This is a genomic window from Duganella flavida (assembly GCF_009857445.1).
Taxonomy (GTDB): Bacteria; Pseudomonadota; Gammaproteobacteria; order Burkholderiales; family Burkholderiaceae_D; genus Rugamonas; species Rugamonas flavida.
The window spans coordinates 1-226,019 of the sequence record NZ_WWCN01000012.1; the positions used below are offsets into that span (position 1 = coordinate 1).

Consider the following 226,019-nt stretch of genomic DNA (forward strand, 5'->3'; position numbering starts at 1 on the left):
GCTGGCTGGCGGCGCCGCGCGTGCGGCTGGTGACGCGCTTTCCACTGGGCCTGTTCCGCGCTTGGAGTTACTGGCGGCCGGACGCGCGGGTGCTGGTGTATCCGGCGCCCGAGCTGCCGGCGCCGCCGCTGCCGTCCAGCGGCGCGGCCAGCGAGGATGGGCATGGCACGGTGGGCCTGGATAATTTTGCCGGCATCCGCAGCTATCAGCCCGGCGATCCGCTCAAGCATCTGGCGTGGCGGCAGATTGCGCGCCATGATCCGGCACTGGGCGGGCAGCTGGTCAGCAAGCATTTCGAGGGCGGCGCGGTGGCCGAGCTGTGTCTGGATTTTGCCGCGCTGCCGCTGGCGATGGACCTGGAACGCAAGCTGGCGCGCATGGCCAGCTGGGTGCTGCAGGCGGAGCAACGCGCCCTGCCCTACCGCTTCCGCCTGGCCCAGCACGACCTCGGCCCCGCCCTTGGCGACGCCCACCGCGCCGCCTGCCTGCGCGCGCTGGCCTTGTTCGGCAAGGAGGGACGATGAAGCGCTTCGCGCTGCGGCTCACGCGCGACAAGGCGGATACGCTGCTGTTGCTGGTCGCCGCGCTGATGGTGCTGGCGCCGCACGCGGCCCACTTGCCGCTGTGGATCAGCGCCCTCACCGGCGTTACCCTGCTGTGGCGCGCGGCGCTGACGTGGCTGGGCAAACGCCTGCCGCCGGTGTGGCTGCTGGTGCCGATCGCACTGGCGGCCATGGCCAGCGTCTACCTCACTTACCGCACCTTGCTGGGCCGCGACGCCGGCGTCGCCATGCTGGTGCTGCTGCTGGCCTTCAAGCTGCTGGAGATACACGCCAAACGCGACCTGTTCGTGCTGGTCTTCCTCAGTTTTTTCGTACTGCTGACCAGCTTCCTGTATTCGCAGACCATACCCAGCGCGCTGTGGGTGGCGCTCACGCTGGTGGTGCTGCTGACGGCCCAGCAATCGTTCCAGTACACCGGTGCGGTGCCGCCGCTGCGCCGGCGCCTGCGCAGCGCGGCCATGCTATGCCTGCTGGCGGCGCCGCTGGCGGCGCTGCTGTTCATCGGCTTCCCACGCATCCAGGGCCCGCTATGGGGCTTGCCCGGCGATGCGCTAGGCGGCAAGACCGGCTTGAGCGACAGCATGGCGCCCGGCACCCTGTCCTCGCTGGCGCAGTCCGACGAGCCGGCCTTCCGCGTGCGCTTCTTCGGCGCTGTGCCGGCCCAGCAGCAGCTGTATTGGCGCAGCATCGTGCTGGGCGACTACGACGGCCGCACCTGGACCCGGGTGCCACGCAAACGCGGCCTGCAGCGGCTGGAGATCGCCATCCAGGCGCGCGGCCAGCCGCTGCGCTATGAAACCACGCTGGAAGCCAGCAACACGCGCTGGCTGGCGCTGCTGGAGCTGGCCGCGCCCGGCGTGCAGCTGCCCGGCCAGCGCCTGCGCGACACCGACGAGATGGAGTGGCACACGGTCGATCCGGTGACGCAGCGCCTGCGCTTCCACGCCAGCGCCTATCTGGATTTTGCGCTGCAGGCCGGCGAGCAGCCGCAGCACATGGCGCGCTGGCTGGAGCTGCCGGCCGGCGTCAATCCGCGCACGCTGGCGCTGGCGCAGCAGCTGCGCGCGGCCCAGCCCAACGCCGGCGCCCAGCAGCTCAGCAACGCGGTGCTGGCGCGCTTCCGCACCCAAGGCTATAGCTACACGCTGGAACCGCCGCTGCTGGGGCGCGACGCGGTGGACGATTTCCTGTTCGGCAGCAAGGCTGGTTTTTGCGAGCACTACGCCGGCGCCTATGTGGTGCTAATGCGCGCCATGGGCGTGGCAGCGCGGGTGGTGACCGGCTACCAGGGCGGTGAGCTGAATCCGGTCGACGGCTACCTGACGGTGCGCCAGTCGGACGCCCACGCCTGGGCCGAGATCTGGACCCCGCAAGCGGGCTGGCAGCGGGTCGACCCGACCGCCGCCGTGGCGCCCGAGCGGGTGCAGCGCAACCTGGCGCGCGCCCTGCCGCCCCCGTCCGGTTTCGGGCTGGCGCCGCTGCTGGAATTGCAAAACGATCCCGGCTCGTGGCTGGCGCAGCTCCGATACAACTACGCAGCGTTGAATAATTCTTGGAATCAATGGGTACTGGATTACAATCCAGATAAGCAGCGAAGTTTCCTCGAAGAACTAGGCGCCACTTTCGGCAATGCGCGCAGTGCGCTGGCGGCGCTGCTGGTGGCCGCGCTGGTGGCGCTGTGGCGCTGGCGGCAGCAGCAGCGACCGACCGATGCGCTGGACGGCTTGTATGCGGCGTTTTGCCGGCAGCAGGCGCGCCGTGGCGTCGCCCGCTTGCCAGCCGAGGGACCGCACAGCTACGCGGCGCGCTTGCGGGCAGCGCCCGGCAGTGCGGCACAGCACGCTGCGAGGGACCAGTTTTTGCACCTGTACGGTGGCCTGAAGTATGGCGCCGGCGGGACCGAATCACGCTCGGCGTCGCTGGCGACGCTGAAAAATTTGCTACCTTTATGCCGATGAAAACCCTGATTACCGCCCTGCTGTTGAGCGCCGCCGTTGCCGGCCAGGCCGCTGCTGCCGTCGATCCGTATGGCTACACCCTGCCGCCTAGCATGCAGAAAAAGAAAAAGCCGGCGGCCGCCAAGAAAAAGGCCGCACCGGCCGTCGACTATGTCGGCGAGTACGTCAACTTCGGCGACTGGAAAGAGGTGCGCGCCTTCCTCGACGACCTCGCCACGCGCGATGGTTTCGACCGCGCCGAACTGAATGCCCTGATGACCCAGGTGCGCTATGTTGACGCTGCCGTGCAGCTGGTGAAACCGGCGCCGCCGGGCAAGCCGAAAAACTGGCAAGCCTACAGCAAGCTGATGATCGACCCGGTGCGCATCGACGCCGGCGTCAAGTTCTGGAACGAGAACAGCGAGGCGCTCAACCGCGCTGAATCGCTGTACGGTATTCCGGCCGAAATCCTGGTCGGGATCATCGGCGTGGAAACCGTGTACGGCCGCAACACCGGCCGCTTCCGCGTGCTCGATGCGCTGACCACGCTGGCGTTTTCGTATCCAGAAGCGCCGCAGCGGCGCGAGCGCATGGAATTCTTCCGCGGCGAACTGGAAGCGACCTTGCTGTTCGCGCGCCAGACCGGCATCGATCCGCTGTCGCTGAAAGGCTCGTTTGCCGGCGCCATCGGCATGCCGCAATTCATGCCCAGCAGCGTGATGAAGTACGCGGTCGATTTCGACGGCAGCGGCAAGATCGATTTGCTGGCCTCCAGCAGCGATGCGATTGGCAGCGTGGCCGCCTTCCTGGCTGGCCACGGCTGGCAGCGCGAACAGGCCGGGCCACTGGTGTATGCGGCCAGCGTCTCGCCCAACCGCGCTTGGGAAGCCATGACCAACCAGGGCCTGGTGGCCAAGTACCGCGCACCGGAGCTGGGCGCGGCGGGCGTGACCACGGCCACGCCGGCGCCGGATCAGCTGTATGGTCTGGTGGATTTGCAGAATGGCGCCGAGCCCACCGAGTATTGGCTGGCCAACGCCAATTTCTTTGCCATCACACAGTACAACCGCAGTTATTTCTACGCCATGTCGGTGGTGGAGCTGGGCCAGGCGGTGAAAACGGCGCGCGGCGGTGCGCCGGCGGCGGGCTTGCCTTCAGGAATGTAAGCAAGCGTAAAAAACTTTGTCCCGTGGGCTTGCTCACGGTATTGTTTAGTTGACACTTGGAAATTATTTATGCATGCTGCGGAGAAGGCAGTCAAAAGTGGGCAGCTTTGCAACGGAATTGTTATAGAATTAACTTTAACCGTTAATTAAAAGTGCGCACCGGCAGCATATCATACGAGACGGTGTATAATTCTCACACAATGTTGCAGTCGGACAACAATACCCTGCGGGAAGTGTGTTTTTTTTATTGCTGCTGAGTATTAGATTGCAGACTGTTGTACAATTGTGTATATATTATGAAACTTGTTATCCTGGAACCCGTGTCCGTGTATGAGTACTCCTGGTAAGGATGGACATAGACGCAGCAAAGCCCCGAGTGTTGTACTTTGCAGGACAACTTTACTGAAGGAAAAGACGACATGACAAACCAAGTCGGCATAGACATGAACAACGATGCGGATGGCGATGATCTGCTGCAATACAATCCCAACCGCCTGCTCGATACCCTGATCGAGAACCTGCGTCTGAAAAACGATGCAGCGCTGTCGCGCGCACTGGAAGTAGCACCGCCTGTGATCAGCAAAATCCGTCACCACCGCCTGCCAGTCGGCGCTTCGCTGCTGATCCGCATGCACGAAGTATCGGACCTGAGCATCCGCGACCTGCGTTATTTGATGGGCGATCGCCGCAACAAGTTCCGCATCAGCGACAAGCAATTCAAGCCTAAAGAAGGCGAAACTCCAGGCGGCAGCAACAACGGCTAATCCAGCCCGCGTTAGCAGTACCTGATCAGAGTGCCCTCCTCCCTTATCAAGCAAGGGACGAGGGCATTTTGTTTTTAGGCCGCGCCGTTAAGCTGGAAACACGCCGGTGGACAGATAGCGATCGCCACGGTCGCAGACGATGAACACAATGGTGGCGTTTTCCACGGTGTTGGAAATGCGCAGCGCGATTTCGCAGGCGCCGGCGGCGGAGATGCCGCAGAAGATGCCTTCCTCAGCCGCCATGCGGCGCGCCATGCGCTCCGCCGCCGCTTGCGACACGGCTTCCACGCGGTCGACGCGCGAACGGTCGTAAATCTTCGGCAGATACGCTTCCGGCCATTTGCGGATGCCGGGAATCGACGAGCCCTCTTCCGGCTCGGCGCCGATGATCTGGACTTCCGGATTCTGCTCCTTCAGGTAACGCGAGGTACCCATGATGGTGCCGGTAGTGCCCATGGCGCTGACGAAGTGGGTCACGCGGCCGTCGGTGTCGCGCCAGATTTCCGGGCCGGTGCTTTCATAGTGGGCGCGGGCGTTGTCCTGGTTGCCAAACTGGTCGAGGATGATGCCCTTGCCGTCCTTTTGCAGCTGCTCGGCCATGTCGCGCGCGTATTCCATGCCGCCGGTTTTCGGCGTCAGCATGATTTGCGCGCCGTAGGCGGCCATGCTCTGGCGGCGCTCGACGCTGAGGTTTTCCGGCATCAGTAACAGCATCTTGTAACCGCGGATGGCAGCAGCCATCGCCAGTGCGATGCCGGTGTTGCCGCTGGTGGCCTCGATCAGCGTATCGCCCGGCTTGATGTCGCCGCGCTCCTCGGCCCGTTTCAGCATCGACATGGCGGCACGGTCCTTGACCGAGCCGGCCGGATTGTTGCCTTCCAGCTTGCCGAGGATGATGTTGTTGCGGGCCGCCGCTTCGGCGCCGGGCAGGCGCGCCAGCTGCACCAGCGGCGTATTGCCGATCGTATCTTGCAAAGTCTTGTAAGCCATCGTCTTGTTGTTTGAGTTCGCCAAAACAAGCATTTTAGCCGAGTTGCCAGAAAGCGTACGGCTCCCACTTAAGACTTTGGACTGGGACGGCCGCTTGCGCTAGACTGGCAACACTTGTGCAACCATCTTCATATGCGGAATTCTCATGGCCACCACTCCCTCCGACTTGCTGCCCGAACTAACCCCGGACGATCCGTCGCCGTCGCTGGCCCACAACCTGGAACAGCGCAAGCACCAGATGTTCCCCGTGCTGAGCGCGGCCGACATCCGCCATATGCACCGTTTCGGCCATGTGATGTGCTTCAAGCATGGCGAAATGATTTTCGAGGCCGGCAAGACCAGCTTCGGCCTGATGCTGGTGCTGCAAGGCGGAATCGAGGTGAATCGCTATGATGGCCTCGGCAACACCTCGTACGTGACCACCCACCAGCCCGGCCAGTTCAGCGGCGAAGTGGCACAGCTGTCGGGCCGGCCGTCGCTGGGCAATGGCCACGCGGTGGGCGAGGTGGAAGTACTGGTGGTGCCGTCGGACTCCTTGCGCGCCTTGCTGGTGGCACATGCGGATCTGGGCGAGCGCATCGTGCGCGCGCTGATCCTGCGCCGTGTCGGCCTGATCGAGCAGGCTTCCGGCGGACCGGTGATTGTCGGGCCGCGCGGGCATGGCCGCATCCACACGCTGCAGACTTTTTTGGCGGCCAATGGCCATCCGCACATCGTGCTCGATCCCGAACATGATCGCCAGGCGGCCGATTTGATGGCGCATTACCAGCCGCGCGCGGAAGAACTGCCGCTGGTGGTGTGTCCGGATGGCGTGGTCAAGAAAAACCCGAGCGTGGTCGATATCGGCCGCTGCCTCGGCATGCTGCCGGAACTCGATACCGACAAGGTGTGGGATGTGATCGTGGTCGGCGCCGGACCGGCCGGGCTGGCCACGGCAGTGTATGCGGCCTCGGAAGGCCTGTCGGTGCTGGCGCTGGAGACGCGCGCTTACGGCGGCCAGGCTGGCGCCAGTGCGCGCATTGAAAACTATCTCGGCTTCCCGACCGGCGTCTCCGGTCGCGCGCTGGCAGGCCGCGCCTACGTGCAGGCGCAGAAGTTTGGCGTTGAGGTCGCGATTCCCGCGCCGGCCGGACGGCTGGTGTGCGACACCTATCCGCTGCAAGTGGAAATGTGCGGCAGCCTGCAACGCTTGAAGGCAAAGACCGTGGTGCTGTCGTGCGGCGCGCGTTATCGCCGGCCGTCGCTGGCGAATCTCAAGCAGTTCGAGGGCAAAGGTGTTTACTACTGGGCTTCGCCGGTCGAGGCCAAGCTATGCAAGACGGAAGAGATTGTGCTGGTCGGCGGCGGCAACTCGGCCGGGCAAGCGGCGGTGTTCTTGTCGGCCTATGCGTCCAAGGTGCATATGCTGATCCGCAAGGAGAGCTTGTCGTCCACCATGTCGAGCTATTTGATCGAACGGATTCAGGCCACGCCGAATATCGCGCTGCACACCTGCACCGAAATCATCGCGCTGGAAGGCGATGAGGATGGCCTCAAACAAGTCCGCATCCGCAACGCCAAGACCGAAGAAGAATGCGATTACGACGTCTGCCGCGTGTTCCTGTTCATCGGCGCCGATCCGAACACCGGCTGGCTCAGTGACTGCGGCGTCGACGTCGATCCGCATGGCTTCATCCGCACCGGCTTTGACGTGACCAAGTCGCAGTGCAAAGCCAACTTCGCCAACGGCGTCTACCCGAAAGACCTGCCCTCGCGCGCCGCCTTGGAAACCAGCGTGCCGGGCGTATTTGCCATCGGTGACGTCCGCGCCACCTCCACCAAGCGCGTCGCCGCCGCCGTGGGCGAAGGCGCCGCCGTGGTCTCGCAAATCCACCAATTCCTCGCTAACCTGCCGCTCGAAAAATTGCGGAGCTGAGCGCATCGAGGCGATGAGGACGCGTCGCCAGCAATTGGCCAAAGAAGGCCAGCGTCGGCGCAGACGACAGGAACACCAGTTGTTCCTTGTCGGGCTGCGCATACCAATCGGTGCTGTTCAGCCATGTGCATAGTGCCTCATCCAGCCTGAACTCACGCGCCTGCTCTACGCCTTGGAAAGACTTCATCAGGTCTACATCAGCTGGATTGCGTAAGGCGGCAAGTGCAATCAGGCATACACGCGTGCGCTGCGCGTTAGGCACTCCTCGCTGAAGTAATTTTTGATAGTGAATCGCCCTCCATGTCCAGCAACATCCTAAGCGCAACGGCTCGAATTGCGCCAAAATGTAATCTGCTGCAGAAAGGTAAAAACTGTCTTGCAATTCTGGCGCCAGGCTGGCACACAGTTCCAGCGCGAATCAGCGTTAGCTCAAACTTTTCCAACCATCCGGCATAATCGGCCCGGCCGGCGCTATGCCAGCGCAAGATCATTGGCATCGCAGCTAACAGCTGCGATGCGGGTAGAAAAGGTAATAGCGTCATCAAGGCCGTCCGCGCAGCGCGCTGCACTTGGGGCACCCAGTCATTCAAGCGCTCTACCACGACCGGCAACAACTCTGGCAGCGCCAACTCTACGATACGCTTAAGCACCACTTCACGCATATAGCATGTTGGATGCGCAGCATGCTGCAGTAAAAATTCGGCAGACTCCGTAGTACTGATTTTTTTAAACAGCTCCGCATAGTAATGATTGATCGGCGCAGACGCAGAAGGAGTCACAAGCAAAGGCGCAGCTACGGGCGCAGGCGCTGGCGGTGTCTTCCTGAGGACATAGGGCGGTGAGGTGTCTGCCAAATCCTTAGCGGGAGGTTTTCTCTTTTGCCTTTCTCTTTTTGTCTCTTTCTCTCTCTTTTGAACTCTTCGCTCTCGCTCCTGTCCAAGAGACAGAAAGAGATAAAAAGAGAACGAAAGAGAAAGGGGAAAAAAAATGTGTCCCGCTAAGGAAGAGAAAACTAGCACGCCGCCTATACTCCCGGCAATCGTTTATAACGAGCTGCGCAGCTATTTGCGCGAGAGCGGCAGCACGCTGTCGCGAGCGAAGCGCTGATTAAGGCCGTCCAACTCTGGAGCACCGCCTGCCCAAATACCGCCGCGCGTGGGACTTGCTGGAGGACGTCGATTAAGCTGCTTTGATGCGGCGCAGTTGGGCGGCCTGGTAGGCGGCGAAGGCGTTGTCGAACAGGGTGCGGATTAAGGGATCGTCGACGATATCGGCGTCCGCTGGCGCGCCGTTGATGCGCATGTACATGGAGGTGAGCGATTCGCCTAGCGCCAGTCCTGCGTACAGTTTGGCGATTGGGATTTCGGTATGCCATGTTGGCACTTCTTCGTCGACGGCCAAGGCGATGCTGTCGCCGTGGATGCGGTAGCGGTAGTGCTGCGCGCTGCCTTCGTGGTCGTAGACGGAAAGCCGCCACACGCATGGCGTGGCGAAGTAGCTGTCTTCAGGAAGCTCCATTTCTTCGTAGCGCTCTAACAGCCCGCTATTGCAGAACGCCTGTACCTGCGCGGTTTGCTCAAAGGTCAACGCGGTGAAATGGCGTGCGATGTCGGCAGTTGGTGGCGGCACGGTGTCGGGATCATATTCGTAGTCGACATCTTGCTCGCCTACTGGCAGCACCCACGGCAGCGGTGCGGCGGGCGTGAGCGCATCGGCGGTCAGTTCGACGGCGACTGAAGGATTGAGGCGAACCACCTGCGCAGCCGGCAGCCACTCGCCCACCGCTTGCGCGAACTGGCGATAGGTGATCGGGAACATCGCGTGGTTGTACCACGACCAGGGCTCCTGTCGGAACTGGCAGGAACTCGGTACGACGTAGCGCGGCGCCAGTGCCTGCAGCTGCTCTGGCCATTCCTCTGGCAGTTCGACTGGGCCGCGCTCTGCGCGTGAAGGCGCAATCACGTCCACTTCGCGCATGGTCTGGAATGGCCACAGCACCATATCCCACGGTGCGTAGGGTTTGAGCTGCTCCAGCGTCTCCGGATCCATCCACGAATCGACCACGTTGAGCACATTCAGGCCTTCGGCGCGAATCTGGAACATCGAGTCCACATCCGCCTCCAGCGCGCGGCGCGGGATTACTTCAAAAGCGCCCACCAGTACCGGCAGGTCCAGCGCCAGCGGCCGCACGTCGACGAAGCCCAGTTCACGTATCATCGCGAACAATTCATCGAACAGGCAGTAGAGGTAGACCGGCGTGGCGCGGTCCAGCAGATCCAGGCTCTCCAGCGAGCAGTGATCGTCATGGAAGTGCGAGATGAACACCGCATCCGGCCGCAGCGCCCTCACCTGCGCGAGGTCGAAGCGCACGTCCGGATACGCGTGGCAGTTGCGGCTGAACGGGTTCTCGAACACAGGGTCGAACACGATCTGCGTGCCGCCGCTTTCGAACACGTAGCCGGCGTGGAGGATGCGGGAAATCTTCATCAGCGCAGCGGCGTTGGATAGCTGGCCGGGCTGACGTTGCCGTCAACATCAATCGCCTGCACGCCGAAGTACACATTATCCTTCGACTGCGGCATGGTGAACTCAGTCACCTTGCCGACGAATTTGGAGCCCTGCCAGTCAGCCGCCGTGGTATCACGCCAGACGATGCGATAGCCCGCCAGATCAGGCTCGCTATTGGCCTGCCAAACCAGCTCGGTATCATTCTGCAGTTTGGCGGTACGCACCTGCACCTTTTGCGGCGCAGCCGGTGCCAGGGCCAGCGACGATAAGGCCGCCGCATTCACGCGCGCGACCTGGGCGATGTAGTTGTAGTCGTTGTACTGCGGCAGATCGCCTATCAGCACGCCGTTTTCGGTACGGATATTCTGGTGCTGGTGATTGAAATCCTCGGCCGGCTCGGTGAAGCGCAAGGCCGCATAGCCGCGCTCCAGGAACGGCATGTGATCGCCGCCACGCAAGTAGCGGTCGCGCCGCTGGATTACGTTGACTTTAAACTTCGGCACATAGCGCTCGCCCGCTTCCTTCACCGCACGCGCCAGTTGGCGCGACAGCGAATCGTTCTCGCCGCCGGTCTGGATCAGCGTGCGCACCGCATCGCTGTTTTCCTTCTGCACCGGCAGGCCTTCTGCGAACAGGCGTACTTGCGTATCGTCCTGCTTGCCGTGTTCATCGCGCGAGCTGCCGATGATATCGTTGGTGAACATGCCGGCGATATTCAAATTCTTTTGCTTGGCCTGTTCCGCCCAATGCGCCGCGCCCAGCAAGCCCTGTTCCTCCGCCGCCACCGTCATGAACACCAGCGTGGCGTCGAATTTGTACTTGGCCATCACGCAGGCCATCTCCATCACGGCCGCAGTGCCGGAAGCGTCGTCGTTGGCGCCGGGCGCGTCGCCGCTGGCGTCCATTATGTCGGTGTTGCGCGAATCATAGTGGCCGCTGACCACGTACATGCGCTCCGCTGACGCAGGCTGCGCGCCCGGCAAAGTCGCCACCACGTTCACGATTTCAGTCGGACGGCTGATGCGCGCGGAGACCGGCGCGATATGGCTGTCAAACTCCACCTGCAACGGCGTGCCGGCGCCGCAGCGCTCCAGCTCCGCCTTGATCCAGCGCCGGGCGGCGCCGATGCCCTCAGTGTCGGACACGGTGTCCGACATGGTGTGGCGCGTGCGGAAGCCCACCAGCTTGCGAATAGTCGCTTCAATACGTGCAGGGGAAATCTGTTTGACGATCTGGTCGATCTGCGCCTGATGACGTTTGGTATCAGGTTCGGCGGCCATGGCCGGCGCTGCGATCAGCAGGGCCAGCGCAATGGGCATTAACTGTGGTTTGAACTGCATGCAGCGCTCTCCGTGGTGGGAGCCCGCAGCAGGGCGCTGCGGGCCGTTGGAAAGCCACTATCTTACTTGCTGGACTTGGCCGGTGCACCATCTTTCGATTTGCCGTTCACTTGCAGGCCGGCCTCGGACAGCTTGATGGCGTTTTTAGGACCGATACCCTTGACGCGCTGCTCGAGATCCGGCCAGTCCTTGAAATCGCCCTTCTTGCGTTCTTCGAGGATGGCCTTGGACTTGGCTGGCCCCAGGCCACGGATGCCGTCCAGCGCAGCCGCATCGGCCTTGTTGACATCCACCTGCGCCCAAGCCGCCGCCATCGACGCCAGCATAGCCAGCAACAGCAATAGTTTCTTGATCATCGTAGTCTCCATTAAAGTGAAAAGGAGCGAAAATCGCCCCTAGGATCACCTTAACGGAGCGCGGCAACCGCGCAGTTGAGCCAGATCAAGCGCCGAACAATTCCTCGCGCGTGACGGTGGCCGTACCCAGTTTGCCGACCACGATGCCGCCAGCGCGGTTGGCGGTTTCCACCGCTTCCTGCCAGCCGGCGCCGGTGCCCAGCATGCAGGCCATGGTGGCGATCACGGTATCGCCCGCGCCGGAAACGTCAAACACCTCGCGCGCCTGCGCCGGCGTGTGGTACTGGGCGCCGTCAGTGTACAGCGTCATGCCCTCTTCCGAGCGGGTGAGCAACAGCGCATCGAGCTTGAGTTCCACGCGCAGGGCTTGCGCCTTGGCGGTCAGCTGCTCTTCGCTGTTCCACGATCCGACGATGCGCTTGAATTCCGACTTGTTCGGCGTCAGCACCGTGGCGCCCGCGTAGCGCGAGAAGTCGTCGCCCTTCGGATCGACCATCACCACCTTGCCGGCCGCACGCGCGGCGGCGATCATGTCGGCCACCGCCACCAGGCTGCCCTTGGCGTAATCCGACAGCACGATCACATCGTAATCGGCCAGCAGCGCCTTGAACTGTTCCAGCTTGTCGCGCAAGACCGTGTCGGTCGGCGCTTCCTCAAAGTCAATGCGCACCATCTGCTGCTGGCGCCCGATCACACGCAGCTTGATGATGGTGGAAATCGCTTCGTCGCGTTTCAGGTAGCTGCGGATGCCGCCACCGGCCAGCAGCGAGGCCACTTCATCGCCCGCCTCGTCGTTGCCGACGATGCCCAGCAAGCCAGCCTGCGCGCCCAGCGCCGCCGCGTTGCGCGAGACGTTGGCGGCGCCGCCGAGGCGCGCCTCGCGCTTCTCGATGCGCACCACCGGCACCGGCGCTTCCGGCGAGATGCGGCTGACCTCACCGAACCAGTAACGGTCCAGCATCACGTCGCCCGCCACCAGGATGCGTACTTTATCCAGATTCGTCGTCACGGTGCGGCCTCGTTAAGTGCGGGTCAAAATCGAACGGCCGATGCCGTGGTATTCAAACGCCGCTTCCGCCATCACTGCCGGCTCGAACAGGTTACGGCCGTCGAAGATCACGGCCTGCTTCAAAGCCGCCTTGATCTGGTCGAAGTCCGGGCTGCGGAAGGCCTTCCATTCGGTGACGATGACCAGCGCCTCGGCATCGGTCAGCGCATCTTTCGGGCTGGCGGCAAAGCGCACGCGCGCCAGTTCGGACGGCGTCAGGTCAAGCGCCAGCACACGCTTGGCTTCCGCCATCGCCACCGGATCGTACACCGCCACCGTGGCGCCGGCGTCCAGCAGCTGGCGCAGCAGCACGCGCGACGGCGCTTCGCGCATATCGTCGGTATTCGGCTTGAAAGCCAGGCCCCACACCGCAAAGTGCTTGCCGCTCAAGTCCGCGCCAAAACGCTGGACGACCTTCTGGCCCAGCACCAGCTTCTGCTTGTCATTAACCGCTTCCACCGCGCGCAGGATCAGCAGGTCTTGCGAGTACTGGCGCGCGGTGCGCTCCAGCGCCTGCACGTCTTTCGGGAAGCACGAACCGCCGTAGCCGGCGCCAGCGTACAGGAAGCTATGGCCGATGCGCGGATCGGAGCCGATGCCGTGGCGAACCGCCTCGATATCGGCGCCCACCTGGTCGGCCAGGTTGGCCATCTCGTTCATGAACGAGATGCGGGTCGCCAGCATGGCGTTGGCCGCGTACTTGGTGAACTCCGCCGAGCGCACGTCCATCCAGAAAGTGCGCTCGTGATTGCGGTTGAACGGCGCGTAGAGCTTCTTCATCTTGGCGGCCGCTTTTTCGCCTTCAGCCGAATTGTCATGGCCGATGACGATGCGGTCCGGGCGCATGAAGTCTTCCACCGCCGCGCCCTCTTTCAGGAACTCCGGATTCGACACCACCGAGAAGCTGGCTGCAGGATCGCCTGCGCGCGCCGCCAGCTCTTCACGCAGGGCCGCGCTGACGCGGTCCGCCGTGCCCACCGGCACCGTCGATTTGTCGACGATGACCTTGAAGCCGGTCATGTGCTTGCCGATGTTGCGGGCCGCAGCCAGCACATACTGCAAGTCGGCCGAGCCATCTTCATCGGGCGGCGTGCCGACCGCGATGAACTGCACTTCGCCGTGCGCCACCGAGGCCGCAACGTCGGTCGAGAACTGGATACGGCCGGCGGCGCGGTTGCGCGCCACCACTTCTTCCAGGCCCGGTTCGTGGATCGGGATGCCGCCGTTATTCAGCAGGTCGATCTTTTTCTGGTCGACGTCGAGGCAGAACACGTCGTTGCCCAGCTCCGCCAGGCAAGCGCCCGTAACCAGACCTACATAGCCAGTACCGATGATGGTGATTTTCATGATGGTGCTCTTTTCAATTCATTACGTTTAATTCTTCGGTGCGGCGCGGCGGGTAAGTCTCCCACTTGCTGCAGCCCGGGCATTGCCAGTAGAACTGGCGCGCCTTGAAGCCGCAGTGGCTGCACTGGTAGCGTGCCAGCTTTTGCGTGTAGCTGTGCACCAGGTTCTTCACCATCGACAGCTCCGGCATCACCGCCGCCGGCGCGTCCATCAGGCGTGCTTCCAAAAATTTGTCCAGTCCCAGCAAGGTCGGCGTGCGGCGCAGCTGTTCGCCGACCAATTGCTTGGCCGCTTCCACGCCATCCAGCTCCAGTACCGCCTTGTACACCACTTCCACCAGATCGATGGAAGATGCTTGCTCAAGATAGGATTTCAAGAGGTTGACGCCTTCTTGCGGCCGGCCCACCTTGCGGTAGCCGTCCATCAAACGCGGCGCCACCAGCGCCACGTGCGGCACGCTGATTTGTTCGACGCGGCGCCAGGTCAGCAGCGCGCCTTCAAGGTCGCCCTGCGCCAGCTGGGCGTCGCCGGTCAGCAAGGTAGCGCGCACATTGACACGGTCCGCTTGCAGCGATTTATCCAGCAGCGCCAAGGCTTGTTCCGGATGCAGGTGCACCAGCGCGTCCTGCGCCAGCTCGCAGTAGAACTGGGCGATTTCCTTCTGGCGCGAACCGGCGCCTGCTTCTTGCAGGCCGATCGCCGCCTCAATCGCGCGCGGCCACTCCTTCTCGCGCTGGAAAATCTCCAGCAGCGCGCGGCGCGCCTGCGCCGCGTAAGTGCCGTTGAGCAGCGAGTTAAAGGTCTCTTCGGCGCGGTCCAGCAGGCCGGCCTTCAGGTAGTCCATGCCCAGCTCATACTGCGCGTGCTCCTTCTGCTCCTGCGGCAGGTCGGGCCGCGCCAGCAGGTTCTGGTGCACGCGAATGGCGCGTTCGGTCTCGCCGCGGCGGCGGAACAGGTTACCGAGCGCGAAGTGCATCTCAGCCGATTCCGGATCGAGGCGGACGATTTCGATAAATGCGTCGACCGCCTTGTCCGGCTGGTCGTTAAGCAAGAAGTTCAGGCCCTTGTAATAGCCACGCGGCAGGGTGCGCGATTCCGACAGCAGCTGGCGGATATCGACCCGCGCCGCGACCCATCCCAGGCCAAAGAAGACCGGGATGCCCAGTAACCACCAGAGTTCAAATTCCATGCTAATTCTGTGTCATTGTTATTGTTAATTATTGTGTCGGCACGCTGTCCGGCTGCGGCGGTTGATTCGCCTGCAGGGCCGACGCTTGCAGCGTGTGGACGGCGGCCTTGTGCTTGTTAGCTTCGCGGCGGTGGCGGAATACCGTCGGCGTCAGCGCCAGCACGCCGAGTACGGCGCCGGCCACAAAAAAGCCCAGCAGCATCAGCACCAGCGGGCCACGCAGCTCGTAGTGCAGGAACAGTTGCAGATCGACTTCCTGCGAGTTCTTCAGCGCGAAGCCGAAAAACAAGACGAAGATGATGAAGCCTATGAGGGTGGAGATGAATTTCATCAGCCAAAGTCCTGTGGAGTAGTTCCGAGAGCGCCAGTATCGCACCTCGGGCAACAAAAAAAAAGCGGCATCCCGAAGGACGCCGCTTTTGTAACTATGGAATGCTTCAGTCCTCGATGATCGGTTGCCCGACCATCGCGTCAACCCGCTCGCGCAATTGCTTGCCTGGCTTGAAGTGCGGCACCCGTTTTTCCGGCACCATCACCTTGTCGCCCGACTTCGGGTTGCGCCCGATGCGTGGTGGCCGGCTGTTGAGGGCAAAGCTGCCAAAACCGCGGATCTCGATGCGCTGACCCGTCGACAAAGCGTTGGTCATCGCATCCAGGATGGTTTTGACGGCATATTCCGCATCTTTGGCCACCAGCTGAGAGTAACGCTCAGCCAGACGGTTAATCAGTTCGGACTTAGTCATCGACTAGTTCTTAGTTCTTGTTGTCCAGCTTAGCTTTCAGCAGTGCGCCCAGGCTGGTGGTGCCCGAAGCAGCGTTGCTGTCCGAAGCGATGTTTTTCATCGCTTCAGCGGTGTCAGCCGAATCTTTCGCTTTGATCGACAGCTGGATCGAACGTGCTTTACGGTCGATGTTGATCACCAGCGCTTCGACGGCATCGCCGACTTTCAGGTGGGTGCCAGCATCTTCCACGCGGTCACGCGAGATTTCCGAAGCGCGCAGGTAGCCTTCAACTTCTTCCGACAGTTGGATCACGGCGCCTTTAGGCTCTACCGATTTCACGGTACCGTTCACCAGCGAACCTTTGTCGTTCATGGCGGCGAAGTTGTTGAATGGATCACCTTCCAGTTGCTTAACGCCCAGGGAAACGCGCTCACGCTCAACGTCGATCGCCAGCACCACGGCTTCCAGTTCGTCACCTTTTTTGAACTTGCGTACGGCTTCTTCGCCGGACTCGGTCCACGACAGGTCGGACAGGTGTACCAGGCCGTCGATGTTGCCAGCCAGGCCGATGAACACGCCGAAGTCGGTGATCGATTTGATCGCGCCGCGGACTTTGTCACCCTTCTTGTGGGTGACGCCGAAGTCGTCCCATGGGTTAGCTTTGCACTGTTTCATGCCCAGCGAAATACGACGACGCTCTTCGTCGATTTCCAGAACCATCACTTCTACTTCGTCGCCCAGTTGGACAACTTTGTTAGGAGCGACGTTTTTGTTGGTCCAGTCCATTTCGGAAACGTGTACCAGACCTTCGATACCTTGTTCCACTTCAACGAACGCACCGTAGTCGGTCAGGTTGGTGACTTTACCGAACAGGCGGGTGCTCTGTGGGTAGCGACGCGACAGACCGGTCCATGGGTCATCGCCCAGTTGCTTCACGCCCAGCGAAACACGGTTCTTCTCTTGATCGTACTTCAGGACTTTTGCGGTGATTTCTTGACCAACGGTCAGTACTTCCGATGGGTGACGCACACGACGCCATGCCAGATCGGTGATGTGCAGCAGGCCGTCGATGCCGCCCAGATCCACGAACGCGCCGTAGTCGGTGATGTTTTTCACAACGCCGGTCACGACCGTGCCTTCTTTCAGCGTTTCCATCAGTTTCTGACGCTCTTCGCCCATCGAAGCTTCGATGACAGCGCGGCGGGACAGAACGACGTTGTTACGCTTGCGGTCCAGTTTGATAACTTTGAATTCGAGGGTTTTGCCTTCGAATGGGGTGGTGTCTTTCACCGGACGGGTGTCAACCAGCGAACCCGGCAGGAAGGCGCGGATGCCGTTGGTCAGAACGGTCAGGCCGCCTTTGACTTTGCCATTGACGGTACCGACGACGATCTCGCCCGATTCCATAGCTTTTTCCAGTGCCAGCCACGACGCCAGACGCTTGGCTTTGTCGCGCGACAGGATGGTATCGCCGAAACCATTTTCCAGCGATTCGATGGCCACGGAAACGAAGTCACCTACTTTGACTTCCAGTTCGCCTTGGTCATTCTTGAATTCTTCAACAGGGATGAATGCTTCCGATTTCAGGCCGGCGTTGACGATCACGAAGTTGTGATCCAGACGAACGACTTCAGCCGAGATCACTTCGCCCGAACGCATGTCTTGACGCGACAGGGATTCTTCGAAGAGGGCTGCAAAACTTTCCATATTAGACATTGTATTTCCAGGTTACCAGTAAGGCCCGCGGACTGCGGCTTCAACTGGGTTAGGTTAATAAAGAGGCTACTTTACTACCGAGGCGTACCATGCCAGCACCTGATCGACCGCTTGATCAGCAGTCATTTCAGAGGTATCGAGCACCAGTGCACCTTCTGCTGGGGCCAGCGGCGCGATGGCCCGGTTTGTATCCCGGTCGTCCCGCGCCTGCAAATCCACCAGTAGGTCTTGCATATTAGCAGAAAATCCCTTGTCGATCAATTGCTTATAGCGGCGCCCGGCACGGGCCGCTACGGAGGCCGTCAAAAACACCTTGAGCGGGGCGTGCGGGAAGATCACCGAGCCCATGTCGCGGCCGTCCGCCACCAGGCCGGGCGCCTTGCGGAAACCCAGTTGCAGCCCCACCAGCGCGTGGCGCACGGCCGGGAACGTGGCGATCTTGGAGGCGGTGTTACCCACCTCCTCGGCGCGGATCGCGTCAGTGACGTTTTCATGCGACAGGATGATATCGCCGCCCTGGAAACTGCAATGCAGGTGCTCGGCCAGCTTGGCCAGCGCGTGTTCGTCGGTGAGATCGGTGTCGCGGCGCAGCGCCGACAGCGCGGTCAAGCGATACAGGGCGCCCGAGTCCAGGTAATGGAAGCCGAGCTTATCGGCAACGCGATGTGCGACCGTGCCCTTGCCGGATGCGGTAGGGCCGTCGATGGTGATGACTGGAATCTGGGAAGTTGGCATATCAGTTATTTTGCGATTTCTGCAAACGCTTTAAAGTATTCAGGGAAAGTCTTGTTGACGCATTTCGGATCGTTGATGCGCACCGTGGCGCCCTTGCGCGCCGCGCCATCCAGCGAAGTCAGCGAGAAGCACATGGCCATGCGGTGATCGTCGTAAGTATCGATGGTAGCAGGCGTCAGCGCGGCCGGCGGCGTGACCTTGATGTAGTCCGGGCCCTCTTCCACGATGGCGCCAACCTTGCGCAGTTCGGTCGCCATGGCGGCGATGCGGTCGGTTTCCTTGACGCGCCAGCTGGCGATATTGCGCAGCGTCGACGGGCCGTCGGCGTACAGTGCGGCGATGGCGATGGTCATGGCCGCATCCGGGATGTGGTTGAAGTCGGCATCGATGGCTTTCAGCACGCCGCTGCTGCGCGCTTCGATCCAGTTGTCGCCCATGGTGATCTGCGCGCCCATCTGCTCCAGTGCGGCGGCAAAGCGCACGTCTCCCTGGATGCTGTCCTTGCCCACACCCTCCACGCGCACCGGACCGCCAGCAATCGCGCCAGCCGCCAGGAAGTAGGACGCCGACGACGCGTCGCCCTCAACGTGAATCGTGCCCGGCGACTGGTAGATCTGGCCCGGCTGGATGGTGAACGACTCCCAGCCGGTCTGTTCAACCTTGACGCCAAAGCGGCGGATCAGGTTCAGCGTGATTTCGATATACGGCTTGGAAATCAGTTCGCCAATCACGTCGATGGTGATCGCATGGTCTTGGGCCATCAGCGGCGCCACCATCAGCAGCGCCGTCAGGAACTGGCTCGACACATCGCCGCGCACCGACAGGCGCTCGGTGGTGATCTTGCCTTGCTTGATGTGCAGCGGCGGGAAGCCCGGATTACCGGTGTATTCAACATTGGTGCCGGCGGCGTTGAGCGCGTCGACCAGATCGCCGATCGGGCGCTCGTGCATGCGCGGCACGCCGTGCAGCGTGTAGTCGCCGCCGATCACCGCCAGCGCTGCGGTCAGTGGACGGATTGCGGTGCCGGCGTTGCCCATGAAGAGATCCGCCGATTTATCCGGCAGCACGCCAGCCACGCCGGTGACGTGGTGGATGGTGCCGGTAGCGGTTTTCTCTTCGGTCCATTGCACGCCGAGGGCGCGCAGCGCGGCCAGCATCACGGCGGTGTCGTCGGAGGCCAGCAGGTCAACGATGGCAACCTGCCCTTGCGACAGCGCGGACAGCAGCAGGATGCGGTTGGAGATCGATTTGGAGCCCGGCAGGCGCACAGCGCCTTGCACGTGAGGGACCGTTTGCAGGTCGATGAATTCATGAGTCATATTAGTCAGCCTTATCTTGCGATGGTGGCGCTTCGGCCGTCTCGATCGCGGTTATCCATTGGTGGCGGGCGTGTTGGGCGTTGCTGTAGACGCGTTCCAACCCTGCGCCGTCGCCGGCGGCCAGTTGGGCGCGCAGCGCGGCCAGTTGCGCCATGTAGGCATCCAGTTCGGTCAGCAGGGCCGATTGGTTGGCCAGGCTGATATCGCGCCACATTTCCGGCGACGAGCCGGCGATGCGGGTGAAATCGCGGAAGCCGCTGGCGGCGTACTGGAACAGCAAGTCGGCATGCGGTTTCTTCGCGACGTCGTCTACCAGCGCGTAGGCCAGCAGGTGCGGCAGGTGGCTGACAGCGGCGAACACTTTGTCGTGTTCTTCCGGCGACAGGCGGTGGATGATGGCGTGGCAGGCGCGCCATACCAGGGCCACGCGCTCGACGTCTTCGGCGGTGTTTTCCGGCAGCGCAGTGATCACCACCTTCTTGCCGACATACAGATCGTCGATGGCCGCATCCGGGCCGTTGGTTTCGCGGCCGGCGATAGGATGGCCCGGCACGAACTGCGCCACCTTGTCGCCTAGCGCGCGGCGTGCTGCGGCCACCACGTCGGACTTGGTGCTGCCCGCATCGGTGACGACAGTGCCGGCTTGCAGATGCGGCGCAATCGCCACCAGAATCGCCTCGGTCTGCGCGACCGGCGCGGCCAGCAGCACCAGGTCCGCGCCGTGCAGCGCATCAGCCAACGACGCCGGCTCGCTCGCCACGGCTATCGCGTCAACGATGCCCAGCTCCAGCGCGCGCGCCATCGATGCAGCCGAACGACCGACGCCGACGATGGTCCGCACCGCGCCGGCTTTCTTCAGCGCGCGCGCGAAGGAGCCGCCGATCAGGCCAACGCCAAAAATAACGACTTTGTTCAGCATTACTCCGCCAATGCTTTCGCCAGCGCCGCGATGAAGACTGCATTCTCCTGCGGCAGGCCGATGGAAATGCGCAGCCACTCCGGCAAGCCGTAATTGCCGACCGGGCGCACAATCACGCCTTGCTTCAGCAAGGACAGATTCACACGCGCACCAGCGCCAGCGTCGCTGCCGACCTTCACCAGCACGAAGTTACCGTACGACGGCACATACTCAAGGCCCATCTGCTCGAAGGCCTCAACGAACTGCTGGTAGCCAGCCGCGTTATTGGCTGCGCTCTGCTTCAGGAATTCCTTGTCGTTCAGCGCCGCGATGGCCGCCGCCTGCGCCAGCGAATTCACATTGAACGGCTGGCGAATACGGTTCATCAGATCCGTCAACGCCGGCTGCGCAATCGCGAAGCCTACGCGCAAACCTGCCAGGCCATACGCCTTCGAGAAGGTACGCGAGACCAACAGGTTAGGATATTTCTTCACCCACGCTGCCGACTCAAACTGATTTTCTTCGGACAGGAATTCGTTGTACGCCTCATCCAACACCACCACCACGTGCGCCGGCACCTTGGCTACAAACGCCTCAATCTCCGCCGCCGGAATGAAGGTGCCAGTCGGGTTATTCGGATTGGCGATGAACACCAGGCGCGTATCTTCACGAATCGCCGCCAGCATGGCCGGCAGGTCATGGCCATGCGCCTTGGCTGGCACCACGATGTGCTGCGCGCCCACGCCCTGCGTCGCCAGCGCATACACCGCGAACGAATACTGCGCATACACGATTGATTGGCCGCGCTCCACAAACGCATGCGCGGCGATTTCCAGGATATCGTTGGAGCCGTTGCCCAGCGTGATCCAGTCCGCCGGCACGTCATAGCGCTTGGCCAGCGCGCCCTTCAAATCAAAGCCGTTGGCGTCCGGATAGCGCCCCAACTCCGCCACCGCAGCGGCCATCGCCTGCTGCGCCGATGCCGGCACGCCGAACGGATTCTCGTTCGACGCCAGCTTCACAATGGTCGCCTCATCAAGGCCGAATTCACGCGCGACTTCCGAAATCGGTTTGCCGGCCTGGTATGGTGCGATGGCGCGGACGTATTCCGGGCCGTAGTTCTTGCTGCTCATGTTCTCTCTCTTCGAAATCAGGTCAGGCTGACAGGGTAGGAACCCAGCACCTTGAAGAATGCGGCGTTGCCTTGCAGCTCATCGAGCGCCTTGGCGACAGCGGGATCCTGCACATGGCCTTCGACGTCGACGTAGAAGTAGTACTCCCACGTGCCGGTGCGCGCCGGGCGCGATTCGAAGCGCGTCATCGATACGCCATGCTGCGCCAGCGATCCAAGCAGGCGATAAATCGAACCGGCCTTGTGCGGCGCCGCCAGTGCCAGCGAGGTACGGTCCTCGCCCGACGGGCCAGCGTGCAGCGAGCCAATCACCGCAAAGCGCGTGCGGTTCGACGGGTCGTCCTGAATATTGGCCTTCACGGTCCCGAGGCTGTAACGCACGCCTGCGCGCTCGCCAGCGATGGCCGCCAGCGAGTGATCGTCACGCGCCATGCGCGCTGCTTCCGCATTCGACGATACCGCGCGGCGTTCGAGGTCCGGATAGTTATTATTCAACCAGATCTGGCACTGCGCCAGCGCCTGCGCATGCGCGCAAATCGCCGTGACGCCTTCCATATTGCCGGTGCCGGTCAGCAGGCTGTGACGCACCGCGATCGACACTTCACCGCTGATGGTCAGCGGCGTATGCAGCAGCAGGTCCAGCGTGCGGCCGATGGCGCCTTCGGTCGAATTTTCAACCGGCACCACGCCGAATTCCGCCGTCCCTGCTTCGGTAGCGCGGAACACTTCATCAATCGACGAGCAAGGCAGCACATCCACCGCCGTGCCGAATTGCTGGTACACGGCTTGTTCGCTATAGGTGCCGGCAGGGCCAAGGAAGGCCACGGTCACGCGCTTCTCCAGCGAGCGGCAAGCGGACATGATTTCGCGCCAGATAGTTTGCAGCTCGCTGTTGCCCATCGGGCCAGGATTGCGCTCCGCCACGCCGCGCAGCACTTGCGCCTCACGTTCAGGGCGGAACACCGGCGCACCGGTTTCGGCTTTTACATGGCCTACTTCCTGCGCCACTTTGGCGCGCTGGTTCAGCAGGTCCAGAATCTGCGCGTCGATCGAGTCGATCTGTTCGCGCAATGGTTTGAGTTTATCGTTCATGGTTATCGGCCAGCGAATTCGTTCAAGTAGTCTACGAGCGCTTGCACGCCCTCGATAGGCATCGCGTTATAGATCGATGCGCGCATACCGCCGACGGACTTGTGGCCCTTCAGTTGCAGCAGGCCGCGCGCTTTGGCGCCGGCCAGGAATGCTTCGTTCTTGCTTTCGTCCTTCAGGTAGAAGGGCACGTTCATGCGCGAGCGGTTAGCCGGCGCAACACGGTTCTGGTAAAAATCATCGGCGTCGAGCGCCGCGTACAGCAGTTCCGCCTTGGACTTGGCGCGCTGCTCCATCTCGGCCACGCCGCCCTGCTGCTTCAGCCACTGGAACACCAGGCCGGCAATGTAGATGCCGTAGGTAGGCGGCGTGTTGTACATCGATTCGTTATCGGCCACCAGCTTGAAGTCGAACGCCGATGGGCAGACCGGCAGCGCCTTGCCCAGCAAGTCGTCGCGAATAATCACGATGGTGACGCCGGCCGGGCCGATGTTCTTCTGCGCGCCGGCAAAGATCACGCCGTACTTGGCGACGTCGATCACGCGCGACAAAATGTGCGAGGACATATCGGCCACCAGCACGCGATCGGCAAAGCGCGCATCGCTGAAATCCGGCTGGTACTCAACGCCGTCGATGGTCTCGTTGGTGCACATGTGCAGGTAAGCCGCGCCGGCCGCTGGCGTCAGCTGCCATTCGGCTTGCGGCGGCACCGCCGTGGTATTCGACGCGGCGGTATTCACCTTGGCGTATTTGCCGGCTTCCTTGATGGACTTGGCCGACCACGAACCGGTGTGAATGAAATCGATGGTTGCGCCTTCAGGCTTGTGGCCCAGCAGGTTCAACGGAATCAGGGCGTTCTGCGACAGACCGCCGCCCTGCATGAACAAAATCTTGTAATTGTCCGGCACTGCCAGCAGCTCGCGCAGATCGCGCTCGGCCGCCTTGTAAATCGACATAAACTCCGGTCCGCGGTGGCTCATCTCCATCACCGACATACCGCTGCCATGCCAGTCCAGCATTTCAGCAGCAGCTTGCGCCAGCACTTCCTTCGGCAGTACCGCAGGGCCGGCGGAGAAGTTAAAGATTTGAGTCATTGCGTTCCTTGTGATGATATTAGGGTTTGGGCTGGTTATTCAGGGCCGCGCTAATGCGGCGAGCCATGATCTGCTGCCCCATGCGCATGCTCTCGCCCATCAGCTTCGGCATGGCAGCCAGCATGCGTTCGCCCAGCGGCGTGCGGTAGAACGCGGAGATCTGATGCAGCTCATCGACGGTAAAGGTGTTGGCCCAGACCGGGATGGTTTCGGCGATGATGTCGTCGACCAGCGTCGGATCGTTCAGGGTAGCCTGGATACGCTCGACCCGGGCCGGCAGTTCCGCTTCCATCTTGATGATAGCGGCCTGCTTATCCTGGTCGCTCATGCGCGGATCGTTCTTGATCACCGTCTCGGCCGAATTATGGATCGCCGTCGCCATCCCCTGCGACATCTGCTGCAGCGCATTGGTCATGGTGGCGCGGTACTTCATGGAGTCGAACATCTCCTTGGCCGCCGCGATCGCGGCCGGATCGGGTGCTGGCCCTTGGGCCGGAGCCTCGGCAAACGCCGGCGTGGCGCTAGCCAGCACCAGAGAGGCCACTACTGAAGCGAGAATTTTTTTCATGCCAGTGTCCTATAAATAAAAACGGGGCCAGTCTGCGCCGCATTACGCGACAGACATGGCCCCGCTGGTCCGGGCTTGCGCCCGGCTTGCTCAACCTTACTCGGCTGCTGCGTCGTCCGGCTTGGAATCCGGGCCCGGTTCCAGCTCGACTTCATCGATATCGGTTTCCACCACGCGCTGCAGGCCAGACAGCTTGGTGCCGTCCTCCACGGCGATCAGGGTCACGCCCTGGGTCGCGCGGCCCATCTCGCGGATTTCTGATACGCGGGTGCGTATCAGCACGCCGCCGGTGGTGATCAGCATGATCTCGTCGGTCGAATCCACCAGCGTTGCCGCCACCACGCGGCCATTGCGTTCCGAAGTCTGGATCGCAATCATGCCCTTGGTGCCACGGCCGTGACGGGTGTACTCGGTGATCGGAGTACGCTTGCCGAAACCATTCTCGGTGGCGGTCAGCACCGACTGCTGCTCGTTCTCTGCCACCAGCAGCGCGATCACGCGCTGGCCTTCGTCGAGGTTCATGCCGCGCACCCCGCGGGCGTTACGGCCCATCGGACGCACGTCGTTCTCGTCGAAGCGCACGGCTTTGCCGGCGTCGGAGAACAGCATCACATCGTGTTCGCCATCGGTCAGCGCAGCGCCGATCAGGAAGTCGCCTTCGTCCAGGTCGACCGCGATGATGCCGGCCTTGCGTGGATTGCTGAAGTCTTTCAGCGGCGTTTTCTTCACGGTGCCCAGGCTGGTGGACATGAAGACGTAGTGGTCTTCAGGGAAGGTGCGGTTCTCGCCCGACAGCGGCAGGATCACCGTGATCTTCTCGTTGTCCGCCAACGGGAACATGTTGACGATAGGCTTGCCGCGCGAGTTACGCGAGCCTTGCGGTACTTCCCATACCTTCAGCCAGTACATGCGGCCACGGTCGGAGAAGCACAGGATGTAATCGTGCGTATTGGCGATGAACAGCTGGTCGATCCAATCTTCTTCCTTGGTCGCCATCGCTTGCTTGCCACGGCCGCCGCGTTTCTGCGCGCGATATTCGCTGATCGGCTGCGCCTTCATGTAACCGGTGTGCGACAAGGTCACCACCATGTCTTGCGGCGTGATCAGGTCTTCGGTATTCAGGTCGCTGGCGTTGTGCTCGATGTTGGAACGGCGTGGATCCTTGGTTGGATCGCCGAACTCGCCCACCATCGAGGTCATTTCGTCGGTGATGATGGTGGTCACGCGGGCCGGCTTGGACAGGATGTCCAGCAGGTCGGCGATTTCGGCCATCACGTCCTTGTACTCGTTGACGATCTTGTCCTGTTCCAAGCCGGTCAGGCGTTGCAGGCGCATCTGCAGAATCTCTTGCGCCTGGTCGTCGGACAGCTTGTACATGCCATCTTGCTGCATGCCGTAGTGTTTCGGCAGGTGTTCCGGACGGAAGGCGTCGATGCCGCCAGCCGTCGGGCCTTCGCCGGTACGGGCCAGCATCTCGCGCACCAGCGAGGAATCCCACGAACGGTCCATCAGGGCGCTCTTTGCCAGCGGTGGCGTTGGCGCGGCCTTGATGATGGCGATGAAGTCGTCGATGTTGGCCAGAGCCACCGCCAGGCCTTCCAGCACGTGGCCGCGTTCGCGCGCCTTGCGCAGTTCGAACACGGTACGGCGCGTTACCACTTCGCGGCGGTGCGACAGGAAGCACGACAGCATTTCCTTCAGGTTCAGCAGCTTAGGCTGGCCGTCGACCAGCGCCACCATATTCATGCCGAAGGTGTCTTGCAACTGGGTCTGCTTGTACAGATTGTTCAGCACCACTTCTGGTACTTCGCCGCGTTTCAGCTCGATCACCACGCGCATGCCCGATTTGTCGGACTCGTCGCGGATGTCGGAAATGCCTTCCAGCTTCTTGTCGCGCACGTTTTCAGCGATGCGCTCCAGCAGCGATTTCTTGTTGACCTGGTAAGGCAGCTCGTCCACGATGATGGCGGTGCGGCCGCCGTCCTTGCCGTACTCTTCGTAGTGGGTCTTGGCGCGCATGACCACGCGGCCACGGCCGGTGCGGTAGCCATCGCGCACGCCCGAGACGCCGTAGATGGTGCCGCCGGTCGGGAAGTCTGGCGCCGGGATCAGTTCGATCAGTTCATCGATCGTGCATTCCGGGTTGTTCAGCACGTGCAGCGCGCCGGCAATCACTTCATGCAGATTGTGCGGCGGAATGTTAGTGGCCATACCCACCGCGATACCGGACGAACCGTTGATCAGCAGGTTGGGAATGCGGGTCGGCAGGACGGTTGGTTCTTTTTCCTTGCCGTCGTAGTTGGGCTGGAAGTCGACCGTGTCCTTGTCGATGTCGGCCAGCAGTTCGCTGGAAATCTTGTCGAGGCGGCACTCTGTGTAACGCATTGCTGCAGCGCCGTCGCCGTCGACCGAGCCGAAGTTACCCTGGCCGTCGACCAGCATGTAGCGCAGCGAGAAGTCCTGCGCCATCCGCACCAGCGTGTCGTAAATCGAGGCGTCGCCGTGCGGGTGGTACTTACCCATGGTCTCACCCACCACACGGGCGCATTTGACGTAAGGACGGTTCCACACGTTGTTCATTTCGTGCATCGAGTACAGGACGCGGCGGTGTACAGGCTTCAGGCCGTCACGCACATCCGGCAAGGCGCGGCCGACGATCACGCTCATGGCGTAATCGAGGTAGCTCTTGCGCATCTCTTCTTCGAGGGAAATCGGGATTGTTTCTTTTGCGAATTGATCCATTGGCCGGTCGTTTTACTGTGGTTTGTTGAGCCTCTCCCAAGAGACAGGCAAGCGTACGATTTTAGCATGGGCGCACGGCAACTAGCGGAAAACCGCAGTAGCCCAGCATCCATGCGGTGTCGCGTGCGTGTAGCGCTAGTAACAACTTGTAATATTCATGACACATTACTCAATTATTATCGACAATCACGTTGCAACAAAACAACATTTTGGTTGAACGCGAAAAGCCGCCATGTTGAAGCGATTTAAACGACTTTCATCGCTTGTGGCAAAATGGACGAGAAGTCAATTGCTTGAATCACAAGCGGAAAACGAGGCTGACGCCCCTGCGTGGTAGAATTCGCCCCACGCAAAGAACTCGCCGCGCAGTTTTCTGCAGATAGACATCACCCCGAAAGGAAGAAAAATATGAAAAAACTGATTTCGATGCTGGCCATCTCGGCTGCATTTGCCGGCTCCGCCATTGCGCAGACCGCACCAACCGCGCCACCGTACGCTCCAGTCACCCAGGACATCAAAGCTGCCACCCCGAAAAGCGCCTACGTGCAAGATGCACGCGGCGTGATCGCGCGCGATCCGTTCGGCCTGTGCTGGCGCACCGGCTACTGGACCCCGGCTGACGCCGTGCCAGGTTGCGATCTTCCGATCTGCGTTGAGCCAGAGAAGCTGGAAAACGGCAAGTGCGTAGCACCGCCGCCACCACCAGCCGCGCCTGCTCCAGCACCGGCTCCAGCACCAAAACCAGCCCCAGTGCCAGTACCAGTGCCAACCGCACAAAAAGTGAGCTTCGCCGCTGACGCCTTCTTTGACTTCGACAAGTCGGTCCTGAAACCAGAAGGCAAAGCCAAGCTGGACGATCTGACCTCGAAACTGGGTTCGATCAACCTGGAAGTCATCATCGCCGTTGGCCATACTGACTCGGTGGGCTCGGATGAGTACAACCAGAAGCTGTCGGTACGCCGCGCTGAAGCCGTCAAAGCCTACATCATCTCGAAAGGCGTAGAAGCCAATCGCGTGTACACCGAAGGCAAAGGCGAGAAGCAACCTGTAGCGGATAACAAAACCGCCGAAGGCCGCGCTAAAAACCGCCGTGTAGAAATCGAAGTGGTCGGCACCAGCAAATAATTGCTAGCGTTCCACTGAGGAAGGCCTCCGTCAGCCTGAGCGCGCTCAAGATCGCGCTCAGTGCAGACGGGGGCTTTTTTATTTAAAGACTTGTTTGAGCGACTGCGCCGTCACCGACGCATCGGTCCAGGCCTCCACTTGTACCACGCTGGCCTTGGCCAGCTTTTTTCGCATAGCTTGCGACAGCGGCCCAAACCGCTGCACCAGAACCCGCTCCAGCACCGCCGCACCTCCTTCCGCGCGCCCCTGTTCCAGTCCTTGTTCCAGTCCTTGTTCTAGTCCTTGTTCTATTCCTTGTTCCAGCCCCTGCTTCAGGCCTTGCTTCAGACCTTGCTTGATACCTTTCTTGATGTAGTCATCAACGATGAGTTGTTCCAATGGGTTAAGCAATCTCATTTCGTGCTCCTTTTCCAAGCGAAGGGCGGTCCGCCAGAAACGCCGCTCAAGCGGCTCAGGCAAGCTCATCATCCAGTTGACCGCATTGAATAACACGATTATGCGCCTCGGCTTCCAGTTATGCTGAAACAGGAGCCGTGTCAGGTGCAGCTTGGCCGCATAGCGTTTGTCCGGGTCATGATGAGTCTGCTGCGTAAGGTAGTGAGCCAGCGATAGCCAGGCAATCGGATCGTGCGAGGCCTCCAGCGCAGCGATATCGGCGGCATAATCGAGCAGCTTGGCGGTAGTAAAAGCGAATGTCCTGCCTTCCATGCGCTGGCGGAAGCTGCGCGGCCGCCAGTTGGGATCCGCATCGGCCAACAAGACCAAACTGATAACTGGCAGGCCGAACGCCTTGCCAATCCGGTAGTTATAGTCATGTACACGCCGCGCCAGTGCAGCATCGTACTGCGCCTGGATTTCGATATGAACCAGCACCTTCCGCTGGCGGCCGACGCGCAAACAAACCTCCACCACCAGGTCAGCCACCATGACATCCGGCGCGGCGCCGAACCCAGCCAACTCCTTGTCGCGGAAGCGCGGCCGTTGCCGCCAGTCGATGCGGGCGCTGAAGTCCGGAAAGTAGAAATCCATAAAGGGATGGACAGCATGCGTCACCGCTGCTTTCCAGGGCAAGTCGTAACAGGCTGGTGGGACGGGATTCGACATGCACCCAGTCTGCCGTCGCCTCACGGCCGGCCCTATGACAAAATGCAAAGCGGGTTAAAATAGCGCATTCACTTTTGCATAAGAAAACATGAACGCTGATCCATTAGAACTGCAAAAATTCGCCGAACTCGCGCACCGCTGGTGGGACCCGACCTCTGAGTTCCGTCCGCTGCACGAGATTAACCCGCTGCGCCTGGAGTGGATCAACGCGCGCGCGCCGCTGGCCGGCAAGAATGTGATCGACATCGGCTGCGGCGGCGGCATCCTGTCGGAATCGATGGCGCGCAAGGGCGCCACCGTCACCGGCATCGACCTCGGCGAAAAAGCCCTGAAAGTGGCTGACTTGCACTCGCTGGAATCGGGCGTGCAAGTGCGCTACAAGCTGATCGCCGCCGAAGAGATGGCCGCGCAGGAAGCCGGCCAATACGACGTCGTCACCTGCATGGAAATGCTGGAGCACGTGCCAGACCCGGGCGCCATCGTGCGCGCCTGCGCCGCGCTGGTGAAGCCGGGCGGCCACGTGTTCTTCTCGACCCTGAACCGCAATCCGAAAGCTTACCTGTTTGCCGTGATCGGCGCCGAGTACATCCTGCGCATGCTACCAAAAGGCACGCACGACTACGAGAAATTCATCACCCCATCCGAGCTGTCGCAGTTCATCCGCAGCGCCGGGCTGGAAGTGCAAGGCTTCAAGGGCATGGGCTACAACCCGCTGACCAAGATTTACTCGCTCAACGACGACACCAGCGTCAACTACCTGGTGGCAGCGCGCCGTCCACTGGAAGTCTGAACATGAGCACGCCGAACGCCCCGCGCGCCATCCTGTTCGACCTCGACGGCACCCTGGCCGACACCGCGCCCGACCTGGCCGCCGCCGTCAACCTGCTGCGCACCGTACGCGGGCTGGAACCGACCGCCTACGACATCCTGCGCCCGACCGCCTCGGCCGGCGCGCGCGGCATGATTGGCGCCTCCTTCGGCCTGGCGCCGGAGGACGACGGCTACGCCGAACTGCGCGACGGCTTCTTCAGCAACTACGAAGCGGCGATGGCTGTGCACAGCGGCCTGTTCGACGGCATCACCACGCTGCTGGACGGCATCACGGCGGCCGGCCCGCAATGGGGCATCGTCACCAACAAGCCGAAGCGCTTCACCGATCCGCTGCTGCCGCAGATCGGCCTGGCCCACGCCGCCTGCGCCATCTCCGGCGACACCACGCCACACGCCAAGCCCCACCCGGCGCCGCTGTTGGAAGCGGCGCGCCGCCTCCAGCTGGCGCCGCAAGACTGCTGGTACGTGGGCGATGACGTGCGCGACATTCAGGCCGGCCGTGCCGCCGGCATGCTGACCATCGCCTGCGGCTGGGGCTATTGCGGCCCCGTCGAGCCGCAACATTGGCAGGCCGACTATGTGTTCCAGCAACCGGCCGAGCTGCTTGCCCTGCTGCAACAGGCCCACGCCACTGATTCCGTTGTATAGACGAATCACTGCATCGCTTTTTAGTTGCCGCGTGGAAAAAATGGGTATAGGCTCGCAGCCATACTCATCCACTCAGGCGCAACATGACTACCTTGCAGCCGGCTGCCCAAACCCCGCAGCCAAACGCCGATTCCCTCCTTTCGCTGCCGCAGCGCACCGCTGCGCCGCAGAGCTGGATGGTGCGCGTTAGCGACGCCAAGTACTACTGGTACGACCTGGCCGCCGGCATTGCCGACAAGCCCGACATCCGCGACCCGATCGGCCGCTACATGCGCCGCATGCAGTTCGAGCTGGACGCCACCGCTGAGCAGCGCCACCTGTTCTTTGCCGTCACCCGCCCGCGCGTGCGCTTCGACGTGGCCGGCATGGTGCAGTGGGGCTTCTTCTCGCTCAAGCTGACCCTGCCGCTGCTGCTGGGTGTGGAACAGGCCAAGGACCACATCACGGTCGAACTCAAGGTACCGTTCGCGGCCACCATGAAAAAGCCCAGCGTGACCCTGACCGAGCATTTCATCAGCCTCAACTGGGGCGGCCTGGTGGAAGTATTTTCCGTGCACGACCTGCTGCAAACTTACGCCCACACCCTCAAGCTGCCCAGCAAGGTGGCCTACGTCGGCCAGACCCGCGATCCGGACGGCCGGCTCGGCAAAGGCCGCCTGCCGGCCATGCACAAGGTGCGCGCCCAGTTCGGCGACGACTACGACACCTTGCTGCTGGTACTGGGCACTACGGTGGAAGTCAGCTGCGCCGAAGGCGACCCGGCCGATCACGAGCTCAACGCCCACCCGCAGGCGGCCGACGCCCTGCACGCCGAGCGCAGCGACATGATCGAAGCGGCGCTGATCCGCTACTTCGAAGGCAGCAATCCGCGTCTGCACGGCACCGAGGAACGCCAGCAGCGCAGCGAGCGCGTGGTCGCAGTGCAGGCGGCCAACCACCTGGTGCAATACACCATCGACCTTGAGTTACCCGAGATCGGCTACTACAACCACCTGTGTTCGGAATTCGTCAGCTCGGCGCGCCGCCATTTGCTCAGCTGTTTCATCGCCGATGGCCAGGCACAAGTTGCGCCCATGCCACTCCCCGCAGCCGCCAAGGGTAACAAGGCCTGAGTAGTGTTACATTGAGATGCTTTATTGCTTTCGGGGCAGGTTTCCACATGGAAATATCGCGCCGCAGGCACTATAATCCACCTCACTATGACACTTGGACCTGGAGCACGCACGATGAGCAATGACGACGACGATTATCCCGATCCGTCGCCGGAAGAGCTGGGCATAGGTGCGCTGTTCGACGAAGCGCCCGAGCCGTTCCACGACCTGATTGCGCCGCCGCCCGACGCCATGGAAGAGTTGCTGCCGCTGATGCCGCAGCGCAGTGCCGCGCCGCAGACCTGGGTGGTCACCGTGGCCGATGCCAAATTCCACTGGTACGACCTGATCGCCGGTTTCCCGGAAGTGCCGGACATCCGCGACCCGGTCGGCCGCCACCTGCGCCGCATGCAGTTCGACCTTGAGGCAACCTGCGAAAAGCGCCTGATCTACTTTGCCGTCAACCGCCCGCGCGTGCGTTTTGACACGTCGCGCAGCACCAGCTGGGGCTTCTTCTCGCTGAAGCTGACGGTGCCGCTGCTGGTGGGGCCGGAAGAGAAAAAAGATACGCTCACCATCGAGCTGACGGTGCCGTTTGCGGCCACGCTGAAAAAGCCGTCGGTGGTGCTGACCGACCGCTTCCTCACTCTCAACTGGGGCGGCCTGGTCGAGGCGCTGTCGATTCACGACGTGCTGCAGCAGTATGAGAACGACCTCGAATACAAGACCGAGGTGCAATACGTCGGCCAGACCAAGGACCCGCTGGGCCGCCTGGCGCGCGCGCGCCTGACGCCGGTACAGCGCGTGCACCAGAAGTTCAGCGAAGACAACGACATGCTGCTGCTGATCCAGCGCTTCAATGTCGAGGTGATGTCGGACGACGGCGACCCGGCCGAGCTGGAAGTTAATCAGAATCCAGTGGCGGCCGACATGCTGCTGAAGGACCGCATCGATGTCATCGAGTGCGCCCTGATCCGCTACTTCGAAGGCCCGGAAATGCACGGCCGCAGCGACAAGGAAGCCGAGGTGCGCAAGCAGCGCCTGCGCGAGGTGCAGGCGTCCAATAACCTGGACAGCTTCCGCATCGACCTGCGGCTGGAAGACGCCGGCAAGTACCACGACCTGGCCTCGCGCCACGCCAGCCTGTCGCGCAACCACATCATCGACTGCACGCTGTCGGACGGCAACGTCTTCGTCACCCGCGTGCCGGACAAACCGGCCAAGCCCGGCAAGTCTTAAACTGCCGCCAGCGCCTGTTCGAGGTCGGCCAGCAAATCGTCGCTGTGCTCGATGCCGATCGACAGCCGCACCGTATCCACCGTCACCCCCGCCTTGGCCAGTTCTTCCTCGTTAAGCTGGCGGTGGGTGGTCGACGCCGGATGGCAGGCCAGCGACTTGGCGTCGCCGATATTCACCAGCCGCGTGAACAGCTTAAGCGCATCCTGGAAGCGCGCGCCGCCCTCTACCCCGCCCTCTACGCCAAAGGTCAGCACACCGGACGGTCGGCCGCCGAGATATTTGCGCGCCAGCGCGTAGTCGCGATGGTCTTCCAGCCCGGCGTAATTGACCCACTTGACCTTGGCGTGGCGCTTCAGGAAATGCGCCACTTTGCTGGTGTTTTCGACGATGCGTTCCAGCCGCAGCGCCAGCGTCTCGATCCCCTGCAAAATCAGGAAGGCGTTGAACGGCGACAGCGCCGCACCGGTATTCCGCAATGGCACCACGCGTGCACGGCCGATGTAGGCAGCCGGGCCCAGTGCGTCGGTGTAGACCACGCCGTGGTAGGACACGTCCGGCTCGTTGAGGCGCTTGAAACGCTCCTTGTGCTGCGCCCACGGGAACTTGCCGGAATCAACAATCGCGCCGCCGATCGAAGTGCCGTGGCCGCCCAGGTATTTGGTCAGCGAGTGCACCACAATGTCGGCGCCGTGCTCGATCGGGCGCAGCAGGTAAGGCGTGGCCACGGTGTTGTCGACGATCAGCGGCACGCCGTGCGCGTGGGCGACGGCAGCGATCGCTGCGATGTCGGTGATGTTGCCGAGCGGGTTGCCGATCGATTCAATGAACACGGCCTTGGTGCGCTCGTCGATCAGCTTGGCAAACGACGCGGGATCGCGCGCATCGGCAAAGCGGGTAGTGATGCCGAACTGCGGCAGCGTGTGGGCGAACAAGTTGTAGGTGCCGCCGTACAGCGTAGCGGCGGAAACAATGTTGTCGCCGGCTTCGGCGATGGTCTGGATGGCGTAGGTAATGGCCGCCTGCCCCGACGCCAGCGCCAGCGCGCCAATGCCGCCCTCCAGCGCCGCCACCCGTTCTTCCAGCACATTCTGGGTCGGGTTCATGATGCGGGTGTAGATATTCCCCTGCACTTTCAGGTCAAACAGGTCGGCGCCGTGCTGGGTGTCGTCGAAGGCGTAGGCCACGGTCTGGTAAATCGGCACCGCCACGGCGCGCGTGGTCGGGTCCGGGCTGTAGCCGCCGTGGACGGCGATGGTTTCCAGTTTCATGCTGTCTCCTTGTTGGTTGGTGCAGCCAACGGTAGCGGGAATCGGCGCGCATGGCCACGAATGATTCCAAAAAAGCAAATGCGCAATCTGGATAAGCTATGCTGTCACAAACCGCGCGGCTGGCGCGTCTTGGATGGATGATGAGCGACACCTCCACTTTTACCGCGCTGCGAGCGCGCCTGTTTTCGATTGCCTACCGCATGCTGGGCACCCGCGCCGATGCCGAGGACGTGGTGCAGGACGCCTGGCTGCGCTGGCAAGCCAGCGACCGCGACGCTGTGCAATCGGCCGAGGCCTGGCTGGTGACCATCACCACCCGCCTGGCTATCGACCGCCTGCGCACCCGCGCCAGCGAACGCGAGGCCTACGTCGGCTGGTGGCTGCCCGAGCCCATCGTCGAGCTGGACGAGCACACGCCGGAAAGCCACGCCGAGCTGGCTAGTGAAGTATCGATGGCCTTGCTGTGGGTGCTGGAGCGGCTGTCGCCGGAAGAGCGCGCGGCCTTTTTGATGCGGCAAGTGTTCGAGCACGATTACGCCGACATCGCCGCCATCCTCGGCAAGAGCGAGGCGGCCTGCCGGCAAATGGTGCATCGGGCGCAGGAGCGGGTGCAGCAGGACAAGCCGCGCTTCAACGTGCCGCAGGCGCAGCATCACGCGCTGCTCGGACGCTTCATCGCGGCGGCGCAAGTGGGCGACCGCAGCGCCATGAAAAGCATGCTGGCCGACGAGGTGCAACTGGTGGCCGACGGCGGCGGCAAGGTCAACTCCTACCTGCACATCTTGCACGGTGCCGGACGCGTGGCCGGCTCGTTCTGGTCGCTAGAGCACCAGTATCCGCAGCAAGTGGTGTACCGGCAGGCGCGCGTCAACGGCGGGCCGGGTCTGGTGCGCTATGTCGATGGCAAGCTGGAGTCGGCGCAGGCGTTTGTGATCGAGGGCGAGCGCATCGTCGCCGTGTTCATCGTGCGCAATCCGGACAAGCTGGTGGGCGTGCCGCAAACTATTTTCTAAAAGCGGTCACAAGCGGTGCGGATGGTCCGTCTTACAGGGTATGGAGGGCGCAATGGTGTGGCCTCCGCTTTCTCTGAGAGGCATCATCATGACCCAAGCTCGCATCCCCTTCTTCCAACTTGCGCCGGCCAACCTGCAGGCCATGATCGCGCTGTCCGGCTCCGTCAAAAAAAGCTCGCTCGGTTCGCGGCTGGTGGAGCTGATCAACTTGCGCGTCTCGCAAATTAATGGCTGCGGCGTGTGCGTCGATATGCACTGGCGCGACCTGATCAAGCAAGGCGCCGAACCGCGCCACCTGAACGCGCTGGCCGGCTGGCGCGAAGCGCCGTTCTTCAGCGCACTGGAACGCGCCGCGCTGAACTGGGCCGAAGCCGTCAACGCCCTGCCCCAGCGCCAGCCGAGCGACGACGATTTCGGGCAACTGACAGAACACTTCACCGACAATGAAATCGCCGAGCTGAGCTACGCCATTGCCGTCATCCGTGCCTGGAACGTGATCAACGCCAGCCTGCACAACCAGATTCCGGAAGTTCCGGCGCCGGGCTTCTAATCAAGGGCTGCAAACAACTCGGCGGCCCAGTCGATGAACACGCGCAGGCGGTTGCTGACGTAGCGGTTGGAGGGGAAGACGACGTAGAACGGATACGGTTCCGGCTGCCATTTGTCGAAGATGGGCACCAGCGCGCCACTAGTCAGGTGCGGTGCAGCGGCGTATTTGAAGGTCTGTATCACGCCCAGCCCGGCCAGGCCCGCGGCGACGTGGGCGGTGCTCTCATTCACGCCGACCGCGCGCGTGCCGTGGATTTCCAGTTTCTCGCGGCCCTTGGCGAAATTCAGCGGCAGGCTGCGGCCGGTGCGGGTCGATAAATAATGCGCGATGACGTGGCCTTCTTCCAGTTCTGACGGATGCTTGGGCATACCGTACTCGCGCAGGTAGGCCGGCGTGGCGCAGGTCACCCACGAAGCGCGGCCGATCTGGCGGCCGACCAGCGACAGGTCGGTCAAGGCGCCACCACGGATCACACAATCGATGTTATCGCCGATCAGGTTAACGTGCTTGTCGGAGACGCCCAGGTCGACCCGAATGTCCGGGTAGCGCGCCAGGAAGCCCGGCAAAGCTGGCAGCAGCACCATGCTGGCGGTCGAGCTGCCAGTGTCGATGCGCAGGTGGCCGCGCGGGCGCGACTGGGCGGTGCTGAAGCTGGCGTCCACATCGTCCAGCTCCTTCAGCAGGCGCTGGGTCTTCTCGTAATACTGCGCGCCCTCCGGCGTGACCGACACGCGCCGCGTGGTGCGCAACAACAGCTTCACGCGCAGGTGCGCTTCCAGTTGCTGGATCGCCTTGGTCAGGCTGGCATTGGGCATGCCCAGCGTGTCAGCCGCTTTGGTGAAGCTGCCCGCCTCCACTACGCGGGCAAAGGCGCGGATCGCCTGCAATTGGTCCATGTGGCCCCTCACTATTCACATATGGGAATAATCCATTTCGTTACAGCTACTTTATTCAATAGTTCGCCGAGCGTAAAGTGGATTCCGTCGTCAACCATATTCCACTAGGAGCCATATCATGAACAATGCACACAAACTCGCAGGCAAAGTAGCACTGGTTACCGGCGGCACCACCGGCATCGGCCTCGCTTCGGCGCAGGATTTCGCAGCACAGGGTGCGCTGGTGTACATCACCGGCCGCCGCCAGGCTGAACTGGACGCAGCGGTGGAGACCATCCGCGCCACCGGCGCCACCGTCTACGGCATCCAGGGCGACATCGCCAATCTGGATGACCTAGACCGTATCTACGCTGAAATCAAAGCACGCTCGGGCCATCTGGACGTACTGTTCGCCAACGCCGGCGGCGGCGACATGATGCCACTGGAAGCAGTGACCGAAGAACACTTCGACCGCATCTTCAACAGCAATGTGAAAGGCACGCTGTTCACCGTGCAGAAAGCGCTGCGCCTGCTGAAAGACGGCAGCTCGGTGATCCTGACCGCCTCCACCACCTCGGTGCAGGGCACGGAAAACTTCAGCGTCTACAGCGCCAGCAAGGCGGCCGTGCGCAACTTCGCGCGCAGCTGGCTGCTGGACCTGAAACCGCGCAACATCCGCGTCAACGCCATCAGCCCGGGCCCGGTGCATACCCCTGGCCTGGCCGGGCTGGTGCCGGAAGAACACCAGAGCGGCCTGCTGGGCCACTTGGCCTCGCTGGTGCCGATCGGCCGCCTCGGCCAGCCATCCGAAGTGGCCAAGGCCGTGACCTTCCTGGCTTCCGATGACAGCACCTTCATCAACGGCATCGAACTGTTTGTGGATGGCGGCATCGCCCAGATCTGAGGCAAACAAAAAGGCCGGACCTCAATGAGGCCCGGCCTTTTCGAATCCGCCCTACCAGGAGCGAAATTACGCTTTACGGCGACGCGCTGCGAAGCCCACCAGGCCCAGGCCTGCCAGCAGCATGGCGTAAGTTTCTGGTTCCGGCACGGCGCCGGTGACGCTGACAAGGTCAACCATGCCGTCGGTGCTGTCGGTGTTCACGCTGGTGTCGCGGAACAACAGCTTGGTACTGCTGCTGTTGGCCACGAAGGTGAACGAATATGGCGACACCAGAGATGCCTGGTTGTGGTTGCCGTAGGCGCTGACGTCCAGCGAACCCAGTACCGCCAGGCCGCTCGAGGCTTCAACCGTCATGGTCTGCAACGCGCTGCCGGAGATGGCGCCGTAAGAGAAATTCACGGTGTAGGTATTGCCGGCAACGGTCGCCAGGTCCTGGAAGATGGTGCCGCCGGCCATTTGGCCCCAGCCGAAGAAGGCCGCTGCCACGCCGTTGGCTGCAGGATAGCCACTGCCGTCGATGCCGCAGCAATTGATGTACGCCGAGACTGGCGCGAAACCTGCGGTCTGGGTCGAGCCCCAACCAGCACCGCCGTCTTCGAAGCTGCCGTTGGTCACCAGTTCAGCGGCGCTGGCGCCTGCTGCTGCAAAAAAGGCCAGCAAGCTGGCGGCAATAATTTTTTTCATGGTGAGCCCTCGGTTTGATGTACATAGAAACAACAGTGATTGCTATTTTACATCAAAATTCGGCGCGTGGGCACGATATTCTGCGAGTGCTAGCGGTGGGCGTAGACAAAAGCGTGCAGGCGGACATCGGCGATGTCTTCGCTGGCGAATAACAGGCTGAAGGCGTCGCTGGGGCCGTCGCGCCGGCCGGTGATGCAGCAGCCGTCCTTGACCACGAGCGCAGTCAGGATCCGGCCATCGCGCAGCTCCACATCGACCACAAGGTCATCGACGCTGAGTTCCGCGCCCAGCTTGGCGGTCAGGTAGCGTGGTATCAAAATGCCCAGCATGATGGGACCTCGTTACAGCTTGCAGGCCCATAGTATCTCACAAACCGCCTCAAAATTGAGCAGATAAAACAAAGGCCCCGATGCTTGCGCGGCGGGGCCTTTGTGGTCATGCATCCGGATGGTGGAGCTGGCGTCAATCGAATCGCTGGACCGCTGCAGAGGGGAAAATTGACATTTCTACTCGCCCTTTTCCAGAATAGCGTTCCAGTTCCGCCCCAGTTACATTTTGATATGCAAAATGGGAGCTGCGGGCATACAAAGTGACGAAAAAATAGCCGAGAAAGAGCGGGCGGGATATGTGAAGTTAGCTAACCTAGCGGTTTGCTAACTTCACTTCCCTTATTCGCGCCTGCGGTGCTCAACGGGAACCTGCCCTGCGGTGCCTTTGCTGCGTCCGCAGCGGTAACCAGACTCATTGCACTATTTGGCGGCATAGATTACGTGCTCACTCAAAACCCAGTAAAAAAGTGAGAATCAACGCATTTTCCCTGTTGCCATACTGGTATGCTTTACGGCAGTTTTTTCTTTGCCTGAGACGCCTCTTAGCCAGAAATGGATGACATCGCACTGAAAGACAGGATGAAAATGAGGCTTAAGAATTTTATCGCCGGCGGCATTGGAAGCGGCTTTGGGACCATCATTTGGAAATGCTACAACAGGAGTTGGTCGGAGGTGGATTGGTTCAAGGTCGGCTTCATCACCCTATTCACGATTTTAGTAGCCGCTCTTTTTTCTATTTCGCAAACAAACCAAAAGCAGGATGAGTGACGCTAACGGTTAAAAGCGGCCGGAGTGGACAGGCCTCAAAAGCAGACATTGACATACGGAGCACCTTAGTTGAAAAACCATATTACGTTGCGGGATGTTCTGATTGCCACTTTCGTTTCGATTGTGCTCACCAATCCAGTTCGTGCTGAATATGTCGAGCCCAACATCAAACATGCGCCATATGGCGAGGTCAAGGTCGTCGTGCCAATTACTAGCGACGATCCGGCAGTTTGGTTATTCCGACTGCGCAACGTTGGCAACGGGATAACGGTCACTGGTGGATTGGGTGGCGGCATGCAGGTGAAAATTGTGATGTACGGTGCTGGCATCAAATTGCTATCGCAACCGATCGATCCCAAGATCAAGGAAGCCATAGACGCCGCACGTGCCGCAGGTGCGCAATTTAACGTTTGCAACGTCACACTCAAGGGCATGAAATTGGACTGGCATGCACTCTACGGACTTAAAGAAGAGGATATTGTTCCTTCCGGATTTGCCGAGGTTGGCTGGCTTGCCAGTCATGGTTGGGCTGTTGATCCCGCAAATTAAGTTATTCCTAGGGATTAGGGCGGGTCGCGGCAAGGAGAGGACTATTTAGAAAAGCAGTCGATCACTGCCACTGATATGGACAGATTCAACATGAAATTGAAGTTATTCATCCTTGGCGCTCTTGTGCTCTGCACATCGATTGCCGCCAATGCCGCCAACAGCGATGATGTCAGCATCAGCGCTGTCGCCAATAGATTTGTGGACGCGTTACAGCATCAACGTTATCGGGATGCAGCCGCCATGTTTGTACCGCGAGGAAGGGAAGATATCACTACCACCGAGCACGCGCTTCAACGAATCGACGATGGTGTTGGTAGTTTCTCAACGCTACATCTTGTCGCGGCGCTACCTGATGGTAGAAGCGTGAAGCTGGAAGTTGCTGCATATCAAAATGCACCATTGGATGCTCAGAAGTTTGTTCAGCTTAGATATGTTTCCACGGCTAGCGATGGACAACAGGTTTTTTACGAGTTGAACCTTACCGCTGACGGTATGCCACCACAGATTTTATCGTTCGGGCTACACCTCCCCACAGCCGATACGCAATCTTCCAAACGCGCGAATCAGCTCGTCAACACCATTAAACATTGAAGCTTACTTAAAGACGGCAGCAAGCGGCCAATATTGGACCTTGAATCTCTGACCTCTGCAGAATGTTTGTTCATACGTAGTCGGCCGCCAATGAGGATATCGTTAGCCTTCCGCAAGGCTAACGAACCAATATGTGAAAGTTAAAATGACAAAAAATTAGTTTAAGTCGGCAACTTCTCACATGTGTATTGTTCTGTGCACTCGCCGTCGCAATCACACTCATCTTTAACCGCCGGCCATACATTTCTACGATTCTCGCCGCCCCTCACTCTTCCTCCAATTCATTGTCGGGCTTGCAATGGGAGCATTGTACTGGGCGGCATCCGCCAAAGGGTTCAAATACATGGCCAAACATCAAGCAACACAGAGCACCGTCGAGAGGTACGCGCGTTTAAACCTTCGCGGCTGGAAATCGCCCCAAAACCGGTAGAGATCGTCCAAGCATCGGGACTCCATTGGGTGGCAGGTAGTCTTTTCCTATCTGTAATTCTCTTGAAACTTATCCAAGTTACAATGCTGGCTAGTAGATACATTACGTTACACTCTGTTACGTGATCTCTATTCCCTCTATGTTTTTGATTATTTCCATGAAGAATATAAATGTTGCCATGGGACGCCCAGGCGCTTTTAGTGCGGTACATAGGTCTACTCAAGAGCTCGCGCTCAGTATGCGCAGCTGCGCACGTAGGGCAATGTGGGGAGTCGCTGGCATCCAGGGTTATCGCAAGCAGGTGGCGACGTTCGAACGCTTCGGTTTGGAAGATATTCAACGCTGGCAGCAGAGTGAACTGACACAGTTGACCAGACAAGCGCTGGCCTATGTGCCGTTCTATCGTCAGCGTCGCCATCTCTTGCAAAATGTCGAGTCCGCTAACCTCGAGACTTGGCCCATTTTGCAAAAAGCTGATGTAATTAGCGGTGGCAAAGATTTTTACTCTGAAAATGTTTTTCTGCGTAGTTTCACGGCAACCAGTGGTAGCACAGGATCCCCGATGACTATCATCCGCACGCCGAGATCGACCGCGTACGAGCGCGCGTTGATCGAGCGTCAGTTACGTTGGGCAGGATGGTCTCGCGGGGACCGGCGTGTATGGTTGCGTGGCGACGATATCATACCGCTGCAGCACTGGACGGGGCCATTTTGGCGTCATAATGTTGCAGAGCAGATGCTGGTATGTTCCTCTTTTCACCTCCGGGACGACACGATCGAGCATTATTTACGAGCGATTACCGAATTCGATCCTGTGATTATTCAGGCCTATCCTTCTTCGATAGCTTGTGTGGCGCGCTGGCTGCTTGCGAACGGCAAACGCTATCTTGGCCGCAAGCTGCGCGGCATTGTGACATCCTCCGAAACATTGTCCGACGGCGTTCGACGGGACATTGTTGCTGCGTTTGGCGTGGCCGTGTTTGACTGGTACGGCCAAGCGGAGCGCGTGAGCTCGATCGGCACCTGCTCGGAAGGCACTTATCACGTCATGGAAGACAGTGGTTTCGTCGAATTTTCCCCACAGAATAACGGTACGGCAATGGTTATTAGTACAGGCTTTGGCAATGCGGCCATGCCCTTGATCCGCTATTACACTGGAGACGCTGTTGTACCGAAAGCACCGGGGTTCCGTTGTGGATGTGGCTCGCAGTTCCGCGCTTTAGAGAAAATTGTGGGACGCGAAACCGATAAGATAGTCACGTCGGACGGTAGAGAGCATGTCATGCTTGACTTCATCTTCGACTATCTTTCAGGACTGAAAGAAGGGCAAATCGTACAGCAGGGACTTGATGATATTTGCATTAATGTGGTCTTGCATCCGGGCTATACGCTTGACGACGTTGAGCCCGCCGTGACGCGGGCGCGCCAGCGCTTCGGTGCCCATGTGACAGTCCAACTGCGTCTTCTTGATTACATTCCACGTACATCGGCCGGAAAGTTCCGTCTAATCGTCGATCAGCGTAAGCCCAACACAGCATCTCTAGAGGCGATCGAATAGCAGGCAGAAGAGCGGCACTCTTGGATGCTCCCATAGTTCCGATTTGCACGCGCAAAAAGAAAAAGCCCCTGAAATGAACTGACCCCAGTTCGTATTTGGATGGCGGCGGACGTTCGTGCCATGCTGGACGGGCTCTCATAGTAAAAAACCCGCTCGGAGGCGGGTTTTTTGTACTACTGAGCTTGCTTAAAACGTATAAGTGGTGGAGCCGGCGTCAATCGAATCGCTGGATCGCTTCATAGGGAAAATTGACAATTCCAAGCGCCCTTTTCTAGAAGTTACCCCAAAAGTGACCCCACTTATCGACGGGTCAGAAATAGACCACCGCGCGAAAGCTCTGCTCGTCCTGGAATCACTAAACACCAGCGGCAAGCGCAGCAAGCGAACCGACAAGGCACGAACTATCGACTTCTGACTGTAGCTGCCAAAATAAGTAGCAGGACGATGCGCTTGAAAATGTACTTAGTGCCACGTCAGTTGAGCAAGAAGAGCGAAAAATCTCATTAAGTGGCGCAAAAATAACATTCTAGTTCCGTCCCAGTTACATTTTGATATACAAAATGGCATCTGCGGGCGTACAAGGTGACGCAAAAATAGCCGAGAAAGAGCGGGCAGGATATGTGAAGTTAGCTAACCTTGCGGTTTGCTAACTTCACTTCCCGTATTCGCGCCTGCGGTGCTCAACGGGAACCTGCCCTGCGGGGCCTTTGCTGCGTCCGCAGCGGTAACTAGACTCATTGAACTACTTGGGGCAATAGATGGCGTACTCACTCAAAACCCAGTAAAAAAAGTGAGAATCCACGCATTTTTCCTGTTGGCAAACTGGTATGCTTTACGGCAGTTTTTGCCTTGCCTGAGACGCCTCTTGGCCAGAAATGGATGACATCGCACTGAAAGACAGGATGAAAATGCGGCTTAAAAATTTTATCGCCGGCGGCGTTGGCAGCGGCTTTGGGACCATCATTTGGGAATGCTACAACAAGAGTTGGGCGGAAGTGGATTGGCTCAAGGTCAGCTTCATCACTCTGTTCACGATTTTAATAGCCGCTCTTTTTTCTATTTCGCCAACAAACCAAAAGCAAGATGAGTGATGCTAATGGCCAGAATAGGACATTGAACGAAACAACGTTCATCAAGATGACGATGCGAAAGCTTCCAGCTGAATCAGAACGGCAAGATCGACCTCGCGCGCCTGCCTGCGCCGGCCGATGAAGGGAAGGCGCGGTTGGAGGCGGTGCACGCGCCCCATGAAATGCTGTCCACGAGTTCTGGTGCAAGCTGGTGGTGACGATGGCATCAGGCAACGCACCAACTTTTTCGACGTGGGCGGCGATTCGCTGGCACTGATGGCGGTCAAGCACGAGCTGGATTTGCAGTACGGCCACAATATCGACCTCGTCACGATCTATGGCAGTCCCACCATCGCAAGCCTGGCCGAACTGATCGCCGAAGTCGAACCGATGGTCCCATCGGGCATGCTGCGGCCACGCCGGAATCTGAACAGCGCGCGCCGTCAACGTCTGGCCCAGTCAAAAACCACTACAACCTTCTCACAGTGCAAGGAAAATCTATGATGATGTCTGTACGCGCGCTCAACCTGATCACTTTCGGCTTGCTGGCCCTGGCGGCCCCGCTGCCCCATGCCGCCTCGCTAACCAGTCCGGTCAAGGTCACCGGTGGCGCCATCGTCGGCATCCAGTCCGACACCCACAGGACCTATTTGGGTATCCCGTTCGCCGCGCCGCCGGTCGGCGATTTGCGCTGGCGAGCGCCGCAACCCGTGCTGCCTTGGACGGGCGTGAAGTCGACCACCAGCTTCTCTCCGGCATGCGCCCAGACCGCCGACTGGATCCCGAATCCGAAAAGCGAGGATTGCCTGTACCTGAACCTCTGGACACCTGAAAAAGCGCACAAGCTGCCCGTCATCGTGTGGATTCATGGCGGCGGCATGTATGGTGGCACCGCCGCCGTCCCCGTCCAAGACGGCGCCAATCTTGCCAAGCGCGGCGCGGTGGTCGTCACGCTCAATTATCGTCTCGGCATTTTCGGCTTCTTCGCGCACCCTGAACTGAGCGCCGAATCGCCCTCGCACACCTCCGGCAATCAGGGCATCCTGGACCAGGTCGCGGCATTGCGCTGGGTAAAAGACAACATCGCGGCCTTCGGCGGCGACCCTGAGCGTGTCACGATCATGGGCAATTCATCGGGCGGCGAATCGGTCGGGTTGCTGGTCGCCTCACCACTGGCCAAAGGCCTGTTCCAGCGTGCCGTGGCCGAAAGCGGCAACGACGCCATGCCGATCCGGCCTGACGACAGTCACCGCTTCAACCAGAAATCCGAGGCCGAAGCGAAAGGCCTCGCGCTCGCCAAGTCCGTCGGCGCAGAACATCTGGCCGATCTGCGAAAGCTGAGTGTGAAGGACATGCAGAAGCCGGCGTGGCTGCCGCGCACCTTTGTGGACGGCTACCTGCTGCACGCCGATCTGACCACCATTTACCGCAACCACCATCAGAACGATGTGCCGCTGCTGGTGGGCTGGACTGCCGAAGAAGGAAAGGACCTTGCAGGAGAAATCCTTGGCACCCAAGAAATCAACGCCACCAAACACCGTGAACTGGTGGCCACGCTGCTGGGTCACGCGCCGTCCGAGCGTATGCTGGCGAGCTACCCGGGCGGCAGCGACGCGCAAGCTGTCGCGTCCATTCACCAACTAACCAACGACTGGTGGGGCTGGCGCATGGAGTACTGGGCTGCACTGCAGGCGAAATACGGCCATGCCAAACCGTATGTCTACTACTTCGCCCACCGCCCGGCCACGCCACCGACGCCATGCGACTGGGGCTGCGGCGCTGGTCATGGCGTGGAGATTCAATACCTGTTCGACAACCTGGACACCGACGGACGCGCGTGGACGCCTGCAGACCGGCAGTTAGCCTCACGTCTGGCCGACACCGTAATCCAGTTTGCCAGCACCGGCGCTCCGACCGGAAAAGGCCTGCCGGCATGGCCCGTGTTCAACGGCACGCCAGCGACCGCGCTGCGCATCGGTAGCGAGGCGGAACTGAAGGAGCATCCGCTGCCCGATTTCACCCTGTTTCCACAGGTCTCGGATTAGGCATCGCCCCACCACAGTCCCCCGTAATTCAAACAATTGGAGAATCAGCAATGACGTCTTTTCATGCGATCGGCGTAATCGCGTTTTGCTTGACGGCCCTCGCGACCCGTGGCGGGCACGCCACCGACCTACCCAGCCCCTCGTAAAAGTGACCGGTGGTGCTATCGCCAGAGTGCGCGCCGACGGCCTGAAAACCTATCTGGGCAAACCGTTTGCGGCGCCACCGGTTTCGATTACTCAGCATATCTGTTGCCACCACTATCCAAGAATGACTTCGATGCATTCTATGATGAGTGACTGCTCAGATCAGGACGTGAAACAACTATGGACGAATATGGGCAACTCATTTTTCTTCAAGGGCGTGCGAGCTCGTGGAATAAGATGGCAAATCGGTTCGGGCTCTGTGAAACACGTTCGTACTGGCGGTAGGCACATTGCGTTACTATGCCGCTGACGGACAGGCGGCCCGACGTAAGGCACCGAGAAGTCATTAAAACATAAGGTGAAAGTTGAGCACGAAACTGTTTGCAACTATTTCGGTTGTCGTCGATCTGGATGATCCGGCAGAGCAATTTTTAGCTCAGAGATTTATGATTGAAGCGCTCGGAAGAGTTACGCAGCAATTACCTGAGATTGCCAGATCCGCTGCGGCAATAGCAAATCGATTCATCACTGGCGTGGCAGGTGCTGAGGAAGTTATTGGCGAGCGTGTACACCTTTGGCAAGCCATTGAAGGGCGGGATCAGTCCAGCGAGCCAGAGGTTTTGAAAATCAGAACGGCCATATGCGTCCTACACCCAATGGATATGGGAGCTACTGCTGACACACTGGAGCTTTTTTTCGCATTTTGGCAGCGCGGAGGCTTGGGATTGCCCGAACTGGAAGCAGCCGTTAAAAACAAGTTCGGCATCTGACGGCCATTAGCGGTCTTCGCGACATTGGACAGCACATTATTAACCTAAGAAATAAAAGTATGAAGATGGTAGCGAAATTAGTGCTGGTCGTGGCTGCAGCGACCGGTAGCGCACAGGCGCACGACGTCCCTGTGAACTGCGAAGATTGCGCAGATTGGAACAAGCCGATCAAACCGTTCAATGTGTACGGAAACACTTGGTACGTTGGCGTCGATGGGCTGTCATCCGTTTTGCTAACCGGACCCAAGGGCCACATTCTTCTTGATGGGGGGCTACCGCAATCGGCGCCACTAATAGAGGCGAACATCAAGGCGCTGGGCTTTCGGATGAAGGACGTGAAACTCATCGTTAACTCGCACGCCCATTGGGATCACGCAGGAGGGATCGCGGCGCTGCAGCGTGCCAGCGGCGCAGTCGTGGCCGCTAGCCGCTCGGGTGCGCTGGCTCTGCAGAGCGGCACCAACGGCCTGGACGATCCACAGTATCAGGCCGATCCGGTGGTGCATGTCGCCAAGGTGGCGAAGGTTAAAGTGGTTCGCGACGGAGAAATTCTAAAGGTCGGCCCAATTAGCGTGACCGCTCACATGACGCCGGGCCATACGCCGGGTAGCACAACCTGGATCTGGGCTTCGTGTGAAGGTCAGCGATGCCTCGATGTAGTGTTTGCCGATAGTCTCAATTCTTACGCAAGCGGCGATTTTAAGTTCACCGGTAATGGCAATACGCCAGATATCTCAGCCTCATTCGCGGCAAGCATCGCCAAGGTCGCGGAGCTAAAGTGCGACATCATTATTCCAGTACACCCGGGCTTTACTGATGTGATTGAAAAGGCGGCAGCTCGCACGCCGGACAGCAATCCGCTCATCGACTCCAATGGATGTCGTGCGTATGCTGCGGAAGCCAGCGAACGCCTGACCAAACGCCTTGTGCAGGAACGCGGCGGGTAGAATTGGCCAGGATAGACACGTTTTCGTGAGTTCGACAAGGAAACTTTTTATAGCATTGCTAAATGCCAATTCAAACTTCCTGCCGATACAATCGAGCCTCGGTGGATGCAGATGACTTACGTATGGTCGCTCCAGTAAGCTATGCGTCCTTTCGGCCAATAACGGACCCACACTCGGGGAGTGATATCTGAATGAAGTTAGAAACCGTCTCGAACATTGAGATTGCACCTGACGATTCGTTGTTGGTGGTCGGATTAGAAGGCGGCGGCAGTCCCTCCTATCAGTACGTTTATCGTGCTGCGGCCGGAGTTTATTGGGACAATATCGCTGGTGCTTTCAAGCTTGGTATGAAGAACGATAAACGCTTTGCCCATTGGTTTGCTCACCTCAGCGAAGTGCTGGAGGACGAAATGAATGTTCAGTTGCACGTTGGGGGGCAGACGGCATGGACCAATGTTCCCAATGACGTCCGAAGTGAAATAGAGTTATCCAACGACAGGCTGTAAGCGGCCAAGAGCCGACAGTGGAAACAGTTAGTGAAAAGCTAGGACGAGCTAATGATATTTAGTGCAGCCAAGAAGATTGCCGAATGTTGGATTTCTGTCGCAACCGATGGGCAAGCAGTATTGGACAGAGAAAAAGTGGTTGCTCTGCCGTATGGGTGGGTATTCTTCTACAACGCACCGGAGTTTATTGCGGACCGTACCAAGATTGAATTTTCTTTGCTCGGTAATGTACCAATACTCATTGAACGAGTGAATGGGGAGTTACGCGTGCTGGGACCTCGACACGAAGAGCGCCTTCGAGAACTCGAACTGGAGCTACCGGAAGCACGCCTACGTATGATGCCGGAGCTTCCCAGTTGGTAAGCCTGAGCGGCTGTCTAATTTCGGCCAGTACCGGCCAGTGGAATTTTGAATCGATAGCACCGCTTTAGGAAGGCTTTTGAATGGCATTCATCCTTCGCACAGCTGCTGCGGGATTGATAGGAGCTGTATCCTACCTCTTTGTGCGCTCAGCATTACACCCTCACGGCTGGGGGCTGCAAAGCTCACTATCCGATTCCGAAAACTATCTGGCTATTGGAATTGCTGTGATTGTTTTCGGATTTGTTCTATGGCGGCTCTGCAAACAAACCTGGGGCAAAGAGCAAATGGAGCAGCTTTGGGATATCGACGACTAGAGTTGGCGCTTTCGGCCAAGACCAGCGCCGACACGGAGAGTCATGCATTCGTGACATCCAGCGACAATTGCCACGTCGCAATTTCGTTATACTGCGCCGAGCATGAGCTCAAAGCGGCACCTCGCGCATTCAGAGGTATTTAAACAAAGGCTTTCGCACTATGCGTTTACTGCTTGCTCTCGTCCTTCCCTGGCTCAGTTTCTTCACTATCGGCCGTCCGTTTGCCGGCATCGTCTGCTTGCTGCTTCAGCTAACTGTCATCGGTTGGATTCCCGCAGCCATATGGGCAGTTTACTCCCTGTCGCAGTTCAAAACCGACCAAAAAATCGAACGTGCGCTTCAACAGCGGCGCTAAGCCCAGGTCATAAGGCCAATATGAACTCTAAAGAGGATGGCTCCTACTTCCCCTTTAGGTCTGCTTCGGCCTCGCAGCGACAAACCGTGAACCCTGCTTCGGCAGCGTCCGGCCAATAGCAGACTAGGAAAGCATGGAACAGTTTGAAACAGTTGAAATGGCGAGCGGAGGGTTGGCTTTAGTGCTTGAGCCACACGCTGCCTGGGAGGAATTTCCAATTCTTTCAAAGATGTGGATATCGAGATTGGATGCTCACCCGACAACTAAGCCGGTCATGACGTGTGATGAATGCTTGGTTGACGTCGAAGTCAACGGGGGGGCGGTTTTGGATTACATATGACGATTTTCAATGCAGCATCCAACTGGAGCCCAAGAACCCGAAGGACAACCACATTGTCATTAGACTTCGCGAGGAATTTCACGCAGCTCGTTAGCTGTGCGCAATCGGCCAGTAGCCGCCGGTCAGACGAGTGTAAAAAATGAGTTTTTTGTTGAAAACTTTGAATCCAATGAAGTCTTTGCGATTCTGGTCACTAATGCTAGAGACGTATATTCGGCAATTGACAGCCTGCGCTTCCGCCCGTACGACTCCTTAAAGAACTTGGTGATTTTGTAGTATAAGGAGCAAATGAAAGCACTGGCCCTTACCGCAATTAAGTTCTATCAACGGAACATTTCGCCACATAAAGGCTTTTGCTGCGCTTACGCCGCTTACACGAGCGACGCTAGCTGTTCGGAGCTCGGCTATCGCGCAATCCGGCGCTTTGGGGTTTGGGATGGACTTTTCGTTCTGGACCGTCGGCTTGCGCGATGCGGAATGGCGAATCGAATTGCAAAGGGTTCGCGGTCGATGGGGATGCGGATGCAACGGCAATCTGGCTATATCGACTGTGGTGGTTGCGATACCGGTGGTTGCCATGCCTCTGGTTGCGATACTCCACTCGGCGGTTCCAATTGGTCGTGCCACGAATTCTTGAAAATCCTGGACGGCTGCTCCGGATGCAGCTGCGATTGGCCTGCTCGCGGCGGCGCGGCCTCTAGCTATCGCGAGGGTACTCCAGACAACGAGGAAGCCGTCAGGCGGCGTAGCCGACTCCTGCGCGAGGCGAATACCCCCACCGATCCGCCGGCGTCGTAGTTAATTACCGTTAGAAAATGTCCCGACGGCGCGGCGCTGGCCTGGCGTGGAAATTGGTGAGTTTTGCAGATGAGCAAGCTGTTATCCTAACCGGCCTGTGGCGTGTTCGGCCAAAAGCTGTCCTTCAAGAAAGATATGAGCACACTTACTTCAACCGGATGGATTCTCCTAGCGCTCGCTGTGGTGACGCTTGCCCTAGACGCAATCGCCGTGCGAAAGGTATTGGCCTCGCCATTTTACGAGCCCACGCAACGGTGGGCACAAGCAGCTCTTATCTTGCTTGTGCCAATATTCGGTGCTTACCTAACCTGGTACTTAGCACGTGAGCACGTCCCACTCTTCCAATCGCCGCCAGTTGACCACGTTAAGGATATTGATCCTACCTGCGGCGATATTGATTATCATGGATGAAATTACCGAGACGGCATACGGCCAAAAGCTGCCATCCGAAATCTGATCAGGTAAATTGACCCAATGAGTTTGGAAGAACATCAGTTCCGCAGAGAGATTTCCCCTGCCACACGAGACGAACTTGAACAGCTGATTTCCGACGGCTACTGGATTCACAAGGAGTGGAGTAACGGCATCGAGCTAAGAAAAGGTAAGAAATTTCGGAGCTGGGTCCTGTTCTTGCAGGTGTTTTGTCCAGTATTGTTATTTCCAGGGTTCATGCGCAGTGTTGTCGATAACCTTTGCGGCTATCGATACCGTCTGATAGTGACTATCGATGTCGGTGAACCGAAAATTATAATGGTCTGACACCGGCCAGTTCCGAACCGTCAGCAATCTATGCAATAAATCTTAAAGACATAAACCTGAATGCAGCTCTCTGATGCGATTTTCCTAACTAGGCAAATGCCTGAAGGTGCGGTTGTCTGCGCACGCGCCCCGTTCGTCCGAGAGAGCGAAGCGATCATCACAACGCTCACACCAGCCTATGGAATTCCTGATGAGGCGAAATTACAAGGTTTTACATACTTTCTCGAGGCTTCTGGAATAGACGAATTGCTGGAAATGATTTCTCGAAAACAAGCATCCCAGGAGACCAAAGTAGAGTTTGTGTGCCACTATGCGAGCCATGATGCTTATCCATCCTGGTTTTACGAATTGGCAGACTTTTAACGGCCAAATGCGGACGCTTTGAAAATATGGCTTACTCTGGAAAAATTGTTTTGTTTTCGAAATCCGGATATCGTTCCGAGCAGGACGATGGGTTTCTACGCGAATTGCTTCAGGACCGTATTGAGCTCTTTTGTGTACTCGGCCAAGACGCCGATAAATGGGAGGATGCTCTGGACTGGATTTGCGTTGGCACGGATGGGAGTGGACAGCATCTCATCATCACTACCTGCCATCGGAACGAATCGCTAGAAGAGGTGGTCGCGTTCGCGCAAATGTTTGAAACCGGCCACGAGCATACGGTTCAAGTTGTCGAGCGATAATGCTGCAACCGGCCAAGAACAGACATTGATAGGAAATGCGCTCCACATGCAAACTTTGAATGGATGGGTAGCGAACTGCATAGCAGGCGGAGCCGTATTGGGCGGACTCCCGCTGTTAGCAGCGCTAGTTTCATTTATGCAATTGATGGAGGCACGGAATGCCGGACATCCTTATAGTGGAGATGCGATCGGTTTAGCGATAATGTCGATCGTAGCTTTCGGAATTGCTGTGGTTAGTCTTCTAATTGGAACTGCGTATTTTTCATATAAGCGCACGCGGCATCAGCAAAATCCTAAACGTTGGCACATGATGGCATTGATCTGGGTTACGGTTGAGGTTGTAGGTTCTTTTTTATACTTCGTTTTTTTCTGAATCCGATCGTTATCGGCCAGGAGCTGCCATTTGTCGAAAATGCCATCTTTTTTGTCTTGTTCAACGTAAAAAATTGTTATGAAAATCTGCGCCACGAACAAATCGGCTTCATTGACCGGACTTTATGTGGGCCTACTTGGGCTGATAGTCGGTCCGGGCGTGGATACTGGAGGTTCTTTGTGGCTCGTGGTTGCCGCGATTGCATTCGCCATGCCTGCTTATTTTTTCGTTTTCGGCGTCCGTCGTGTTGATATGGTGGGGCTATGGATGCTTGAACCTGCGCTTCTTAAACGCCTTGCTCTATGCGGCGGCGCCGTGGTACCTGTCTGTACACTCGCGCAAATTGGCTTTATTGTTTGGCAAGGCCGTTTGCCCTAGCAAACTGGTTACTGGTATGCACATCCACAACACTTACGTTTTCGGTGCAGTTATCGTAAGTACGGACGGCCAAGTTCGGCCGGAAACTGCCGCTCGGACAGAAATAGAGGATTCTATGTTTCGCTTCGCTGCCTTCGACTCAAAACCTGTCGTTCAGGGAGCGATTAAAGGCACTTGTTATGCTGCAGTTGGTTTGCTAGGCTGTGGTTTAATTTCACTAATGTTAATTCTATTCGATATCCTCATCGGCGTACCGGCTGGAGGAGGTGGACTTGCTCTAATGATCCCTTTCGGCATCGGTCCAATAGTATTGCTAGCTGGAGCACCTTGGAGTTTTATTGCGATGAAGATGCATAGCCCATTGTTTATCCTTACAGTGATCGTGGGAGGTGCTCTACTAAACGGAGCATTTATAGGCGCGATGTGGAGAATATGCAAAAGCCTACTTCGAGGCAAATAGATCTTGGCGGCAACCGGCAATAACAGACACAAAAATTTTTAAGAAATCATATGGTAGATATGCAAGAAAATTCACTTGAGGTGGCTCTCCGTTTGGCAGCAGATACTCCTAGTCATCGGCCAGTTTTATAGTATTTTGCTCGAATCATCAGTTTACATCCTCAGCCCACAGGATGAATTTTCTAATGGAGTACAAAAGCTGGAGGCTGGCGAAAAAATATCGATTCAAAATTGGGTGAATAGTGATGATTCCCCTTTCATTCCTTTTTTCACTTCGCTGAATACTTTGCAAAAAGCTATAGAAACAGAGAGCTCCTTTATGGAGCTGCCGGCAAGGGCTTTGTTTGAAATGACCAAGGGAGCGTCGTTCTTTTTAAATCCAAAATCGCCTTATGGAAAGGAATTCTTTCCGAATGAAATTGAGGCGTTACTTTCCAATGGCGTCAATCGCCTGCCAGAGAAGCGAATAACGACTGAAGAGACAAAGGTTCTACTTGGGCAACCAGAAAAATATCCCTCTCAGATGACGGACTCTTTGGCTGCGTTGTTTTCCAAACGAAGCAACGTAAAGGCTGCCTATTTGGCACTAATGCATAATCCTTCGCAAGACGAAAAGCCGCACCTTTTAATTGGTATCGAAGCCGAGCAAAATATTGAGAAAATTATTCGAGAGGCTGGTGTGGTTGCTGGAGATACCGCACCCGGCGGAGAGCCAGTTGATCTCGTTCGTATCGAACGCCATGACCAAGGACTGAGTCAATATTTTATTCAACAGGTAAAACCGTTCTACAAACGGAATTGGAGCGGAGCGGTTAAATCTGCGTTTGGGTTGGATCGAATATGAAAGCATTTGCCGACCGGCAGCAATGGGGCGGGAACAGCGGTCGCCAAATTTTAAACTCATCGTAGCAAACATTATTCTCCCAACTGATCGTTTTTTAGCTGATCGAGATAATCTGACCATTTTTGCATCATTTTTTTACGTTCTGGTAAGTGTGCGGTACGGTTATATGCTCTGCCGTTAGGATCCCTGACCGCGTGCGCCAGTTGGTGTTCGATCAGGTCTGGCCGGACGCCAAGGACTTCATCCAAGATCGTGCGGGCCATAGCACGGAAACCATGCCCGCTCATCTCCTCTTTTTGAATACCCATGCGGCGCATTGCGGCCAAAATCGCGTTATCGCTCATCGGACGGTCACTGCTTCGAGCGCTGGGAAAAACGTACAGCCCATCGCCCGTCAATGATTCGACTTCTCGCAGGATGGCGAGCGCCTGCACCGACAACGGAACAATGTGTTCAGTATCTGTCTTTGAAACATGAAACCGCCACTCTGCTCCAGTCAGGTCAAAGTCGCACCATCTGGCGGTACGTAGTTCGCCCGGCCGCACAAAAACCATGGGGGCTAACTTTAACGCGCATGAGACCACCAACGAACCTTCATAGCCATCCAAAGTGCGCAGCAATCCGGCTACTCTGGCAGGTTCAGTCAGCGCTGAGAAATGCGTCCCGCGCACCGGCGGCAAAGCCCCCCTCAAATCTCCCGTAGGATCGCGATAGGCGCGTCCAGTGGCCACGGCATAGCGGAACACCTGTCCGCAGTTGCCGACCGCTCTATGGGCCGTTTCAAGCGCTCCACGCTGCTCTATTCGCCGGGCGATGGATAGCACCTCTGGAGCGGTGACGTCGGCTATCGGAAGCTCGCCAATCCACGGAAACACGTCCCGCTCCAGCCGACGCAGAATTCGGTCACTATGGTGGTCTGCCCAGATGGGCGCATACTTCGCATGCCATTCCCTTGCAACAAACTCGAAACTACCCGCAGCCTCTGCTTGCCTGGCAGTTTTTTGTGCTTTCCTATGCAGACCCGGATCAATGCCATACGCTAGCATCCGTCGCGCCTCGTCACGCCTCTCTCTGGCGTCTTTCAGTCCGATATCAGCGTAGACGCCGAGAGAAAGCAATTTTTCCTTGTCAGCAAACCGATACTTGAAGCGCCACCATTTGCCACCGTTCGGCGTGACGATGAGAAAAAGCCCACGCTCGTCGTACAGCTTGTACGGCCTGTCCGCCGCCTTGGCATTCTTGATTTTTACGTCGGTGAGTGGCATGGGGTACCTCCATTGACGCATTGGAGTTACCCATCCCATCGAAAGTTCCAGCGCAGACTTGATGCACCTCACATTGACTGAGTGCCCTCGAAAGTGCGGGATGTGAGGACACTGCGGGGGCAGCGGCGGCAATTGGGGTAACGACTTGCCGCTTGCAGCAACTACCCTTTGAAGTTACCCCACTTCGTAGTTGGATGGCGGCGGACGTTCATGCACCATGCTGGACGGGCTCTCATAGTAAAAAACCCGCTCGGAGGCGGGTTTTTTGTACTACTGAGCTTGCTTAAAACGTATAAGTGGTGGAGCCGGCGGGAATCGAACCCGCGTCCGCAAGCACTCTACAGACAGTTCTACATACTTAGCACTATCATTTAATTTAACCGGCACGGCACGGATGTGCACGTTACGTACCAGCGATTCACCTTAGATTTAGCGCTGCTTCAAGTGACCCGTCACAGCGCGATTCCCTGTAAATGACTCCATGACTTTTAAAGGTCCGCCCCAGGGAAGAAGCGTTTAGGAGCTAACAGCCCTTAGGCTGCCAGTGCGTACGAGTTATCGTTTGCAGTTATTGATTTCTGGGTGTATTTACGAGGTAACCAGGCCTCGGTATGCCCTGCTCTGCTTTGCAACCCACGTCGAAACCAGGTCGGCCCCACAGACTTACTATTTTACCGTAGTTTGCAATTACCCGCCATCCACGTCAAATGCCCGTAACAATCGGCCGTTATGATGGCAGCAGTTCTCACATGGAACGACTAATTAGCCCCTACGGGCGGCTACTACCGGCGCCGGCGGTCGGGAAATATACCGGCACCAATTCCTTACCAGTGGCCTGTTTTGACAAGCAAGCTGGCCATCCCCAGCAACGTGGCAGCGATCAGGCTCACCAGCCAGCGGAACTGCACGTCACTGCGGTCTGCACTCCGCCTGCTTTCGGCAAACAACGCATCAAAGCGCCCAGTAGTCTCCCGCGCCAGCGCTTCGATACGTGCCGTGGTTTCCCTGCGCAACTCGTCAATTTGGGCTTCAACCAGCCGCGTGTTTTCAATCGCCTCCTTGTGCGAGTCGGCGATGCGGGCGTTGCCTTCGTCGAATCGGGCGCCCATGTCCTGCCTGAGCAGGTCGATTGCAGTATCCATCTCCTCATCCTCCGCAGCACGATTGCCATTGTCAAGCTGAGCCAATGCGTTCATGGTCGCTTCCTCGGTCATACCGACGAGCTTAGGACGGGAATTTTGGCCGATTCTGATCTGAGGCAAAGGTGTGCTGTTGTTGCGCCGCAGCACACGATCGTAGTTTTGTGAACGTGATACCAACACTGCATTAAAATGGCAGTGTTATCCCTCCAGCGCCCGACACCGCCATGCCCGATGCCGCCGTCCTAGCTGTCCCCGGCCCGAAGAAACGCGGGCGTCCCCAGAAAGGGGAAGGCGGCGGCTTGCGCGCCGAACTGATCGAGAAGTCCGCCCTGTTGTTCCGCACCAAGGGCTATGACAACACCACCGTGCGCGATATCGCCGCCGCCGCCGGGATCCAGGCCGGCAGTTGGTTCTACCATTTCAAGACCAAGCAGGACATCCTGGCCGCCATCATGGAGCAAGGCTTGCAGCGCGCGCTGGCCGAGATCGAGGCCATCGCCGTGCAGCCGCTGGCGCCCAGCGCCCGGCTGCACCGGCTGGTCGAGACCCACCTGCACACCCTGCTCGCGCCCGACCACCATTTCATTGCCGTGCTGCTGTATGAATGGCGCTCGCTGGACCAGGCCTCGCGCACGCGCCTGGTGGCGCTCAAGGACCGCTACGAGGCGGTCTGGGACGAGGCTATCGCCGCACTGCACCATTCCGGCGCCTGGGGCCTGCCCTCGGAATTCGACCGCCTGCTGGTGTTCGGCGCGCTCAACTGGACGGTGCAGTGGTACAAGCCGGGCAGCGGCGCCGATGTGCCGGAGCTGGCGCAACAGGCCATGCGTTTCATCCTGCGCACGGTGCCGCCAGTTGAGGCACAATAGAGCATTCGCGCTATTGTCCCAACCAGCCAGGAATTGCCATGATTTACGAAGTCGCCGAGTTGTACATCAAGCCCACCGAGCATGACGCCTTCCAGGCCGCCGTCGCCCAGGCCGTACCGATTTTCAAGGCTGCCGCCGGCTGCCTGTCGATGCGCCTTGACCGCGATATCGAAGTGCCGGACACTTACCATCTGGTGATCGGCTGGCAGACGCTGGAACATCACACGGTCGATTTTCGCGGCAGTGCCGGCTTCCAGGACTGGCGCGGGCTAGTCGGCAGCCACTTCGCGCAGCCGCCCAAGGTAGAGCATTTCACAACCGTGGTGGCCGGCTTCTAAGCCCCCATCGCGCACCATGTGTCTCAGCAGGAGGCCATCATGACCCGCACCATCCATCGCAATTTCGAGCAGCTGACCGACGCCGAGAGCGCCCGCAGCGCCTTGCTGTCCAGCGGTTTTCCGCAGTCCAGCGTCAAGCTGACCAAGCACACCACGCTGCCGCCCAGCGTGGCCACCAGCACGGTCGGCAATTTGCTCGACTCGCTCACGCCGGGCGGACCGGCGGCTGCGGCGGCCGCGCGCCAACGCAGCGGCGCCATGCTGACCGTGGATATCTACGATGACGACGACCGCGACAAGGCCGATACCATCATGGGTGGCTACGGCGCACGCGAAGCCTGAAATACTTAAGCTAGCGCCGCCGCGCCCTTGCCGGCCGCACAATCTGTGCCGTTGCTGAACTGGCGTACCATCCAGGCGCCGGCGTCGGCCACGGCCAGTGGCCGCGCATAGAAATAGCCCTGCAAGGCGTGACAGCCAGCGTCACGCGCGGCATTCGCTTGCTCCAGCGTTTCAATGCCCTCGGCCACCACCTGCAAGTCCAGCGCTGACGCCAGCCGGCAGATTGCCGTCACGACTGCCACCGCATCCGGCGCCGGCAGCGGCGAGATCAGGCCGCGGTCGATTTTCAAAGTGCTCAGCGGCAACTCGCGCAGCATGCTGAGCGAGGAGAAGCCGGTGCCGAAATCATCCATCGCCACTTCAATGCCAAGGTTGCGCAGTTGCTGCAGCTGGGTCTGGGTGTCGGCAAGGTTTTCCACCGCCGCGCTTTCGGTGATTTCCAGCGTCAGGCATTGCGGCGGAATGCCGGTCTCACGCAGCACCCGCTCCACCAACTGCGGGAAGCCCTGGTTCAGCAACTGCATCGGCGAGACATTGACCGCCACCGGCACGCACGCACCCAGTTCCAGCCGCCACGCGGCGATCTGGCGACAGGCGCGCTCCAGCAGCATGGCGCCCAGTTCCGAGATCAAACCAGTGCGCTCGGCAATCACGATGAAGTCCACCGGGCTGACCAGCCCGACGCCGGGCCGCTGCCAGCGCGCCAGCGCCTCCAGTCCCAGCAAACGGCCGCTGGCGGCGTCGATCTTGGGCTGGTAGTCGAGATACAGCTCGTGGTTACGGATGCCCTTGCGCAGCGCCTGTTCGTTTTCCAGCGCGCTGCTGGACATTTGCTCAAAGTGCCGCTCGGCCAGCGCCAGCGACGTACCGGGGATGCGCTTGGCCTGGTACATGGCGGCGTTGGCCGCGCGCAGCAGCGCTTCGGCGTTGCCGGCGTGTTCGGGGAACAGCGCCATGCCCATCGAGGCGTCGATCACGTAATCGCCGCCGGCCAGCTTGATCGGCCGCGCGCACGCCGCCTGCAAGCGCGCCGCGATGTCGCGCGCCATCTCGCCAGCGCCATCCGGATCGACGATGGCAAATTCATCGCCGCCCAGCCGCATCAGCTCAGCACGCGTGCCCAGCACCTGGTGCAACTGGGCAGCGAAAGCTTTCAGCACCTGGTCGCCGGCCACGTGACCTTGGCTTTGGTTGAACAATTTGAAGCGGTCGATATTCAGCACCACCAGCGTGCAGTGCAGCGAGCCGTCGGCGCGGAAACAGTGTTCTTTCAGGCGCTGCAGCAGCACGGTGCGGTTCGGCAGGCCGGTCAGCTTGTCGTGCGTGGCCTGGTACAGCAGCTCGCGCGCGGCGGCGTTGCGCTCAGTGTCGTCGGTGATCAGGATTTGCGTGGCCGGCTGGCCGTCCCACTCCACCCGCCACGCTTCGAAGCGCAGCTCCAGTTCGCGGCCACCAGCCACCGCCCGCCGCCCTTCCCAGTTGGCGAGGTCGCTGTCGCCGCGCTGCAGCTGGCTGTGATAACGCTGCAGCAGCTCATCGCTGAAGGCTTCCGCCGGCAAGTCAGCAAACTGCACGTAGTTGCCAAGGCCGAGCGGCATGCCGTAGATCTGCCGCACTGCCGGATTCGCGTACAGGATGCGCGCGCCGTCGGTCACCACCACGCCCTGCACCGAGTGCTCGGTCAGCAGCTGGAAGCGCGAGGCCAGCTTGCCCGCTTCGCGCAGCGCGCCATCCAGCGCCGACAGCACGAACACCACGCCTATCATGGCGCGCAACACGGTGGCGATGATGATGTTGGGCGCCAGGCCCTGCTCGCCGTAGGCTACCACCAGCAGCTGGTTCAGGCCGAGCGCCATCAGCAGCGGACCGGCCAGCCGCACGGCGGCGCCGGTGCGCCACAGCCAGTGCGTGGCCAGCGTGCCGACCGTCACCAGTACACTCATATTGAACAGCGACCAGTACAGCAGCTTGCCGTGGTCGGGCGGCAGCAGCAAGGCCGCCAGCGCCAGCGCGATCACCAAAGCGACGGCGCCGCGCGGCAGGCTGCGGCCCGACAGCTGCATGGCGCCGGAAGCGAGAAACAGCAGGTTGGGAATCGCGCCCACCACCACCACCGGCAAGCCCAACGACTGCCACGGCGCCGGCGCTTCGGTGTACAGCAGGTAGCCCAGCGGCAGCAGCGCAGCAAACAGGGTCGAGCAGCCCATGTCGCGCGCGAAGGTTTGGGCGCGGTGGCGCTGCCACACCAGCAGCAGCATCACGCCGACCACCACATACACGCCGCCGTTCAGCAGGAACAGCGCCTTCATGCGGCCGCTGGATGATTGAACACCTGGCGCAGATAGGCCAGGAAAGTCTCGTCCTTGCACACGGTCTTGCCCGGCGCATCGGACAGCTTGGCCACCGACTGGCCGTTGCAGCACACCAGCTTCATCACGATGTTGAGCGGCGCCAGCCCGACGTCGTTGGTCAGGTGGGTGCCGATACCGAAACCGGTCATGATGCGGTCGTTGAAATGGCGGTATAGCGCGATGGCGCTATCGAGATTCAGGCCGTCCGAGAACACCAGCCGCTTGGTCTTGGGATCGATGCGCAGCGCGGCGTAGTGCGCGAGGGCTTTTTCGCCCCACACCACCGGATCGCCGGAGTCATGGCGCAGGCCGTCGAACAGCTTGGCGAAATACAGATCGAAGTCGTCGAGGAAGGCGTCCATACCCACCACGTCAGTCAGGGCCACGCCGAGGTCACCGCGATATTCCTGCACCCACGCTTCCAGCGAGGCTTTCTGGAAATCGCGCAAGCGCACGCCGAAAGCCTGGAACGATTGCATATACTCATGTGCCATGGTGCCGATCGGGATCAGGCCGAACTGCATGGCTTGGTAGACATTGGAGGTGCCCTTGAAATACTCGGGCACTTCGCGCGCCAGGCGCTGCACCACTTCATCGTGCCAAGCGGCCGAGTAGCGGCGGCGCGTGCCGAAGTCGGATAGCTCGAACGGAAAACGGCGCGGTGCTTCGGCACTGAAGGCTTTCAGTGCGGCGATCTTGGCGCTGAGGCGCGCGCGGCCTTCGGTCAGCGCAGCCTCGGCATCGAAGCGGCGGAAATACAACTCGTTGACGATGTACAGCACATAGATTTCAAAACCCATCACGTGCACTTGCGGGCCGGCGGCGCGGATGGTCAGCGTGTCGCCGTCGGTAGCGACGTCGATGAATTTGCGCTGGAAGCGGAACACCGTGAGGAAGTCGACGAAGTCGCTCTTCATGTAGCGCAGCGAGCGCAGATAACTGAGTTCGTCGTCGCGGAAGCTCATCGAACACAGGTGGTCCAGTTCGCGTTCCACTTCTTCACGCAGGTCGGCCAGCGGAAACTGCGGCGTATTGCGGCACACGAATTCGTACTCGGTATGCGAGTTCGGATGGCCATGCAGCAGCGCCTGCCACATGGTGAATTTGTACAGGTCCGTCTCCAGCAGGCTACGGACGATGGGCTGCTTCATGCGCTCTCCGCAGCGTTGTCCAGCAACTCCGGCAGCACTTGTTCGCTACTGCGCAACTGCACGCCGCGCGCCTGCATGGCGCTCAGGAAGGCTTGGTACTGCGCATCAAAACCGGTGACCGGGCTGATGCAGTCGGTCAGCAGCACCAGCTTGCGCAACGCGTCGGCGCCGTATTCCTGTTCGAAGTAATCGGCGATGTGTTCGACCGTGGCCTTCACACAATGGCTGCCGGCCTCGCCGGCCACGTAGATGCGGTCGGCCTCGGCCAAGGTGCGCACGAATTTGGTGTTGAACTGGGTGTCGGGATCGTCGGCGTACGGCACTTCGGCCTGCACTGCCGAGTAGTGCTCGGTCCACGGATTGGAACCCTTGGCCAGCTTGGCGACGATGCCCAGCGAAGCTTCTTCCCAATGGCCGTAAGCGGCGTGTACATCGGCGTGGACGTTGTTGCCCCAGCTGCCGATTTCGCAGTGCACCGGCCATACCATCAGCTTGTAGCGGCCGGCCGCTTCCAGCTGGTCGAGATAGTTCAGCGCCAGCGGCAAGGCGGCGGGATGGCGCGGCGTGTACTTCTGCGCGCGGACCTCGGCGGCAGTGATTTCAGTGAACGGATTGACTGGCGCGCCATCGGCGGCGATCCAGAAGATGGGGTGGGCAATGTCGAAACGGTGATGCGAATCGAGCGTGACGCTCATGGCGCTGAGGCCGGCGCGGCCGCGATTGATCAGGGCCGCCAGGCGCTGCATGTCCTGATGTGCGCCCGGTACTGGCAAGGCCGGCGCAAGTGGCTGGCGGGTGACCGGGTCAAGCGGGCGGTAATTCTCTGGCAGGTCGCAAAAATCGTTCTGCGGGTCTATCATCAAGAGATGCAGATTCCGTTTCATGGAGGCTCCATTGCTGTAAGCCTCCATGATACCGCAGAGCGTCATTCCCGCGAATGCGGGAATCCATGCTAAGTACGCATTCTATGGACTCCCGCCTACGCGGGAGCGACGTCAGGCAGCAAGCGCTTCGATCTGGGCACGGCCCTTGGCGATGGCTTCTGCTACAGCGGCTTCACCCATGGCTACGCCTTCAGCGACCACGAAGGTAACGTCGGTCAGGCCGAGGAAGCCCAGCACCGAACGCAGGTAGGTGGTGGTGTGGTCGTAAGCAGCTGCTGGGCCGCTGCTGTAGGCGCCACCAGTAGCAACGAACACGATCACTTTTTTGCCGTGTACCAGGCCTTCAGGGCCGTTGGCGCCGTATTTGAAGGTGCGGCCAGCGCGGGCTACGTGGTCGATCCAGGCTTTCAGGCCGGAAGTCACGCCGAAGTTGTACATTGGTGCGCCGATCACGATGGTGTCAGCAGCCAGCAGTTCGTCCACCAGGGTGTCCGAGGTTTTGATGGTGAAGGCTTGCTCGGCGTTGCGCTGCTCGGCCGGGGTGAAGTAAGCGCCCAGCATTTGTTCGGTCAGATGCGGTACCGGGCTGGTGGCCAGGTCGCGGGTGACCACGGTGGTCGACGCGTCAGCTGCTTTCAGCTTGGCGATGAATTCGCTGCCCAGTTGGCGGGTCAGGGAGCCGGTGCTGCGCACGCTGCTGTCGATGTGGAGTACGTTTGCCATGATGCTTGGTCCTTTCGGTGAGGGAATGGAATCATCATAAAACGTTTATAATATCGATGAAATACTGTAAATTTAAATCCTACTTATCGATAAAATCGATCATGAGAGATCCCGGCCTCCCCTCCCTCGACCAGTTGCGCGTGTTTATTGCCGTCATAGACCACGGCGGTTTCGCCCATGCCGCGCGCGCCCTGCACCGTACCCAGTCGGTGATCAGCTACACCATCGCCAACCTGGAAGAACAGCTCAATGTCGAGCTGCTCGACCGCAGCAAGCGCAAACCCACCCTGACCGAGGCCGGCAAGGCGTTGCTGGCCGACGCCCGCGCCGTCTCGCTCAAGGTAGACGGCATGCGCGCCCGCGCCAAGGCGCTGTCGGCCGGGCTGGAAGCCGAGGTGTCGCTGGTGGTCGATGTGATGTATTCGACCTGCAAGCTGGTGCGCATACTGCACGCCTTCCAAAAGGAATTCCCGACCGTCTCCATGCGCCTGCGCACCGAGGCGCTGGGTGCGGTGACCCAGTTGGTGGCCGACGGCACTTGCCGCATCGGCATCAGCGGCTGGATGCCGGGCACGCCGGACGTGATCGAGCGCCAGGCGTGCGGCTTCGTGACCATGGTGCCGGTGGTGGCACCCGGCCATGCGCTGGCGCAGATCGAGGGCATCGTACCGACCGCCGTGCTGCGCGAACACACCCAGCTGGTGCTGACCGACCGCAGCACGCTGACGCAGGGACAGGATTTCGGCGTGCTGGCCCTGCGTGACTGGCGCTTGGGCGACCTCAGCTCCAAGCACGCGCTGCTACGCAACGGCATCGGCTGGGGCAATATGCCGCAGGAGTTTGTGCAGTGGGATCTGGATGCGGGCCGGCTGGTGCAGTTGCAAATCGCCGAGGGCAGCGCCTTCAGCTTCCCGCTGTACGTGATACGGCGCGGCGACGAAGAGCCAGGGCCGGCCACGCGCTGGCTGATGCAGCAATTCCTCGACGCCGGTCAGCAGGCCAATGCCAGCGGCACAGAAGGTGCGGACGGCGAGCACTGCCAGCCGCCGCACGGCTACCCGGCGCTGCAAGAACATCCGCCCAGCGCACGCCGCCCGAAACCGCCACAGCCTGACGCACCGGCCGGCGTGGCTGTGGCCGCGCCGATTTCGCTACGCCCGACTTAAGTTCCGGCGCGCGGGTTGAACGCCATCTCGCGCGCCATGGTCTGGTACAGCTCGCGATTGCGCTCGCTGTTTGCCGGCGGCAGCACCACTTCCAGCAGCAGGTATAAATCGCCCGCCTCCTTGCCAGGAATGCCGCGCCCGCGCAGGCGCAGCTTGCGCCCACTCTGCGAACCTTGCGGCACCGTCACATGCACCTTACCTGATGGCGTAGTCACCTCGATCTCGCCGCCCAGCGCCAGCTCCCACGGCGTCACCGGCACCGTCTGGTAGACGTCGCGGCCTTCGAGCCGGTAGCGCGACTGCAGGTTGAACTGGATTTCCAGATACAAATCGCCCGGCCCGCCAGCGCCCGGCTGCCCCTGCCCCGCCAAGCGCAGCTGCTGGCCCGCCGTCACGCCGGCCGGGATGCTGACGCTGAGATTGCGCTCGCGCGTGACGATGCGGTCTTGCGCATCGCGCTCGGCCAGCATCACACTGACGGTGCGGGTGGCGCCATGGTAGGCGTCGGCCACGTCGATGACGATGCTAGCGTGGCTATGCTCGCCACGGCGCGGAGGTTGCGGGCGACGACGGCTGGTGCCACCAAGATTGGCAAACAAGTCGGCAAAGAAATCGCTGCCCGCTGCATCGCCGCCGCGAAAACCGCCGGCGCCACCGCCAAAGCCATGCCCCCAGTCCGGCGGCGGACGGAATTGCTGGCCGGCCCGGTACTGATGGCCGCGCCCCAGCTCGTCGTAGGCTGCGCGCTTCTCGGCGTCGCCCAGCACGCTGTAGGCTTCGTTGATCTCCTGGGTCTTTTGCTGCGCGTCGGCCTCCTTGCTGAGGTCCGGATGGTATTTGCGCACCAGCTTGCGGTACGCCTTCTTGATGTCCTCGTCGCTGGCCGTCTTGGCCACGCCGAGCGTCTGGTAGTAATCCTTGTATTCCACGCTGGCACACTCCTTACTTGGCTTTTTTCGGCTCCACTTCGCGTACCGATGAAATCATATTATCAAAGCCTTTCAGTTGCACGTACTCGCCCTCCTTGAGCAGCATGCACTTGCCCTTGTAGTGCTTTTCCGCGCACACTTCCCAGCTACCCTTGTGCACCACCACGCTGGAGGTCTTGTCGTTGAAGCCTTGCAGGTCGAGGTCGGGCGCCGCTTCATGCAGGGTGATGGCCGGGCCGCCCAGATGCTCGCGCGTGTACAGCGTGATGTCGCCAGCCAACGCAGTGGCGCAAGCGGTGCTGAGCGCAGCGGCGGCGAGAATTTTGTGCATGGCGCATCTCCGAAAGGCTGAGCCAGCATCATAACGCGCAAAACTGTTGGCAACGCAGTAAAATTGTACGTTTATGTAACGCTCGCCCTTCACATGCCGCATACTTTTACCCTGCCGAACGTCCGGCGCGAAATCGCTTCCCTGTGGCAGCTGGCCTGGCCGGTGCTGATCGGCCAGTTGGCCAATGTCGGCATGGCCGTGGCCGACGTTGCCATGACCGGCCACAGCAGCGCCGACGAACTGGCGGCAGTGGCGCTGGGCGCCTCGGTGTGGGGCATCATCCTGGTGACAGTGACCGGCATCATGATGGCGGTGAACAGCATCGTCGCCCACGATGTCGGCGCCGGCGCGCTGGACAAGGTGCCGCACACGGTGCGCCAGGCTTTGTGGGCCAGCGTCGGCGTGGGCGTGGCGGCGGCGGTGCTGGCCAATTTGGCGACGCTGGTGTTCGACTACCTGCACCTGACGCCGCACGTGCAGGCACAAGCCTCGCTGTTCGTCCACATCATCAGCATCGGCCTGCTGCCGCTGGCTGCCTACCGCGCCCTGTACGGCTACAGCGCCAGCATCAACCAGACCAAACCGGTGATGGTGATCGCCCTGCTGGGACTGCTGTTCAATGTGATCGTCAACTGGCTGCTGATCTTCGGCCACTTCGGTTTGCCCAAGCTGGGCGGCGTCGGCTGCGCGGTCGCCACCGGCTTGTGCATGTGGCTGATGCTGGGCGCGATGCTGCTGTGGATCCGTTACGCGCCAGCCTACCGCGCCACCTATCCATTCACGCATTGGGAGTGGCCGCACTGGCCGGAAATCCGCACCACCCTGCGCCTCGGCCTGCCAATCGGCGTCACCTATTTTGCCGAAGTCAGCGCGTTTGGCGCGGTCAGCCTGCTGGTGGCACGCTACGGTGTGGTGGAAGTGTCGGCGCACCAGATTGCGCTCAACTTCAGTTCATTGACTTTCATGGTGCCGCTGAGCTTTGGCATTGCCCTGATCACCCGCGTCGGCCAGGCCATGGGCGAAGGCGATGCGGTGCGCGCGCGCTTTGTGTCGTGGGTCGGCGTCGGCATGTCGCTGGCGTTTGGCGCGCTATCGGCGCTGCTGATGGTGCTGCTGCGGCACCAGATTGCTGCCGCCTACACCTCGGACATCGCAGTGCAAACGCTGTGCGCCTACCTGCTGCTGTTTGCCGCCCTGTTCCAATTATTCGATGCGACGCAGGTCGCAGCATCGAGTGCCATCCGCGGCTACAAGGTAACGCGCGCGCCGATGCAGATCCAGCTGCTGGCCTTCTGGGGCTTCGCGCTGCCACTGGGCTGCTGGCTGGGACTGGGCCACGACATGGCGGCGGCCGGTTTCTGGATCGGCCTCACCATCGGCCTGACCGTGGCGGCGGTGCTGCTCAGCTGGGCGTTGCAGCGGCTGGCGCAGCAGCGCGTGGCCGAAGGAAAAACGGTTTTGGGACGCTGATTCCCAATCTTGTCGTCTCGCCACAGGCGATGCGCTCTGGTATCGTCTCGGCTTCTGCCAATAAGAGACCACTATGCGCTTCATACTTTGCTTCCTCGCCCTGCTGGCCGGCGTGCCCGCCTCCGCCGAACAATTGACGCTCGACCGCATCCACAGCGATCCATCGCTGAGCGGTCCCGGCATGCGCAGCGTGAAAGTGTCGCCCGACGGCGCCCGCGTCACCTTCCTGCGCGGCCGCGACGACAACCAGTTCCAGCTCGACCTGTGGGAATACAACCTCAAGGACAAGAGCCAGCACCGCCTGGTCGATTCCCAGCACCTGGTACCGGAAGAAAAACTGTCTGACGCGGAAAAAGCCCGCCGCGAACGCGAACGCACTGCCAGCCTCAAAGGCATCCTTAGCTACAGCTGGTCGCCGGACGGCAAGCGCCTGCTGGTGCCGATCGCCGGCAACCTGTATTTGATCGACGTGGCCAAGCCGGATGCGGCGCGCATGGTCGCTTCGGGCAATGTCACCGATCCGCAGATTTCGCCGCAAGGCCGCTATCTGTCCTTCGTGCGCGACCAGAACCTGTACGTCATCGACCTCAACACCGGCAAGGAAAAGCAGCTGACCACGGACGGCAAAGGCGCCATCCACAACGGCGAGCCTGAGTTCATCGCGCAGGAAGAAATGGGCCAGACCACCGGCTACTACTGGGCGCCGGACGATAGCGCCATCGCCTTCAAGCGTTTCGACGAATCGCCAGTGCCGATCGCGCGCCGCTTTGAAATCTATGCCGACCGCACCGATGTGATCGAACAGCGCTACCCTGCTGCCGGCGATCCGAACGTGCTGATCGAACTGAAGATCGTTTCGCCGGAAAGCGGCGCAATCCGCGACGTTGACCTTGGCGCCAACAAAGACATCTACCTGGTGCGCGCCGACTGGAGCGCCAGCAGCAAAGCGCTGCTGTTCCAGCGCCAGAGCCGCGATCAGAAGACGCTGGAACTGGTGTCGGTCGATGCCGCCACGCTGGCGCAAAAAGTGCTGGTCACTGAAACCTCGAAGACCTGGGTCAGCACCTCGCGCGACCTGCGCTTCCTGGCCAATAACAAGGGCTTCATCTGGTCGTCCGAGCGCAGCGGCCGCAACCACCTGTACCTGTACGACATGAACGGCAAGCTGTTGCACCCAATCTCGCAAGGCGAATGGGGCGTGGAGCAGCTGCTGGCAGTGGATGAAAAAACCGGCCGCGTGTTCATCGATTCCAACCGCGATGCGGTCATCGACAACCAGACCTACGCGCTCAAGATCGATGGCAGCAGCGCCGACAAGCCAGTGCGCCTGACGCAAGGCGATGGCTGGCACAACGCCGCCTTCGCGCGCAGCGGCGACGTATTTGTCGACACCTTCTCGAATCCGGACACGCCACCGCAAGTGAGCATCCGCCGCGCCGACGGCGCCATGATCGAATGGCTGGACCACAACCAACTGAACGCCAGCCACCCATACGGCAAGTATCTCAACGCCCACCTGAAAACCGAGTACGGCACGCTGAAAGCCAAAGATGGCCAGACTCTGTACTACTCGATGATCAAACCGGCCAACTTCAACCCGGCCAAGAAATATCCGGTGTTCCTGTTCACCTACGGCGGTCCGCACTCGCAGCACGTGCAGCGCAAGTGGGGCTACTTCTTTGACCAGTACATGGCGCAGCAAGGCTTCATCGTCTGGCGTCTGGATAACCGTGGTTCGGGCCGCCGCGAGCGCGCCTTCACCGATGCCAACTACCACCAGCTGGGCCGCGTGGAAGTGGAAGACCAGCTGACCGGCGTTGAGTGGCTGGGCCAGCAAAGCTACGTGGACGCCAAGCGCGTCGGCGTGTTCGGCTGGAGCTATGGCGGCTTCATGACCTTGCGCCTGCTGGCGGAAGCGTCGGACAAGATCGCGATGGGCGTGTCGGTGGCGCCAGTGACTGACTGGTCGCTGTACGACACCCACTACACCGAGCAGTTCATGGGCACGCCAAAAGAGAACGCGGCTGGCTATGAATATAGCGGCGTGTACTCGCATCTGGATGGTTTGAAATCGCCACTGCTGCTGGTGCATGGCATGGCGGATGACAACGTACTGTTCACCAATACCACGCGCATGATCGATGCGCTGGTGAAGCGTAACGTGCAGTTTGAGCTGATGACCTACCCGGGCGGCAAACATGGCCTGTCGGGCCGTCCATCACAGCGTCACGTATATGGCAAGATTGAGGCCTTCTTCAAGAAGAACTTGAAGCCTGAGTAAAACGAAAAAGCCGCTGGTAACAGCGGCTTTTTTTTGAGGCGATGGCAAGATTAGTTGCGATTGCCTTTGGCAATATCCTTGACAGCTTCTTTAGCGTCGCCAAAGCCCTTCTGCAGTTTGCCTTCAGCCTGTTTGTTCAGGCCTTTGGCTTGCTGCTCCGAGCTGCCTACCAGCTTGCCAGCTTCTTCCTGGATTTTGCCGCCAACTTCTTTGACTTTACCTTTGACTTGATCCTTGTTCATGATGATCTCCAAGTTGAGTAAGGAAGCCCAACTATAGTCCGTTCATGCCTGAGCTTCTGTGCGCTCGCGTACGCAGCGCCAAACACTGGCCAGCCAAGGCTGCTGGTCACGCGGCAAACCGGCCGGCCGATAATAGTGGTGGACGGCGACAAAACCCGCAGCTACCAAGTAGCGCTCCCACGTTTCATAATCGTAGTAGCTGCCGTAGCGCGGGCCGTTCCAGCCCTCGCGGTTATCGCCGCGCGGGTTGGAGCTGAACAGCACACCGCCGGTCTTCAACGCAGCGTGCAAGTCGCTTAGCACTTGCGGCAGCGCGGCGCTCGGCACGTGGAATAGCGAAGCGTTGGCATAGACGCCATCAAAATATTCAGCCGGCAAATCGAGCTCGACGAAATCCTGCTGCCACACCTCGCAGCCGCTGTAGGCGCGCGCCATCTCGACAAACTTCGCCGAACCATCGATGCCGATGGCTGCATGCCCCATCATCTTGAAAGCCTTCAAATCCCGCCCCGGCCCGCAGCCCAGGTCCAACAAGCGATGCGGCGCCGGCAACGTGATCGCCTCCAGCAAAGCCGCAATATTCTGGCTCACATCATGATCGATGGTGCCGGCAAAAAACTGCTCGGCATTGCGTTCATAGTGCTGCAGCGTGCGCTGCGTAATTTCGTCTATCTGTTTATCGTCCATACCGCTAGTGTACCGCGACACAGAAAAGCGACGAATCGCGAGTAAAACTCTTCTGTCATTCGAGGAATCGCTATATAGTTAGCCTATAGCAACGCGCTAATCACCAAGGAGATAAATATGAAACTTGATGCCCTGTTCCAGAATCCAACTGCGTTGCCCACCGCGCCCAAGGTCGTGGAAGAGCTGATCAGCAGTTTCGACAAGGCCAGCGTCTCGACCGAAGAGATCGCAAAAAAATTGTCGACGGATCCGGTGCTGAGCGCCAAGCTGCTGCGACTGGCCAACTCGGCCTACTACCATGTCTCGCGCAGCATTGGCACCGTCGAAGACGCCGTGCTGATGCTCGGCTTTGTCACCGTGCGTACGCTGGTGATCAGCTCCGGCCTGGTCAGCGGTTTCAAGACCGTGCCCGGCCTCGACCTCAAGCAATTCTGGCGCTACAGCCTGCACACTGCGGTGGCAGCCAAGTGGATCGCCAAGAAGACCAAGGAAAACACCGACCTCGCCTTCACCATCGGCATGATGCACGCCATCGGCCAGCTGGTGATCCATTCGGCCGCGCCGGAACAGGCGATGGCGCTGGATAAAGTGGCTGGTCCGCTGGATCCGCGCCGCCTCGACTCCGAGCAAGCGTCGCTGGGCTACACTTTTGCCGACGTCGGCGCCGAACTGGCCAAGCGCTGGAAATTCCCGCCTGCCTTCTCGGAAACCATTTCGGCCTTCCCGGAACCACACCACAACGGTGAGCTAAACCGCCTGGCCGCCGTGGTCGCACTGGCCGCATGGCGCGCGCGGGTGGCGTCGGCTGAGCTGAGCGACGAGGAAATCGCCGCCTGCTATCCGGTCGATCTGGCCGAAGAACTGGGCCTGGAAGACAACGCCCTGATCGACGACATGCCGCCACCGGACGAGTTGAGCGCTGGCCTGGAAGAGCTGGTGAAGTAAAAAATTAATTTTTAATCATCGAATCCGCCTGTTTTTACCGCAGGCGGATTTTTTTTCGATTTTTTTTCAAAAAACCCTAAAGTTTCCATTTCAGGCGACGTTAATCAGGAGGTGCGGTAATCCGCTTAACTTAGCCAGGTGGAAATATGACCTCTTCCGAAGTCCTCTCGATGTACGAAAACATTGCCGGTTTGACCAATCAAATGGCGACTGCTGCACGCATGGGAGATTTGGACGGTCTGGGCAAGCTGGAAAGCCAGTGCGCCGACGAAGCGCGCGCCGTGAGCACCGGCGTACCCGCCTTGGCCGGCGCACAACGCCTGCGCAAGATCGACCTGCTGAAACAAATCCTGGCCAACGACCGCGAAATCCGCGATGCGACTGATCCGTGGATGAACAACATCCCAGGCATGTCCCGCCAATAATCGGTTCAAGCCTCAAAAAAAAGCGCCTCACTGAGGCGCTTTTTTTATCACTGCTTACTGTTCCAGAGCCAAGCGCAACGACAAGGCGATGCCCTGCGCCGCTTGATTAATCTCTTCCAGCGACGGGAAGCTCGGGGCGATGCGGATGTGACGGTCTTTCGGATCCACGCCGTACGGGAAGGCCGCACCAGCCGGCGTCAGGGTAATGCCCGCCTCTTTTGCCAGCGCCACGGTGCGCTTGGCCGCGCCGTCCGGGGTGATCAGGTCGATGAAGTAGCCGCCATCCGGATGGGTCCACGACACGCCAGGCACATCACCCAGATGCGCCTGGAACTGCGCCAGCACCGCATCGAACTTCGGCTTCAGCAGCTGGCGATGGCGTTCCATCAGCGCTTCCACGGTCGGCAGGTCTTTCAGGAAGTTCACGTGACGCAGCTGATTGATCTTGTCCGGGCCGATGCTGCGCAGGCCGGCGTACTTGGTCCACCACGCGATATTGGCCGGCGACGCCGCCAATGCCGCCACGCCCGAACCAGCCCAGCTCACCTTCGACGACGATGCAAACACAATCGCGCGGTCCGGATTGCCGGCCTTGGCGCAGGCTTCCAGAATGCTGGCCACGGCCAGCTTCTGCTCGCCCAGATGGTGGAAGCGGTAAGCGTCATCCCACATCAGGCGGAAGTCCGGCGCTGCCGTTTTCATGGCGGCCAAACGCTGCACCACCGAATCCGAATAGACCACGCCGCCCGGATTGCTGTACTTCGGCACGATCCACATGCCCTTGATGCTGGCGTCTTCTGCCACCAGTTTTTCCACCAGGTCCATATCCGGACCGTCGGCGTTCATCGGGATGTTGATCATCTTGATGCCGCGCGCTTCGCAGATGGCGAAGTGGCGGTCATAGCCCGGCACTGGGCACAGGAAAGTCACCGGATTTTGCACCCACGGCGCGTGGCCAGGCACGCCATTCAGCAGGCTGTAGACGATCACATCGTGCATCAGCGACAGGCTGGAGCTGCTGTCCACCACCACTTGCGCGGCCGGCACATCCAACAACTGACCAAACAGCGCGCGCACTTCCGGCAGGCCGATGGTGCCGCCGTAATTGCGGGCATCGGTACCGTCGGCAGCGATGTAGCTTGGCAGCGCTGCGGTGAGCGCATTGGACAAGTCCAACTGCTCCGGCGCCGGTTTGCCGCGCGACATATCGAGTTTGAGGCCGAGTTGTTTGAAGGCTTGGTATTGGTCAGCTACGCTCATGGGACTCTTTCAATTGTGGGGAAAATACTATACCCCAGAATACCCAGGCGGATTCAGAGCTTAGCGTTATATGCTTATGCGTTCAGTGACTCAGGCGACCGATTCCGGCGTGCTTTCGGCGGCTGGGGCTGGCTCTTCAGGCTTTTTCTTGCGGAAGCCCTGCCAGATTTTCAGCGGACCGGAGCCAGCGCTGCGTTTGCGCCAGAAGACGAAACCGCCGCCCAACAGCGCCAGCAAACCGACGCCGCCAGCGATCAGCGGAATGGTGCTGGACGACTGTTCGGCAGGTTTTTCCTTTTCCTTCTTGTACTTCAGCTTGGGCAACACGCGCACCTGCTTGGTCGGCACCGACGCCGCAGCGCTAGCGGATGCCTCGCCCGAGGCCGATGCAGATGCCGCCGCCGCAGAAGCTGATGCCTCCGCCGACGCTCCTGCAGCCGCTTTGGCAGCATGCGCCTCCGTCTCGCCCTGCGCCGACATGCTGGCCGAGGCCAGCGACGCCCCATCCTTGCCGCCATGCTCGTCTTTGGCGCCATGTCCATCTTTGCCGCCCGCCGCCGCGCTGGCCGAACTGCCGGTCGCCGTCGCGCTACTTTTCACTGCCGCCTTCGCAGCATCAGCCTGAGTCGCCGCACTGGCCGTAGCGCTCGCCGCCTGGGCACCGCCCTTGGCCGCTTGAGCAGCCTGCGCCGCCGGAGCAGCCGCACTGGCCACTGGCACGCCATTCTTGCCAGCCGGCCCAGCCGGAGCGGCCGTACCGCCAGCACTGGCGGCACTGGCCGCCGGTACGCCTGGCTTGCCCGGCTGCGTTGCCTGTGCCGCTGCGGCCGGCGCCGCGCCGCCGAGCGCGCCTTGCAGCGCCTTCAGCTTCCCCTCCAGCTCAGTCAACTTGCTGGACATCTCGGTATTGCGCGCATCCAGCGCCACGCATTCCTTGGCGCTCATGCCGGTCGGCGCGCAGGAAGCGGGCGCTGGCCGCTTCACGCCCCTGGGCAGCGGTAGCGGCGCCAGCGGCAGCAAGGCTTGCGCCACACTTACCGGCACCTCCGCCGATTCATCCTTGTCAGACGGTTTAAGCGGCTTGCCATCAGCCGCCACCCACACGCCCGCGATGCGGCGCGCCTGCCCTGTCGCTGCGGCCTTCACCTCACCCGGCTTGCCCGTCTCCGCCTCGTGCACCGACGGCAGCGGCGCCGGTTTGGCGCGCTCGGGCATTGGTGCTGGCGCTGGCGCTGGGGCCACAGCAACTGCCGGCTTGGCAGCGTCAGCTGCAGCCGCCCGGGCTGCGCGCACCTGCGCCGTGATCTGCTCGGCCTGCGCCGGCGTCATCGCGCTAGCCGGCGGCATCGGCGGCGTCACCGCTGCCACCACCACCGGCGCAGGAGGCGGCGGCGGATTCGGATCACGCTGCAGCCATACCGTGGCCAGCCGCACATCCTGCTTGCCCGGCACACCCAGCTCAATATACACATGCAGATAATCGGCCTCCACTGCGCGCGTGGTGGTCACATGCAGCACCGATTTCTGCCCGCGCCTTTCCACCGCCATGCGCACCGTAGAGAGCGCCGGATTCATGTTCACATTGGCGCCGCGATACACATCGGCCGCTGCCAGCCGCGCCTGCAAGCCTGCCACTTCCTCCGGCGTCAGCGCCACCAGCTCGATATCGACCGCCAGCGGCTGGCCGATATACGAGCGCGGCGCAATATCGCCCAGCTCGGCCGCCTGCGCGGCGCCAGCCAGGCCGAGGGCCAGAATCGAAGTGGTTAAAAGCTTGTGCTGCATCATTGTATCGATCGCGGTGAGGCGAGAATTTCTAAAGTGTAACAGCTATAACGGCTGATTTTCCCGGTTTTGTAGCCCCCGGTTAATTTTTCCAAACTGCGCTACACTCAAACCACCTCCCCTCCCAAGGATCGCCTATGAACACCCGTAGCGAACGCGACAGTTTTGGCCCGATCGACGTCCCCGAGGCCCAGCTGTGGGGCGCGCAAACCCAGCGCTCCCTTGAACACTTCCGCATCTCCACTGAAAAAATGCCGACCGAGCTGGTCCACGCACTGGCCAGCGTCAAGCGCGCCGCCGCCCGCGTCAACCTCGACCTCGGTCTGCTGGACGGTCCGAAAGCCATCGCCATCACCCAGGCCGCCGACGAAGTGCTGTCCAACCAGCACCCGGGCGAGTTCCCGCTGGCCGTGTGGCAGACCGGCTCTGGCACCCAGTCCAATATGAACATGAACGAAGTGCTGGCTAACCGCGGCTCCGAGCTGATGGGCGGCGTGCGCGGCGAACGCCGCATGCTGCACCCGAACGATGACGTCAACAAAGGCCAGTCGTCCAACGACATCTTCCCTACTGCCATCCACGTGGCTGCGGCGCAGGCGCTGGCCCACAACGTGCTGCCGGCACTGGCCCAGCTGCGCGCCAGCCTGCACCGCAAGGCCGAAGCGTTTGCCGACATCGTTAAAATCGGCCGCACCCACCTGCAAGACGCCACGCCGCTGACCTTGGGCCAGGAATTCTCCGGCTACGTCGCCCACCTCGACTTTGCCGAACACGCCATCAAGGCTGCCTTGCCTGGCGTGCTACAGCTGGCGGCTGGCGGCACCGCCGTCGGCACCGGCCTCAACGCGCATCCCGAGTACGCCACCCGCATCGCCGCCGAGCTGGGCCACACGCTACACCTGCCGTTCCAGAGCGCCGACAACAAATTCGCCGCACTGGCCGGCCACGACGCCCTGCTGTCCGCCCACGGCGCGCTGAAAACGCTGGCCGCCGCGCTGATGAAAATCGCCAACGATGTGCGCTGGATGGCGTCCGGCCCGCGCTCCGGCCTCGGCGAAATCACCATTCCCGAGAACGAACCAGGCAGCTCCATCATGCCGGGCAAGGTCAATCCCACCCAGTGCGAGGCGCTGACCATGCTGGCGTGCCAGGTGTTTGGCAACGACGTCGCCATCACCATGGGCGGGGCGTCGGGCAACTTCGAGCTCAACGTCTACAAGCCGCTGATCGCCCACAACTTCCTGCAAAGCGCGCGCCTGCTGGCGGACGGCATGCGCAGCTTCGAGGAACACTGCGTACACGGCATCGAGCCGAACCGCGAACGGATTGCGGAATTGATGGAGCGCTCGCTGATGCTGGTCACCGCGCTGGCGCCGCACATCGGCTACGACAAGGCGGCGTCAATTGCCAAGAAAGCCCAGCACGAAGGCACGACCTTGCAAGAGGCCGCGCTAGCGTTAGGCTATGTGACGGCCGAGCAGTTCACGCAGTGGATCGTGCCACTGGAGATGACCAAGCCGGGCGCAAAAGGTTAAAACCCGTAAGAGTAGCGCACCCCAGTCAGCCAGTCCGGTTTGGCGGTGGCATCATGGCCGGGATTGACGCGCCACATCACGGCACCAGTCACCCGGCCACTCTTGCCATCACGCCCAAGCATGCGGCTGTAGCCGAATTCGAGGTCGCGCTCGGTAGCAGTCGGCCGCAGGTTGAGGGTGGGCGCACCCAGCGCTGCAACACCGGGATCGACCGACTGCGGCAGCGCGCCGCTGTACTCCAGCGAACCGGAACGCACCTTGGCCGGGATCGACAAGGTAAAGGTCAGGCGGTCATTCGCGGTGAAGATTTGCCGCTTCACATAGCCCACGCTATAAGCCACGGTACGCACCGACGACACTTGCGCCAGCAGGCTGTCCGGGCTGCCAATACCGTCGGTCTTGCCGTAGGAGGCCATCGCCATCAGCGAACTGGTCGGCGTGAGCGCGTAGCCTAGCGATAGCGAGGTGAAGGCGGTCGTCGGGCGCGCGTTCAGCATCATCGACAGGCTGTGCTGCTGGCCCGGCGCGCCGCCCGCCTCGCGCAAAATGCCGATGGTCAGGATACTGGTGCCACGCCCCATTTTCTTTTCGAATTCCGCGCTGCTGAGGAAGCGTTTGCTGTGTTCATTGAGCAGCGGGCCGAGCGGGTCGATCAGGGACAGGTGGTCCGGCAGCGTGCCGAAGCGCAAGCGTGGCGAGCCGGCCCAGGCGGCATAGCGCTGGGCACCGTCGTTTTGCAGCGTGTCGGCCAGCGCCGCCTGCCGATCGGCGCTCTCAAACAGCAAGGCCGCGTTGGCGCGCTTTTCGAAAAATGATGGAGTTTGCGTGAGCGCAAACGGATCGGATGCGACAGCGTCTGCGCCAAGCAGGCCCAGTGTCGCCAATGCCATAAGAAGCTTGTTCATCATGCAACTCGCTACAGTCGTTGCCCCTGCCTAAATATACAGCAGTTAATTCAGCATATGCCTTTCTTTTCCGCGTAGCAAATTAAATTCCCCGGCAGTGATGCGGTACACTGCGCGCCTGTCGGAATGCCGCTACACTAGCCAAAGGCTAGCGCGGCAGCCGATTTCACATCATGGCAACAGAGGATAAAATGCAGAAAGTAAGTTTTGAATTGAATGGCGAATTTGTTGAGTTGAATCAACTACTCAAACTGGTGGGCCTGTGCGACAGCGGCGGCGCCGGCAAGCAAATCGTCGCCAGCGGCGATGTCAAAGTCGACGGCAAAAAAGAGTTGCGTAAGACCGCCAAAATCCGCGCCGGCCAGCAAGTGAGCGTGGGTGATGTGCGGATCAGCGTGGTTGCGGTGTAATTGTACTTGCATTAGGGAAATTACGTCCTAAGCTGCAAGCAAGGGTCTGGCCTTGAGCGGGCGCAAAGTGGCGCACGCCGGCATGGCTATAGTGGCGTAGTTTGCCGCCGGCTTTATCAACCAGTTTTGACAGGGGGACGTCATGGACGGTCCTGCACCAAGCAGTCCCACCCAGGAACGATTGCTGGACGATTTGCGCCAGGTGATTGAGAACGCGGAAGAGCTGCTCAAGAATACGGACCAGTATCATGGCGCCTTGTACCAGGCCGCCCGCAACAAGCTGGCCGAAGCGCTGGCCACCGCCACCGAGGAACTGGCACGCTTTGAAGATGTGCAGATCGACCGCATGATCGAGCTGACCGACCTCGCCAGCCGCCTGCACCGCGACCTGACCGGCGAAGCCCGGCTGCTACGCGCGTTCCGGCGCGAGTCCTGATGCCACAATCACCGCGTGCGCCAGCCAGTGTTGCAGGCTGGCGGCGACGTCGAAATTGTCGTTCTGTTCAAATGCCGCATCGAGCGCGGCGCCGAAATCCCCTCCTCCTGCCAGCACGCCCAGCGCGGCGTGCCCGGCTGCGTCCAGCGGCTGCACGGTCGCGCGCCATTTGGGCCGCAGCACCATGGCGCGGCAAGGCTCGGTCATGTCCGTTGGGAAGCTGACGCCACTGCCGGGCTGGTGGGCCAGCCACAACGGCACCACCGCCCAATCCGATGCAACTAGCTGCAGCGCCGGATGCAGGCGGAAGCGCGTAGCTTCGATTTGTTCGGGTGCGATGGCGGCCAACTGCTGGGCGCTCATGCCTTCGGCCGATGGTGCGTAGTGGGCACGGTGCAGCAGCCATTCCAATGCTGCCATGTCGGGCAGGTAGGGCAGCTCGGCCACGTGCGGGAAGTCGCGCAGGAAGGTGCTGAAGTGGGCGCCGAAGTGATTCAGGTCAGCGTTGCCGGACGGGTGGGCGCGGCCGTAGGCGCGCGCGAGGCCGCCGAAGAATTCTTCACCCACCAGCGCCAGCACGACTGGGTAGGCTGCGGCCAGGGTCTTGGTCCAGGTGGTGGTCAGGTTGCCGCGATACAGAGCATAGCGGTGTTCCGCGTGGCCGTGCCCGTCGGAACACAAGGCCACCGCCTGCGGCGCCAGCTGCGCATCGAATAGCGCGCCGGCAAACAACTGCTGATGGTCGGCCAGCGCCAGCGACGACGACATGCTTGCGCCCTCGCTCGCAGGCACCTGCACCACTTCCGCGTCACGCGCAGCGGCGAGCCGCAGCGGCGCAGCGCGGGCGTGCAGTACGGCGGCTTTGTCGGCCTCGGCCAGCAGCACTTCCAGCGGCGGAATAGCGGTATCCCACTCAATCAGCGTCGGCAGCGCGCCGAAGCGGGCTAGCGCTGCCTCGTACAAGCGCCACACCGGTTCCGCCACGTTGGCGCCATGATGGTCGATTACCACCTCCGGCGTTACCAGATGCCCGCCCAGATGCAGCTCGCCCACGGTGCCGGGCGCAATCGCGGCAATGGCCGCCAGCGCATCCTCGCCGTGGTTGCATTGGTTGACGTAGAGGTTATTGATGTCCAGCAGCAGCCCGCAGCCGGTACGCAGCGCCAGCGCCGCCAGGAATTCCGCCTCGCTCATGGCGTCCGCATGGAAGCGTACATAACTGGAGACATTCTCCAGCAATAGCTGCCGCCCGAGCGCATCCTGCACCCGGCTCACGCGCTCACTGAGCAGGTCGAGCGCCGCGCGGTCTAGCGTCAGCGGCAATAAATCATTGAGCTGCCGGTCCGCCACCGCGCCCCAGCACAAATGCTCGGACACCAGCACTGGCTCAACCGAGCGCACCAGCGCACGCACGCGCTGCAAGTGTTCTGCGGAAAAGCCACGCGCCGAGCCCAGCCCGAGCCCAACGCCATGCAGGCTCACCGGATAATCGCGCCGCAATTGCTGCAGCACGTGCCAGTCCCAACCGGACTGGTCGAGATAATTCTCGCTATGCACTTCCAGCCACGCGGCGCGCTGCCGCCCGGCCAGGAACTGCTGGTAGTGCGGAGCCCGCAACCCTACGCCGACACCAAGCGTCATCTGCCCTGCTCCGCCTGCAGCGACTTACTTGGCCTGCTTGGCTGACTTGGCCGGCGGCGTGGTCTTGCCGCCGGTTTTCTCGCAAGTGCCCTTGGCAACAAACTTCCACTCATCCGGTTCGTTGTCCGCCTTGGCCTGGCCGGCGCAGGAGTGAGCAGCGGTGCCGCAATCGTTCTGGCCAGCCTTGGCCACGCCGTAGCATTTTTCTTGGTCGTCGGCAGCGGCGGCGGTGCCGGCTTGGGTGGCGCACACGGCGGCCAGGGCGGCCGCGATCAGGGCGTGACGTTTATTCATGAAGGTCTCCAGTGGAAAAAATGAAAGCACCCGCAGCGTACCAGCAATATCGCCGATACGCACCTGTCTGATCGAGGGAAATAAGTGTGCGCGAAAGCGCCGCGCACCGGATGGTGCGCAGGGAAAGTCGCGGCGCCTAGCGTGGGCCGCGCGAGACCGCTCAGGCAGTCGTGTTGATGTTGTTGCCGAGGTGGGACGGCAAATTCGGCACCGGCGGAATCGCCTCAATCAAGGCAGATGCGCTGGAAGCCTGGATATCCTGAGCTTTTTTCAGTACGGCAATACCGACGGCTTGCTTGGTGCCGGTGTCGGCAATCGTCGTCGCGGTCTGAGCAATTCCGGTAACGTCCATGGGGACCTCCATTGATGGCTATCACCTTATTTACGGACGTTATGGAAGTAACTTTAGGCGTTCGATGAATTTTTTTTCAGGTGCGTTAATAACCAGGCCAGTACTTGCTGTGGCTGGTTCAGGTCCAGCCAGGCCAGGCTGTCGCGGACACCGTCCGGACGCGCGTGGTCGGCCGCCACCGCCACCACATGTTCATCGTCCGGATACAGCGGCGCGCGGCCGCACGCCACCCGGAATACTTCCAGTTTGTCGATCGGATAGGATTTGAAGCCTTCAAGCAAGGTCAGGTCCGCAGGCGACATGCGCGCCAGTTGCTCATCCAAGGTCGGCTCGGGCGCACCGCGCAATTCGTGGATGATGGCATAGCGGAACGGCGAGCCCACCATCACCTCGGCCGCGCCGGCCGCACGCAGGCGGGCACTGTCTTTCTGCGGCGGTTCAAATTGCAGGTCGTGGTGGCTGTGCTTGATGACATTGACCTTCAGGCCCTGCGCCGCCAGCTGCGCCAGCAGGAATTCCAGCAGCGTGGTCTTGCCACTGCCCGAGGTTCCGACTACACCGAGGATTTGTTGCATTGCCTGCCCTTCTACGCCATCTGTCGATGCCCGACATTATACGCAGCAACGCAAGCGCCGGTTTATTGCTCCGGCTTGATGACAACGCTGCGGCCATGGCCGGCAGCGGACAGCAGGATCAGGCCGAGGCTGATCAACAGCAGGGTCAGGCCACTCGGCTCGGCGGCTTGCAGCATATCGGCAGCGTGGCTGCGCGGCATGTAGGCGATCGCGCCGATCAGGAATGGCAGAAACTTCAAATGTTTCATGATATTTCCATTGCAGAGTCACAATGATAGAAAAATACCATGTTTTCATGACAGGCGAATTACAGTTCAGTATGGAACGCGGTAACGATAGCCCTTGAAATTGAAAACCGCCTCTTTCGGCTGCAATTTTTCCAGCAGCAGACCGGGCGCAACTTCCTCGCCCTCGTGGCGCAAGATTTTGTCGACCAGCAACAACCGGTCAGCAGCGTTTTTCGAATAGATGTAGCCGCCCACCGTGACGGGCGGGATCGCGCGCTGGATAGGCTCCGGCAAGTCGCGCAGGTTGACCACAGGCTCTTCCGGCGCGACGGCTGGCTTGGCAGGCGTCGCGGCTACCGCCGGCTGCGGCGCGGGCGCGGAAGCGCGTGCCATGTTGGCAACCGATGGCGGCAGGTCAGCGACTGGAGCTGGCAGCGGCGCAGGGGCGGCGGCAGCGGCCACCGGCACTGGAGCAGCGGCAGGCGTGACAGCGACTGGCGCAGACAAGGTCGCCGGCACAGACACCGGCGCCGAAGGCGATTCCGGCGAACGCATGACCAGCACCAGCAGCACGCCGATCGCGGCCGCCATCGCCACCACGGACAGCATCAGCGGTTTGCTGAAGCGCACCGTCGCCGAGGCCGGGCCGTTGCCCTGCAAAGTCGGCGCGTGGATGGTGGGCGAGTTGCCAAGCTGGCGTTCCGCCTGCGCCTTCTTCAGCGCTTCCAAAATATAAGACATAGCTGTTACCGAGGTGGAGATCGCCCTATCTTAACGCATGCACAGTGCTTGACAAAGCCGCGGCACGCGCCAATACTATACCAAATGGTTAAGTATAACGACACCCAACTCGATCTCGTGTTTGCCGCGCTGTCCGACACCACCCGCCGCCGCGTGCTGGCGCAGCTGGATCAGGGCGCGTGCAGCGTGACCGAACTGGCGCAGGCGCACGCCATGTCGCTGCCCGGCTTCATGAAGCATCTCGCGGTACTGGAGGCGGCCGGCCTGATCGCGCGCTCCAAGGAAGGCCGGGTGGTGCGCTGCGCATTGGAGGCGGCGCCCATGCAGGAGGCCGCGCAATGGATCACTCACTACGAGCGTTTCTGGAACGGCCAGCTGGACGCGCTGGGACGCTTTCTGTATCACCAGGAGGAAATCGCATGCAAGCCAACGAAGTCCGCATCATCCGACATTACCCCACCAGCGCCGAACGCGTCTGGGCCGCGTGGACCGAGCCGCAGGCGCTGAGCCGCTGGTTTGGCGTCGATGCCCAAGCCGAATTGGACGTGCGTCCTGGCGGGCGTTTCCGCATCCGCTTCCATTCGCCCGACGGCAACGCCAATGAAGTGGGCGGCGAATACCAGGAAGTCACGCCGCCCAGCAAGCTGGTGTTCAGCTGGGCTTTTCACACCACGCCGGAGCGCATCTCGCGCATCAGCATCACCTTGCAGCCGGTGGCCGGCGGCACCGAGCTGACCTTTGTGCACGATCACTTCTTCGACCAGCAAGCGCGCGACAACCACGAACGCGGCTGGATGCTGTTCTTCACCAAACTAGACCAACTACTACAGGAGACTTGAGATGAAATACACGGGAAGCTGCCATTGCGGCCAGATCAAATTTGAAGCGGAAGGCGAGATCGGCAACGCCCTCGCCTGCAACTGCTCAATATGCCAGCGCAAGGGATCGCTGCTGTGGTTTGTGCCGCGCGCCAACCTGCGCCTGCTGACGCCGGAGGCCAACCTCAGCACCTACCTGTTTAACAAGCACGTGATCAAGCACCACTTCTGCGCCAAGTGCGGCATTCATCCTTATGGCGAAGGTGTAGCGCCGAATGGTGATGCGGTGGCGGCCGTCAATCTGCGCTGCATTGAGGACATCGACCTCAATGCGATTCCGGTGCACCACTACGACGGCCGCGCGATCTGATCAGCGCAAACGCGGTTCCTGCACGCCGCCCAGCTGGTACAGGCGGATGAAGGTTTTCGGGCCGGCCACGCCGTCGGCCTTGAGATCTTGTGCGGTCTGGAACTCGGTCAGGCGCTGGCGCAGCGCGCCTTCCAGTGGCTGGTTTTCCTGCGGCTTTTTCAGGTCGTAGATTTGCGACAGGCGCTTGGCCAGCCAATCCACGTCGGGACCACGATCGCCGCTGCGCACTTCGTCGCGCCACGCACGCGGGGCGCGCCAGTAGGTGATGTATTCGCCGTCGTAGCGAGCGGACAAGGCGTCTACACTGAGGGTCTGCGGTTTGCCGCCCGCCGCCACAATGGTGGCGGCGCTGGCGTCGAGTGCGGTCAGCAGCACGTAATTGGGTGCGGCGGGATCGTCGTGCAGCTTGAGCATGGCGGGACGGTCGAGCAGGCGCAAATCATCGATGCTGCCCTTGGCGGACAAGCAGCGCAGATTGGCGCGCGCCGCCGTCGGGCATGGATCGCCATCAACCAGCGTCAAGCCCCACAGGCCGGCCAGCTGGCGCAAGGCCGCAGCGCTATCGTGACCTGGAGCGGCTGCGGGCGCCGCGACCACCGCCACGGGAGCGACAGCCACAGGAGCAACAGCCACCGCCGGACGCGCGGCCAGATCGCGCGCCACCGACGCCATCGCTACACCATGGCGCACGCCCGGCATCAGCTGCCAAGCCAGCGCGCTGATCGCCACGCCGCCCAGCAGGCCAGCAACCAGCAACGGCCAGCGCGACGCTACGCCGCCGCGCGCGTCCGGCCCGGCTGCAGGCGCTGCATCCTGCCCGGCAAACACCTCGCTGGCAGCGCGTTTCAAAATCGTCCGCGACACCTGCGGCTGGTTCTCCACGTACGCGCCCAGCAGCGCCCGGTCGCACAGCAGGTTGATCCGGCGCGGCACGCCCTTGGTCAGCTTGTGCACCAAGCCCATCAGCTTGCGCGGGAACGGCGCAATCGCCGTCGCACCGGCCACGGCCAGACGATGTTCAATATACGTCCCGGTCTCCGCTTCCGACAGCGAACCGAGGTGATAGCGCGCAATCACCCGCTGCGCCAACTGCTCTAGCTCCGGCCGCGCCAGCATGCCGCGCAGCTCCGGCTGGCCGATCAAAATAATCTGCAGCAGCTTGCGCTCGCTGGTCTCCAGGTTAGTCAGCAAGCGCAGCTGCTCCAGCACCTCGGCCGACAAGTTCTGCGCCTCATCGATGATCAGCACATTGTTACGCGCCTGCGCGTGGCTGGCCAGCAGGTAGGCGTTGATCGCATCCACATAGCCCTTCACACTGACCGCCCCCACAGCCTGCGGCGCCAGCACGATTCCGAACTCATCGCAAATCGACAGCAGCAACTCCTCCACCGACAGCTTGGGGTTAAAGATGTAGCCGAGCTTGCAGTTCTCTGGAATCTGCTCCATGAAGCAGCGGCACACCGTGGTCTTGCCCGCGCCGATCTCGCCGGTCAGCAGCACAAAGCCGCCGCCGGAACCTATCCCGTACAGCAGGTGCGCCAGCGCCTCGCGATGGCGTTCGCTCATGAACAAGTAGCGCGGATCAGGCGCAATGGAAAACGGCGATTGCTTGAGGTTGAAAAAATGCGTGTACATGAAAGCCCAGTGAATGCGCGGTCGCCTATTTTAGCCGTTGTCGGACGGCAGGCGGCTGCACCGGCGGCAAGGGCTGGTACTTGGCGCAATAAATCTTGGACTTGGTATCGAAATACACAATGCGGCTGGCCGGTTTGGCCTCGCGCACCGGATAGGCCGAGGTGTCGATCACGGTGTAGTGCGTGCCCACCTGCTGGATGATGGCCTTCTCCAGATTCTCCGGCGTCGCCTCCGCCACCGCACCAACAAACACATAGGTGCTGGTATCATCGCTGACCATTACCTCGGAAATCGTGGTGCCCCACAGCGAGGCGCCGTCGGTCTTAAACCAGAACGCGCCGCCCTCGTGCTTGTAGGCCGCACCAAAATACTTGAGCAGATAGTTATAGTAGTAATTGTTATCGGTATGGTCGCGGCACAGCAGGCCGTTGCCGATGATGGTGCCAAAGGTGGTCGGCACCGATTGCGCGGACGCCATGCCGCCTGCCAGCGCCAGCAAGGCGCCAATCGCCGGGACGCGCGCTCGCATTACGTTTTAGATAACCACGCACGGTTGGCGCTGATGCGCGCCTTGGCCGTCGGCGGCAGGGCTTCGTAGCACCCTGGATACTGTTTCAAGGCATGCTCCCGGATTTCCTTCTGCAAGCCGTTAATCAAGAAAACATACAGCACACCACCGTCGCTGGTACTTTTGGTTCCCATATATTTGATCATGTGCTCTCCTTTCCAGCTTCGTCCATTATAAACAGTAACGGCTGCGCACACGGGAAGTTGAATGCGGTTCAGCCTCGTTTTTTTGCAGTTGATCCCACACTTCTGCACATCCGTCCCATGGCGCGCGACGGCGGCGCGCTTTTATCATATCGTCCAGTCCTCGCCACTTCCCATACCGAGACCAACATGAAGCAGACGATCAAACACGCCGCGCTGGCTACCACCCTGCTACTGGCTGTCACTGCGGCCCATGCCGCCGACAACAAGCAGGACGATAGCTACGGCAGCGAAACGCGCACCGTGGCGCCATTCACCAACCTCAACATCATCGGCCCGTTCCAGGTCATCGTGACCGCGCAGGCCGGCAACGCCATCGAACTGTCCGGCCCGCGCCGCCAGCTTACCGACATTGAAACCACGGTCGAAGGCGACACCCTGACGGTGCGCCAGCCGCGCAAGCAAAAAGGCTGGATCTTCAACTTCGGCTGGGGCAAGAACAGCAAGCCGCTGACCGTACGCATCAACGCCGCCAACCTGAAAAGCCTGCGCAACGCCGGCAGCGGCGACGTCGACCTGCAGCAATTCCAGGGCAAGCAGCTGACCCTGGTGTCGGACGGCCCGGGCGACATCCGCGCCAGCGGCAAGGTGGGCGACCTCAGCGTCACCTCCAACGGCAGCGGCGACCTCGACCTGCAAGCCCTGTCGTCCACCAACCTCAACCTGCAGATGAGCGGCCCCGGCGACGTCAATGCCAGCGGCGTCACGCAAGACCTCAACCTGGTGGTCAGCGGCTCAGGCGACCTGAACGTGGGCGACATCCACGCCAACCGCGTCAACGCCGCCCTGCACGGCCCCGGCTCGGTGGAACTGCGCGGCACCGCCAAGGAAATCCGCGCCGAAGTGCACGGCTCGGGCGACCTCGAAGCCTGCACCCTGAGCGCCGACGCCGCCAGCGCCACGCTGCACGGCCCGGGCGAAGCCTGCATCGCCGGCCACATCAAGAAACTCGACGCTGAAGTGCACGGCTCGGGCGACCTCACCGTGCGCGGCCTCGAAGCGCAAAGCGTGCGTGCCCGCCTGAGCGGACCGGGTAACATGATCCTGTCCGGCACCACCGCCGTACTGAGCGCGCAGGTCAGCGGTTCCGGCGACCTCGACGCACGCCAGCTGTGCACGCGCCAGACCGACGTCACGGTGCACGGCCCCGGCAATGCAGTGGTGGCAATGGCCGACAAAGCCGACGCCACCCGGACCCATCTGGTCACCTATCATCGTTGAAAGTGGCATGCAAATGCCACATTCAACAGCCTTCCCAAAAAATCAATTTTAACGATTAAAAACAGTCACTTACAAAACGATTCCAAGGAGACAACGCCAGTCCACTTCATTATTTTTTAATACCAGTTAAATACCTGTTGACAAGCTGGTTTGCCAACCCTATAGTGCCCTTCATCGCGGGCATCCCGGCACTAGCTTTCTCAGGTAAACATGATCGAATTTTTCATCGGCGTTGACGGCGGCGGCAGTGGCACCCGGGTGCGCCTGGCGCGCGCCGACGGCACGGAAATCGCCGAGGGCGCCAGCGGTCCTTCGGGGCTGATGCACGGCATCGACAAGGCCTGGGCCGCAGTCGACAGCGCGGCCGCCGTGGCCTTCCGCAATGCCGGCCTCGACTTCCCCAACCAAGACAAAATCGCCATTGGCCTCGGCCTGGCTGGCGTGCACAACCGCCAGTGGGCGGCCGAGTTCGTTACCGCCAATCCCGGCTACGCGCAAGTGGCGCTGGAAAGCGACGGTCACACCACCGTGCTGGGCGCGCACCGCGGCCAGCCGGGCGCCATTATTGCGCTGGGCACCGGCAGCGTCGGCGAAATCAAATTGCCAGATGGCCGCCACGTCGAAGTAGGCGGCTGGGGCTTCCCGGCCGGCGATGAAGCCAGCGGCGCGTGGATGGGCCTGCACGCCATCAACCACGTGCAGCAAGTGCTGGACGGCCGCATGCCTGCCAACGCCTTCGCCACCGACGTCGCCCATGCCTGCGGCGGCACCCGTAATGACATCCAGAACTGGCTGGCGCAAGCCACGCAAACCAACTACGCGCAACTGGCGCGCATCGTCCTGCAGCACGGCGAGAGCGACGACACCGCGCGCGGCATCCTGCTGGAAGCGGGCCGCCAGGTACAACTGATGGCCAACGCGCTGGATGCCGGCGGCACGCTGCCGATCGCCCTGTGCGGCGGCTTGGCTGCGCCGCTGCGCCCTTACCTGCCGGTCTCCATGTTGAAGCGCATCGTCAATCCGCATGGCGATTCGGCGGCCGGTGCGCTGCGCCTGATCCAATCCCGTTTCAAGGAGTGAGACCGTGCTAGCCCAGTTGAGCGACTTCACGCCTGACCCTGATAGCGATACCCCGCTGTACATGCAGCTGGCGAACAAGCTGTCGGATGGTATCGCCGGCGGCGACTGGCGCGCCAACGAGGCTTTGCCGTCCGAGCGCGTGCTGTCGGATATGCTCAACATCTCACGCGTCACCGCGCGCAAAGCCATCGACATGCTGTGCGAGCGCGGCATGCTGACCCGCAAGCGCGGCTCCGGCACTTACATCACGCCGAAGCTGGAGCAGCCCTTATCGCGCCTGACCAGCTTTTCCGAAGAACTGCGTGAGCGCGGCTTCACGGCGGGTTCGCGCTGGCTGCAGCGCGACATCGGCATCGCCTCGCCGGTAGAGCTGCTGTCGCTGGGCCTCTCGCCGAACATGCCGGTAGCGCGCCTGAAGCGCTTGCGCACCGCCGACGATGTGGTGATGGCGATTGAAACCACCACCATCCCGGCACAGTACATGCCGAATCCGCACAGCGTCAACGATTCGCTGTACGGCTATTTAGAAGCCAATGGCACCATCCCGATGCGCGCGCTGCAGCATATCCGCGCCGTCAACGCCAGCGAAGAACAAGCGCGTTTGGCCAACATTCCTGCGGGTGCCGCGATGCTGCATATCACCCGCGTCAGTTATCTCGACAACGGCGCTGCGGTGGAACTCACCCACTCGTACTGCCGGAGCGATTATTATGAATTCGTAGCGGAGTCGCGCAGATGAGCGATGCAATCAAAGGCAATATCCTGACACCGGCGGGCTGGATCCACGGTGAACTCACGTTTGACGAACGCATTGCGGCCATCATTGGCAGCAGCGTCGATCCCGCGCTCAACGAAGAAGTCTATATCCTGCCTGGCTTTATTGACCTGCACGTGCACGGCGGCGGCGGCAAGGACGTGATGGAAGGCGGCGACGCCGTCCACACCATCGCAGCGATACACGCAAAACATGGCACCACCAGCATGCTGGCGACCACCATGACCGCACCGCCGGAAGATATCGACCTCGCACTGCGCGGCATCGGCAAGGCCGCCACTGCGCGCGGCAAAGGCGAAGCACGTGTATTGGGCGCGCACTTGGAAGGCCCGTACATCAACTCCGGCAAGCTGGGAGCGCAGCCGCCTTATGCGCGCTCCGCCACACTGGCCGACGTCGAAAAACTGGAAGAACTGGCGCCGCTGCGGGTGATCACCGTGGCGCCGGAAATCGACGGCCACCAGGCGCTGGTGAAAGAACTGTCGGACGCCGGCATGCGCGTGCAAGTCGGCCATACGCTGGGCACTTACGAAGACGGCCTGGCCGCGCTGGAACAAGGCGCGCGCAGCTTCACTCACCTGTTCAACGCCATGCCTGGCCTGCATCACCGCGAACCTGGTATGGTCGGCGCGGCGCTGGCGCACGCCACCTACGCCGAACTGATACCCGACCTGCTGCACGTGCACCCGGGTGCGATCCGCACCGCGCTGCGCTGCATCCCAAATTTGTACTGCGTTACCGATTCAACTTCCGCCACCGGCATGCCGGACGGCGAGTATATGCTGGGCCGCCATAAAGTCATGAAATGTATGGGCGGCGTGCGGCTGCCTGATGGCACGCTGGCCGGCAGTACCCTCACTATGGACCAGGCATTGCGTAACCTGGTCGGACTCGGCCTCGATCTGGCGGATGCCTCGGCACGGGTCTCAACGTATGCGGCCGATTATCTCGGCCTGCAAGAGCGGGGCCGTTTGGCTCCCGGCGCGTTTGCCGACTTCGTAGTGCTCGACCGTGACCTGAAACTCAAAGCCGTCTATATCGAAGGAGAATTGTTGTGACCTCAATGATGTTGAAAGAAGCCCTGTCCGCAGCTGATTGCGTCGCCCAGCAACTGGCCGCCGACGGCGACCGTTACGCGGAACTGGGCCGCAAATTGAGGAGCACTTCCTTCTCGACCGCCCTGACCATCGCGCGCGGCAGCTCGGACCACGCCTGCGCCTACGTGGCTTACCTGATCATGGCCCGTTTGGGTCGCGTGGTGGCGTCGCTGCCGATGTCGCTGGTGACGCTGAACAAATCGCCGTTGATCACGCGTGACACGCTGGCCATCTCGATCTCGCAATCGGGCCAGAGCCCGGACGTGGTGGAGCCGATCCGCTACTTCCGCGATGGCGGTGCTACTACCATCGCGCTGGTGAACGATATCGATTCACCGCTGGCGCACGCCGCCGAATTCGCGATGCCGCTGCGCGCTGGTAAAGAGCAAAGCGTGGCGGCAACCAAGAGCTTCATCACCAGCCTGGTGGCCGGTGCGCGTTTGGTGGCCGCATGGCAGAATGATCCTGAGCTGCTGGCCGGCCTGGAAGCACTGCCGGAATCGCTGCGCGCTGCAAGCACCGAAGACTGGTCGAAGGCTGTAGAAGTGCTGACGCCTGCACGTAACATCATGGTGGTTGGCCGCGGCATCAGCTTCCCGGTGGCGTTGGAAGCGTCGCTGAAGTTTAAAGAAACCTCGGCGCTGCAAGCGGAAGCATTCAGCGGCGCCGAAATCAAGCACGGTCCAATGGCGCTGATTGAAGAAGGCTACCCGCTGGTGATTTTCGCCACCCGTGGCGCAACGCAGGCAAGCCTGCTGCAATTGGCTTCTGAGATGCGTGGCCGTGGAGCGCACGTTTTGCTGGCGGCTCCTGCCGATATCGCAGAACGCGACCTGACCTTGCCGGTAGCAGCAACGCCGGATCTGGATCCGATTGTGGCGATTCAGGCGTTCTACAAAATGGCGGCGGAACTGTCGGCCGCGCGTGGCATGGACCCAGACCAGCCGCGCCACCTGAGCAAAGTCACCAAGACTAACTAAAGCATGTTTGCTCGCCCGTCATTCCCGCGCATGCGGGAATCCATACTGAAGCGGCTCGCCCGCTCAGCATGGGTCCCCGCCTTCGCGGGGACGACGGTACTGCTTCTGGCGGCGAATTCCTTCGCCGCCGACAAGATCGAGTTCTGGACCTTCAGCATGAAGCCCAAGTTCACACCCTACTTTGAAACGCTGGTCCGGAACTACGAGGCGGCCAATCCCGGCGTGAAGGTCGAATGGGTGGACTTCCCATGGGATATCATCCAGACCAAACTGGTGACGCGCATCGTCGCCGGCACGCCGCCGGCGCTGGTCAACCTCAACGTGCCATGGGCCGACGAATTCGCCCGCGACGGCCTGCTCGCCCCTGTCGACAAGCTGCTGGCCGATGCCCGCCCACGCTACCTCGCCAGCACGTTGGAAGACCTCACCTTCAACGGCAAGACCTACGGCTTCCCGATGTACAGCAACGTCGCCGTCATCGCCTACAACACACAGATTTTCCAAGCCGCCGCCATCCCGCACGCGCCGCGCAACCTCGATGAACAACTGGCCTTCGCGCGCCAGATCGCCGCACGCACCGGCAAGGCGGGCCTGTGCCCTGCGCTGTCCAAGATCGATGGCCTGATGATGCAGCAAGGCCTGCCCGTGATCGAAAACGGCAAAGCCGTCTTCAACTCGCCCGGCCACGTGGCCTTGATCCGCAAGCTGGCCGAAACCTACAAGGCCGGCGGCCTGCTGAAAGACGCGCTGTTCGCCGAAGATAATTTCCCCGCCGCGATCGACGCCTACAAAGGCGGCCGCCTCGGGATGCTGCTCGCACCACCAACTGCGGTGAAGCGCATCGAGAGCGACGCCAAAGACATCTACGCCATCACCGACGTCGCCCCCGCACCGCTCGGCCCGACCGGCATTGCCGATGGTGGCTGGCTGATTCATTTCGGCGTGCCGAAAAATGTGGACGCCAAGCTGCTGCCAGCCGTCGGCAAATTTGCGCGCTACCTGACCAACGACGCCAACCAGCTGGCCTTCGCCAAGCAGGCCAGCGTTTATCCGGCGATGGCGCAGGCGGCCAACGATCCGTTCTTCACCACCGTGCCGCCGGGAGCCGGCGCGGCGGAAAAAGCCGTCGCTGCAGGCGCGGTGTCAATGCCACACTCGCACACCTTGTACGTAGCCGGCATCACCGACTACGACGAATTGCGCCGCTACCTCGTGAAAGCCGTTGAAGCCGGCGTCACCGGCAAGCAGGATATCCAGCAAGCACTCGACCAGGCAGTCGCGATCTGGAACAAAAAACTCGCCGCGCAGCGGAGCCATTGATGCGCGACACCCCAACCACCGTCGTTCCCGCGCAGGCGGGAACCCATGCTGAGTCGACTCGCTGGCGTTCTATGGGTTCCCGCCTGCGCGGGAACGACGGGGTGGCGTGGCTGTTTTTAGCGCCCGCGCTCGCGCTGCTGGCGGTGTTCTCGTTCTGGCCTGTGGCCTTTGGCTCGCTGCTGGCCTTCACCGACTACAGCCTGATACGCGAAACCCACTGGGTAGGCCTCGATAACTTCCGCTACATCTTCGACAACGAGATGTTCGTCACCGGCCTGAAAAACTCGCTGCTGTTTTTGCTGATGGTGCCCTTCGTGCAAATCGGCGCCTTGAGCCTCGCCGTTTTGGTCAACAACAAACTGCCCGGCATCCGCTACTTCCGCGCTGCCTTCTATGTGCCGGTAGTAACCACCGTGTCGGTGGTCGGCATCATGTGGGGCTTCATGTTCCACGAACAGGGCACGCTGAACTACGTGCTGCAAACGCTACAACTGGTGAACGCGCCGGTGGGCTGGCTGTCCAACGACACCATCGCCCTGTTTGCGATCATGTTCGTCACGCTGTGGCGCGGCCTTGGCTGGTACATGGTGATGTACCTCGCCGCACTGCAAGCCGTTCCCGCCGACATGCAGGAAGCCGCCATCCTCGATGGCGCCAACCGCTGGCAGCGATTCTGGAAAATCACCGTGCCGATGCTGCGCCCGACCATCATGGTCTGCTCCATCCTGTCCGTGCTGGCCGCGCTGAAAGCGTATCAGGAGGTCGACGTCCTCACCCAAGGCGGCCCAATGAACTCCACCTTCACCGGCCTGTATTACGCCTACGACCAAGGCCTCAAACATCTGAAGCTGCCGCGCGCACTGGCCGCCAGCTTCGTCGTCTCCATCTTCTGCGTTGGCATTGCCTTACTGTGCCTACGCTGGATCAAGCCTAAACACCGATGAAGACGATCACCCACTACCTGCTGCTGTGCGCCATCGCCGTGGTGTGCGTGTTCCCATTCTGGTGGACGCTGGTGACCGCACTCTCCACCGAAGGCAACATCTTCGCCTACCCGCCAACCTTCTGGCCACAAGCGCCGTCGCTGGCCAACTTCGCCGAAGTATTCAACACGCTGCCGATGTGGGCCTTCTTCCGCAACTCGGTCTTCATCGCCGCCTGCACCGTGTTCTGGAAACTGCTGCTGTGCTCCGCCGCCGCGTATCCACTAGCGCGCATGCAGTTCAAAGGCCGCAAACTGGTCTTCGGTTTGATCCTCGCCACGCTGGTGCTGCCGTCGGAAGTCAACTTCCTGGTCAACTTCATCACCGTGACGAAACTGAGCCTGGTCGACACCTACACCGGCGTGATCCTGCCCAACGTGGTCAACGCCGTCGCCATCCTGCTGCTGAAACAAGCCTTCGAAGAAGTGCCGCAAGACCTGATCGACGCCGCCCGCGTGGACGGTGCATCCGAGTGGACTATCTTCAGCAAAATCATGCTGCCGCTGATCGCCCCGTGGCTCGCCACGGTGGGTATCCTGACGGCGGTAGAAGCATGGAACGAATACATCTGGCCATCCATCGTGATGAGCAAACCGGACGAATTCCCGCTGTCGGTGGGCGTGCTGTATTTGCGCGGCACCTTCGGCAGCAGCACACGCGTGATCGCCGCCGGGACCGTGCTAACCATCCTGCCTACGCTGGCAGCCTTCTTATTTACTCAACGATTCTTCATGCGTGGCATGGACGGAGCAGTGAAATGACAACTCAAAACGAATTAAGCGAATTTAATCGACGAACCGCCGGCCAACTGATTATGATCCGCTTCCCCGGCACCGTGCTGGATGCGGCTACTGCCGATTTCCTGAAAGAGAACGGCATCCGCGCCGTCTGCCTGTTCCGTGGGAACATGACCGACTCCGAACAGCTGGCCAAGCTGACCGCCGACCTGCGCGCCGCCATGGGTCCTGAATCGCTGATTGCCATCGACCAGGAAGGCGGCGCCGTGGTGCGCTCGACCTGGGTGCCTGCACCACCAGCCGCCATGGGCCTGGGTGCAGCCGACGACACCGACCTCGCCTACCGCACCGGCGCCGCCGTGGCGCGCGCAGTGAAAGCGCTGGGCTTCAACTGGAACTTCGCGCCTGTGCTGGACCTGAACAACAACCCGCACAATCCAGTGATCGCGGAACGCTCCTTCGGCGCAGAGCCAAAGCGCGCCGCCGAACTGGCGATGTCGTGGATGGCCGGCAGCCATGCGGAAGGCGTGGCTTGCTGCGTCAAGCATTTCCCCGGCCACGGCGACACCAACGTCGATTCGCACCGCGACCTGCCGACCGTGAACAAACCTGTCGAAGAACTGAACCGCCTGGAACTGGCGCCATTTCGCATCGCCTCCGGCGCAGCACCGGCCATGATGACCGCGCACATCGTCTACCCGACGCTAGATCCTGAAAATCCAGCCACCATGTCGCGCCGCATCCTCAACGACCTGCTGCGCGAAGAGTGGGAATACAAAGGCATCATCATCACCGACGGCATGGACATGCACGCCATCGCTGGCCGCTATGGCGTCGGCAACGCCGCCGTGCGCGCGCTGACCGCCGGCGCCGACATGGTGATGGCGCTGGGCACCACCGAAACGCAGAACGAAACGTTGGACGCCATCGCCGCCGCCATCGCCTCGGGCGAACTGTCGCAAGCGCAGATCGACAGCCGCCTCGCGCGCCTGTCGTCGCTGGCCAAAGCCTACCCATGCAAACCGCGTTCGTACAAGGAAGACGCAGCCGACCGCGAAATCATGGCCGAGGGCTGGCGCCGCAGCCTGACCGCACTCGGTGAACTGCAACGCCCGGCCGCTGGCGCCAAAGTGCGCCTGATCGCGCGCGCAGATGTGGTGAGCGACGGCGTGTCCGAAGCTGGCGTCCCTGCCGGCGTGGTAGCCGACACCTTGCGCAAACTGTACGACGTGGAGCTGGTCACCTTCGCTGACGCCGACACCTTCGACTGGAGCGCGCTGCCGCAAGATGGCCGCTTCACCATGCTGGCCTCCACCTCGCGCCTGCGCTACAGTGAGCATGCCCGCAACACCTGGCGTCCGGACCTGCACCTGGCGCTGTGGAATCCATATCAGGCGCTGGACATCAACGCGCCAGCCCTGATGACCTACGGCTTCGCCCAGCCAGCACTGGGCGCCATCACCGCATGGCTGTCGGGTGAACTGCAAGCCACCGGCAACGCACCGGTACCTGGATTCCAAAAATAAAACAACACCGTCGTTCCCGCGCAAGCGGGAACCTATACTCAGCATGGATTCCCGCTTACGCGGGAATGACGAGCTGGTGGAGATAACACCGCATGGACAACAATCAAATCCGCAATCCGAAGCTCTGGGTGCCGACCTTGTACCTCGCACAAGGCCTGCCCTTCTTCGCCGTCGCCATCGTCGCCAACCAAATGTTGAAGAGCATGGGTGTGCCCAACGATGAGCTGAATCACTGGACCGCCTTGATCGGTTTTGCGTGGGTGTTCAAACCTTTGTGGAGTCCCTTCCTGGAACTGGCGCCAAGCAAAAAACTGGTGGTGACCTTCTTCCAGGTGTTCGGTGGCTTGTGTCTCGGCGGCGTGGCGCTGGCGCTGCAAGCGCCGTTCTGGTTTGCCGCCAGCATGGCGATGCTCGCGCTGGTCGGCATCTCCGCCGCCACCCACGACATTGCGTGCGACGGCTTGTACATCACCAGCCTCGATGAAAAAGGCCAGGCGCAATACGCCGGCTGGACCGGCACATTCTTTAACGCCGCTAAATTCTTCACCACCGGCGCGCTGCTGCTGTTGGCCGGCCACTTCGAGAAGACGCTGGGCGTGGTGCCGGCATGGACCATTTGCTTCTGCATTCTCGGTGCGATGATGATCGTGCTTGGTCTGTACAACGGCTGGGCGCTGCCATTGGCGAAGAATGAAGTCAGCGCCGATACCAACGCCGCCGCCATCGCCCGCACTCTGCGTGAAGTGATCGTGGAGTTCTTCAAGAAGCCGGGCATCTGGGTGTCCATCGTCTTCATCATTCTGTTCCGCGCTGGCGAAGCGCAAGTGCAGTCGATTGGCCCTCTGTTCCTGCGCGAAGCGCGTAACCTCGGCGGCCTTGGCCTGTCCACTGCGGAAGTGGGCGCGGTGTACGGCACCGTCGGCACCGTGGCCTTTTTGATTGGCTCCATCGCCGGCGGCTACTTTACTTCCTGGCTAAGCCTCAAGCGCGCCATTCTGTGGCTGATCCTCGCGGTCAATCTGCCGAACCTTGCGTTCTACCTGCTGTCCTACTTCCAGCCGACCGATCTGACCATCATCGGCGCTGCGCTCAGTGCGGAGATGTTCGGCTACGGTTTCGGCTTCGTCGGTTTGATCTTGTACATGATGCAGGTAGTCGCTCCGGGAAAATACCAAACCGCGCACTACGCCTTCGCTACCGGCATCATGCAACTGGGCTTCGTGCTGTTTAAATTATTCAGCGGCGATATTCAGATCGCATTGGGCTACCAGCACTTCTTCATCTGGGTGATGCTGTCCGCGATTCCGGTGGCCGTGCTGTCGCAGTTGATTCCGATGACCGCGCGTCCGCAGCCTAAGGAAGAAGCACAGCCAGCACCGCTGGAACAGGTGGTGTAAGCGCATGGCCAGCGTCAGTCTCCGTAACATCGTCAAGCATTACGACAAAACGCCCGTCATCCACGGCATCGACCTTGATATTGCCGATGGCGAATTCATGGTCTTTGTCGGCCCATCGGGCTGCGGCAAGTCCACCCTGCTGCGCATGATCGCGGGACTGGAGTCCATCAGTGACGGCGCGTTGCACATCGGCGGCATGCTGGCCAACGATATCGCACCGGCGCAGCGCAAGCTGGCGATGGTGTTCCAGTCCTACGCGCTGTACCCGCATATGACGGTGTACGAGAACATGGCGTTCGCGCTCAAACTGGCTGGCCACAAACCGGCCGAGGTGCAAGCCGCCGTTGAACGCGCGGCCGACATCCTGCAAATCGCCCCGCTGCTCAAGCGCAAACCGAAAGAGCTGTCCGGCGGCCAGCGCCAGCGCGTGGCGATCGGCCGCGCCATTGTGCGCAAGCCGGAGGTATTCCTGTTCGACGAGCCGCTGTCCAACCTCGACGCCAGCCTGCGCGTGCAGATGCGGGTAGAGCTCAGCCGCCTGCACAAAGAACTGAATACCACCATGATCTACGTGACCCACGATCAGGTCGAAGCGATGACGCTGGGCCAGCGCATCGTGGTGTTCAACGGCGGCCGCATCGAGCAAGTAGGCACGCCGCATCAACTGTACAACGCACCGGCCAACCTGTTCGTGGCCGGCTTCCTCGGCACGCCGAAGATGAATTTCATTCCCGGCGAAGTGGTTGCCGTGGACGGCGGCCGCGTGTCGGTGCGCCTGCCCGGCGGCGCCATCGTGCATGCCGGCAGCGTCGCCGGTGCGTCGTTCGGCACACAACCGGGCGACCAAGTCACGCTTGGGGTGCGCGCCGAGCACTTATCTATCGCTGCGCCGCAGCATGAAGACAATGTCATCCAAGTGGAGGTCGGCCACGTTGAGTACCTGGGCGACCAGTCCATCGTCTACACCACGCTGGACGGCCTGCCCGGTATGATCGCGGTGAAGCACAACGCCGAAGCGGCGGCGCTGCACGCCGGCAGTCCGGTGCAGGTCTACCTGCCGCCGTCGCGCTGCCTGCTGTTTGGGGCCGATGGCCGTGCACTGCAACACGCCTGAATTCGGAGTTCGAAGCGGTTTTATGTAACAATACGCGGGTTTACATCCCCCAGTTTGATTTAAAGGATAACCATGTCTCATATTCGTCTTGCTCGTATCAGCCTGCTGTTGGCCGCCATTGGCCTGAACGCCGCGCCAGCCATCCTGGGCATGGCCCCGGTTCAAGCCGCAGAAGAAAAAAAGCCTGAAGCACCGAAAGACGCTGTCCGTCCAGAGATCTACAAATTGATCGATCCAGCGCAGACCAAGCCGCTGCTGGATGCAAAGAACTACACCGAATTCCAGAGCCGCATCGACCAGGCTGCGGCCATGCCTAACCTCACCCCATACGAAACCTTCGTGCTGAACCAGCTGCGCGTGCAACTGGGTCAAGCCTCGGGCAACCAGCAGATGGCAGTTGACGGTTTGATCGCGATGGTCGAATCGGGCCGTGTACCGCAAGATAGTAAACTGCGCTTCATCGACGCTATCGGCAGCATCTACTACAGCAGCCTGAAAGACTTCGACAAGGCCATCAAATGGTTCGAGCGTTACGGCGAAGAGTCGGGCGACAAGAACAAGCAGCGCCAGTTCATCGTGCGCGCTTACTTCCTGAAAAACGACTTCGCCACCGCAAAGACCGAAGCGCTGAAAGACATCGCCGCCGCCAAGGCCGCGAATGTCGCGCCGCCGAAGGATGAACTGAACCTGCTGGGCAACGTCGGCATCAAGACCAAGGACACCGAACTGTATCTGCAAGCCGTGGAAGAGCTGACCCGCTACTACCCGACCGAAGATTACTGGAACGACCTGCTGAACCGCACCCGCGGCAAGAAGACCTACAACAACCGTCTGGACCTGGACCTGGTGCGCCTGAAAGCCGTCACCGTGCCGTCGAAGATGGAACCTGAAGACTACGCAGAACAGGCCGAACTGGCCGTGCTGGGCGGCTTCTTCACCGAAGCGAAAATCGCGATGGACAAGGGCTACCCGAACGGCATCCCGGCCGGCAAGGATAAAGTCGCACTGCAAAAAATCCGCGACAGCGCCAACAAAGGCGCAGCTGACGATGCGAAAAACATCGACAGCGGCATCCCTGCTGCACAGAAGTCGAAAGACGGTGTTGGCCTGGTCAACCTGGGCTTCAACTACGTGACCCTGGGCCAGTTCGACAAAGGCGTTGACCTGATGAAGCAAGGTATCGCCAAAGGCGTGGCCAAAAATCCTGACGACGCCAAGCTGCGCCTGGGCTACGCCCTGGCATTGGCCGGCAAGAAGGATGAAGCGGTTGAAGCGCTGAAGCCTCTGGCAACCGGCACCGACCCACGCGCCGACCTGGCTCGCTACTGGATCATGTACGTGACCGGCCCGAAAACTGCGGCGCCTGAAGCCAAGTAACTTGAAAAAGCCAGCTTTCGAGCTGGCTTTTTTTTACTTCATCGAGTTCCAAAGAGTGCGCAACATCTGGTGTTCGCTGTCGTCCGCACTCAGCTCCCAGAACATCGCACCGCGCAGGCCTTGCTGCTTGATGTAGCCGGCTTTCTCCTGCAGCGACTCGGGATCTTCATACGTAATCCACACCTGCCCTGCCGCGTCGTATAGGTACGGCACTTTGGCAGCGACATTGCGGAAACGCTTGCCCGGCTTCGCCAATACCATGCCGTAGCCGTATGAATTGCCGCCGTTGATGCCATCAGTGACGCCGCCCGCGCAAGGCTGGTACTGGCCATCGCCATCCGGCCCCGCCGCGCAGCCTTTCCAGCCGTAGCCATAGAACGGTACGCCCAGCACCAGCTTATCCGCCGTCACGCCAGCGCTCAAATATCGCTGCACTGAACCCGATGCGTAGAAGCCGTTGGCCATCACTGGATCTTTGGGATCGGCGTACAGCGCCGCGTGGTGGCCAGTGCTTTTCTCCCACGGCATGTGGTAGTCGTAGGCCATGATGTTGATCCAGTCCAGGCTACGCGACAGCTCCTTCACCCACGCACCGTCGCCGACGTAGTTGCCATTGGCGCCCGCCGCAATCGTGATGGTGTAATGCTTACCATCCTGCTGGCCCGCTGTATCGAAGGCCGCGCGCAGTTCGCGCGCCCACGTGATGAAGTTCTGCCGGTCCTCGGGACGCGCACACACTTCGCCCGCCACGCAAGGCACGCCCGCTTCACCGGGATATTCCCAATCGAGGTCCACCCCATCCAGCCCGTACTGGCGCATCGCCTTCAGCGTCGAAGCGATGAAGTTGGCGCGCGCCGGCGCCGATGCGGCGACGTTGGAGAAACGATTCGACCAATCCCACCCACCAACCGAGATCACCACTTTGAATTGCGGATGCTGTTTTTTCAAGGCCACCAGAGCGCGCAGGTTGGCGCTGTCCTCCGCTTCGTTACGCCATGCCAGCGCGCCGTTGAGCGGCTCCTGGCAGGCCACCACATAATTCACCGACGGTTCGGGATTGCCATGCTTGCCGTCCCAGCACAGGTCGACGAAGGCATACAGCGCCATCGTCAAACGGCTGGCATCGACCGCCGACACAGGGAAGGCTTCATGCTTCCAGCCAGGGTAATAGCCCACCACTTCAGACGCCAGCGCCGGCGTAAAAGCCAGCGCAGCCACCAAGGGAATTAATTTAGCTCGCATTCAGTTCTGCCACAAAGTCATACATATCGCCACGGAAGTAGGAGCGGCAGAATTCCACCGCGCGTCCGTCGCGCAAAAAGCCCAGCCGCTCCACCGCCAGCCCCGCATCGCCCTCTTTCGCTTGCAGCAGCATGGCCTGCTCCGCGTTCAGCAGCAGTGCCGACAAGCGCTGCAAGGCGCGCACCGGACGGTTGCCGGATTTTTCCAGCGCGTCGTACATGGAGATGTCCACCGCATCCAGCGACGGCAGGCAGGAAGCGACGATGGTCGCGTATTCCAGACACATGGGTACATCATCGGCATAGCGCATGCGGTTGAAGCGGTACACCTTGGAGCCGGGACTAAGCCGCAAGCGCATCGCTTCATCCGGCGTCACCGTCCCTTCCGAACGTTTCAGCCACACGCTGCGCGGCGTACGCCCGCGTGCACGCATATCTTCCGAAAAGGACGTCAGCTTGGAGAAGTTCTTTTCGATGCGGGTGTTGATGAAGTTGCCCGAGCCCGGGCGGCGTATCAGCACGCCCTCGCTCACCAGACCGTCGATCGCCTTGCGCACCGTGATGCGCGAGATTTCCAGGTCGGCGGCCAGCTGCCGTTCAGCCGGCAAGGCGTCTTCCGGCTTGAGTAACTGGAGCTCGATTGCAGAGCGCAAGGCACGCTGCAAGCGCTGGTACAAAGGCAGGTTACTGGTCTCATTGAGGTGCTGCCGGATGTGTACCAGTGGTGTCGTTTGATCGCTTTTCATAACGATGGTGACGTCCTCTCCGTAATTGTCCGACGATAATACCAAAAAAAGACCACAGCAAATCCAGCTGCGCTGCAACACTTCTTAAAAAAACCGATCAAATCGCATATCGCCTTTAGGTAAAGGCTTTATACGTGTTGCATACGCGCACACCCGCTTTCCATACCACCATCTATCCGGTCTTATGTGATTGCCTAAAAGATACTTTGTAGGCTGCATACAACATAACAAAAAAGAATTTTAAAGTGGTAGTGATCTGGTATTGAAACGCGAGTATATTGGCGTTGGATTGGTTTTGAACGTGATCTAAAAGAAGCACATCAACAATCAGGGGGCTCGGCGGAGCCTTCTTCAACGGGAGGGAACAATGCATCACAATTCGAATAACAGCAAACTGTCCAAGCTGACGCCTATCGCTACTGCGGTCGGCCTGATGATTATGGGCGCCGCAATGTCGGCACAGGCACAGGAAAAAACCGACGCACCACAAGAAGTGGTCGTGACCGGTATCCGCGCCTCGCTGCAGCAATCCTTGAACCAGAAGCGCAACTCCGACACGCTGGTGGAAGTCATCACCGCAGAAGACGTCGGCAAGATGCCAGACAAAAACGTGGCTGACTCGCTGCAACGCCTGCCAGGCGTGAGCGTGGCAGCAGCCGGCGGCGGCGAAGGCTCGTTCGGCGAGAACGACCGCGTGGCACTGCGCGGCACCCCGTTCGGCCTGACCCTGACCACCCTGAACGGCCACTCGGTATCGAGCGGCGACTGGTTCGCTGACAACATCGTCGGCGGTGGCCGCAGCGTCAGCTTCTCGCTGTTCCCATCGGAACTGATCGGCCGCGTGACCGTGCACAAAGGTTCGCAAGCCAGCCTGCTGGAAGGCGGCGCTGAAGGCGTCGTCGATATCGAAACCCGCAAGCCGCTGGACTTCAAGAAAACCCTCAACGCGCAAATCAGCGTTGGCGGCGTCAACTCGTCCAACTCCGGCAAGACCGACCCGCAAATCAACGGCCTGATCGCCTGGAAGAATGACCAGGGCACCCTGGGCGTGCTGGTACAAGGCTTCCACGAAAAACGTACCCTGAGCCGCGTCGGCCAGGAAAACCAGATCTGGTACGACCACGTTGATCCAGGCAGCCCGATCGACCAGGCTATCCCTGGCGCCGGCACTGCCATCAAAACCACGCCAGCAGCGGGCGCCATCGCCAACTTCCTGGGCGGCACCGCATGGTTCGAACAGAAGCGCACCCGTAACGGCGGCCTGGTTGACGTACAGATCAAGCCAAGCAGCGACCTGATGATCGACCTGACGGCCTTCCATTCGCACTTGGACGCACCGAACATCAACCACAACTTCATGCAGTCGCTGGGTCGTTTCCTGGCGCCGTCGTGGGCCACCACCAACTTCCCAACCGGCGCTGTCACTGGCACCCTGAGCAACGGCGTGATCACCCAGCTGAACGCTACCGTGCCAGCCAATTGCGCACCATGCGCCACCATGTCGAGCGCTGTGCAGGAAGAGTTCAGCCGTCCTGTGGCGGAATCGCAGTCGCAGTTCTTTGACGTCGATGCCAAATGGCGCGTCAACGACCAGCTGACCCTGAAAGGTCGCCTGGGCACCACCAAAGGTATCGGCAACACCGTCAGCGGCGCGCTGGGCGTCTGGATGCCATACACCGGCGGCAGCTACAGCATCAGCGGCGCAGGTTCGCCAGTGATCTACACCACCCCGGGCGCAGACAAGTTCTCGATCGGCGGCATGCAAGCCACGCCGTACACCTACGGCTCGCACGTGACCGCGAACGACAAGGAAACCTACGGTGAGTTGAACGGTACCCTGCGCGCTGACTGGGGTGCAGTCAGCACCGTGCAGTTCGGCGGCCGCGTGGCGGAGCACAAACGTGACCTGACCTCGATCGGTATCAACGCCCTGCCTGGCCTGGATTCGGTGGCCAACCTGCCGATGTCCGGCCTGACCTCGTTCCCGAGCGACTTCAACGACCTGGGCGCCAAAGGCGCCGGCTACTGGACCTTCTCGCAAGACGCGGTCAACGGCTGGCTGTCGAAATACGGCAGCTACTCGGGCGACCTGAAACAAAGCGAATTCACCATCAAGGAACCGACCCAGTCGGCCTTCGTGATGGCTAACTTCGCTGCTGAGAGCCTGTCCGGTAACTTCGGCCTGCGCGTCGTCCACACCACGGAAGAAGTGAACCGCTTCGAAATCGGCCCATCGGGCGGCTTCGAACCGAAGCGCTACTCCAACAGCTATATGGACTTCCTGCCAAGCGCCAACTTCCGCCTGGACGTCACCAAGGACCTGGTAGCCCGCTTCGGCACCAGCCGCACCATGGCGCGTCCTGAACTGGGCATGATGGCTGGCGTCGACCTGCGCGACGTACAGGGCACCGGTAACGTCGGTAACCCGAACCTGCGTCCGATCCGCGCCAACAACTACGACATGGGCGTGGAGTGGTACTTCGCACCGAAGTCGATGATCTCGGCGGATGCCTTCTACTCGGCACTGGACGGCTACGTCACCTACGGCTCCGGCACGGCGACCTTCTACAACCAGCTGCAAAAGCAGAACACCGTGTACCAGGTGTCGACCCCGGTCAACACCACGGCGGAAGTCAAAGGTCTGGAGCTGTCGTACGTGCAGGACATCGGCCGCGGCTTTGGTGTGAACGCCAACTACACCTACACGCTGGGTAAAGAAACCGGCCACGCACCTGGCTCGCCATGCGGCGCCCTGACCTTCCAGGACTGCACCCTGATCGGTACCTCGAAGAACGCCTACAACCTCGGCGCCTTCTACGAGCAGGACAAGTTCAGCGCCCGCGTGACCTACAGCTGGCGTTCGGGCTTCCTGAACGGCACCAGCCGTAACAGCGCCGCCTTCCAGGCGCCAATCGGCACCCTGTCGGCATCGCTGGCTTACCAGATCAGCGATATCTACAGCTTCACGCTGGATGGCAAAGACCTCAACAACCCGCTGGTGCGTTCGGTGATCCACACGCCAGGCGCGATGGACCTGCCAGGCTCGCTGTATAAGAACGGTCGCCAGGTGTACTTCACCTTGCACGCCAAGTTCTAAAACGTAGTCCGGACGGGGCCTTCGGGCTCCGTCTTTTTTTGTCGCAGCTTATTCTCATTACACCATCATGAACGTGACCTCGCCTCCCAAGAAAATCATCATCGTCGGCGGTGGCAGCGCCGGCTGGATGACGGCCCTGATGTATGGCGACGCCCTGATTAAAACCGGCGTCGAGATCACGGTACTGGAATCGCCCAGCGTGGGCGTGATCGGCGTCGGCGAAGGCTCGACGCCGGCGCTCAAGCGCTACTTCGACAGCCTCGGCATCGCCGAAGCGGAGTGGATGCCCGAATGTCATGCCACCTACAAGAGCGGTATCACGTTTGATGGCTGGTCCACCAAACCCGGATACGAAAGCTACTTCCACCAGTTCGCCACCATGGTCGATAACCTGACCCTGCCGAACTTCATGGAAAGCGTCCATTCACGCCAGCGCGGCGCTGCGATCGACGCCCGTCCCAACCGCTACTTCCTGTCGTCGCGTTTGAGCGACGATTGCCTGGCGCCGATCGGCGCCGAGAACTTCCCCTTCTTCACCACCTACGGCTACCACTTCGACGCCACCTTGCTGGGGCAGTTCCTGCACAAGCGCGCAGCCGCGCTGGGCGTGCAACACAAGGTCTGCCACGTGACGCATGCGGTGATGAACGAACGCGGCGACATCGCCGCCGTCGCCACGCAGGAAGGCGAACAGCTGGCAGCCGACTTTTTCATCGACTGTTCCGGCTTCTCCGCCCTGCTGATCGGTAAAACGCTGGAGACGCCGTTTGTCAGCTACGCGGATAATCTGTTCAACGACTCGGCGATTGCCATGCCGAGCGAGATCGGCGACAAGATCCCGACCCAAACCGTATCAACCGCCATGCAGCATGGCTGGGCGTGGAAGATCCCGCTCACCAACCGTTTCGGCAACGGCTATGTGTACAGCTCTTCCTTCGTCTCCGCCGATCAGGCCGAGCACGAACTGCGCGCCAAACTCGGTCTGCTGGAGTCGGACACACAAGCGCGCCACCTGAAAATGAAACTGGGCCGCGTGACCAAGCACTGGAACCGCAACGTACTGGCGGTCGGCCTGTCGCAAGGCTTCCTCGAACCGCTGGAGGCGACCGCGCTGTACCTGACGCAAATGACCGCTGCGATCTTCCTGCTATTCCTGGAAAAAGGCGATTTGAGCGAGAAGGCGCAAGACCTGTACAACCAGGAGATTCACGATTACTTCGACGGTCACCGCGACTACATCGTGGCCCACTACAAGACCAACAGCCGCACCGACACGCCGTACTGGCGCGCCAATGCGGAGAATCTGAGCGGCGTATCAGACTCGCTCAAGCACATCTTCCAGACCTGGATCGAAGGCAAGGATTTGGTAGCGGAGGTGCGGCGCCAGAACATCGAGCGCTTCTACCCGATCGGCTCCTGGTATGCGCTGCTGGCCGGCATGGGCACCTTCCCTGCTATTGAAGGCGGCGTCGCGGGCGACACGCTGGCGCCGCTGGACGACTTCATGCGCCGCTGCGCCCTCAACTTCCGCGACCATCGCACCGTGCTGGATGAAATGGCCAAGATGCGTAACACGTAAGCTCTTCATTGTGTAGTCTGTGCCCGCCACGGCTTTCCCCGGCCCTGGCGGGCTTTTTTTTCCGGCAGAATACACACGCGGGAGTGTTTTCCGAGGCCCGCTCGGGTTCGACGGACGTTTCTGCAGCAATCGTCAGTGCAGTCGAGCTCTGGCTAACAGATAAGAAACAGTTCCCGAAGACAGCCGATCCGAACGGCCTCCATGGCTATCAATGGAAATGTCTCTTTCTGCCCGAAGGCACCGTGCTACGCTCATGGAGTTACGGTGAGCACAATTATGCGCGCGTAGAGGGCGACCACATCATCCACAAAGGACGGGAAGTCAGCGAGCGCAGGCCCAAATGCATCCCCCATCCACACGGCTCAATGCCACCTCGCCTGAGACAGCGGCAGTGGAGGTTAGCGCGGCACGCCCCACCTCACTCCCCTCCGCAAGTGGCGCATCCGTCTTGAAGACGTCGCTTTCAATTAACAGAATTAAACGGCTACCTGTTTTCGCGGGTAAGAGAGCCGATTATTTCCGCAACTAGAACCGAACAAACTAAACACGCACCGAAATTAAGCAGTTGATTGCTAGCGGCACGGCGTGGCGCTACATTCAACGGCATGAGATATCTCCCCCTACTTCTGGCTCTTGCCCTGCCGCTGGCCAACGCTGCGCCGCGTGATGTGAAAACACAGGCGGTCTACGATTACCTGCTTGGCGTGTGGGGCAAGTCCACCATCGCTGGGCAGTCCGACCTGACGTGGCGCGATGCGACTGATATGGCAGAACGTGTGCATGCCGATATCGGCAAATATCCCGCGCTGATGGGCTACGATTTTATGAACTATGTCGACGCCACCGAAGGCGATGGCAAACACCAGACCGAGGAAGCCATCGCGTGGAACGCCAAGGGCGGCCTGGTCTCCTTCCACTGGCACTGGCGCATCGCCAACGGCAAGTTCTACACCAAAGAGACGCCCTACCGCCTGCCGGTCAGCGACTACCGGCAGATCGACGCCGACATCGACCGCATCGCGCTGGAGCTCAAGCGCCTGCAAGCGGCCAAGGTGCCGGTGCTATGGCGTCCGCTGCATGAAGCATCGGGCGGCTGGTTCTGGTGGGGTACCTCGCGCGAAGGCTATATCGCGCTGTGGCGGCATCTGTACGACCGCCTGGTGAACACGCACGGCCTGCACAACTTGATCTGGGTATGGAATGGACAAGACCCGGCATGGTATCCGGGCGACGACGTAGTGGACATCACCGGCTACGACATCTACGACAATACCTTCGCCGAAGCGTGGCGCAAGGCGCAGCAGCACAACAAGCCAATCGCGCTGACCGAGACCGGCCACATTCCCGATATGCAGGACGGCCAGCGCTGGCTATGGTTCATGGTGTGGAACGACGCGGCAGGCGAAGCCGGCGTCACCAGCCCGAATAATTTTTGGACCGGTGAACACCACAACACCAACGCCCACAAGCGCAAAATCTACGGCGATCCAAACGTCATCACGCTGGATCGCCTGCCGAAGTTTTAAGGCTTCTTGGCTTCCGCAGCTGCGGCCTTGGCTTCGTCGCCAGCGACAACCACCGACAACTTGGCTGGATCAATGTGCTTGCGGAAGGCCGCATTCACTTGCGCCAGCGTGGCGGCTTTCAGCTTGGCTTCGTACGCTTTGCTCCAGGCGTAGGTACGGCCCATGAACAGATTATGGTTCCAGCCCGACGCCACCACGCTGTCCTTGGCGCGGTTCTGCAAGCGCTGTTGCAGCAGGCCCGATTTGGCGCCGTCCAATTCCGCTTGCGTGAAGCCGTCTTTCAGCGCGCGCTCCAGCTCTTCGCGGATCGCGGCTTCCAGTTTTTTCAGGTTTTGCGGTGCGGCGATAGCGCCCATGCCGAAGTTACCAGCGCGGTCTTCATCACCGGCGTAGACGCCACTACCACCACCGTAAGACAAGCCATCCTTCTGGCGGATGCGGTCCATCATGCGCGATTTCAGCGCGCCGCCGCCGAAGATGTAGTTGGCCAGTTCCAGCGGCGCGTAATCGGCGTCGTCGGTATTCAGGTCGAGCGACATGCGCGCGTTGTAGGAACCGTTTTCCTTGTCCGGCGCATTCAGCGACGCGTGCAACGGCGCCTTATCCACGTTGGTGTTCAGGATGTGCGCATACGATGCCTTGCTGCTCCAGCCAGTGAAACTTTCATCGATGGTTTTGCTGATCGCTGCCTTGTCAAAGTCACCGACGATGGACAGCTGGCCGTGATCCGCACCGTAGAAGTTGCGGTGGAAGGCCACCACGTCTTCCAGCTTCAGCGCCTTGATGGCTTCCAGACGCTCAGCCACGGTCAGCGCGTTGCGCACATCGCCTTTTGGATAGTGGTTGAAGTGCTGCTCGATGGCTTCATTGGCCAGCACCTGCGGTTCGCTGCGCGAGTATTCCAGGCCAACGATCCACTGCTGGCGCAGTTGTTCAAACTCCGCCTGCGGGAAGCTGGCCTCCTTCAGCACGTGCGCCACCAGGCGCAGCGCCGCGTCGAGGTTAGGCCCCGTGGTTTCGAAGTGGTACGGCGAGCCGGTGATCTTCAGCTTGGAGAAGGCGTCAGCCAATTGCTCGCGCGTGTACTTGCTGGTGCCGCGCATAAGCATCTCGTTGGCGATGGCCGATGCCACAGCGGTATTGGCGAGGTTCTTCTCGTCGCCCCAGTGCAGGCTCAAACTCACCGCCACAGTTTCGCCGCGATTTTTCTTCGGCAGCAGCGCTACTTTCAGGCCGCCGATGGTTTTGATTTCCGTGCGGGCGTTGATGTTGTCCTGGCTCGGATCAAACACTTCCGAGGTCAGCACGCTGTCCTTGCCCTTGAAGTCCTTCAGCACTTCGGCCACGGTCGGCGCAGCGGGAATATCGACGCGCTGCGGATTGTCTTCCGGGATGAACTCCCCCACCACGCGGTTGTCGCGCTTCAGGTAGCGCCCTGCTGCCTCGGCCACTTGCTGCGAGGTGATCTCCGGCAGTTTGTCGCGGCCAAGGAACAGCAGACGCCAGTCACCCAGCGACACTTCTTCCGACAAGGTCACACCCACACGCTGCGGATCGTTGAGCGACTTCTCGATGTAGTTGGCGAAGTTGCGGCGGGTGCGCTCCATCTCTTCGTCGGTCGGCGGCGTTTTGGCGAAGCTCTCCACTGCCTCGGTCAGCGCCTGGCGCACCGGCTCCAGCGGTTCGCCCGATTTGACCACCGCGCCTATGATTTGCAGGCCCGGTGCATAACCGGTCATGCCGAAGCTGAACACCTGCGCGGCTTTGCCGCTCTCCACCAGCTGCTTGTGCAAACGGCCGGTCGGCTCGTCACCAAGGATTTGCGACATGAAGCTGATCGCATCGCTGTCAGCCTGCAGCGAGCTTGGAATCTTGTAGCCCAGCGCGACGATCTGCACATCGCCCTTGCGGCGCACGGTGAAGCTGCGCTCACCATCCTGCGTCGGCTCGACGGTCCAGAAAGGCGGCAGCACGCGCTTCGGTTTCGGGATCTTGCCGAACGAACCGCTGATCCACGCCAGCGTTTGCGCCGGATCGAATTTACCGGCCACCAGCAGCACCGCGTTGTCCGGCTGGTAGTAGGTTTTGTAGAAGGCTTGCAGGTTCTCGATCTTGACGTTCTCGATGTCGCTGCGGTTGCCGATGGTGGAGCGGCCGTAGGCATGTGCATCGTAGGCAATGCTCTGCATGCGCTTCAGCAGCACGCCGAATGGGTTGTTCTCGCCCGATTCGTACTCATTGCGGACCACCGTCATTTCCGAGTCCAGGTCCTTGCGCGCGACGAAGGAGTTGACCATGCGGTCGGCTTCCATATCGAGCGCCCATTTCAGGTTGCCCGGGCTGGCCTGGAATACTTCGTAGTAGTTGGTGCGGTCGTTGGCGGTGGTGCCGTTGAACTCCATGCCGCGTTCGGAGAACTCCTTCGGAATGGCTTTATTTTTCGGCGAGCCTTTGAACATCATATGTTCCAGCAAGTGCGCCATGCCGGTTTCACCGTAGTTCTCGTGGCGCGAGCCAACCAGGTAGGTGACGTTGACGGTGACGGTAGGCTTGGAGGCGTCCGGGAACAGCAGCACTTTCAGGCCGTTCGGCAACCGGTACTCGGTGATGCCTTCGACCGATGGCCCCTTGACCACGCCGGCCGGTAGCGCAGGCGCAGCTGGAGCAGCGGCCCAGGCAGATCCGGTAGCAACGAAGGACATTCCGCACAGCAGAAGGCTGGCGATGGCGGCGTGTTTCAGGCGGCTGTTGTTCATATTTTCTCGCGAAAAAAGATGGAACACGCAGCATACGCCCACCGCGAGGCGGTGAACAGATACTTAACAGATAATTAAGTGAGAATTAATTCTTTTCGGGAACCAGGCAGGCGTCGACCACTTGCAGGTCGTTGTCCTTGGCGAAGGACAGCACGAAGTGATAGGCCATCGGCTCCAGGCCGCGCAGCTTGCCATTGACCACCACCGACTTCACGCCGTTGACCACGGTCGGCGTCACGTAAGGCGAGAACTGCAAATGGGAGTCGCGGCCACCGCCGGTACCTTCCGGCTTGAAGCAGGCCATCACGCCGCACAGACGCTCAGCCCAGTCGCTGGGACGAAACTGCCTGCCATTGCTGGTTTGGCCAAGGATGAAGAACGAATCTTGCTGTTCTGCCGGTTTTTGAACGGACATAGGCGCGGCTGCTTCTGCGTGGATGAGGAAAGAATCTTACGTATTATATCTTATAGAAGACCTAAATAAGTAAGCCCTTGATTGGTAACGTCTTTTTCAAGGAAGATCCCACTTTGGTGCAGGAGATAGTTGCCCTGCACCACGGCAATACCGCTATTGTACCTGCTTCTGCCTATCCGCCGAACCAAACAGCGCTCGACAGCAGCAACAACAACAGCATCCACAACAACAGTGCGCGCCAGACCAGGCCGACCGTGCTCTGCAAAGCGCGGATGCTAGGCTCGTCGCCCGGCATCACATCCGGCTCGATTTCCACGTCCACCGTGGTGGCGTCGACGAATTGCGCTTTCACCGCGTTTTCCGCCGGCGTGCCGAGGCGCACACCCATGGCACCGCCGCCAGCCGACAGGATGATGCCAACCGCTTCATTCGACCAGCGGTGAGCGAAATTGCGCCAGGCGTAGATCGCATCTTCAAAGTTACCGACCACGGCAAAGGCCACGGCAGTCAGGCGTACCGGGATCCAGTCGATCCAGTAGAACGCGCGGGCGGCGAACTGGCCGAAGGCCTCATTGCGCATGTGTTCAGGCTCGTTCCAGGCGCGCGCCAAATGCTCGGAGACACGGTACATCACGGCGCAGGCCGGACCCAGCGGCATCAGGAACCAGAAGAACACACCGAACACATTGCGGTGCGTGGTGATCAGCGATTTCTCCACCGCCAGGCGGGTGATTTCGGCAGCTTCCATGCCTACCGTGTCCTGGCGGGTCCATTCGGCCAGCAAGACGCGCGCAGCGGCTTCATCGCCCGCGTTCAGGGCCAGCTGGATCGAAGTGAAATAGTGGCTGTAGTGGCGGAAGCCCAGCGTCAGGTAGACGATCAGCACGTTCCATGCAAAGGCGGCGTAGGTCAGCTCGTAGTGGCGCAGGACCCAGTAAATCACTGCGGTCGGCACCATCAGGAGGGCCATCATCAGGAACCAGCCCATGCGGCCGTGGGTCGAGTGGCCGGCGTTGAACCAGGTCTCCATCCGCAACGCCAGGCTCTTGATTTCGGCGTAGATCGGATTGTCTGCACGCAGTGGTTTCATCTGCTCGATCAGCAGCGCGCACAAGATGGAAAGAAAAGTCATGTATGTCCTTAAAATCGTCCGGCCTTAATGGTCGCTACGATAGCCTAGTTCTCACTCTGCACGCAAGAAATGGAACAGATTACGCAGCATGCCGGCTGTCGCGCCCCAAATGTAATAGCCCTCATACGGCATGGCGTAGAAGCTGCGGCGGCCGCCTGGCAGGTCCACAGACAGGCGCTGGTGGTTGGCGCCGTCCATCAGGAAGGCCAGCGGCACTTCAAAGATGGCGGCTACCTCGTCGGGATCGGCCGCCACCTCAAATGGCGGCTGCACCAGTGCCACCACCGGCGTGACGCAGTAGCCGGTGCCGGTCAAATAATTCGGCAGCATACCCAGCACGTCGACGTGGCTGCGCGCCAGGCCGATCTCCTCTTCCGTTTCGCGCAGCGCGGTGTCGATGGCATCGGCGTCGTAGTCCTCGGCACGGCCGCCGGGGAAGCTGACTTGGCCGGCGTGGTCGGTCAGATGGGCGGTGCGCTGGGTCAGCAGCACGGTCAGGCCGCTCGGACGCAGCACCAGCGGCACCAGCACCGAGGCCGGCGTCGGCGCACGGTCGTCGCGGCCGGGGATCACGCGCTCACGCTCTTCCGCCATCCACTCGGCGGGTGGCGCGGCAAAACGCTCACGCAGCCACGCGGGCGCCAGGCGCTCCAGCGCAACGGCGGGCTCGCCGGCGATGCCGTCTATCGGGAGTTGCTGGGGATCGAATAATGGCTTGACCAAGTGCATTCCTTAAAAACAAAAAAAGGGGCACCCACGGGCGCCCCTTCTCTCCAAACACAACCGATATTAAACGGCTGCTTTCGCCGCTGGGCGACGGTTTGGCAGTTTTTCTTTGATACGTGCCGATTTACCCGAACGGTCACGCAGGTAGTACAGTTTAGCGCGACGTACGTCACCGCGGCGTTTCACTTCGATCGAAGCGATCAGCGGGGAGTACAGCTGGAAGGTACGCTCAACGCCTTCGCCGGACGAGATCTTACGAACGATGAAGTTCGAGTTCAGGCCACGGTTGCGACGGGAGATAACTACGCCTTCGTAAGCCTGGGCGCGCTTGCGGGTGCCTTCGACTACGTTCACGTTAACGACTACGGTATCGCCAGGTGCAAAATCAGGGATGTTTTTGCCCAGACGAGCGATTTCGTCTTGCTCGAGTTGTTGAATCAGATTCATCTTAATGACTCCATAAACCATCGTGCTGGCGCGTTTTTAAATTGCCCAGTAGAGGATGGGGTTTAACAAAGCGGATTTTTATAAACCCGCCAAAAATTGCTCGTCGCGCTTGGTGAGCAGTCCTGCCTCACGCGCTTTGATAAGCAAATCCGGTCGCTTGCGCGCAGTCGCTTCCAGCATACGCTGGCGGCGCCATTTTTCAATCTCGGCGTGGTTGCCGCCCATCAGTACCGGCGGCACGCCCACACCTTCATACGTTTCAGGCCGCGTGTAGTGCGGCGAATCCAGCAGGCCGTTGAAGAAGCTGTCTTCAATTGCCGAGGCATCGGTGTTCAGCACGCCCGGAATCAGGCGGATCACCGCATCCATCAAGGCCATCGCCGGCAGCTCGCCGCCGGACAGCACGAAATCGCCGAGGCTGATTTCTTCATCGACTACCCGGTCCAGCAAACGCTGGTCCACTGCTTCGTAGCGGCCACACAGGATCACCAGACCGGGCTCCTGCTTCAGCTGCATCACGCGTTCGTGCGTCAACTGCTTGCCTTGGGGCGACATGAACACCACACGCGGTGCAGGCAGGCCGGCATCGGTCTGGCGCTGCTTGGCGGCGGCGATGGTCTGCTCCAGCGGCTTGGCCATCATCACCATGCCGGGGCCGCCACCATAGGGACGGTCATCCACGGTGCGGTGATTGTCGGTGGTGAAATCACGCGGATTCCACAGCGACAGGCCACATTTATTCTGTTCAAACGCACGCCGGGTCACACCCGACTGCGTCAGCGCGGTAAACATTTCCGGGAACAGGGTTACGACATCAAATTGCATGGCGAACCGCCCTCAATGTTTTACGCTTAGTAATCAAGGCCCCAGTCGACAATGATCTTCTTTGCTTCCTTGTCCACCTTGTTGATGAACGCGTCCACAAATGGGATCAGGCGCTCTTGCGCCGCAACTTCTTCGGGATTGGCGCCTGCGGCTGCGGCCGGCGTAATGCGCAAGATCGACTGTGGACCATTGCTCATCATGTCAGTCACGGTACCGAGATGCTCACCTTGGAGATTCTCTACTTCCAGACCGATCAACTCAGTCCAGTAAAATTCATCGCCGGTCAAGACCGGGAAGCGGCTTTGCGGAATCAACACTGCAGCGCCCTTGAGCGCTTCAGCGGCGTCCCGGTCAGACACGCCAACCAGGCGCGCTACGACATCGCCGCCATGCAGTTTGCACTGCTGGACGTCTACATCGCGCATCGCTGGTTTATCGAGCCACCAGGTTTTGACCTTGAGGAGTGCATCCGCATCTTCCGAGAAAGGACGGATCCTAACCCAGCCAGCAACGCCATAAGCACCGAAGACAAAGCCTACTTGTGCCAGATCGTCGGGGACTTGCACCCCGGATGCATTCTTATCGGTCAAACCAGTAACCAGACTTAGGCTGCTGCTTTTTTGTTCTGGGCGACCAGACGAGCAACGGTAGGCGACAGTTGTGCGCCGACGGATTCCCAGTGAGCCAGACGGTCAGCGGTAATACGCAGGGCAACTTCCTGGCCCGAAGCCATTGGGTTGTAGAAGCCAATACGCTCGATGAAACGGCCATCGCGACGATTGCGCGAATCAGTTGCAACGATGTTGAAGAAAGGGCGCTTCTTGGCACCACCACGAGCTAAACGAATAACGACCATAATATTTCCAAAAAATTTGTGCTAGGACGGAAAAAGCCGCGAATTATAGCAAGCTTTGCCGCGGAGCAGCAAGCGTTAATGAAATAATTGGGCATGTTGGGGTAATCAAAGATTATCCCCTGTTCCGGCACTTGGGGCAATAGCTTTGCCCGCAAAAAAGGCGTGCCGGGGGCCGTATTATGCCTGATACTGGTGGTTCACTGACTATTTTGCTGAACAACCATGACTGTTTTGCACCAGACCCGTCACAAAAACAAGACAATCGCCGCGCTGCTCGCCTTCCTGTTCGGCGGCATCGGACTGCAAAGACTGTATCTGGGAGGCTGGCGCGACCGCTGGCTGTGGCTGCATCTGGCCTGCTTGCCGGCCGCACTACTGGTGTCGCTGGCCGCACCGGAAGCCAACCCCTTCTACAAGCTGCTGCCGATCATCGTCTCGGGCCTGGCAGGCTTCCTCGAAGCACTGGTGCTGGGACTGACGCCGGACGACAAGTGGGATGCCCGCCACAACGCGCAATCGGGTCGTCAATCGGACACGCACTGGCCGGTGGCTGTGGTGCTGGTGGCCAGCATGATGATCGGTGCAGGCAGCTTGATCGCGACAATTTCTCGCCTGTTTGACTTGCTGTACACTGGTGGAGCCTACGGTTAATAAGGAGAACACCATGTCCCGCCGTTCCGTCACCACCGCCCTGCTGCTTGCCGCCCTCGCCGCCACGGCGCAGGCGCAAAGCCCCAAAGACCAGTTCAACGCCGAAAACAAACGCATTGCCACGCGCTACGCCGAGGATAAAAAACTCTGCGCCGACGAGCAGGATTCCGGCCAGCGCATGCAATGCCTGCGCGACGCCAAATCCGAGTTCGACAAATCAAACGCCATGGCCAAGGCCCAGTACAAAGCCAGCCCGGCCAAGCCTGGCGATTGCCGCGACTGCGGCAAAGTCACGCAAGTGGTGGCCGGCGAAAAAGCCGGCGAAGGCAGCGCGCTGGGCCTGATTGCAGGCGGCGTAGCAGGCGCCCTGCTGGGCAACCAGGTCGGCAGTGGCCACGGCCGCCAACTGGCCACCGTGGCCGGCGCAGCAGGCGGCGCTTACGCCGGCAAGAAGATCGAAGAGAACGCCAAGTCCAGCAAGCAGTGGACCGTGCACGTGCAATACGATGACGGCCACCAGGCCGCCTACACCTTCGACCACGATCCACAAATGATGAGCGGCGACCGCGTACAAAACGCCAACGGCAGCATCATCCGCAGATAAGGCCCTTATGACAGCACCCACCTTCCCCACCGAATGGCAAGCACTGGTTGACCAGGCGGCAAGCACCTTGCGCGCGTTAGCGCTGGATGAAACGGCCAAGGAAAAATTCTGCAACGATCCGCTGCTGCGGCCGTATATGCACAAGGTATCGCAGCGCTACGTGGCAGGCCAGACGGTGACGGAGGCGTTGCAGCGCGTTGAGCAGATCATCGCGCGCGGCCACGCGGCATCGGCCGAGTACATGGGCGAAAGCGTGCGCGACGAAGCCTTCGCCATGGCTGAAACAGACGTGTTCATGGAACTGGTGAAAGCCATCGGCCAGCGCAACCTGAATTGCTCGATCTCGTTCGACCTGTCGCACGTCGGCTCGCTGGTGGACAGCGAACTGGGCTACCGCAACGCGCGCCGCATCGCGCTGGCCGCCGCTGAAATCAACCGCGAGGTGATGATTTCAATGGAAGGCATCGACCGCGCCGACGATATCTACGCCATCTACACCCGCCTGCACCAGGACGATGAGCTGCACAACGTCGGCATCACCGTGCCAGCCAAGCGCCACCGCACCGCGCAGGACTTGCCTGCACTGATGAAGCTGCCGGGCCGCATTCGCTTGGTGAAAGGCGCCTTCCTCGAACCGGAAGGCGTGGCCTACAGCCGCAACAGTCCAGAGCTGGCCACCGCCTACCGCCGCTACGCGCAAGAACTGCTGCTGAGCGGCCACAAGTGCTCGATCGCCACCCATGACCGTAGCATCCAGACCAATATCAGCGACTTGATCCTGCAAGAACGCATCGACCCGCGCTGGTATGAGTTTGAATCGCTGATCGGCCTCGGCACTGAGCAAATCGACCAGCTACAAGCGTACGGCTTCCCCACCCGCGAATACGCGGTGTTCGGGCAGGAGCATTTCCTCTACGTGCTGAACCGCATCGCCGAGGAACCGATCCGCGTCTACCAGGCCATTCTCGACCTCAATGCAGGTTGAGCGCCACGAAGGACTCCACGCTGCCCGCCGCGGAGCGCGACGATGGGCGGGCGCCGGCTGCCACAGCCCACGCCAGCACCCAGTGGCCGGCCTTGATTTCCTCGGCCACGGTGTTGGCGTGCAGCAGGCGCTGGGCGGCTGCGTTCATGCGGCGGACGGCATAGGCCTTGCGGTCGGCGGTGGATGCGGTGTGAATGACGATAGGTTTCATGCTGGCCTCTCCAAGAGAATGTCCAGCTTGTACGCACCCAAACGCGCATTGGATTCAAAAAAAACGGCCCGAAGGCCGTTTTTTATTAGAACTGCTCGATATCGAGCGCCAGTACGCCGGCACTACCCTCGATCACCGAGGTGCGAATGCCCGAGGACTGGGTCAGGAAGTGGTCAGCGAAGAAGCGCGTGGTAGCGATCTTGGCTTTGTAGAAGCTGGCGTCACCGTCGCCGGCGTCCAGTTTCTGCTGCGAGATCACCGCTGCGCGCGCCATCTGCCAGCCGCCCAGCACGATGCCGGCCAGTTTCAGGTAAGGCACGCTGCCCGAGAACACGCCCTTGATGTCGGCCTTGATGTTGGCAACCACATAATCCACCACCGCTTCCAGATCAGCTGCACCTTGCGACAGGTGTTTGCGGATGGCGGCGAAATCAGCGCCTTCCAGCTTGGCCAGTTCCGCTTCGGTCGCGCGCACTTGGGCGATCAGGCCCTTGGCAACCTTGCCGGCGTCACGCACCGTCTTACGGCCGATCAGGTCGTTCGCCTGGATGGCGGTCGTGCCTTCGTAGATGGTCAGGATCTTCGAATCACGGTAGTGCTGCGCCGCGCCGGTTTCTTCGATGAAGCCCATGCCGCCGTGGATTTGCACGCCGTCGCGGGTGACGTCTTGCGACAGCTCGGTCGACCAGCCTTTGATCACTGGCACCAGATATTCGTACACGGCCTGGTTCTCGGCACGCACCTCAGCATCGGCGCTGTGGTGGGCCGCGTCGTACAGCGCAGCGCCAACGTAGGCCAGCGCACGCGCGGCTTCAGTTTGCGAACGCATATTCATCAGCAGGCGGCGCACATCAGGGTGATTGATGATGGCCACGCCGGATGGCGAACCGGTCAGGTCACGCGACTGCACGCGGTCCTTGGCGTAGGCCAGCGCGTGCTGGTAGGCGTGCTCGGACAGGCCGATACCTTGCATGCCAACGCCGAAGCGGGCTGCGTTCATCATGATGAACATGTATTCCAGGCCGCGGTTCTCTTCGCCCACCAGCGTGCCGATGGCGCCGCCGTTGTCGCCGAATTGCAGCACGGCGGTTGGCGAGGCCTTGATGCCCAGCTTGTGTTCGATCGACACGCAGTGCGCATCGTTGCGCGCACCCAGCGAGCCGTCGGCATTGACCATGAACTTCGGCACGATGAACAGCGAGATACCCTTCACGCCCGCCGGCGCATCCGGCGTACGCGCCAGCACCAGGTGAACGATGTTATCGGTCATGTCGTGATCGCCGTAGGTGATGAAGATCTTGGTGCCGAAGATTTTGTAGGTGCCATCACCCTGCGGCTCGGCGCGGGTGCGCACAGCGGCCAGGTCGGAGCCAGCCTGCGGCTCGGTCAAATTCATGGTGCCGGTCCATTTGCCGGTCACCAGCGGCTCCAGGTAGGTGGCTTTCTGTTCATCGCTACCGGCGGTCAGCAGCGCTTCAATCGCGCCATCCGACAGCAGCGGGCACAGCGCGAACGCCAGGTTGGCGCCGTGCAGCATCTCTACGCACGGGGTGCCGACCAGCTTAGGCAGGCCCTGGCCGCCGTATTCGGTTGGGTGCTGCAGGCCTTGCCAGCCGGCGTCGGCGAACTGGCGGAAGGCTTCCTTGAAGCCTTTGGTGGTGATCACGCCATCCTTGGTCCAGTAGCTCGGCTCTTTGTCGCCTTCGTGGTTCAGCGGGGCGATTTCACCGGCGACGAATTTCGCGCTTTCTTCCAGCACCGCTTCGGCGGTTTCCGGGGTGGCGTCTTCGCAGCCCGGCAGTTCGCTCACGGCTTGCAGGTTGGCCAGTTCGTTCATCACGAACAGCATGTCTTTGATTGGTGCTTGATATGGCATCTTCTATCTCCAAGAAAAAGGCCACGGCAACCCGGCGTTCCGGATCAGCGTGGCCTGAGAGGTGCTTTATGCGGGTTTAGCCCAGTTCAGCAACCAGTTGTGGCACGATGTCGAACAGGTCGCCAACGATGCCGTAGTCGGCAACGGAGAAGATCGGTGCTTCCGGATCTTTGTTGATGGCGACGATGGTCTTCGAATCTTTCATGCCGGCCAAGTGCTGGATCGCGCCCGAGATACCGACGGCGATGTAGAGGTTAGGCGCAACGATTTTGCCGGTCTGGCCAACTTGCCAGTCGTTAGGCACGTAGCCTGCGTCCACCGCAGCGCGCGATGCGCCCATTGCGGCGTTCAGCTTGTCTGCCAGCGGTTCCAGGATCTTGAAGGCTTCGCCCGAACCCATGCCACGGCCACCGGAAACGATGATCTTGGCAGCGGTCAGTTCTGGACGGTCTGACTTGGCGACTTCACGGCCAACGAAGGCCGATTTGCCAACGTCAGCAGCGGCAGCAACGGTCTCGGTCGCAGCCGAACCACCGGTGGCGGCAGCAGCGTCGAAGCCGGTCGAACGCACGGTGATGACTTTGACGTTGTCGCTCGACTGCACGGTAGCGATGGCGTTACCGGCGTAGATCGGACGCTCGAAGGTGTCCGGCGAGTCAACTTTGGTGATTTCCGAAATCTGGGCAACGTCCAGCTTGGCAGCGACGCGTGGCAGGATGTTTTTGCCGTAGGCGGTAGCTGGCGCCAGGATGTGGCTGTACGAACCAGCGATGGCCAGTACTTGCTCAGCAACGTTCTCAGCCAGGCCGTCAGCGAAGTACGCAGCGTCGGCCACGATAACTTTCGACACGCCGGCGATAGCGGCAGCAGCGCTCACAGCGGCGCCAGCGTTCGAGCCGGCCACCAGGACGTGCACGTCGCCGCCGCACTGGGCGGCTGCGGTCACGGTGTGCAGGGTGCTGGCCTTCAGGCTAGCGTTGTCGTGTTCAGCGATAACTAATGCGACCATGTTCGTTTCCTTTAGATGACTTTAGCTTCGGTGCGCAGTTTTGCGACCAGGGTGGCAACGTCCGGTACCGTGATACCAGCCGAGCGTTTTGCCGGCTCGGTAACTTTCACGGTTTTCAGGCGTGGGCTCACATCGACGCCCAGGTCTTCCGGCTTGATCACATCCAGCGTTTTCTTCTTCGCCTTCATGATGTTCGGCAGGGTCACGTAGCGCGGCTCGTTCAGGCGCAGGTCGGTGGTGATGATGGCCGGCAGGGTCAGTGCCAGGGTTTCCAGGCCGCCGTCCACTTCGCGGGTCACGGTGGCTTTGCCGTCTTCCAGCACCACTTTCGAGGCGAAGGTCGCTTGCGGCCAGCCCAGCAGCGCAGCCAGCATCTGGCCAGTCTGGTTGGAGTCGTCGTCGATCGCCTGTTTACCCAGGATGATCAGTTGTGGCTGTTCTTTGTCAGCCAGTGCTTTCAGCAGCTTGGCCACGGCCAGCGGTTCCAGTTCGGTGGTGGTTTCCACCAGGATGCCGCGATCGGCGCCGATGGCCATCGCGGTGCGCAGGGTTTCCTGGCACTGGGTTACACCAGCGGACACGGCGATCACTTCGGTGACCTTGCCAGCTTCTTTCAGACGGGTGGCTTCCTCCACCGCGATCTCGTCGAACGGATTCATCGACATTTTGACGTTGGCGATATCAACACCGGTGCCGTCGGACTTCACACGCACCTTGACGTTGTAGTCGACTACACGTTTGACGGGTACCAAGACTTTCATAGCTGTGCCTTTGGGAAAAAATAAGAATTCGGGACTTACAATGTGGGCTAGATTATATGAGAAATCAGGCTCGCACAAGAAATTTAAGCACGATCGTGCGTTTTTTAGCTAGTAGAAATCGTCTAAAAATAAAATCTTTCAGACGAACTTCTGGAAGGAAAAATACAGCGGCTGTTATTTGCGCTGCATCAAAAAGACAAACTCACGGCCGATCTGGACATGTGACAACAGGGCGTTGCCGGTTTGTTTGCAGAAAGCCTGGAAATCACGCACCGAACCAGGGTCCGTCGCCATAATACGCAACACCTCACCGCTTTGCAGCTCTGCCAGGGCCTTTTTGGCTTTCAGGATAGGCAACGGGCAATTCAGGCCGCGTGCGTCCAGTTCCTTTTGAAATTCCATGGTTTCGTTTTCAAGTATCGTGTCGCTCATCGAGAACCCGCTCTTTGGTTAGGTGTGTCGTCATACTACTCCTTTTCCGAGCGGATGACGCGCTGCACCAAAATAGTTCGTTCTACGTTGCAAGTTTGCAACGTGAACTGGAAAGTATACAACAGGACGCCACAAACAACAACGGCCTGCACATGGTCCGGAGACCACTTGCAGGCCGCATAAACACAGCTTTATAGCGGTTTTTGTTGCGTTTTTACGCCTTAGGCGCGCTCGCCCACCCATGCTGAAACGCCTGCCAGCGCGCCGGCCAGACCGGATGGATCGGTGCCGCCGGCTTGCGCCATATCAGGGCGTCCGCCGCCTTTGCCGCCCACTTGTTGTGCGACGAAGTTGACCAACTCACCTGCTTTGACCTTGGAAGTGCTGTCGGCAGTGACGCCGGCGATCAGGCTGACCTTGCCGTCATTGACCGATGCCAGCACGATGGCAGCGGTCTTCAGCTTGTCTTTCAGCTTGTCCATGGTTTCGCGCAGCGCGGTCACATCGGCTCCGTCCAGCGTGGCTGCCAGCACCTTGATGCCTTTGACGTCGACCGCTTGACCAGCCAGCTCATCACCCTGGCCTGCTGCCAGTTTGGACTTCAGTGCCGCCAGTTCTTTCTCCAGCGATTTCACCTGGTCCTGCACCGCGCCGATCTTGGCGGTCAGCTCTTCCGGATTCGATTTCAGTGCCGCAGCAGCTTCGTTCAGCTTGCGTGCCAGACCCTGCACCAGCGCCAGTGCGCCTTCGCCGGTCACGGCTTCCACGCGGCGGATACCGGCTGCAACGCCGCCTTCCGAGACAATCTTGAACAGGCCGATATCGCCGGTGCGCTGCACGTGCACGCCGCCGCACAGCTCTTTCGAGCTACCGATGTCCATCACGCGCACTTCGTCGCCATACTTCTCGCCGAACAGCGCCATGGCGCCGTGTTTGACCGCGTCGTCGAACGACATATTGTGCGACTGGGTCGCCACGTTCGCCAGGATCTCACGGTTGACGATAGCTTCTACCTGGGCGATTTCCGCAGCAGTCATCGGCGCGTTGTGGCTGAAGTCGAAACGGGCTTTGTCCGGATCAACCAGCGAGCCTTTCTGCGCCACGTGCGAACCCAGCACTTCGCGCAGGGCTTTGTGCATCAGGTGAGTAGCCGAGTGATTGCGGATGGTGCGGCCGCGCTTGGCCTCATCCACCTTGGCGCTCACTGCGTCGCCCACTTTCAGCGAGCCGGATGCCAGCACGCCGTGATGGCCAAATACATCGGCTTGAATCTTCAGCGTGTCGCTGACGTCGAACTGGCCGGCAGCAGCGGCGATCACGCCCTGGTCGCCCACCTGGCCGCCGGATTCAGCGTAGAACGGGGTGGTGTCCAGCACCACGATGCCCGACTGGCCAGCCGTCAGTTCCTGCACCGGCGAACCGGCCGAGTACAGCGCGATCACTTTGGCGGTCGCGTGGCTCAGGCTGTCGTAGCCGACGAATTTGTTTTTCTCGCCGGTGTACTCAACCTTGGCGTCTTTCACCGACTTGCCGCCTTTGCGCGACAGTTCCTGGCTTTCTTTCAGGGCAGCGTCGTAGCCTTCCTGGTCGAATTTGATATCGCGCTCACGGCAGATATCGGCGGTCAGGTCTGGCGGGAAGCCGTAGGTTTCGTACAGCGTGAAAGCGGTAGCGCCGTCGATGCCGGTGGCATCCTTGGCCAACTGGGCTTCCAGCACTTTCATGCCGGTTTCCAGGGTTTCACCGAAGCGCTCTTCTTCCGCCTTCAGCATCTTGGCGACGTTGTCTTTGGCTTCTTCCAGCTCTGGATAGGCAGCGCCCATCTCGATCGCCAGGTCGGCCACCAGCTTGTAGAAGAATGGCTTGGTCTGGCCCAGCTTGTGGCCATGACGCAGCGCGCGGCGGATGATACGGCGCAGCACGTAAGCACGGCCTTCGCTGCCAGGAATCACGCCGTCAACGATCATGAACGCGGCCGAACGGATGTGGTCGGCAATCACGCGCAGCGATTTATTTTCCAGGTCGGTAGCGCCGGTTTCGCGCGCAGCGGCCTTGATCAGGTTCTGGAACAGATCGATCTCGTAGTTCGAGTGCACGTGCTGCAGCACGGCGGCCAGGCGTTCCATGCCCATGCCGGTGTCCACCGACTGCTTCGGCAGCTTGTGCAGCACGCCCTGCTCGTCGCGGTTGAACTGCATGAACACCAGGTTCCAGATTTCGATGAAGCGGTCGCCATCTTCGTCAGGCGAGCCTGGAGGGCCGCCCCAGATGTCGGCGCCGTGGTCGTAGAAGATCTCGGTGCACGGGCCGCATGGGCCGGTGTCAGCCATCTGCCAGAAGTTGTCCGACGCGTAGCGCGCGCCCTTGTTGTCGCCGATGCGGATGATGCGCTCTTTCGGCACGCCGACTTCGTTAGCCCAGATATCGTAGGCTTCGTCATCTTCCTGATACACGGTGACGGTCAGCTTGTCGACTGGCAGCTGGTAGACCTTGGTCAGCAGTTCCCAGGCGAAGTTGATGGCGTCGCGCTTGAAGTAATCACCGAAGCTGAAGTTACCCAGCATTTCGAAGAAGGTGTGGTGACGCGCGGTGTAGCCGACGTTTTCCAGGTCGTTGTGTTTGCCGCCGGCGCGCACGCAGCGCTGCACCGAGGTGGCGCGGCTGTACGGGCGGCTATCGGTGCCGGTGAACACGTCCTTGAACTGCACCATGCCGCTATTGGTCAGCAGCAGGGTTGGATCATTGCCTGGCACCAGGGAGCTGGACCGGACAATGGTATGACCTTTAGATTCGAAGAATTTGAGGAACTTCTCGCGGATTTCAGATGATTTCATGTCGTAAGAGGTAAGATAGCTAGCTGGTGCAAAAGAATGATTATGCCACAGCCAGCCCCATTCTCCCCTACTAACGCGCTGCCAGCCGCACGACGCGCTCCGCTATTTCGCCGCTTCCAGCCACTTGGTATGGCACTGCCATCAATACTTCGCCGCCGGGCTCGCCGTCTTCGGCGCGGTTGATGCGCACTTGCAGCTTGCGGTCCAGTGCCACGAAGGTGTTTTTGCGGGTCGCCACCATGCGGTGCTGGCCCATGTCGCCGACTTCCCCGTAAATGATCAAGCCGACGCCAGTCAGCTTCAGTATCTGCCCGTTCGATAATTCATACGAGCCGCGGTACTCCCGCAACTCCACAGGATCGATATAGTTACGCCGGACCGGCTGGTCGATCGTCAGGCGCGGCGCCGGAATGGTCACACTTTCATCGCCCTGCTGCCCTTGCTGCCCTTGCTGCGCTTGCTGTGCCTGCCCCCCTAGCGCGGCCGCGCACAACGCCATGCCCAATAGCCATTGCATTTTCATGGTGAACTCCTGTTTTATTGTGATATCACGTGCCGTGGCGGCGACGCTCCAGCCAGTCTAGGCAGCGCTGGGCGGCGGGACATCGCTCAAACGACTAAGCACCGCCGGCGCGCCGTGCAGGATGGCGACCAGCTCGCCCTGCCGGCGCGTGCCGGTTTTGCGGAACAGCTTTTGCAAATGGCTTTTCACGGTGTGCATGCTGATGTCGAGTGCGCAGGCGATGTCTTCCAGCGCCTCGCCGTGCGCCAGTGCTTGCGCGATGCCAGCTTCGGCCGGCGTTAAATCAAACAGCTGCATCAGCAGCTCGCGCGGCAGGCGGTGGGTTTCGGGATCGCTGGCCAACACGATGGCACAGGCCGGCACGGTAGGGAGTTCGGGCGATGGCATCACAGGCAGCACCGTCAGCAGCAGCGGCTGACGGCCGCGGCGCTGCAAGCTCAACGCTTGCGGCGCGCCCTGGTCTTGTTGCGGATCGAGCGCTGCAGCCACCAGTTGCGCCAGCGATTTGTCACCGCACATGGCGTCCTGCAACAGCTTGTCACCATGCAGGCGCAAAGCTGTATCACGTTCCAGCAGCTCGGCAGCGGCAGCGTTGGCGTGCAGCAGATGCAGCTCCGCATCGACCACAAATACCGCGATCTCAATACGATTCAGCGCAGCATCAAGATAAGTGGCGAACGCGTAGGATGTGAGCATGCTTCCCCCTTCCAGGTACTGGACTAAGCTTAGAGGCCAGTCGATTGAATATATACTCGGAATGTCACGGGGATGTTAAAAGATTTCAATCAGACGCGCGCTTAGCGAAAGTCCGGGCCAATCAGGTCGATGCGGTCGGTGCAGAAGCCATCCACGCCCCAACTCAGAATTTCACGTGCACGTTCCGGCGTATTGACCGTGTAACAGAACAAGCCAAAGCCGGCGGCCTTGATAGCTGCGGCCTGTGCCTCATCAAGGTGCTTGTGGTTGGTGTGGATGGATACCGCGCCCAGCTCGCGCGCCACCGCTGCCCAATTGGCGGGCAGCGTATCGAACAGGCAGCCGCGCGGCACCTCCGGCGCGGCATCGCGCGCGGCGGCCAGCGCTTCCATGCTGAACGACGACAGCAGCGGCACGCGCGCCACATCGCCGGCGCGCAGCTCTTCTTCGAACAGGGCGCGCGTGGTTTGCGCCACCCAGCGTCCGGTCGCCGCATCATGACCCGGTGCGGGCTTGATCTCGACATTCATCCAGATGCGCTGCTCCTTGCAATAATCAATGAATTGGGTAAAGAATGGCACAGGCTCGCTGCGGAATGCATCACTGAACCAGTGGCCTGCATCCATGGCCGCCAGCGCCGCCGCATCGGTCTGTGCCACGCTGCCCCGCCCGGCCACGGTGCGGCCGAACTCGGGATCGTGCATCACCATACCGATGCCGTCGCGCGACAGCATCACGTCGAACTCGACGGCATGGAAACCGTAAGCCAGGCCAGCGCGCAGGCCGGCAACGGTGTTTTCCGGCGCCAGCGTACCGCCGCCGCGATGTGCAACAATTTTTGGATAAGGCCACATAGGTTCTGCCCCGGAGGTTGTGATGGCAAGGATAACAACGTTATCACGATTCGCACTATGGCTGCTACTCGCGCCGCTGGCCCACGCCGCTGCACCCACGCAGGACGAGGTGGTGGCGCGCGCCGCCGTGCTGTACGCGGACCGGCTGGCCGAACGCATCATCGACCACGACGCTTATTTCACGGCGCGCGTGCGCCGTATTGCCGATGTGCTGATCGCCCAGGCGCGGCGCGATTATCCCGACACTGCCAACTGGGCGTGGGAAGTCCACACCACCGACGATCCCGACCAGAATGCCGACTGCATGGCTGGCGGCAAAATCCTGGTCAGCAAAGCCTACGTCGAGCGCTTGCTCTTGAACGACGACGAACTGGCCATGCTGCTGGCGCATGAAATCGAACACGCCGCCTTGCATCACAACTGGCATGAGTACCAGGCAGCGCTGCGGCTGGACCCAGCATGGGAACAGCGCTCCTTCCTGGAACTCGAACACGCGGTTGACCACGACCGCACGCTGATGGCCAAGCTGGCCGCCACCAACTACGCGCAGGAAGAGGCAGCCGACCGCGAAGGCTTGAAGCTGGCATGGCGCGCCGGCTGGCCGGCCGAGCGACTATCCGGCTACTTCCGCAAGATGATGCGCGCCAGCGATAGTCCGCGCCTGAGCAAGGCAGATTACCCGTCGCCGACGCAACGTTGGCGCGCCGCACAGGCAGTGGCCGCTGACTTGCAAAAAAAATGAGGCGCGGCCACACTAGCGGCCTAAATTGCTCAAAAGGTAAAACATCCATGACAGCTCAAAAAGCGCTAGGCCATATTCGTGTGCTCGACCTGAGCCGCGTACTGGCAGGACCGTGGTGCTCGCAAAACCTCGCCGATCTCGGCGCAGAAGTGATCAAGATCGAACGTCCCGGCAACGGCGACGACACCCGTGCATGGGGCCCGCCGTACGCGCGCGATGCCGACGGCAAGGACACCACCGAAGCGGCCTACTACCTGTCCGCCAATCGCGGCAAGCGCTCGGTCACGGTGGACATCGCCAGCGCCGAAGGCCAGCAACTGCTGCGCGAACTGGTTGCGCAAAGTGACGTGGTGCTGGAGAACTACAAAGTCGGCCAGCTCAAACGCTACGGCCTCGACTATGACTCGCTGCAGGCGATCAAGCCGGACCTGGTGTACTGCTCGGTCACCGGCTTCGGCCAGGATGGTCCCTACGCGCACCGCGCCGGCTATGACTTCCTGATCCAGGGCATGGGCGGCCTGATGTCTGTGACCGGCGAGCGCGACGACCTGCCGGGCGGCGGTCCGCAAAAAGCCGGCGTGGCGCTGACCGATTTGATGACCGGCATGTACGCCACCATCGCCATCCTCGCCGCGCTGACGCACCGCGACCGCACTGGCGAAGGCCAGTACATCGACATGGCGCTGCTCGACGTGCAGGTGGCGATGCTGGCCAATGCCGGCAGCAACTACCTCAACAGCGGCAAGGCGCCCAAGCGCTGGGGCAATGCCCATCCGAACATCGTGCCGTACCAGACCTTCCAGTGCTCGGACGGCTACATCATCGTCGCCACTGGCAATGATGGGCAATACCAGAAGTTTGTCGAAGCTGGCGGCCGTCCTGACCTCGCCCTCCACGAACGCTACGCCACCAACCCGCTGCGCGTGAAGAACCGCGACGAGCTGGTGCCGATCCTGGCCGAGATGGTGCTGCAACAGCCGCGCGATTTCTGGATCGACAAGCTGGAAGAAGTGGGCGTGCCGTGCGGGCCGATCAACAACCTCGATGACGTGTACAAAAATCCGCAAGTCGAAGCGCGCGGCATCGTGATGGAAGTACCGCACCCCACCGCCGGCACCACCAAGCTGGTGCGCAGCCCAATGCGCATGTCCGCCACCCCAACCGACAACGCCGTCGCCCCACCGCTGCTGGGCCAGCACACCGAAAGCGTCCTGCGCGAGCTGCTCGGCCGTTCAGAAGACGACATCGCCGTCCTGCGCGCCAAGGGCGTGCTGTAAGCACGCTCATGCAGGCTTTGTGTCGCTCCCTGCCAGCGCGCGCGCCTGCCGCAAGCCGTCGACGATGACGGCATAAGCATCCGCGCGGCTAGCCGCGTCCATCGCGCGCAAGGCGTAGGACGGATGGTAGACAGGAATAATCCAGCGGCCTTCGTGCTGGAATGGCACGCCCAGCTTATCGGTGACGGTGGCCGCGCCGTCCTGCAATAGCGACTTGAGCGCCGTGCCGCCGAGGGCGACAATCACTCGCGGCTGCACGCGCGCCAACTCCTGCTCCAGCCATGCATGGCAAGCCGCCACTTCGCGCTGCGCCGGCGTCTTGTGCAGTCGGCGCTTGCCACGCGGCTCCCACTTGAAATGCTTGACGGCGTTGGTCAGGTAGACACTGAGCCGCGCCACTTCCGCCTCAGCCAGCGCGCGGTCCAGCAAAGCGCCTGCCGGCCCGATGAACGGCACACCAGCCAAATCCTCCTGATCGCCCGGCTGCTCGCCCACCAGCATGATGGCCGCCTGCGCCGGGCCGACACCGGGCACCGCCTGTGTGGCTTGCTGCCACAGCGGGCAGCGCCGGCACTGGTCGAGCGCGACCGGCGCGGCGCGCTGCGGCTGCGCACGTTCGGCAGCGATCGCGATGATGGCGCCATCGCGCTGGCCGACGGTCTCGGTCTGGCCGGTGCGGCGCGCGCCCAGCGCTGCCGCCGACACCATCTGCGGCACCACCGCCCCCTCCGGCAAATGCTTCCAGAAACGGGAGGGAATATGGCTGCGCATCAGGCCAGCGTTGAGCCGCGCCGGATTGAAGATGCTGCGGTAATAGGTCAGCCACAGCGCTTCGCCGGCATCGTCGATATCGGACGGGCCGCGCAACGCCGATGGCGCGATCTGCAGCGCGCTGCCATCCCACAGCGCGGCCAGACCCGGCGTGGCGATCATCCAGCTGACCTTGCCCATGCGCCGGGCAAAGTGCTGCGCCACTTGCGGCAGCACGTCGTGCGATGGTTCAAACCACGCGACGAAACGCGGAGCGCCGGCGGCGGCGTCGCGTTCGCGGAAACGGACGTAGGCGTGCATATCGTGCTGCTCGCGCCGCACCGCCTTGGCCATCGCATGCAGCCGCGCGCCGTCGCGGTCGGCAGGCGACAGCACCGCGCGGTCGCCACCATGCCAGCGCCACACCACTTGGTACAGCAAGGCCCAACGGTCGGGCACGCGGCAGCAGGCAGCGCACTCCAGTAGTTCGACCAGCTCGCGCGGCAGGCGGATGGCGACGGCGTTGGTTGGTCCGGCATCCGCAGCGCTATCGGCCACCCGATCCGCCACACTATCGGCGCCGGCAAACAAATCACCGCCATCCGGTGCGGCGATCCACTGCACCGATTCTGGCGCAACACCACGCGCCAGCAGCGTGCGGGCAGCATCGCGCCATTGCGCAAACGACTGCGCCAGCACCGGCACGCCAGCACCACCAACGCCCCCGCTCATGCCGCCTTCAATTCGGGCCACAATGCCATCTGCTGCGGCGCCACGTCGGCCAGCGCGCGGCGCAACTGCGACGAAGAGGTGCTGTCGCGCGCCGGGAAGTAATCAGCGGTGATGATGAAGGGCGCGACTTTCTTCATGCCGCAGCGCAGCCGCGACAGGTCGGCGTAGCGGATCTGGCGATGGCGCCGCAAGTCGATCAGGCGCTGGGCGTTGCGCAGGCCGATGCCCGGCACGCGCGCGATCAGATGCGGCTCGGCGCGGTTCAGGTCGAGCGGGAAATGCTCGCGGTGGGCCAGCGCCCACGCCAGCTTGGGATCGATGTCGAGCGCCAGGTTGCCGCCGGCCGGCAGCAGTTCGTCCGCCTGAAAACCATAGCTGCGCAACAGAAAATCGGCTTGATACAGCCGGTGTTCGCGCTGCATCGGCGGCGGCGCCGACGGCACACTGGCCGGGCTATCGGGGATCGGGCTGAAGGCCGAGTAATAGACGCGCTTGAGCTGGTAGCTGCCGTACAGCGTGGCGGCCGTCGACAAGATCTGGCCATCGTCACTGGCGTCGGCGCCGACGATCATCTGCGTGCTCTGGCCGGCCGGTGCAAAGCGCGGCGCGCGCGGTTCGGCGTGCGCTTCGTCGCGGCGGCGGCGGATGGCGCCCATCGCCAGTTTGATCGTGTGCACGCTCTTTTCCGGCGCCAGCCGCGCCACGCTATCGTGCGAGGGCAGTTCGATGTTGACGCTGAGGCGGTCGGCGTAGCGGCCGGCGGCGTCAATCAGCGCCGGGTCGGCGTCGGGGATGGTCTTGAGGTGGATGTAGCCGCGGAACTGGTGCACCTCGCGCAGTTCGCGTGCAATCTGCACCAGCAGTTCCATCGTGTAATCGGCCGACTGGATGATGCCGGAACTGAGAAACAAGCCGTCAATATAGTTACGCAGGTAGAAATCCGTCGTCAGCTTGACCACTTCAGCCACCGTGAAGCGCGCACGCGGCACGTTCGAGCTACGCCGGTTGACGCAATACTGGCAATCGTAGAGACAATAATTGGTCAACAGGATTTTGAGCAGCGAGACGCAGCGCCCATCCGGCGTGTAGCTGTGGCAAATACCCATGCCGGTGCTGGCGCCGATGCCGTCCTTGCCGACCGAATCGCGCTTGGGGGCTGCACTGCTGGCGCAGGATGCGTCATATTTAGCCGCATCGGCAAGAATCTCCAGTTTGTCCGACAATTTCATGGCCTGCTCCATTTACTGTATGCATATACAGTATAGCAAATTCCAGCCAGCCTGCGCCGTACAATCTGTTTCAGGCCCCATGCTGGCGGCCTGCTCCCGCTGCGATTAAACGCTCATATCACGCTTGAGTTCCTGCAGTTGGCTGTGCATGTCGGTGACGGCGCTTTTGATTTGCGCTGATAAGGTCGGGATGTAGTTGCAGATGCGCTTGGCGCGCTCGGCCTGCAGGTCCATGTCGCGGACCAGTTTGCGGATGCGCAATTCGTCCTTGGTTGGCAGAATGTCGCGCGCGTCGTCCGCCAGTTTGTCGATGCGCTCAAGACAGTCGCGCAACTCGCGCGGCAAGTTGGTCTCCGCCGAGGCGGCTTGCGCGGCCAGCCTTACCGCACGATCGACAAAATAAAACCGGTGCTGGATATCGTTGGTATGTAGCATGATGGTCTCCTCCTGTGAATCCGGATTCGACCCATCAGCGCCTCAGCAGTTGCAGCAATCAGGCGCGACACTGATGTAGATCAGCTTTCCTGCGGCATACGCGCCATATCGATGAAGGCACGCAAGGCCGACGACATGCGCCGCTGGCGCGGGTAGTACATCATCAAGCCGGTGCTGGGCGGACACCAGTCCTCCATCGCCAACGCCAGCCGCCCGGCCGCGATGTGCTCGCGTAAGCGGAACTCGGGCAGGAAGGCCAGCACCACACCATCCAGCGCCGCGCGCGTGGCCAGCTCGGAATCGCCGACCGACAAGCGCCCCGGCACATCCAGCTCCAGCTTGATATCGCCCTTGCCCAGCTCCCACTTGTAGACATTCCCGCGCGGGAAGCGATAGCGCACGCAGTTGTGCCGCGCCAGGTCGTCAGGATGCTGCGGCTTGCCATAGCGCGCAAAATATTCGGGCGACCCCACCACCACAAAACGCTGCGATCCCCACACGGGCACCGCGATCATGTCTTCCGGCACATGCTCTTCGTAGCGGATGCCAAGATCAAAACCGCGGTCGACAATATCGACCAGGCTGTCGTCGCTGACGACGTCCAGCGTAATGTCCGGATACGCATCCAGATAGCGCCGGATCAGCGGCCCGATCACCATCACCGCCGCATCGCGCGAGCTGTTGATACGCAGCGTGCCAGCTGGCGAGGCGCGGAACATATTCATCTCTTCCAGCGCCAAATTGACGCCGCCCAGCGCCGGCTGCAAGCGCTCCAGCAAATGCTTGCCGGCCTCGGTCAGCGCCACGCTGCGCGTGGTCCGGTTGAACAGGCCGACGCCGAGCCGGTCCTCCAGCGTGCGTACCGCATAACTGACCGCCGACGCCGACAAGGCCAGCTCGGCCGCCGCCTTGCGGAAGCTGCCATGCCGCGCCACCGACGCAAACACACCCAGGTGAGAGAGATTATCCAGCTGCATGATTGTGCAAATTTCCTGTTCAATTCATGCAGAGCAACTCGCTTGTTACCTGCACACTCACGGAATTATAGTGCAAGCGCTGACAATAATCGAAGGAGTCTCCCCATGTTTAAAGCCCAAGGCTACGCCGCCCACGACAAGCATTCCCACCTTGTTCCATTCAGCTTTGAACGCCGCGCGCCCGGCGTCAACGACGTGGTGGTCGAGATCCTCTACTCCGGCGTTTGCCACTCAGACCTGCACCAGGCGCGCGACGACTGGGGCGGCTCGATTTACCCGATGGTACCGGGCCATGAAGTTATCGGCCGCGTGACGCAAGTCGGCAGCGGTGTGCACAAATTCAAGGTCGGCGACCTGGCCGGCATCGGCTGCCTGGTCGATTCCTGCCGCCATTGCTCGGCCTGCGCGGAAGACCTTGAGCAATACTGCGAAGGTGGCATGACCGTCACCTACAACGGCCGCGAACGCGAAAGTGGTGCGCCCACCTACGGCGGCTACTCGGACATCATCGTGGTCGACGAGCACTTCGTGGTAAAGGTGTCCGACCAGCTGGACCTGAAAGCCGTGGCGCCGCTGCTGTGCGCCGGCATCACCACCTACTCGCCGCTGCGCCACTGGAAAGTGGGGCCGGGCCAGAAGGTCGGCGTGATCGGCCTCGGCGGCCTCGGTCACATGGGCGTGAAATTCGCCAAGGCCATGGGCGCGACCGTGGTGATGATCACCACCTCGCCGGACAAAGGCAAGGACGCGCAGCGTCTCGGCGCCGACGAAGTGCTGCTGTCCACCGATCCAGACGCCATGAAGGCGCACGCCAACAGCTTCGACTTCCTGCTCAACACCATCCCGGTGCCGCACGATATCAACCCCTACCTCGCGCTGCTGCGCCGCGACCGCACCATGGCCATGGTGGGCGTGCTGACCGAACTCGATCCGCCGCCGGCCGGTGTCAACCTGATCCTCGGCCGCAAATCGGTGGCCGGCTCGGCCATCGGCGGCTTGAAGGAAACCCAGGAAATGATGGACTTCTGCGCCGAGCACAACATCGTCAGCGATGTCGAGATGATCGCCATCCAGGACATCAACCAGGCTTACGAGCGCCTGGTCAAGAACGATGTGAAGTACCGCTTCGTGATCGACATGGCCACCTTAAAAGCAGCACCGTAAGTCGCAAGCACAGGCGCGCCCGCTCCGGGTGCGCGCCTTGTCTTGGACAACCCTGCATGAGCTAGCCGTGCGACAATTTTCCGCAGGTTTCGCTAACATCGGGATACATTATTTTCACCCGGGGCACACCGATGGACATCCTTCCGCAGCCAGCATACAGCCGTGCTCCGCAGCGGCGACGCTCCCAACGTGCCAGTAGCAAGACCTACGGCCCGGCCTTCGATCAGTTGTTTGGGACGAGTCCCTATTTCGCCTTTGCCGTCGACCAGGGCGGCAAACTGCTGGCATATAACCAGCATGCCTCCACCGTGCTGGGCCCGCTGCCCGCCCAGGCGCGCGCCAACACCCTGTACGCCACTTGGGTGCTGCCGATGCTGCAAAACGAGGCGCTGCCCACCGCCCGCATGCGCGGCTACTGGCGCGGCGAAGTGGAACTGAAAGGCGTCGACGGCAGCAGTCATCCGGTGACCCAGACCATCGAGTGGCGCGCCAACACCGAACCACCCTCCTTCCTGTGCCTGGCTTATCCGCTCGACGATTACGACGTCTATGAATCGCGCTTGCGCTTCAAGTATTTGTTTGAAGCCCATCCGCATCCGATGTGGGTGTACGACCTGCAGACTCTGCGCTTCTTGGTGGTGAACGCAGCCGCCGTAGCGCAGTACGGCTATACAGAAGCCGAGTTCCTGCACATGACCATCCGCGACATCCGCCCGCCCGAGCAGCTGGAGCGGCTGGCGCAAAACCTGGCCGCCGCCCCCGCCAAGGGGGCCGAGCAGTCCGGCGTCTGGACCCATCGGCGACGCGACGGCAGCCGCATGCAGGTTGACGTGTCCTCGCATTCGATCACCTTGTCTGGCCGCCCGGCGCGGCTGGTGTTCGCCCACGATATCAGCGAACGTGAGCAGTTGAAACTGGCGCTGCAATTGCGCGGGCGGGCGCTGGAGGCCAGCGTCAACGCCATCGTGATTACTGTCCATGCCGCTGACGGCGACCTGATCGAGTACGCCAACCCCGCCGTCACCCGCCTGCTGGGCCACACGCCTGACAGCGTGCTGGGACGCCGCCTGGAATCACTGCTGGATCTGCAGATGCACGACGAGCAGCGGCAATCGCTGTCTGCGGCCATGCAATCGCAGCAGGCGATGACACTGCTGCTGCGGCCGCGCCATCGCGACGGCGCCCAGCTGTGGACGCAGCTGCATGTGGCGCCGGTGCACGCCGCCGAGGGCGCGATCGGCCACCACGTCTGCGTGCTGACCGATATGACCGCCATCATGGAGTACCAGGCACAGCTGGAGCACCAAGCCAATCACGACGCCTTGACCGGCTTGCCCAACCGCGCCCTGCTGAAGGACCGTATGGCGCAGGCCGTGACCTTCTCGCAGCGCTTCCAGCACAGCCTGTGGCTGCTGTGTATCGACCTCGATAACTTCAAGCTGATCAACGATCATCTGGGCCATCAGGTCGGCGACCAGCTGCTGTGCGCCATCGCCCAGCGCCTGTGTGATGGCGCCCACGAGGGTGACACCGTGGCGCGGCTGGGCGGCGATGAATTCGTGCTGTTGCTGCCGGTGGCCAACCAGCGCCCGATGGCCAGCATCCTGGCGCTGTTGCAGGAAACGGTGGCGGCGCCGGTCACGCTGGGCGATCAAGTGGTCACCGTGACCTGCAGCATCGGCATCAGCATTTATCCGGCCGACGGCAGCGATGCCGACCAGCTGCTCAAGCACGCCGACATCGCCATGTTCCGCGCCAAGGAAGCGGGCCGCAACCAGTCGCAATTTTACGAGGCGGCGATGCACGCGCGCATCGCGGAACGGGCCCTGATCGAATCCGAACTGCGGTTTGCGCTGGCGCGCAATCAGCTCAGTCTGGTGTACCAGCCCAAAGTCGACCTGCACAGCGGCGCCATCACCGGCATGGAGGCGCTGATCCGCTGGCAGCATCCGACGCTGGGCGCGGTGTCGCCCGCGCGCTTCATCGGCGTGGCCGAAGAAACCGGCCTGATCGTCGCCATCGGCCAGTGGGTATTGCGCACTGCCTGCGCACAGAACAAGGCGTGGCAGCTGGCAGGCTTGCCGCCGCTGCGGGTGGCAGTGAATTTGTCGGCGCGCCAGTTCCGCGACCACATCCTGCAGCACGAAGTGCGCACTGCGCTGGAGGAGAGCGGACTGGAAGCGCAGTATCTGGAACTGGAACTGACTGAGAGCCTGATGATGAACAACGTCGACAATGTGGTCGCCGTGATTGCGGATCTCAAACAGCTGGGCATTGCGCTTTCCATTGATGACTTCGGCACCGGCTATTCCAGCCTCGCCTATCTGAAGCAGTTCCCGGTCGACTACCTGAAGATCGACCAGTCGTTCACGCGCGAGATGCTGACCGAACCCAAGGTGGCGGCTATCGTGCGTTCGGTCATCGCGCTGGGTCAAAGCCTGGGCTTCAAGGTGATTGCGGAAGGCGTCGAAACGGCAGAGCAGCTGGACTACCTGCGCCAGCACGCCTGCGACGAAATGCAGGGCTACTACTTCAGCCGGCCGTTGTCGCCTGAGGCCTTTGCCGAGTTGCTACGCCAGCGCTGATTATTTTTCCGCTTGCCCCAACGGGATTAGCGCACGCAGGCGCAGCGCAACCAGCAGCGCCAGCACCAGCGCACCGGCCAGCACCGCCACCACACCGGGCCAGCCAGCACGCCCCCACATCACGCCGGTCGCCGAACCGATCACGCTGGAACCGAGGTAGTAGAAGAACAGGTACAGGGCCGAGGCCAAGGCCTTGTTGCTGGTGGCGCGCCGCCCCACCCAGCTGCTGGCCACCGAGTGGGTGGCGAAGAAGCCGTAGGTGAAAATCGCCACGCCGGCCAGGATCAGCGGCAGCCAGTTTGACAAGGTCAGCAGCAGGCCGGTGAGCATGATGAGTGCCATCATCCACAGCACATTGCGGCGGCCGTAACGGTCGGCCAGCTTGCCCGCCCACACCGAGCTGTAGATGCCCAGCAGGTAGAAGAACGACACCGCACCCACCAGGCTCTGGCTCAGCGTGAACGGTCCGCCCAGCAGGCGATACGCGATGTAGTTGTACAGGCTGACAAACGCCCCCATCAGCAAGAAGGCCAGCACGAACAGCCACGGCAGTCCTGCATCCGACAGGTGCAGCCTGAAGCCCGACGGCAGCGAACGCCAGCCGCCATGCGCCGGCGCGAAGTGGCGCGACTCCGGCAGGCTGCGCCAGAATTCAAGCGCCGCGACGATGCCGGCCACGCCGACCATGCCCAGCGCCAGCCGCCACGAAAAATGGTCGCTGATGACCGAGGTAATCACCCGCCCCGCCATGCCGCCAAACGCGCTGCCGCTGATGTACAAGCCCATCGACAAGCCCAGCGACTGCGGTTCGATTTCTTCGCCGAGGTAGGCCATCGCAATCGCCGGCATGCCGCCCAGCGCCACGCCCAGCAAGGCGCGCATGGCCAGCAGTTGCGGGTAGTTGTGGGCGAAGGCGCACAGCAAGGTCATGACGGCGGCAATCGCCATCGCCGCCACCATCAGCGGCTTGCGGCCCAGACGCTCGGAGACGGCGCTGGAGGCCACCAGCGACAAGGCCAGCGCACCGGTCGATATGGACAGCACCATGCTGCTCTGCGCCGCGCTCAGGGCGAATTCGTGCGACAGCAGCGGCATCAGCGGCTGCACGCAGTACAGCAGCGCGAAAGCCGAGAAGCCGCCAAAGAACATGGCGCGGTTGCTGCGCTTGAATTCAGGGCTTCCCAAGGCGATACGTGGAGCGGTGGCAACTAACATGGCTGGCGATTCCGGAGAGATACGATGACTCATCTTAGGATTGCCACAGTAAGCTGTCCAATATATATTTAAACCGTCAGTCATACTTTTTAAAGATAATGGAATTACGCCACCTGCGCTACTTCGTTGCCGTTGCCGAAGAGTTAAGCTTTACCCGCGCGGCTGAACGCCTGCATATCGGCCAGCCACCGCTCAGTCACCAGATCCAGCAGTTGGAAGCGGAGGTAGGCGCGCAGTTGCTGGAACGCAGCAAGCGCTGGGTGCGCCTGACGGAAGCGGGCAAGCTGTTCCTTGAGGATGCGCGCCGCGTGCTGGCTTTGTCAGACCAGGCGATGCAGACCGCGCGCCGGGCCGAGCGTGGTGAGGCTGGCGAGCTGCGTGTCGGCTTCACTTTTTCGACGCCGCTGACGCCGCTGTTTGCGGCCGTCATCAACCGCTATCGCCAGCAGTATCCGGGCGTGCAGCTGACCTTGCAGGAGATGTCGACCATCGGCCAGATCGAAGCGCTGGCCGCGCGCGAGCTGGACCTCGGCCTGGTACGGCCGCCGGAACTGACCTTGCCGGAATCGGTGGAGTTGACGATTTTGCGGCGCGATCCGCTGGTGATGGTGCTGCCAATCCGCCATCCGCTGGCCCAAAAGGAAAGCATCGCCATCAATGATTTGAAAGGGGAACCGCTGGTGATGTATCCGGAGAGTGCCGGCACCGGCATCCATCCGCAGATCAATCGTCTGTGCCGGGAGGCCGGCTTCAAGCCGACCATTGCGATGGAGGCTGGAGAAGCCTCCACCATCATTGGCTTGGTCGCTGCGGGTTGCGGCGTGTCGGTGCTGCCGAGTTCTTTCGACATCATCCGCATGAGCGAGGTCTGCTATCGCCCGCTGGCCGATGCGTCGGCCACCACCGCGCTGTATCTGGCGAAACGCAAGGATGCCATATCGCCTTTAGTGGCGGCCTTCGTTGAAGTAGCCGCCGAAGCCAGCCGTCGCTCCCGCGAAAGCGGGAGTCCATAGAACGCGAGCTCAGCATGGGCTCCCGCCTACGCGGGAGCGACGTCAGGAGTAGTCCGCGTCGAGTTCGGAACCAGCGTAGTTTTCCAGTTCCGCGAACAGCGTTTTCATGGCCGTACGGCCCTTGATATTTTGCAGCACAGTACAGTGATTGCGATAACTCTCAATCCGCTCCAGCAGCACCGGATGATGCTGCACCGGCACCTTGGCCAGCAGCGCGGCCCAACCTGCTTCGTAGTCCGGCTTGTTCTTGCGCACCGCTTTGACGAAGCGCTCGAACTCCTTCTGGCCGGTACGCGCCACGATCATGCCGCCGCCCTCCACCGCAAAGATGATGGCCAGCGCAATCACGCCTTCCGCATTCAGATCGGCATCGCTGACCGGGCCTTCGGTGTTGTGGCGGCGCAGCCAGTTAGCCAGCCGCACCACCGCCTGCACTTCCTTGCGCTGCTTGAACTGCACCGCGTAACGCGCCGTGCCGTCCCAGTTCTGGTTCGGATCGGTCAGGCAAATGTCGACAAACTTGTCGCGCATGCGGCGTGCCGCGTACACGGGATCCGTGTCGTACTCGCCGACCAGCGCGTCTTCCGGCATCGCGACCAGATCCTTGATCATGCGGAAGCCCACCTGGAACGCGTGTTCCGCGCCTTCGTCGATCAGCAAGTCCAGCGCGGCCAAATCATCGCCATCCGGCAGCTCGTGATCCAGGCCCAGCGACACGCAGCCAGCGGTCAGCTGCAATGCCTTCTGGATGCCTTCTGCCGTGCGGTCGTTGGTGAACTTCTCGGCCACCATGGCAGTGATGCCGGTCAGTTCATCGGCCAGCGCGTAGGCGGCGTCATCGTCCGGATGGGCCACCAGTTGCTGGATCGCGCGCGTCAGGCGTGGCAGGCTTTCTACTACGAGTGCTGGCAGCATCGATGCACCACTCATCACGAGAAGATGTTGGTGCCGACCGAGCGGCGCGAGGTTTTCGCAACGCGCGTGGACGGTACTTGCTTGCGCAGGCGGTACAGCAGCTCTTTGGTCGAGCGCTGCAGGATGGTCGGCTCGGCGTCCGGATCATCGTCGTACTCGGCATCGGCCAGGTCGGCGCTGTGGCGGAATTCCGGGAACAGCTCGAACAGCGCGCGGTCCCAGCCGTCTTCCGACGCCTGCGCCAGCGCGATGGCCACCGGCACCACATCGCTGTCGGACGCGGTCTGGCCGGTCAGGTACGGACCTTTCGAAATTACTTCGCCGGCCACTTCCAAGATTTCCTTCGGCGCCAGCGAGAACAGGATGGCGAAGATGGTCGCGCCATGGTCGGTGGCCGAAGCGGCCGCCAGCAGTTCGTTGCGGCGCTCTTCGTCGTCGGTGGCAAACGCCACGCCGTGGATGTGGGCGAACAGCGATTCAGCGATGCGCTCAGGATCATCCTCGATCTGATCGTCCGGCCAGGTAGCGGCGATGAAGGCCAGGCTGTCCGCCCAGGCTTTCGGCGGCACCAGCAGGGTCGCCAGCGACATCTTGCCGCCGTCGAAACCGGCCATGTGCAGCGCGGTCACTTGCGGTGGAATGTTGTTGAGCACTTCCACCACGGCCAGGTCGCCGTACTGGTCGGCGGCTTCGGAAAACGCCTGCTCGGCATGGCTCAGCGAGCCGGCCAGCACCAGTTCCGTGACTTGCTTGCTCAGCGCAGGCAGGTTGCTCTTGATGTCATCGGACATGCTTATTCTCCATCCTGGTCGAACATCTGCGCGAAGTCGTCGCTCGCGCCATCTTCGTCTTCGATATCGTCGCCATCGTCGTTGGCCGACAGCTGGTCCAGCGACTGGTCGTCGTCGTCCCACTTGCGCGGATTCTTGTGCAGGAAGGCGGTGATGATGGCCTGGCGCGCCAGGTCTGGCATGCTCTCGCCGATTGCTTCATACATGCGCGCCGCTTCGTCGCCCTTGCAGGAAGCCATGGCGAACACGCGCGCGGCGTCGCCGAACTCGTAGTCTTCCGCTTCGGCCAGCAGGCCTTTCGGATTGTTGAACTCGATGTGGTCGACCAGCGCGAAGGCCAGCATGTTGACGTCCTCGATGCCGCCGCCGTCGGCGTATTCGCCCACCAGCGCGTCCACCATGCGCTGGTAGTTCTTGCGATCCGGCGGATCGCCCAGGATGCCTTCGATCTGGCCTTCCAGCTCGCGCGATTGATAGGCGAATTCCGGGTGTACTTTTCTCATTGCTTACTTTCTTAAAACAGGTTGGTTCACGCGGCAGGCAGCGTGGTGCCATGCAGGGCAAAGACCGAACGCCACAGCTGATACGCTTCCGCTTCCGCATCGATGATGATGCGGTGGTTGACGCTCTGGTTGTATTCTTCACGCTTGACCGGGTCCGACAGGATCTCGTAGGCCTTGGTCACTGCCTTGAAGCGCGCATCCGCGCCGGGCGCCGGATTGCGGTCCGGGTGATAACGCATGGCCAGCGAACGATAGACCTTTTTGATCTCATCTTCCGTGGCGTTAGGCGCGATACCCAGTGTGTTGTAATAATTTTCCATTTTGGAAACTCCGGGCTGTGTTGCGCTGCAAATAAATCGCAAATTAATCGATCATTATACCGTGCTGCCATATCCCCACTGGCAATACGGTAAAATGCAGCAATATAGAACTTTTGCACAGCCAACTTTCAGATGAGCAACGATAAAAACAGCCCAGCGCCAGCACTACCATCCAATTTCCTGCGCGCCATCGTCGAATCCGACCTCGCAGCCGGTACCCACGTCCGCGAAGGCATGCCGACCGTTATCACCCGCTTCCCGCCAGAACCGAACGGCTACCTGCACATTGGCCACGCCAAGTCGATCTGCCTCAATTTTGGGCTGGCGCGCGATTATCAAGGCCGTTGCAACCTGCGTTTCGACGATACCAACCCGGCCAAGGAAGAGCAGGAATACGTCGACACCATCATCGACAGCGTGAAATGGCTGGGCTTTGACTACGACTACCCGGCAGCGGGCGGCGGCGTTGAGCACCACCTGCACTACGCCTCGGATTACTTCGAGCAGCTGTACCAGATGGCTGAATACCTGATCGAGCAAGGCTATGCCTACGTCGACAGCCAGTCGGCCGAAGACATGGCAGCCAACCGCGGCAACTTCAGCACGCCGGGCACCAACTCGCCGTTCCGCAATCGTCCTGCGGCTGAATCGCTGCAGATCTTCCGCGACATGAAAGCCGGCAAATACGCCGACGGCGAGCACATCCTGCGCGCCAAGATCAGCGAAGATGCGATGTCGGCGCCGAATATGAACCTGCGCGACCCAGCCATCTACCGTATTCGTCACGCCCACCACGTGCGTACCGGCGACGCCTGGTGCATCTACCCGATGTACGACTACACGCACCCGATTTCGGACGCGCTGGAAAACATTACCCACTCGATCTGCACGCTGGAATTCCAGGACCACCGCCCGTTCTACGACTGGCTGCTGGAAACCCTGTCGAAAGGCGGCTTCTTCAAGCTGCCAGTGCCGCGCCAGTACGAATTCTCGCGCCTGAACCTGACCTACGTGGTCACCTCCAAGCGCAAGCTGCGCCAGCTGGTGGAAGAGAAGATTGTCGACGGCTGGGACGACCCGCGCATGCCAACCATCGTCGGCCTGCGCCGCCGTGGCTACACGCCGGAAGCGATCAAGCTGTTCTGCGAACGCATCGGCGTCACCAAGGCTGACGGCTGGATCGACATGAGCACGCTGGAAGGCTGCGTGCGTGAAGACCTGGATCCGAAAGCACCGCGCGCCACTGCCGTACTGCGTCCGCTGAAACTGATCGTCGACAACTATCCTGAAGGCCAGACCGAAGAGTGCACCTCGCCGGTCCACCCGCACCACCCGGAAATGGGCGTGCGTACCTTCCCGTTCTCGCGCGAGCTGTGGATCGAGGAAGACGACTTCATGGAAACCCCGGTCAAGGGCTACTTCCGCTACACCCCGCCGGTCGGCGACCAGCCGGGCAGCCGCGTGCGCCTGCGTCACGGCTTCGTGACCGAGTGCGTCGGCTACGACAAGGATGAAAACGGCAAGGTCATCGCCGTGCACGTGAAGTACTTTGAAGATTCCAAATCCGGCACGCCGGGATCGGACAACTACAAAGTCAAGGGCAATATCCACTGGGTATCGGCCGCTGCCGCGCTGGAAGCCGAAGTGCGCCTGTACGACCGCCTGTTCACCGACGCCCAGCCGGATGCCGGTGGCAAGGACTTCATCTCCCTGTTGAACCCGAACGCCAAGGAAGTGATCACCGCCTACCTGGAACCTGGCATGAGCGCCGCCCAGGCCGACCAGCGCTACCAGTTCGAACGCCACGGCTACTTCGTTGCCGACCGCGTCGATTCGCAGCCAGGCAAGCCGGTGTTCAACCGCATTGTCACGCTGAAGGATAGCTGGGTCGCCAAGTAAGCACCCTGCTCTTCCCTCCTAAAAACGGCACCAATTTGGTGCCGTTTTTTATTAACACTTCGTCTAAGACAAATGACATTCCAGCAAAATTACTTGACTTGCTGAATGGTTGTTTCCTATAGTCAAAAGACTATCGGTTGTTCAAGAGGATGCAGTGGCGGCATTTTTCGGTGCAAAACAGCTGTTTTCCTCATCGCGCCCCGTATGGTGGGCCGGCGTACTGCTGTCGCTCGGCATCGGCGGGCTATTCCACCTGGCAGCCGACAGAACCATCGATTACGACGCCAGCGAGCGCTTCCTGCACCAGGCGCAAAACGCGCAGTACAACATCAACTCGCGCATCAACGCCTACACCGACGTGCTGCGCGGCACCGCCAGCTTTTTCCACGCCTCGGAGAGCGTGGACCGCGACAGCTTCCACCGCTACGTCAGCGGACTCGATATCGAACACCAGTTCCCGGCGCTGGACAACATCAATTACGCCCAGTACGTGACGGCGAACGGCCGCGCCGCTTTCGAGCGCAGTCTGCCCGCCAGCAGCCGCGAGGCAGCGCTCGGCTATCCCGCCGACGCCGCCATCTCGCCGTCCGAGCTGCGCGACGAGTACTGGGTCCTGACGATGATTGAACCACTGGCCGAGTTCCGCGAAAAAATCGGCCGCGACATCAGCTACCGCTTGCCGGTGGCGCACGCGCTGGCGCAGGGGCGCGACCACGGCACACTGAGCGCATCCGGCACGCCCATCAACAGCGTGCACCAGCCGCAAGGCGCCGGGCTGGCGCTGCGGTTGCCGATCTACCGCCCAGGCATGCCGCTGGACAGCGTAGAACAACGCCGGGCCGCCTGCATAGGCTCGGTGGGCATCGGCTTCAGCGTGCCGCGCCTGATCCAGGCAGCGCTGGAGCAGATGCAGGTGCGCGACACCCGCCTGGTGCTGTACGACAGCGGCGACCTGTCCGGCAGCGCCCAGCCGCCGGCCGTGCGCCTGTTCGATAGCAAGCCCGGCACACCGGTCTCGCGCCCGCACGACCAGTTCAGTGTGACGCTGCCGATCGACTTCAACAACCGCCACTGGAGCGCCTACTTCAGCACGCCCAAGGCCAGCTGGTACAGCCGCTTCGACACCTGGCTGCCATGGCTGGCGATGGCCTGCGGTTTCACCGGTTCGCTGCTGTTCTACCTGCTGTTCCATACACTGTCGTCATCGCGCATGCGGGCCGTCAAAATGGCCAAGGAAATGACGCGCGAACTGCGCACCAGCCAGGCCCGGCTGCAGCAGTCACACCTCAAGCTGCGCCGGCTGGCCGCGCACGCGGACCAGATCAAGGAGCTGGAGCGCAAGCGCATCGCGCGCGAAATCCACGACGACCTCGGTCAGAACCTGCTGGTGCTGCGCATCGACGTCGACATGCTGTGCACGCGCACCCGCCACCGCCACCCGCGCCTGCATGCGCGCGCCCAGCACACGCTAGGCCAGATCGACCGTACCATCAAGAGCGTGCGCCACATCATCAATGACTTGCGCCCGACGGTGCTGGACCTCGGCCTCAACGCCGCAGTGGAATGGCAGATCGCCCAGTTCCGCCAGCGCTCCGGCATGATGTGCGAGCTGGTCGAGCACCAGGCCGAGATCCGCATCGACGACCACTGCGCCACCGCCTTCTTCCGGGTGCTGCAGGAATCGCTGAGCAACATCCTGCAGCACGCCCACGCCAGCCTGGTGCGGGTCGACCTGCGGCAAATCGACGGCACACTGAGGATGACCATCAGCGACAACGGCATCGGCCTGCGCGACGCCAGCCGCAACAAGGCAGGCTCGTTCGGGCTGGTCGGCATCGAAGAACGTATCAGCCTGCTGGGTGGCAGTTGCGCCATCACCGGCAGCCCCAACGGCGGCACCACCGTCGCCGTCAGCGTGCCGGTCAGCCGCGCGCCCAGCCGCGAGACGCCGGAACCGGCCATGGAATTCGCGCTGTAACTTTCCTTTCAAACATTGATTTACATCAAGGAACACATGTCTCCTACGGGCAAAATCAAGCCGCTCGCTGCTTCTTTTCAACCCGCATCAATACCGTAAAGGAATTTCGATGAATGCCCAAGACCTGCACGCCATCGCCGCCCTCGACCTGGAACCGATCAAAGTCAAACTGATGCACGCCGAATCCGGCGAAGGCTGGACGCTGGAACGCGCCAACGCGGTGGAATTTGAGTACCGCCGCTTCCTGATCCTGATGAAAAAATTCCCGAACGAGCAGACCGCGCCGCTGGTCGATGTCGACACCTTCTGGCATTACCACATCCTCGATACCATGAAATACGCCGCCGATTGCGACGCCGTGTTCGGCCATTTCCTGCACCACTTCCCCTACATCGGCCTGCGCGGCGAGGATGACGAGGCGGCCCACATCCGCGTCGGCCAGCGCATGAAAGAGTTGTATGAAGACACCTTCGGCGAAGATTATGTGCGGGGCGATAGCGCCCACTCAGGTGTGGTGACGGCGCCGGCCAATTTCGCTCACTCAGGCGTGGTCGGCGTGCGGTTTGCGCATTCCGGTGTGGTCGGCGCCCAGACGGCGCACTCGGGCGTGGTGGGAGCCAGCGTCACGCAGGCCCAGGCGGCTATCGCAGCGGCGCAACAATCGCGCTTTTACAGCCAGCGCCCGCGCCTGATGGCATAAAAAGCGAACGGCTTGCTCAAAAAAGTGGCATACTCTGTAGGATACGACAGAAGGGAGAACATCATGGCCGTCAACACCATCGCCTCCAGCACCAGCACCGCCGCCATTCAGCAAACCGCGCCGACGCGCCAGCCCGAGCAGGTTAAAGCTGTCGACAAACCAGCCGAGCGCGTCGCACAGCCAGCGCCGCCGCCACCGCCGCAAGCGGCTACCGCACCGACCGTCAACACCAGCGGCCAACGCATTGGTACTACGATCAGCACCTCGGCCTGAACCGGATCCCCTAAAAAAACGGCGCGTTACCTCTAAGGTACGCGCCGTTTTTTATTCCAGCTACCGGAATCAGGAAGCCATCATCTCACGCAGTTCGCGGATGCTGAAATCGCTGATTTCGTGCATGCGGATCAGGATGGTGGCGCCGATCGGCAGGGTGTTGTGGCGGATCTTGGAGATGACCGGTGGGGCTACTTCCAGAGCGCGCGACAGGGCTGCATCGTTTTTCAGCTGCAGTTTTTCGATGATGGCGTCCAGCACGCGGTTCGGGTTGTACGACGGCGACGCGGTGATTTCTTTGAGAGACATAATGTTGTAAGTAGGTTCTTTGCCACTTTTGTGTAGAAAAGCGACACATGGGTAAGAAAAATTTTTAGCTCAATTACCATTGAAGCACTACAAAACACAGACATTTATGCCTGTTTTTAGTGCTTAACCGAGATAATACACGTTTACGTTACAAAACGGCTAACTCATCAGACATTTCTGTGAGATTTAGAGAGATTCTAACCCTATTTTTTGTGCTAATGCGTTTTTTGTTGTAAAAAAAGGTATCAAACCATGTAAAGATCAGCTGGGACGGCGGACGCCGGCGGCAAGGAAACACCATTCAACGGCCAGCAAAGCAGCCAGTTGGGCGATCGAGCCTGGGAAGAACAACGAGGAGGAGGAAAGGTGTTCGGAATAATCAGCGCTGAAGTGCCAGCCTAACTGGTGGCGTATCTCTTCCGGCATGGGGGGCGGCCGGCGGCAAAACTCGCGTTGCCGCTGATGCATGTAGGCGCGGACTTGCTCCTTGGTCGGCTGCAAACTGGCTACCATGCGCGCACTCCTTAGTGGAAGATGGCTGACATTATCTTATCACGCAGTGACTTCCCTGATCTCCGTCCAACGTATTAACTTATAAGTTTGTCACATAAATCCCACGTTGCAATTGCACTAGTTTAATTTTAGTTATTTCTTTACGTATCTTTACAAAGCGCTTTACAAAGCGCGCAGCGTGTCTGCCACGGTTGGATAGCGCAAGCGCACGCCGAGTTCCCGCTTGATGCGCTTATTTTGCAAGCGGCGCGATTCCGACATGAATGACAGCAAGGCCGGCGTCACCACCTGCTGCAGCTCGGCGCGCGGCAGACGCGGCGGGCGCGGCAGCTGGAAAGCATCGGCTACGGCGTCGAAATAGTGGGCCATCTTCATATCGCTGTCATCCACCGCATGGTAGATACGATTCGGTAGCGCACGGAACAGCGCACGGGCGATGATGGCGGCCAGGTCGTCAGCATGGATGTGGTTGGTGTAGACATCGTCTGCCTCAATCAAGGCCGGCGTGCCCTGCTGCAAACGCTTGAGCGGCAGGCGGTCGGACGCGTAAATGCCCGGCACGCGCAGGATGGACAAGGCTGCCCCGCTGCGCTGCGCCCAGCGTCGCAAGGTGCGCTCGGCATCGACCCGGCGCAGCGCGCGCGGGTTGCGCGGCGCCACCGGACGGCTCTCATCGAACCGCGCGCCACCGCAATCACCGTAGACGCCAGTGGTACTGACATAAACCAAGCGCCCCTGCTCGGGTAAAATGGCGGTCAAATTGCGCGTGCGCGTGTCCAGCGCGCCCTCGGCAGGCGGCGGCGCCAGGTGGATGACCCACGGCGCCAGCCCGGCCAGGCGGCGCAAACTGGCGGGATGGTCGAGATCGGCCACCAGCGGCACCGCGCCGGCAGCACGCAATTCAGCACAGCGCTCCTGCTGGCTGGTGGTGGCAAACACGCGGAAATGACGGGTCAGCAGCGGCAACAGCCGCATGCCGACGTCACCGCAGCCCACCACCAGCACGCGCGGCCGGTGGCATTTTTGAATTTTGAAGTTTTTCATCAGGAAGATTGTATGACGTTTCAAATCACTGTACAGCCTAGCGGCCATCAATTCAGCTGCGAGGAAGACGAAACCATCCTGGCCGCTGCCATGCGCGCCGGCGTCGGCCTGCCTTACGGCTGCAAGAACGGCGCCTGCAGCTCGTGCAAGGGCAAGGTGGTATCCGGCTCGGTCAGCCACAAGCCGCACCAGGAACGCGCGCTGAGCAAGGAAGAAGAAGCGGCTGGCTACTCGCTGCTGTGCTGCGCCACCACCAGGGGCGACCTGGTGATCGAGGCGCGCGAAGTGGCGGGCAGCGATGATTACCCGATCCGCAAAATGCCGTCGCGCGTGGTGACGCTGGAAAAAGTGGCCGCTGACGTGATCGTCATGACGCTGCAATTGCCGGCCAACGAAACGCTGAAATTCCGCGCCGGCCAGTACATCGAATTCATGCTGCGCGACGGCAAGCGCCGTAGCTACAGCATCGCCACCGCGCCGGACCTGAACGAACCGCTGGCCCTGCACATCCGCCACATGCCGGGCGGCCTGTTCACCGACCAGGTGTTCAGCACCATGAAGGAACGCGACATCCTGCGCTTCGAAGGCCCGATGGGCACCTTCTTCGTGCGCGAAGATAGCGACAAGCCGATGGTGCTGCTGGCCTCCGGTACCGGCTTCGCGCCGATCAAGGCGATTGTCGATCACCTGCGCGCACAAGGCTCGCAACGCCAGATGACCTTGTACTGGGGCGGCCGCCGTCCGCAAGACTTGTACATGGATGCATTGTGCCGCGAGTGGGCCGCTACCCTGCCGAACTTCAACTACGTGCCAGTGATTTCCAACGCCCAGGACGAAGACAACTGGAGCGGCCTTACCGGCTTCGTGCACCAGGCCGTGATGGCCGACCTGCCGGACCTGTCGGGCCATCAGGTCTACGCCTGCGGTGCACCGATCATGGTGGACTCGGCAAAGAAAGATTTCGTCGCCCAGTGCGGCTTGCCGGAGGAAGAGTTCTACGCGGACGCCTTCACCACCGAAGCCGATATCAACGCATAACAGATCCATCCCAAAGGCCTTTCGGGATGCAGAGTCCCAAAAGGCTCTGCTCCCGAAAGAACCAATGTCAGCCAGTATCCCCGCCGCTTCCTCCAACGGTTTCAGCGTCCTGCGCCACCGAAACTTCGCGCTCTACCTGTCTGCCCGCACGCTGGCCACGCTGGCCGTGCAAATGCAAAACGTCGCCATCGGCTGGCAGGTGTATTCGATGACGCACAACCTGTTCGACCTGGGCCTGATCGGGCTCGCGCAGTTCCTGCCCTTCCTGGCCCTGATCCTGATCGCCGGCCACGCTGCCGACCGCTACGATCGCCGCAACCTGATCACCCTCGCTCTGGGCGCGCAACTGCTGTGCGGCCTGCTGCTGCTGGCCTTCACCACTACCGGGCTGACCGCCGTGTGGCCGGTGTTTGCGGTGCTGGTGGTGTACGGCAGCGCGCGTGCATTTATGGGCCCGGCTACGCAGGCCATCCTCGTCAATCTGGTGCCGCAGGAAAGCTTCAGCAAGGCGGTGGCGCTGAGCTCATCCAGCTTCCACGTGGCCGTGATCCTCGGCCCGACGCTGGGCGGCCTGTTCTACCTGGCCGGACCCAAAACGGTTTATATGATTTCCTCCGCGCTGCTGGTGGCGGCGGTGGTGATGATGGCGATGGTGAAATCGGTCAAGCAGGCCAGCGCCAGCGGACCGGCTTCGTGGCACACGGTGCTGGAAGGCTTGCGCTTTGTCTGGTCGAAAAAAATCGTACTGGGAGCCATCTCACTGGACCTGTTTGCCGTGCTGTTCGGCGGCGCCACCGCCCTGCTGCCGGCGCTGGCGCACGACGTGCTGCACATCGGCCCGAGCGGCCTCGGTGCACTCCGCACCGCGCCGGGCATAGGCGCAGCCTTGTGCTCGATCGCGCTGGCCTTCTTCCCGATTACACGCCGCGTGGGTGCGTGGATGCTGGGCGGCGTGGCCGTGTTCGGCGTATGCACCATCGTGCTCGGCGCGACCACCAGCTTCATCGTCGCGCTGGTCGCCTTGTTCCTGATGGGCGCGGGCGACATGATCAGCGTGTACGTGCGTCACCTGCTGGTGCAGTACGAAACGCCGGATGAAATCCGCGGCCGCGTCAGCGCGGTCAACTCGGTGTTCATCGGCGCTTCCAACGAGCTCGGCGAATTCGAATCCGGCATCACCGCCGGCTGGCTGGGCCTGACGCGCGCAGTGCTGTTCGGCGGCGCAGCGACCTTGGCCGTGGTGGGCGCATGGACCGTGCTGTTCCCGGTACTATCACGCATGGACCGTTTCCCGCATGAGGATAAACAATGAGTTTTCGCCTACCCTCCATCATCCACAGCCGTCCACACCTGAGCACCGCCATCGTGCTGGGCGTGGCGGCCGGCGCAGCCCTGCCTGATGCGTGGCCGTGGCTGACGCGGCTACTGGTGGGCTGGGACGTGCTGGTGTGGACCTATCTGGCAACGATGGGCTGGATGATGCTGCAAGCCGACCATCACGACATCAAGCGCGCAGCGTGCCGGCAAGATGAAAAAGGGCCGGTGATCCTGGCCGTGCTGTCGCTGGCAGTGATGCTCAGCCTGCTGGCCATCGTCTCGCAATTGGCCAACGCCAAAGCGTCCAGCGACCTGGTGGAGCATTACGCACTGGCTGTGCTGACCCTGACCGGTTCGTGGTTCATGGTCGGCGTGATGTTCTGTTCGCACTACGCCCACCTGTACTACATCGACGACAGCGACGACAAGCCGCTCGGCTTCCCCGACGATGACCTGGTGCCGAACTACTGGGATTTCCTGTACTTCTCGTTCACGATTTGCGTGGCAGTGCAAACCTCGGACGTCAGCGTGCGTAACCGCCGCTTGCGCAAGGTGGTGCTGGGCCAGTCGGTACTGTGCTTCTTCTACAACCTTGCCATCCTTGGCCTCTCTATCAACATCGCCGCCTCCTTGCTTGGTTAATATTTCGAACCGGAAATTAACGTGCACTTAAGGCTGGAAGGAGTAAGATGGTTATGCAGTCCAACAACAGGAGCAAGCGTATGCAAATCCAAATTAACACTGACAAAACCATCGAACGTCACTCTGGTCTCGACGAACACGTGCAGACTGTCGTGAGCAATGCCCTCCACCGCTTCGGCGAACAAATCACCCGCGTCGAAGTCCATCTCAGCGACAACCTGGGCCAGAAATCGGCCGATGGCGACAACCGCTGTTTGATGGAAGCACGTCTTACCGGACTTCAACCAATTGCCGTCAGCGACCACGCTGCCTCGCTACACCAAGCCATCAGTGGCGCTACCGATAAACTCAAGCGCGCCGTCGATAGCGCGGTCGGCAAACTGCATGATCACAAGCGCCACGCCGCCGGCGTAGGGTCGGCCTCGGCTGCAGTAGTGGCCGACGAAGAGGAAGAGTAAACCTGCAGTGGGAGCCGGTGCCTACCTTTGCGCCAGCTCCCGCAAGTACTTCAAACCTTGCAGCGACCGGCTGCCATACCACGACATCATCTCCCCATCCACCAGCAGCACTGGCTTGCCGATCTGGCGCTCCAGCATCTCCGCATGCGCTTCGGTGAAACGATACGGTTCGCTCGACAGCAGCACGCCATCGATGCTATCCCTCAGCTCTTGCGACCAGCGGAATTCCGGGTAGCGCGACTCGCCCAGGTCCGGCACCTTCCAGCCGATTTCTTCCAGCATGCGGGCGATATAGGTGTCCTGCGAAATGCTCATCCACGGATCCTGCCACACGCAGTACAACATGGTTTGCGGCGGTCCTTTTGGCGCGGCTTGCAGCAATGCGTACTCGGCCTCGAAGGCGGCGCACCATTCAGCCGCCTGCTGCTCGCGGCAGAACACACCGCCCATCAGGCGCGCCAACTCAAGATTGTCGCGCGGCCGCAGCGGGTGGGTAACGATCAGGTTAGGCACGAACTCGGCCAGCGCATCGGCGGTCGGCTTTTCGTTTTCATCAATGTTGAGGACGACGTGGGTCGGCGCCAGCTTGCGGATTTTTTCCAGGTTGACGTCCTTGGTACCGCCGACCTTGGGAATATCCTGCACCACGTCCCACGGATGGATGCAAAAGCCGGTGCGCCCCACCACTTGCGCGGCCAGCCCGAGGTCGCACAGCAGCTCAGTAATCGAGGGCACCAGCGAGACGATGCGTGCGTTCGGATCGGGCTGGTGCGCCGTGCCCAGCGCGTCGATGTAGGCCATGTTGTATCCAGTTAAGTTTTGATGTCGATATTGAAGCACTCCTGCCAGCATTCGTGCAACAATATGGCTCACATTGAACCTGTAATAGCCATTTTGCATGAAACAGATCAGCACCTTCGGCTCATCAAGCTACCAGATCAGCGATTTGCAGCTGCTGCGCAACTCTGACGATGATGCCGTCGTCGCCAAAATGCTGGCGCACTGCCCCATCATGCAGCTGGAAGCCGACGAAGCCGTCACCGAATCAAGCCGCGCCCGCCTGTACATCCTGCTGCGCGGCGCACTGTCGGTCACCAACGATACCCGCACCGGCATGGCCGATGGCACGGTCAGCAAGATCCTGCCCGGCGAAAGCGTGGGCGAGCAATCGGTGCTAGATGAGGAAGCTAATCTATCGCATATCGTCGCGCTGGAGCAAAGCGAGGTGCTGGTGGTCGAGGCCGACCTGGTGTGGCAGCTGATCGATGAATCGAATGTCCTGGCGCGCAACCTGCTGCGCCTGCTGTCCTTCCGCATCCGCGCCGCCAATGCGCAGTTGCGCCGGCGCCAGAAGCTGGGCGAGTTCTACCGCCAGCTGTCGATGATCGACGGCCTGACCAATCTATACAACCGCGCCTGGCTGAACGACCTGCTGCCGACCATGGTGGCCGCCGCCCACGGTTCCGGCGCACCACTGGCGCTGATCATGATCGATCTCGACCACTTCAAACGCTTCAATGACAGCAACGGCCACCTGGCTGGCGACGAAGCCCTGCGCTCGGCCGCGCAAGTGCTGAGCGGCGCGCTGCGCCCGACCGATTTCGCGGTGCGCTACGGCGGCGAGGAAATGATGGTGCTGCTGCCCGACACCAGCGACAAGGTGGCGCTGTCCGTGGCCGAACGCCTGTGCGAACGCATGCGGCAAGCAAAAGTGTTTGGCGATATGCGCCAGCCGCTGCCGCACATCACGGCCTCGTTTGGCGTGGCGGTGCTACAGCCGCAGCAGAGCGAGCAGGACCTCATCGCCACGGCCGACGCGGCGCTCTACCGCGCCAAGGAAAACGGCCGCAATCAGGTTGCGGCCTGAGCCGTTTCTTCGGTCTTCGGCTGGTGGGCAGTGAGGAAATCGGCATAGCCCTTCTGCACCAGATCGTAGGTCTTGTCGATATTGCTGGCGATGTCGCCATTTAGCACCTTCAAGCCCTGCAGCACGTCGCGTGCCTCTTTAAAGCCCTGGTCCACGCCTTTTTTCAGCGTATTGATGAAGTTGTTGAGCACCTCACTCTCATCCTCACCCGGATGCTGCTGCTTGAACGCATCGTAAAATGCGGTGGACAACGATACAATGCGGCCAGCCGTGCCTTCCGGTGTATTGTCTTGCGAGACGGCGTTCTGGATGGCGTTGTCGCCAAAATCGCCCTTGAGCGCCTCGTTAATGCCGGTCAGCGCGGTTTTCAGCACCACCGACAGCGGATCGTTGGAAGAATTTAACGACACCGTCAAGGAAGCTTGTACGATAGACGCATTAAGGTTGGCCTTGGCCCGGGCGGCGGGCGACAGCGTGCTGTCGTCCTTGGACTGGACCGACGCGGTTGTAGCGGCCGTAGCGGCCGTATTGCTGGACGTCGCGGAAACGGGAGTAGCCATAATATTGCTCCTCATTGAACACGCTGGAATTATCGGCAGAATTTAAAATAACTGTAGCACCTATGACCAATCAGACCTTTCTCTGGCACGACTACGAAACTTTCGGCGCGGTGGCGCGCCGCGACCGCCCGGCGCAATTCGCCGCGATCCGCACTGACGCCGACCTCAACGAGATCGGCGATCCGATCATGTTGTATTGCAAGCCAGCCAATGATTTCCTGCCTGATCCGCAATCTTGCTTGATCACTGGCATCACGCCGCAACAGTGTCTTGAATGGGGCGTGCCGGAGCACCAGTTTGCCGCCACCATCGAGCAGGCGTTCTCGCAGCCGGGCACGATTGGCGTCGGCTACAACACCATCCGCTTTGACGATGAGATCACCCGCTTCATGTTCTGGCGTAACCTGATCGATCCGTATGCGCGCGAGTGGCAAAACCAGTGCGGCCGCTGGGACTTGCTGGACGTGGTGCGCATGACCTACGCCCTGCGCCCGGACGGCATCCACTGGCCGACCAAGGAAGACGGCAAGCCGAGCTTCAAGCTGGAAGATCTGGCCAAGGCCAACGGCCTGCTGCACGAGTCGGCGCACGATGCGCTGTCCGACGTGCGCGCCACGATTGCACTGGCGCGATTGATCAAGCAGCACCAGCCCAAGCTGTTCGAGTTCTGCTTCGCGCTGCACAAGAAGGACCGTGTGGCGGATGAGATCGGCATGCATCTGGCGGCCAACCTGCGCCAGCCCTTCCTGCACGTGAGCGGCATGTTCCCGGCCGAGCGCGGCTGCATCGCGCTGGTGTACCCGCTGGGCACGCATCCGACCAACAAGAACGAGGTCATCGTCTGGGATTGCACCTACGATCCGAGCGAGCTGTTCACGCTGGATGCGGAGACCATCCGCATGCGCATCTTCACCCGCAGCGATGCGCTGCCCGAAGGTGTGACACGTCTGCCGGTGAAGAGCATTCACCTGAATAAATCGCCGATGCTGGTGTCGAATTTGAAGACCTTGTCGCCGGCGATGGCGAACCGCTGGGGCATCGATCTGGAGCAAGGCAAGGCGCACGCAGCGATTGCTGCAGCCGGACCGGATCTGGGCGCGGTGTGGGAGCAGGTGTTCTATCGTCCGGCCGGCGAGCCGCTCGATGTGGATGAGGATTTGTACAACGGCTTCATCAGCAAGGAAGACCGGCGCTTGCTGGATAGCTTGCGCCGTGAATCACCGGCACGGCTGGCGGTGGCGTCGCCATCGTTCAGCGATGGACGGCTGGCGGAGCTGCTGTTCCGCTACCGCGCGCGCAACTTCCCGGAGACGTTGTCGGAAACCGAGATGGAGCACTGGGAGCAGCACCGCGCTTCGCGCTTCTACGAAGGCTTGGGCGGTGGGCGCACGATTGACGACTTCTTTGCGCGCATCGACGAACTGCAACAGCAAGCCGACGAGCGCGCCGAGCAAATCCTCGGCGAGCTCTATGAGTACGCGGAGCTGGTCGCTCCGTCGCACTGAAACCCTAAGCCAAAAGGGGTCTGCCCCCGTACGGGGTCAGACCCCGGCATGCGGGCTGCGGGGTGTTAAGCGCGATATTGGTTAATGGCGTCGCGGGTTTCTAATGCGACGCGCCGCGCGGCCATTGCGAAGTCTTCCCCCGCATTGGGGGTCGCGTACAAAATCGCGCGCGAGGAGTTGATCATCATGCCGGCGCCATTCGCGGTACGGCCCGATTTCACGGTCGCCGCGATATCACCACCCTGCGCGCCGATGCCCGGCACCAGCAGCGGCATATCACCCACCATCGCACGCACTTGCGCCAGCTCTTCCGGGAAGGTCGCACCGACCACCAGCGCACACTGGCCGTTCTGGTTCCACTTCTGCGCCACCAGCTGAGCCACGTGCTGGTACAGCGGCTTGCCGCCCACGTCCAGGAACTGCAAATCCGAACCGCCCGCATTCGAAGTGCGGCACAGGATGATCACACCGCGGTCGCTCCACTCCATGTACGGCTCGACCGAATCAAAGCCCATGTAGGGGTTGACGGTCACCGCATCCGCGCCGTAGCGGTCGTACGCTTCGCGTGCATACTGGCGCGCCGTCGCGCCGATGTCGCCGCGCTTGGCGTCCATGATCAGCGGGATGTGCGGATAGTGCTCGCGCACGTAATCGCAAATCTGCTGCAGCTGGTCTTCCGCGCTCAGCGCGGCGAAGTAAGCGATCTGCGGCTTGAACGAGCACGCCAGGTCGGCGGTCGCATCGATGATCTCGCGGCAGAAGTGGTAGATGCCTTGCGGGTCGTTCTGGAACTGGGCCGGCAGCTTGGCCATGTCCGGATCCAGACCGACGCACAGCAGGGAGTCGTTAGTCGCCCAAGCGGCGGATAATTTGTTAATAAAAGTCACGACGGCCCCCTAAAGAAAATTGCAAACCCTCTATTGTAACCCGCCCGTACCGGGCTGTTAAAATTTGGGTTCACCACCAAAGAAAGACTACACCATGAAATTATCGAATAAAGTCGCTATCGTGACCGGCGCCACCCAGGGCATCGGCCTGGCCTGCGCCCAGCGCATGATTGCCGAAGGCGCCAAGGTCATGCTGGTGGACATCAAGCCGGAAGGCGCTGCTGCCGCCACCTCGCTGGGCGAAAACGCCCGCTTCTTCGCCGCTGATGTCAGCCAGAAGGCCGACGTTGACGCCATGGTGGCCGCCACCCTCGCCGCCTTCGGCCGCATCGACATCCTGATCAACAACGCCGGCGTCACCCACGCTGCCAACTTCCTCGACGTCTGCGAGGAAGATTTCGACCGCGTCATGCGCATCAACCTGAAGTCCATGTTCCTGTGCGGCCAGGCGGCGGCGCGCGTGATGGTCAAGCAGCAGAGCGGCTCCATCATCAATATGTCGAGCGTGAACGCGGAACTGGCGATCCCGAACCAAGTGCCGTACGTGGTGTCGAAAGGCGCGATCAACCAGCTGACCAAGGTGATGTCGCTGAACCTGGTCTCGCACGGCATCCGCGTGAACGGCATCGGCCCGGGCACCATCCTGACCGAGCTGGCCAAGAAGGCTGTCATGTCGAGCCCGGAATCGCGCCACACCATTTTGTCGCGCACGCCGATGGGCCGCTGCGGCGAGCCGGAAGAAGTAGCGTCGATCGCCGCCTTCCTTGCCAGCGACGACGCCAGCTACATGACCGGCCAAACCCTGTACGTGGACGGCGGCCGCCTGGCACTGAACTACACGGTGCCGGTGCAGGACTGACCAGTTATACGCCTGTCTAATGTCTGGTATCTGAAACGACAATTAGACACATATCTGGCAACGCAGCATAATTGCACCTGTCTCCACTATTCTCCTCCAAGAAAATAGTTTTAAGCCCGCTCAAGTCAGCGGGCTTTTTTTTTGCGTGCTGTCATGACGGCGTAATAATCGTTTCCTATACTGGCTACATCTTAAGTACATGCAACCGATAAGCATGACTGAAGACTAGGCGCACCGGGGAGCCCCGGTGTGCCACTCCCGTTTTTTTGCCGTGCATGGTATCGTCTGCCCCATGCTTAAACTCCTCCTGCTCACCTCTTCCCACGCCCGCCTGCGCTACTGGACCGCCATCGTGCTGTACCTGATGATCCTGGTGCTGGGCTCAATTCCCGGCGCACGTCATGACATCGGCGAAGTCGCCTCCGGCCTGATCTTGCACTCGATCGCCTACGCCGGGCTGGCGTTCCTGATTTTCACCGGCAGCCACGGCAGCCTCAAACTGCGCGCAGCCAAGGCCGTGCTCACCATCGCGCTGATGGGCGCGTTGGACGAGTTCGTGCAAAGCTTCTTCCCCTACCGCCACGGTGCGGTGTCGGACTGGCTGGTCGATTGCAATGCGGCGGTGTTGGCGTCGGCGTTTATGTGGGCTCTGTGGAGTCGCTATCGCATCCTTCCGGCAGAGTGATACCGCTGGTGGCCCGTTCTACATCCTGACGCATTTCCTGAAGTTGTTCGGCCTTGGCCACGCGAACCAAGCCGTGCAGTGCGTGAAGGTAAAAGTGCCGGCTGCGAACATCCTTGCAAGTGGCATCAATTAGCTCTTCGATAATGGTGTCTGTCACGCGTGTCAACATATCGGTGTCCTTTTAAGTGATACTCGACAATTATTGCGTGCGGGTAGCATCTTTCAATTGATGTATATCAATCTAAACCGCCGCCAAGGGAACGATATCCTGTCGCGCCTCTCTCACGCTATTTAGGGAGGCGAAAATGAAAAAGATGAATCTGTATGTAATGATGCTGTGCACGCTGGCCTTTGCGGCCTGTGCTGACAAGATGAACAAGAGCGCAAGTAACGATAGCGGCTACGCGCCCAGCGGCATGGCCGGCCCGGCGACAGCGGCCACGCAAACCGGCTACGGCACGGTGCAAGCCATCGACCAGCTGCAGCGGCAGGATATCGGCGTCGGCGTGATGGGCGCGGCGGCAGCGGGCGGCATGCCGGGCGATAAGCTCTACCGCGTCACCGTACGGCTGGACGACGGCAGCACCCAGATGGTGGCGCTGGAGTCCGCGCCCAACTACAAGATCGGCGACCGCATCCGCTACAGCAACGGCACGGTCCAGCCCTATTAATACAACTGCTCGACCTGGTAGCCGCGCCGCCTGAGCAGCTGCGGCAAGCCGTCATCCCCGACCAGATGCAGCAAGCCGACGCCGACAAAGGCCACCTGGTCCTGCTGCATGATGCGTTCGATATTCGCAGCCATCTCGGGATTGCGCTTGCCCAGCAGAACGCGGTTCATGAACCCAGCGCTGACGCTGTCGCCGCTGGTGGCGGAGCGCCACGCCGCGTTGATACCTGCACCATCAGCGGTGCTCCACGCTTCAATCAGCGCCTGTGATTTTTTCAGCGCATCGCCGTCGGCCAGATCGGTGAGATTTTCGAGCAGATACTGCTCTTGCTGGCGCTCGTCCAGACTATCGAACAAGCCCAACTGGTAATCCGCACTTTCCAGTTCGCGCACCGTTTTATCCTGCTGCCGCGCTGCCGCCAGCAACGCGTATTCAGCTGCCTGGCTGCGCTGGTAGCCATGCTGATCCAGTTCCGAGCCGACCAGCAGGTTGGCAATCAGCCAGGGTTTGTAATGCTGTACCGACGCCAGCGGAATGCCGGCGCGCGCCAGTGCCTGCTGTAGCTTGTCCAACGTAGCCGGCGTCAGGTGGCGCTGCACCGAGTCGCCCTCTGGATAGCGCGCGTGGCGAGCCAGCGCCAGCTGGAAAGCCTTGTCTTCGCGAATATCGAGTTCAATCACCAGCGCCTTGGAATCCAGCAGCGCACGCGAGGCTACCGCGTCCAGCGGATAAGCGCCGTCGCGCCCGACGTGGACGGTGCCGTAGAGATAACTGGTCTTGCCCTCATGCGTGACACGGTACAACTGGCCAGCAGCAAAAACAGACTGGCAGCAAGCCAGCAATAATGCAAAGAAAATAGCGCGTGACATCGCAAGGGGATTTAAATGGCGGGAGTTGCCAATGGTAAATCATGCGTCAGCGCGGCAGAACCTATTTTTAAAAACCGTCGGCAAAATAAAACATTATTTGAGGCGACTTTGATAATTACTGATTATTTTGCTCACACTTCCGTCTTTAATCAGCTGCTCAATTGCTTTATTGACCTCGCTTACAGCCACCTGCCCTTGTGGCGAAACGGCACATTGGGCTTTATAATTTTTCACCACCAAAGGCGAATATAAAGATAGTTTCTCACCAACCTTGAGATAATAATCAAGCGTACTCTGCTGGGTAATTGCGTGGTGCAAACGGCCGGCCGCCATTTTGCGCAAATTACCCGAGGACGAATGGCCGTCATCGCGCACAAAATCTTTACCCAGCGCGTCTTCCAATTCGGGATAGTAATAACCCAGTACCGTAGCCACCGGTTGGCCACTGAGGTCACGAAGGGAGCGCGGCTGCGGCACGGAGGTATCCGTCACCACCACTTCCGACACCGGGAAAAAGCCGCGCGTCCAGTTGAACTTGCCCGGTAGCCAGGGCGGCAGATACAAGCAGATCAAATCCGCCTGCCCCGACTCCATCGCCATGGCAATGCGCTTGCGCGGCAGCGGCAGGAAGCTGGCATCGCGGCCCAGCTTGTCCGCCAGCGCCAGGCCGAGGTCTTTATGAAATCCTTCGACCAAGCGGCCATCTTGAAAGCCGGCCATCGGCATCTCGGTGCCGGTATCGACCAGCACCACCAGCGGCGGCGCGGCAGCGACGGCCAGTGTGGTCGTAATGCAAATCAGCGCGACTCCTGCACGCTTGATCCAATCTGTGTATGCTTGTCGGTCCATTTAGAAAGATTATACCCATACCCTTTCAATGGGCTTGTTAGATCACTTCAGATTAGATAGCACCATGATTCCATTTTCCATACTTGACCTGTCCCCGATTGCCGAGGGCAGCAACCCATCGGCCTCGTTCCGCAACACGCTGGATCTGGCCCAGCACGGCGAGCGCTGGGGCTACCAGCGCTACTGGCTGGCCGAGCACCACGGCATGCCCGGCATCGCCAGCGCTGCCACCGCCGTGGTGATGGCGCACGTGGCCGGCGGCACCAGCACCATCCGTGTGGGCGCCGGCGGCATCATGCTGCCGAACCACTCGCCGCTGGTGATCGCCGAGCAGTTCGGCACGCTGGAAGCGCTGTTCCCGGGCCGTATCGACCTCGGCCTCGGCCGCGCGCCGGGTTCGGACCAAACCACCGCGCGCGCGCTGCGCCGCAATCTCGAATCCGATGCCGACGCCTTCCCGCAAGACGTACTGGAACTGCAAGATTATATGTCCGACCATCCGCGCGGCCGCGTGCTGGCGGTGCCGGGCAAAGGCGCCAAGGTGCCGATGTGGATTTTGGGCTCCAGCACTTTCGGCGCCCAACTGGCCGCCCACCTCGGCCTGCCGTTCGCGTTCGCCTCGCACTTTGCGCCGCAGATGATGATGCAGGCGCTGTCGCTGTACCGCGCCAACTTCCAGCCATCGGCGCAATTGAGCAAGCCCTACGTCATGCTCGGCTTTAACGTGTTTGCCGCCGACACCAATGAAGAAGCGCACTTCCGCGCCACCTCCATGCAGCAAGCCTTCGTCAACCTGCGCACCGGCCGGCCATCGCAGTTGCCGCCGCCGAAAGCCGGCTACCTCGAATCGCTGGGCCTGCCTGAGCGCGCGATGCTGGACTCGGTCCTGTCCTGCACCGCCATCGGCGCGCACGACACCGTGGCCCAACAGATGCAAGACTTCATCGCCCGCACCGGCGCCGATGAGCTGATGATCACCTCGCAAATCTACGAACATGCGCAGCGCCTGCGTTCCTACGAAATCACAGCGGAAGTACGGCAATCGCTGGCACGCGCGGAAGCGGGGCTGTAACAGATGGGTCACAAGCACGATATTTCGCCCGGCATGGTCTGGCTGTTTGCGATTGCGACCGGCCTGATCGTCGCCAACCTGTACTACGCGCAAACGCTGATCGGTCCGATCAGCAAAGCCACCGGCATCGATCCCGGCGCGGCCGGCCTGATCGTCACGCTGACGCAAATCGGCTACGTCATCGGCCTGCTATTCATTGTGCCGCTCGGTGATTTGCTGGAAAACCGCCGCCTGATTTTCATTTCCCTGCTGACCACCGCGCTGGCTTTGCTGGCGGCCTCGGTGACCAGCAACGCCAACCTGTTCCTGTTTGCCGCGCTGTGCATCGGCCTCGGTTCGGTGGCGGCGCAGATTGTGGTGCCGTTTGCGGCCCACCTGTCGAAGCCTGAAACGCGCGGCAAGACCGTCGGCAAGGTGATGAGCGGGCTGCTGATGGGCATCATGCTGGCACGGCCGGTATCGAGCGTGGTGGCCGATGCGTTCGGCTGGCACGCCATCTTCGTGCTGTCGGCGATCACCACGGCGGCGCTGGCCTTCCTGCTGCGCGCCAAGCTGCCGCAGCGCCGGCCGGAAGGCGGCATGCATTACTTCGAACTGCTGGCGTCGATGTGGCATTTGTTGAAGACCACGCCGATCCTGCGCCGCCGCGCTGCGTACCAGGCCTGCATGTTCGGCGCCTTCAGCGTGTTCTGGACTTGCGTGTCGCTGGAACTGACCGGTCCCCACTTCGGCATCAGCCAAAGCGGCGTGGCCATCTTTGCGCTGGTCGGCGTGACCGGCGCGCTGGTGTCGCCGATTGCCGGCCATCGCGCCGACCAGGGCAAGAGTCGTTCGACCACCGCGGTAGCGCTGTCGCTGGGAGTGCTGGCGTTTGCGCTGCCGCTGCTGATTCACAGCAGCCGGCTGGTGGACCTGGGCGTGCTGGTGCTGGCCTCGATCATCCTCGACATGGGCGTGTCGGCCAACCTGGTGACCGGCCAGCGCGCCATCTTTGCGTTGCCGGCGGACGTGCGCAGCCGCTTGAATGGCCTGTACATGGCGTTGTTCTTCATGGGTGGCGCGATAGGTTCATCGCTGGGCGGCTGGATGTTTGCCGCGCACGGCTGGACCGGCGTGCTGTGGACCGGCCTCGCCTTCCCCGTCATCGCGCTATGCGTGTTCGCGACGGAAAAATCCGGGGTCAGTTCTGCCATTGGTACATGAGCCCGTGTGCGATTGGCAGAACTGACCCCGGGTTAGTGGCCCCAGAAGCGGACCTGGCCTTGTAAGGAGACGGTGCCGTTGATGTTCAGGCTGCCGAGGCTGTTGGTCACCGGCGCGGTGGGATCGGTCTGCACGCTCAGCGATTCAAAGCCGAGGTTGGTGTAGTGCACATAACCCGGCAGCCCGATGGCGATGTAGTCGCCGCCGCCATCGGTGCGGGTCTGCACGCCGAGGTTGACGGCAAACATGTCCACCGTGCCGCGCACGTTCTTGAATACGATGTAGCGGTTCTGCCCATCGCCAGCGAAGCCCAGCGACAGGCGGCTATCGGCCACCGCGCCCACTAGCGTCGGATCGTTCAGCACCACGTGCGCGGCAAAGCTGATGCCGTCGCCGCCGCTGACTTGCGACAGTTCCTTGTCATCCAACGGCTTCAGCTCGCCGGCCATGGCCTGCGCCGCGCCAACCAGCAGCATCAACGGGAGCAAGGCGCGTTTCATCATTGCTTGAACTTGATATCAAGGTACTGGATCTGCACCGATCCAATTCGCGATGAGCCCAGATCTACCGTCGGCTGTCCCGGGCTCACGAACGAAATATTGTCGACCACGATGCTGCCGGCGGAGGCCTGGCCATTGCCATAACGCGCATCCGGCCAATCGATGCCGATGTGCAGGCGCGGTCCGGTCTCGTCGGTCAACGCATTGATTACACCCGGCTGCGATGCCACGTTGGCAATCACCCACGGCTTGCCGTCGACACCGCCGATGTGCACGCCGCTCAGCACCATCGCCTCGGTCGCATCGTCGCGCCCGCGTGGCTGGAACGACAGCTGGGCGATATCCATCTTCAGCGCCGCGCCGAAGGCGATGCCTTCATTGACTTGCGGCGTGGTGAACTGCAAACCGCCGCCATAGAACACCATGTCCTTGACCACCACACTACCCTGCTCGCGTACCACGCCGTTGGCGCCCACGCCCCAGTCGTAGGCCAGCTGCCAGCGCTGGTCGCCGTTGGTATTGGCGGGAAAAGCGATGTTGATGTAGTCCGCCAGGCCCGGTGCGCTGGGCAGAATGTCGAGCCGGTAGGGATCGGAAAACGGCAGCGGATTGTCGCTGCGCGAGGCGTGGAATTTTTCCACATACAAGCTGGAGCCAACCGGCGTGGTGTAGCTGACACGGGCATCGCCGCTCATGGCAAAGCCGTTCAGGTCGAAGCTGACGCCGTCGCGTCCGCGCACGGCCGACAAGGCGCTGTCGCTCAGGGCTTCCATCGCCCACGCGGCCGGCGCGCAGTAGAACGCGCACAGCATCAGCCCCACTGCCAGCGCGCGCTGCATCAGCGGCCCTTCGGCAAGTTCGGCGGCGTCACGCCGTTGGTGGCCAGCGCTTGCAGCTTGTCGCGCCAGTTCAGCCAAATGCCTGCTTGCGCCGTGTCGGCTGCCGGCTGGCCGGAGGCGGTCGGGAATTGCACCGCCGTCTTCAGCATCGAGATCCAGAAGTCGCGGCTGCCGCCGCTGGCGTCGCCTGCCGTCACGCCGCCCAGTTGCGACAAGGTCAGGCACGGCGCAGTGCAGGCGCCGTCCCAGCGCTTGCCGCCGCCGGGATCGGTGCGCGAGTCGAGCACGATGGTGCTGCCGTCGGCCGCAGTGCCGGTCACTTTCATCGAGCCTGACAAGGTGGTGATTTGCAAACCAACGTCGCCGCTGATGGACTCAAAACCAAAGCGCATGCCGATCGCTTCACGCGAAGCGCCGTCGGCCGCATTTTTATACACGAATTCGAAATAGGGATTACTGATCTGCACCACGCGCTGGGCGTCGGTGCCATCGCTGCGGCCAAATTGCAACAGCGGGATATCAAGGTCGGCGCCACTGCCGTTGCGGGTGGCGTAGGTGTACTCGCCCAGCCGCATATTGCGGAGGTTGGCGCTCAGGGTGATGTCTGCATCGAGTGCGACTTTGCTGAAATCAAATCCGTTCAGGCTGGTGTTGGTCATGGTGACCAGGCCTTGCCCGTTGACGGCTGACAGCTCGTCCTCGCTCATGGGCTTCATCTGTGCCGACGCCGCGTGCATGCCGCACAACAGGGTCGCGCCCAGCGCCAGCCGGCGCAGTGATTTGGTGATCATAGGATGGGAGCGGCAGTTGCCCACACAACTGCCGCCGCTCAGCTGATTAGTGAGCGAAGATCCACACGGTGGTGCCGCGCATGTCGATCTGGTTCATAGCAACCGAACCGAAGGAAGCAGCGCTGTTGCCCATTTTGATCGAGTCAACCGACACGTTCAGGTAGTGGCCGTCAGCTACCACACTGGCTGGGATCGCGATTTGCACCACGTCGCCGCCGGTCGCTGGGTTGTAGAAGGTGCCTGGGTTGGTCACGCCAGCAGCGCCAGCAGCGGCCAGGAACGAAGCTTTCGACAGGATGTCGATGTTCGCTGCGATCAGGCCGTTCACTTTGATGCCGTTGAACGATACCGAACCACCGCCGAAGCCCGAAGCATCCAGTGCGTCGGTGTCGGTGTAGGTGAAGGAATTGATTTTGATGTTCAGGTTAGCAGCGATCGACACGCCGTCCTGGCCGCTGACGGTGCTCAGTTCTGCGTCTTGGATTGGGGTCATGGCCGATGCCGAGAAGGCCAGGGTTGCCAGGGCTGCAGCGACTGCGGTTTTGATGAATTGCATGTGATCGTCTCCGTTAATGGTTTTATATCGGTGTGTGTTTTTTTGATACTGCGAGACCAGTTTATGATCCCGCAGCTTGTACCGTCCATGACTCATCAGGCCAAGCTACAGGCCTGAGGAGCCGCACGCAATTAGTGCGCGAAGATCCAGACGGTGGTGCCGCGCATGTCGATCTGGTTCATGGCCACGGAGCCGAACGAAGCAGCGTTGTTGCCCATTTTGATCGAGTCGACCGACACGTTCAGGTAGTGGCCATCGGCTACCACGCTCGCTGGGATAGCGATCTGGACAACGTCACCGCCGGTGGTTTTGCTGTAAAAGGTGCCCGCATCGGTCACGCCGGCAGCGCCAGCAGCGGTCAGGAACGAAGCTTTCGACAGGATGTCGATGTTCGCTGCGATCAGGCCGTTCACTTTGATGCCGTTGAACGATACCGAACCACCACCCAGGCCGGTCGTGGCATCGACCGCGTCGGTGTCGGTGTAGACGAAGGAATCAATCTTGATGTTCAGGTTGGCAGCGATCGACACGCCGTCCTGGCCGCTGACGGTGCTCAGCTCTGCGTCCTGGATCGGGGTCATGGCCGATGCCGAGAAGGCCAGGGTTGCCAGGGCTGCAGCGACTGCGGTTTTAACGATTTGCATTTGGTATCTCCGGTTATGAGTAGGAATTTTTATCTTGGGCTCACGCCCGCTCGGCCGCCCTGCCAGCTCCGGGTAAGAGCTCCGGGGCGCCGCACCCGGTGCGTGAAAATCTTAATATTTGGATATTAATTAAATTAATCATATGAGTCGGCCCCGCCACGGGTCCAGCTTGTTGCGCTGACCGCGAAAGCCAACAACTTGGCCCTGAGAGCCATCCAGAGTGAGACAGGTGTTGTACTTTTGTCGCCTGCCTTAGCATAGGTTCCAGCGCAAAACCTAGAAGTACATTTCTAAAAAATCAGGTGCGGTGGCTCGGAAATCCATGCGTTAATGAATTACAAAAAAGAAAAGACGAGTTGTCGCTTAAATAAAGCACGACCGTTCGAATCGAGAATATGGAGACAGGATGACATCAGCAATGGGGCGCCAGACGCCTCTGGGCGGAGCTCACGCTACAGCTTCGCGCCAGACCTACACCACTATTTTTTTACGCGCGCATCCGAGCGAGCGCTCGCTCACGCGCGTACGCGAGGGCTAGCTTATGCTGGCACTGCTGCTGGGTGTATTGGCCGCCATGATCGGCGGCGCGGGCTATGTCTCCCGCCACGAACCACAAGACCGTCCCAAGGACCAGTACGAGATCCCGCAAACCCTGACCGGCGGCGGCGCCTATGTGCAATCGGTGAAGATCGAGCCATTTTCCGAGCTCAAGTACAAACACATCGTGCGCCAGGCGTTTGACTACAGCTGCGGCTCGGCGGCGCTGGTCACCATCCTCAACTACCACCTCGGCGTGATGGTCAACGAACAGCAGGCCATGGAAGGCATGCTGGAAAAGGGCGAAAAGGACAAAATCATCGAACGGCGCGGCTTTTCGCTGCTGGACATGAAACGCTACGTCGGCTCGCTGGGCATGGCCGGCGCCGGCTTCAAGGCCGAGATCAAGGACTTGCAGGAGCTGGACGAGCCGGCCATCGTGCCGATCGACTACGCCGGCTCCAAGCACTTCGTGGTATTGCGCGGCATCCGCGACGGCGTGGTCTACATTGCCGACCCATCGGCCGGCAACATCGTGTTTTCAGTCGAGGAATTTGCCCGCTGGTGGGACAAGAACACCCTGTTCATCATCGCGCCGGCCAAGGACCAGAAGCCGGTGCGCCAGCTGGTGCTGACCGATCTGGAGCTGGGCGTGGTCGACATGGACCGCGTGACCGGCAGGGGCCGCCAGGACCCGCTCAGCAATTCCGCCCAGCTATTGATGCGCGCCGTGAACTCGGGCGCGGCCGGCACCTGGATCCGCCACAACTAATCCCCACAGCGCACTACTCTCACAAGGAAGCAGACATGATGTTACGCACCATCCCCATTGCCGCACTCATTGCGCTGAGCGCCACGCCCGTGCTGGCGCAACAAACCGCCAACACCAGCACGCCCGCCACCGCCGACGCCGCACGCGACGCGCTGGCCAAGAAGGATGGCGAAGGCGACCAGAGCGCCCTGCTCAAGCAGACCCTGACGGCAGTGGACAAGCAGTACACCCTGATCCGCCGCAACCAGCTGGCGGTGACCTATGACGTCAGCTACAGCTACGTGGGCGAAGACCGCATCGTCACCGACATCGCCAACGGCAGCGCCACCCTGTTCAACATCGAGAACAACAACTCGCACACGGTGACCAACACCTTCTCGGCCGACTACGGCGTGCGCGACAACCTGACCGCCAACGTCACCCTGCCATTGATCTCGCGCTACGCCGACACCGCCGCCCGCAGCGGCATGTCCAACTCGCTGGGTGACATCGGCGTCGGCGCGCGCTGGCAGCCGTTCGAGGCCAAGCGCGACCAGCCCGGCCTGACCGTCACCAGCAATGTGCGCCTGCCGTCCGGCCGCAGTCCGTTCAAGATCATCGCCGGCAGCGGCGAAGCGACCGGCAGCGGCGTGGCTGCCGCCACGCTCGGCCTGAACGTCAACAAAATCGTCGACCCGGTCGCGCTGTTCGGTTCGGTGAACTTCACCGCCAGCCTGCCGGCCAAGAACCTGTGGCAAATCAACGGCTCGCGCATCCTGACCCGCGTTGCACCGGGTCCGAGCGTGGGCTTCGGCCTTGGCTTTGCTTACGCGCTGTCGTACGGCATTTCGACCACCATCTCCTTCCAGGAAGCGATCTCGGCCGGCTCCAGGCTGCGCTTTGCCGGCGGCCTGGAGGCCAAGACCCATATGCAAACCTCGGGCATCCTGAACATGGGCCTGGGCTACCGCATCTCGCCCAAGACCACGGTCAACTTCTCGGTCGGCATCGGCCTGACGCCGGACTCGCCTAACCTGATCGTGGGCATGAATGTGCCGTTGAGCTTCTGATGATGCGCCGCCTCCTTATCGCCAGCGCTGTGGCCGGCACGCTCAGCGCGTGCTGGCCTGCCTACGCTGCGCTGACCGAAAACCTCACCACCAGCGTGGTTGCGATGGCGATGGGGAATGCGGTAACGGCCGACCCGCCGGGCATCGCCTCGATCCACTTCAACCCGGCCGGCCTGGCGCGGCTGGAAGGCGATAGCGAAAGCATCCACAACTTCGTGGCCTCGATCCGCACCAGCGCCAGCTTCAAGCCAGGCGAAGGCTTTGACGTCGGCGGCTGGCGCGACGACCCGCTATCCAACACCTCCACCGGGCCGGTGCGGCAAATCATGTACGTGCCCGGCTACGGCATGCCGGGCTGGCGCCTGCCGGCCGTGGCCGTGCCCGGCATCGGCATGTCGTGGAACACGCCCGGCTCGCCGTGGACCTTTGCCACCGACAGCTATATGGCGCAGGCCATGAGCCTGGACCGCACCACCGATCCCAACGACCCCGGCCAGTACCAGGGACGGCAAGAGCAGATCCAGCGCCTGGTGTATGCGGCGCCGTCGGTCGGCTACAAATATTCGGACACGCTGCGCTTTGGCGTGTCGGTGCCGATTGCCCACGCCGCCTTTGTGGTCGACACCAATATGCGCTTCCCGAATGAGCTGCTGGGCGTGTTCGGCCAGCTGCAAAAAGGCTGGTGCCCGGAAGAAGGCGGCAACATCATCGACGTGTTCGGCTTTGGCGTGTGCGGCGGCGGCAAGGATGGCATGGTCAGCCCGTTCAAGAAGGCCGCCAATATGCGGCTGGAACTGACGGCGCCGTTCGACCCGACCATCAACTTCGGCGTGCTGTGGGAACCGTCGCCCATGTTTGCGCTGGGCGCGGTGTACCAGGGTGGCTCCAAGACCCACTACACCGGCAACTACGTGTTCACCACCGAGCCGATGCTGCGTAACTTCGTGCGCGGCATGAACGCCAGCTTGCTGGGACCGATCGCCGGCGCAGTGCTGGGCTTCCCCAGCTCGATCCCGGCGGTGCAGAAGGGCAATATGAGCGCCACCATCCCCTTCCCTGCGCACTTGCAGGTGGGCGTGAAACTCAAGCCGGTCAAATACATCCAGCTCAACGTCGACGCCAGCTACGCGCGCTGGAGCGACTGGGACGCGCTGCGCTTCCAGTTCGACCAGAGCGTCAAGCTGCTGGAAGTAGCGCGCCTGTACGGCATACCCGATTCCGGCAAGCTGGTGATCCCGCGCGGCTACAAGAGCGTGATCAACTTTGCCTACGGCTTGCAGCTGCAGCCGATCGAACGCCTGACCATACGGCTCGGCTATGAGCCGCGCAAGACCTCGATCCCGGCCGACAAGATCGACTTGCTGGCGCCGCTGCCCGACACCAAGCTGCGCAGCGCCGGCATCGGCTTCAAGCTCGACAAGAACACCGACATCAACGTCACCGGATCCTACCTGACCGGCAAGTACTACACGCCAGCCAACACCAGCTGCAATATGAACTGCAACACCTTCCTCAACATCATCTACAACCCGTATGCAGGCCAAGATGTACGCGGCGATATCCACGTCCGCTACTTCGGTTTTGAATTGAACAAGCGTTTCTGATTTATCTGGATTTACCTGGAGGAGCACACAATGAAAAAAGCAAAACACGGTCTGATGCTGCTGGCCTTAAGCGCAGCCTGCCTGGGCGCCCACGCCGCCGCGCCGGTCTCGCCGGCCAAGCAAGCGCTGGTCGACCAGGTTCTCAAACTGTGGAACATCGACAGCATCGGCCAGTCCATGCTGCAAGTGCCGGTGGCCGATGCGGTGCAACAGGCGCGCGCCATGCTGCAAGGCCGCGCCGCGCCGGAAAAGCGTGACGCCGCCATGAACGACATCGTCGGCGAAGCCAAGGCCTTCATGGCCGAAGCCACGCCGATCACCCGTGCCAGCGCCGACAAGCTGATCCCGACCACTATCGCCCCGCTGCTGGCCGAGCGCTACACCGAAGAAGAACTGAAGCAGCTGATCGCCATCCTGGAATCGCCGGTCAAGAAAAAATTCGAAGCCATGCTGCCGGAAATGCAGAAGAAGCTGGGCGAAGGCGTGGCGACCGACACCCGTCCGGTGATCGATCCTAAACTGCAAGGCCTGAAAGAAAAAATCGGCCTGCGTTTGCGCGCTGCGGTCACGCCATGACGTACTCTTCCGCCCTGCATCTGGTGCGCGGCGTGAAATCGCGCCTGGCGCAATCCGGCGTGCAGGCAGAATCGCTGTTCGCGCAGGCCGGCCTGGACGAAGGCGACGGCATCGCCTGCGACGCGCTCACGCTGTCGGACAAACTAAGCCACCTGTGGGAACTGCTGGTGCAGCAATCGGGCGATCCGCTGATCGGCCTGAAAATCTCGACCCCGCACCGGCTCGGCTGGCTGGGCGTGATGGGCCACATCATGCTGGTGTCGCCGACCGTGCAAAGCTCGATCGAGCGCTGCCACGGCCACACCCGCGTCGGCCTGCTGCTGCCTGGCGCCCAGCGCGAAGTGCCGCAGCAGCGCTACGACTTTGTCTGGTGCGTGCTGCTGCGTTCCCTGCGCTGTGCGGCCGGCCGCGACGACATCGCCCCGGTGGTGGTGGAATACACCTTCCCGGCGCCAGCCAACGCCCAGGTGTTTGAAGAGACTTTCGGTTGTCCGGTGCGCTTTGGCATGCCGCACAATGTGATGGAGTTTTCCGACACCGACCTGGTCGCGGCGCTGCCGGCCAATCCGCCGCTGATGAACGGCGGCGGCGAGCACGTGCTGGCGACGCTGGCGACGGCGCAGCCGCCAACCTTCAGCGGCAAGGTACAAGCCTTGCTGGCCAGCCTGCTACCGAAAGGGCCGCCGCACCGCGACGACGTGGCGGCGCAAATGATGATGAGCGAGCGCACCTTGCAGCGCCGCCTAGCCGAGGAAGGCACCAGCTTCACCAACCTGGTCGACGACACCCGGCGCGAGCTGGCGCGGCAGTCGCTCAGCGCCGGTGAGCTATCATTAAAAATGTTGAGTTTCCAGCTGGGCTTTTCGGAGCCGAGCGCGTTCTACCGCGCGTGCAAGCGCTGGTTCGGCATGGCGCCGTCCGACATCCAGCACCTGGCGCACCAGCCGGGACCGGGGCCGGACGTGCTGCAAGCGCCAGTCAAGCCACGTAAAACCGCATAACAGGAGAGCATGATGGGATGGTTATCGAGGAATCAAAATAAATCGATGCTGGGTCAGCTGCTGGTCAAGCAGAAGCTGATTACCGAAGAACAGCTGGCCAGCGCAATTGAACTGCAACGCAAGACCGGTCAGCGGCTGGGTGACATTTTTGCCGACCTCAACCTGATCACCCAGGAGCACATTGAAAACGCCCTGCGCAAGCAGCGCCGTTTGCGGATGGCGGCGGCGATCGCCACCTCCCTGCTGGCGCCGCTGGAAACCTATGCGGCCTCGGCCTTGCCGGCAGCGGCCCTGACCGCCAGCGCCCCGGTCAGCAACCGCGCGCTGAGCGACGAAGAACTGGGCGACACCGCAGCGCAAGGCCTCAGTGACGACCTGGTCAGCGCCGTCAAACACGCCAAGAGCAACGGGCTGGAAGTGATCGGCGACATGAGCAAGGTGCTGAACCCGGTGCTGGGCTTCCTCGAAGCCGACACGACGATGAAAAACGTGGTCTACGACCCGACCAAGGCGGCCGCCACCATCAACAAAGACGGCTCACTGACGTTGAGCCTGCCGTCCTCGATTGGTGAAATCGCCTTCAACAACATCCGCGTAAAAGGCACCGAAGGCAGCAGCTTCGGCAGCATCTCCATCAAAGGCATCGACCTGACCGGCACCTCCATCACCGTCGGCTTCCACTGACGGCCACAACATTCGGGGTCAGCTCTGTCATTCGGACAAATAATACGCGTATTGATATTTCTCAAATTCCATGCGCGCTTGTCCAAATGACAGAGCTGACCCTGAATTGCTATTTGTTACGGGGGACGGCGAAGGCGTCGCCGGCTTTCCATTCGGGCAGCTTGGCGCCGTTGGCGATCAGGCGGCCCAGGTTGAGCGTGTATTGCGCCGTCTGCACCATGCCCGACAGGTCCCAGCTCGGATCGTATTCGTCACTGGCCTGGTGGTAGCGCTTGCCGTAGGCTTGCGCCTTGGCCTTGGCTCCTTCAGGATCTTTCACGTAGTCACGGCCAGACTCGATCGAGAACGCCGGCACGCCATTCTTGGCGAAGTTGAAGTGGTCGCTGCGGAAGTAGCCGCCTGCCAGGTCCGGCTTGGCGTCAGCAATTCGCATGCCCATCGATTTGGCCGTCGTCTCGGCCAGCTTGCCCAGCTCGGTACGCTCGCTGCCTTGGGTGCCGATGTCGCCAGCGGCCACAGCGGCGACGCGGCATAGGCCGCGCTGCCCAGCAAGCCCTGCTCTTCTGCTGCTACCCACAGGAACATCTGACTGCGCTTGGCCGGCGCATGGCGCGCTTGCTCGGCCATCGCCAGCAAGGCCGCCGAGCCGGAGGCGTTGTCGACTGCGCCGTTGAAGATAGTATCGCCGGTGTCGCCCTGCTTGCCGAGATGGTCCCAGTGCGCGCTGTAGATCACCACTTCATCCTTCAATTTCGGATCGGTGCCCGGCACCACAGCAGCGACGTTGAATTGCTCGACTTTGCGTACTTCGGCCTTCATCTCGCCATTCAGCTTGGCAGCCAGCGGCACTGGCTTGAAGTCCTTCTTCTCGGCCGCTGCGCGCAGCGCGTCGAGGTCCTGGCCGGCCGCCGTGAACAGCGCGCGTGCGGTGTCGTCGGTGATCCATCCCTGCAGCTGCGTGCCCAGCGTACCCGCCGCCAGTTGGAAACGCTCTACGCCAGACCAGCTGTTCTGGATCACGCTCCAGCCGTACGATGCCGTCGGCGTGGTGTGAATCAACAGCACGCCGGCCGCCCCCTGGCGCTTGGCTTCTTCAAACTTGTAGGTCCAGCGGCCATAGTAGGTCAGGCCTTTGCCGTTAAAGCGGTTCGGCTGCTCGGTAGTTGGCTGCGGATCGTTGACCATCATGACCAGCACTTTACCTTTCAAATCCATGCCCTTGAAATCGTTCCACTGCTCATCCGGCGCAGTGATGCCGTAACCGACGAACACCAAGTCTGCATTGAAGCTATGCGCCGCCGTCGCATCACCCGGCGCAAACACCCAGTCCTTGCCGAAGGCGATATCCAGCGCTTTGCCGCCCGCTTCCAGTTTCAGCGTGCTCTCGGCAGGCTGCGTCTTCACGCCCGCGATCTGCACCGACTGGCGGAAGCTGTTGCCATTGCCCGGCTTCAGGCCCAACGCCATCGCCTGCGCTTCCAGGTACGCCACGGTCAGGTCGCCGCCGCGCTGGCCGGTGCCGCGGCCTTCCAGCAGATCGCTGGCGAGGAAAGAAAGGTGAGCGCGCAGCGGCGCTTCCTGCACCGCAGCGGTCTTGCCCGCGTCTGCATGGGCCGGGAATGCCAGCGCCAGGCTGATGGCCAGCGCGGAGGCAACGAAGGAGGGTGTCATTTTTTTCATGATGTCCTGTGGGCTAAGGTAAGCAAGGCGGGATTTCCGCGCGCACATTGTATGCGAAAATATCGGCATGACTGCTCGCAACTCCTACATCGGCCGCTTCGCGCCCTCGCCTACCGGCCCCCTGCATCTCGGCTCGCTGGTGGCCGCCATCGCCAGCTATCTCGACGCCAAAGCCCACCACGGCCAGTGGCTGGTGCGCGTCGAGGACGTGGACGGTGCGCGCAATGTGCACGGTGCAGACGATCACATCCTCGCCTCACTGCAGCGCTGCGGCATGCATTGGGATGGCGAGGTCACGTGGCAAACCAAACGCTACCCGCTGTACCAGCATGCGCTCGAACAGCTCGGCGATCTGGTCTACGCCTGCGGCTGCTCGCGCCGTGAGATCGCCGATTCGCAGCTCAACCAGGTGACGCATCACAATCAGGCGCTGATCTATCCCGGCACCTGCCGTAACGGCCTGGCGCCGGGCAAAGTGGGCCGCGCGCTGCGCGTGAAAGTACCGCAATCGCCGCATTGCGTGCCGGCCTTCGATGACCGCTGGACCGGCCACTACAGCCAGGACCTGACCGCCGAAGTGGGCGACTTCATCATCCGCCGCGCCGATGGCTACTGGGCCTACCAGCTGGCCGTGGTGGTGGACGACGGCGCCCAAGGCATCACCGACATCGTGCGCGGCGTCGACCTGCTTGATTCCACGCCGCGCCAGCTCTACCTGCAACAGATACTGGGCTTGCCGCAGCCAAGCTACCTGCACGTGCCGGTGGTGCTCAACGAAGCCGGCGACAAGATGTCCAAGCAAACCGGCGCCATCGCCTTCGACGACGGCAGCGATCCACAACAGCTGCTGCGCAGCGCCATCCTGCCGGCCGCCCGTTTCCTCGGCCTCGATGTGCAGGCCGACAGCATCGATGCTTTCTGGCGCGCCGCCATTCCCGCATGGGCACAACTGTTGCAAACCTTGCCACGCGGCGCCTGATGGCGTGCGCCGCGCCAGCTGGCTTTTCCCTACACTGAGCTGATGGAAGTCGAACTCAAACTCTTGCTTGCGCCCGAGGACAACAGCAAGCTGCTGCAACACCCGCTGCTGGATGCGCCGGCGCGCGTGCAGCAGCTCAACGCCCGTTACTTCGATACGCCGGACCTGCACCTGCTGCGTCACGGCGCGGGCCTGCGCGTGCGCAAGGAGGATGGCGAGTGGATACAGACTATGAAGGCCGGCGGCAGCGTGCAAAGCGGCCTGCATAGCCGTAACGAGTGGGAGTGCGTGGTCGACCGATCCTGGCCGCGTCTCGGCAAGCTGCGCAAGCTGGTTGGCGATGACGAACAGTGGCTGTCCATGCTGGACGCGCCGGATTTGAAGGACCGGCTGGAGCCGCTTTTTTTAGTCGACGTGGAACGCCAGCTGTGGAATGTGGAAAGCGACGGCAACCGCATCGAAGTCGCGCTGGACATCGGCCATATCGAGCGCAAAGGCCACAAGGTGGCGGTCAATGAAATCGAACTGGAACTGAAGGACGGTGACCCAGCAGGACTATACGCGTTCGCCTTGCAGCTGCTGGAAGATATCCCGCTCCGTATCAGCAATATCAACAAGGCGCAGCGCGGCTACATGATGGTGCGAGCAACCGGCCACGCGCCGTATCGCGCGCAAGCGCTGGAGCTTGAGCTCGACGCCAACATGAGTGACGCGCTGCCCGCAGTGCTGGGCAACTGCCTCGAACACATCCAGCGCAACGAAGTGGCCGTGGTGGAGGGCCACGATCCCGAAACGCTGCACCAGATGCGCATCGGCGTACGCCGCCTGCGCTCCGCCCTCAAACTGTTCGCACCGATAGCGCCCTGCCCGCCCGCGCTGCAGGAAGACATCAACTGGCTGGGTGCTGAACTGGGCGCGGCGCGCGACTGGGACGTGCTGCTGTCGTCCACATTGGCGCGCGTGGACTCGGCGCACATGGAACTGCAAGCACTCGCTCTCCAAGCCGCCCACGCCAAACGGCGCGAGGCGGCGCAAGCCTTGCTGTCGCCGCGCTACACGCGGTTGATGCTCACACTAGGATCGTGGATGCTGCAAACCGCACCGCTGCTGAACGGAGCGGCCGCCCAGTTCTCGCGCCAGCATCTCCAGCATCTGCACAAGTCACTGGTCAAGCGCGCCAACCGCATGCATGAAGACGATCCGTCCAGCGCACACCGCACGCGCATCGCTGCCAAGCGGGCCCGCTACGCGCTGGAGTTCTTCCACTCGCTGTATCGCGAAAAAGGTACGCACAAATATTTGAAAACGCTGGCCGCAACGCAGGAAGAACTGGGCAAGCATAACGATCTGGTGGTGGCGGACAGGTTGCTGCAAGAGCTGCTGCTACAGCATCCTGATTCGGCCGGTGTCATTCAATTCGCGCGCGGCTACCTGCAAGCGCAGCAGGCCACCCGGCCCGCCGGCCTTGACCCCATCCGCAAGCACCTGCACGCGCTGCGGCTACCGCACGCACGCCACTGATTAGCGGCGCGCTTCTTTCGCGCTGACGTTCCAGCTCACCGTGCCCGGGCACTTGGCCTGCTGCACGGCGGCCAGCGTGTCATCGGCTTCGCTGCTGGCCTGCGTGTACTCCTTGCGGCCGGAGACCTTGAAGTGCAGCGCAGGCACGTTGGAGCTGGCAGTCTTCGACAAGGCCGGCGCGAAACCGCGATCGCTCAGGATCTTGCGGCACGCATCCATGCCATTCAGCTTATCCGATTCAATCTCGATGCTGAACACCCAGCTCTCCACGTAACCGCGCGCAGCACGCGCCGGCTCCGGCAGCATCAAGTCGGATGGCAGCGTGGCGGCATTCACTGCGCCAGCCAGCAAGGCGGCGCTCAGCGCGATCAGGCGATACATAGGCATTCCTTCCAATCCGGTAAAGACGCTATGGTATCAGGCCAGCATCGGATACAGCGTGGCCACCAGCAGCAGTGCCATAACAAGGTTGAAGATGCGCACCGAGCGCGCATCCTGCAGCACGCGGCGCATCGCCACGCCGAACATGGCCCAGGCGCCGACGCAGAACACGCCGATCAAGCCGAAGATCCCGGCCAGCATGGCCGCATCAATCACCGTAAATCCCTGCGGCAGATAGGTGGTCAGCGCGCTCAGGGCCATCACCCACGCTTTCGGGTTAATCCACTGGAAAGCCGCCGCACCGAAGAAGGTCATCGGCTTGGACAGCGCGGCCTGCTCGCCGTTCATCGGCGCTGCGTGCGCCAGCTTCCACGCCAGCCAAAGCAGGTACAGCGCGCCGCCATATTTGAGGATAGTCTGCAGCATCGGCACCTGCTCGAACACCACGTGCAAGCCCATGCCGGTCGCAAAAATCATGAAGGTGAAGCCGCAGGTAATGCCGAACAAATGCGGCAGCGAGCGCACAAAGCCGTAATTCAGGCCGGAGGCCAGGATCATGGTGTTGTTCGGGCCTGGCGTGATGGAACTGACGGCGGCAAAGGTGCACAGTGGCAGCAGCAATTCGAGCGACATGGTGTATCCGTGTGTGGAGTGTGTACTTGCATTGTACGGCCGAGTGTACTGGCGTGTACCAGTACACTTGTGCAAACAGTTTCCACCACTGTACTGGTGGTTTTACCGGTACGACTTCCTTTTTCCCAGCTGCCGGTAGAATCCTTCCAGCTCGCGCGCCACCAGGTCCTGGCCGTTTTCGATCACAAAATCCTGGAACGCCGCCGCCACCTTCGGGATCGGCTGGTCGCTCAGGTGCATGATGTGCCAGTCCGCCTCCACCAGATTGATGGGCAGCGTCGCCAGCAGGCCAGCCTCGAATTCCAGCCCGCAGGCGTGCACTGACAGGAAGCCGACACCCAGTCCAGCCGCCACCATGCGCTTGATCGCCTCGTTGCTCGATACCTCGGAGCCGAATTCCGCCGCATGCCCCTCCGCGCGCAGCAGCTTCTCCACCGCCGTGCGCGTGCCCGAACCGCGCTCGCGCACCAGCAGGTTGGCCGCCATCACATCGTTGAGCGTGACTTTTTTCTTCTTCATCAGCGGATGCGAAGGACTGGCGACAAACGCCATCGGATGGCGCGCGAACTTGGCGGCGTTGGTACGCAGCTCGCGCGGCGGCGTGCCCATGATGGCCAGCTCAATCTCGTGCCGCGCCAGCATGTTGATAATCTCCGTGCGGTTACCCACTTGTAGTTTGAGCCGCACGTCCGGCCGCTCCAGCGTGAACGGCACCAGCATTGGCGGCAGCAAGTGCTCCGCCGTGGTCACCGCGCCGATGCGCAGCGTACCGGAGGTGACACCCTGCAGCGCCGCCAGTTCATCGGCCGCCTGCTCCCACAGCCGCAAGATGCGTTCGGAGAATTCGGCCATCACCTCGCCCGCCGCCGTCAATTGGATATTGCGCCCCACCTTGCGCGTGAGCGCCATGCTGGCGATGTCTTCCAGTGTGCGGATTTGCAACGACACCGCCGGCTGCGTGAGGTGCATGGCGTCCGCCGCGCGCGACACGCTGCCGTGGCGCGCCACCAGGATCAACGACTGTAGCTGGCGAAAACTCGCATGATACATAAGCATTCCTTATCATTTATCGAAAATCTTTAATTTTTCTTTTGTAGATTCTACCTCTATATTGATAATCATCTGACATCGTTAAGCGAGAATTGTGATGAGCATCGACGTGATCTTCCTGGGACTGGACGGCGTTCTGTTTGATACCGAAGCGCTGCACCTGGCGGCCTGCAATGCGGCGTTTGCCAACGCCGGCCTGTCGGTACGCTGGACCTTGCCGGCGCTGCGCGCAGCCGCCGCCACCCACGGTATCGCCCGCGCCATCGCTTCCGCCGTCGCCATGCCGCCGCTGTCGCGCGACAAGCAGCGCGTGGCCGAGCTGCTGGAAGAAAAGCAGCGCCAGTTCCACCTCGCGATTCTCGCCCGTCCACCGCAGGCGCAAGCCGCCGCGCTGGCGCTGATCGAAGACGCCACAGCGGCCGGCAGCAAAGTCTGCATCCTTACCGACCTGCCGGCGCCCTCCGCCTCCGCACTGCTGGAGCGCCAGTTCGGCGCCGATGTAAATAGCCTGTTCAGCGTTGTCGCCGGCGGCGTGAATTTCGACAGCGTCGGCGCAGGTCCCTATGCGCACGCGCTGCACGCCATCGGCGCAGCGCCGCATGACGCCATCGCCATCGACACTGCCGTTCCAGCATTGCGCGCTGCCGCCGATGCGGGACTGTGGACCGTCTCCGTCGCGCCCTATGGCACGGACGTGGTGCGCCCACGCCAGTTCATCACCTTCGACGCCCTGCACGAATTGCAGGCCAGCCCTTACACACCGGACCAGCAACGCCCGAAACCGGGCCTGGGCCGAGCGGCATAGTTTTTTCACCTGAACTGGAGGCGCATCATGGAAACCATCGTCATCGTCGGCGGCGGTGCGGGCGGGCTCGAACTCGCCACCCGTCTTGGAGATACGCTCGGCAAGAGCAAACGCTCGCGCGTGCTGCTGGTGGACCGCTGGCCGGGCCACTTCTGGAAGCCGCTGCTGCACACCGTGGCATCTGGCAAGTGCGATCCGCAAGTGAGCGAATTGCCGTTCAGTGCACAGGCGCTGGATCATGACTTTGAATTCGTGCAAGGCGATATGCTGTGCCTCGACCGCGCGCACCAGACCATCACCCTGTCGCCACGCGGCGGCGGCGATGGCGCCTGCCGCGTTATCGCTTACGACAAGCTGGTACTGGCGCTGGGCTCCGTCACCAATTTCTTCGGTGTGCCGGGCGCGCAGGAACACGCGCTGACGCTGGACAGCGTGGCCGATGCGGAGAACTTCCGCCGCCGCTTCTTCGACGCTTGCATCGCAGCCGGCGAACAGAAAAAACCGGTCAACGTGGTGATCGTCGGCGGTGGCGCCACCGGGGTTGAACTGGCTGCGGAGTTGAGCAACACGGCGCGCGCCTTGGCGGCCTACCGCGTGCACGATCTCGATCCGGAGCAAGACATCCGCATCGCCATCATCGAACGCGGACAGCACCTTCTGCCGCAGCTCGATCCGCTGCAAGCGCAACGCGCCGCGCGCCACCTGCGCGCCATGGGCATCGACGTGATGACCTCCACCAGTGTGGCCAGCGTCAGCGCCGACGCGGTGACCGATGCGGAAGGCACGCGCTACCCGGCTGACCTGACCTTGTGGGCCGCCGGCGTGGAAGCGCCGCCGCTGTGCGCCACACTGGGCCTGAGCGTGAATCACCTGAAGAAGATCATGGTCGACGCTAGCCTGCGTTCTTCCAACGACAGCCGTATCTATGCGCTGGGCGACTGCGCTAACTACGTTTGCCCGCACAAGGGACCAACGCCGCCGCGTGCACAAGTCGCGCACCAGCAAGCCATGTTCCTGGCCGATCTGCTGGCGCGCAAGGATGACACGCCGCGTCCGGACTTCCGCTACCAGGACTACGGTTCGCTGGTCTCGCTGGGCCAGCAGGCGGCGGTTGGTTCGCTGACCGGGCCAATGAGCGGCAGGAGCTATCGCGTCGGCGGGCCAATGGCCAGCATACTGTATCGGCTGATGTACCAGAAGCACCTGCTGCAACTGCATGGCACGGTGCCGATGCTGACGCACACGCTGGCCGGCTGGCTGCGCTCGCGGGTGCTGCCGCCGGTGAGGCTACACCGTTAAAACCGGCCTATAATGGGCCTATGACGACGATCACCCCCCTGAATCGGACCACACCGGCCGTTGCCACTCCGGCGACGGCCGGTGCATACACGTCCACCTCTGCCGCCGCCGGCACCAACGATGGCGGTGCTTCCACTGTCGTTTCTTTGGGCGCTGCGGCCAATGACACGCAGCCTAAGGCGCTGCTATGGGAAAACCGCACGCGCAGCACTGCGGCCACCATGATGGCGCAGAACTTCAACAATCAATCGGCGTCCGGCCGCCTCAAAGGTTTGGGCGGCGAGTTGTTGAAACAAGTGTCCTACGACGGCGAAGATTTTTCGCAATCGGTGCAGCAGGCGCAGAGCAGCGTGCAAGCCGACACCTACGACATGCTGGTTTCGCCCTCGCAGGTGTCGCAGCACGGCATGGGCGACAACCAGATCGCGCTGACCGTCACCACCCGCAGCGGCGTCAAGGTCGAATTGAAGCTCGATACGGGCGACAACAGCATCGCCATCGAAGCGCACAGCAACGGTAAATTGAATGAGAGCGAACGCAAGGCGCTGGGCAAGTTGGCCGAAGCGTTCCAGAAGTCGATCGACGGCCTGACTGAAGATCCGCCGCGCATCGACGTGGCCGGCCTGACGCAGTTCGATCACAGCGCGCTGTCATCGGTGGATTTGAAAGGCCAGGTCAAGATCAATTCCAAGGACACGCAGCGGATTGAATTCCACGCCGATGCGGCGCAGCGCACGCTCAGTTTCAGCGGTCCTGCGGGCAGCGCCAACATCGCCGTGGACCTGAGCCAGCCCGCCAGCTGGGGCAGCAAGGAGCAGCAGGCCAAGGCACTGGGCAAGTATCTGCAACAGGTCGACCAGGCCGGCGCGCGCGGGCAAGGCGACGGTGCCATGATCTCCATGTTCAAGGACGCTTTCACCGGCATGAACAGCAACTACGGCACGCCGGCCATCGCTCCGCGCAGCATTGTGCTGACCGATCAGGATCGCGCCATGACCACCGGACTGGCCGACTTCAAGGCCTCGTTTGCGCAAACCGAGGTGGCGTCCAATCCGGCACGCCTGATGGAGAAGGACAGCTTTGCCTATGAGCTGTCGCAGAAGACCAGCATCAGCGGCACGTCGCAGCTGGACCGCGGCATCTCGCAACAGCAGCAGTCGCACCTGAAGGCGCAATACCATGCACCGGTGAAGGCGGATGCGCGGCTGGCGCTGGACCTGTCGCGCAACTCGCAAAACTACAAATACATCACCATCGACGACTCGGCCAGCAGCAGCACCAACATCGCCTACGACAAGGGCGCGCTGGCTAAAGCCACGCTGGAGATGCAGGCCAACCAGTCCACCCGCGTGCTGACCTACACGCTGGGCAAGCTGAAAGACGACCACACCACGCCATCTGGCAAGAGCATGACGCGCGACCTGCTGTCCACGCTGGAACCGGAGCGCGAAGGCCTGCCAGCGCTGAGCGATGAAGCGCGCGCGCAAGTGCTGGCCAAGTTGAATAACCAGATCTTCCTGCAATCCAATCCGGACGCCCTACCATCCACATGAGCACTCCCGCGTACTTCGCCCTGCTGGCACGCTACAACGCCGACATGAACCAACAGCTGTACGATGCGGCGGCACGGCTACCGCATGCGGAACTGATAGCCGACCGCAAAGCCTTCTTCGGCTCACTGCTCGGCACCATGAACCACCTGCTGGCTGGCGACACCATCTGGCTCAAACGATTCGGCACGCACCCGGCCAACTTTGCGGCGCTACGCGATACACAATCGCTGCCGCAGCCCGGCGGCCTGACACACATCTTCGGCGACACCCTGCCCGCGCTGCGCACCTATCGCGAACAGCTGGACGCCATCATCAGCGCATGGGCGCCGCAAGTCACGGATGCCGACCTGGCGCATATTTTCGAATACCGCAGCACCAAGGGCGACTTATACCGCAAGCATTTCGGCGGCGTGCTGCTGCACTTTTTTAACCACCAGACGCACCATCGAGGACAAGCCAGCACGCTGCTGACGCAAGCGGGCATTGATATCGGCGTTACCGATCTTCTGCTGTGGGTACCAGATTCCATCAATGATCTTTAAGGACGTCCATGTCGCTCGCCTATCGTGCCAACGCCGATTTCGCCAAGCTGAATCACTCCATGCGGGTGCCGCTATCGGCTGAAATCCACTCGCGCCCCTTCCTGCAGATGCAGGCGCCGGAAAGCCTCACGCATTTCGCGCTCTATCTTCAGCAGGACCAGCCCTCGCGCCAGAACCACCGCAGCAGCCAGCACCAGATACTGGAGCAGCTGTGTGTGCACTACGGCGTGGCCGGACCGCATCCACAAGCGCGCTACTTCTTCCACGACTTCGGCCGCTTCCGCCTGAAATGGGAATGCCACACCGAGTTCGCGACTTACACCTTCGTCGAACACGGCGATCCTGATCTGGATTGCCGCGCCGCCTTCGACCGCATGCCATTGCAGCACGTGCCACAGGAATGGCTGGAAGGCCTGCATGGAAAAATCATCGTCGCCGCCCACGTCTTGCTGTGTAAAGGCGCGGCCGACGATGCGAGCTTCGCGGAAGGCATACGCGAACTGTATCAAGGCAAATCGCTGGTGGGCAGTAGCGCCGGCGGCAACGCCGAAGTGTGGACCGACTTCCTGATCCATCCCGATGGCTTTAGCCGTTTCGTGGTGCGCGACTTGCACCTGCGCGAATTCCAGCCGGGCCGCCTGGTCGGCCGCCTGCTGGAAATTGAAACCTACCGCATGATGGTGCTGCTCGGTCTACCGCAAGCAGAAGCCACGCAGCCAGCGCTGAACGGCATCGAGAACGAGCTGGCCGAGTTGACCGCCACGCTGGTCAAGAACCAGTCCAACGGCGATCAGGACATGCTGCACCGGATTACCAGCCTCGCTGCGCAGCTGGAGAAAATCTCGGTCAACAACAGCTACCGCTTTGCGGCGTCGCAGGCTTATTTCAATCTGGTGCAGTCGCGCATCCAGGAGCTGCGCGAGATCCGTATCGAAGGCACGCCGACGCTGGCGGAATTCATGGGCCGCCGTCTGGCCCCGGCGATGAACACCTGCACCTCGGTGGCGCTGCGGCAGGAAGGGCTGGCAAAACGGATCGCCCGCACCAATGACTTGCTGCGCACGCGCGTCGGCATCGAGCAAGAACACCAGAATCGCAAGATCCTGCAATCGCTGGATGCGCGCGCGGCCCAGCAACTGCGCTTGCAGCAAGCGGTGGAAGGCCTGTCGGTAGCGGCGATTTCGTACTACACGCTGGGATTGGTGGGCTACGTCGGCAAGGCGCTGAAGGCCAGCAGCCTGCCGGTCAATCCGGACCTGATGACCGGCATCGCGGTACCGCTGGTGATCGGCGCCGTGTGGCTAGGCCTGCGCCGCCTGCACCATCAACTCTCTGCTAAGCATTAAACCGGCTGGCCAGGAAACTGGCGATGCGCGCTTGCGTGGATTCCAGATAGGGGATGTTGATATGGTCGGAATCGGGCACGATTTCGTCCGCATGCAGCGCCCCCAGTTTTTCCACCAGCAGGTCGGTATGCGAATGCGGCACGATGTCGTCCACCGCCGCGCGCAGCACGTAGGTCGGCGCCTTGAGCTGGTGCGCGTATTTGATCGATTCGAATTTATGCTGCAGCACATACTCCACCGGAATCGCCTTGAATTTGCGCTTGGCGATGGCGAGGATGGAATCGTACGGCGTAATCAGCACGATGGAATTGGCGTCGCGCTCCATCGCCACCTGCACCGCTACGCCGGAACCGAGGCTGCGGCCAACAACCGCCATGCGCTTCGGATCGACGTGATGGCGTTCACTGAGCCAGTCGTACAGCATGCGGCCATCGTCAACGAAATGTTCTTCCGCCGGATCGCCATGCGAATCGCCGTAGCCGCGGTAGTTCACCGCCAGCACCGCCATGCCGGGAAATAGCCTGCCGGCGTCGCGCGCCACCCACGATACTTCTTCCGAACGTCCGCCGAAATAAACCACCCCCGGATGCGGGCCCTTCACCGGTGGCGTCATCAGCCAGCCGGACAGGCGCGTGCCGTCTTTGGCCCGCACCACAATAGGACGGGTGCGATGGCCGCTGCTATAAGGCTTGAGAACCTCGCGCTTGCTGCCCAGTGCATTGAACACTAGCCGTCTCTGGTTCGCGGCTACTGCTGCGGTAAGACCCATCCACAGGACGCTGGCGAGACCTGCCAAGCCGGCGACTTTTTTAGAATTATTCATAGCTTCTACTGTACTCCTGTCCCACTCGAAAAAACCGCTGGCGTGGTATAGACCACACAACCCGGTATAATCTGCGCTTCAATTTTTTTAACTTTGCCTGGCAATGAAACCTGCTGTCATCCTGCTGCATAGCTCCATGAGTTCCAAGTCCCAGTGGTCGCCGCTGAAGGCGCAACTGGGTGATGCTTACCGCTGCATCCCTGTCGACCTGCAAGGCTACGGCGCCTCGCCCTTCCCTGCCGCCGCCGATACTGGCGAGGATTATATCCATACGCTGGCGCACGAAGTGGACGCGGTCATCGCCGCCACCGCCTCCGAACTGGAGCCGGGCGAAGCATTCCACCTGATCGGCCACTCCTTCGGCGGCGCCTGCGCGCTGCACATGGCGCGCCGTATGCCGCAGCGCGTGCTGTCGCTCACGCTGTTCGAGCCGGTGGCCTTCCACCTACTGCCTGCCACGCATCCCGCCAAGCAGGAAATCGTCGGCGTGGTAGGCCGCATCAAAGCCTGCGACAACGACCGTGATGCGACCCGCATCTTCATCGATTACTGGAATCGTCCGGGCGCTTTCGATAATGCTCCGCACCCCGCGCAAGAGAAGATGATGGCGCAAATCGCCAAGGTGCGCCTCGACTTCGACGCGCTGCTGGGCGAACAGGCAACGTTGGCGGATTTGTCCATGTTGACCATGCCATCACTGGTGATGGCCGGTGAACGCAGCCCGGCCTCGACTCGCTTGTTGGTCGAGCAGCTGGGTGCACACCTGCCCAACGCCACCGCCCTGCAAATGCGCTGCGCCCACATGGGGCCTATCACCCATGGCGATGTGGTCAACCCGGCCATCATCGACTTTGTGAACGGCGCTGAAGTCACTTTATCCTAAAGGCTATTGGGGCACTCGCCCCTTTCCCATGTCGCCTGCACTTGGGCCTTGGTCTCCAGCAGCGACGTACGCTGCTCGGCCAAGGACTGCATCATCTGGTCAATATCCTGCAAGCGCGCATCGAGGTTCTTCATCAGGCCCTCGTGCAGCGCATCACCTTCCAGCGCCATCACGGCGCGTATCGCTTCCAGCGTAAAGCCCAGCTTCTGCCCTATCTGGATCAAATTGATGCGCTCCAGCGCGGAGTCGCCATACGCGCGATAGCCATTGGTACCGCGTTCGGCCTTGGGCATCAGGCCCGCCTGCTCGTAATACCGGATCGCCGATGCCGCAATGCCCGAGCGCTCGGCCAATTCACCAATTTTCATTTTTCGCTTGACCTTAAAGTGAGCTTTAATCCTAGCATAGCTCATCTCCTTCACCAATTTGGAAATCACTATGCTCTTCGCACCACTCACGCTGCCCAACGGTAGCACCCTGCCCAACCGGCTCGCCAAGGCCGCCATGGAAGAAAGCCTGGCCGAACCTGGCCAACTGCCCGGCGTCGCCATCCAGCGTCTGTACCAGCGCTGGTCCGAAGGCGGCACCGGCTTGCTCATCACCGGCAACGTGATGGTCGACAGCCGCGCGCTGACTGGCCCCGGCACCATCGCGCTGGAAGCCAATACGCCACTGGCGCCGTTCAAAGCGTGGGCAAAAGCCGCGCGTTCGAACGGTGGGCAGGTCTGGATGCAGATTAATCATCCGGGCCGCCAGGTCATGGCAAATATGGGCGGACTGGCGTGGGCGCCGTCCGCCGTGGCGCTGGACCTTGGCAAGCACAGTAAGTTGTTCGCGCAGCCTGTGGCCATGAGCGCAGAAAATATCGCAGAGGTCATTCAGCGTTTTGCCGACACTGCATATGCGGCCGAACAAGCAGGTTTCAACGGTGTGCAGATACACGCGGCGCACGGCTACCTGCTGTCGCAATTCCTGTCGCCGCTGACCAATCGGCGCGACGATGAATGGGGTGGCAGCCTGCAGAACCGAGCCCGCTTGCTACTGGAAGTGGTGCGCGCGGTGCGGGCGCGCGTGTCCGCTGGCTTCAGCGTCGCCGTCAAACTCAATTCGGCCGACTTCCAGCGCGGTGGTTTCTCCGAGGACGATGCGCGGCAAGTGGTGCTGCTATTGAACGAGCTGCCGGTGGATTTGATCGAACTGTCCGGCGGCAGCTACGAAAGCCCCGCCATGCAAGGCCGCACGGCAGATGGCCGCACACTGGCGCGCGAAGCCTACTTCCTCGAATTTGCCCAGGCGCTGGCCGCCGTCGCGCGCATGCCGGTGATGACTACCGGCGGTATCACGCGTCCGGCGATTGCGGAACAGGTGCTGGCGAGCGGCATTGCGCTGGTGGGGATCGCAACCGCGCTATCGGTCGCGCCGGACCTGCCGAAACACTGGCGCGCCGGTAACGCCCTGAACGCGGCGCCTGCTCCGGTGAACTGGAAAGACAAGACGCTCGGCAGCATCGCCACGATGGCGCTGGTGCGCCGCCGTATGCGCGCGCTCGGCGCGGGCGGTAATAGCGGCGGCAGCCTCAGTCCACTGTGGACGCTGATTACCGACCAGTTCCGCGCCAGCCAGCTCACCCGCCGTTATCGGAAGTGGCTTCTCCAATAACGATGTCGATGGTGTTCTCCAGCCAGATGCCCAAATTAGGCGTGCGCGCCTGCTGGGCTGATGGTCCCAGCTCTCCCGGCGGATTGAACTTGGTCCCGATCGGGAGTATCGCGTTGAGGAAGGAGATGTCACCGGGCGGGAAGTCGATGTGCGTTCCTTTCGGTTCGAAGCCTTCACCGCTTGCTTCCTTCGGCGTGAACACGCGCAGTGCGATATCGTCGGCGTGGTTGATGAAGGTGATTGGCAGGTTTCTGGTCGCGAGCTTGGCCCAATACACTTTGTCGTGGAAGCCTTTGAATTCAGGGTAGTTCCACGACAGGCCGGTGACGGCGTCGTTATAGTCCTTTTGCCAGACGTCGAACTCCACGCCCTGCGTGCGGTTCTTCCATACGCGGTAAGGGCCACGGCCCAACCAGCGCATGGACTTCACTTCGCTTTCAGGATAATCGAAGGTCACGCCCAACGCGTCGACATAACGGCTGCCTTCCATGTTGTAGCCGTAGTTGACACTCAAGCGCCCAGCCGCCGTCAAGCGCCAGTTCACTTTGCGCAGGTTGCCGGTGTATTCGGCGGAAACCAGCACGTCGTTACCATCACGCGTGGCTTGTATGCGTTTAAGTTCCGCTTTGCCTGCAACGAGGCGCGGGCCGTTGGTCAGTGGTGCGACCACGTCGCCTTGTTTCAGTTCGCGCAGGTAGCCAGTCGCCTTGTCGATGACGACACTCACTGCGCCTGCTTGCAAGCGATAGCCGTCGGCCAGCTCGGCCTGCTCGGCCGGCGTTGCGGCCACGCCGCGCGCCGTCATTTGCTCGGCGATTTGCTGCGGGCTGGCGATCATCCAGGACCACGTGTACACCTCCCTGCCATTGCGGTCGGTGGCGGTGAAGTACAAAGCATCTTGCTTGCTCCAGTCGCGTGGCAAAGCGATGCTGGTCACGCCACGCATACCTGCAGCAACGTCCGGCGCCTTCGCGCTGCCTTGCGCCGTCACAGTGTGCCCTGCCTCGCGGCCAAAGCGCACCAGCTGCCAGCTGAACTTGAGCTGATTGAGATTGGTGAAGTCATAGCGATTCTCCAGCGTGACCGCACCGTCAAACGTCGGCGGCAACGAAGCCATTTCCGACAGCGGCAAATACACCGGTGACCAGATCTTTTTGATCGCGAAGAAGCTGCCCTCTTTTTCGCGATACGGACCAACAATACCGTCTGGCGCCTGATTACCCGCGACATCAACGACGCCATTATGGTCGTCACGCACAATACCCTCATCGATAAATGACCAGATAAAACCACCGGCGCTGAGCGGATTGCCCAGCATCGCGTTCCACCAGTCGTTCAAGCTAGCGCCGGCGCCGCCGTCGTACAGGCCATGCAGGAACTCAGTCGGCATAAACACATCGCGGCCATTGAACAGCGAAGTCGCGCAGCAGTTGTATGTCGGGTAGTGCGCGGTGTCGATGCCGCCGAAGTTTTCCCATGGATGGATCACCGGCCGCTTTTGCACATCCCAATCGCCGAACAAGCGATCAAGATCACGATTGAAGCCGCCCTCATTACCATTGGCCCAGAACAGAATCGACGGATGATGCTGGTCGCGCTGTACCAGCTCCTTCACCAGCGGCGTGGCAACGTCCGTATCGTAAGCCTTCTGCCAGCCGGTTAACTCGTCAATCACGTACAGGCCTACTTCATCGGCCACGTCGAGGAAATGCGAATCCGGCGGATAGTGCGACATGCGTACCGCGTTCATATTCATTTCCTTCATCAGCTTCGCGTCCTGATAACTTATGGCTTTGCTGGTGGTACGGCCAGTGGTTGGCCAGATCGAATGACGATTCGAACCTTTCAAGCGCACCTTGTGGCCATTGACGTAGACGCCATCGCGCGGACGCAGCTCAATGGTGCGGAAGCCGATAGTCTTGCTGACCTCATGCACCGTCTTGCCGCCGCTAAGCAACTCGAAGCGCACCTGATAGCGCTGCGGATTCTCCGCCGACCAGGGCACGATGCGTTCAACACGTCCATGCAAGTGCACCTTGCCGTCGACAACCTCCGCGCTCATCTCCTTGCCGATCGGCGTACCAGCCAACGTGGTGACCCGCGCGTTAACCTTGCCGTTGCTCGCACCGGACAGGAACACGTCGGCATCAAAATCACCCGTGTGGCGTGCATCAAGGCTGATGCGTTCAATGTTGGCAAGCGGTTTCGCCTCCAGCCACACCGGCCGGTAGATGCCACTGAATAGCCAAAAATCGGCAGTACGCTCGGCGCGGTTGACCGAGGCATTGGCCGAGTAGCGGTTCACCGTCACTTCCAGCTGGTTGCTTTCGCCAGATTTGAGTAAGCGCGTTACGTCATAACGGAACTCGTAAAAGCCGCCTTGATGCACCGGGCCAGCGGCCTGCCCATTAATCTTGACCAGCGTGTCCGTCATCGCCGCGCCGAACACGATCTCAATCTGCTTGCCGCGCCACGTGGCGGGTACGTTAAACTGGTGGCGGTAGATGCCGGTGTTGTCAGGTGCAGGATCCTTCTGCCAGTCGCTGTAGTAGCGATAAGAACCGAAGCCCTCCATCTCCCAGTTGGACGGCACAGGAATTTTTTTCCACTCGCCGCTATTGCGGCCGCCGTTGACATGGAAGTCCCACTCAACGCGATGGTCCTTGTCGGTTCCGCTCAGGTATTGAACCTGCGTCGGCTCCGCAACGCACTGGCTACCCAGCACCAGTAGAAAAGCACCAAGCAACAAACGCATTACAAGCTCCTTCCGAATTGTTTGCTCTCGCCGGTTTTCAGGTTGAGCGGCACCACCTTGTCGCCGTAGCGCACCACGCCTGCGCCCTCGCCGGCGGTACGACGAATGGTGGCGGCAGTCAGCTTGCCGTCTGTCCAGCTCAGGTCCACTTCATAGCCGCCGCGTGCGCGCAGGCCTTTGATCGAACCATTGGCCCAAGCCGACGGCAACGCTGGTAGCAAATGGATTTCGCCGGTCTGCGATTGCAGCAGCATTTCACACATCGCTGCCGTGGCGCCGAAATTACCGTCGATCTGGAATGGCGGATGAGCGTCGAACATGTTGGGATATGTGCCGCCGGCGTTGTTACTCTCCGTGCCCTGGCTGGCTTGCTGCGCAGCGCGCGCGCCCGGTTTGGCGAGTTGGCCGCGCAGCATTTTGTAGGCATGGTCGCCGTCCAACAGGCGCGCCCAGTAAGCGGTCTTCCATGCCATCGACCAGCCGGTGCCTGCATCGCCGCGTGCTTCCAGCGATTTACGCGCCGCTGCAGCCAGTGTCGGCGTTTTGGTCGGCGAGATCTGGCGGCCGGGGAAGACGCCGAACAGGTGCGACACGTGACGGTGCGTATCGCCCGGCGTATCAAGCACTTTGTCCTTTTTCTCGTCCATCCATTCCAGCAGTTGCCCCCAGCTGCCAATGCCCGGCGTGGCCAGCTTGTCGCGCATGGCGGCGATGCGATCGCGGTATTGCGTATCGCTCAAGGCGTCGGCAGCTTCCACGGTGTTGTTGAACAGGTCCCAGATGATTTCCTGGTCATAGCTGACGCCATCTTCTATCGGACCGTGTTCTGGCGACCAGCCAAGTGGCGCGACCAGGCGGCCGTCCGGCAGCTCTTTCAGGTAGTCTTCCCAGAAGGCGACGGCTTCCTGCATCATCGGGTAAGCAACGGTACGCAGGAAGACTTTATCCTGCGTGTAGACGTAGTGCTCCCAGAAGTGCTGCATGTACCAGGCATTGCCAGTCTTGTTCCACACGTAGCCCATTGCACCGAATGGATTCGATTCAGTGCGCACGGTCCAGCCACGTACTGGCTTGCCGGCCTTGCTGACGAAGGTTTCTTCGCGCTGCACTGCTTCACCGCTCAGGTCCGGCTGCGACATTTGCACCGACTCCGGATGCGCAATGGCTTGCGCTGCGGTGTCGGCCACCAGCTTACGGTACACCGGCGCCACACCTTGCACGAAGTTGAAAAACGGCTTGGCGTGTTCGGACAGGTTGGCCGGTTCGGCAGGCCAGTAATTCATCTGGATGTTGATGTTGGTGTGGTAGTCCGAATTCCACGGCGGCGTGAGGCTGTTGTTCCACAAGCCTTGCAGGTTGGCTGGCAGCGAGCCGCGCGAACTGGAGATCAGCAGGTAACGGCCGAATTGGAAGAATTGCGCTTCCAGTTCTGGATCCTTGCCGTCGGCGGTGTACGCCGCGATGCGTTGATCGGTCGGCAGTGCACGGCGTACGGCAGACGCATCTCCAAAGTCCACCGCCACGCGCTTAAACTGTGCGGCGTAATCACGTTCATGTGCCCCCAACAGCGACGGCCAGCGTGCTGCGGCGGCGACTTGCGCCGCCACACGCTGCAGCGGTGCTTCGCCGTTGAAGCGGCGGGAGGAATCGTTGACGTAACTGGTGCCCGCGCCGAGGATCAGCGTGATGGCGTCCGCGCCGGTGAAGGTAATCTTGCCGCCCTCCACCGCCAGCTTGCCGCCCTCATTCAGCACCTGCACCTGGCTCGCGTACTGCATCGCATTCGGCAGCGCGCCGGTTGCAACGATGTGCCCATCTTGCGCGCGGATCTGCGCACCATGCATGTCCGTCAGCTCGATGGAGCCAGTGTACTGTCCTCGCTTGCTCGCCGTCAGCCGTACTGCAATCACCTGCGCCGGATAACTCGCCAGCGCCTCGCGCTTGAACTGAACACCGTTGTGCGTATAGCTTACCGTGTGCAGGCTGCGCGCCAGATCCAGCTTGCGCGCATATGCCGTCGTTCCCTGCTCGTGTCCCGGCAGGTTGATGTACACATCGCCAAACGGCTGGTAGGCCCCCATCGCCTTATCATCGCCAGTCCATAGCGTGATGTCATTGAACTGCAAGCGCTCGCGCGCCAGTTGGCCGAAGATCATCGCGCCGATGCGGCCATTGCCGATCGGGAGCGCTTCCTTCTCCCAGCCCGCCGCCGTATCCGGCGCAGGTTGCGTGTAGCGCAAAGTCAGGTCCGGCGCTGCGGAGGCATTGGCAGCGACCAGCGCCGCAGCAAACAACAATCGCTTCATTGCGGATTAATCCTGATTAGCACAATGTCGTTGACGCGCATCTTCACTTTCACCGATGCCGCGCCCGATGCCGGCACGCGCACTGTGCTGGTTTGCGGCCTATCCGTCGTCAAGGCCTGCAAGCGCTCTACCTGTTTCGGCGTAAGCGTCTTCGGCGATCCCATTTTCAGGTAAGCCGTATGCGCATCATTCGCTTCAAAGCCGGTGCGGTAAACGCTAACCGCATACGCGCCCGGCTTGAAGCCTTTCAGGTCCACGCTCACTGGCGCACCATCACGTGTCGGCTGCACAGTGGTGTAGAAACCACGATTGCTACGTCCTTGCTTCGGCGTCTGGAAGTCCCACGCCAGCACCTGTACGCCACGTTCATCCTTGGCCGCGTAGCTTTGCGCATCGGCCGTCTTGATGGCAGCGTCGCCCAACTGGTTCAGGTACTTGTAGGCAAACCACGACGGCTTGCGTATGCCTTGAGGATTCATCAGGCCAAAGCCACCTTCGAACGGCGCGGTCGGTGGACCCGGCTCTTCAAACAGATCGCTGTAAGTCCAGTAGCTCATGCCCTGCACGATGCCTTCGGTGGCTTTGAGCTTGCTCAGAATATACGGTGCGCTGATGTAGGAATCGTGCACAGGATCGCGCGGCGTGTAGCTGGTGCTCCACTCGGTAAAGTACAGCGGCATGTCGCCATGACCGGCAGCCTTCATCTCATTGCGCACCTTGCGCACATCGCCCACGATGGCGTCTGGCGATGGCGACAGCTTGGTGTCGTCCTTGCCATTCTCGTCGAGGAAGCCGCCATCCACGCCATAGGTGTGCGTAGTGACGAAATCCGCAATCGAGCCGGAAGCCTTCACATGCGCCAGGAACTCCGGCACCCAAGCTGCACCAGCCGTCGATGGACCGCCTACGCGCAACGCAGGATCGATCGCCTTGATGGTGCGCGAGCTGATGTCGAACAATTCGAAGTACACCTTCTGGTCCGCCTTCTCCCAGAAACCGTCGAGGTTAGGCTCGTTCCACACTTCGAAGAACCACGAGCGCACTTCCTCCTTGCCGTAGCGGTCCTGCGCGTGGCGCACAAACGCGTCCACCAGCGCGGCCCATTTCTTCGGATCTGGATGCGAGGTATTGCCCTTCCAGTAGAAGATGTTCAGGTCCGAACTACGCATGGCCAGCGGCGTAAAGCCCAATTCCACGAACGGCTTCACGCCCATCTTCAACAAACGGTCGTATAGGTAATCGAGCTTGGTCCAGTCGTACACCGGTTTGCCATCCACTTCCTTGTACGTGCCCAGCACGTCGTGGAAGATGGCGTGGAAGCGAATGTAGCGGAAGCCCAATTCGTCCTTCGCGGTCTTCAGCTGAGCGAGACTATCGTCACGTATCAGCGTGCCCGGATAATCCGAGCCGACCGACAGGTCAGCGAAACGGTCGCGCGGCGTGGTGGATGCGGCGGCATCCACCACGATATGGCGCACGTCGGCGGCGCTTGCTGCACCGGCCAACGCCATCAACAACAACGCTGCAGGTGTCTTCATTTCTTCACCGTGATCGATTTGCCTTCATAGTTCACCACTTTATCAGCGGCGTCGAAATTGTCTGTGCTCGATACGCCCGGCTTGATGAAGCGTACGTTGAACTGGCGCTTCGCCACCATACCCTTGTACTGGCCAACGCGGTCGCCGATAGTCAGCACACCGTTCTTGTAGCTAAGCGGTATGCGGCTGGCTTCACCGCGCTGGTAGCCGTTGCTGACGCCATCATCTTCATACAGGCTAAATTTGCCATCCGCGCCGGTGTACACATTCAGCGTGATCGGTGCATCCGGCTTCTCATCCACGTACTGCGTTACCGGACCGAGAGGCAGGATAGCACCAGCTTTCACCAGCACCGGCATACGCGTTTCCGGCGCCTTGATGTTTGCCGTGCTGCCACCCTTGTGCAGTTCACCGGTATAGAAATCGTACCAGTCCGCACCTTTCGGCATGTACACGCTGCGCTCGCGCGCGCCGTACACATACACCGGCGCCACCAGCATGCTGCGGCCGAACAGGTATTGATCCTTGATGTCCTTCACCGCTTCATCGTGCGGGAAGTCCATCACCAGGCCGCGCATGATGGCGCCGGACTCGTAATGGATGTCGGCAGCGGCCGAGTAAATATAAGGCATCAGGCGATAGCGCAGCTGGTCGTACCACACCATCGATTCACGCATGGCCGAACCTTGCGGCGAAATTTCGTGAATCTCGCGCTTCACCACTTCACCATGGGAGCGGAACAGCGGCGAGAACGCGCCAAACTGGAACCAGCGCAGATTCAGCTCACGCCATTCTTTCAAGTCTTCCGGATTACCCTGCTTCGCACCGGTGTTGCGGTTCTCCTGCGCCGAGCCCACGTCGCCGACCTGGAAGCGCGTTTCCTGCGCATAGCCGCCAATATCGTGCGTCCAGTTGGCGATACCTGACATGGAAATGCTCACGCCCGCCGAGATCTGGTCATACAGATTGTTCCAGCGGCTGGCCGTATCACCACTCCACACAGCTGCGCCATTGCGCTGGATACCCGCAAAACCGGAACGCGACAAGATGAACTGGCGCTTCTCCGGCTGGTCCTTCTTCAGGTGCGAGTAGAAGCCTTCCGTATGCACCAGGCTATACGGATTGAAGGTGATCTCGCCGCCGCCATAAATGGTCGGGCCGATCAACTTTTTAAAATCGGCAGGACGCGTATTCGACAGCACATCCGGCTCGGTGTTATCCATCCACCACGCGTCGAAGCCCAGATCCACCAGCTTCGGTTTCATCTGGCGATAGTAAATGTCGCGCGCTTCCGGCGTATATGGATCGTAGTGGCTGTTCTTGTAGCCCGGACCTACCCAATCAAGATCGCCATTCTCGACGTTCTTGGTCCACATATAGCCTTTCGCTGCCAGCTCCTTGTAGTTGTCGGTGTTGGCGTAGAACTTACCCCAGATCGAAATCATGATGCGCGCGTTGGACTTGTGGACTTCATCCACCATCGCCTTGGAATCAGGGAAGCGCGCCTTGTCGAAATCGTGCGAGCCCCAGCCATCTTGCGGCCAGTAGAACCAGTCCTGCACCATGTTATCGACCGGCCAGCCTTGCTTGCGATACTCGCGCAGTACGCCCAGCAACTGCTCCTGCGTTTCGTAGCGCTGGCGCGATTGCCAGAAGCCGTAGGCCCACTTCGGCATCATCGGCGCTTGCCCGGTCAGGTGGTGATAACCAGCGATGACGTTGTCGATGTTCTCGCCGTTGATGACGTAGTAGTTGATACTCTGCGCGACTTCCGACGAGAAGGTCAGCGAATGGCGCTCCGCTTCCGGCAGCGGATCGTTGTGGGTGATCGCCACCATGCCGCCGCTCGGCTTCCATTCCAGATGCAGCTTGACTGGCTTGTTGGCCTCGAACTTCACTTCAAAGTTGTGATACCAAGGATTCCAGCCCTGGCGCCATACATCCATGATCTCCTTGCCCTCAACCGACAGTCTGGCGTAGTCCGACGAATACAGCTGCAGCTTGTGCACGCCCGCTTTCGGCGACGCCATCGATCCTTCCCACACCACCTTCAATCCCGGCGTTTTCGGATCGCCCGCTTCTTTCGGCCAGTTCTCGGCCACGTCCTTCAGGTACTGGTAAGCGATGTCCTTTTCCTGGCGCGTGAACACCAGCTTATCGCCAACGTAATAGCGTGCTGTGAGGCCGCCGGCCTTGCCATCTGCATCCGTCAATTGCAGGTCGCGGCTCAGCCACGCATACGGCTTGGCGTCGCCGAAGCGCGAGATCGAGTTGTTATCCCACAGGACGCCGTAGTTTTTATCCGAGACCACGAACGGCACGGCAATCGCCATATTGTGCTGCATCAGCAGCACGTCTTCGCCGTTGAGATTCATCTGGTGATTCTGGTGCTGGCCCAAGCCGTAGAAGGCATCCTTGGTGCCGTAATTAAAGCCTTGCTTCACCGCGAGGAACGGCTTGCCGTCCACCGACGTTGGCGCCATGCTTTCCGCTTCCTGCGTCAGGAAGGCTTTACCTGCGGCGTTAAAGAACTGCACCTGGCCAGTGGCCAGCGACACCGCCACCGAAATCTTTTTCGCCTTAAGCGTGACTTTATCCTTGCCCGAAGCGCTGACATTGAAGTTACCGCTAACAGGAGCGGCCACGGTCATCAGCGATGGATTCAGTGCCTTGCCGGCTTGATCGAGCTTCACCACGTGAATGATGTTATCGGCCATGACCTCAAGCCGCACTTCTTTTGCAGCGCCGCTGTCAGGCTTGACCACAACACCGGTGGCGGTCTTTTCAAAAGTACCGGCCAGCGCGTGACCGGCCATCATCACGGCCACACCGGCGGCCGCAGGGACGAGAGTTTTGATACGCATGATGTCTCCGTTTTTTTAGTTTTAGTATGTGCCGAGCTTCACCTTCAACACTACCGGGTTGCCGGTCAGGTTGAGGCCATAGTCGGTTTGATCGCCGTTCCAGTTGCGTTCCATGATCCATTTTCCGGCAGCGTCGTAGTGTCCTTCTTCCACGCGCGCCCACATCGACGGCTTGCCTTCCGCATGATCGATCTTCACGCGCGCGCGCTGGCCAATGATGATGAATTCATTGTCGCTGATCTGCGCGATGGCCGCGCCGCCGTTTGGCGATTCAGTACCTGCAGGCAGATCCTTGATGTGCTTGAAGTATTCGCGCTCGCCGAACTGCCACTCGCGGAACGAGATGGTGGCCTTCCAGCCTTTCATGTCCAAGGTTTGCGGCTGACGGTCGTCGCCCTCGGCCACGCCGTAGGTGCGGCCTTCAAACGACCACTTGGCCCACTGGCGTTCCATCGGGCGGAAGGCAGCGTAGATTTTTCCGAACGGCTCCACCATCGTTTTATCGGTGGCCTTATGGCCGAGCGGATAATTGCTGTAGTCCGCATAGTCGATACCAAACGGCGAGAAACCGATGGCGCCACGGCCCAGCACCAGCCAGGTGTAGCGCACGTACTCCGGCGCGTTGCTCATCTCCGGCACCATCAGCGGATTATCCTTGCGCTGGAAGTGATTGAGCGAGGCGGTGAATTTTTTCCAGTCCGGACCATAGATATCCGGGCCGGCGAAATCGATATGCGGCGCGGCGGCGCGATAGATATCGATCACGTCGTAGGTCGGGCCGCCGCTGGCAAAGTTCTCGTGCCATGGCTTGATTGGATCTTCGGTCGAATCGCGCTGCGAATTATTCACGTACATCGGCAGGTTGTAGACCGCGCGGCCAGCCTTGGCGATTTCCTCGATGTAGCTGGCGATGGAGTAAGCGTGGAAGTACTCATCGGCGTAGTCACCGTAGACCTGCTTCCATGTGCCACTGGCAGCCAGTGGTACCGGGGATTTTTTATGCGCCAGAACGACGGCAGGCACCGGCTGGTTAAACTGTGCTTCCGCCTTCGGCGCGTAGTCGCGCGCAAAGCCGTAGGTGCCGACTTCGTTCTCGACCTGCATCATGATGACGGTGCGCTGCGCCTCGTCGATTTTCTTGATGTGGTCCATCAGTGCCACGAAGGCCTTCTTGTCGGCCTTCAGCGTCTCTTCGCCTTGCGGCGACAGGCAGTAAGTGATCTTGCCGTCCTTGGACACCATGCGCGGGAAGCGCGCATTATTGAACTTGACCCACTCCGGCGCGTAATTGGCGCCAGTGTTCTTCCAGGTGCCGAACCACAGCAGCACCAGCTTCACTTTATTCTTGCGTGCTTCAGCTACCAGCGTGTCGACGTAGCTGAAATCGAATTTTCCTTCTACCTGCTCGATCTGTTCCCATGCCACCGGGATTTCGAGTGTGTTGGCATTCATGTCCTTGATCGCCGCGAAGACCTTGTTCAAGGCCAGCGGATAGTTACTGGAATTCTGCGCCTGACCACCGAGGATGACGAAGGGCGCGCCGTCCACCATCAAGGCGAAACGGCCGTCCTTCTTCACGATCTGCGGTATTTCCGAGGCGGCCGCCGCGCCAGCTGCGGCCATCATAAAACTGAGGGTGGTAACAAGCTGGCGGGCGGATTGCTTCATCTAGATAAAACCTTTCAATTAAAAGTCATAGCTCAGTTTTGCGACCACGCGGCGACCAGTCTTGAACCACGCGCGACCCATCATACCGACATTTTGCTGCATCAGCTGCTTGTAGGTCGAATCGGTCAAGTTCTGTGCTTCCAGGCCCAATTGCAGCTTGTCGGTGAACTTGTAGAACATCGATGCATCCAGCTGACCATAAGCATCCGACCAGGTAGGCAGCGCCCATGCGACATTGTGCTGGCCGTAGGTCGGGCTGGCAGGATTGGAATCCAGGCCGTCGGTGCCTTGGGTGCCGTTGACGTTCACTGCTTGCAGCGATTTCGAACGCCAGTTGTAAGCCAGACGTGCCGAGATCGGGCCTTTGTCGTACAACAGCGCCAGGTTATACGATTGGCGCGACAGGTTTTCCAGCGGCAGATTGCCGAAGGTCGTACCGTCGGTGTCGCAACCATTCAAATTCAGGTTGACGTTGTCCGCCGTATTCCCGCCCGAGCAGTATTTCTGGTACACCGACTTGTACAAATCGCGCTTGCTGTCCACGAAAGTGAAGTTGGCTTGCACGCCCAGGCCGGACCACGCGCCTGGCAGCTTGTCGAAGTACTGCTGGTATGCCAGTTCCACACCGCGCGCATGGCCCTTGGCGCCGTTGACTGGACCGGTAACGGTGAAGTCATGCAGTTTGCCAGCGGTATCCGGCAGTTGCTGGATGTAGCTCTGATTGATGATGATATCTTTCAGGCGCTTGTTGAACACTGCCATGGTGAGCGAACCAGTCGGCGCGAAGTACCACTCTGCCGTCAAGTCGATCTGCTTGGAGGTGGTAGGACGCAGCAGCGGATTGCCCGAACCTTTACCCGTCAGGCTTACGCTGTTGACGGTGGTGACACCGGTCGCAGTATTGGTCGAGCTGCTGGCCGATTCCGACAACTCGGTGTAGCCCTGCAGCTGCGTGAAGTCAGGACGCGACAGTGCCGAGGCAATCGCCAGGCGGAACTGCAGCGTATCGCTGGCCTTCATGCGCAGGTTCAGACTAGGCAGCACATTGTGGTAGTCGTTCTGGTAGTTTTGAACCTGCGCGAACGGCGCAATATTCGGCACCGGTACGCCAACCTGGACACCACCGGTAGGTGCGGTCGAGGTGAACACGGTGTAGCCGCGTGCAGACGAATCGGTTTTCACATAGCGCACGCCGACGTTACCATCGATCGGATATTTCAGGTCATCCCAACCGAAGCGCAGCTGGCTGTACATCGCTTTGGTTTTTTCCGACTGGTCGTTGGTACCAGCATAGTTGGTCGGACCGAAAGTCGCCTGCTGCCATGGGGCGCACGAGTTGGTTGGGCTGACCTCGCGGCACAGGATGTCGTGATAGGTGTGCAGCTGTGCGTAGCTGCCTGGGAAGCCTTGCGCCAGCGAGACGTTCGGGAACACCACGGCAGGCACCGACACGCCACCGTTGAAGAAGTTATTGAACGAGTGCAGATTGGTGTTGCCGCTGAAGCGCGGATCACCCAGATACGCCAGGCCGCTGATGTTCCAGCCGATCTGCCAAGGCTGGGTGATGGCCGACCAGTTGTAGCTTGGGTTGGAGTTCTGCGTTACCGCATCGCGGTCGGTCAGACGCACGCCAAAGCGGATATCGCGCAGCACTGGGTTATCGAAGTCGTATTTGACGTCGGTCTTCCATGCGGTTTCATTCGCCTTGCTCTGGTCCAGGTGTTCCATCGTGAACGCCCAGTAGTAATTCTTTGGATCGGCAAGGTAAGCGCGGCCGGCATCGGTGAACAGGATCTTCGGCACTTTGCCGGTCAGGTCCAGTGTTTCGCTTGGCATGGTCACACCGGTGGCGACGGTGGAATCGACGCTGTGGGTAGTGGCCTTGATGTGCTGGAGGTCCGTGGTGACGGTCCAGTTGTCATGACGCCAGCGCAGGTTCCACGACAAATCGGTGGTATCGGACTTGCGATTCGAGGTACGGGTATCGTCGCCGAAGTTGATGCCGCCGTCGGTCGGATCGGTCAGGGTACCGGTCAGCAGCGCGCCCTTGGAGTTGAAGGTGGCGTCCGGCGAAACCTTGATGTTGTATGGGCTGGACTGGGCGAAGATCGCCTGCTCGTCCCACTGCATCTGGTACTTGGATTTGAAGTAGGTCACGCTGCTGGACCAGTCATCTTTCTTCCATTGGAAGGCGCCGTAAGCACCTTCGCGCTTGCGGTTGAATTCCAGCGTGCGCCATTGCGCGCCCTTCGGCACGAACACGGTGTTGCCCTTGGCGTCTTTCAGTGGGTAGTAAGGCTCGACCTGGAACGCGTCGGTGCGGGTACCGCTTTCCGAATAAGCCAGGTCCAGCAAGGCGCCCACTTCACCGATCGGGGTTTTCCAGCGGTTCGATACCAGGCCCGATGCCGATGGCGAGGTCTTGCCCTTCTTCAGTTCCGACCAGGTACGGTCAGCCGAAACCGAGGCCTTGAAGCCTTTGTAATCGAACGGCATGGCAGTTTTCAGGTTGACCAAGCCGCCGACAGCGCCTTCGATCTGCTCTGCCGATGGGTTTTTGTAGATGTCCACGCCGGACACCAGCTCCGGTGGCACATCCTCGAAGTTCAGCGAACGGCCACCGTTGGCGGAGAACGAATCGCGGCCGTTCAGTTCCGAACGTACGTAGCTCAAGCCGCGGATCGACACGCCCGAACCTTCGACCGAGAAGTGCTCCGGGTCGCCCTTGGACATGGTGCGGTCGATGGTCACACCGACCACGCGTTGCAGCACCTCGGTCACCGAGCGGTCCGGCAGTTTGCCCATGTCTTCGGCGACGATGGAGTCGACGATTTCATCGGAGTTCTGTTTGATTTTCTGCGCCGACTGCAGCGCTGCGCGCTGGCCGGTTACAATCACCGCGACCGGTTCGGCAGCTGCGGTTTCAGGTTTAGGTGCATCAGTCGTCTGGGCCACGGCTGCGCCGCTCAGCATCATCGTCATCTGGGCCAGGCCCATTGCGATAGCCGTTTTTTTGAGGTGTTTCATCTGCGCTCTCCAAAGTTATACGAACTACATGGCTCATTGGCCATTTGTTATTGATATGGACGTCGTCTGTGGGGGATTCAAAATGCGAGGTGTGAGCTACCCCGACGGCGCTGAAAAGCGCAGTAATGTGGTCTTCATTGATGTCGTCTCGCTCGCTGTTTATTTTTATCGCTGCTGCCAGCTGGCCGGGTGCCAGTGCGCGCGATTTTGAATCATTGTGCTTTTTACTAAACGAGCTCGCAATTGCGAAATTCACCAAGCGCGCGAATGATAATAAGCAATCGTCGCGCGCAGCCTACAAATGCAAAGGGCCCGCTGCTGCGGGCCCTGTCAACGGAAATTACGAAACTTTACTTGATGCCGAGTTGTGCTTGCGTGTAGAAGCCGTCCTTCACCACCAGGTCCACATTCGACTTGGTCAGCGCGATCGGTTTCAGGAACACCGAATCCACTTCCTTGAAGCCGTTGTTGTACTTGGCGTTGTAGCCCGGCTTCTCGTTACGCACCAGCTGCACCGACAGCTTAGCCGCTTCCGATGCGATCAGCTTCAGTGGTTTGTAGACGGTCAGCGTCTGTGTGCCGGCGATCACGCGCTTCACTGCGGCGAGGTCGGAGTCCTGTCCCGACACAGCCACTTTGCCATCCAGCTTTTGCGCAGCAAGCGCCTGGATTGCGCCGCCAGCGGTAGCGTCGTTCGATGCAACCACGGCGTCGATCTTGTTGCCGTTAGCGGTCAGCGCATTTTCAACGATGGACATCGCTTCGGACGGACTCCAGTCCTTGACCCACTGCTTGCCCACTACTTTGACGTCGCCCTTGTCGATCAAAGGTTGCAGCACTTTCAGCTGGCCTTCACGCAGCATCTTGGCGTTGCTGTCGGTCGGTGCGCCGCCCAGCAAGTAGAAGTTGCCCTTCGGTTTGGCCGCCAGTACGCCTTGCGCCTGCAGCTGGCCGACCATATTGTTATCGAACGAGATGTAGGCGTCGATGTCGGCGTTCATGATCAAACGGTCATACGAGACTACCTTGATCTTGGCTTTCTTCGCTTCGCGCACGGCGTTGGTCAGCACGGTGGCGTTGTAGGGAACGATGACCAGCACGTCGACACCGCGCGAGATCAGGTTCTCAATCTGCGCGATCTGGCGCTGCTCGCTGGCGTCCGCCGATTGCACGAACACCTTGGCGCCCTGCTGCTCGGCGGCGGCGACGAAGTAGTCGCGGTCGCGCGCCCAGCGTTCCAGACGCAGGTCGTCGATGGAAAAGCCGATCTTGGGATTCTTCGCGTCCGCCATCGCGTTACCGCCGGCGCACGCCATCATGACGGCGATAGCCGCCGTGCTCAGGATTTTCTTCATTGTTTCAGTCTCCAGTTTTAGTTCTGCGTTCCGTATGGTACATCAGGCGCCGTACCATCCCGCATCCACATAGTACTCGCGGCCGGAGCAGCGTGCCGCACTATCGGAAGCGAGGAACAGCGCCAGCGCCGCCACATCGCCGATCTCCACGCGCTGCGGCAGGCATTGGCCCGCCAGGATGCGCGCTTCCTCTTCCGGCGTATGCCACAGCGCTTCCTGGCGTGGCGTGCGCACACCACCCGGAATGATGGCGTTGACGCGGATGTTATCGCCGCCAAGATCACGCGCCATACCGCGCGTCATACCTTCGATGGCGGCTTTGGCGGCCATGTATAGCGTAAGATCAGGCAGCGCAAGGTGCCAGGAGATGGAGCTGAAATTCAGGATCACGCCGCCGCCCTTGGCCTGCATGCCCGCCACCACGGCCTGCGAGCAGAAATAGATGTGCCGCAGGTTCACCGCCATGCGGTTTTCCCAGTACGCCGGTGTGACTTCCTTGATGGTGTGGCGGTCGTCGTTGGCCGCGTTGTTAATCAGGATGTCGACCGTGCCGATCTCCTTGAACACGCGCGCGACTTTATCGAGATCGGTGAGATCGCAGTGCAGGTACGAAGGCGGAACCGGCAGCGACGACAAGCGCTCCTGCAGCGCGCGCGAATCCTTTTCTGCGATATCGAGGAAAGTAACCTTTGCGCCTTGCTGCGCAAAGGCTTCGACGATGCCGGCGCCGATGCCGCTACCGCCGCCGGTAATGACCACGCGCTTGCCCGCGAGGCTGGGATAGATCGCCTGCTCGCGCGGCGTATTCACATTATTATTCAAGGTCTCATCTCCAAAGTAGCTGAAGAATTTTGACCCGCTTAAACATTAGCCGCAATTATGAAAATCACCAATTGCGGTCATGATTTACGCTGCCAGTTCGGGCGGCGGCAATGCCGATCCATCATCGACAATGCCCATCATGGCGCGGTCCTGGTAGGTGCGCGGCGTGCATCCGAGTTCGCGCTTGAACACTGCATGCATGTACTGCACCGAGGTGAAGCCGCAGCACAGCGCCACCTCGGCGATGCTGCGCTCCCCGCGCGCCAGCATCGACGTCGCCGCATCGAGCTTGAAGCGCAGGATCACATCATGCACGCTGCAATTGAGCTCCTGCCGGAAGTAGGACTCCAGCGACGAACGCGAGATACCCACATACTCCGCCACCTGGTGCGTCTTGATGCCCTGGCAGGCGTACTGGCGAATGAAGTGGCGCGCACGCATCACGTTCGGATGCTTGGGCGCTTCATGCTGGGTCGAGGCCAGCACGTTGATGCCGACCGGCGGCACCAGCACGCGCGTGCCGCTCATGCGCACGCCGTGCAGCATCTGATCCAGCAGGTGGGCGGCGGTGCGGCCCATCTCCTGCGCGCCTTGAATCACGGAGCTCAATGGAATGCGGGTCAGCATGCGCGCCAGCGGATCGTTGTCGATGCCGATTAGCGCCACCTGCTCCGGCACTGCAATGCCGGCCATGATACAAGCCTGCATCAGCTGGCGCGCACGCGCATCGGTGACGGCGATGATGCCGACTGGCTTGGGAAGGCTATGCAGCCACTGGATCTGCTGCTCCACCGCCTCGTCCCACGACGGCGCGCTGGTGCCCAGGCCGCGATAGATATGCGGCTCCATTTTGTCCTGCTTCATGAGCGAGCAGAAAGCGTGCTCGCGCTCCTGCGCCCAGCGGTTTTCCTGCGCTTCCGGCAGCGAGAACATGGCGAAGTGGCGCAGGCCGGCCTCGATCAAATGATCGCGCGCCATTTTAATCAGCTTGAAGTTGTCGGTGGCGACATAAGGTACGTCCTCAGGATAGGCCCTCTGATTTTCGTACGAGCCCCCCACCGCCACCACCGGGATGCGGGTGCGAGTCAGGGCCTCGGCCACGGCGGGATCGTCAAAGTCGGCGATGATGCCGTCGCCCTGCCAGCGCTCGATGCCGGGCAGGCGCAGGCGGAAGTCTTCTTCCAAAAATAGATCCCACGCCGCGCGCGTGGAACTCAGGTACGCGGCCACGCCTGCGATGACCTCGCGATCAAATATCTTATTTGCATTAAACAGCAGCGCAATCCGGTGTGACTTCATCTGCATTTCGACTACCCCGATCCGAGACGTATGTGCCCTTTTAAAGGTTACATCCCACCCGGATGGTGCAGATATGAAAAATTTCGCTTTATCCATAACGAAATTAACTAAATTCTTTAAAGAAATTACGTTTTTGGCTTGCCGAACACGATGCCGCGACCGGCCGTGCTCATGTAAACCAACCCAAAAGTGTTCATATCGCCCACCACAAACTGCGCGTCGCCGGGGCCGCCGTACTGATGTTGATCGTCGTTGATGCGTAGCCAGGAGGCGCCGCTGTCGGTGGACCGGAACACGCCGCGTACGCCGCCGACCTCGCCCCAGATGTAGACCGCCGGATAGCTCGCACCTGGCGCGGCCTTGCCAAAGCCGACTGCCGCCGCGTAGCTGACGCCTTTCAGCTGCGTGAAGCTGGCGCCGGAATCAGTGGTGCGGGCAAGGCCGCCGTCATACAGCGCGATCCAGACATCGCCATCGCGGCCCGGCACGGCCCGTAAGGCTTTCGACCCTTGCGCTGATGGCAGCGCGGCTGCGGTTGGCGCGAAGCTGGCGCCGCCGTCGGTGCTGACCAGCAGGCGGTCATCGGCCAGTGCGTAGAACTTGCGCGGATTAAGCGGATCGGCCACGGCGCGGCCGCGCTGTGTGTGCAAGCCTTGCACCTCGCTCCACGTTGCGCCTTCGTCGACAGTGCGGTAGCAAGTGGTGGATTTTTCCGGGCAGTGCAGCAGCACTTTGCCATCGGCGCCCAGCGCCAGCTGGCCCTTCACACCGTTCATGCTGGCAGTCTTCTTCCAGCTGATGCCCATGTCGTGCGAGATGTAAATGGCGCTGCCGGCGCGCGCCACCACCTTCGGATCCCGCGCTGCGTAGTCGAGGCCCCACGTGGTGCCCATGGTCGGCGTGTGGATAGGCGAGTATTGCGTAACATCGGTGTGACGGAAGCCATCGTAATCACCGATGGCGGAAATCACCGGACCGCCGGGAATACTGACCAGATTCAGCGGCACCGATTCTTCCAGCCCCATATCCTCGAACTTCCACACCGGCTTGTCCGCATGGATGTCGGTCGACATGAACACGCCGTTGCCGGAGACGACCATCAAGCGCCGCGTATCGAACGGATCGAACTCGATGCTGGCGGTCCAGTGGATGAAGCTGCCTGCGATCCAGCTGACGCCGTTGCTGTCGATCTGTACGCCGTTGGCGACGATGCTGTTCCAGCGCTTGCCGCCGTCCAGCGTTTCGTAGAACTGGTCGCCGATGCCGCCGCGCATTTGGTAATGCGAAATGGTAGAGACGATCATGCGCTGCGGGTTGGCCGGATCGGCCGTGATGCCGGAGTAGGCGCGGTTCAGCGACGGCGAGATATCGGCCCAGCGGCCGCTGGCGATGTCGTACTGCCACACGCCGCCCTCTTCCAGGCCTTCGCCCTTGGCCTTGTCGGCATGCGGTCCGGCGCCCTGTGCGAACGTGACCACCAGCTTGCCATTGACGGCCACCGCACGGCCGGGCATCAGCTTGCTTGGGCCGCCTTGCATCAGGCTGAAGCTCTTGCCGCCGTCGGCCGAGACGTACATATTGTCGCCATAACGCGAAACGCCGACGAAGATTTTTCCGCCGTCCAGCAGCACGAAGCTGATGCCATTTTTGTTGTTGGTGGTGGTGACATCAAGGCCGGCTAGCCTGTGCCACGTCAGGCCTTCATCGGTGCTCTTGAACAGGCCGTTGGCGCGCGTGCCCACGTACAGGATCTTGCCGTTGTGGGGATCGACCTGCAGCTTCTCGCCGTTGCCGCGCCCCATGCCGTTGCCGTGGATTTTGAACTGGCTGGTGACGTCGATGCGCTTGAAGGTCTGGCCGTAATCGTCGGACTTGAGGATCGCGCTGGCGCCGCCGTTGAGATAGGCAATGCCAGCGGACAGGTACAATTTGTTGGGCGAGGATGGATCGATGGCCAGCGATTCGATCCCGAGCAGGCCGGTGTCCTTATCGGACACCCAGTCCATCAGCGGAATCCAGCGTTTTTTTTTACGTCCCAGCGATAGGCGCCGCCGACATCGGTACGGGCGTAGATCAGGTCTTTCTCGGTCTTGCTGGTAATGAGGCCGGAGACGAAGCCGCTGCCGCCGATCGAGACGTTATCCCACGCGTACTGCGTGGATGCCGGCAGCAGCCTGGCCAGTTCCGGCGCCATGGCCTTGGCCCAGATTGCGTAGCCCTTCTCGTTCGGGTGCAGCAAGTCCGGCATGATGTCGCGCGACAGCGTGCCGTCCGCTTGCAGGAAGGCCTGGTTCAGATTGGCGAAGAACACCTTCTGATTATCGGCATAGCCAGCGATGATGGTGTTGATCTTGTCGTTCAGCTGGCGCAGGTCGTCGTCCGGCTTTTCGCCACGCGGGAAGATGGCCAGCAGCAGGATTTTGGTATTCGGCAGGCGCTGCTGCAGCTCTTCGATATTGCGCTTGATGCCTTGGGCCGTGATCGTCGCACCATCCTGGCGATGGCCGGTGTTATTGGTGCCGAACATCAGGACCGCGACTTTCGGATCGATGACGTCCACTTCACCGTGCTGCAAGCGCCACAGCACGTTCTCGGTACGGTCGCCGCCGAAGCCCAGCGCCAGACCATTCAACGGCTGGTAGTAACGCGACCAGACTGGCGCACCGCTCTTTTCCCAGCCCTCGGTAATCGAGTCGCCGATGAAAACCACTTGCGCGCTCTTGCCGAGCTTGTTCGCTTCCGCCACCTTGCTCTCATGGCGCGCGGTCCACCAGCTGATCGACCAGGACTCGTTCAGTTTGTCGGGCGTGACGGCGACGGTTTTGTAATCCGGGCAGCTGAAGTTGGGCGTGCCGCTCGGGAGATACCGCACGTTGGCGATGGCGACCTTGCCCGCACCAGTGCCATTTAGTTCGAACGGCTGCGTGACTTTGCTGAAATCGTCGCCCTCGCGATAGAAGCAGCTGGCCGACATCACCAGGTGCTGCCAGCCTTTTCCGGCTGCGGCGCGCGCCGGAATCACATACGGCACGCTACGCTCGCACTTGTCGCCGCAGCTGACGCGGAACGACAGGCCGCCGGCCGATAGCTCTTCCACGTTGACATCCAGCGCCAGCACGCCCTTGGCCAGATACGGCCGCAGATCGACCGGCTTGCCGCTCTGCACGCGCAGGCTGGCGTACCAGGCCTTGTTGAAATTCAGCGTGAGCGCATCATCCTTTTTCGCCTTGGCCGATTTGCTGACGGCGACCACGCCATCCGGCGTCTTGGGGATGGCGACGGCATCACCGTCCAGCGTCTTGCTGGTATCAAAATCGGAAATGCTGATGCGTCCGGCTTCCAGCGGATGGCCGGCATACACCTTCAATTCGTTGGGCGCTGCAATCGCGGACGAAGACACGACAGCCAGCAAGGCGGCGAGGCGGATATTCATAGGGATGTCTCACATATTTTTATGCGCACCATTGTGCTGGCGCCACACGCGCACCGCAATTATGAAATTCACCAATCCAGGCAATGATATTGAAAAGCTTCATGATGGCGAAAAAGCTAGCACGATCATTAAACCAATGACAACTCAAATTACAAAATAAAAACATTTCTATTGGCATTTATTTTTGGCACAATATTAATTCGATAAGTTTGATGCACCCTTTGATGCACCCTTAACATCAAACTTGACTAACCGATGGCGGCCGGATGCCCGCCCAAAATGCGACTCTGGAGCTTTTACATGCGTATCAAATCCCTCATGCTGGCCGTCACCGCAGCCGCCGCCCTGTGCAGCGGCGTTGCCAGCGCGTCGACCGAACTGATCACCAACGGCAATTTCGAATCCGGCGACTACGGTCAGATCAACTGGGGCGGCCATCAACTGACAGGCTGGACCACGAACGGCTACAACTTCCTGTTCAATGGCTCGAACGTGGACACCAGCGGCGTGAACGGCAGCTACGGCAACCTGCAAATGTGGGGCCCGAATAACGGTTCGGCCAACGGCCTCACCGCCAGCCCGGTCGGCGGCAATTTCGTCGCCTCCGATGGCGCGTTTGAAATCGCACCGCTGTCGCAAACGGTCAATGGCCTGGTGGCCGGCCAGCAGTACAACCTGACTTTCTACTGGGCCGGCGCCCAGCAGTCCGGCTTCACGGGCGACACCACCGAGCAGTGGCAAGTATCGCTGGGCGGCCAAACCCAGTCGACCGCTGTGAAGAGCAACGTCAACCACGGCTTTACCGGCTGGCAGAAAGAGACCTTCACCTTCACCGCAACCAACACCAGCGAAGTGCTGAGCTTCCTGGCAGTGGGCACGCCAGCCGGTGTACCGCCGTTCTCGTTGCTGGACGGCGTATCGATGACTGCCGCCGTACCTGAGCCACAAACCTGGGGCATGCTGGGTCTGGGCCTTGGCCTGGTCGGCTTTATGGCGCGCCGCAAAGCTGCCAAGACCAAGGCAGCGTAATCACGGTCAGCATCGTGCAATGCCGGGCTTTTGCCCGGCATTTTTCATTTCCTCTATCATCTGCGCCATGACACTCATCAACGATATCCTCGCCTACCTGCCCACTTTTGCGGTCAACGTGGTACGGCTGGGGGTCTGGCTGGTGCTGCTGTCGCTGGTATTTGTGCCGCTGGAGCGTTGGCTGTCGGTGCGCAAAGTGCGGCTGTCGCGCCGCGCGCTGGCGATTAATCTCGGCCTGTACTTTCTCAACAGCCTGCTGCCGGCCGCTATCCTCAGCGCGCTGATGGCGGTGGTCGCCGTTGGCGCGCAAGCTGCGCTGCCTGCGGCCCTGCCCGCCGCTGTGGGCGCGCTGCCGCTGGTGATCAAGCTGCTGTTGTCCTTGCTGATCGCGGAGGTGGGCTTTTATTGGGGCCACCGCTTGAGCCACAAGCTGCCGTGGCTGTGGCATTTCCATGCGGTGCATCATCAGCCTGAGCATCTGTATTTCCTGATTAATACCCATGCCCATCCGGTCGATATGATCGTCACCCGTTTGTTCGGCATGACGCCGTTATACATCCTGGGCCTGGCCGGCGCCAGTGCGGGTGGCAGCGTCACGCCGGCACTGGTCATCATCATCGGCACCGTGTGGGGATTTTTCATCCACTCCAACTTGCGAGTGCGGCTCGGCCCGCTGGAATCGCTGATCGCCACGCCGGCCTTCCATCATTGGCATCACACCAGCATTGCGCCGCTGGACCGTAATTTTTCATCGACGCTGCCGTTCCTCGACCGTGTATTTGGTACCTGGTATCTGCCCGATAGCTGGCCGCTGGCATACGGCATCGCCAACGCCCCGGTTAAGCCATCTGAACCGGCGAACTAATCTCCGCCAAAGTCTGCGCCAGCTCGCTCCGGAGTATCGCAAGATGGGGCGTTACGGCGGCGAGTTCACCGGCATCGGCCAGCTTCTCGATCTGGGCGCAGCAAGCGTGTAGCGTATCGGCGCCGAGGAATGCGGCCCCGCCCATCAGGCTATGTGCCGCCAGGGCCACCATCATGGCGTCGCCATCGGCCACGCCTTGTCGCGCCACCGCCAGCAAGCGCGGCCCTTCGATCAGGAAGGCAGAGCGCAGAGCCTGATACAGCTTGCCCCCTTCTTCCGCTGGCCGCGCGCCGGACACCGGCAACTGCGCTACGCCGAACATGGCATCCAGCTCCGCCAGCGGTGGTGCGCCTGCAGCGATGGCGTGCTGCTCGCCAACCAGCGGTTTGCCCTGCGCCAGCAAGGCATCCAGCTGGCGCGCGATCTCGGCGTGCAAATCCACTTCATCAATAGGCTTGGGCAGGAAGCCACTGGCGCCGGCTGCGAGGAAGCGCTGGCGGTCCTCGGTCGTGGCGTTGGCCGTCAACGCGATGACCGGCAAGGTAGCGTCGCGTACACCGTCCAGCCCGGCACGCAGGCGCTGCAAGGCGGCCATGCCATCCAAGCGCGGCATGCGGCCGTCCATGATGACCAGGTCATAGTCGTAGGCGGCCAGTTGTTCCAGCGCGGCCTGTCCGTCCTCGGCGATGGTGACGGTGTGGCCCATCTCGCCCAGCAGCTCGCGCAAGATGACTTGGTTGGTGCTGCCATCTTCCGCGCACAGCACCGCAAGGCGGGCAGCGTGCGGGCGGCGGGTCTCTACGTGCATCAACGGCATCGGCGAGCCGCGCTCCAGCGGCAGGTACACGCGGAACACGCTGCCCACGCCAGGCTCGCTGCTGGCCTCGATGCGGCCGCCCATGACGGCGACGATGTTCTTGCAGATGGCCAGGCCCAGCCCAGCGCCGCCGTATTTGCGCGCTGTGGCAGTGCTTGCCTGTTCGAATTTCTGGAACAGGCGACCGAGCACATCGGGCTCGATGCCGATGCCGCTGTCGCGCACGGTGAGCATGATGCCCCGCCCTTCATCTTGCGCCACATTGACGCGCACTTCGCCGTGCTCGGTGAATTTGATGCCGTTGCCGACCAGGTTGACCACCACTTGCCGCAAACGCGTCGGATCGCCGCGCCACCAGACCGGCAGAGCCGGATCGACTTCGGCAATCAGCGTAATATCCTTGGTCTCGGCGCGGTCGGCCAACAGGCCCACCACGTCGTGCAGCAGGCCGCCGAGGTCGAAGTCCAGGATTTCCAGCGGCATCTTGCCGGCTTCCAGACGCGAGAAGTCGAGGATGTCGTTGATGATCTGCAGCAGCACCTCGGCGTTGCTCAGGCTGAGACGCAGCTTGCTGCGGGTGCTATCCGCGAGCTGGGTTTCTTTCAGGGCCGAGCGCAGCATGCCGATCACGCCACCCAGCGGCGTGCGCACCTCGTGGCTGATCATCGCCAGGAAATCGCTCTTGAGTTGGTTCGATACTTCCGCCGCCCGCTGCGCCGCAAGCAACTCCGCCTGGCGCGCCTGCGACGCGCGCAAATCGGCCTCACGCGCATGCAGCGTGACGATCTGCGCTTCCAGCGTCTGGCGGTAGCGGATTTCGTTCTCGTGGCTGCGGGCGTGCGTAGCGCGCTGGCGCGCCAGTGCGCCATCCAGGCCATGCAGCAGATAGGTGCAGGACAGCGTCAGCACGGTCGACACCAGCAGGAAATTCACGCTCAGGATGGCCCAGTGGGCGAATGAACTCACCACCACGATGGCCATGCCCGGTTCGATGCCGCCGACGTAACCGGCCAGGAACAGCGTGGCGCTACACCACAGCAGCGCCAGCATGGCCGGCACGCTGCCGATCAGCACCGTGCACAGCACCGGCACGGCCAGCAGGTAGATTTGCGACAGCGGCCCGAGGGAAAACAGCAGCACCACGGCGATCAGGTAGGCGATGGCGAGAATGCCGAGGGCACGGGTTTGATAAGCGAGGTCGCGCCGGTAGTGCAGCCAGCCGGTGCCGGCCAGCGCGATGAGGTCAGTGATCACCAACGGCCAGTGGCCCTGCCACGCGCCGCCCCACATGCTCGGCACTACGGCCAGCACACCGAGCCAGAACGCCACGGCGCACAGCCCATCCAGCAAGCGGTTACGCCAGCCCTGCAGGTCCTGGTCGCCCTCTTCCAGCATATCCGTATACCGGTGCAAGGCGGCGCGCAACACGCGTACCGGTAGGCTGTCGCTCAAGGGGAGACTCGCTATTGAGTGGAATTAGCGCCCGATTCTACTACTTTCTTAACAATCAGCAATCGCATTTGTCGAATTCTGCGGTCCTCGTTCGTCGATACAATGACAACAAACTAAGGAGAAGCCATGACACAGTATCTAGTAGCGATTCACCGCCCTCTCGGCTACGCCCCAGCCGTCTCTGAGGATGATGCAATGGGGCGCGAAATCGACGCGCTCAATGCGGAGATGAGGGCCGCCGGCGTGCGGGTTTTCGTGGGAGGGCTGGCGCCGATCGAAAGCGCCAAGTCTGTCCGGCTAACGGCAGGCGGAGCCCCGAGCGTCACCGACGGGCCATATCTGGAATCGAAAGAGTTCGTCGGCGGCTTTTGGGTGCTGGAGACGGCCAGCCTGGCGGAGGCCCTGGCGTGGGGCCGCAAGGCCGCTGTCGCCTGCCGGGCGCAGGTGGAGGTACGGGCGTTTCTTTGATCGAGTGAAAATCACTCGATCATCAGAATCGATGGCACGGTTTGCTTCAGCTGCTCAATGAGTTCGGCATCCAGGTACTGGTAGTCATCAGGAATATCAAGTACGTGGATGGGCTTAAAATCCAGGACCCGCGTGTATTCTGCTTTCAACCGCGATTTATGCTTCTCTTCCATCACCAAGATGACATCAGCCCATCGAATGTCAGCTTCTGAAACGTGGTGCCGCGCGTTGGGACTTGTGCCGCCAGACCTGACGTTCAATTGAGGATGACCACGCCACACCGCCTCCGCCGTCGGGCTTCGCCATTGATTCTTGCTGCAAACGAAAAGAACATTGGTTCGTTCGCCACTCTGTGAAACCGGCTTTTTTATGAGCTCGTTTTCGGAAACCCGAGGGTAGTCAAAACCCAGCTGCTTTGCACGCGCCAGTTTGTTTGACCTCATGTACAAGTCTTTCCAGTTCTTTTCCCGCTTACCTTCATTTTTCATATTGTTTATCGTTTCGTGACCAAAATCATAGCGCCCAGCATACCATCTTGCCCAAAAGAAAAAATGCGTAAATAATCACGATAAGGCAGGGAAATTAATCGGCGTCTCGGCGCTTCATTGTCATCGATGCGCTTTGCCGGGCCACTGCGGCATCCGCTGCAAGCCGCATTAGATCAGCCTCTCCCTGTCGATATAGCCGCAGTTCCGGTATCATTCGGCATGAATACGATTTCCTTCCAACCGTTTATTATTGGCGTCGCCGGCGGTAGCGGCAGTGGCAAGTCCACTGTGTCTCAAAAAGTACTAGCCGAGTTTGGCACTGATATGGTCTCGGTCGTGATGCAGGACGATTACTACTGCGACCAGACCCACCTCCCTCCTGAAGTCCGCCCCCAGACGAATTACGACCACCCGCAGGCTTTTGAATGGCCGCTGCTGGTGCAGCATATCCAGTCCTTGCGCAATGGTCAGGCAATCGAAATGCCGGAGTACGACTTCACGCTGCACAATCGCTCCGACCGGACCATTCCAGTCAAGCCAGCCCCAGTGATCGTGATTGAGGGCCTGTTTGCCTTGTATGACCCGGACTTACGCGACTTGATGTCGTTGAAGATTTTTGTCGATACCGCTTCCGATATCCGCTTCATCCGCCGTATGCAACGCGATATCGTCGAACGCGGCCGCTCGGTGGAAAGCGTGGTCGGGCAGTATCTGGAAACGGTGCGCCCGATGCACAAGCAATTCATCGAGCCAACCAAACGCTACGCGGACATCATTATTCCGCATGGGGCAAATGGCCCGGCGGTGGATATGATTACCACCAAGGTGGCCAGCGTTATCGGACAGTTACAGCAACCCTGATTTGAACGATCAAAAAGAGGCCGCTTCAGCCTCTTTTACTTTAAGGATCAGTACCTTCCCCCACCTTTGAAGCGTTCCCTGGTCCACACAACAATGGCGGCGATGGAGTCAGCTCTGGCGGCGATGGAGTCAGCTCTGTCATTTGGACACACGAGCAGAACGTTTGATCTAACTCAATACGGTAGCGGTTTTTTGCGCTGAACGTTGCAGCTCTATGAATGCTCGGAGGCTATATCGCCATGCGCGAAAATTAGCGCGAGAGAATAATGCCAGTAGGAATTTTTGCAGTCGCTACACGCGGCGCCTTCGGGGCGCTGCCGCGCAGCGGCAGCAAAATGGCGATTCGGAGCGGCTCGCCCCTGCAGGGGCGATGCCTTCGAATCCCCCACGCAAGGCCCGCAGGGGCCTTGCTTCTCTCCGCCAGAAATGCAAAAAGCCGCCCGAAGGCGGCTTTTTTCAATTCGAGAGGGGGATTCGAACTGAAAAGAAGCCCTTATAAACAAAGGCCTCCCTATTGTTCAGGCCGCCAGACATGGTCTTTAAAGTGGCGTTAATTACAACAAACACTGATCCGTAATCTCGATCCCAAACGTTGACTCGAAACAAGCTTCCTTGTTCAACTCAGTGGAGACATGTATGCGCAACTGTTCCCATCTCCGCCCACCGTCTCGCCTCTATTATTCAAAGTCTGCTTGTCCGCGATCAGACGTTAAACGAGAGATAGGCCCAATTTTCTAGTATTCACGCGATCGTTCCCCTCAGTAATCCAAATGCTACCCGCCGCCCCGACTCCATACCCGGTCGCTGTTGATTGTCGTTTAATCTAGAAAGGATTTAACATCACACAACTCTTCATATCAGGCAGCACTTTCAAGTTCAGGAAGACCAATTCTACTTAGGTAATACGCGAAACGACTGGAAAGATGCTCTCTAAATAAATCGTCAAGACTTGCAGTCAAATTACTTCTAAATTCAGGCCGATATGCGACGGACCTTGGAATCGTAAAATAATGCTTGAAATCGATCACAAGTTCCGGAACTTGTTTATCTTCATCCTCGACGAGGTAGTGATACCGATAGTCATTATTTTGCTTCAATCGCTTCCATTGTTCGGAGTTAAACTTCTGCATCTTTTGTTCAAGTTCCTGAAGATGCGCACCTACCCTTAACTGCGCAGCTGGATAGGCAGGGCAAAGCAAAATCGTCTGCAAAAATTTATCAGTATCAGTCTTGCACTTCTCCAAGTTATTCCTGTTTGCATAGTCATGCTCTAGATCGCACTCTTGCGACAGCACAACTGCATAAGGAAGCCTTCGTTCAGTTACCTCCAAGGCATCGTCAACAACCTCAGCCCACTCAATGATCTTTACGTCTCGCAGTACATCCCCCTGCCTATACCTATCTCCAATACTTTCGCAGTATGTTGACCGTTTACTTGATGCCATAACGCCGGACCGTCACAGTTGTTTTTCCAGATCCGTACGCATTAATGGTAGCTTTCATAGTCTTCCTAGCTTGGTCAGCAAGCGACGCCTGTGACGAATTTTGAGGAGTTTTGACAGCAGCCTTAGCATCTGTACCTGACGGTGCGGTATAGCCTTTACCACCAGTTGGTGTCGAGAAGTAACTACTCATTTTCAGGCTCCATCAATGAACGTAAATCACTACCAATACTATTTTCAAAGGTATCGGTACATAAATTGTTAAGTCGTTTAATGCAATTTTTCGTCTCGTCGACCGTGATTACACTTTGCCGGAAACTGTCGATATCCAAAATAAAATGACGCTGCACGAGCGGCGCAGGGTAATCTGGGTTTACTAGCCCATAATTCAATAGCACTTGATCTTCATCATGCTGCTCACAGACTTGATGCATCGACCTCAGTAAACGCCCACCATTAAGCGCCGGCGCCAGCGTGGCCGAAACAAGGCGTTCGTCAATGATTCCTGCCCAATCCAAAGCGCGGCCTGGCAACCGAATCTCGTTAACATATCGCAGTCCAACACGCGTGAAATGCCTCATACCAAAATTGTCGACTAGCGCGTCAAGAATAAAGGAAAACTCTTCGAAAAATGCATCAAAGCCAACGTAATCACTCGGCCCATAGGTCAGCGTTAACGCATCATGCCCTAACGCCAAACTTACAGTTCCGCCAGGACTCTTTAGAGCAGTCCAGGCAAAACCAAAATCGCGATGCACGACATCGCTAACACCATCAGCAAAGTTGAACATCATTTCGCGCAACGGCGCAGCAGAAAGATGAGGGAACCTTTCACTCACCTTGTCCAAGAACGGATTTTTCTCTTCCGTAAGAGTCAACGGGGTAGTAGGAAAATCCACCTTAATAACCACCGCAGTCAAAAAATCACGGCCATAGCACATCTGCGTTGCTGGCATTGCTCAACCTCTGTTTAATTGTTAATTTAGCACAAATTCTAGCTTAATTTAGAAGTTTAGCACGCGCGCACGCTTTGATTTAGCGATAATCGAGCGCCCCATGAATGCCCTGCCTTTGCTAACCTCCAGCGATCAATCGCCCGGTACCAAGCAAGGCTTGATCGAAGCGCTGCGTCTTCGTAAACAAGTGCTTCAGCTCGACGTACCGCTCGCGGCTGCTCGCAGCGGCAGGAGACGATAACAAACGCCTTAGTAACGCGGCGGCCCGCAGACATTGGGCCGGTTTCATTTGCATAGCGGCTAAACGATCAAACAGAGTGGCGTATTCAATGGTAGAGCCGTGCACGCCGATGACGGCGGCGCGGATGGTTGCGCGGTCGCCTTTGCGGCAGGCGCTAAGGATTTGCAAAGAGTGGGGTCGGTATTCATCACGAGGCCCTGACCAATTTTGGTAAACGGAGCGAATGCAGTCAGGCGAGCGCAGCGAGATCCGCCCCGCAGGGCAAGCCAGTTTGAGTGAAACGAAAACATGGCTTGCTACTAACCGACGACACATCGTCTACCACTATAACCAAACGCCAGCGGCGCACTCTGCGCTGCATCAACTAGCGCCTGCTATTCCTGCAAAGCACGCGCGACTCACACGCTGTCTGCGCACCAGCACAATGACCTCGGCCAGCAACGCCAACACGGGACGTGTGTGCGCTACAGGCTATCGATGTAGTCGGCCCATGCCTGCATCATGGCTTTTCGCTCGGCCAAGTACTGCGCCCTGTCGTAAGCCGCTGACAGCTTGTCGGGCGGTGCATGCGCCAGTTGCCGGTCAATGACCTCATGCCGATAGCCGAGCCGCTCCTTGATAGTGGTCATGGCCAGCGCGCGGAAACCGTGCCCGGTCATCTTTCCCTTGTAGCCCATGCGTTCTATCGACTTCAGGATGGTGTTGTTGCTGATCGGTCGAGTGTGGTCGCGCAAATTGGGGAACAAGTAGACACCGCCGCTTGTGATCGCATGCAACTCGCGTAAGAGCAGCAGCGCTTGCCATGACAGGCAAACGTGGTGGTTGGTCATATCCGGATTGACCGTGATCCGGCCACGCTTCATGCGCTGCCAAGGAATGATCCATTCTCCTTTCTCCAAGTCGATTTCACTCCAAGGTGTCTCAATCAGTTCGCTCGTGCGAACAAACACCAGCATCATCAGCCTCAAGCAGATCAACGTGGGTTTCAGCATGCGCGATTCGTTGCGCCGGATGCTGTCGAGAAATCCCGGTAAATCATCCGTGTCGATACTGGCGAAGTGACTCTGCCGCACCGTCTTCAGCACGTCCTTCATGTCCGCAGCGATATTGCGTTCGAGCAGCCCGATCTGAATGCCGTAGCTGAATATTTGCGCGCACACCGCCTTGAGCCGGTGCGCTACCTCGTGCGATCCGCGACTCTCGATCTTTCGCAAGGCATCGATCAATTCGCGGTGCCGGATTTCGTGAATGGGACGACGGCCGATAGCAGGGAAAATATCCAGTTCCAGTCTGCGCAAGGTGTTGTCGGCAGTGCGCGCACTCCATGTGGGCACTTTGTTGCCATGCCACTCGCGCGCCACCAGCTCAAAGGTATTAGATGCTTTCTCCAGAGTTTGCCGCTTCTGGTCATCGCGATGCTGGGCTGGGTCGATGCCCTGCGCCATCAGCCGCTGGGTCAAGAAGCGCTTTTCACGCGCCTCCAGCAGGCTTACGACAGGATACGCGCCGAACGAAAGTCGGTTGTAGCCTCTCCCCCGCTGTGGAAACTTCATCCGCCACAACTTCGAGCCAGTCGGCGTGATCTCGATGTACAGGCCATGCCCGTCCGTCAGCGAATAGGGCTTGTCGCGCGGTTTGGCATTTCTGATTTGAACGTCCGTCAGGGGTAGCACGCGTCTGGGCATGATGGTCTCCTCCATGCTGGTGAGCTGAAAGGACATTTGACCGTTTTTAGACCATTTAGTTTTGCGACTGCTCAGTCATGTGCCAATAAGTGGGTCAACGGATACCGGATGTTACGAGACGCTGGCGGACGCTAGCGGACGAAAAAAAACCGCAGTCTCAGAGGAGAACTGCGGTTTTTTTAATATTGCTGTGTACCTTTTTGGTACTAATTCTGGCGGAGAGAGGGGGATTCGAACCCCCGATAGGTTTGACCCTATACACGCTTTCCAGGCGTGCGACTTCAACCACTCATCCACCTCTCCAGGTCTTCCCGAACATCAGGAAGCGCCGAATTATAGCAAAGATTCCCGAGAGTACAAAATTTATCAGGAAGCCTCTTTCAATTGCTCCAGAATCGCCGGATTCTCCAGCGTCGACACGTCCTGCGTAATCACCTCGCCCTTGGCCAGCACACGCAACAGTCGACGCATGATCTTGCCCGAACGCGTCTTCGGCAAGTTGTCGCCAAAACGGATCTCTTTCGGCTTGGCGATCGGACCAATCTCCTTGGCCACCCAGTTACGCAGCTCCAGCGCAAGCTTCTTGGCATCCTCACCGGTAGGACGCGCCTGCTTCAGCACCACAAAGGCGCAGATCGATTCACCCGTCGTATCATCCGGCTTGCCGACCACCGCCGCCTCAGCCACCAGCGGATTCGCCACCAGCGCCGACTCGATCTCCATCGTGCCCATGCGGTGGCCCGACACGTTCAACACATCATCGATACGGCCGGTGATGGTGAAGTAGCCGGTATCCTTGTTCCGAATCGCGCCATCGCCCGCCAGGTACATCTGGCCGCCCAACTCTTCCGGGAAGTAAGAAGTCTTGAAGCGATCCGGGTTATTCCAGATGGTGCGGATCATCGACGGCCAAGGACGCTTGACCACTAAAATCCCGCCCTGCCCGTTCGGCACATCATGCCCAGACTCATCCACAATCGCGGCCATGATGCCCGGCAGCGGCAAGGTACACGAGCCCGGCACCATCGGCGTTGCGCCCGGCAGCGGGGTGATCATGTGGCCACCGGTTTCGGTCTGCCAGAAGGTGTCCACGATTGGGCACTTCTCGCCGCCGACCTGGGTGTAGTACCACATCCACGCTTCCGGATTGATCGGCTCACCCACCGTGCCCAGCAAACGCAGCGACGACAGGTCGTAATTTTTCGGATGCACTTTCGGATCCACATCCGATGCCTTGATCAGCGAACGGATCGCGGTCGGCGCAGTGTAGAAGATGTTGACTTTGTGCTTGGCGATGGTCTCCCAGAACCGGCCCGCATTCGGGAAGGTCGGGATGCCTTCAAACACCACCTGCGTCGCACCAACGGCGGTTGGGCCGTAAGCGATGTAGCTGTGGCCAGTCACCCAGCCGATGTCGGCCGTGCACCAGTAGACGTCGGACGGCTTGATGTCGAACGACCACTTCATGGTCAGCGCTGCCCACAGCAGATAGCCGCCGCTCGAATGCTGCACGCCTTTCGGGGTGCCGGTCGAACCGGAGGTGTAGAGGATGAACAGCGGATGCTCGGCATCCACCCACTCCGGCTCGCACTCCGAAGACTGGCCTTCGACCAGATCATGCAGCCAAAGGTCGCGGCCCTCTTTGAAGGTAATCGCGCCACCGGTGCGTTTGTAGACGATCACGTCCTTAATGGTGTCGCAGCCGCCCAGTGCCAGCGCTTCGTCAACGATGGCTTTCAACGGCAGCTGTTTGCCGCCGCGCAGTTGTTCGTCGGCAGTGATCACGGCCACCGCTCCGGCGTCGATGATGCGCTCTTGCAGCGATTTGGCCGAGAAGCCGCCAAACACGACCGAGTGGGTCGCGCCGATACGCGCGCAAGCCTGCATCGCGGCCACGCCTTCTACCGACATCGACATGTAGATGATGACGCGGTCGCCTTTCTTGATGCCGCGAGACTTCAGGCCGTTGGCGAATTTGCAGACTTTTTCGTGCAGCTCTTTATACGACACGCGCGTGGCTTTGCCGTCGTCCGCTTCAAAGATGATGGCGGTCTTGTCGGCGTTGCCGTTCTTCAGATTGCGATCCAGGCAGTTGTACGAGACGTTCAGCTTGCCGCCTTCGAACCATTTGTAGAACGGCGCCTGGTCTTCGTTCAGGGTACGGGTGAATGGCGTTTGCCATTCGATGTGTTCTTTCGCCAGCCGCGCCCAGAAACCTTCGTAGTCGGCCGCCGCCTCTGCGCACAGTACGTTGTAGGCATCCATTCCGGATACGGCGGCTTGCGATGCGAACGCCGCCGGTGGCGCGAAGATACGGGATTCTTGTGGACCTTGGGTAGTAGTGCTGCTCATGGTGTCTCCAAATGGTGTAATTGTTTGCTATCAACCTTAATCGTGATCGCTTACTGCGCCCTTACAGCCACACACATCCCCGGCGGAGGATGGCATGCCGGACAATTTTACCAATTTTTCATGATGCCCTACCGATGCGATCGCCCGGCAGCACGTGTAAAATGTCGGCAGTCTTCCTAGTCTGCCTCATTTCAAGGAGTTGTGCCGTAATGACCGAGCCCAAACCGAAGCTGCGCCCCCTGCCCGCTTTTATTTTCATGAGCCGCTGGCTGCAGCTGCCGCTGTACCTCGGCTTGATCCTGGCGCAGTGCGTCTATGTATTCCATTTCTGGGTCGAACTCAAAGACCTGATCGGCGCTGCGCTTGGCAACGAAGCCGCGCTGCAGCACATCCTGCAAGCAGTGGCCGTCCCCGGCGCACCGCTGCCAGAGAAGCTCAATGAAACCACCATCATGCTGGTCGTGCTCGGCCTGATCGATGTGGTGATGATTTCCAACCTGCTGGTGATGGTGATCATCGGCGGTTACGAAACCTTCGTCTCGCGCATGAATCTCGAATCCCATCCAGACCAGCCTGAGTGGCTGTCGCACGTGAACGCGTCCGTGCTGAAGACCAAGCTGGCGATGGCGATCATCGGCATTTCGTCGATCCATCTGCTGAAGACTTTTATCAACGCGGCGTCGTACACGTCGCAAGTGATCACGGCGCAAACCGTGATCCATGTGGTGTTCCTGCTGTCGGCACTAGCGATCTCTTACACCGACCGCATCACCACCCAAACCCACAACGATTCCCACTAACCACGCGAGAACATCATGACCATCATAAAGCAAGAAGACCTGATCGAATCCGTCGCCGCCGCGCTGCAATACATCAGCTACTACCACCCGGCTGACTACATCGAGCACCTGGCCCGCGCCTACGAGCACGAGCAAAGCCCGGCCGCGAAAGACGCCATCGCGCAGATCCTGACCAACTCGCGCATGTGCGCCGAGGGCAAGCGTCCGATCTGCCAGGATACCGGCATCGTCAACGTCTTCCTGAAGATCGGCATGGGTGTACGCTTTGAAGGCTTCAGCGGCACCGTCACCGACGCCGTCAACGAAGGCGTGCGCCGCGCGTACAACTACGACGACAACAAGCTGCGCGCATCGATCGTCGCCGACCCGCACTTCGACCGCAAGAACACCAAGGACAACACGCCAGCCGTGGTCCACATGGAACTGGTGGAAGGCAATACCGTTGACGTGAAAGTAGCAGCCAAAGGCGGCGGCTCGGAAAACAAATCGAAGATGATCATGATGAATCCATCCGATTCGCTGATCGACTGGGTACTGAAAACCGTGCCAACCATGGGCGCCGGCTGGTGCCCGCCAGGCATGCTGGGCATCGGTATCGGCGGCACCGCCGAGAAGGCGATGCTGATGGCAAAAGAAGTGCTGATGGAAGACATCGACATGTTCGAGCTGAAGCAGCGCGGCCCGCAGAACAAGCTGGAAGAACTGCGTATCGAACTGTGCGACAAGATCAACGCACTGGGCATCGGTGCGCAAGGCCTGGGCGGTCTGACCACGGTGCTGGACGTGAAGATTCTGATGCACCCAACGCACGCTGCATCCAAGCCAGTCGCCATGATCCCGAACTGCGCCGCGACCCGCCACGGCCACTTCGTGCTGGACGGCTCTGGTCCTGCCTACATGACCCCGCCACCGCTGTCGACCTGGCCTGATGTATCGTGGGCGCCGGACACCGAGAAATCGAAACGCGTCAACCTGGACACCCTGACCAAGGAAGAAGTCGCTTCGTGGACGCCTGGCCAGACCCTGCTGTTGAACGGCAAGATGCTGACCGGCCGCGACGCCGCCCACAAGCGCATCCAGGACATGCTGGCCAAAGGCGAAGAGCTGCCAGTGGACTTCAAGAACCGCGTGATCTACTACGTCGGTCCAGTCGATCCTGTGCGTGATGAAGTGGTTGGCCCAGCAGGCCCAACCACTGCAACCCGCATGGACAAGTTCACCGACATGATGCTGGAACAAACCGGCCTGATCGCGATGATCGGTAAAGCCGAGCGCGGCCCTGCTGCGATCGAGTCGATCAAGAAGCACAAATCGGCATACCTGATGGCGGTGGGTGGTTCGGCTTACCTGGTATCGAAAGCCATCAAGCAATCGAAAGTGCTGGGCTTTGCTGACATGGGCATGGAAGCGATCTACGAGTTTGAAGTGGTCGACATGCCAGTCACCGTGGCGGTGGATTCACAAGGTACTTCGGTGCACAACACCGGTCCTGCGGAATGGAAGACCCGCATCGAGCAGCTCAACGTTCCTGTTGTGACTGCCTGATGCACAACGCCCGCTCTCCCGGTTCCCCTATCGGTGTTTTTGATTCCGGCGTGGGCGGGCTATCGGTACTGCGTCATATCCGCGCGCAGTACCCGCATGAAGACCTGATGTACTTTGCCGATTCGGGCCATGCGCCGTATGGCGACAAGACCGAGCAGTATGTAGTTGACCGCGCGCTGGCGGTAACGGAGTTCCTGCTGGCGCAAGGCATCAAGGCGCTGGTGGTGGCCTGCAATACGGCCACCGTGGCCGCTATCAAGGCGGTGCGCGCACGCCATCCCGACCTGCCTGTCGTTGGTGTAGAGCCTGGCCTGAAGCCGGCCGCTGCTGCAACGCGCAGCGGCAAGGTCGGCGTGCTGGCAACAGCACGCACACTCAAGGGCGACAAGTTCCTGCAGCTACGCGAGCAAATCAGCGCAGCCACCAAGGCCGAGTTCTTGCTGCAGCCTGCAGTGGGTCTGGTTGATGAAATCGAAAAAGGCGATCTGCACACGGCGGCCATTGCCGGGATGCTGGAGCGCTATGTGGCGCCGCTGCTTAAGCACGGCGCCGATACGCTGGTGCTCGGCTGCACCCACTACCCTTTCGTCCGCGACGGCATTGAACGTGTGCTGCACGATCACGCGCGCAGCGACGTCACGCTGATCGATACCGGCGATGCAGTAGCACGCCAGCTAGGCCGCCTGCTGGAAGCGGGCAGCTTGCTGCGTCCATCCGGCGACAGCGTGCTGCGCGGTTACACCACCGGCGATGCGAGCGCACTGGCGCAAGCGTTTGCCGATTTGCTGGGTCTACAACCGGTGGTTGAAAAGGTTGATGTTTAAGCCATCTGCAGAATCCGGAAAAAATGCTGCAATTAAATTTGCAGGAATCGGAATCGGCTTGTATAATTCTGGCTCGTTGTTCAGCACTAGTTGAATAACAAAACAGCGGTGGCTGTAGCTCAGTTGGTAGAGTCCAGGATTGTGATTCCTGTTGTCGTGGGTTCGAGCCCCATCAGCCACCCCAAGAATTCGCTGCAAGATCAAGGGGTTACAAGTTTCGGCTTGTAGCCCTTTTGATTTTTTGGAAGATGATATTCCAAATTTTGGAAGATAAGACCGTGGTGGCATTTAGCCTAATGGTCGCGCTTCCTGCCTTCTGGATTTAGAAGCGCGCACGCTATATTTTTGAAGATCGACGCCGCAGGCTTGATACTACACTCGTGTAATTAATACTTACTCTGGCATATTAATAGCAATTGATGGCATCGACGGTGCGGGGAAAACCACGCAAGTCAACCTGCTGAAAGAAGCACTAGAGGGTGCAGGTGAAACCGTCGTTGTGTCGAAAGAACCAACGGATGGCGAATGGGGGCAAAAGCTCCGAGATTCCGCGTTAGTTGGTCGACTCCCACGTGATGAAGAACTGGAACTTTTCATCCGTGGCCGTCAGGATCATCTCAATAAAAAAATCATTCCAGCCCTGGAAGCTGGGCACGTTGTTATTCTGGATCGCTACTTCTACTCGACTATCGCCTACCAGGGCATTTTGGTCGAAAATTACGAGTCGATTGTGGGACACATCCGCGCTAATGTAATCGAACCAGACGCAGCATTCTGGCTTGACCTTCATGCTGATTTGGCCGTCAGTCGTGTCACTGCGCGGGGTGGAAAACCAAATCTATTTGAGCGCCAAGAAGATCTCGCCAAGGCCAGTGAAATCTTCCGCGCAATTGCGGCAGCCGATAGCGCACTCCGTAAGGTTGATGCCACTATGTCGCCACCGCTCCCCCCTCGCATTAGCTTAAGAGTTAAATGAAAAGCCCAGTCTATGACTGGGCTTCTTGCGTTTCAGCCGAATCTTTTGATGCATCTCCACTTTCGCGGCTGCGATACCAGCTACGCTCACTCAATAACAGCACGGAGACCATCATGACTCACAAGAGCTTGCTTGACGAGGAACCAAACCAGCCGGATGATGACTCCTCCATTCCTGAAAAACAGCCCGCGATCATGAACGAACTCTCCACTGCGGTCGAGGTCATCAAATCCAACTATGCCACAAAGGAGGAGTTGGCCATCATCAGCGGCAAACTGGACGTCATCAGCAGCAACCAGCAGGCATTTCAATCTCACGCCATCCAGACGTTTGCCACCAAAGCAGAACTCTCCAACGCGGTCTACCAGCTCACGTGGAGGATGGCTGGCTTTACCGCCCTGTTACTGAGCGCCGGCTTTGCGTTTGCCCGTTATTTTCACGCTTGAGCGACACACGTCTGAGCTACCTCCAATACAGGCTAGATTGAAGAGCTACGCTGCTTTCAATATGGAGAGAGGAGGCTGACATGCGCCCCGTGAGCTTGCTTGACAATCAATCGGATCAGCCGAAGGATCACACTATGGCTACCACCACCGACACCAATGACGCAGCACTTAATGACCTTATACTGACTGTGAAGGTTATTCAATCCAATTACGCCACAAAAGAAGAGCTTGCCATTCTGAGCGGGAAAATAGACGCCATGCCAAGGCAAATCGAACTCAACCTTAAAACGTACATTGACCAAGCCTTCAAGGCTCAGACCGAGATGATGTATAAGGTTTTCGCCACCAAGGCAGAGTTGGCCAACACACTCAACCAGCAGACTTGGCGCATGGCGGCATTTGGCAGCCTGCTGATCAGTGCTGGCTTTGCGTTTGCGCGCTATCTTTAAGCGCGCGCGGCGGCACGCTGGGTTTTGATTTGGGTAGCGATTTTATCCAGCGTGTCGATCACGGTCCCGGGATTGAAGGGTTTGACGATGTAGCCTTTGGCGCCGTTACGCAGCGACTGCTCAACCGTGGTGCGGTCGGTACTGGCAGTCACCATCAGCACGGCGGCTTTCGGCTGCTTTCCACGTATCCAGTTCAGCAAGGTCAGTCCATCGCCATCAGGCATCACCACATCGAGGCAGATGATGTCGGCGCGTATCGAGCGCAGCCGCAATTGCGCTGACTCCGCCGTGCCTGCATCTCCCACAACGTCGTATTTGTCGCTCTGGATAATCACGCGCAGCAACCCGCGCGTCATCTCGTTATCGTCAATGATAAAAACGCGGAGTCCCTGGTGTTCTGACATGCGATCCTCCCGAGGCTAGCATTACATCAACTATAGCTTAGTGCTCACACCTATGCACACCGTTACAACTTTTTGTACCGGCATATTGCCCACTGGAACTAGGTTAACGCTACAATGACTAGTCATTTGCATTCCCATGCAAACCCGCATCGCCTCTGCTTATCCCCTGAATCTGCATAAGTCTATGTCACAAGAAAAATCTATTTCCGAAGTCAGCACATACAGCAAAGATACGCCGATTGGCCGCCCAGATACCGATGGTCGCGCCGCTGTGTTTGTTCCCTCCCCCACTTTTGATACCGGTAACAACGCCAATATCCGGCTGGGCGCGGGCATTGTCGGCTTCGGCAATCCGGATGGCACGCTGACCGTGTATTTCGAGAGTAATCGCTTCGACGAGAGCAGCCTGCACAAGTGGGAAAACAAGGCCCGCAAGGCCTATGACCGCATGGTAGCCGGCGCACCGACTGTTTCCAAGGCCAAGATCAACGCCAGCATGCTGGAACAGGTCGGCATCATAGACGGCATGGGCATCCACCTCAAGCAGCCGGAAGCGCTGGAACAATGGCTGCAACGCGCCAACGCGCTGGACACCGGCCCAGCGGGTCCGATCACGCTGTGGAAAACCAAGTAAAGTTGGTAAAAAGATAGAGACGGGCAATTGTCCTACATGGCGTCGGACATTTGGCTGATGCCTGCAACACCACCCCTGGACTATGCTGGAACCATCTCCAGTCCAATAACTCCAGGAGCCCGTCATGGCACGCTAT

Annotated in this window: 222 protein-coding genes, 2 tRNA genes, 1 other RNA gene and 1 pseudogene; 112 read left to right on the plus strand and 114 right to left on the minus strand. The window is 60.7% G+C overall.

The window, feature by feature from the left end; genetic code table 11:
* The 4 genes from GTP46_RS18445 to GTP46_RS18460 all read left to right on the plus strand — a co-directional run.
* Positions 1 to 524: DUF58 domain-containing protein (locus GTP46_RS18445; RefSeq protein WP_161008101.1), on the plus strand; the 524-nt coding region annotated here is incomplete at its 5' end.
* A complete protein-coding gene (locus GTP46_RS18450) occupies positions 521 to 2,521 on the plus strand; it encodes a transglutaminase TgpA family protein (protein ID WP_161008102.1) in 2,001 nt (666 codons plus the stop codon). The genes GTP46_RS18445 and GTP46_RS18450, both read left to right, overlap by 4 nt.
* Positions 2,512 to 3,666, plus strand: a complete 1,155-nt coding sequence (mltB, locus tag GTP46_RS18455; protein WP_161008103.1) for a lytic murein transglycosylase B — start codon at positions 2,512 to 2,514, stop codon at positions 3,664 to 3,666. The genes GTP46_RS18450 and mltB overlap by 10 nt, the downstream gene beginning before the upstream one ends.
* 419 nt (positions 3,667 to 4,085) lie before the next feature.
* Positions 4,086 to 4,430 carry a hypothetical protein gene (locus GTP46_RS18460; protein ID WP_110846846.1) on the plus strand — a complete coding sequence of 115 codons (345 nt, stop codon included), beginning with the start codon at positions 4,086 to 4,088 and terminating at the stop codon, positions 4,428 to 4,430.
* Positions 4,431 to 4,517: 87 nt separating this feature from the next.
* On the opposite strand, the gene cysM is transcribed toward GTP46_RS18460, so the two are convergent.
* A complete protein-coding gene (gene cysM / locus GTP46_RS18465) occupies positions 4,518 to 5,420 on the minus strand; it encodes a cysteine synthase CysM (RefSeq protein WP_161008104.1) in 903 nt (300 codons plus the stop codon).
* 145 nt (positions 5,421 to 5,565) lie between these two features.
* Between cysM and GTP46_RS18470 the strand changes: the two genes are divergently transcribed.
* Positions 5,566 to 7,335, plus strand: coding sequence for an FAD-dependent oxidoreductase (locus tag GTP46_RS18470; RefSeq protein WP_161008105.1), 1,770 nt, complete (start codon positions 5,566 to 5,568; stop codon positions 7,333 to 7,335).
* Here the strand turns inward: GTP46_RS18470 and GTP46_RS18475 are convergent.
* The 19 genes from GTP46_RS18475 to gyrA form a co-directional block, all read right to left on the minus strand.
* A complete protein-coding gene (locus GTP46_RS18475) occupies positions 7,304 to 7,522 on the minus strand; it encodes a hypothetical protein (RefSeq protein WP_161008106.1) in 219 nt (72 codons plus the stop codon). The genes GTP46_RS18470 and GTP46_RS18475 overlap by 32 nt on opposite strands.
* A gap of 67 nt (positions 7,523 to 7,589) precedes the next feature.
* The gene (locus GTP46_RS18480; protein WP_161008107.1) at positions 7,590 to 8,354 is read right to left on the minus strand and encodes a hypothetical protein; all 765 of its coding nucleotides are present in this window, start codon (positions 8,352 to 8,354) and stop codon (positions 7,590 to 7,592) included.
* 160 nt (positions 8,355 to 8,514) lie between these two features.
* Positions 8,515 to 9,822, minus strand: a complete 1,308-nt coding sequence (locus GTP46_RS18485; RefSeq protein ID WP_161008108.1) for an MBL fold metallo-hydrolase — start codon at positions 9,820 to 9,822, stop codon at positions 8,515 to 8,517.
* Positions 9,822 to 11,183, minus strand: coding sequence for a M28 family peptidase (locus GTP46_RS18490; protein WP_161008109.1), 1,362 nt, complete (start codon positions 11,181 to 11,183; stop codon positions 9,822 to 9,824). The genes GTP46_RS18485 and GTP46_RS18490 overlap by 1 nt, the downstream gene beginning before the upstream one ends.
* A gap of 62 nt (positions 11,184 to 11,245) precedes the next feature.
* Positions 11,246 to 11,539 (minus strand): ComEA family DNA-binding protein, encoded by a 294-nt coding sequence (locus GTP46_RS18495; protein ID WP_161008110.1) that lies wholly within the window; start codon positions 11,537 to 11,539, stop codon positions 11,246 to 11,248.
* Between the two features lie 85 nt (positions 11,540 to 11,624).
* Complete coding sequence (rfaE1, locus tag GTP46_RS18500; RefSeq protein ID WP_161008111.1) at positions 11,625 to 12,548, minus strand: D-glycero-beta-D-manno-heptose-7-phosphate kinase; 924 nt, start codon at positions 12,546 to 12,548, stop codon at positions 11,625 to 11,627.
* Positions 12,549 to 12,560: 12 nt separating this feature from the next.
* On the minus strand, positions 12,561 to 13,934 hold the full coding sequence (locus GTP46_RS18505) for a UDP-glucose dehydrogenase family protein (RefSeq protein ID WP_161008112.1): 1,374 nt from the start codon (positions 13,932 to 13,934) through the stop codon (positions 12,561 to 12,563).
* A gap of 13 nt (positions 13,935 to 13,947) precedes the next feature.
* Positions 13,948 to 15,123 (minus strand): lipopolysaccharide assembly protein LapB, encoded by a 1,176-nt coding sequence (gene lapB / locus GTP46_RS18510; RefSeq protein WP_161008113.1) that lies wholly within the window; start codon positions 15,121 to 15,123, stop codon positions 13,948 to 13,950.
* A 28-nt stretch (positions 15,124 to 15,151) separates the two neighbouring features.
* Complete coding sequence (locus GTP46_RS18515) at positions 15,152 to 15,454, minus strand: LapA family protein (RefSeq protein ID WP_161008114.1); 303 nt, start codon at positions 15,452 to 15,454, stop codon at positions 15,152 to 15,154.
* A 106-nt stretch (positions 15,455 to 15,560) separates the two neighbouring features.
* Positions 15,561 to 15,866 (minus strand): integration host factor subunit beta, encoded by a 306-nt coding sequence (locus GTP46_RS18520; RefSeq protein WP_072787195.1) that lies wholly within the window; start codon positions 15,864 to 15,866, stop codon positions 15,561 to 15,563.
* A gap of 10 nt (positions 15,867 to 15,876) precedes the next feature.
* Positions 15,877 to 17,553 (minus strand): 30S ribosomal protein S1, encoded by a 1,677-nt coding sequence (rpsA, locus tag GTP46_RS18525; RefSeq protein ID WP_161008300.1) that lies wholly within the window; start codon positions 17,551 to 17,553, stop codon positions 15,877 to 15,879.
* A 75-nt stretch (positions 17,554 to 17,628) separates the two neighbouring features.
* Positions 17,629 to 18,297, minus strand: coding sequence for a (d)CMP kinase (cmk, locus tag GTP46_RS18530; RefSeq protein ID WP_161008115.1), 669 nt, complete (start codon positions 18,295 to 18,297; stop codon positions 17,629 to 17,631).
* Between the two features lie 5 nt (positions 18,298 to 18,302).
* Entirely contained in the window at positions 18,303 to 19,616 is a 1,314-nt protein-coding gene (aroA, locus tag GTP46_RS18535; RefSeq protein WP_161008116.1) for a 3-phosphoshikimate 1-carboxyvinyltransferase, read from the minus strand.
* Between the two features lies 1 nt (position 19,617).
* On the minus strand, positions 19,618 to 20,535 hold the full coding sequence (locus tag GTP46_RS18540; RefSeq protein ID WP_202414340.1) for a prephenate dehydrogenase: 918 nt from the start codon (positions 20,533 to 20,535) through the stop codon (positions 19,618 to 19,620).
* Positions 20,535 to 21,647: a histidinol-phosphate transaminase gene (gene hisC, locus GTP46_RS18545; RefSeq protein WP_161008117.1), complete on the minus strand. Its 1,113-nt coding sequence runs from the start codon at positions 21,645 to 21,647 to the stop codon at positions 20,535 to 20,537. Before hisC ends, GTP46_RS18540 begins: the two co-directional genes overlap by 1 nt.
* Positions 21,648 to 21,664: 17 nt before the next feature.
* Positions 21,665 to 22,738, minus strand: coding sequence for a prephenate dehydratase (gene pheA / locus GTP46_RS18550; protein ID WP_161008118.1), 1,074 nt, complete (start codon positions 22,736 to 22,738; stop codon positions 21,665 to 21,667).
* A gap of 2 nt (positions 22,739 to 22,740) precedes the next feature.
* Positions 22,741 to 23,829, minus strand: a complete 1,089-nt coding sequence (serC, locus tag GTP46_RS18555; protein WP_161008119.1) for a 3-phosphoserine/phosphohydroxythreonine transaminase — start codon at positions 23,827 to 23,829, stop codon at positions 22,741 to 22,743.
* A 19-nt stretch (positions 23,830 to 23,848) separates the two neighbouring features.
* Positions 23,849 to 24,397 carry a DUF2059 domain-containing protein gene (locus GTP46_RS18560; protein ID WP_161008120.1) on the minus strand — a complete coding sequence of 183 codons (549 nt, stop codon included), beginning with the start codon at positions 24,395 to 24,397 and terminating at the stop codon, positions 23,849 to 23,851.
* Positions 24,398 to 24,493: 96 nt separating this feature from the next.
* Complete coding sequence (gene gyrA, locus GTP46_RS18565) at positions 24,494 to 27,139, minus strand: DNA gyrase subunit A (protein WP_161008121.1); 2,646 nt, start codon at positions 27,137 to 27,139, stop codon at positions 24,494 to 24,496.
* A 408-nt stretch (positions 27,140 to 27,547) separates the two neighbouring features.
* On the opposite strand from gyrA, the gene ompA reads away from it, so the two are divergent.
* On the plus strand, positions 27,548 to 28,264 hold the full coding sequence (gene ompA, locus GTP46_RS18570) for an outer membrane protein OmpA (protein ID WP_161008122.1): 717 nt from the start codon (positions 27,548 to 27,550) through the stop codon (positions 28,262 to 28,264).
* Between the two features lie 78 nt (positions 28,265 to 28,342).
* Here the strand turns inward: ompA and GTP46_RS18575 are convergent, their stop codons facing one another.
* On the minus strand, positions 28,343 to 29,368 hold the full coding sequence (locus GTP46_RS18575; RefSeq protein ID WP_161008123.1) for an RpnC/YadD family protein: 1,026 nt from the start codon (positions 29,366 to 29,368) through the stop codon (positions 28,343 to 28,345).
* Between the two features lie 88 nt (positions 29,369 to 29,456).
* Between GTP46_RS18575 and ubiG the strand changes: the two genes are divergently transcribed.
* The 4 genes from ubiG (at position 29,457) to GTP46_RS18595 (ending at position 33,177) form a co-directional block, all read left to right on the plus strand.
* The gene (gene ubiG, locus GTP46_RS18580; RefSeq protein WP_161008124.1) at positions 29,457 to 30,158 is read left to right on the plus strand and encodes a bifunctional 2-polyprenyl-6-hydroxyphenol methylase/3-demethylubiquinol 3-O-methyltransferase UbiG; all 702 of its coding nucleotides are present in this window, start codon (positions 29,457 to 29,459) and stop codon (positions 30,156 to 30,158) included.
* A 2-nt stretch (positions 30,159 to 30,160) separates the two neighbouring features.
* Positions 30,161 to 30,847 (plus strand): HAD family hydrolase, encoded by a 687-nt coding sequence (locus tag GTP46_RS18585; RefSeq protein WP_161008125.1) that lies wholly within the window; start codon positions 30,161 to 30,163, stop codon positions 30,845 to 30,847.
* Positions 30,848 to 30,930: 83 nt separating this feature from the next.
* Positions 30,931 to 31,959 carry a hypothetical protein gene (locus GTP46_RS18590; RefSeq protein WP_161008126.1) on the plus strand — a complete coding sequence of 343 codons (1,029 nt, stop codon included), beginning with the start codon at positions 30,931 to 30,933 and terminating at the stop codon, positions 31,957 to 31,959.
* A 114-nt stretch (positions 31,960 to 32,073) separates the two neighbouring features.
* Positions 32,074 to 33,177, plus strand: a complete 1,104-nt coding sequence (locus GTP46_RS18595) for a hypothetical protein (protein WP_161008127.1) — start codon at positions 32,074 to 32,076, stop codon at positions 33,175 to 33,177.
* Here GTP46_RS18595 and GTP46_RS18600 read toward each other — a convergent pair.
* Positions 33,174 to 34,445, minus strand: coding sequence for an O-acetylhomoserine aminocarboxypropyltransferase/cysteine synthase family protein (locus tag GTP46_RS18600; protein ID WP_161008128.1), 1,272 nt, complete (start codon positions 34,443 to 34,445; stop codon positions 33,174 to 33,176). The genes GTP46_RS18595 and GTP46_RS18600 overlap by 4 nt on opposite strands.
* Positions 34,446 to 34,585: 140 nt before the next feature.
* On the opposite strand from GTP46_RS18600, the gene GTP46_RS18605 reads away from it, so the two are divergent.
* Complete coding sequence (locus GTP46_RS18605) at positions 34,586 to 35,458, plus strand: RNA polymerase sigma-70 factor (protein ID WP_161008302.1); 873 nt, start codon at positions 34,586 to 34,588, stop codon at positions 35,456 to 35,458.
* 88 nt (positions 35,459 to 35,546) lie between these two features.
* Positions 35,547 to 36,008 carry a carboxymuconolactone decarboxylase family protein gene (locus GTP46_RS18610; protein ID WP_202414341.1) on the plus strand — a complete coding sequence of 154 codons (462 nt, stop codon included), beginning with the start codon at positions 35,547 to 35,549 and terminating at the stop codon, positions 36,006 to 36,008.
* On the opposite strand, the gene GTP46_RS18615 is transcribed toward GTP46_RS18610, so the two are convergent.
* Entirely contained in the window at positions 36,005 to 36,904 is a 900-nt protein-coding gene (locus GTP46_RS18615; protein WP_161008129.1) for a LysR family transcriptional regulator, read from the minus strand. The genes GTP46_RS18610 and GTP46_RS18615 overlap by 4 nt on opposite strands.
* Before the next feature lie 118 nt (positions 36,905 to 37,022).
* Between GTP46_RS18615 and GTP46_RS18620 the strand changes: the two genes are divergently transcribed.
* Positions 37,023 to 37,787, plus strand: coding sequence for an SDR family NAD(P)-dependent oxidoreductase (locus tag GTP46_RS18620; RefSeq protein ID WP_161008130.1), 765 nt, complete (start codon positions 37,023 to 37,025; stop codon positions 37,785 to 37,787).
* Positions 37,788 to 37,853: 66 nt separating this feature from the next.
* On the opposite strand, the gene GTP46_RS18625 is transcribed toward GTP46_RS18620, so the two are convergent.
* Entirely contained in the window at positions 37,854 to 38,471 is a 618-nt protein-coding gene (locus GTP46_RS18625) for a PEPxxWA-CTERM sorting domain-containing protein (protein ID WP_161008304.1), read from the minus strand.
* Between the two features lie 89 nt (positions 38,472 to 38,560).
* Positions 38,561 to 38,800: a hypothetical protein gene (locus GTP46_RS18630; RefSeq protein WP_161008131.1), complete on the minus strand. Its 240-nt coding sequence runs from the start codon at positions 38,798 to 38,800 to the stop codon at positions 38,561 to 38,563.
* A 552-nt stretch (positions 38,801 to 39,352) separates the two neighbouring features.
* On the opposite strand from GTP46_RS18630, the gene GTP46_RS18635 reads away from it, so the two are divergent.
* The 20 genes from GTP46_RS18635 (at position 39,353) to GTP46_RS18730 (ending at position 53,844) form a co-directional block, all read left to right on the plus strand.
* Positions 39,353 to 39,568, plus strand: coding sequence for a hypothetical protein (locus GTP46_RS18635; protein WP_161008132.1), 216 nt, complete (start codon positions 39,353 to 39,355; stop codon positions 39,566 to 39,568).
* Positions 39,569 to 39,637: 69 nt separating this feature from the next.
* Positions 39,638 to 40,117, plus strand: a complete 480-nt coding sequence (locus GTP46_RS18640; protein ID WP_161008133.1) for a DsrE family protein — start codon at positions 39,638 to 39,640, stop codon at positions 40,115 to 40,117.
* 90 nt (positions 40,118 to 40,207) lie between these two features.
* Positions 40,208 to 40,708: a hypothetical protein gene (locus GTP46_RS18645; protein WP_161008134.1), complete on the plus strand. Its 501-nt coding sequence runs from the start codon at positions 40,208 to 40,210 to the stop codon at positions 40,706 to 40,708.
* Positions 40,709 to 41,400: 692 nt separating this feature from the next.
* Positions 41,401 to 42,696: a phenylacetate--CoA ligase family protein gene (locus tag GTP46_RS18650; RefSeq protein ID WP_161008135.1), complete on the plus strand. Its 1,296-nt coding sequence runs from the start codon at positions 41,401 to 41,403 to the stop codon at positions 42,694 to 42,696.
* Positions 42,697 to 43,571: 875 nt separating this feature from the next.
* Positions 43,572 to 43,787 (plus strand): hypothetical protein, encoded by a 216-nt coding sequence (locus tag GTP46_RS18655; RefSeq protein ID WP_161008136.1) that lies wholly within the window; start codon positions 43,572 to 43,574, stop codon positions 43,785 to 43,787.
* Positions 43,788 to 43,943: 156 nt separating this feature from the next.
* Entirely contained in the window at positions 43,944 to 44,270 is a 327-nt protein-coding gene (locus GTP46_RS18660; protein WP_161008137.1) for an acyl carrier protein, read from the plus strand.
* Entirely contained in the window at positions 44,267 to 45,811 is a 1,545-nt protein-coding gene (locus GTP46_RS18665; RefSeq protein WP_202414342.1) for a carboxylesterase/lipase family protein, read from the plus strand. Before GTP46_RS18660 ends, GTP46_RS18665 begins: the two co-directional genes overlap by 4 nt.
* Before the next feature lie 509 nt (positions 45,812 to 46,320).
* Positions 46,321 to 46,725: a hypothetical protein gene (locus tag GTP46_RS18670; protein WP_161008138.1), complete on the plus strand. Its 405-nt coding sequence runs from the start codon at positions 46,321 to 46,323 to the stop codon at positions 46,723 to 46,725.
* Positions 46,726 to 46,784: 59 nt separating this feature from the next.
* Positions 46,785 to 47,672, plus strand: a complete 888-nt coding sequence (gene bla / locus GTP46_RS18675; RefSeq protein WP_161008139.1) for a subclass B3 metallo-beta-lactamase — start codon at positions 46,785 to 46,787, stop codon at positions 47,670 to 47,672.
* Positions 47,673 to 47,863: 191 nt separating this feature from the next.
* Positions 47,864 to 48,178 (plus strand): hypothetical protein, encoded by a 315-nt coding sequence (locus tag GTP46_RS18680; RefSeq protein ID WP_161008140.1) that lies wholly within the window; start codon positions 47,864 to 47,866, stop codon positions 48,176 to 48,178.
* 51 nt (positions 48,179 to 48,229) lie between these two features.
* Entirely contained in the window at positions 48,230 to 48,541 is a 312-nt protein-coding gene (locus GTP46_RS18685; protein WP_161008141.1) for a YrhB domain-containing protein, read from the plus strand.
* 80 nt (positions 48,542 to 48,621) lie between these two features.
* Positions 48,622 to 48,855, plus strand: coding sequence for a hypothetical protein (locus tag GTP46_RS18690; RefSeq protein ID WP_161008142.1), 234 nt, complete (start codon positions 48,622 to 48,624; stop codon positions 48,853 to 48,855).
* Positions 48,856 to 49,015: 160 nt separating this feature from the next.
* Positions 49,016 to 49,210 (plus strand): YqaE/Pmp3 family membrane protein, encoded by a 195-nt coding sequence (locus GTP46_RS18695; protein WP_161008143.1) that lies wholly within the window; start codon positions 49,016 to 49,018, stop codon positions 49,208 to 49,210.
* A 133-nt stretch (positions 49,211 to 49,343) separates the two neighbouring features.
* The gene (locus GTP46_RS18700) at positions 49,344 to 49,550 is read left to right on the plus strand and encodes a hypothetical protein (protein WP_161008144.1); all 207 of its coding nucleotides are present in this window, start codon (positions 49,344 to 49,346) and stop codon (positions 49,548 to 49,550) included.
* A 288-nt stretch (positions 49,551 to 49,838) separates the two neighbouring features.
* Positions 49,839 to 50,348, plus strand: coding sequence for a membrane protein insertion efficiency factor YidD (gene yidD / locus GTP46_RS30390; RefSeq protein WP_161008145.1), 510 nt, complete (start codon positions 49,839 to 49,841; stop codon positions 50,346 to 50,348).
* 819 nt (positions 50,349 to 51,167) lie between these two features.
* Positions 51,168 to 51,470, plus strand: a complete 303-nt coding sequence (locus tag GTP46_RS18710) for a hypothetical protein (protein ID WP_161008146.1) — start codon at positions 51,168 to 51,170, stop codon at positions 51,468 to 51,470.
* A gap of 26 nt (positions 51,471 to 51,496) precedes the next feature.
* Entirely contained in the window at positions 51,497 to 51,790 is a 294-nt protein-coding gene (locus tag GTP46_RS18715) for a DUF7684 family protein (protein ID WP_161008147.1), read from the plus strand.
* Between the two features lie 46 nt (positions 51,791 to 51,836).
* A complete protein-coding gene (locus tag GTP46_RS18720; RefSeq protein WP_161008148.1) occupies positions 51,837 to 52,163 on the plus strand; it encodes a hypothetical protein in 327 nt (108 codons plus the stop codon).
* 271 nt (positions 52,164 to 52,434) lie between these two features.
* Positions 52,435 to 53,001: a hypothetical protein gene (locus GTP46_RS18725; RefSeq protein ID WP_161008149.1), complete on the plus strand. Its 567-nt coding sequence runs from the start codon at positions 52,435 to 52,437 to the stop codon at positions 52,999 to 53,001.
* A gap of 75 nt (positions 53,002 to 53,076) precedes the next feature.
* A complete protein-coding gene (locus GTP46_RS18730; protein WP_202414343.1) occupies positions 53,077 to 53,844 on the plus strand; it encodes an enhanced serine sensitivity protein SseB C-terminal domain-containing protein in 768 nt (255 codons plus the stop codon).
* A gap of 71 nt (positions 53,845 to 53,915) precedes the next feature.
* Here the strand turns inward: GTP46_RS18730 and GTP46_RS18735 are convergent, their stop codons facing one another.
* The 3 genes from GTP46_RS18735 to GTP46_RS18745 form a co-directional block, all read right to left on the minus strand.
* Positions 53,916 to 55,109 carry a tyrosine-type recombinase/integrase gene (locus GTP46_RS18735; protein WP_161008150.1) on the minus strand — a complete coding sequence of 398 codons (1,194 nt, stop codon included), beginning with the start codon at positions 55,107 to 55,109 and terminating at the stop codon, positions 53,916 to 53,918.
* 297 nt (positions 55,110 to 55,406) lie between these two features.
* Positions 55,407 to 55,766, minus strand: a transfer-messenger RNA (tmRNA) gene (gene ssrA / locus GTP46_RS18740).
* Between the two features lie 167 nt (positions 55,767 to 55,933).
* Positions 55,934 to 56,305, minus strand: coding sequence for a hypothetical protein (locus GTP46_RS18745; protein WP_161008151.1), 372 nt, complete (start codon positions 56,303 to 56,305; stop codon positions 55,934 to 55,936).
* A gap of 170 nt (positions 56,306 to 56,475) precedes the next feature.
* Between GTP46_RS18745 and GTP46_RS18750 the strand changes: the two genes are divergently transcribed.
* Genes GTP46_RS18750 through GTP46_RS18760 form a run of 3 tightly spaced genes read left to right on the plus strand, consistent with a single transcriptional unit; the run spans position 56,476 to position 57,800 of the window.
* Positions 56,476 to 57,120, plus strand: coding sequence for a TetR/AcrR family transcriptional regulator (locus GTP46_RS18750; protein WP_161008152.1), 645 nt, complete (start codon positions 56,476 to 56,478; stop codon positions 57,118 to 57,120).
* Positions 57,121 to 57,158: 38 nt separating this feature from the next.
* On the plus strand, positions 57,159 to 57,458 hold the full coding sequence (locus tag GTP46_RS18755) for an antibiotic biosynthesis monooxygenase family protein (RefSeq protein WP_161008153.1): 300 nt from the start codon (positions 57,159 to 57,161) through the stop codon (positions 57,456 to 57,458).
* 39 nt (positions 57,459 to 57,497) lie between these two features.
* On the plus strand, positions 57,498 to 57,800 hold the full coding sequence (locus tag GTP46_RS18760; RefSeq protein ID WP_161008154.1) for a hypothetical protein: 303 nt from the start codon (positions 57,498 to 57,500) through the stop codon (positions 57,798 to 57,800).
* A gap of 5 nt (positions 57,801 to 57,805) precedes the next feature.
* Here the strand turns inward: GTP46_RS18760 and GTP46_RS18765 are convergent, their stop codons facing one another.
* The 4 genes from GTP46_RS18765 to GTP46_RS18780 all read right to left on the minus strand — a co-directional run bounded on the left by GTP46_RS18765 (position 57,806) and on the right by GTP46_RS18780 (position 62,909).
* Positions 57,806 to 60,109, minus strand: coding sequence for a putative bifunctional diguanylate cyclase/phosphodiesterase (locus GTP46_RS18765; protein WP_161008155.1), 2,304 nt, complete (start codon positions 60,107 to 60,109; stop codon positions 57,806 to 57,808).
* Positions 60,106 to 61,302 carry a nicotinate phosphoribosyltransferase gene (gene pncB / locus GTP46_RS18770; protein ID WP_161008156.1) on the minus strand — a complete coding sequence of 399 codons (1,197 nt, stop codon included), beginning with the start codon at positions 61,300 to 61,302 and terminating at the stop codon, positions 60,106 to 60,108. The genes GTP46_RS18765 and pncB overlap by 4 nt, the downstream gene beginning before the upstream one ends.
* Positions 61,299 to 62,186, minus strand: coding sequence for a cysteine hydrolase family protein (locus GTP46_RS18775; protein ID WP_161008157.1), 888 nt, complete (start codon positions 62,184 to 62,186; stop codon positions 61,299 to 61,301). Before GTP46_RS18775 ends, pncB begins: the two co-directional genes overlap by 4 nt.
* A gap of 111 nt (positions 62,187 to 62,297) precedes the next feature.
* Positions 62,298 to 62,909: an FMN-dependent NADH-azoreductase gene (locus tag GTP46_RS18780; RefSeq protein ID WP_161008158.1), complete on the minus strand. Its 612-nt coding sequence runs from the start codon at positions 62,907 to 62,909 to the stop codon at positions 62,298 to 62,300.
* Positions 62,910 to 63,010: 101 nt separating this feature from the next.
* Here GTP46_RS18780 and GTP46_RS18785 point away from each other — a divergent pair, with 101 nt between their 5' ends.
* Positions 63,011 to 64,075, plus strand: a complete 1,065-nt coding sequence (locus GTP46_RS18785; RefSeq protein ID WP_161008159.1) for a LysR family transcriptional regulator — start codon at positions 63,011 to 63,013, stop codon at positions 64,073 to 64,075.
* Here the strand turns inward: GTP46_RS18785 and GTP46_RS18790 are convergent.
* Complete coding sequence (locus tag GTP46_RS18790; RefSeq protein ID WP_161008160.1) at positions 64,072 to 65,004, minus strand: DnaJ C-terminal domain-containing protein; 933 nt, start codon at positions 65,002 to 65,004, stop codon at positions 64,072 to 64,074. The two genes, GTP46_RS18785 and GTP46_RS18790, sit on opposite strands and share 4 nt — an antisense overlap.
* A gap of 13 nt (positions 65,005 to 65,017) precedes the next feature.
* Positions 65,018 to 65,335, minus strand: coding sequence for a beta/gamma crystallin-related protein (locus GTP46_RS18795; RefSeq protein ID WP_161008161.1), 318 nt, complete (start codon positions 65,333 to 65,335; stop codon positions 65,018 to 65,020).
* A 93-nt stretch (positions 65,336 to 65,428) separates the two neighbouring features.
* Here GTP46_RS18795 and GTP46_RS18800 point away from each other — a divergent pair, with 93 nt between their 5' ends.
* Positions 65,429 to 66,805 (plus strand): MATE family efflux transporter, encoded by a 1,377-nt coding sequence (locus GTP46_RS18800; protein ID WP_161008162.1) that lies wholly within the window; start codon positions 65,429 to 65,431, stop codon positions 66,803 to 66,805.
* Positions 66,806 to 66,878: 73 nt separating this feature from the next.
* The gene (locus GTP46_RS18805; protein WP_161008163.1) at positions 66,879 to 69,086 is read left to right on the plus strand and encodes a S9 family peptidase; all 2,208 of its coding nucleotides are present in this window, start codon (positions 66,879 to 66,881) and stop codon (positions 69,084 to 69,086) included.
* A gap of 50 nt (positions 69,087 to 69,136) precedes the next feature.
* Here the strand turns inward: GTP46_RS18805 and GTP46_RS18810 are convergent, their stop codons facing one another.
* Both GTP46_RS18810 and GTP46_RS18815 read right to left on the minus strand, forming a co-directional pair.
* Positions 69,137 to 69,328 (minus strand): CsbD family protein, encoded by a 192-nt coding sequence (locus GTP46_RS18810; RefSeq protein WP_161008164.1) that lies wholly within the window; start codon positions 69,326 to 69,328, stop codon positions 69,137 to 69,139.
* 42 nt (positions 69,329 to 69,370) lie between these two features.
* Positions 69,371 to 70,015, minus strand: coding sequence for a class I SAM-dependent methyltransferase (locus GTP46_RS18815; protein ID WP_161008165.1), 645 nt, complete (start codon positions 70,013 to 70,015; stop codon positions 69,371 to 69,373).
* 117 nt (positions 70,016 to 70,132) lie between these two features.
* On the opposite strand from GTP46_RS18815, the gene GTP46_RS18820 reads away from it, so the two are divergent.
* Both GTP46_RS18820 and GTP46_RS18825 read left to right on the plus strand, forming a co-directional pair.
* Positions 70,133 to 70,960 (plus strand): HDOD domain-containing protein, encoded by an 828-nt coding sequence (locus tag GTP46_RS18820; protein ID WP_161008166.1) that lies wholly within the window; start codon positions 70,133 to 70,135, stop codon positions 70,958 to 70,960.
* Positions 70,961 to 71,106: 146 nt separating this feature from the next.
* Entirely contained in the window at positions 71,107 to 71,385 is a 279-nt protein-coding gene (locus tag GTP46_RS18825) for a flagellar protein FliT (protein WP_161008167.1), read from the plus strand.
* A 54-nt stretch (positions 71,386 to 71,439) separates the two neighbouring features.
* On the opposite strand, the gene GTP46_RS18830 is transcribed toward GTP46_RS18825, so the two are convergent.
* Positions 71,440 to 72,645, minus strand: a complete 1,206-nt coding sequence (locus GTP46_RS18830) for an aspartate aminotransferase type Ic (protein ID WP_161008168.1) — start codon at positions 72,643 to 72,645, stop codon at positions 71,440 to 71,442.
* A 90-nt stretch (positions 72,646 to 72,735) separates the two neighbouring features.
* Positions 72,736 to 74,433, minus strand: a complete 1,698-nt coding sequence (locus GTP46_RS18835) for a type IV pilus assembly protein FimV (RefSeq protein WP_161008169.1) — start codon at positions 74,431 to 74,433, stop codon at positions 72,736 to 72,738.
* Between the two features lie 134 nt (positions 74,434 to 74,567).
* Here GTP46_RS18835 and fumC point away from each other — a divergent pair, with 134 nt between their 5' ends.
* Positions 74,568 to 75,965 (plus strand): class II fumarate hydratase, encoded by a 1,398-nt coding sequence (fumC, locus tag GTP46_RS18840; RefSeq protein WP_161008170.1) that lies wholly within the window; start codon positions 74,568 to 74,570, stop codon positions 75,963 to 75,965.
* Here the strand turns inward: fumC and GTP46_RS18845 are convergent.
* The gene (locus GTP46_RS18845; protein ID WP_229259016.1) at positions 75,962 to 76,873 is read right to left on the minus strand and encodes a hypothetical protein; all 912 of its coding nucleotides are present in this window, start codon (positions 76,871 to 76,873) and stop codon (positions 75,962 to 75,964) included. The genes fumC and GTP46_RS18845 overlap by 4 nt on opposite strands.
* 188 nt (positions 76,874 to 77,061) lie before the next feature.
* On the opposite strand from GTP46_RS18845, the gene GTP46_RS18850 reads away from it, so the two are divergent.
* Complete coding sequence (locus GTP46_RS18850; protein WP_161008171.1) at positions 77,062 to 77,280, plus strand: RNA-binding S4 domain-containing protein; 219 nt, start codon at positions 77,062 to 77,064, stop codon at positions 77,278 to 77,280.
* A 142-nt stretch (positions 77,281 to 77,422) separates the two neighbouring features.
* Positions 77,423 to 77,716, plus strand: a complete 294-nt coding sequence (locus GTP46_RS18855; RefSeq protein ID WP_161008172.1) for a DUF883 family protein — start codon at positions 77,423 to 77,425, stop codon at positions 77,714 to 77,716.
* On the opposite strand, the gene bufB is transcribed toward GTP46_RS18855, so the two are convergent.
* From bufB to GTP46_RS18885, 6 genes are all read right to left on the minus strand, one after another.
* Positions 77,690 to 79,357, minus strand: coding sequence for an MNIO family bufferin maturase (gene bufB, locus GTP46_RS18860; protein WP_161008173.1), 1,668 nt, complete (start codon positions 79,355 to 79,357; stop codon positions 77,690 to 77,692). The genes GTP46_RS18855 and bufB overlap by 27 nt on opposite strands.
* A 24-nt stretch (positions 79,358 to 79,381) precedes the next feature.
* On the minus strand, positions 79,382 to 79,651 hold the full coding sequence (locus tag GTP46_RS18865) for a BufA1 family periplasmic bufferin-type metallophore (RefSeq protein WP_161008174.1): 270 nt from the start codon (positions 79,649 to 79,651) through the stop codon (positions 79,382 to 79,384).
* Positions 79,652 to 79,811: 160 nt separating this feature from the next.
* Positions 79,812 to 80,003 carry a YjfB family protein gene (locus GTP46_RS18870; RefSeq protein ID WP_072787239.1) on the minus strand — a complete coding sequence of 64 codons (192 nt, stop codon included), beginning with the start codon at positions 80,001 to 80,003 and terminating at the stop codon, positions 79,812 to 79,814.
* A 53-nt stretch (positions 80,004 to 80,056) separates the two neighbouring features.
* A complete protein-coding gene (gene mobB / locus GTP46_RS18875; protein ID WP_161008175.1) occupies positions 80,057 to 80,578 on the minus strand; it encodes a molybdopterin-guanine dinucleotide biosynthesis protein B in 522 nt (173 codons plus the stop codon).
* Between the two features lie 62 nt (positions 80,579 to 80,640).
* On the minus strand, positions 80,641 to 80,826 hold the full coding sequence (locus tag GTP46_RS18880) for a hypothetical protein (protein WP_161008176.1): 186 nt from the start codon (positions 80,824 to 80,826) through the stop codon (positions 80,641 to 80,643).
* Between the two features lie 66 nt (positions 80,827 to 80,892).
* Positions 80,893 to 81,546: a general secretion pathway protein GspB gene (locus GTP46_RS18885; RefSeq protein WP_161008177.1), complete on the minus strand. Its 654-nt coding sequence runs from the start codon at positions 81,544 to 81,546 to the stop codon at positions 80,893 to 80,895.
* A gap of 84 nt (positions 81,547 to 81,630) precedes the next feature.
* Here GTP46_RS18885 and GTP46_RS18890 point away from each other — a divergent pair, with 84 nt between their 5' ends.
* The 3 genes from GTP46_RS18890 to GTP46_RS18900 are packed head-to-tail and all read left to right on the plus strand — an operon-like array spanning position 81,631 to position 82,734.
* Complete coding sequence (locus GTP46_RS18890; protein WP_161008178.1) at positions 81,631 to 82,053, plus strand: ArsR/SmtB family transcription factor; 423 nt, start codon at positions 81,631 to 81,633, stop codon at positions 82,051 to 82,053.
* Entirely contained in the window at positions 81,966 to 82,385 is a 420-nt protein-coding gene (locus tag GTP46_RS18895) for an SRPBCC family protein (RefSeq protein ID WP_161008179.1), read from the plus strand. Before GTP46_RS18890 ends, GTP46_RS18895 begins: the two co-directional genes overlap by 88 nt.
* A 1-nt stretch (position 82,386) precedes the next feature.
* On the plus strand, positions 82,387 to 82,734 hold the full coding sequence (locus GTP46_RS18900; protein WP_161008180.1) for a GFA family protein: 348 nt from the start codon (positions 82,387 to 82,389) through the stop codon (positions 82,732 to 82,734).
* On the opposite strand, the gene GTP46_RS18905 is transcribed toward GTP46_RS18900, so the two are convergent.
* The 3 genes from GTP46_RS18905 to GTP46_RS18915 are packed head-to-tail and all read right to left on the minus strand — an operon-like array spanning position 82,735 to position 85,083.
* Positions 82,735 to 84,369: an AAA family ATPase gene (locus tag GTP46_RS18905; RefSeq protein WP_161008181.1), complete on the minus strand. Its 1,635-nt coding sequence runs from the start codon at positions 84,367 to 84,369 to the stop codon at positions 82,735 to 82,737. It abuts the gene before it with no gap.
* Positions 84,370 to 84,394: 25 nt separating this feature from the next.
* The gene (locus GTP46_RS18910; protein ID WP_161008182.1) at positions 84,395 to 84,898 is read right to left on the minus strand and encodes a hypothetical protein; all 504 of its coding nucleotides are present in this window, start codon (positions 84,896 to 84,898) and stop codon (positions 84,395 to 84,397) included.
* Entirely contained in the window at positions 84,898 to 85,083 is a 186-nt protein-coding gene (locus GTP46_RS18915; protein ID WP_092278329.1) for a hypothetical protein, read from the minus strand. The genes GTP46_RS18910 and GTP46_RS18915 overlap by 1 nt, the downstream gene beginning before the upstream one ends.
* Positions 85,084 to 85,269: 186 nt before the next feature.
* Here GTP46_RS18915 and GTP46_RS18920 point away from each other — a divergent pair, with 186 nt between their 5' ends.
* The 12 genes from GTP46_RS18920 (at position 85,270) to GTP46_RS18975 (ending at position 98,747) form a co-directional block, all read left to right on the plus strand.
* Positions 85,270 to 86,361: a head GIN domain-containing protein gene (locus tag GTP46_RS18920; protein WP_161008183.1), complete on the plus strand. Its 1,092-nt coding sequence runs from the start codon at positions 85,270 to 85,272 to the stop codon at positions 86,359 to 86,361.
* A gap of 210 nt (positions 86,362 to 86,571) precedes the next feature.
* Positions 86,572 to 87,441: a glucosamine kinase nucleotide-binding domain-containing protein gene (locus tag GTP46_RS18925; RefSeq protein ID WP_161008184.1), complete on the plus strand. Its 870-nt coding sequence runs from the start codon at positions 86,572 to 86,574 to the stop codon at positions 87,439 to 87,441.
* Between the two features lie 4 nt (positions 87,442 to 87,445).
* The gene (locus GTP46_RS18930; protein ID WP_161008185.1) at positions 87,446 to 88,180 is read left to right on the plus strand and encodes a GntR family transcriptional regulator; all 735 of its coding nucleotides are present in this window, start codon (positions 87,446 to 87,448) and stop codon (positions 88,178 to 88,180) included.
* On the plus strand, positions 88,177 to 89,274 hold the full coding sequence (gene nagA, locus GTP46_RS18935) for an N-acetylglucosamine-6-phosphate deacetylase (RefSeq protein WP_161008186.1): 1,098 nt from the start codon (positions 88,177 to 88,179) through the stop codon (positions 89,272 to 89,274). The genes GTP46_RS18930 and nagA overlap by 4 nt, the downstream gene beginning before the upstream one ends.
* 5 nt (positions 89,275 to 89,279) lie before the next feature.
* A complete protein-coding gene (locus GTP46_RS18940; protein ID WP_161008307.1) occupies positions 89,280 to 90,293 on the plus strand; it encodes an SIS domain-containing protein in 1,014 nt (337 codons plus the stop codon).
* Positions 90,294 to 90,323: 30 nt separating this feature from the next.
* The gene (locus GTP46_RS18945) at positions 90,324 to 91,613 is read left to right on the plus strand and encodes an ABC transporter substrate-binding protein (RefSeq protein WP_229259017.1); all 1,290 of its coding nucleotides are present in this window, start codon (positions 90,324 to 90,326) and stop codon (positions 91,611 to 91,613) included.
* Positions 91,613 to 92,557: a carbohydrate ABC transporter permease gene (locus GTP46_RS18950; protein WP_229259018.1), complete on the plus strand. Its 945-nt coding sequence runs from the start codon at positions 91,613 to 91,615 to the stop codon at positions 92,555 to 92,557. The genes GTP46_RS18945 and GTP46_RS18950 overlap by 1 nt, the downstream gene beginning before the upstream one ends.
* Positions 92,554 to 93,357, plus strand: coding sequence for a carbohydrate ABC transporter permease (locus tag GTP46_RS18955; protein ID WP_161008187.1), 804 nt, complete (start codon positions 92,554 to 92,556; stop codon positions 93,355 to 93,357). The genes GTP46_RS18950 and GTP46_RS18955 overlap by 4 nt, the downstream gene beginning before the upstream one ends.
* Positions 93,354 to 94,859 carry a beta-N-acetylhexosaminidase gene (nagZ, locus tag GTP46_RS18960; RefSeq protein ID WP_161008188.1) on the plus strand — a complete coding sequence of 502 codons (1,506 nt, stop codon included), beginning with the start codon at positions 93,354 to 93,356 and terminating at the stop codon, positions 94,857 to 94,859. Before GTP46_RS18955 ends, nagZ begins: the two co-directional genes overlap by 4 nt.
* Positions 94,860 to 94,951: 92 nt before the next feature.
* Positions 94,952 to 96,256: an MFS transporter gene (locus tag GTP46_RS18965; RefSeq protein WP_161008189.1), complete on the plus strand. Its 1,305-nt coding sequence runs from the start codon at positions 94,952 to 94,954 to the stop codon at positions 96,254 to 96,256.
* A 4-nt stretch (positions 96,257 to 96,260) separates the two neighbouring features.
* Positions 96,261 to 97,370: an ABC transporter ATP-binding protein gene (locus GTP46_RS18970; RefSeq protein WP_161008190.1), complete on the plus strand. Its 1,110-nt coding sequence runs from the start codon at positions 96,261 to 96,263 to the stop codon at positions 97,368 to 97,370.
* A gap of 72 nt (positions 97,371 to 97,442) precedes the next feature.
* Positions 97,443 to 98,747 carry a tetratricopeptide repeat protein gene (locus tag GTP46_RS18975; protein ID WP_161008191.1) on the plus strand — a complete coding sequence of 435 codons (1,305 nt, stop codon included), beginning with the start codon at positions 97,443 to 97,445 and terminating at the stop codon, positions 98,745 to 98,747.
* Positions 98,748 to 98,780: 33 nt separating this feature from the next.
* Here the strand turns inward: GTP46_RS18975 and GTP46_RS18980 are convergent, their stop codons facing one another.
* Both GTP46_RS18980 and GTP46_RS18985 read right to left on the minus strand, forming a co-directional pair.
* Entirely contained in the window at positions 98,781 to 99,989 is a 1,209-nt protein-coding gene (locus GTP46_RS18980) for a glycoside hydrolase family 18 protein (protein ID WP_161008192.1), read from the minus strand.
* Positions 99,979 to 100,734, minus strand: a complete 756-nt coding sequence (locus tag GTP46_RS18985) for a GntR family transcriptional regulator (RefSeq protein ID WP_161008193.1) — start codon at positions 100,732 to 100,734, stop codon at positions 99,979 to 99,981. Before GTP46_RS18985 ends, GTP46_RS18980 begins: the two co-directional genes overlap by 11 nt.
* A 367-nt stretch (positions 100,735 to 101,101) precedes the next feature.
* On the opposite strand from GTP46_RS18985, the gene GTP46_RS18990 reads away from it, so the two are divergent.
* The 3 genes from GTP46_RS18990 to GTP46_RS19000 all read left to right on the plus strand — a co-directional run bounded on the left by GTP46_RS18990 (position 101,102) and on the right by GTP46_RS19000 (position 106,936).
* The gene (locus GTP46_RS18990; protein ID WP_161008194.1) at positions 101,102 to 103,831 is read left to right on the plus strand and encodes a TonB-dependent receptor; all 2,730 of its coding nucleotides are present in this window, start codon (positions 101,102 to 101,104) and stop codon (positions 103,829 to 103,831) included.
* A gap of 67 nt (positions 103,832 to 103,898) precedes the next feature.
* The gene (locus tag GTP46_RS18995; protein ID WP_161008195.1) at positions 103,899 to 105,410 is read left to right on the plus strand and encodes a tryptophan halogenase family protein; all 1,512 of its coding nucleotides are present in this window, start codon (positions 103,899 to 103,901) and stop codon (positions 105,408 to 105,410) included.
* Positions 105,411 to 106,015: 605 nt separating this feature from the next.
* Positions 106,016 to 106,936: a glycosyl hydrolase gene (locus GTP46_RS19000; RefSeq protein WP_161008196.1), complete on the plus strand. Its 921-nt coding sequence runs from the start codon at positions 106,016 to 106,018 to the stop codon at positions 106,934 to 106,936.
* Here the strand turns inward: GTP46_RS19000 and GTP46_RS19005 are convergent.
* From GTP46_RS19005 to rpsP, 8 genes are all read right to left on the minus strand, one after another.
* On the minus strand, positions 106,933 to 109,692 hold the full coding sequence (locus GTP46_RS19005; RefSeq protein ID WP_161008197.1) for a M16 family metallopeptidase: 2,760 nt from the start codon (positions 109,690 to 109,692) through the stop codon (positions 106,933 to 106,935). The genes GTP46_RS19000 and GTP46_RS19005 overlap by 4 nt on opposite strands.
* Before the next feature lie 85 nt (positions 109,693 to 109,777).
* On the minus strand, positions 109,778 to 110,107 hold the full coding sequence (locus tag GTP46_RS19010) for a DUF3579 domain-containing protein (protein ID WP_161008198.1): 330 nt from the start codon (positions 110,105 to 110,107) through the stop codon (positions 109,778 to 109,780).
* A 172-nt stretch (positions 110,108 to 110,279) separates the two neighbouring features.
* A complete protein-coding gene (locus tag GTP46_RS19015) occupies positions 110,280 to 111,239 on the minus strand; it encodes a CobD/CbiB family protein (protein ID WP_161008199.1) in 960 nt (319 codons plus the stop codon).
* Between the two features lie 51 nt (positions 111,240 to 111,290).
* The gene (locus tag GTP46_RS19020) at positions 111,291 to 111,962 is read right to left on the minus strand and encodes a CoA pyrophosphatase (protein WP_371869699.1); all 672 of its coding nucleotides are present in this window, start codon (positions 111,960 to 111,962) and stop codon (positions 111,291 to 111,293) included.
* 66 nt (positions 111,963 to 112,028) lie between these two features.
* Positions 112,029 to 112,412 carry a 50S ribosomal protein L19 gene (gene rplS / locus GTP46_RS19025; protein ID WP_161008201.1) on the minus strand — a complete coding sequence of 128 codons (384 nt, stop codon included), beginning with the start codon at positions 112,410 to 112,412 and terminating at the stop codon, positions 112,029 to 112,031.
* Positions 112,413 to 112,490: 78 nt separating this feature from the next.
* Positions 112,491 to 113,237, minus strand: coding sequence for a tRNA (guanosine(37)-N1)-methyltransferase TrmD (trmD, locus tag GTP46_RS19030; protein ID WP_161008202.1), 747 nt, complete (start codon positions 113,235 to 113,237; stop codon positions 112,491 to 112,493).
* Between the two features lie 26 nt (positions 113,238 to 113,263).
* A complete protein-coding gene (gene rimM, locus GTP46_RS19035; RefSeq protein WP_161008203.1) occupies positions 113,264 to 113,827 on the minus strand; it encodes a ribosome maturation factor RimM in 564 nt (187 codons plus the stop codon).
* A gap of 14 nt (positions 113,828 to 113,841) precedes the next feature.
* Positions 113,842 to 114,093: a 30S ribosomal protein S16 gene (rpsP, locus tag GTP46_RS19040; RefSeq protein WP_092278370.1), complete on the minus strand. Its 252-nt coding sequence runs from the start codon at positions 114,091 to 114,093 to the stop codon at positions 113,842 to 113,844.
* Positions 114,094 to 114,315: 222 nt separating this feature from the next.
* On the opposite strand from rpsP, the gene GTP46_RS19045 reads away from it, so the two are divergent.
* From GTP46_RS19045 to GTP46_RS19055, 3 genes are read left to right on the plus strand one after another with little or no spacing between them, the layout of a single operon-like run.
* The gene (locus tag GTP46_RS19045; RefSeq protein ID WP_161008204.1) at positions 114,316 to 114,744 is read left to right on the plus strand and encodes an NINE protein; all 429 of its coding nucleotides are present in this window, start codon (positions 114,316 to 114,318) and stop codon (positions 114,742 to 114,744) included.
* A 13-nt stretch (positions 114,745 to 114,757) separates the two neighbouring features.
* A complete protein-coding gene (locus GTP46_RS19050) occupies positions 114,758 to 115,348 on the plus strand; it encodes an outer membrane lipoprotein (protein WP_161008205.1) in 591 nt (196 codons plus the stop codon).
* A 7-nt stretch (positions 115,349 to 115,355) separates the two neighbouring features.
* On the plus strand, positions 115,356 to 116,333 hold the full coding sequence (locus tag GTP46_RS19055; RefSeq protein ID WP_161008206.1) for a proline dehydrogenase family protein: 978 nt from the start codon (positions 115,356 to 115,358) through the stop codon (positions 116,331 to 116,333).
* On the opposite strand, the gene GTP46_RS19060 is transcribed toward GTP46_RS19055, so the two are convergent.
* The 9 genes from GTP46_RS19060 to ugpQ all read right to left on the minus strand — a co-directional run bounded on the left by GTP46_RS19060 (position 116,320) and on the right by ugpQ (position 125,529).
* A complete protein-coding gene (locus GTP46_RS19060; protein WP_161008207.1) occupies positions 116,320 to 116,544 on the minus strand; it encodes a hypothetical protein in 225 nt (74 codons plus the stop codon). The two genes, GTP46_RS19055 and GTP46_RS19060, sit on opposite strands and share 14 nt — an antisense overlap.
* A gap of 85 nt (positions 116,545 to 116,629) precedes the next feature.
* On the minus strand, positions 116,630 to 118,420 hold the full coding sequence (locus tag GTP46_RS19065) for an acyl-CoA dehydrogenase (protein ID WP_161008208.1): 1,791 nt from the start codon (positions 118,418 to 118,420) through the stop codon (positions 116,630 to 116,632).
* Positions 118,421 to 118,496: 76 nt separating this feature from the next.
* On the minus strand, positions 118,497 to 119,429 hold the full coding sequence (locus GTP46_RS19070; protein ID WP_161008209.1) for an electron transfer flavoprotein subunit alpha/FixB family protein: 933 nt from the start codon (positions 119,427 to 119,429) through the stop codon (positions 118,497 to 118,499).
* 11 nt (positions 119,430 to 119,440) lie between these two features.
* Positions 119,441 to 120,190: an electron transfer flavoprotein subunit beta/FixA family protein gene (locus GTP46_RS19075; protein ID WP_161008210.1), complete on the minus strand. Its 750-nt coding sequence runs from the start codon at positions 120,188 to 120,190 to the stop codon at positions 119,441 to 119,443.
* A 174-nt stretch (positions 120,191 to 120,364) separates the two neighbouring features.
* Entirely contained in the window at positions 120,365 to 120,592 is a 228-nt protein-coding gene (locus GTP46_RS19080; protein WP_092279519.1) for a sulfurtransferase TusA family protein, read from the minus strand.
* A gap of 251 nt (positions 120,593 to 120,843) precedes the next feature.
* Complete coding sequence (alaS, locus tag GTP46_RS19085; RefSeq protein ID WP_161008211.1) at positions 120,844 to 123,456, minus strand: alanine--tRNA ligase; 2,613 nt, start codon at positions 123,454 to 123,456, stop codon at positions 120,844 to 120,846.
* Positions 123,457 to 123,526: 70 nt separating this feature from the next.
* The gene (locus GTP46_RS19090; RefSeq protein WP_161008212.1) at positions 123,527 to 123,979 is read right to left on the minus strand and encodes a hypothetical protein; all 453 of its coding nucleotides are present in this window, start codon (positions 123,977 to 123,979) and stop codon (positions 123,527 to 123,529) included.
* Positions 123,980 to 124,036: 57 nt separating this feature from the next.
* Entirely contained in the window at positions 124,037 to 124,675 is a 639-nt protein-coding gene (locus GTP46_RS19095; RefSeq protein WP_161008213.1) for a helix-turn-helix transcriptional regulator, read from the minus strand.
* 101 nt (positions 124,676 to 124,776) lie between these two features.
* Complete coding sequence (gene ugpQ, locus GTP46_RS19100; protein WP_161008214.1) at positions 124,777 to 125,529, minus strand: glycerophosphodiester phosphodiesterase; 753 nt, start codon at positions 125,527 to 125,529, stop codon at positions 124,777 to 124,779.
* Between the two features lie 22 nt (positions 125,530 to 125,551).
* Here ugpQ and GTP46_RS19105 point away from each other — a divergent pair, with 22 nt between their 5' ends.
* Both GTP46_RS19105 and GTP46_RS19110 read left to right on the plus strand, forming a co-directional pair.
* Positions 125,552 to 126,271 carry a M48 family metalloprotease gene (locus GTP46_RS19105; RefSeq protein ID WP_161008215.1) on the plus strand — a complete coding sequence of 240 codons (720 nt, stop codon included), beginning with the start codon at positions 125,552 to 125,554 and terminating at the stop codon, positions 126,269 to 126,271.
* 47 nt (positions 126,272 to 126,318) lie between these two features.
* A complete protein-coding gene (locus GTP46_RS19110) occupies positions 126,319 to 127,548 on the plus strand; it encodes a CaiB/BaiF CoA transferase family protein (protein WP_161008216.1) in 1,230 nt (409 codons plus the stop codon).
* A 6-nt stretch (positions 127,549 to 127,554) separates the two neighbouring features.
* On the opposite strand, the gene GTP46_RS19115 is transcribed toward GTP46_RS19110, so the two are convergent.
* The 4 genes from GTP46_RS19115 to GTP46_RS19130 all read right to left on the minus strand — a co-directional run bounded on the left by GTP46_RS19115 (position 127,555) and on the right by GTP46_RS19130 (position 131,671).
* Complete coding sequence (locus GTP46_RS19115) at positions 127,555 to 129,030, minus strand: UdgX family uracil-DNA binding protein (protein ID WP_161008217.1); 1,476 nt, start codon at positions 129,028 to 129,030, stop codon at positions 127,555 to 127,557.
* Positions 129,027 to 130,259: a putative DNA modification/repair radical SAM protein gene (locus GTP46_RS19120; protein ID WP_161008218.1), complete on the minus strand. Its 1,233-nt coding sequence runs from the start codon at positions 130,257 to 130,259 to the stop codon at positions 129,027 to 129,029. Before GTP46_RS19120 ends, GTP46_RS19115 begins: the two co-directional genes overlap by 4 nt.
* A 105-nt stretch (positions 130,260 to 130,364) precedes the next feature.
* Positions 130,365 to 130,694 (minus strand): hypothetical protein, encoded by a 330-nt coding sequence (locus tag GTP46_RS19125; protein WP_161008219.1) that lies wholly within the window; start codon positions 130,692 to 130,694, stop codon positions 130,365 to 130,367.
* Between the two features lie 80 nt (positions 130,695 to 130,774).
* Entirely contained in the window at positions 130,775 to 131,671 is an 897-nt protein-coding gene (locus GTP46_RS19130) for a LysR family transcriptional regulator (RefSeq protein ID WP_161008220.1), read from the minus strand.
* 105 nt (positions 131,672 to 131,776) lie between these two features.
* Between GTP46_RS19130 and GTP46_RS19135 the strand changes: the two genes are divergently transcribed.
* Together GTP46_RS19135 and GTP46_RS19140 are read left to right on the plus strand one after the other, a co-directional pair.
* Positions 131,777 to 132,835, plus strand: coding sequence for an NAD(P)-dependent alcohol dehydrogenase (locus GTP46_RS19135; protein ID WP_161008221.1), 1,059 nt, complete (start codon positions 131,777 to 131,779; stop codon positions 132,833 to 132,835).
* 131 nt (positions 132,836 to 132,966) lie between these two features.
* Complete coding sequence (locus GTP46_RS19140) at positions 132,967 to 135,420, plus strand: sensor domain-containing protein (RefSeq protein WP_161008222.1); 2,454 nt, start codon at positions 132,967 to 132,969, stop codon at positions 135,418 to 135,420.
* On the opposite strand, the gene GTP46_RS19145 is transcribed toward GTP46_RS19140, so the two are convergent.
* Positions 135,421 to 136,635, minus strand: a complete 1,215-nt coding sequence (locus GTP46_RS19145; protein ID WP_202414344.1) for an MFS transporter — start codon at positions 136,633 to 136,635, stop codon at positions 135,421 to 135,423.
* A gap of 98 nt (positions 136,636 to 136,733) precedes the next feature.
* Between GTP46_RS19145 and GTP46_RS19150 the strand changes: the two genes are divergently transcribed.
* Positions 136,734 to 137,648: a LysR substrate-binding domain-containing protein gene (locus tag GTP46_RS19150; RefSeq protein WP_161008224.1), complete on the plus strand. Its 915-nt coding sequence runs from the start codon at positions 136,734 to 136,736 to the stop codon at positions 137,646 to 137,648.
* Positions 137,649 to 137,690: 42 nt separating this feature from the next.
* Here GTP46_RS19150 and GTP46_RS19155 read toward each other — a convergent pair whose 3' ends face one another.
* The 4 genes from GTP46_RS19155 to GTP46_RS19170 are packed head-to-tail and all read right to left on the minus strand — an operon-like array spanning position 137,691 to position 140,177.
* On the minus strand, positions 137,691 to 138,563 hold the full coding sequence (locus GTP46_RS19155) for a hypothetical protein (RefSeq protein ID WP_161008225.1): 873 nt from the start codon (positions 138,561 to 138,563) through the stop codon (positions 137,691 to 137,693).
* A gap of 14 nt (positions 138,564 to 138,577) precedes the next feature.
* Positions 138,578 to 139,354, minus strand: coding sequence for a hypothetical protein (locus GTP46_RS19160; protein WP_161008226.1), 777 nt, complete (start codon positions 139,352 to 139,354; stop codon positions 138,578 to 138,580).
* Positions 139,355 to 139,356: 2 nt separating this feature from the next.
* Complete coding sequence (locus GTP46_RS19165; protein ID WP_161008227.1) at positions 139,357 to 139,857, minus strand: hypothetical protein; 501 nt, start codon at positions 139,855 to 139,857, stop codon at positions 139,357 to 139,359.
* Positions 139,858 to 139,883: 26 nt separating this feature from the next.
* Positions 139,884 to 140,177 (minus strand): DnaJ domain-containing protein, encoded by a 294-nt coding sequence (locus GTP46_RS19170; protein WP_161008228.1) that lies wholly within the window; start codon positions 140,175 to 140,177, stop codon positions 139,884 to 139,886.
* A gap of 132 nt (positions 140,178 to 140,309) precedes the next feature.
* Between GTP46_RS19170 and GTP46_RS19175 the strand changes: the two genes are divergently transcribed.
* The 4 genes from GTP46_RS19175 (at position 140,310) to GTP46_RS19190 (ending at position 145,027) form a co-directional block, all read left to right on the plus strand.
* Positions 140,310 to 142,076: a glutamine--tRNA ligase/YqeY domain fusion protein gene (locus GTP46_RS19175; protein ID WP_161008229.1), complete on the plus strand. Its 1,767-nt coding sequence runs from the start codon at positions 140,310 to 140,312 to the stop codon at positions 142,074 to 142,076.
* A 154-nt stretch (positions 142,077 to 142,230) separates the two neighbouring features.
* Entirely contained in the window at positions 142,231 to 144,054 is a 1,824-nt protein-coding gene (locus GTP46_RS19180; protein WP_161008230.1) for a CHASE domain-containing protein, read from the plus strand.
* A 109-nt stretch (positions 144,055 to 144,163) separates the two neighbouring features.
* Complete coding sequence (locus GTP46_RS19185; protein WP_161008231.1) at positions 144,164 to 144,754, plus strand: glycine-rich domain-containing protein; 591 nt, start codon at positions 144,164 to 144,166, stop codon at positions 144,752 to 144,754.
* A gap of 63 nt (positions 144,755 to 144,817) precedes the next feature.
* The gene (locus GTP46_RS19190) at positions 144,818 to 145,027 is read left to right on the plus strand and encodes a hypothetical protein (RefSeq protein WP_161008232.1); all 210 of its coding nucleotides are present in this window, start codon (positions 144,818 to 144,820) and stop codon (positions 145,025 to 145,027) included.
* Between the two features lie 69 nt (positions 145,028 to 145,096).
* Here the strand turns inward: GTP46_RS19190 and GTP46_RS19195 are convergent, their stop codons facing one another.
* The 3 genes from GTP46_RS19195 to GTP46_RS19205 all read right to left on the minus strand — a co-directional run bounded on the left by GTP46_RS19195 (position 145,097) and on the right by GTP46_RS19205 (position 146,893).
* Positions 145,097 to 145,336, minus strand: coding sequence for a hypothetical protein (locus tag GTP46_RS19195; protein ID WP_154358737.1), 240 nt, complete (start codon positions 145,334 to 145,336; stop codon positions 145,097 to 145,099).
* 261 nt (positions 145,337 to 145,597) lie between these two features.
* A complete protein-coding gene (locus GTP46_RS19200; RefSeq protein ID WP_161008233.1) occupies positions 145,598 to 145,849 on the minus strand; it encodes a hypothetical protein in 252 nt (83 codons plus the stop codon).
* Positions 145,850 to 146,011: 162 nt separating this feature from the next.
* Positions 146,012 to 146,893 carry an SDR family oxidoreductase gene (locus GTP46_RS19205; protein ID WP_202414345.1) on the minus strand — a complete coding sequence of 294 codons (882 nt, stop codon included), beginning with the start codon at positions 146,891 to 146,893 and terminating at the stop codon, positions 146,012 to 146,014.
* A gap of 12 nt (positions 146,894 to 146,905) precedes the next feature.
* Here GTP46_RS19205 and GTP46_RS19210 point away from each other — a divergent pair, with 12 nt between their 5' ends.
* The 4 genes from GTP46_RS19210 to GTP46_RS19225 all read left to right on the plus strand — a co-directional run bounded on the left by GTP46_RS19210 (position 146,906) and on the right by GTP46_RS19225 (position 150,348).
* Positions 146,906 to 147,931: a CDP-6-deoxy-delta-3,4-glucoseen reductase gene (locus GTP46_RS19210; protein ID WP_161008234.1), complete on the plus strand. Its 1,026-nt coding sequence runs from the start codon at positions 146,906 to 146,908 to the stop codon at positions 147,929 to 147,931.
* A gap of 64 nt (positions 147,932 to 147,995) precedes the next feature.
* The gene (locus GTP46_RS19215) at positions 147,996 to 149,243 is read left to right on the plus strand and encodes an MFS transporter (protein WP_161008235.1); all 1,248 of its coding nucleotides are present in this window, start codon (positions 147,996 to 147,998) and stop codon (positions 149,241 to 149,243) included.
* Positions 149,240 to 149,890 carry a DUF1345 domain-containing protein gene (locus GTP46_RS19220; RefSeq protein WP_161008236.1) on the plus strand — a complete coding sequence of 217 codons (651 nt, stop codon included), beginning with the start codon at positions 149,240 to 149,242 and terminating at the stop codon, positions 149,888 to 149,890. Before GTP46_RS19215 ends, GTP46_RS19220 begins: the two co-directional genes overlap by 4 nt.
* 80 nt (positions 149,891 to 149,970) lie before the next feature.
* Positions 149,971 to 150,348, plus strand: coding sequence for an HPF/RaiA family ribosome-associated protein (locus GTP46_RS19225; protein ID WP_161008237.1), 378 nt, complete (start codon positions 149,971 to 149,973; stop codon positions 150,346 to 150,348).
* A 21-nt stretch (positions 150,349 to 150,369) separates the two neighbouring features.
* Here GTP46_RS19225 and GTP46_RS19230 read toward each other — a convergent pair whose 3' ends face one another.
* The gene (locus tag GTP46_RS19230) at positions 150,370 to 151,149 is read right to left on the minus strand and encodes a helical backbone metal receptor (RefSeq protein WP_161008238.1); all 780 of its coding nucleotides are present in this window, start codon (positions 151,147 to 151,149) and stop codon (positions 150,370 to 150,372) included.
* A 97-nt stretch (positions 151,150 to 151,246) separates the two neighbouring features.
* On the opposite strand from GTP46_RS19230, the gene GTP46_RS19235 reads away from it, so the two are divergent.
* Positions 151,247 to 152,215, plus strand: coding sequence for a GGDEF domain-containing protein (locus tag GTP46_RS19235; protein WP_161008239.1), 969 nt, complete (start codon positions 151,247 to 151,249; stop codon positions 152,213 to 152,215).
* Here GTP46_RS19235 and GTP46_RS19240 read toward each other — a convergent pair.
* A complete protein-coding gene (locus GTP46_RS19240) occupies positions 152,200 to 152,775 on the minus strand; it encodes a DUF5610 domain-containing protein (protein ID WP_161008240.1) in 576 nt (191 codons plus the stop codon). The two genes, GTP46_RS19235 and GTP46_RS19240, sit on opposite strands and share 16 nt — an antisense overlap.
* 62 nt (positions 152,776 to 152,837) lie before the next feature.
* On the opposite strand from GTP46_RS19240, the gene sbcB reads away from it, so the two are divergent.
* A complete protein-coding gene (sbcB, locus tag GTP46_RS19245; RefSeq protein WP_161008241.1) occupies positions 152,838 to 154,280 on the plus strand; it encodes an exodeoxyribonuclease I in 1,443 nt (480 codons plus the stop codon).
* A 65-nt stretch (positions 154,281 to 154,345) separates the two neighbouring features.
* Here the strand turns inward: sbcB and pyrF are convergent, their stop codons facing one another.
* Positions 154,346 to 155,167 carry an orotidine-5'-phosphate decarboxylase gene (gene pyrF, locus GTP46_RS19250; protein ID WP_161008242.1) on the minus strand — a complete coding sequence of 274 codons (822 nt, stop codon included), beginning with the start codon at positions 155,165 to 155,167 and terminating at the stop codon, positions 154,346 to 154,348.
* 94 nt (positions 155,168 to 155,261) lie between these two features.
* Between pyrF and GTP46_RS19255 the strand changes: the two genes are divergently transcribed.
* The 3 genes from GTP46_RS19255 to GTP46_RS19265 all read left to right on the plus strand — a co-directional run bounded on the left by GTP46_RS19255 (position 155,262) and on the right by GTP46_RS19265 (position 157,382).
* A complete protein-coding gene (locus tag GTP46_RS19255; protein ID WP_161008243.1) occupies positions 155,262 to 156,026 on the plus strand; it encodes an SDR family NAD(P)-dependent oxidoreductase in 765 nt (254 codons plus the stop codon).
* A gap of 292 nt (positions 156,027 to 156,318) precedes the next feature.
* On the plus strand, positions 156,319 to 156,711 hold the full coding sequence (locus GTP46_RS19260; protein WP_161008244.1) for a VanZ family protein: 393 nt from the start codon (positions 156,319 to 156,321) through the stop codon (positions 156,709 to 156,711).
* A gap of 305 nt (positions 156,712 to 157,016) precedes the next feature.
* On the plus strand, positions 157,017 to 157,382 hold the full coding sequence (locus GTP46_RS19265; protein ID WP_161008245.1) for a flagellar basal body L-ring protein FlgH: 366 nt from the start codon (positions 157,017 to 157,019) through the stop codon (positions 157,380 to 157,382).
* Here the strand turns inward: GTP46_RS19265 and GTP46_RS19270 are convergent.
* Both GTP46_RS19270 and GTP46_RS19275 read right to left on the minus strand, forming a co-directional pair.
* Positions 157,379 to 158,251, minus strand: coding sequence for a TraB/GumN family protein (locus GTP46_RS19270; RefSeq protein ID WP_161008246.1), 873 nt, complete (start codon positions 158,249 to 158,251; stop codon positions 157,379 to 157,381). The genes GTP46_RS19265 and GTP46_RS19270 overlap by 4 nt on opposite strands.
* A gap of 93 nt (positions 158,252 to 158,344) precedes the next feature.
* Positions 158,345 to 159,100 (minus strand): substrate-binding periplasmic protein, encoded by a 756-nt coding sequence (locus GTP46_RS19275; RefSeq protein WP_161008247.1) that lies wholly within the window; start codon positions 159,098 to 159,100, stop codon positions 158,345 to 158,347.
* A 64-nt stretch (positions 159,101 to 159,164) separates the two neighbouring features.
* Here GTP46_RS19275 and GTP46_RS19280 point away from each other — a divergent pair, with 64 nt between their 5' ends.
* Both GTP46_RS19280 and GTP46_RS19285 read left to right on the plus strand, forming a co-directional pair.
* The gene (locus GTP46_RS19280; protein WP_161008248.1) at positions 159,165 to 160,172 is read left to right on the plus strand and encodes an LLM class flavin-dependent oxidoreductase; all 1,008 of its coding nucleotides are present in this window, start codon (positions 159,165 to 159,167) and stop codon (positions 160,170 to 160,172) included.
* Positions 160,173 to 160,205: 33 nt separating this feature from the next.
* Positions 160,206 to 161,375 (plus strand): MFS transporter, encoded by a 1,170-nt coding sequence (locus tag GTP46_RS19285; RefSeq protein ID WP_161008311.1) that lies wholly within the window; start codon positions 160,206 to 160,208, stop codon positions 161,373 to 161,375.
* 32 nt (positions 161,376 to 161,407) lie between these two features.
* On the opposite strand, the gene GTP46_RS19290 is transcribed toward GTP46_RS19285, so the two are convergent.
* The 5 genes from GTP46_RS19290 to GTP46_RS19310 form a co-directional block, all read right to left on the minus strand.
* On the minus strand, positions 161,408 to 161,878 hold the full coding sequence (locus GTP46_RS19290) for a bacteriocin (RefSeq protein WP_229259019.1): 471 nt from the start codon (positions 161,876 to 161,878) through the stop codon (positions 161,408 to 161,410).
* Positions 161,875 to 162,714 carry a hypothetical protein gene (locus GTP46_RS19295; protein WP_229259020.1) on the minus strand — a complete coding sequence of 280 codons (840 nt, stop codon included), beginning with the start codon at positions 162,712 to 162,714 and terminating at the stop codon, positions 161,875 to 161,877. The genes GTP46_RS19290 and GTP46_RS19295 overlap by 4 nt, the downstream gene beginning before the upstream one ends.
* Positions 162,714 to 163,505: a hypothetical protein gene (locus tag GTP46_RS19300; protein ID WP_161008249.1), complete on the minus strand. Its 792-nt coding sequence runs from the start codon at positions 163,503 to 163,505 to the stop codon at positions 162,714 to 162,716. The genes GTP46_RS19295 and GTP46_RS19300 overlap by 1 nt, the downstream gene beginning before the upstream one ends.
* A gap of 46 nt (positions 163,506 to 163,551) precedes the next feature.
* Complete coding sequence (locus GTP46_RS19305; protein ID WP_161008250.1) at positions 163,552 to 164,061, minus strand: DUF6160 family protein; 510 nt, start codon at positions 164,059 to 164,061, stop codon at positions 163,552 to 163,554.
* Between the two features lie 131 nt (positions 164,062 to 164,192).
* Entirely contained in the window at positions 164,193 to 164,705 is a 513-nt protein-coding gene (locus GTP46_RS19310; protein ID WP_161008251.1) for a DUF6160 family protein, read from the minus strand.
* 541 nt (positions 164,706 to 165,246) lie between these two features.
* On the opposite strand from GTP46_RS19310, the gene GTP46_RS19315 reads away from it, so the two are divergent.
* From GTP46_RS19315 to GTP46_RS19340, 6 genes are read left to right on the plus strand one after another with little or no spacing between them, the layout of a single operon-like run.
* Entirely contained in the window at positions 165,247 to 166,014 is a 768-nt protein-coding gene (locus GTP46_RS19315; protein WP_161008252.1) for a C39 family peptidase, read from the plus strand.
* A 35-nt stretch (positions 166,015 to 166,049) separates the two neighbouring features.
* Positions 166,050 to 167,063, plus strand: coding sequence for a transporter (locus tag GTP46_RS19320; protein WP_161008253.1), 1,014 nt, complete (start codon positions 166,050 to 166,052; stop codon positions 167,061 to 167,063).
* Entirely contained in the window at positions 167,063 to 168,667 is a 1,605-nt protein-coding gene (locus tag GTP46_RS19325; RefSeq protein ID WP_161008254.1) for an OmpP1/FadL family transporter, read from the plus strand. Before GTP46_RS19320 ends, GTP46_RS19325 begins: the two co-directional genes overlap by 1 nt.
* Before the next feature lie 30 nt (positions 168,668 to 168,697).
* A complete protein-coding gene (locus tag GTP46_RS19330) occupies positions 168,698 to 169,243 on the plus strand; it encodes a DUF2059 domain-containing protein (RefSeq protein WP_161008255.1) in 546 nt (181 codons plus the stop codon).
* Entirely contained in the window at positions 169,240 to 170,244 is a 1,005-nt protein-coding gene (locus tag GTP46_RS19335; protein ID WP_161008256.1) for an AraC family transcriptional regulator, read from the plus strand. Before GTP46_RS19330 ends, GTP46_RS19335 begins: the two co-directional genes overlap by 4 nt.
* A 45-nt stretch (positions 170,245 to 170,289) precedes the next feature.
* The gene (locus tag GTP46_RS19340) at positions 170,290 to 170,928 is read left to right on the plus strand and encodes a cyclic di-GMP-binding domain-containing protein, MshE-related (RefSeq protein ID WP_229259021.1); all 639 of its coding nucleotides are present in this window, start codon (positions 170,290 to 170,292) and stop codon (positions 170,926 to 170,928) included.
* Between the two features lie 109 nt (positions 170,929 to 171,037).
* On the opposite strand, the pseudogene GTP46_RS19345 reads toward GTP46_RS19340, so the two are convergent.
* A pseudogene (locus GTP46_RS19345) lies at positions 171,038 to 172,608 on the minus strand (M28 family peptidase).
* Between the two features lie 67 nt (positions 172,609 to 172,675).
* Between GTP46_RS19345 and gluQRS the strand changes: the two are divergent.
* The gene (gene gluQRS, locus GTP46_RS19350) at positions 172,676 to 173,587 is read left to right on the plus strand and encodes a tRNA glutamyl-Q(34) synthetase GluQRS (RefSeq protein ID WP_161008257.1); all 912 of its coding nucleotides are present in this window, start codon (positions 172,676 to 172,678) and stop codon (positions 173,585 to 173,587) included.
* Between the two features lie 42 nt (positions 173,588 to 173,629).
* Positions 173,630 to 175,108: a CYTH and CHAD domain-containing protein gene (locus GTP46_RS19355; RefSeq protein ID WP_161008258.1), complete on the plus strand. Its 1,479-nt coding sequence runs from the start codon at positions 173,630 to 173,632 to the stop codon at positions 175,106 to 175,108.
* Here the strand turns inward: GTP46_RS19355 and GTP46_RS19360 are convergent, their stop codons facing one another.
* The 3 genes from GTP46_RS19360 to GTP46_RS19370 form a co-directional block, all read right to left on the minus strand.
* Positions 175,109 to 175,489 carry a hypothetical protein gene (locus tag GTP46_RS19360; RefSeq protein ID WP_161008259.1) on the minus strand — a complete coding sequence of 127 codons (381 nt, stop codon included), beginning with the start codon at positions 175,487 to 175,489 and terminating at the stop codon, positions 175,109 to 175,111.
* 36 nt (positions 175,490 to 175,525) lie between these two features.
* On the minus strand, positions 175,526 to 176,122 hold the full coding sequence (locus tag GTP46_RS19365; RefSeq protein WP_161008260.1) for a LysE family translocator: 597 nt from the start codon (positions 176,120 to 176,122) through the stop codon (positions 175,526 to 175,528).
* A gap of 102 nt (positions 176,123 to 176,224) precedes the next feature.
* A complete protein-coding gene (locus GTP46_RS19370; RefSeq protein WP_161008261.1) occupies positions 176,225 to 177,172 on the minus strand; it encodes a LysR family transcriptional regulator in 948 nt (315 codons plus the stop codon).
* Between the two features lie 97 nt (positions 177,173 to 177,269).
* On the opposite strand from GTP46_RS19370, the gene GTP46_RS19375 reads away from it, so the two are divergent.
* The 5 genes from GTP46_RS19375 to GTP46_RS19395 are packed head-to-tail and all read left to right on the plus strand — an operon-like array spanning position 177,270 to position 182,717.
* Positions 177,270 to 177,977 carry an HAD family hydrolase gene (locus GTP46_RS19375; RefSeq protein ID WP_161008262.1) on the plus strand — a complete coding sequence of 236 codons (708 nt, stop codon included), beginning with the start codon at positions 177,270 to 177,272 and terminating at the stop codon, positions 177,975 to 177,977.
* A 27-nt stretch (positions 177,978 to 178,004) separates the two neighbouring features.
* Positions 178,005 to 179,276, plus strand: coding sequence for an NAD(P)/FAD-dependent oxidoreductase (locus tag GTP46_RS19380; RefSeq protein ID WP_161008263.1), 1,272 nt, complete (start codon positions 178,005 to 178,007; stop codon positions 179,274 to 179,276).
* Positions 179,277 to 179,296: 20 nt separating this feature from the next.
* Positions 179,297 to 180,829 carry a hypothetical protein gene (locus tag GTP46_RS19385; RefSeq protein ID WP_161008264.1) on the plus strand — a complete coding sequence of 511 codons (1,533 nt, stop codon included), beginning with the start codon at positions 179,297 to 179,299 and terminating at the stop codon, positions 180,827 to 180,829.
* Complete coding sequence (locus GTP46_RS19390) at positions 180,826 to 181,371, plus strand: DinB family protein (RefSeq protein ID WP_161008265.1); 546 nt, start codon at positions 180,826 to 180,828, stop codon at positions 181,369 to 181,371. The genes GTP46_RS19385 and GTP46_RS19390 overlap by 4 nt, the downstream gene beginning before the upstream one ends.
* Before the next feature lie 8 nt (positions 181,372 to 181,379).
* Positions 181,380 to 182,717, plus strand: a complete 1,338-nt coding sequence (locus GTP46_RS19395) for a DUF3422 family protein (protein WP_161008266.1) — start codon at positions 181,380 to 181,382, stop codon at positions 182,715 to 182,717.
* Here GTP46_RS19395 and GTP46_RS19400 read toward each other — a convergent pair.
* On the minus strand, positions 182,707 to 183,540 hold the full coding sequence (locus GTP46_RS19400) for an alpha/beta hydrolase (RefSeq protein WP_161008267.1): 834 nt from the start codon (positions 183,538 to 183,540) through the stop codon (positions 182,707 to 182,709). The genes GTP46_RS19395 and GTP46_RS19400 overlap by 11 nt on opposite strands.
* Positions 183,541 to 183,643: 103 nt before the next feature.
* On the opposite strand from GTP46_RS19400, the gene GTP46_RS19405 reads away from it, so the two are divergent.
* Positions 183,644 to 184,423, plus strand: a complete 780-nt coding sequence (locus GTP46_RS19405; RefSeq protein WP_161008268.1) for an alpha/beta fold hydrolase — start codon at positions 183,644 to 183,646, stop codon at positions 184,421 to 184,423.
* On the opposite strand, the gene GTP46_RS19410 is transcribed toward GTP46_RS19405, so the two are convergent.
* A complete protein-coding gene (locus tag GTP46_RS19410; protein WP_161008269.1) occupies positions 184,420 to 184,791 on the minus strand; it encodes a MerR family transcriptional regulator in 372 nt (123 codons plus the stop codon). The genes GTP46_RS19405 and GTP46_RS19410 overlap by 4 nt on opposite strands.
* A 70-nt stretch (positions 184,792 to 184,861) precedes the next feature.
* On the opposite strand from GTP46_RS19410, the gene GTP46_RS19415 reads away from it, so the two are divergent.
* A complete protein-coding gene (locus GTP46_RS19415) occupies positions 184,862 to 186,082 on the plus strand; it encodes an NADH:flavin oxidoreductase/NADH oxidase family protein (protein ID WP_161008270.1) in 1,221 nt (406 codons plus the stop codon).
* Here GTP46_RS19415 and GTP46_RS19420 read toward each other — a convergent pair.
* The 11 genes from GTP46_RS19420 to GTP46_RS29905 all read right to left on the minus strand — a co-directional run bounded on the left by GTP46_RS19420 (position 186,048) and on the right by GTP46_RS29905 (position 207,149).
* Entirely contained in the window at positions 186,048 to 188,837 is a 2,790-nt protein-coding gene (locus tag GTP46_RS19420) for a glycoside hydrolase family 2 TIM barrel-domain containing protein (RefSeq protein WP_161008271.1), read from the minus strand. The two genes, GTP46_RS19415 and GTP46_RS19420, sit on opposite strands and share 35 nt — an antisense overlap.
* Entirely contained in the window at positions 188,837 to 191,143 is a 2,307-nt protein-coding gene (locus GTP46_RS19425; protein WP_161008272.1) for a glycoside hydrolase family 95 protein, read from the minus strand. The genes GTP46_RS19420 and GTP46_RS19425 overlap by 1 nt, the downstream gene beginning before the upstream one ends.
* Positions 191,140 to 192,681 carry a GH39 family glycosyl hydrolase gene (locus tag GTP46_RS19430; protein ID WP_161008273.1) on the minus strand — a complete coding sequence of 514 codons (1,542 nt, stop codon included), beginning with the start codon at positions 192,679 to 192,681 and terminating at the stop codon, positions 191,140 to 191,142. Before GTP46_RS19430 ends, GTP46_RS19425 begins: the two co-directional genes overlap by 4 nt.
* Entirely contained in the window at positions 192,678 to 195,545 is a 2,868-nt protein-coding gene (locus GTP46_RS19435; RefSeq protein ID WP_161008274.1) for a glycoside hydrolase family 31 protein, read from the minus strand. The genes GTP46_RS19430 and GTP46_RS19435 overlap by 4 nt, the downstream gene beginning before the upstream one ends.
* 21 nt (positions 195,546 to 195,566) lie before the next feature.
* Positions 195,567 to 197,213, minus strand: a complete 1,647-nt coding sequence (locus GTP46_RS19440) for a DUF5597 domain-containing protein (protein WP_161008275.1) — start codon at positions 197,211 to 197,213, stop codon at positions 195,567 to 195,569.
* A gap of 18 nt (positions 197,214 to 197,231) precedes the next feature.
* Positions 197,232 to 200,240: a TonB-dependent receptor gene (locus GTP46_RS19445; protein WP_161008276.1), complete on the minus strand. Its 3,009-nt coding sequence runs from the start codon at positions 200,238 to 200,240 to the stop codon at positions 197,232 to 197,234.
* A gap of 350 nt (positions 200,241 to 200,590) precedes the next feature.
* Positions 200,591 to 201,559 carry a D-xylose ABC transporter substrate-binding protein gene (gene xylF / locus GTP46_RS19450; RefSeq protein ID WP_371869701.1) on the minus strand — a complete coding sequence of 323 codons (969 nt, stop codon included), beginning with the start codon at positions 201,557 to 201,559 and terminating at the stop codon, positions 200,591 to 200,593.
* Between the two features lie 78 nt (positions 201,560 to 201,637).
* A complete protein-coding gene (gene xylB / locus GTP46_RS19455; RefSeq protein WP_161008278.1) occupies positions 201,638 to 202,417 on the minus strand; it encodes a D-xylose 1-dehydrogenase in 780 nt (259 codons plus the stop codon).
* Positions 202,418 to 202,501: 84 nt separating this feature from the next.
* Positions 202,502 to 203,716 carry a XylR family transcriptional regulator gene (locus GTP46_RS19460; protein WP_161008279.1) on the minus strand — a complete coding sequence of 405 codons (1,215 nt, stop codon included), beginning with the start codon at positions 203,714 to 203,716 and terminating at the stop codon, positions 202,502 to 202,504.
* A gap of 125 nt (positions 203,717 to 203,841) precedes the next feature.
* The gene (locus tag GTP46_RS29900; RefSeq protein ID WP_229259023.1) at positions 203,842 to 205,722 is read right to left on the minus strand and encodes a WD40/YVTN/BNR-like repeat-containing protein; all 1,881 of its coding nucleotides are present in this window, start codon (positions 205,720 to 205,722) and stop codon (positions 203,842 to 203,844) included.
* Complete coding sequence (locus GTP46_RS29905; protein WP_229259024.1) at positions 205,722 to 207,149, minus strand: GDSL-type esterase/lipase family protein; 1,428 nt, start codon at positions 207,147 to 207,149, stop codon at positions 205,722 to 205,724. Before GTP46_RS29905 ends, GTP46_RS29900 begins: the two co-directional genes overlap by 1 nt.
* A gap of 300 nt (positions 207,150 to 207,449) precedes the next feature.
* Between GTP46_RS29905 and GTP46_RS19470 the strand changes: the two genes are divergently transcribed.
* Positions 207,450 to 208,178 (plus strand): PEP-CTERM sorting domain-containing protein, encoded by a 729-nt coding sequence (locus GTP46_RS19470; protein WP_161008280.1) that lies wholly within the window; start codon positions 207,450 to 207,452, stop codon positions 208,176 to 208,178.
* 67 nt (positions 208,179 to 208,245) lie between these two features.
* Positions 208,246 to 209,043 (plus strand): sterol desaturase family protein, encoded by a 798-nt coding sequence (locus tag GTP46_RS19475; protein ID WP_202414346.1) that lies wholly within the window; start codon positions 208,246 to 208,248, stop codon positions 209,041 to 209,043.
* Here GTP46_RS19475 and GTP46_RS19480 read toward each other — a convergent pair.
* Complete coding sequence (locus GTP46_RS19480; RefSeq protein ID WP_161008281.1) at positions 209,018 to 211,312, minus strand: ATP-binding protein; 2,295 nt, start codon at positions 211,310 to 211,312, stop codon at positions 209,018 to 209,020. The genes GTP46_RS19475 and GTP46_RS19480 overlap by 26 nt on opposite strands.
* Positions 211,313 to 211,507: 195 nt before the next feature.
* Between GTP46_RS19480 and GTP46_RS19485 the strand changes: the two genes are divergently transcribed.
* Positions 211,508 to 211,780: a YciI family protein gene (locus GTP46_RS19485; RefSeq protein ID WP_202414347.1), complete on the plus strand. Its 273-nt coding sequence runs from the start codon at positions 211,508 to 211,510 to the stop codon at positions 211,778 to 211,780.
* An 11-nt stretch (positions 211,781 to 211,791) separates the two neighbouring features.
* Here GTP46_RS19485 and GTP46_RS29910 read toward each other — a convergent pair whose 3' ends face one another.
* On the minus strand, positions 211,792 to 212,268 hold the full coding sequence (locus GTP46_RS29910; protein WP_229259025.1) for a low molecular weight protein tyrosine phosphatase family protein: 477 nt from the start codon (positions 212,266 to 212,268) through the stop codon (positions 211,792 to 211,794).
* Positions 212,269 to 212,487: 219 nt separating this feature from the next.
* On the opposite strand from GTP46_RS29910, the gene udk reads away from it, so the two are divergent.
* On the plus strand, positions 212,488 to 213,129 hold the full coding sequence (udk, locus tag GTP46_RS19495; protein WP_161008283.1) for a uridine kinase: 642 nt from the start codon (positions 212,488 to 212,490) through the stop codon (positions 213,127 to 213,129).
* An 857-nt stretch (positions 213,130 to 213,986) separates the two neighbouring features.
* Here the strand turns inward: udk and GTP46_RS19500 are convergent.
* The 5 genes from GTP46_RS19500 to acs all read right to left on the minus strand — a co-directional run bounded on the left by GTP46_RS19500 (position 213,987) and on the right by acs (position 219,805).
* Complete coding sequence (locus GTP46_RS19500) at positions 213,987 to 214,574, minus strand: hypothetical protein (protein ID WP_161008284.1); 588 nt, start codon at positions 214,572 to 214,574, stop codon at positions 213,987 to 213,989.
* 182 nt (positions 214,575 to 214,756) lie between these two features.
* The gene (locus GTP46_RS19505) at positions 214,757 to 215,527 is read right to left on the minus strand and encodes a TIGR04255 family protein (protein ID WP_161008285.1); all 771 of its coding nucleotides are present in this window, start codon (positions 215,525 to 215,527) and stop codon (positions 214,757 to 214,759) included.
* Between the two features lie 705 nt (positions 215,528 to 216,232).
* A complete protein-coding gene (locus tag GTP46_RS19510; RefSeq protein ID WP_161008286.1) occupies positions 216,233 to 217,453 on the minus strand; it encodes a tyrosine-type recombinase/integrase in 1,221 nt (406 codons plus the stop codon).
* Positions 217,454 to 217,666: 213 nt separating this feature from the next.
* Positions 217,667 to 217,756 (minus strand) — tRNA-Ser (locus tag GTP46_RS19515).
* Positions 217,757 to 217,819: 63 nt separating this feature from the next.
* Positions 217,820 to 219,805 carry an acetate--CoA ligase gene (acs, locus tag GTP46_RS19520; protein ID WP_161008287.1) on the minus strand — a complete coding sequence of 662 codons (1,986 nt, stop codon included), beginning with the start codon at positions 219,803 to 219,805 and terminating at the stop codon, positions 217,820 to 217,822.
* Between the two features lie 209 nt (positions 219,806 to 220,014).
* On the opposite strand from acs, the gene GTP46_RS19525 reads away from it, so the two are divergent.
* From GTP46_RS19525 to GTP46_RS19555, 7 genes are all read left to right on the plus strand, one after another.
* Complete coding sequence (locus GTP46_RS19525; protein WP_161008288.1) at positions 220,015 to 220,605, plus strand: TIGR00645 family protein; 591 nt, start codon at positions 220,015 to 220,017, stop codon at positions 220,603 to 220,605.
* A gap of 15 nt (positions 220,606 to 220,620) precedes the next feature.
* A complete protein-coding gene (locus GTP46_RS19530) occupies positions 220,621 to 222,150 on the plus strand; it encodes a fumarate hydratase (protein WP_161008289.1) in 1,530 nt (509 codons plus the stop codon).
* Positions 222,150 to 222,974: a glutamate racemase gene (murI, locus tag GTP46_RS19535; RefSeq protein WP_161008290.1), complete on the plus strand. Its 825-nt coding sequence runs from the start codon at positions 222,150 to 222,152 to the stop codon at positions 222,972 to 222,974. The genes GTP46_RS19530 and murI overlap by 1 nt, the downstream gene beginning before the upstream one ends.
* A gap of 108 nt (positions 222,975 to 223,082) precedes the next feature.
* A tRNA-His gene (locus GTP46_RS19540) sits at positions 223,083 to 223,158 on the plus strand.
* 225 nt (positions 223,159 to 223,383) lie between these two features.
* Positions 223,384 to 223,950: a dTMP kinase gene (gene tmk / locus GTP46_RS19545; protein WP_371869702.1), complete on the plus strand. Its 567-nt coding sequence runs from the start codon at positions 223,384 to 223,386 to the stop codon at positions 223,948 to 223,950.
* Positions 223,951 to 224,063: 113 nt separating this feature from the next.
* Positions 224,064 to 224,396: a hypothetical protein gene (locus tag GTP46_RS19550; protein ID WP_161008291.1), complete on the plus strand. Its 333-nt coding sequence runs from the start codon at positions 224,064 to 224,066 to the stop codon at positions 224,394 to 224,396.
* 134 nt (positions 224,397 to 224,530) lie between these two features.
* A complete protein-coding gene (locus GTP46_RS19555; protein WP_161008292.1) occupies positions 224,531 to 224,845 on the plus strand; it encodes a hypothetical protein in 315 nt (104 codons plus the stop codon).
* Here the strand turns inward: GTP46_RS19555 and GTP46_RS19560 are convergent.
* Entirely contained in the window at positions 224,842 to 225,249 is a 408-nt protein-coding gene (locus GTP46_RS19560; RefSeq protein ID WP_161008293.1) for a response regulator, read from the minus strand. The genes GTP46_RS19555 and GTP46_RS19560 overlap by 4 nt on opposite strands.
* Positions 225,250 to 225,433: 184 nt before the next feature.
* On the opposite strand from GTP46_RS19560, the gene GTP46_RS19565 reads away from it, so the two are divergent.
* Positions 225,434 to 225,883: a hypothetical protein gene (locus tag GTP46_RS19565; protein WP_161008294.1), complete on the plus strand. Its 450-nt coding sequence runs from the start codon at positions 225,434 to 225,436 to the stop codon at positions 225,881 to 225,883.
* Positions 225,884 to 226,019 lie beyond the last annotated feature (136 nt).

Coding starts and splice junctions, on each gene's coding strand:
- ugpQ (WP_161008214.1), bottom strand. CDS start 125,529: ATGTGGCCTTATCCAAAAATTGTTGCACATCGCGGCGGCGGTACGCTG.
- GTP46_RS19530 (WP_161008289.1), top strand. CDS start 220,621: ATGACCATCATAAAGCAAGAAGACCTGATCGAATCCGTCGCCGCCGCG.
- GTP46_RS19415 (WP_161008270.1), top strand. CDS start 184,862: ATGCTCTTCGCACCACTCACGCTGCCCAACGGTAGCACCCTGCCCAAC.
- GTP46_RS18995 (WP_161008195.1), top strand. CDS start 103,899: ATGAACGTGACCTCGCCTCCCAAGAAAATCATCATCGTCGGCGGTGGC.
- GTP46_RS18785 (WP_161008159.1), top strand. CDS start 63,011: ATGAGAGATCCCGGCCTCCCCTCCCTCGACCAGTTGCGCGTGTTTATT.
- GTP46_RS19010 (WP_161008198.1), bottom strand. CDS start 110,107: ATGTCCGTTCAAAAACCGGCAGAACAGCAAGATTCGTTCTTCATCCTT.
- GTP46_RS29905 (WP_229259024.1), bottom strand. CDS start 207,149: ATGAATATCCGCCTCGCCGCCTTGCTGGCTGTCGTGTCTTCGTCCGCG.
- udk (WP_161008283.1), top strand. CDS start 212,488: ATGAATACGATTTCCTTCCAACCGTTTATTATTGGCGTCGCCGGCGGT.
- GTP46_RS19500 (WP_161008284.1), bottom strand. CDS start 214,574: ATGGCATCAAGTAAACGGTCAACATACTGCGAAAGTATTGGAGATAGG.
- GTP46_RS19090 (WP_161008212.1), bottom strand. CDS start 123,979: ATGAAAATGCAATGGCTATTGGGCATGGCGTTGTGCGCGGCCGCGCTA.
- GTP46_RS19305 (WP_161008250.1), bottom strand. CDS start 164,061: ATGCAATTCATCAAAACCGCAGTCGCTGCAGCCCTGGCAACCCTGGCC.
- GTP46_RS19120 (WP_161008218.1), bottom strand. CDS start 130,259: ATGAAATTGTCGGACAAACTGGAGATTCTTGCCGATGCGGCTAAATAT.
- GTP46_RS18765 (WP_161008155.1), bottom strand. CDS start 60,109: ATGAAGGCGCTGTTCCTGCTGAACGGCGGCGTGTATGTGGTGGTCGGC.
- serC (WP_161008119.1), bottom strand. CDS start 23,829: ATGACTCAAATCTTTAACTTCTCCGCCGGCCCTGCGGTACTGCCGAAG.
- cysM (WP_161008104.1), bottom strand. CDS start 5,420: ATGGCTTACAAGACTTTGCAAGATACGATCGGCAATACGCCGCTGGTG.
- GTP46_RS19015 (WP_161008199.1), bottom strand. CDS start 111,239: ATGACTTTTCTTTCCATCTTGTGCGCGCTGCTGATCGAGCAGATGAAA.
- GTP46_RS18755 (WP_161008153.1), top strand. CDS start 57,159: ATGATTTACGAAGTCGCCGAGTTGTACATCAAGCCCACCGAGCATGAC.
- GTP46_RS18835 (WP_161008169.1), bottom strand. CDS start 74,433: ATGATGCAGCACAAGCTTTTAACCACTTCGATTCTGGCCCTCGGCCTG.
- alaS (WP_161008211.1), bottom strand. CDS start 123,456: ATGAAATCATCTGAAATCCGCGAGAAGTTCCTCAAATTCTTCGAATCT.
- GTP46_RS19265 (WP_161008245.1), top strand. CDS start 157,017: ATGAAAAAGATGAATCTGTATGTAATGATGCTGTGCACGCTGGCCTTT.
- GTP46_RS19255 (WP_161008243.1), top strand. CDS start 155,262: ATGAAATTATCGAATAAAGTCGCTATCGTGACCGGCGCCACCCAGGGC.
- GTP46_RS19375 (WP_161008262.1), top strand. CDS start 177,270: ATGAGCATCGACGTGATCTTCCTGGGACTGGACGGCGTTCTGTTTGAT.
- GTP46_RS19285 (WP_161008311.1), top strand. CDS start 160,206: ATGGTCTGGCTGTTTGCGATTGCGACCGGCCTGATCGTCGCCAACCTG.
- gyrA (WP_161008121.1), bottom strand. CDS start 27,139: ATGGATCAATTCGCAAAAGAAACAATCCCGATTTCCCTCGAAGAAGAG.
- GTP46_RS19550 (WP_161008291.1), top strand. CDS start 224,064: ATGACTCACAAGAGCTTGCTTGACGAGGAACCAAACCAGCCGGATGAT.
- GTP46_RS19235 (WP_161008239.1), top strand. CDS start 151,247: ATGAAACAGATCAGCACCTTCGGCTCATCAAGCTACCAGATCAGCGAT.
- GTP46_RS19190 (WP_161008232.1), top strand. CDS start 144,818: ATGGCCGTCAACACCATCGCCTCCAGCACCAGCACCGCCGCCATTCAG.
- GTP46_RS18475 (WP_161008106.1), bottom strand. CDS start 7,522: ATGAAGTCTTTCCAAGGCGTAGAGCAGGCGCGTGAGTTCAGGCTGGAT.
- GTP46_RS19240 (WP_161008240.1), bottom strand. CDS start 152,775: ATGGCTACTCCCGTTTCCGCGACGTCCAGCAATACGGCCGCTACGGCC.
- GTP46_RS18715 (WP_161008147.1), top strand. CDS start 51,497: ATGGCTTACTCTGGAAAAATTGTTTTGTTTTCGAAATCCGGATATCGT.
- GTP46_RS19170 (WP_161008228.1), bottom strand. CDS start 140,177: ATGGAAAATTATTACAACACACTGGGTATCGCGCCTAACGCCACGGAA.
- GTP46_RS19075 (WP_161008210.1), bottom strand. CDS start 120,190: ATGAAAGTCTTGGTACCCGTCAAACGTGTAGTCGACTACAACGTCAAG.
- GTP46_RS18710 (WP_161008146.1), top strand. CDS start 51,168: ATGCAGCTCTCTGATGCGATTTTCCTAACTAGGCAAATGCCTGAAGGT.
- GTP46_RS19310 (WP_161008251.1), bottom strand. CDS start 164,705: ATGCAAATCGTTAAAACCGCAGTCGCTGCAGCCCTGGCAACCCTGGCC.
- GTP46_RS18900 (WP_161008180.1), top strand. CDS start 82,387: ATGAAATACACGGGAAGCTGCCATTGCGGCCAGATCAAATTTGAAGCG.
- GTP46_RS18855 (WP_161008172.1), top strand. CDS start 77,423: ATGGACGGTCCTGCACCAAGCAGTCCCACCCAGGAACGATTGCTGGAC.
- nagA (WP_161008186.1), top strand. CDS start 88,177: ATGAGCGATGCAATCAAAGGCAATATCCTGACACCGGCGGGCTGGATC.
- GTP46_RS19080 (WP_092279519.1), bottom strand. CDS start 120,592: ATGGAATTTCAAAAGGAACTGGACGCACGCGGCCTGAATTGCCCGTTG.
- rpsA (WP_161008300.1), bottom strand. CDS start 17,553: ATGGAAAGTTTTGCAGCCCTCTTCGAAGAATCCCTGTCGCGTCAAGAC.
- fumC (WP_161008170.1), top strand. CDS start 74,568: ATGAACACCCGTAGCGAACGCGACAGTTTTGGCCCGATCGACGTCCCC.
- GTP46_RS19195 (WP_154358737.1), bottom strand. CDS start 145,336: ATGTCTCTCAAAGAAATCACCGCGTCGCCGTCGTACAACCCGAACCGC.
- GTP46_RS18490 (WP_161008109.1), bottom strand. CDS start 11,183: ATGCAGTTCAAACCACAGTTAATGCCCATTGCGCTGGCCCTGCTGATC.
- GTP46_RS19435 (WP_161008274.1), bottom strand. CDS start 195,545: ATGCGTATCAAAACTCTCGTCCCTGCGGCCGCCGGTGTGGCCGTGATG.
- GTP46_RS19555 (WP_161008292.1), top strand. CDS start 224,531: ATGGCTACCACCACCGACACCAATGACGCAGCACTTAATGACCTTATA.
- GTP46_RS18650 (WP_161008135.1), top strand. CDS start 41,401: ATGTGGGGAGTCGCTGGCATCCAGGGTTATCGCAAGCAGGTGGCGACG.
- GTP46_RS18830 (WP_161008168.1), bottom strand. CDS start 72,645: ATGAGCGTAGCTGACCAATACCAAGCCTTCAAACAACTCGGCCTCAAA.
- GTP46_RS19045 (WP_161008204.1), top strand. CDS start 114,316: ATGACTGTTTTGCACCAGACCCGTCACAAAAACAAGACAATCGCCGCG.
- GTP46_RS19110 (WP_161008216.1), top strand. CDS start 126,319: ATGACAGCTCAAAAAGCGCTAGGCCATATTCGTGTGCTCGACCTGAGC.
- GTP46_RS18540 (WP_202414340.1), bottom strand. CDS start 20,535: ATGCTGAACAAAGTCGTTATTTTTGGCGTTGGCCTGATCGGCGGCTCC.
- GTP46_RS19140 (WP_161008222.1), top strand. CDS start 132,967: ATGGACATCCTTCCGCAGCCAGCATACAGCCGTGCTCCGCAGCGGCGA.
- GTP46_RS18800 (WP_161008162.1), top strand. CDS start 65,429: ATGCCGCATACTTTTACCCTGCCGAACGTCCGGCGCGAAATCGCTTCC.
- GTP46_RS19005 (WP_161008197.1), bottom strand. CDS start 109,692: ATGAACAACAGCCGCCTGAAACACGCCGCCATCGCCAGCCTTCTGCTG.
- GTP46_RS19050 (WP_161008205.1), top strand. CDS start 114,758: ATGTCCCGCCGTTCCGTCACCACCGCCCTGCTGCTTGCCGCCCTCGCC.
- gluQRS (WP_161008257.1), top strand. CDS start 172,676: ATGACTGCTCGCAACTCCTACATCGGCCGCTTCGCGCCCTCGCCTACC.
- GTP46_RS19410 (WP_161008269.1), bottom strand. CDS start 184,791: ATGAAAATTGGTGAATTGGCCGAGCGCTCGGGCATTGCGGCATCGGCG.
- GTP46_RS19300 (WP_161008249.1), bottom strand. CDS start 163,505: ATGATCACCAAATCACTGCGCCGGCTGGCGCTGGGCGCGACCCTGTTG.
- acs (WP_161008287.1), bottom strand. CDS start 219,805: ATGAGCAGCACTACTACCCAAGGTCCACAAGAATCCCGTATCTTCGCG.
- GTP46_RS18920 (WP_161008183.1), top strand. CDS start 85,270: ATGAAGCAGACGATCAAACACGCCGCGCTGGCTACCACCCTGCTACTG.
- GTP46_RS18595 (WP_161008127.1), top strand. CDS start 32,074: ATGAGCAATGACGACGACGATTATCCCGATCCGTCGCCGGAAGAGCTG.
- GTP46_RS18615 (WP_161008129.1), bottom strand. CDS start 36,904: ATGGACCAATTGCAGGCGATCCGCGCCTTTGCCCGCGTAGTGGAGGCG.
- GTP46_RS19400 (WP_161008267.1), bottom strand. CDS start 183,540: ATGAATAATTCTAAAAAAGTCGCCGGCTTGGCAGGTCTCGCCAGCGTC.
- cmk (WP_161008115.1), bottom strand. CDS start 18,297: ATGCCAACTTCCCAGATTCCAGTCATCACCATCGACGGCCCTACCGCA.
- GTP46_RS18895 (WP_161008179.1), top strand. CDS start 81,966: ATGCAAGCCAACGAAGTCCGCATCATCCGACATTACCCCACCAGCGCC.
- GTP46_RS19485 (WP_202414347.1), top strand. CDS start 211,508: ATGGGGCGCGAAATCGACGCGCTCAATGCGGAGATGAGGGCCGCCGGC.
- GTP46_RS19130 (WP_161008220.1), bottom strand. CDS start 131,671: ATGCAGCTGGATAATCTCTCTCACCTGGGTGTGTTTGCGTCGGTGGCG.
- lapB (WP_161008113.1), bottom strand. CDS start 15,123: ATGGAATTTGAACTCTGGTGGTTACTGGGCATCCCGGTCTTCTTTGGC.
- GTP46_RS19335 (WP_161008256.1), top strand. CDS start 169,240: ATGACGTACTCTTCCGCCCTGCATCTGGTGCGCGGCGTGAAATCGCGC.
- GTP46_RS18460 (WP_110846846.1), top strand. CDS start 4,086: ATGACAAACCAAGTCGGCATAGACATGAACAACGATGCGGATGGCGAT.
- mltB (WP_161008103.1), top strand. CDS start 2,512: ATGCCGATGAAAACCCTGATTACCGCCCTGCTGTTGAGCGCCGCCGTT.
- GTP46_RS19055 (WP_161008206.1), top strand. CDS start 115,356: ATGACAGCACCCACCTTCCCCACCGAATGGCAAGCACTGGTTGACCAG.
- GTP46_RS19160 (WP_161008226.1), bottom strand. CDS start 139,354: ATGTCCGATGACATCAAGAGCAACCTGCCTGCGCTGAGCAAGCAAGTC.
- GTP46_RS19150 (WP_161008224.1), top strand. CDS start 136,734: ATGGAATTACGCCACCTGCGCTACTTCGTTGCCGTTGCCGAAGAGTTA.
- GTP46_RS19115 (WP_161008217.1), bottom strand. CDS start 129,030: ATGAGCGGGGGCGTTGGTGGTGCTGGCGTGCCGGTGCTGGCGCAGTCG.
- GTP46_RS18905 (WP_161008181.1), bottom strand. CDS start 84,369: ATGTACACGCATTTTTTCAACCTCAAGCAATCGCCGTTTTCCATTGCG.
- GTP46_RS18470 (WP_161008105.1), top strand. CDS start 5,566: ATGGCCACCACTCCCTCCGACTTGCTGCCCGAACTAACCCCGGACGAT.
- GTP46_RS18910 (WP_161008182.1), bottom strand. CDS start 84,898: ATGCGAGCGCGCGTCCCGGCGATTGGCGCCTTGCTGGCGCTGGCAGGC.
- sbcB (WP_161008241.1), top strand. CDS start 152,838: ATGACCAATCAGACCTTTCTCTGGCACGACTACGAAACTTTCGGCGCG.
- bla (WP_161008139.1), top strand. CDS start 46,785: ATGAAGATGGTAGCGAAATTAGTGCTGGTCGTGGCTGCAGCGACCGGT.
- GTP46_RS19510 (WP_161008286.1), bottom strand. CDS start 217,453: ATGCCCAGACGCGTGCTACCCCTGACGGACGTTCAAATCAGAAATGCC.
- mobB (WP_161008175.1), bottom strand. CDS start 80,578: ATGCAACAAATCCTCGGTGTAGTCGGAACCTCGGGCAGTGGCAAGACC.
- GTP46_RS19330 (WP_161008255.1), top strand. CDS start 168,698: ATGAAAAAAGCAAAACACGGTCTGATGCTGCTGGCCTTAAGCGCAGCC.
- GTP46_RS19560 (WP_161008293.1), bottom strand. CDS start 225,249: ATGTCAGAACACCAGGGACTCCGCGTTTTTATCATTGACGATAACGAG.
- GTP46_RS18515 (WP_161008114.1), bottom strand. CDS start 15,454: ATGAAATTCATCTCCACCCTCATAGGCTTCATCATCTTCGTCTTGTTT.
- GTP46_RS19215 (WP_161008235.1), top strand. CDS start 147,996: ATGTCAGCCAGTATCCCCGCCGCTTCCTCCAACGGTTTCAGCGTCCTG.
- GTP46_RS18695 (WP_161008143.1), top strand. CDS start 49,016: ATGCGTTTACTGCTTGCTCTCGTCCTTCCCTGGCTCAGTTTCTTCACT.
- GTP46_RS18700 (WP_161008144.1), top strand. CDS start 49,344: ATGGAACAGTTTGAAACAGTTGAAATGGCGAGCGGAGGGTTGGCTTTA.
- GTP46_RS19430 (WP_161008273.1), bottom strand. CDS start 192,681: ATGAAGACACCTGCAGCGTTGTTGTTGATGGCGTTGGCCGGTGCAGCA.
- GTP46_RS18505 (WP_161008112.1), bottom strand. CDS start 13,934: ATGAAAATCACCATCATCGGTACTGGCTATGTAGGTCTGGTTACGGGC.
- GTP46_RS18950 (WP_229259018.1), top strand. CDS start 91,613: ATGCGCGACACCCCAACCACCGTCGTTCCCGCGCAGGCGGGAACCCAT.
- GTP46_RS18870 (WP_072787239.1), bottom strand. CDS start 80,003: ATGGACGTTACCGGAATTGCTCAGACCGCGACGACGATTGCCGACACC.
- GTP46_RS18655 (WP_161008136.1), top strand. CDS start 43,572: ATGGATGACATCGCACTGAAAGACAGGATGAAAATGCGGCTTAAAAAT.
- GTP46_RS18890 (WP_161008178.1), top strand. CDS start 81,631: ATGGTTAAGTATAACGACACCCAACTCGATCTCGTGTTTGCCGCGCTG.
- GTP46_RS19060 (WP_161008207.1), bottom strand. CDS start 116,544: ATGAAACCTATCGTCATTCACACCGCATCCACCGCCGACCGCAAGGCC.
- GTP46_RS19470 (WP_161008280.1), top strand. CDS start 207,450: ATGCGTATCAAATCCCTCATGCTGGCCGTCACCGCAGCCGCCGCCCTG.
- GTP46_RS19095 (WP_161008213.1), bottom strand. CDS start 124,675: ATGCTCACATCCTACGCGTTCGCCACTTATCTTGATGCTGCGCTGAAT.
- GTP46_RS19275 (WP_161008247.1), bottom strand. CDS start 159,100: ATGGACCGACAAGCATACACAGATTGGATCAAGCGTGCAGGAGTCGCG.
- ubiG (WP_161008124.1), top strand. CDS start 29,457: ATGAACGCTGATCCATTAGAACTGCAAAAATTCGCCGAACTCGCGCAC.
- GTP46_RS19200 (WP_161008233.1), bottom strand. CDS start 145,849: ATGGTAGCCAGTTTGCAGCCGACCAAGGAGCAAGTCCGCGCCTACATG.
- GTP46_RS18795 (WP_161008161.1), bottom strand. CDS start 65,335: ATGCACAAAATTCTCGCCGCCGCTGCGCTCAGCACCGCTTGCGCCACT.
- GTP46_RS19370 (WP_161008261.1), bottom strand. CDS start 177,172: ATGTATCATGCGAGTTTTCGCCAGCTACAGTCGTTGATCCTGGTGGCG.
- GTP46_RS18605 (WP_161008302.1), top strand. CDS start 34,586: ATGAGCGACACCTCCACTTTTACCGCGCTGCGAGCGCGCCTGTTTTCG.
- GTP46_RS19210 (WP_161008234.1), top strand. CDS start 146,906: ATGACGTTTCAAATCACTGTACAGCCTAGCGGCCATCAATTCAGCTGC.
- bufB (WP_161008173.1), bottom strand. CDS start 79,357: ATGACGCTTGGTGTCGGCGTAGGGTTGCGGGCTCCGCACTACCAGCAG.
- GTP46_RS19505 (WP_161008285.1), bottom strand. CDS start 215,527: ATGCCAGCAACGCAGATGTGCTATGGCCGTGATTTTTTGACTGCGGTG.
- GTP46_RS18850 (WP_161008171.1), top strand. CDS start 77,062: ATGCAGAAAGTAAGTTTTGAATTGAATGGCGAATTTGTTGAGTTGAAT.
- GTP46_RS18825 (WP_161008167.1), top strand. CDS start 71,107: ATGACCTCTTCCGAAGTCCTCTCGATGTACGAAAACATTGCCGGTTTG.
- GTP46_RS18815 (WP_161008165.1), bottom strand. CDS start 70,015: ATGGACGATAAACAGATAGACGAAATTACGCAGCGCACGCTGCAGCAC.
- GTP46_RS19175 (WP_161008229.1), top strand. CDS start 140,310: ATGAGCAACGATAAAAACAGCCCAGCGCCAGCACTACCATCCAATTTC.
- GTP46_RS18575 (WP_161008123.1), bottom strand. CDS start 29,368: ATGTCGAATCCCGTCCCACCAGCCTGTTACGACTTGCCCTGGAAAGCA.
- GTP46_RS19315 (WP_161008252.1), top strand. CDS start 165,247: ATGCTGGCACTGCTGCTGGGTGTATTGGCCGCCATGATCGGCGGCGCG.
- GTP46_RS19385 (WP_161008264.1), top strand. CDS start 179,297: ATGACGACGATCACCCCCCTGAATCGGACCACACCGGCCGTTGCCACT.
- GTP46_RS18660 (WP_161008137.1), top strand. CDS start 43,944: ATGAAATGCTGTCCACGAGTTCTGGTGCAAGCTGGTGGTGACGATGGC.
- yidD (WP_161008145.1), top strand. CDS start 49,839: ATGAAAGCACTGGCCCTTACCGCAATTAAGTTCTATCAACGGAACATT.
- GTP46_RS19405 (WP_161008268.1), top strand. CDS start 183,644: ATGAAACCTGCTGTCATCCTGCTGCATAGCTCCATGAGTTCCAAGTCC.
- GTP46_RS19565 (WP_161008294.1), top strand. CDS start 225,434: ATGTCACAAGAAAAATCTATTTCCGAAGTCAGCACATACAGCAAAGAT.
- GTP46_RS19445 (WP_161008276.1), bottom strand. CDS start 200,240: ATGAAACACCTCAAAAAAACGGCTATCGCAATGGGCCTGGCCCAGATG.
- GTP46_RS19320 (WP_161008253.1), top strand. CDS start 166,050: ATGATGTTACGCACCATCCCCATTGCCGCACTCATTGCGCTGAGCGCC.
- GTP46_RS19065 (WP_161008208.1), bottom strand. CDS start 118,420: ATGCCATATCAAGCACCAATCAAAGACATGCTGTTCGTGATGAACGAA.
- GTP46_RS19165 (WP_161008227.1), bottom strand. CDS start 139,857: ATGAGAAAAGTACACCCGGAATTCGCCTATCAATCGCGCGAGCTGGAA.
- GTP46_RS18880 (WP_161008176.1), bottom strand. CDS start 80,826: ATGAAACATTTGAAGTTTCTGCCATTCCTGATCGGCGCGATCGCCTAC.
- GTP46_RS18970 (WP_161008190.1), top strand. CDS start 96,261: ATGGCCAGCGTCAGTCTCCGTAACATCGTCAAGCATTACGACAAAACG.
- GTP46_RS18810 (WP_161008164.1), bottom strand. CDS start 69,328: ATGAACAAGGATCAAGTCAAAGGTAAAGTCAAAGAAGTTGGCGGCAAA.
- GTP46_RS18845 (WP_229259016.1), bottom strand. CDS start 76,873: ATGATGAACAAGCTTCTTATGGCATTGGCGACACTGGGCCTGCTTGGC.
- GTP46_RS19220 (WP_161008236.1), top strand. CDS start 149,240: ATGAGTTTTCGCCTACCCTCCATCATCCACAGCCGTCCACACCTGAGC.
- GTP46_RS18915 (WP_092278329.1), bottom strand. CDS start 85,083: ATGATCAAATATATGGGAACCAAAAGTACCAGCGACGGTGGTGTGCTG.
- GTP46_RS18645 (WP_161008134.1), top strand. CDS start 40,208: ATGAAATTGAAGTTATTCATCCTTGGCGCTCTTGTGCTCTGCACATCG.
- ompA (WP_161008122.1), top strand. CDS start 27,548: ATGAAAAAACTGATTTCGATGCTGGCCATCTCGGCTGCATTTGCCGGC.
- GTP46_RS18450 (WP_161008102.1), top strand. CDS start 521: ATGAAGCGCTTCGCGCTGCGGCTCACGCGCGACAAGGCGGATACGCTG.
- GTP46_RS19225 (WP_161008237.1), top strand. CDS start 149,971: ATGCAAATCCAAATTAACACTGACAAAACCATCGAACGTCACTCTGGT.
- GTP46_RS19525 (WP_161008288.1), top strand. CDS start 220,015: ATGACCGAGCCCAAACCGAAGCTGCGCCCCCTGCCCGCTTTTATTTTC.
- GTP46_RS18990 (WP_161008194.1), top strand. CDS start 101,102: ATGCATCACAATTCGAATAACAGCAAACTGTCCAAGCTGACGCCTATC.
- GTP46_RS19290 (WP_229259019.1), bottom strand. CDS start 161,878: ATGATGAAACGCGCCTTGCTCCCGTTGATGCTGCTGGTTGGCGCGGCG.
- GTP46_RS18820 (WP_161008166.1), top strand. CDS start 70,133: ATGAAACTTGATGCCCTGTTCCAGAATCCAACTGCGTTGCCCACCGCG.
- GTP46_RS18680 (WP_161008140.1), top strand. CDS start 47,864: ATGAAGTTAGAAACCGTCTCGAACATTGAGATTGCACCTGACGATTCG.
- GTP46_RS18865 (WP_161008174.1), bottom strand. CDS start 79,651: ATGAATAAACGTCACGCCCTGATCGCGGCCGCCCTGGCCGCCGTGTGC.
- rplS (WP_161008201.1), bottom strand. CDS start 112,412: ATGAATCTGATTCAACAACTCGAGCAAGACGAAATCGCTCGTCTGGGC.
- xylF (WP_371869701.1), bottom strand. CDS start 201,559: ATGATGGCGTGCGCCGGCGGTAACGCGATGGCGGACGCGAAGAATCCC.
- GTP46_RS19155 (WP_161008225.1), bottom strand. CDS start 138,563: ATGCTGCCAGCACTCGTAGTAGAAAGCCTGCCACGCCTGACGCGCGCG.
- aroA (WP_161008116.1), bottom strand. CDS start 19,616: ATGACTCATGAATTCATCGACCTGCAAACGGTCCCTCACGTGCAAGGC.
- GTP46_RS19135 (WP_161008221.1), top strand. CDS start 131,777: ATGTTTAAAGCCCAAGGCTACGCCGCCCACGACAAGCATTCCCACCTT.
- GTP46_RS19440 (WP_161008275.1), bottom strand. CDS start 197,213: ATGAAGCAATCCGCCCGCCAGCTTGTTACCACCCTCAGTTTTATGATG.
- GTP46_RS18495 (WP_161008110.1), bottom strand. CDS start 11,539: ATGATCAAGAAACTATTGCTGTTGCTGGCTATGCTGGCGTCGATGGCG.
- GTP46_RS18945 (WP_229259017.1), top strand. CDS start 90,324: ATGCGGGAATCCATACTGAAGCGGCTCGCCCGCTCAGCATGGGTCCCC.
- hisC (WP_161008117.1), bottom strand. CDS start 21,647: ATGAGCAGCAAGAACTACGGCCCGGAATACGTCCGCGCCATCGCACCA.
- GTP46_RS18690 (WP_161008142.1), top strand. CDS start 48,622: ATGGCATTCATCCTTCGCACAGCTGCTGCGGGATTGATAGGAGCTGTA.
- GTP46_RS18885 (WP_161008177.1), bottom strand. CDS start 81,546: ATGTCTTATATTTTGGAAGCGCTGAAGAAGGCGCAGGCGGAACGCCAG.
- GTP46_RS18600 (WP_161008128.1), bottom strand. CDS start 34,445: ATGAAACTGGAAACCATCGCCGTCCACGGCGGCTACAGCCCGGACCCG.
- GTP46_RS18980 (WP_161008192.1), bottom strand. CDS start 99,989: ATGCGAGCTAAATTAATTCCCTTGGTGGCTGCGCTGGCTTTTACGCCG.
- GTP46_RS19125 (WP_161008219.1), bottom strand. CDS start 130,694: ATGCTACATACCAACGATATCCAGCACCGGTTTTATTTTGTCGATCGT.
- trmD (WP_161008202.1), bottom strand. CDS start 113,237: ATGCAATTTGATGTCGTAACCCTGTTCCCGGAAATGTTTACCGCGCTG.
- GTP46_RS18485 (WP_161008108.1), bottom strand. CDS start 9,822: ATGAAGATTTCCCGCATCCTCCACGCCGGCTACGTGTTCGAAAGCGGC.
- rpsP (WP_092278370.1), bottom strand. CDS start 114,093: ATGGTCGTTATTCGTTTAGCTCGTGGTGGTGCCAAGAAGCGCCCTTTC.
- GTP46_RS18955 (WP_161008187.1), top strand. CDS start 92,554: ATGAAGACGATCACCCACTACCTGCTGCTGTGCGCCATCGCCGTGGTG.
- GTP46_RS18805 (WP_161008163.1), top strand. CDS start 66,879: ATGCGCTTCATACTTTGCTTCCTCGCCCTGCTGGCCGGCGTGCCCGCC.
- GTP46_RS19460 (WP_161008279.1), bottom strand. CDS start 203,716: ATGAAGTCACACCGGATTGCGCTGCTGTTTAATGCAAATAAGATATTT.
- GTP46_RS19145 (WP_202414344.1), bottom strand. CDS start 136,635: ATGTTAGTTGCCACCGCTCCACGTATCGCCTTGGGAAGCCCTGAATTC.
- GTP46_RS19325 (WP_161008254.1), top strand. CDS start 167,063: ATGATGCGCCGCCTCCTTATCGCCAGCGCTGTGGCCGGCACGCTCAGC.
- GTP46_RS29900 (WP_229259023.1), bottom strand. CDS start 205,722: ATGGACTGGGTGTCCGATAAGGACACCGGCCTGCTCGGGATCGAATCG.
- GTP46_RS18720 (WP_161008148.1), top strand. CDS start 51,837: ATGCAAACTTTGAATGGATGGGTAGCGAACTGCATAGCAGGCGGAGCC.
- GTP46_RS18520 (WP_072787195.1), bottom strand. CDS start 15,866: ATGACTAAGTCCGAACTGATTAACCGTCTGGCTGAGCGTTACTCTCAG.
- GTP46_RS18760 (WP_161008154.1), top strand. CDS start 57,498: ATGACCCGCACCATCCATCGCAATTTCGAGCAGCTGACCGACGCCGAG.
- GTP46_RS18685 (WP_161008141.1), top strand. CDS start 48,230: ATGATATTTAGTGCAGCCAAGAAGATTGCCGAATGTTGGATTTCTGTC.
- GTP46_RS19205 (WP_202414345.1), bottom strand. CDS start 146,893: ATGAAAAACTTCAAAATTCAAAAATGCCACCGGCCGCGCGTGCTGGTG.
- GTP46_RS18775 (WP_161008157.1), bottom strand. CDS start 62,186: ATGAAACGGAATCTGCATCTCTTGATGATAGACCCGCAGAACGATTTT.
- GTP46_RS29910 (WP_229259025.1), bottom strand. CDS start 212,268: ATGAAAAATGAAGGTAAGCGGGAAAAGAACTGGAAAGACTTGTACATG.
- GTP46_RS18780 (WP_161008158.1), bottom strand. CDS start 62,909: ATGGCAAACGTACTCCACATCGACAGCAGCGTGCGCAGCACCGGCTCC.
- GTP46_RS19340 (WP_229259021.1), top strand. CDS start 170,290: ATGCTGGGTCAGCTGCTGGTCAAGCAGAAGCTGATTACCGAAGAACAG.
- GTP46_RS18750 (WP_161008152.1), top strand. CDS start 56,476: ATGCCCGATGCCGCCGTCCTAGCTGTCCCCGGCCCGAAGAAACGCGGG.
- GTP46_RS18965 (WP_161008189.1), top strand. CDS start 94,952: ATGGACAACAATCAAATCCGCAATCCGAAGCTCTGGGTGCCGACCTTG.
- GTP46_RS18975 (WP_161008191.1), top strand. CDS start 97,443: ATGTCTCATATTCGTCTTGCTCGTATCAGCCTGCTGTTGGCCGCCATT.
- GTP46_RS19475 (WP_202414346.1), top strand. CDS start 208,246: ATGACACTCATCAACGATATCCTCGCCTACCTGCCCACTTTTGCGGTC.
- GTP46_RS19295 (WP_229259020.1), bottom strand. CDS start 162,714: ATGCAGCGCGCGCTGGCAGTGGGGCTGATGCTGTGCGCGTTCTACTGC.
- pncB (WP_161008156.1), bottom strand. CDS start 61,302: ATGAAGCAGCCCATCGTCCGTAGCCTGCTGGAGACGGACCTGTACAAA.
- GTP46_RS18625 (WP_161008304.1), bottom strand. CDS start 38,471: ATGAAAAAAATTATTGCCGCCAGCTTGCTGGCCTTTTTTGCAGCAGCA.
- GTP46_RS19260 (WP_161008244.1), top strand. CDS start 156,319: ATGCTTAAACTCCTCCTGCTCACCTCTTCCCACGCCCGCCTGCGCTAC.
- GTP46_RS19280 (WP_161008248.1), top strand. CDS start 159,165: ATGATTCCATTTTCCATACTTGACCTGTCCCCGATTGCCGAGGGCAGC.
- GTP46_RS19070 (WP_161008209.1), bottom strand. CDS start 119,429: ATGGTCGCATTAGTTATCGCTGAACACGACAACGCTAGCCTGAAGGCC.
- GTP46_RS19360 (WP_161008259.1), bottom strand. CDS start 175,489: ATGTATCGCCTGATCGCGCTGAGCGCCGCCTTGCTGGCTGGCGCAGTG.
- GTP46_RS19105 (WP_161008215.1), top strand. CDS start 125,552: ATGGCAAGGATAACAACGTTATCACGATTCGCACTATGGCTGCTACTC.
- GTP46_RS18585 (WP_161008125.1), top strand. CDS start 30,161: ATGAGCACGCCGAACGCCCCGCGCGCCATCCTGTTCGACCTCGACGGC.
- GTP46_RS19365 (WP_161008260.1), bottom strand. CDS start 176,122: ATGTCGCTCGAATTGCTGCTGCCACTGTGCACCTTTGCCGCCGTCAGT.
- murI (WP_161008290.1), top strand. CDS start 222,150: ATGCACAACGCCCGCTCTCCCGGTTCCCCTATCGGTGTTTTTGATTCC.
- GTP46_RS19395 (WP_161008266.1), top strand. CDS start 181,380: ATGTCGCTCGCCTATCGTGCCAACGCCGATTTCGCCAAGCTGAATCAC.
- pheA (WP_161008118.1), bottom strand. CDS start 22,738: ATGAACGATAAACTCAAACCATTGCGCGAACAGATCGACTCGATCGAC.
- GTP46_RS19425 (WP_161008272.1), bottom strand. CDS start 191,143: ATGAAGCGATTGTTGTTTGCTGCGGCGCTGGTCGCTGCCAATGCCTCC.
- GTP46_RS19185 (WP_161008231.1), top strand. CDS start 144,164: ATGAATGCCCAAGACCTGCACGCCATCGCCGCCCTCGACCTGGAACCG.
- GTP46_RS19270 (WP_161008246.1), bottom strand. CDS start 158,251: ATGTCACGCGCTATTTTCTTTGCATTATTGCTGGCTTGCTGCCAGTCT.
- GTP46_RS19000 (WP_161008196.1), top strand. CDS start 106,016: ATGAGATATCTCCCCCTACTTCTGGCTCTTGCCCTGCCGCTGGCCAAC.
- GTP46_RS18985 (WP_161008193.1), bottom strand. CDS start 100,734: ATGAAAAGCGATCAAACGACACCACTGGTACACATCCGGCAGCACCTC.
- GTP46_RS19230 (WP_161008238.1), bottom strand. CDS start 151,149: ATGGCCTACATCGACGCGCTGGGCACGGCGCACCAGCCCGATCCGAAC.
- GTP46_RS18665 (WP_202414342.1), top strand. CDS start 44,267: ATGATGATGTCTGTACGCGCGCTCAACCTGATCACTTTCGGCTTGCTG.
- GTP46_RS18620 (WP_161008130.1), top strand. CDS start 37,023: ATGAACAATGCACACAAACTCGCAGGCAAAGTAGCACTGGTTACCGGC.
- GTP46_RS18745 (WP_161008151.1), bottom strand. CDS start 56,305: ATGAACGCATTGGCTCAGCTTGACAATGGCAATCGTGCTGCGGAGGAT.
- GTP46_RS19390 (WP_161008265.1), top strand. CDS start 180,826: ATGAGCACTCCCGCGTACTTCGCCCTGCTGGCACGCTACAACGCCGAC.
- GTP46_RS19420 (WP_161008271.1), bottom strand. CDS start 188,837: ATGCGTTTGTTGCTTGGTGCTTTTCTACTGGTGCTGGGTAGCCAGTGC.
- GTP46_RS18635 (WP_161008132.1), top strand. CDS start 39,353: ATGGATGACATCGCACTGAAAGACAGGATGAAAATGAGGCTTAAGAAT.
- GTP46_RS18925 (WP_161008184.1), top strand. CDS start 86,572: ATGATCGAATTTTTCATCGGCGTTGACGGCGGCGGCAGTGGCACCCGG.
- nagZ (WP_161008188.1), top strand. CDS start 93,354: ATGACAACTCAAAACGAATTAAGCGAATTTAATCGACGAACCGCCGGC.
- GTP46_RS19380 (WP_161008263.1), top strand. CDS start 178,005: ATGGAAACCATCGTCATCGTCGGCGGCGGTGCGGGCGGGCTCGAACTC.
- GTP46_RS19355 (WP_161008258.1), top strand. CDS start 173,630: ATGGAAGTCGAACTCAAACTCTTGCTTGCGCCCGAGGACAACAGCAAG.
- GTP46_RS18630 (WP_161008131.1), bottom strand. CDS start 38,800: ATGCTGGGCATTTTGATACCACGCTACCTGACCGCCAAGCTGGGCGCG.
- GTP46_RS18560 (WP_161008120.1), bottom strand. CDS start 24,397: ATGAAAAAAATTCTCGCTTCAGTAGTGGCCTCTCTGGTGCTGGCTAGC.
- GTP46_RS18590 (WP_161008126.1), top strand. CDS start 30,931: ATGACTACCTTGCAGCCGGCTGCCCAAACCCCGCAGCCAAACGCCGAT.
- GTP46_RS18940 (WP_161008307.1), top strand. CDS start 89,280: ATGATGTTGAAAGAAGCCCTGTCCGCAGCTGATTGCGTCGCCCAGCAA.
- GTP46_RS18735 (WP_161008150.1), bottom strand. CDS start 55,109: ATGCCACTCACCGACGTAAAAATCAAGAATGCCAAGGCGGCGGACAGG.
- GTP46_RS18610 (WP_202414341.1), top strand. CDS start 35,547: ATGACCCAAGCTCGCATCCCCTTCTTCCAACTTGCGCCGGCCAACCTG.